General features: G+C 40.3%; 201 protein-coding genes and 3 tRNA genes (2 of these 204 only partly in view). 91 read left to right on the forward strand and 113 right to left on the reverse strand.

Annotation, left to right across the window (positions count from 1 at the left end; translation table 11 throughout):
- Window positions 1–1,115, reverse strand: the 5' portion of a protein-coding gene (locus BUF13_RS06200) for a M1 family metallopeptidase (RefSeq protein ID WP_083586398.1). It extends 838 nt beyond the left edge of the window; only the first 1,115 of its 1,953 coding nucleotides appear in the window; its start codon is at window positions 1,113–1,115; its stop codon lies off the left edge, out of view.
- A 161-nt stretch (window positions 1,116–1,276) separates the two neighbouring features.
- On the opposite strand from BUF13_RS06200, the gene BUF13_RS06205 reads away from it, so the two are divergent.
- Window positions 1,277–3,103, forward strand: a complete 1,827-nt coding sequence (locus BUF13_RS06205; RefSeq protein ID WP_073571693.1) for a TonB-dependent receptor — start codon at window positions 1,277–1,279, stop codon at window positions 3,101–3,103.
- Between the two features lie 202 nt (window positions 3,104–3,305).
- On the opposite strand, the gene BUF13_RS06215 is transcribed toward BUF13_RS06205, so the two are convergent.
- The 4 genes from BUF13_RS06215 to BUF13_RS06230 all read right to left on the reverse strand — a co-directional run bounded on the left by BUF13_RS06215 (window position 3,306) and on the right by BUF13_RS06230 (window position 7,163).
- Window positions 3,306–3,380 (reverse strand) — tRNA-Val (locus BUF13_RS06215).
- Window positions 3,381–3,538: 158 nt separating this feature from the next.
- Window positions 3,539–5,083, reverse strand: coding sequence for an L-piperidine-6-carboxylate dehydrogenase (gene amaB, locus BUF13_RS06220; RefSeq protein ID WP_073570922.1), 1,545 nt, complete (start codon window positions 5,081–5,083; stop codon window positions 3,539–3,541).
- 61 nt (window positions 5,084–5,144) lie between these two features.
- Entirely contained in the window at window positions 5,145–6,176 is a 1,032-nt protein-coding gene (locus tag BUF13_RS06225; protein ID WP_073570923.1) for a DUF4421 domain-containing protein, read from the reverse strand.
- 285 nt (window positions 6,177–6,461) lie between these two features.
- Window positions 6,462–7,163: a glycosyltransferase domain-containing protein gene (locus BUF13_RS06230; RefSeq protein ID WP_073570924.1), complete on the reverse strand. Its 702-nt coding sequence runs from the start codon at window positions 7,161–7,163 to the stop codon at window positions 6,462–6,464.
- Window positions 7,164–7,299: 136 nt separating this feature from the next.
- Between BUF13_RS06230 and BUF13_RS06235 the strand changes: the two genes are divergently transcribed.
- The gene (locus BUF13_RS06235; RefSeq protein WP_073570925.1) at window positions 7,300–8,127 is read left to right on the forward strand and encodes an FkbM family methyltransferase; all 828 of its coding nucleotides are present in this window, start codon (window positions 7,300–7,302) and stop codon (window positions 8,125–8,127) included.
- Here the strand turns inward: BUF13_RS06235 and BUF13_RS06240 are convergent.
- Together BUF13_RS06240 and BUF13_RS06245 are read right to left on the reverse strand one after the other, a co-directional pair.
- Window positions 8,124–8,834 (reverse strand): glycosyltransferase family A protein, encoded by a 711-nt coding sequence (locus BUF13_RS06240; RefSeq protein WP_073570926.1) that lies wholly within the window; start codon window positions 8,832–8,834, stop codon window positions 8,124–8,126. The genes BUF13_RS06235 and BUF13_RS06240 overlap by 4 nt on opposite strands.
- Window positions 8,835–8,913: 79 nt before the next feature.
- On the reverse strand, window positions 8,914–10,116 hold the full coding sequence (locus tag BUF13_RS06245) for a pyridoxal phosphate-dependent aminotransferase (protein ID WP_073570927.1): 1,203 nt from the start codon (window positions 10,114–10,116) through the stop codon (window positions 8,914–8,916).
- Window positions 10,117–10,249: 133 nt separating this feature from the next.
- Between BUF13_RS06245 and BUF13_RS06250 the strand changes: the two genes are divergently transcribed.
- Window positions 10,250–11,104: a toxin-antitoxin system YwqK family antitoxin gene (locus BUF13_RS06250; RefSeq protein ID WP_073570928.1), complete on the forward strand. Its 855-nt coding sequence runs from the start codon at window positions 10,250–10,252 to the stop codon at window positions 11,102–11,104.
- Between the two features lie 3 nt (window positions 11,105–11,107).
- On the opposite strand, the gene BUF13_RS06255 is transcribed toward BUF13_RS06250, so the two are convergent.
- Complete coding sequence (locus tag BUF13_RS06255) at window positions 11,108–11,464, reverse strand: YraN family protein (protein WP_073570929.1); 357 nt, start codon at window positions 11,462–11,464, stop codon at window positions 11,108–11,110.
- An 81-nt stretch (window positions 11,465–11,545) separates the two neighbouring features.
- On the opposite strand from BUF13_RS06255, the gene lipB reads away from it, so the two are divergent.
- From lipB to BUF13_RS06285, 6 genes are read left to right on the forward strand one after another with little or no spacing between them, the layout of a single operon-like run.
- Window positions 11,546–12,268, forward strand: coding sequence for a lipoyl(octanoyl) transferase LipB (gene lipB, locus BUF13_RS06260; protein WP_073570930.1), 723 nt, complete (start codon window positions 11,546–11,548; stop codon window positions 12,266–12,268).
- The gene (locus tag BUF13_RS06265; protein WP_073570931.1) at window positions 12,265–12,666 is read left to right on the forward strand and encodes a hypothetical protein; all 402 of its coding nucleotides are present in this window, start codon (window positions 12,265–12,267) and stop codon (window positions 12,664–12,666) included. The genes lipB and BUF13_RS06265 overlap by 4 nt, the downstream gene beginning before the upstream one ends.
- 8 nt (window positions 12,667–12,674) lie before the next feature.
- On the forward strand, window positions 12,675–13,427 hold the full coding sequence (locus BUF13_RS06270; protein WP_073570932.1) for a 3'-5' exonuclease: 753 nt from the start codon (window positions 12,675–12,677) through the stop codon (window positions 13,425–13,427).
- 33 nt (window positions 13,428–13,460) lie between these two features.
- Window positions 13,461–15,659 (forward strand): ribonuclease R, encoded by a 2,199-nt coding sequence (rnr, locus tag BUF13_RS06275; protein ID WP_073570933.1) that lies wholly within the window; start codon window positions 13,461–13,463, stop codon window positions 15,657–15,659.
- Complete coding sequence (locus BUF13_RS06280) at window positions 15,622–16,608, forward strand: polyprenyl synthetase family protein (RefSeq protein ID WP_073570934.1); 987 nt, start codon at window positions 15,622–15,624, stop codon at window positions 16,606–16,608. The genes rnr and BUF13_RS06280 overlap by 38 nt, the downstream gene beginning before the upstream one ends.
- 2 nt (window positions 16,609–16,610) lie before the next feature.
- Window positions 16,611–17,240, forward strand: coding sequence for a rhomboid family intramembrane serine protease (locus BUF13_RS06285; protein ID WP_073570935.1), 630 nt, complete (start codon window positions 16,611–16,613; stop codon window positions 17,238–17,240).
- Window positions 17,241–17,276: 36 nt separating this feature from the next.
- Here the strand turns inward: BUF13_RS06285 and BUF13_RS06290 are convergent, their stop codons facing one another.
- From BUF13_RS06290 to rplU, 3 genes are all read right to left on the reverse strand, one after another.
- Window positions 17,277–20,342 carry a VPS10 domain-containing protein gene (locus BUF13_RS06290; protein WP_073570936.1) on the reverse strand — a complete coding sequence of 1,022 codons (3,066 nt, stop codon included), beginning with the start codon at window positions 20,340–20,342 and terminating at the stop codon, window positions 17,277–17,279.
- Between the two features lie 151 nt (window positions 20,343–20,493).
- Window positions 20,494–20,754, reverse strand: a complete 261-nt coding sequence (gene rpmA / locus BUF13_RS06295) for a 50S ribosomal protein L27 (RefSeq protein ID WP_073570937.1) — start codon at window positions 20,752–20,754, stop codon at window positions 20,494–20,496.
- A 35-nt stretch (window positions 20,755–20,789) separates the two neighbouring features.
- Window positions 20,790–21,101, reverse strand: a complete 312-nt coding sequence (gene rplU / locus BUF13_RS06300) for a 50S ribosomal protein L21 (RefSeq protein ID WP_073570938.1) — start codon at window positions 21,099–21,101, stop codon at window positions 20,790–20,792.
- A 709-nt stretch (window positions 21,102–21,810) separates the two neighbouring features.
- Between rplU and BUF13_RS06310 the strand changes: the two genes are divergently transcribed.
- From BUF13_RS06310 to BUF13_RS06320, 3 genes are all read left to right on the forward strand, one after another.
- Window positions 21,811–22,788: a ribonucleoside-diphosphate reductase small subunit gene (locus tag BUF13_RS06310; protein ID WP_073570940.1), complete on the forward strand. Its 978-nt coding sequence runs from the start codon at window positions 21,811–21,813 to the stop codon at window positions 22,786–22,788.
- Window positions 22,789–22,827: 39 nt separating this feature from the next.
- Window positions 22,828–25,224 (forward strand): ribonucleoside-diphosphate reductase subunit alpha, encoded by a 2,397-nt coding sequence (locus BUF13_RS06315; protein ID WP_073570941.1) that lies wholly within the window; start codon window positions 22,828–22,830, stop codon window positions 25,222–25,224.
- Between the two features lie 99 nt (window positions 25,225–25,323).
- Window positions 25,324–25,770, forward strand: a complete 447-nt coding sequence (locus BUF13_RS06320) for a DinB family protein (RefSeq protein WP_073570942.1) — start codon at window positions 25,324–25,326, stop codon at window positions 25,768–25,770.
- Window positions 25,771–25,822: 52 nt separating this feature from the next.
- On the opposite strand, the gene gcvP is transcribed toward BUF13_RS06320, so the two are convergent.
- Entirely contained in the window at window positions 25,823–28,717 is a 2,895-nt protein-coding gene (gene gcvP, locus BUF13_RS06325) for an aminomethyl-transferring glycine dehydrogenase (protein ID WP_073570943.1), read from the reverse strand.
- A 197-nt stretch (window positions 28,718–28,914) separates the two neighbouring features.
- On the opposite strand from gcvP, the gene BUF13_RS06330 reads away from it, so the two are divergent.
- Window positions 28,915–30,411, forward strand: coding sequence for a M28 family metallopeptidase (locus BUF13_RS06330; RefSeq protein WP_073570944.1), 1,497 nt, complete (start codon window positions 28,915–28,917; stop codon window positions 30,409–30,411).
- A gap of 115 nt (window positions 30,412–30,526) precedes the next feature.
- Here BUF13_RS06330 and BUF13_RS06335 read toward each other — a convergent pair whose 3' ends face one another.
- The gene (locus tag BUF13_RS06335) at window positions 30,527–31,876 is read right to left on the reverse strand and encodes a DEAD/DEAH box helicase (protein WP_073570945.1); all 1,350 of its coding nucleotides are present in this window, start codon (window positions 31,874–31,876) and stop codon (window positions 30,527–30,529) included.
- A 35-nt stretch (window positions 31,877–31,911) separates the two neighbouring features.
- On the opposite strand from BUF13_RS06335, the gene BUF13_RS06340 reads away from it, so the two are divergent.
- From BUF13_RS06340 to BUF13_RS06360, 5 genes are all read left to right on the forward strand, one after another.
- The gene (locus BUF13_RS06340) at window positions 31,912–33,252 is read left to right on the forward strand and encodes a dihydroorotase (protein WP_073570946.1); all 1,341 of its coding nucleotides are present in this window, start codon (window positions 31,912–31,914) and stop codon (window positions 33,250–33,252) included.
- Between the two features lie 81 nt (window positions 33,253–33,333).
- Window positions 33,334–33,409, forward strand: a tRNA-His gene (locus BUF13_RS06345).
- A gap of 341 nt (window positions 33,410–33,750) precedes the next feature.
- A complete protein-coding gene (locus BUF13_RS06350) occupies window positions 33,751–35,667 on the forward strand; it encodes an amylo-alpha-1,6-glucosidase (RefSeq protein ID WP_073571694.1) in 1,917 nt (638 codons plus the stop codon).
- A gap of 9 nt (window positions 35,668–35,676) precedes the next feature.
- Window positions 35,677–36,966 carry a glycosyltransferase family 4 protein gene (locus tag BUF13_RS06355; protein ID WP_073570947.1) on the forward strand — a complete coding sequence of 430 codons (1,290 nt, stop codon included), beginning with the start codon at window positions 35,677–35,679 and terminating at the stop codon, window positions 36,964–36,966.
- Entirely contained in the window at window positions 36,963–38,171 is a 1,209-nt protein-coding gene (locus BUF13_RS06360) for a glycoside hydrolase family 57 protein (RefSeq protein WP_073570948.1), read from the forward strand. The genes BUF13_RS06355 and BUF13_RS06360 overlap by 4 nt, the downstream gene beginning before the upstream one ends.
- A 74-nt stretch (window positions 38,172–38,245) precedes the next feature.
- Here BUF13_RS06360 and panB read toward each other — a convergent pair whose 3' ends face one another.
- Genes panB through BUF13_RS06380 form a run of 4 tightly spaced genes read right to left on the reverse strand, consistent with a single transcriptional unit; the run spans window position 38,246 to window position 41,779 of the window.
- On the reverse strand, window positions 38,246–39,067 hold the full coding sequence (panB, locus tag BUF13_RS06365) for a 3-methyl-2-oxobutanoate hydroxymethyltransferase (RefSeq protein WP_073570949.1): 822 nt from the start codon (window positions 39,065–39,067) through the stop codon (window positions 38,246–38,248).
- A gap of 4 nt (window positions 39,068–39,071) precedes the next feature.
- Window positions 39,072–39,563, reverse strand: coding sequence for a phosphoribosyltransferase family protein (locus BUF13_RS06370; RefSeq protein WP_073570950.1), 492 nt, complete (start codon window positions 39,561–39,563; stop codon window positions 39,072–39,074).
- Window positions 39,564–39,618: 55 nt separating this feature from the next.
- Entirely contained in the window at window positions 39,619–40,542 is a 924-nt protein-coding gene (gene rsgA, locus BUF13_RS06375; RefSeq protein ID WP_073570951.1) for a ribosome small subunit-dependent GTPase A, read from the reverse strand.
- Window positions 40,532–41,779 carry a 3-deoxy-D-manno-octulosonic acid transferase gene (locus tag BUF13_RS06380; RefSeq protein WP_073570952.1) on the reverse strand — a complete coding sequence of 416 codons (1,248 nt, stop codon included), beginning with the start codon at window positions 41,777–41,779 and terminating at the stop codon, window positions 40,532–40,534. Before BUF13_RS06380 ends, rsgA begins: the two co-directional genes overlap by 11 nt.
- A 174-nt stretch (window positions 41,780–41,953) precedes the next feature.
- On the opposite strand from BUF13_RS06380, the gene BUF13_RS06385 reads away from it, so the two are divergent.
- The 3 genes from BUF13_RS06385 to BUF13_RS06395 are packed head-to-tail and all read left to right on the forward strand — an operon-like array spanning window position 41,954 to window position 43,801.
- Window positions 41,954–42,439: a low molecular weight protein-tyrosine-phosphatase gene (locus BUF13_RS06385; RefSeq protein ID WP_073570953.1), complete on the forward strand. Its 486-nt coding sequence runs from the start codon at window positions 41,954–41,956 to the stop codon at window positions 42,437–42,439.
- Complete coding sequence (locus BUF13_RS06390) at window positions 42,432–43,304, forward strand: fructosamine kinase family protein (RefSeq protein WP_073570954.1); 873 nt, start codon at window positions 42,432–42,434, stop codon at window positions 43,302–43,304. Before BUF13_RS06385 ends, BUF13_RS06390 begins: the two co-directional genes overlap by 8 nt.
- Window positions 43,304–43,801, forward strand: coding sequence for a GNAT family N-acetyltransferase (locus tag BUF13_RS06395; protein ID WP_073570955.1), 498 nt, complete (start codon window positions 43,304–43,306; stop codon window positions 43,799–43,801). The genes BUF13_RS06390 and BUF13_RS06395 overlap by 1 nt, the downstream gene beginning before the upstream one ends.
- Here BUF13_RS06395 and BUF13_RS06400 read toward each other — a convergent pair whose 3' ends face one another.
- Both BUF13_RS06400 and BUF13_RS06405 read right to left on the reverse strand, forming a co-directional pair.
- A complete protein-coding gene (locus BUF13_RS06400; protein ID WP_073570956.1) occupies window positions 43,802–44,923 on the reverse strand; it encodes a Gfo/Idh/MocA family protein in 1,122 nt (373 codons plus the stop codon).
- Between the two features lie 47 nt (window positions 44,924–44,970).
- Window positions 44,971–46,254: an aspartate kinase gene (locus BUF13_RS06405; RefSeq protein WP_073570957.1), complete on the reverse strand. Its 1,284-nt coding sequence runs from the start codon at window positions 46,252–46,254 to the stop codon at window positions 44,971–44,973.
- A 58-nt stretch (window positions 46,255–46,312) separates the two neighbouring features.
- Here BUF13_RS06405 and fbp point away from each other — a divergent pair, with 58 nt between their 5' ends.
- Both fbp and BUF13_RS06415 read left to right on the forward strand, forming a co-directional pair.
- Complete coding sequence (gene fbp / locus BUF13_RS06410; protein ID WP_073570958.1) at window positions 46,313–47,335, forward strand: class 1 fructose-bisphosphatase; 1,023 nt, start codon at window positions 46,313–46,315, stop codon at window positions 47,333–47,335.
- Window positions 47,336–47,416: 81 nt separating this feature from the next.
- The gene (locus BUF13_RS06415; protein WP_073570959.1) at window positions 47,417–48,586 is read left to right on the forward strand and encodes a PQQ-dependent sugar dehydrogenase; all 1,170 of its coding nucleotides are present in this window, start codon (window positions 47,417–47,419) and stop codon (window positions 48,584–48,586) included.
- A gap of 33 nt (window positions 48,587–48,619) precedes the next feature.
- Here BUF13_RS06415 and BUF13_RS06420 read toward each other — a convergent pair whose 3' ends face one another.
- The 3 genes from BUF13_RS06420 to BUF13_RS06430 all read right to left on the reverse strand — a co-directional run bounded on the left by BUF13_RS06420 (window position 48,620) and on the right by BUF13_RS06430 (window position 51,917).
- The gene (locus BUF13_RS06420; RefSeq protein ID WP_073571695.1) at window positions 48,620–49,675 is read right to left on the reverse strand and encodes an NAD(P)H-dependent glycerol-3-phosphate dehydrogenase; all 1,056 of its coding nucleotides are present in this window, start codon (window positions 49,673–49,675) and stop codon (window positions 48,620–48,622) included.
- Window positions 49,653–51,350 (reverse strand): 1-acyl-sn-glycerol-3-phosphate acyltransferase, encoded by a 1,698-nt coding sequence (locus BUF13_RS06425; RefSeq protein ID WP_073570960.1) that lies wholly within the window; start codon window positions 51,348–51,350, stop codon window positions 49,653–49,655. Before BUF13_RS06425 ends, BUF13_RS06420 begins: the two co-directional genes overlap by 23 nt.
- An 84-nt stretch (window positions 51,351–51,434) precedes the next feature.
- Entirely contained in the window at window positions 51,435–51,917 is a 483-nt protein-coding gene (locus BUF13_RS06430; RefSeq protein ID WP_073570961.1) for a DUF4199 domain-containing protein, read from the reverse strand.
- Window positions 51,918–52,061: 144 nt separating this feature from the next.
- On the opposite strand from BUF13_RS06430, the gene BUF13_RS06435 reads away from it, so the two are divergent.
- The 3 genes from BUF13_RS06435 (at window position 52,062) to BUF13_RS06445 (ending at window position 54,616) form a co-directional block, all read left to right on the forward strand.
- Window positions 52,062–53,036 carry a polyprenyl synthetase family protein gene (locus tag BUF13_RS06435; protein ID WP_073570962.1) on the forward strand — a complete coding sequence of 325 codons (975 nt, stop codon included), beginning with the start codon at window positions 52,062–52,064 and terminating at the stop codon, window positions 53,034–53,036.
- A 65-nt stretch (window positions 53,037–53,101) separates the two neighbouring features.
- Window positions 53,102–54,049 carry a Fic family protein gene (locus tag BUF13_RS06440; protein WP_073570963.1) on the forward strand — a complete coding sequence of 316 codons (948 nt, stop codon included), beginning with the start codon at window positions 53,102–53,104 and terminating at the stop codon, window positions 54,047–54,049.
- A gap of 18 nt (window positions 54,050–54,067) precedes the next feature.
- Window positions 54,068–54,616: a hypothetical protein gene (locus BUF13_RS06445; protein WP_073570964.1), complete on the forward strand. Its 549-nt coding sequence runs from the start codon at window positions 54,068–54,070 to the stop codon at window positions 54,614–54,616.
- Here BUF13_RS06445 and thrC read toward each other — a convergent pair whose 3' ends face one another.
- From thrC to thrA, 3 genes are read right to left on the reverse strand one after another with little or no spacing between them, the layout of a single operon-like run.
- Window positions 54,617–55,915 (reverse strand): threonine synthase, encoded by a 1,299-nt coding sequence (gene thrC, locus BUF13_RS06450; protein ID WP_073570965.1) that lies wholly within the window; start codon window positions 55,913–55,915, stop codon window positions 54,617–54,619. It abuts the gene before it with no gap.
- Window positions 55,916–55,921: 6 nt separating this feature from the next.
- Entirely contained in the window at window positions 55,922–56,851 is a 930-nt protein-coding gene (locus tag BUF13_RS06455) for a homoserine kinase (RefSeq protein WP_073570966.1), read from the reverse strand.
- Window positions 56,851–59,298, reverse strand: a complete 2,448-nt coding sequence (thrA, locus tag BUF13_RS06460) for a bifunctional aspartate kinase/homoserine dehydrogenase I (RefSeq protein ID WP_073570967.1) — start codon at window positions 59,296–59,298, stop codon at window positions 56,851–56,853. The genes BUF13_RS06455 and thrA overlap by 1 nt, the downstream gene beginning before the upstream one ends.
- 403 nt (window positions 59,299–59,701) lie before the next feature.
- On the opposite strand from thrA, the gene BUF13_RS06465 reads away from it, so the two are divergent.
- Window positions 59,702–60,124 (forward strand): META domain-containing protein, encoded by a 423-nt coding sequence (locus tag BUF13_RS06465; protein ID WP_073570968.1) that lies wholly within the window; start codon window positions 59,702–59,704, stop codon window positions 60,122–60,124.
- Here BUF13_RS06465 and BUF13_RS06470 read toward each other — a convergent pair.
- From BUF13_RS06470 to BUF13_RS06480, 3 genes are read right to left on the reverse strand one after another with little or no spacing between them, the layout of a single operon-like run.
- Window positions 60,121–60,576 carry a hypothetical protein gene (locus BUF13_RS06470; protein ID WP_073570969.1) on the reverse strand — a complete coding sequence of 152 codons (456 nt, stop codon included), beginning with the start codon at window positions 60,574–60,576 and terminating at the stop codon, window positions 60,121–60,123. The two genes, BUF13_RS06465 and BUF13_RS06470, sit on opposite strands and share 4 nt — an antisense overlap.
- A 6-nt stretch (window positions 60,577–60,582) precedes the next feature.
- Window positions 60,583–61,038 (reverse strand): nuclear transport factor 2 family protein, encoded by a 456-nt coding sequence (locus BUF13_RS06475; RefSeq protein ID WP_073570970.1) that lies wholly within the window; start codon window positions 61,036–61,038, stop codon window positions 60,583–60,585.
- A 3-nt stretch (window positions 61,039–61,041) separates the two neighbouring features.
- Window positions 61,042–61,719, reverse strand: coding sequence for an SDR family NAD(P)-dependent oxidoreductase (locus BUF13_RS06480; protein WP_073570971.1), 678 nt, complete (start codon window positions 61,717–61,719; stop codon window positions 61,042–61,044).
- Window positions 61,720–61,775: 56 nt separating this feature from the next.
- Between BUF13_RS06480 and BUF13_RS06485 the strand changes: the two genes are divergently transcribed.
- Both BUF13_RS06485 and BUF13_RS06490 read left to right on the forward strand, forming a co-directional pair.
- A complete protein-coding gene (locus BUF13_RS06485) occupies window positions 61,776–62,669 on the forward strand; it encodes a mechanosensitive ion channel family protein (RefSeq protein ID WP_073570972.1) in 894 nt (297 codons plus the stop codon).
- Entirely contained in the window at window positions 62,650–62,988 is a 339-nt protein-coding gene (locus BUF13_RS06490) for an MGMT family protein (protein WP_073570973.1), read from the forward strand. Before BUF13_RS06485 ends, BUF13_RS06490 begins: the two co-directional genes overlap by 20 nt.
- On the opposite strand, the gene BUF13_RS06495 is transcribed toward BUF13_RS06490, so the two are convergent.
- Window positions 62,985–64,430, reverse strand: a complete 1,446-nt coding sequence (locus tag BUF13_RS06495) for a sodium:solute symporter (protein ID WP_073570974.1) — start codon at window positions 64,428–64,430, stop codon at window positions 62,985–62,987. The genes BUF13_RS06490 and BUF13_RS06495 overlap by 4 nt on opposite strands.
- 61 nt (window positions 64,431–64,491) lie before the next feature.
- Between BUF13_RS06495 and BUF13_RS06500 the strand changes: the two genes are divergently transcribed.
- From BUF13_RS06500 to BUF13_RS06540, 9 genes are all read left to right on the forward strand, one after another.
- Window positions 64,492–64,776 carry an ATP-dependent Clp protease adaptor ClpS gene (locus BUF13_RS06500; RefSeq protein ID WP_134204404.1) on the forward strand — a complete coding sequence of 95 codons (285 nt, stop codon included), beginning with the start codon at window positions 64,492–64,494 and terminating at the stop codon, window positions 64,774–64,776.
- 11 nt (window positions 64,777–64,787) lie between these two features.
- On the forward strand, window positions 64,788–65,408 hold the full coding sequence (recR, locus tag BUF13_RS06505; protein WP_073570976.1) for a recombination mediator RecR: 621 nt from the start codon (window positions 64,788–64,790) through the stop codon (window positions 65,406–65,408).
- A 138-nt stretch (window positions 65,409–65,546) separates the two neighbouring features.
- Window positions 65,547–65,623, forward strand: a tRNA-Ala gene (locus BUF13_RS06510).
- Window positions 65,624–65,793: 170 nt separating this feature from the next.
- Window positions 65,794–68,829, forward strand: coding sequence for an Eco57I restriction-modification methylase domain-containing protein (locus BUF13_RS06515; protein ID WP_166669824.1), 3,036 nt, complete (start codon window positions 65,794–65,796; stop codon window positions 68,827–68,829).
- Complete coding sequence (locus BUF13_RS06520) at window positions 68,819–69,484, forward strand: hypothetical protein (protein WP_134204402.1); 666 nt, start codon at window positions 68,819–68,821, stop codon at window positions 69,482–69,484. Before BUF13_RS06515 ends, BUF13_RS06520 begins: the two co-directional genes overlap by 11 nt.
- Before the next feature lie 159 nt (window positions 69,485–69,643).
- Window positions 69,644–70,054 carry a hypothetical protein gene (locus tag BUF13_RS06525; protein ID WP_073570978.1) on the forward strand — a complete coding sequence of 137 codons (411 nt, stop codon included), beginning with the start codon at window positions 69,644–69,646 and terminating at the stop codon, window positions 70,052–70,054.
- Window positions 70,055–70,080: 26 nt separating this feature from the next.
- Window positions 70,081–70,524 (forward strand): hypothetical protein, encoded by a 444-nt coding sequence (locus BUF13_RS06530; protein ID WP_073570979.1) that lies wholly within the window; start codon window positions 70,081–70,083, stop codon window positions 70,522–70,524.
- An 11-nt stretch (window positions 70,525–70,535) separates the two neighbouring features.
- Window positions 70,536–70,808 (forward strand): hypothetical protein, encoded by a 273-nt coding sequence (locus BUF13_RS06535; protein WP_073570980.1) that lies wholly within the window; start codon window positions 70,536–70,538, stop codon window positions 70,806–70,808.
- Entirely contained in the window at window positions 70,809–71,630 is an 822-nt protein-coding gene (locus BUF13_RS06540; protein WP_073570981.1) for an HAD family hydrolase, read from the forward strand.
- On the opposite strand, the gene BUF13_RS06545 is transcribed toward BUF13_RS06540, so the two are convergent.
- Window positions 71,627–72,304, reverse strand: a complete 678-nt coding sequence (locus tag BUF13_RS06545) for a DUF2461 domain-containing protein (RefSeq protein WP_073570982.1) — start codon at window positions 72,302–72,304, stop codon at window positions 71,627–71,629. The two genes, BUF13_RS06540 and BUF13_RS06545, sit on opposite strands and share 4 nt — an antisense overlap.
- Before the next feature lie 42 nt (window positions 72,305–72,346).
- Entirely contained in the window at window positions 72,347–73,642 is a 1,296-nt protein-coding gene (locus tag BUF13_RS06550) for a UDP-N-acetylmuramoyl-tripeptide--D-alanyl-D-alanine ligase (protein ID WP_073570983.1), read from the reverse strand.
- A 93-nt stretch (window positions 73,643–73,735) separates the two neighbouring features.
- Between BUF13_RS06550 and BUF13_RS06555 the strand changes: the two genes are divergently transcribed.
- The 3 genes from BUF13_RS06555 to BUF13_RS06565 all read left to right on the forward strand — a co-directional run bounded on the left by BUF13_RS06555 (window position 73,736) and on the right by BUF13_RS06565 (window position 80,736).
- On the forward strand, window positions 73,736–75,802 hold the full coding sequence (locus tag BUF13_RS06555) for a T9SS type A sorting domain-containing protein (protein WP_073570984.1): 2,067 nt from the start codon (window positions 73,736–73,738) through the stop codon (window positions 75,800–75,802).
- Window positions 75,803–75,866: 64 nt separating this feature from the next.
- A complete protein-coding gene (locus tag BUF13_RS06560) occupies window positions 75,867–77,570 on the forward strand; it encodes an amidohydrolase (protein ID WP_073570985.1) in 1,704 nt (567 codons plus the stop codon).
- Window positions 77,571–77,808: 238 nt separating this feature from the next.
- On the forward strand, window positions 77,809–80,736 hold the full coding sequence (locus BUF13_RS06565) for a S9 family peptidase (RefSeq protein ID WP_073570986.1): 2,928 nt from the start codon (window positions 77,809–77,811) through the stop codon (window positions 80,734–80,736).
- A gap of 58 nt (window positions 80,737–80,794) precedes the next feature.
- Here BUF13_RS06565 and BUF13_RS06570 read toward each other — a convergent pair whose 3' ends face one another.
- Window positions 80,795–81,373, reverse strand: a complete 579-nt coding sequence (locus BUF13_RS06570; protein WP_073570987.1) for a DsrE family protein — start codon at window positions 81,371–81,373, stop codon at window positions 80,795–80,797.
- 195 nt (window positions 81,374–81,568) lie between these two features.
- On the opposite strand from BUF13_RS06570, the gene BUF13_RS06575 reads away from it, so the two are divergent.
- The 3 genes from BUF13_RS06575 to BUF13_RS06585 all read left to right on the forward strand — a co-directional run bounded on the left by BUF13_RS06575 (window position 81,569) and on the right by BUF13_RS06585 (window position 86,669).
- A complete protein-coding gene (locus tag BUF13_RS06575) occupies window positions 81,569–83,968 on the forward strand; it encodes a TonB-dependent receptor (RefSeq protein WP_073570988.1) in 2,400 nt (799 codons plus the stop codon).
- A gap of 51 nt (window positions 83,969–84,019) precedes the next feature.
- Entirely contained in the window at window positions 84,020–86,197 is a 2,178-nt protein-coding gene (locus BUF13_RS06580) for a DUF5916 domain-containing protein (RefSeq protein WP_073570989.1), read from the forward strand.
- A 76-nt stretch (window positions 86,198–86,273) separates the two neighbouring features.
- The gene (locus tag BUF13_RS06585; protein WP_073570990.1) at window positions 86,274–86,669 is read left to right on the forward strand and encodes a carboxypeptidase-like regulatory domain-containing protein; all 396 of its coding nucleotides are present in this window, start codon (window positions 86,274–86,276) and stop codon (window positions 86,667–86,669) included.
- An 80-nt stretch (window positions 86,670–86,749) separates the two neighbouring features.
- On the opposite strand, the gene clpB is transcribed toward BUF13_RS06585, so the two are convergent.
- Window positions 86,750–89,371 (reverse strand): ATP-dependent chaperone ClpB, encoded by a 2,622-nt coding sequence (gene clpB / locus BUF13_RS06590; protein ID WP_073570991.1) that lies wholly within the window; start codon window positions 89,369–89,371, stop codon window positions 86,750–86,752.
- A gap of 146 nt (window positions 89,372–89,517) precedes the next feature.
- On the opposite strand from clpB, the gene BUF13_RS06595 reads away from it, so the two are divergent.
- The gene (locus BUF13_RS06595) at window positions 89,518–89,757 is read left to right on the forward strand and encodes an ORF6N domain-containing protein (RefSeq protein WP_073570992.1); all 240 of its coding nucleotides are present in this window, start codon (window positions 89,518–89,520) and stop codon (window positions 89,755–89,757) included.
- A gap of 155 nt (window positions 89,758–89,912) precedes the next feature.
- Here the strand turns inward: BUF13_RS06595 and BUF13_RS06600 are convergent, their stop codons facing one another.
- A complete protein-coding gene (locus BUF13_RS06600) occupies window positions 89,913–91,166 on the reverse strand; it encodes a dipeptidase (RefSeq protein ID WP_073571697.1) in 1,254 nt (417 codons plus the stop codon).
- 171 nt (window positions 91,167–91,337) lie between these two features.
- Here BUF13_RS06600 and BUF13_RS06605 point away from each other — a divergent pair, with 171 nt between their 5' ends.
- The 5 genes from BUF13_RS06605 (at window position 91,338) to BUF13_RS06625 (ending at window position 97,454) form a co-directional block, all read left to right on the forward strand.
- Entirely contained in the window at window positions 91,338–93,068 is a 1,731-nt protein-coding gene (locus BUF13_RS06605) for an alpha/beta hydrolase-fold protein (RefSeq protein ID WP_073570993.1), read from the forward strand.
- Window positions 93,069–93,071: 3 nt separating this feature from the next.
- A complete protein-coding gene (locus tag BUF13_RS06610) occupies window positions 93,072–93,962 on the forward strand; it encodes an SMP-30/gluconolactonase/LRE family protein (protein WP_073570994.1) in 891 nt (296 codons plus the stop codon).
- 199 nt (window positions 93,963–94,161) lie between these two features.
- Entirely contained in the window at window positions 94,162–95,160 is a 999-nt protein-coding gene (locus tag BUF13_RS06615) for an acyl-ACP desaturase (RefSeq protein WP_073570995.1), read from the forward strand.
- Between the two features lie 80 nt (window positions 95,161–95,240).
- Window positions 95,241–96,536, forward strand: a complete 1,296-nt coding sequence (locus tag BUF13_RS06620) for a Zn-dependent hydrolase (protein ID WP_073570996.1) — start codon at window positions 95,241–95,243, stop codon at window positions 96,534–96,536.
- A gap of 63 nt (window positions 96,537–96,599) precedes the next feature.
- Window positions 96,600–97,454: a pirin family protein gene (locus tag BUF13_RS06625; protein ID WP_073570997.1), complete on the forward strand. Its 855-nt coding sequence runs from the start codon at window positions 96,600–96,602 to the stop codon at window positions 97,452–97,454.
- Here the strand turns inward: BUF13_RS06625 and BUF13_RS06630 are convergent.
- The 15 genes from BUF13_RS06630 to bshC form a co-directional block, all read right to left on the reverse strand.
- Window positions 97,451–98,224, reverse strand: coding sequence for a Rossmann-like and DUF2520 domain-containing protein (locus BUF13_RS06630; RefSeq protein WP_073570998.1), 774 nt, complete (start codon window positions 98,222–98,224; stop codon window positions 97,451–97,453). The two genes, BUF13_RS06625 and BUF13_RS06630, sit on opposite strands and share 4 nt — an antisense overlap.
- 62 nt (window positions 98,225–98,286) lie before the next feature.
- Window positions 98,287–100,899, reverse strand: coding sequence for a carboxypeptidase-like regulatory domain-containing protein (locus BUF13_RS06635; protein ID WP_073570999.1), 2,613 nt, complete (start codon window positions 100,897–100,899; stop codon window positions 98,287–98,289).
- Window positions 100,900–101,050: 151 nt separating this feature from the next.
- On the reverse strand, window positions 101,051–102,448 hold the full coding sequence (lpdA, locus tag BUF13_RS06640; protein ID WP_073571000.1) for a dihydrolipoyl dehydrogenase: 1,398 nt from the start codon (window positions 102,446–102,448) through the stop codon (window positions 101,051–101,053).
- Window positions 102,449–102,502: 54 nt separating this feature from the next.
- Window positions 102,503–102,856, reverse strand: a complete 354-nt coding sequence (locus BUF13_RS06645; protein WP_073571001.1) for a four helix bundle protein — start codon at window positions 102,854–102,856, stop codon at window positions 102,503–102,505.
- Window positions 102,857–102,962: 106 nt separating this feature from the next.
- On the reverse strand, window positions 102,963–104,489 hold the full coding sequence (gene odhB / locus BUF13_RS06650) for a 2-oxoglutarate dehydrogenase complex dihydrolipoyllysine-residue succinyltransferase (protein WP_073571002.1): 1,527 nt from the start codon (window positions 104,487–104,489) through the stop codon (window positions 102,963–102,965).
- A 62-nt stretch (window positions 104,490–104,551) separates the two neighbouring features.
- Window positions 104,552–107,347: a 2-oxoglutarate dehydrogenase E1 component gene (locus BUF13_RS06655; RefSeq protein WP_073571003.1), complete on the reverse strand. Its 2,796-nt coding sequence runs from the start codon at window positions 107,345–107,347 to the stop codon at window positions 104,552–104,554.
- Between the two features lie 204 nt (window positions 107,348–107,551).
- Window positions 107,552–108,610: a DUF4249 domain-containing protein gene (locus BUF13_RS06660; RefSeq protein ID WP_073571004.1), complete on the reverse strand. Its 1,059-nt coding sequence runs from the start codon at window positions 108,608–108,610 to the stop codon at window positions 107,552–107,554.
- Window positions 108,610–111,009 carry a TonB-dependent receptor gene (locus tag BUF13_RS06665; RefSeq protein WP_073571005.1) on the reverse strand — a complete coding sequence of 800 codons (2,400 nt, stop codon included), beginning with the start codon at window positions 111,007–111,009 and terminating at the stop codon, window positions 108,610–108,612. The genes BUF13_RS06660 and BUF13_RS06665 overlap by 1 nt, the downstream gene beginning before the upstream one ends.
- Before the next feature lie 9 nt (window positions 111,010–111,018).
- Window positions 111,019–112,479 (reverse strand): IPT/TIG domain-containing protein, encoded by a 1,461-nt coding sequence (locus tag BUF13_RS06670; RefSeq protein ID WP_073571006.1) that lies wholly within the window; start codon window positions 112,477–112,479, stop codon window positions 111,019–111,021.
- Window positions 112,480–112,641: 162 nt separating this feature from the next.
- Window positions 112,642–113,574 (reverse strand): hypothetical protein, encoded by a 933-nt coding sequence (locus BUF13_RS06675; protein ID WP_073571007.1) that lies wholly within the window; start codon window positions 113,572–113,574, stop codon window positions 112,642–112,644.
- 20 nt (window positions 113,575–113,594) lie between these two features.
- A complete protein-coding gene (locus tag BUF13_RS06680) occupies window positions 113,595–115,247 on the reverse strand; it encodes a SusD/RagB family nutrient-binding outer membrane lipoprotein (RefSeq protein WP_073571698.1) in 1,653 nt (550 codons plus the stop codon).
- Between the two features lie 19 nt (window positions 115,248–115,266).
- On the reverse strand, window positions 115,267–118,488 hold the full coding sequence (locus BUF13_RS06685; RefSeq protein WP_073571008.1) for a SusC/RagA family TonB-linked outer membrane protein: 3,222 nt from the start codon (window positions 118,486–118,488) through the stop codon (window positions 115,267–115,269).
- Window positions 118,489–119,064: 576 nt separating this feature from the next.
- Window positions 119,065–119,559: a hypothetical protein gene (locus BUF13_RS06695; protein WP_073571010.1), complete on the reverse strand. Its 495-nt coding sequence runs from the start codon at window positions 119,557–119,559 to the stop codon at window positions 119,065–119,067.
- 17 nt (window positions 119,560–119,576) lie between these two features.
- A complete protein-coding gene (locus BUF13_RS06700) occupies window positions 119,577–120,149 on the reverse strand; it encodes a 5-formyltetrahydrofolate cyclo-ligase (protein WP_073571011.1) in 573 nt (190 codons plus the stop codon).
- Window positions 120,146–121,705 (reverse strand): bacillithiol biosynthesis cysteine-adding enzyme BshC, encoded by a 1,560-nt coding sequence (gene bshC / locus BUF13_RS06705; protein ID WP_073571012.1) that lies wholly within the window; start codon window positions 121,703–121,705, stop codon window positions 120,146–120,148. The genes BUF13_RS06700 and bshC overlap by 4 nt, the downstream gene beginning before the upstream one ends.
- A 201-nt stretch (window positions 121,706–121,906) precedes the next feature.
- Here bshC and BUF13_RS06710 point away from each other — a divergent pair, with 201 nt between their 5' ends.
- The 5 genes from BUF13_RS06710 to BUF13_RS06730 are packed head-to-tail and all read left to right on the forward strand — an operon-like array spanning window position 121,907 to window position 125,336.
- Window positions 121,907–123,142: a M16 family metallopeptidase gene (locus BUF13_RS06710; protein WP_073571013.1), complete on the forward strand. Its 1,236-nt coding sequence runs from the start codon at window positions 121,907–121,909 to the stop codon at window positions 123,140–123,142.
- Between the two features lies 1 nt (window position 123,143).
- Complete coding sequence (gene ispF, locus BUF13_RS06715; RefSeq protein WP_073571014.1) at window positions 123,144–123,626, forward strand: 2-C-methyl-D-erythritol 2,4-cyclodiphosphate synthase; 483 nt, start codon at window positions 123,144–123,146, stop codon at window positions 123,624–123,626.
- Entirely contained in the window at window positions 123,623–124,306 is a 684-nt protein-coding gene (mnmC2, locus tag BUF13_RS06720) for a tRNA (5-methylaminomethyl-2-thiouridine)(34)-methyltransferase MnmC2 (RefSeq protein ID WP_073571015.1), read from the forward strand. Before ispF ends, mnmC2 begins: the two co-directional genes overlap by 4 nt.
- A gap of 58 nt (window positions 124,307–124,364) precedes the next feature.
- Window positions 124,365–124,865: a hypothetical protein gene (locus BUF13_RS06725; RefSeq protein ID WP_134204400.1), complete on the forward strand. Its 501-nt coding sequence runs from the start codon at window positions 124,365–124,367 to the stop codon at window positions 124,863–124,865.
- Between the two features lie 3 nt (window positions 124,866–124,868).
- Window positions 124,869–125,336: a Clp protease ClpB gene (locus BUF13_RS06730; protein ID WP_073571017.1), complete on the forward strand. Its 468-nt coding sequence runs from the start codon at window positions 124,869–124,871 to the stop codon at window positions 125,334–125,336.
- On the opposite strand, the gene BUF13_RS06735 is transcribed toward BUF13_RS06730, so the two are convergent.
- The 7 genes from BUF13_RS06735 to BUF13_RS06765 form a co-directional block, all read right to left on the reverse strand.
- A complete protein-coding gene (locus BUF13_RS06735) occupies window positions 125,333–125,845 on the reverse strand; it encodes a hypothetical protein (protein ID WP_073571018.1) in 513 nt (170 codons plus the stop codon). The two genes, BUF13_RS06730 and BUF13_RS06735, sit on opposite strands and share 4 nt — an antisense overlap.
- Window position 125,846: 1 nt before the next feature.
- On the reverse strand, window positions 125,847–126,350 hold the full coding sequence (locus tag BUF13_RS06740) for a hypothetical protein (RefSeq protein ID WP_073571019.1): 504 nt from the start codon (window positions 126,348–126,350) through the stop codon (window positions 125,847–125,849).
- 78 nt (window positions 126,351–126,428) lie between these two features.
- The gene (locus BUF13_RS06745; RefSeq protein WP_073571020.1) at window positions 126,429–127,091 is read right to left on the reverse strand and encodes a phosphatidylserine decarboxylase family protein; all 663 of its coding nucleotides are present in this window, start codon (window positions 127,089–127,091) and stop codon (window positions 126,429–126,431) included.
- Window positions 127,092–127,161: 70 nt separating this feature from the next.
- The gene (locus BUF13_RS06750; RefSeq protein WP_073571021.1) at window positions 127,162–128,439 is read right to left on the reverse strand and encodes a Glu/Leu/Phe/Val family dehydrogenase; all 1,278 of its coding nucleotides are present in this window, start codon (window positions 128,437–128,439) and stop codon (window positions 127,162–127,164) included.
- Window positions 128,440–128,509: 70 nt separating this feature from the next.
- On the reverse strand, window positions 128,510–129,349 hold the full coding sequence (locus BUF13_RS06755) for a phosphatidate cytidylyltransferase (RefSeq protein WP_073571022.1): 840 nt from the start codon (window positions 129,347–129,349) through the stop codon (window positions 128,510–128,512).
- The gene (locus BUF13_RS06760; RefSeq protein WP_073571023.1) at window positions 129,333–129,539 is read right to left on the reverse strand and encodes a putative signal transducing protein; all 207 of its coding nucleotides are present in this window, start codon (window positions 129,537–129,539) and stop codon (window positions 129,333–129,335) included. Before BUF13_RS06760 ends, BUF13_RS06755 begins: the two co-directional genes overlap by 17 nt.
- Entirely contained in the window at window positions 129,523–130,467 is a 945-nt protein-coding gene (locus tag BUF13_RS06765) for a CPBP family intramembrane glutamic endopeptidase (protein ID WP_073571024.1), read from the reverse strand. The genes BUF13_RS06760 and BUF13_RS06765 overlap by 17 nt, the downstream gene beginning before the upstream one ends.
- A gap of 37 nt (window positions 130,468–130,504) precedes the next feature.
- On the opposite strand from BUF13_RS06765, the gene dusB reads away from it, so the two are divergent.
- Together dusB and BUF13_RS06775 are read left to right on the forward strand one after the other, a co-directional pair.
- Entirely contained in the window at window positions 130,505–131,500 is a 996-nt protein-coding gene (gene dusB / locus BUF13_RS06770; RefSeq protein ID WP_073571025.1) for a tRNA dihydrouridine synthase DusB, read from the forward strand.
- A 97-nt stretch (window positions 131,501–131,597) separates the two neighbouring features.
- Window positions 131,598–132,497, forward strand: coding sequence for a DMT family transporter (locus BUF13_RS06775; RefSeq protein WP_073571026.1), 900 nt, complete (start codon window positions 131,598–131,600; stop codon window positions 132,495–132,497).
- 17 nt (window positions 132,498–132,514) lie between these two features.
- Here BUF13_RS06775 and BUF13_RS06780 read toward each other — a convergent pair whose 3' ends face one another.
- From BUF13_RS06780 to BUF13_RS06810, 7 genes are all read right to left on the reverse strand, one after another.
- Window positions 132,515–133,405 (reverse strand): M23 family metallopeptidase, encoded by an 891-nt coding sequence (locus tag BUF13_RS06780; RefSeq protein WP_073571027.1) that lies wholly within the window; start codon window positions 133,403–133,405, stop codon window positions 132,515–132,517.
- Window positions 133,406–133,467: 62 nt separating this feature from the next.
- Window positions 133,468–134,541: a DUF3810 domain-containing protein gene (locus BUF13_RS06785; protein ID WP_073571028.1), complete on the reverse strand. Its 1,074-nt coding sequence runs from the start codon at window positions 134,539–134,541 to the stop codon at window positions 133,468–133,470.
- Between the two features lie 10 nt (window positions 134,542–134,551).
- A complete protein-coding gene (locus tag BUF13_RS06790; protein WP_073571029.1) occupies window positions 134,552–135,136 on the reverse strand; it encodes a NifU family protein in 585 nt (194 codons plus the stop codon).
- Between the two features lie 76 nt (window positions 135,137–135,212).
- On the reverse strand, window positions 135,213–135,947 hold the full coding sequence (locus BUF13_RS06795; RefSeq protein ID WP_134204398.1) for a ThuA domain-containing protein: 735 nt from the start codon (window positions 135,945–135,947) through the stop codon (window positions 135,213–135,215).
- Window positions 135,948–136,377: 430 nt separating this feature from the next.
- The gene (locus BUF13_RS06800) at window positions 136,378–137,472 is read right to left on the reverse strand and encodes a DUF4249 family protein (protein WP_073571030.1); all 1,095 of its coding nucleotides are present in this window, start codon (window positions 137,470–137,472) and stop codon (window positions 136,378–136,380) included.
- The gene (locus tag BUF13_RS06805) at window positions 137,465–139,882 is read right to left on the reverse strand and encodes a TonB-dependent receptor (RefSeq protein ID WP_073571031.1); all 2,418 of its coding nucleotides are present in this window, start codon (window positions 139,880–139,882) and stop codon (window positions 137,465–137,467) included. The genes BUF13_RS06800 and BUF13_RS06805 overlap by 8 nt, the downstream gene beginning before the upstream one ends.
- A 61-nt stretch (window positions 139,883–139,943) precedes the next feature.
- Window positions 139,944–140,765 (reverse strand): purine-nucleoside phosphorylase, encoded by an 822-nt coding sequence (locus tag BUF13_RS06810; protein ID WP_073571032.1) that lies wholly within the window; start codon window positions 140,763–140,765, stop codon window positions 139,944–139,946.
- Window positions 140,766–140,846: 81 nt separating this feature from the next.
- Here BUF13_RS06810 and BUF13_RS06815 point away from each other — a divergent pair, with 81 nt between their 5' ends.
- Complete coding sequence (locus tag BUF13_RS06815) at window positions 140,847–141,371, forward strand: NADPH-dependent FMN reductase (protein WP_073571033.1); 525 nt, start codon at window positions 140,847–140,849, stop codon at window positions 141,369–141,371.
- Window positions 141,372–141,374: 3 nt separating this feature from the next.
- Here the strand turns inward: BUF13_RS06815 and ftsZ are convergent, their stop codons facing one another.
- From ftsZ to BUF13_RS06890, 15 genes are all read right to left on the reverse strand, one after another.
- Window positions 141,375–143,057, reverse strand: coding sequence for a cell division protein FtsZ (ftsZ, locus tag BUF13_RS06820; protein WP_073571700.1), 1,683 nt, complete (start codon window positions 143,055–143,057; stop codon window positions 141,375–141,377).
- Window positions 143,058–143,160: 103 nt separating this feature from the next.
- Window positions 143,161–144,471: a cell division protein FtsA gene (gene ftsA / locus BUF13_RS06825; RefSeq protein ID WP_073571701.1), complete on the reverse strand. Its 1,311-nt coding sequence runs from the start codon at window positions 144,469–144,471 to the stop codon at window positions 143,161–143,163.
- Window positions 144,472–144,481: 10 nt separating this feature from the next.
- Entirely contained in the window at window positions 144,482–145,240 is a 759-nt protein-coding gene (locus BUF13_RS06830; RefSeq protein WP_073571034.1) for a cell division protein FtsQ/DivIB, read from the reverse strand.
- Window positions 145,237–146,643 (reverse strand): UDP-N-acetylmuramate--L-alanine ligase, encoded by a 1,407-nt coding sequence (gene murC, locus BUF13_RS06835; RefSeq protein WP_073571035.1) that lies wholly within the window; start codon window positions 146,641–146,643, stop codon window positions 145,237–145,239. The genes BUF13_RS06830 and murC overlap by 4 nt, the downstream gene beginning before the upstream one ends.
- Window positions 146,640–147,722, reverse strand: coding sequence for an undecaprenyldiphospho-muramoylpentapeptide beta-N-acetylglucosaminyltransferase (gene murG, locus BUF13_RS06840; RefSeq protein WP_073571036.1), 1,083 nt, complete (start codon window positions 147,720–147,722; stop codon window positions 146,640–146,642). The genes murC and murG overlap by 4 nt, the downstream gene beginning before the upstream one ends.
- A 23-nt stretch (window positions 147,723–147,745) precedes the next feature.
- Window positions 147,746–148,915: an FtsW/RodA/SpoVE family cell cycle protein gene (locus BUF13_RS06845; RefSeq protein WP_073571037.1), complete on the reverse strand. Its 1,170-nt coding sequence runs from the start codon at window positions 148,913–148,915 to the stop codon at window positions 147,746–147,748.
- Complete coding sequence (gene murD, locus BUF13_RS06850; RefSeq protein WP_073571038.1) at window positions 148,912–150,264, reverse strand: UDP-N-acetylmuramoyl-L-alanine--D-glutamate ligase; 1,353 nt, start codon at window positions 150,262–150,264, stop codon at window positions 148,912–148,914. The genes BUF13_RS06845 and murD overlap by 4 nt, the downstream gene beginning before the upstream one ends.
- Window position 150,265: 1 nt before the next feature.
- Window positions 150,266–151,477, reverse strand: a complete 1,212-nt coding sequence (mraY, locus tag BUF13_RS06855; protein ID WP_073571039.1) for a phospho-N-acetylmuramoyl-pentapeptide-transferase — start codon at window positions 151,475–151,477, stop codon at window positions 150,266–150,268.
- 1 nt (window position 151,478) lies between these two features.
- Complete coding sequence (locus BUF13_RS06860) at window positions 151,479–152,942, reverse strand: UDP-N-acetylmuramoyl-L-alanyl-D-glutamate--2,6-diaminopimelate ligase (RefSeq protein ID WP_073571040.1); 1,464 nt, start codon at window positions 152,940–152,942, stop codon at window positions 151,479–151,481.
- Entirely contained in the window at window positions 152,942–155,053 is a 2,112-nt protein-coding gene (locus BUF13_RS06865; RefSeq protein ID WP_073571041.1) for a penicillin-binding protein, read from the reverse strand. Before BUF13_RS06865 ends, BUF13_RS06860 begins: the two co-directional genes overlap by 1 nt.
- Window positions 155,050–155,436 carry an FtsL-like putative cell division protein gene (locus BUF13_RS06870; protein ID WP_073571042.1) on the reverse strand — a complete coding sequence of 129 codons (387 nt, stop codon included), beginning with the start codon at window positions 155,434–155,436 and terminating at the stop codon, window positions 155,050–155,052. The genes BUF13_RS06865 and BUF13_RS06870 overlap by 4 nt, the downstream gene beginning before the upstream one ends.
- Window positions 155,433–156,344 (reverse strand): 16S rRNA (cytosine(1402)-N(4))-methyltransferase RsmH, encoded by a 912-nt coding sequence (gene rsmH / locus BUF13_RS06875; protein WP_073571043.1) that lies wholly within the window; start codon window positions 156,342–156,344, stop codon window positions 155,433–155,435. Before rsmH ends, BUF13_RS06870 begins: the two co-directional genes overlap by 4 nt.
- 4 nt (window positions 156,345–156,348) lie before the next feature.
- Window positions 156,349–156,780 carry a division/cell wall cluster transcriptional repressor MraZ gene (mraZ, locus tag BUF13_RS06880; RefSeq protein WP_073571044.1) on the reverse strand — a complete coding sequence of 144 codons (432 nt, stop codon included), beginning with the start codon at window positions 156,778–156,780 and terminating at the stop codon, window positions 156,349–156,351.
- Between the two features lie 416 nt (window positions 156,781–157,196).
- Complete coding sequence (locus BUF13_RS06885) at window positions 157,197–159,284, reverse strand: M56 family metallopeptidase (RefSeq protein ID WP_073571045.1); 2,088 nt, start codon at window positions 159,282–159,284, stop codon at window positions 157,197–157,199.
- Window positions 159,281–159,655, reverse strand: coding sequence for a BlaI/MecI/CopY family transcriptional regulator (locus BUF13_RS06890; protein WP_073571046.1), 375 nt, complete (start codon window positions 159,653–159,655; stop codon window positions 159,281–159,283). The genes BUF13_RS06885 and BUF13_RS06890 overlap by 4 nt, the downstream gene beginning before the upstream one ends.
- A gap of 379 nt (window positions 159,656–160,034) precedes the next feature.
- Here BUF13_RS06890 and BUF13_RS06895 point away from each other — a divergent pair, with 379 nt between their 5' ends.
- From BUF13_RS06895 to BUF13_RS06910, 4 genes are read left to right on the forward strand one after another with little or no spacing between them, the layout of a single operon-like run.
- The gene (locus tag BUF13_RS06895) at window positions 160,035–160,793 is read left to right on the forward strand and encodes an NRDE family protein (RefSeq protein ID WP_073571047.1); all 759 of its coding nucleotides are present in this window, start codon (window positions 160,035–160,037) and stop codon (window positions 160,791–160,793) included.
- Window positions 160,794–160,807: 14 nt separating this feature from the next.
- Window positions 160,808–161,779: a YpdA family putative bacillithiol disulfide reductase gene (locus BUF13_RS06900; protein ID WP_073571048.1), complete on the forward strand. Its 972-nt coding sequence runs from the start codon at window positions 160,808–160,810 to the stop codon at window positions 161,777–161,779.
- 36 nt (window positions 161,780–161,815) lie between these two features.
- Window positions 161,816–162,550, forward strand: coding sequence for an RluA family pseudouridine synthase (locus tag BUF13_RS06905; protein WP_073571049.1), 735 nt, complete (start codon window positions 161,816–161,818; stop codon window positions 162,548–162,550).
- 47 nt (window positions 162,551–162,597) lie between these two features.
- Complete coding sequence (locus BUF13_RS06910; RefSeq protein ID WP_073571050.1) at window positions 162,598–163,098, forward strand: SixA phosphatase family protein; 501 nt, start codon at window positions 162,598–162,600, stop codon at window positions 163,096–163,098.
- On the opposite strand, the gene BUF13_RS06915 is transcribed toward BUF13_RS06910, so the two are convergent.
- A complete protein-coding gene (locus BUF13_RS06915; protein WP_073571051.1) occupies window positions 163,095–163,856 on the reverse strand; it encodes a DeoR/GlpR family DNA-binding transcription regulator in 762 nt (253 codons plus the stop codon). The genes BUF13_RS06910 and BUF13_RS06915 overlap by 4 nt on opposite strands.
- A gap of 114 nt (window positions 163,857–163,970) precedes the next feature.
- Between BUF13_RS06915 and BUF13_RS06920 the strand changes: the two genes are divergently transcribed.
- From BUF13_RS06920 to BUF13_RS06930, 3 genes are read left to right on the forward strand one after another with little or no spacing between them, the layout of a single operon-like run.
- Complete coding sequence (locus BUF13_RS06920; protein ID WP_073571052.1) at window positions 163,971–165,536, forward strand: glycerol-3-phosphate dehydrogenase/oxidase; 1,566 nt, start codon at window positions 163,971–163,973, stop codon at window positions 165,534–165,536.
- 52 nt (window positions 165,537–165,588) lie between these two features.
- Window positions 165,589–167,085: a glycerol kinase GlpK gene (gene glpK / locus BUF13_RS06925; RefSeq protein ID WP_073571053.1), complete on the forward strand. Its 1,497-nt coding sequence runs from the start codon at window positions 165,589–165,591 to the stop codon at window positions 167,083–167,085.
- A gap of 48 nt (window positions 167,086–167,133) precedes the next feature.
- A complete protein-coding gene (locus tag BUF13_RS06930) occupies window positions 167,134–167,868 on the forward strand; it encodes an MIP/aquaporin family protein (RefSeq protein WP_073571054.1) in 735 nt (244 codons plus the stop codon).
- 51 nt (window positions 167,869–167,919) lie between these two features.
- Here BUF13_RS06930 and BUF13_RS06935 read toward each other — a convergent pair whose 3' ends face one another.
- The 5 genes from BUF13_RS06935 to BUF13_RS06955 form a co-directional block, all read right to left on the reverse strand.
- Complete coding sequence (locus BUF13_RS06935) at window positions 167,920–168,417, reverse strand: Dps family protein (RefSeq protein ID WP_073571702.1); 498 nt, start codon at window positions 168,415–168,417, stop codon at window positions 167,920–167,922.
- 227 nt (window positions 168,418–168,644) lie between these two features.
- Window positions 168,645–169,547 (reverse strand): mechanosensitive ion channel family protein, encoded by a 903-nt coding sequence (locus BUF13_RS06940; RefSeq protein WP_073571055.1) that lies wholly within the window; start codon window positions 169,545–169,547, stop codon window positions 168,645–168,647.
- Window positions 169,544–170,449 carry a YihY/virulence factor BrkB family protein gene (locus BUF13_RS06945; protein ID WP_073571056.1) on the reverse strand — a complete coding sequence of 302 codons (906 nt, stop codon included), beginning with the start codon at window positions 170,447–170,449 and terminating at the stop codon, window positions 169,544–169,546. Before BUF13_RS06945 ends, BUF13_RS06940 begins: the two co-directional genes overlap by 4 nt.
- A gap of 73 nt (window positions 170,450–170,522) precedes the next feature.
- On the reverse strand, window positions 170,523–170,951 hold the full coding sequence (locus tag BUF13_RS06950; RefSeq protein ID WP_073571057.1) for a sll1863 family stress response protein: 429 nt from the start codon (window positions 170,949–170,951) through the stop codon (window positions 170,523–170,525).
- A 53-nt stretch (window positions 170,952–171,004) separates the two neighbouring features.
- Window positions 171,005–171,181 (reverse strand): CsbD family protein, encoded by a 177-nt coding sequence (locus BUF13_RS06955; protein ID WP_073571703.1) that lies wholly within the window; start codon window positions 171,179–171,181, stop codon window positions 171,005–171,007.
- Window positions 171,182–171,455: 274 nt separating this feature from the next.
- Here BUF13_RS06955 and BUF13_RS06960 point away from each other — a divergent pair, with 274 nt between their 5' ends.
- A complete protein-coding gene (locus tag BUF13_RS06960; protein ID WP_073571058.1) occupies window positions 171,456–171,623 on the forward strand; it encodes a DUF1328 domain-containing protein in 168 nt (55 codons plus the stop codon).
- A gap of 51 nt (window positions 171,624–171,674) precedes the next feature.
- On the opposite strand, the gene BUF13_RS06965 is transcribed toward BUF13_RS06960, so the two are convergent.
- Genes BUF13_RS06965 through BUF13_RS06985 form a run of 5 tightly spaced genes read right to left on the reverse strand, consistent with a single transcriptional unit; the run spans window position 171,675 to window position 177,219 of the window.
- Complete coding sequence (locus tag BUF13_RS06965; RefSeq protein WP_073571059.1) at window positions 171,675–173,126, reverse strand: ATP-binding response regulator; 1,452 nt, start codon at window positions 173,124–173,126, stop codon at window positions 171,675–171,677.
- Entirely contained in the window at window positions 173,126–173,578 is a 453-nt protein-coding gene (locus BUF13_RS06970) for a response regulator (protein ID WP_073571060.1), read from the reverse strand. The genes BUF13_RS06965 and BUF13_RS06970 overlap by 1 nt, the downstream gene beginning before the upstream one ends.
- Before the next feature lie 19 nt (window positions 173,579–173,597).
- Window positions 173,598–175,418, reverse strand: coding sequence for a sensor histidine kinase (locus tag BUF13_RS06975; RefSeq protein ID WP_073571061.1), 1,821 nt, complete (start codon window positions 175,416–175,418; stop codon window positions 173,598–173,600).
- Between the two features lie 37 nt (window positions 175,419–175,455).
- Entirely contained in the window at window positions 175,456–176,853 is a 1,398-nt protein-coding gene (locus BUF13_RS06980; RefSeq protein WP_073571062.1) for a sigma-54-dependent transcriptional regulator, read from the reverse strand.
- A gap of 24 nt (window positions 176,854–176,877) precedes the next feature.
- Entirely contained in the window at window positions 176,878–177,219 is a 342-nt protein-coding gene (locus BUF13_RS06985) for a response regulator (protein WP_073571063.1), read from the reverse strand.
- Window positions 177,220–177,422: 203 nt separating this feature from the next.
- Here BUF13_RS06985 and BUF13_RS06990 point away from each other — a divergent pair, with 203 nt between their 5' ends.
- Window positions 177,423–177,863 carry a DUF2059 domain-containing protein gene (locus BUF13_RS06990; RefSeq protein ID WP_073571064.1) on the forward strand — a complete coding sequence of 147 codons (441 nt, stop codon included), beginning with the start codon at window positions 177,423–177,425 and terminating at the stop codon, window positions 177,861–177,863.
- 696 nt (window positions 177,864–178,559) lie between these two features.
- Here the strand turns inward: BUF13_RS06990 and BUF13_RS06995 are convergent.
- Both BUF13_RS06995 and BUF13_RS07000 read right to left on the reverse strand, forming a co-directional pair.
- On the reverse strand, window positions 178,560–179,153 hold the full coding sequence (locus BUF13_RS06995) for a gluconate 2-dehydrogenase subunit 3 family protein (RefSeq protein ID WP_073571065.1): 594 nt from the start codon (window positions 179,151–179,153) through the stop codon (window positions 178,560–178,562).
- Between the two features lie 3 nt (window positions 179,154–179,156).
- The gene (locus tag BUF13_RS07000; RefSeq protein ID WP_073571066.1) at window positions 179,157–180,863 is read right to left on the reverse strand and encodes a GMC oxidoreductase; all 1,707 of its coding nucleotides are present in this window, start codon (window positions 180,861–180,863) and stop codon (window positions 179,157–179,159) included.
- A 181-nt stretch (window positions 180,864–181,044) separates the two neighbouring features.
- Here BUF13_RS07000 and BUF13_RS07005 point away from each other — a divergent pair, with 181 nt between their 5' ends.
- A complete protein-coding gene (locus BUF13_RS07005; protein WP_073571067.1) occupies window positions 181,045–182,082 on the forward strand; it encodes a glycoside hydrolase family protein in 1,038 nt (345 codons plus the stop codon).
- A 12-nt stretch (window positions 182,083–182,094) separates the two neighbouring features.
- Here BUF13_RS07005 and BUF13_RS07010 read toward each other — a convergent pair whose 3' ends face one another.
- Complete coding sequence (locus BUF13_RS07010) at window positions 182,095–182,556, reverse strand: DUF2147 domain-containing protein (RefSeq protein WP_243839722.1); 462 nt, start codon at window positions 182,554–182,556, stop codon at window positions 182,095–182,097.
- A 107-nt stretch (window positions 182,557–182,663) separates the two neighbouring features.
- On the opposite strand from BUF13_RS07010, the gene BUF13_RS07015 reads away from it, so the two are divergent.
- Both BUF13_RS07015 and BUF13_RS07020 read left to right on the forward strand, forming a co-directional pair.
- Window positions 182,664–183,953, forward strand: a complete 1,290-nt coding sequence (locus BUF13_RS07015; RefSeq protein ID WP_073571068.1) for a M20/M25/M40 family metallo-hydrolase — start codon at window positions 182,664–182,666, stop codon at window positions 183,951–183,953.
- Between the two features lie 62 nt (window positions 183,954–184,015).
- Window positions 184,016–185,794: an alpha-amylase family protein gene (locus BUF13_RS07020; RefSeq protein WP_073571069.1), complete on the forward strand. Its 1,779-nt coding sequence runs from the start codon at window positions 184,016–184,018 to the stop codon at window positions 185,792–185,794.
- 31 nt (window positions 185,795–185,825) lie between these two features.
- Here the strand turns inward: BUF13_RS07020 and BUF13_RS07025 are convergent, their stop codons facing one another.
- Complete coding sequence (locus tag BUF13_RS07025) at window positions 185,826–187,985, reverse strand: ligand-binding sensor domain-containing protein (protein ID WP_134204396.1); 2,160 nt, start codon at window positions 187,983–187,985, stop codon at window positions 185,826–185,828.
- A 282-nt stretch (window positions 187,986–188,267) separates the two neighbouring features.
- Between BUF13_RS07025 and BUF13_RS07030 the strand changes: the two genes are divergently transcribed.
- Together BUF13_RS07030 and BUF13_RS07035 are read left to right on the forward strand one after the other, a co-directional pair.
- Window positions 188,268–189,779 carry a sulfatase family protein gene (locus BUF13_RS07030; protein ID WP_073571071.1) on the forward strand — a complete coding sequence of 504 codons (1,512 nt, stop codon included), beginning with the start codon at window positions 188,268–188,270 and terminating at the stop codon, window positions 189,777–189,779.
- Window positions 189,780–189,856: 77 nt separating this feature from the next.
- Window positions 189,857–190,657 carry a GH25 family lysozyme gene (locus BUF13_RS07035; RefSeq protein WP_073571072.1) on the forward strand — a complete coding sequence of 267 codons (801 nt, stop codon included), beginning with the start codon at window positions 189,857–189,859 and terminating at the stop codon, window positions 190,655–190,657.
- A gap of 1 nt (window position 190,658) precedes the next feature.
- Here the strand turns inward: BUF13_RS07035 and BUF13_RS07040 are convergent, their stop codons facing one another.
- Both BUF13_RS07040 and BUF13_RS07045 read right to left on the reverse strand, forming a co-directional pair.
- Entirely contained in the window at window positions 190,659–191,831 is a 1,173-nt protein-coding gene (locus BUF13_RS07040) for an alpha/beta hydrolase (RefSeq protein WP_073571073.1), read from the reverse strand.
- Between the two features lie 12 nt (window positions 191,832–191,843).
- Window positions 191,844–193,493: a sulfatase family protein gene (locus BUF13_RS07045; RefSeq protein ID WP_073571074.1), complete on the reverse strand. Its 1,650-nt coding sequence runs from the start codon at window positions 193,491–193,493 to the stop codon at window positions 191,844–191,846.
- A gap of 128 nt (window positions 193,494–193,621) precedes the next feature.
- Here BUF13_RS07045 and BUF13_RS07050 point away from each other — a divergent pair, with 128 nt between their 5' ends.
- The 4 genes from BUF13_RS07050 to BUF13_RS07065 are packed head-to-tail and all read left to right on the forward strand — an operon-like array spanning window position 193,622 to window position 198,320.
- On the forward strand, window positions 193,622–195,136 hold the full coding sequence (locus BUF13_RS07050; RefSeq protein ID WP_073571075.1) for a Gfo/Idh/MocA family oxidoreductase: 1,515 nt from the start codon (window positions 193,622–193,624) through the stop codon (window positions 195,134–195,136).
- Between the two features lie 54 nt (window positions 195,137–195,190).
- On the forward strand, window positions 195,191–196,138 hold the full coding sequence (locus BUF13_RS07055; protein ID WP_073571076.1) for a TIM barrel protein: 948 nt from the start codon (window positions 195,191–195,193) through the stop codon (window positions 196,136–196,138).
- 6 nt (window positions 196,139–196,144) lie between these two features.
- Window positions 196,145–196,507, forward strand: a complete 363-nt coding sequence (locus BUF13_RS07060; protein WP_073571077.1) for a VOC family protein — start codon at window positions 196,145–196,147, stop codon at window positions 196,505–196,507.
- 10 nt (window positions 196,508–196,517) lie between these two features.
- Window positions 196,518–198,320 (forward strand): serine hydrolase, encoded by a 1,803-nt coding sequence (locus tag BUF13_RS07065; protein WP_073571078.1) that lies wholly within the window; start codon window positions 196,518–196,520, stop codon window positions 198,318–198,320.
- A gap of 7 nt (window positions 198,321–198,327) precedes the next feature.
- Here BUF13_RS07065 and BUF13_RS07070 read toward each other — a convergent pair whose 3' ends face one another.
- Window positions 198,328–198,753 (reverse strand): SRPBCC domain-containing protein, encoded by a 426-nt coding sequence (locus BUF13_RS07070; protein WP_073571079.1) that lies wholly within the window; start codon window positions 198,751–198,753, stop codon window positions 198,328–198,330.
- Window positions 198,754–198,811: 58 nt separating this feature from the next.
- Window positions 198,812–199,390 (reverse strand): Crp/Fnr family transcriptional regulator, encoded by a 579-nt coding sequence (locus BUF13_RS07075; protein WP_073571080.1) that lies wholly within the window; start codon window positions 199,388–199,390, stop codon window positions 198,812–198,814.
- A 277-nt stretch (window positions 199,391–199,667) separates the two neighbouring features.
- Between BUF13_RS07075 and BUF13_RS07080 the strand changes: the two genes are divergently transcribed.
- Both BUF13_RS07080 and BUF13_RS07085 read left to right on the forward strand, forming a co-directional pair.
- Complete coding sequence (locus tag BUF13_RS07080; protein ID WP_073571081.1) at window positions 199,668–200,057, forward strand: VOC family protein; 390 nt, start codon at window positions 199,668–199,670, stop codon at window positions 200,055–200,057.
- A gap of 41 nt (window positions 200,058–200,098) precedes the next feature.
- Window positions 200,099–200,323, forward strand: a complete 225-nt coding sequence (locus BUF13_RS07085) for a VF530 family protein (RefSeq protein WP_073571082.1) — start codon at window positions 200,099–200,101, stop codon at window positions 200,321–200,323.
- Window positions 200,324–200,441: 118 nt separating this feature from the next.
- On the opposite strand, the gene dnaN is transcribed toward BUF13_RS07085, so the two are convergent.
- From dnaN to BUF13_RS07110, 5 genes are all read right to left on the reverse strand, one after another.
- Complete coding sequence (gene dnaN / locus BUF13_RS07090; RefSeq protein WP_073571083.1) at window positions 200,442–201,566, reverse strand: DNA polymerase III subunit beta; 1,125 nt, start codon at window positions 201,564–201,566, stop codon at window positions 200,442–200,444.
- Between the two features lie 124 nt (window positions 201,567–201,690).
- Window positions 201,691–203,376 carry a gliding motility-associated ABC transporter substrate-binding protein GldG gene (gldG, locus tag BUF13_RS07095; RefSeq protein WP_073571084.1) on the reverse strand — a complete coding sequence of 562 codons (1,686 nt, stop codon included), beginning with the start codon at window positions 203,374–203,376 and terminating at the stop codon, window positions 201,691–201,693.
- A complete protein-coding gene (gldF, locus tag BUF13_RS07100) occupies window positions 203,373–204,092 on the reverse strand; it encodes a gliding motility-associated ABC transporter permease subunit GldF (RefSeq protein ID WP_073571085.1) in 720 nt (239 codons plus the stop codon). Before gldF ends, gldG begins: the two co-directional genes overlap by 4 nt.
- The gene (gene gldA, locus BUF13_RS07105) at window positions 204,089–204,994 is read right to left on the reverse strand and encodes a gliding motility-associated ABC transporter ATP-binding subunit GldA (RefSeq protein WP_073571086.1); all 906 of its coding nucleotides are present in this window, start codon (window positions 204,992–204,994) and stop codon (window positions 204,089–204,091) included. Before gldA ends, gldF begins: the two co-directional genes overlap by 4 nt.
- Window positions 204,995–205,156: 162 nt before the next feature.
- Window positions 205,157–205,849 carry an SDR family oxidoreductase gene (locus BUF13_RS07110; protein ID WP_073571087.1) on the reverse strand — a complete coding sequence of 231 codons (693 nt, stop codon included), beginning with the start codon at window positions 205,847–205,849 and terminating at the stop codon, window positions 205,157–205,159.
- 162 nt (window positions 205,850–206,011) lie between these two features.
- Here BUF13_RS07110 and BUF13_RS07115 point away from each other — a divergent pair, with 162 nt between their 5' ends.
- From BUF13_RS07115 to BUF13_RS07125, 3 genes are all read left to right on the forward strand, one after another.
- On the forward strand, window positions 206,012–207,298 hold the full coding sequence (locus tag BUF13_RS07115; protein WP_073571088.1) for an amidohydrolase: 1,287 nt from the start codon (window positions 206,012–206,014) through the stop codon (window positions 207,296–207,298).
- Between the two features lie 84 nt (window positions 207,299–207,382).
- Entirely contained in the window at window positions 207,383–208,663 is a 1,281-nt protein-coding gene (locus BUF13_RS07120; protein WP_073571089.1) for an amidohydrolase, read from the forward strand.
- 217 nt (window positions 208,664–208,880) lie between these two features.
- Complete coding sequence (locus BUF13_RS07125) at window positions 208,881–209,258, forward strand: hypothetical protein (protein WP_073571090.1); 378 nt, start codon at window positions 208,881–208,883, stop codon at window positions 209,256–209,258.
- Between the two features lie 76 nt (window positions 209,259–209,334).
- Here BUF13_RS07125 and BUF13_RS07130 read toward each other — a convergent pair whose 3' ends face one another.
- From BUF13_RS07130 to BUF13_RS07140, 3 genes are all read right to left on the reverse strand, one after another.
- Window positions 209,335–210,381, reverse strand: coding sequence for an ATP-grasp domain-containing protein (locus BUF13_RS07130; RefSeq protein WP_073571091.1), 1,047 nt, complete (start codon window positions 210,379–210,381; stop codon window positions 209,335–209,337).
- Window positions 210,371–210,856, reverse strand: a complete 486-nt coding sequence (locus BUF13_RS07135; RefSeq protein WP_073571092.1) for a hypothetical protein — start codon at window positions 210,854–210,856, stop codon at window positions 210,371–210,373. Before BUF13_RS07135 ends, BUF13_RS07130 begins: the two co-directional genes overlap by 11 nt.
- A 103-nt stretch (window positions 210,857–210,959) precedes the next feature.
- Window positions 210,960–211,847 carry a Nif3-like dinuclear metal center hexameric protein gene (locus BUF13_RS07140; protein ID WP_073571093.1) on the reverse strand — a complete coding sequence of 296 codons (888 nt, stop codon included), beginning with the start codon at window positions 211,845–211,847 and terminating at the stop codon, window positions 210,960–210,962.
- Window positions 211,848–212,003: 156 nt separating this feature from the next.
- Here BUF13_RS07140 and BUF13_RS07145 point away from each other — a divergent pair, with 156 nt between their 5' ends.
- From BUF13_RS07145 to BUF13_RS07165, 5 genes are all read left to right on the forward strand, one after another.
- Window positions 212,004–212,465 carry a GbsR/MarR family transcriptional regulator gene (locus BUF13_RS07145; RefSeq protein WP_073571094.1) on the forward strand — a complete coding sequence of 154 codons (462 nt, stop codon included), beginning with the start codon at window positions 212,004–212,006 and terminating at the stop codon, window positions 212,463–212,465.
- 72 nt (window positions 212,466–212,537) lie between these two features.
- Window positions 212,538–213,908 (forward strand): TolC family protein, encoded by a 1,371-nt coding sequence (locus BUF13_RS07150; protein ID WP_073571095.1) that lies wholly within the window; start codon window positions 212,538–212,540, stop codon window positions 213,906–213,908.
- A gap of 17 nt (window positions 213,909–213,925) precedes the next feature.
- Complete coding sequence (locus BUF13_RS07155) at window positions 213,926–214,978, forward strand: efflux RND transporter periplasmic adaptor subunit (RefSeq protein WP_073571096.1); 1,053 nt, start codon at window positions 213,926–213,928, stop codon at window positions 214,976–214,978.
- 2 nt (window positions 214,979–214,980) lie between these two features.
- Window positions 214,981–218,139, forward strand: a complete 3,159-nt coding sequence (locus tag BUF13_RS07160; protein WP_073571097.1) for an efflux RND transporter permease subunit — start codon at window positions 214,981–214,983, stop codon at window positions 218,137–218,139.
- Between the two features lie 47 nt (window positions 218,140–218,186).
- Window positions 218,187–218,417 (forward strand): acyl carrier protein, encoded by a 231-nt coding sequence (locus BUF13_RS07165; RefSeq protein ID WP_073571098.1) that lies wholly within the window; start codon window positions 218,187–218,189, stop codon window positions 218,415–218,417.
- Window positions 218,418–218,460: 43 nt separating this feature from the next.
- Here the strand turns inward: BUF13_RS07165 and BUF13_RS07170 are convergent, their stop codons facing one another.
- The 8 genes from BUF13_RS07170 to BUF13_RS07205 all read right to left on the reverse strand — a co-directional run bounded on the left by BUF13_RS07170 (window position 218,461) and on the right by BUF13_RS07205 (window position 228,064).
- A complete protein-coding gene (locus BUF13_RS07170; RefSeq protein ID WP_073571099.1) occupies window positions 218,461–219,102 on the reverse strand; it encodes a hypothetical protein in 642 nt (213 codons plus the stop codon).
- Between the two features lie 74 nt (window positions 219,103–219,176).
- Window positions 219,177–219,938, reverse strand: a complete 762-nt coding sequence (locus tag BUF13_RS07175) for an SDR family NAD(P)-dependent oxidoreductase (protein WP_073571100.1) — start codon at window positions 219,936–219,938, stop codon at window positions 219,177–219,179.
- Window positions 219,939–219,950: 12 nt separating this feature from the next.
- A complete protein-coding gene (locus BUF13_RS07180; RefSeq protein ID WP_073571101.1) occupies window positions 219,951–221,669 on the reverse strand; it encodes an IlvD/Edd family dehydratase in 1,719 nt (572 codons plus the stop codon).
- 103 nt (window positions 221,670–221,772) lie between these two features.
- Window positions 221,773–222,777 carry a glycosyltransferase family 61 protein gene (locus tag BUF13_RS07185; protein ID WP_073571102.1) on the reverse strand — a complete coding sequence of 335 codons (1,005 nt, stop codon included), beginning with the start codon at window positions 222,775–222,777 and terminating at the stop codon, window positions 221,773–221,775.
- A gap of 19 nt (window positions 222,778–222,796) precedes the next feature.
- Window positions 222,797–224,101, reverse strand: a complete 1,305-nt coding sequence (gene murA, locus BUF13_RS07190; protein WP_073571103.1) for a UDP-N-acetylglucosamine 1-carboxyvinyltransferase — start codon at window positions 224,099–224,101, stop codon at window positions 222,797–222,799.
- Window positions 224,101–224,763 carry a DUF4290 domain-containing protein gene (locus BUF13_RS07195; protein WP_073571705.1) on the reverse strand — a complete coding sequence of 221 codons (663 nt, stop codon included), beginning with the start codon at window positions 224,761–224,763 and terminating at the stop codon, window positions 224,101–224,103. The genes murA and BUF13_RS07195 overlap by 1 nt, the downstream gene beginning before the upstream one ends.
- A 67-nt stretch (window positions 224,764–224,830) precedes the next feature.
- Entirely contained in the window at window positions 224,831–227,092 is a 2,262-nt protein-coding gene (locus tag BUF13_RS07200) for an ATP-dependent helicase (RefSeq protein WP_073571104.1), read from the reverse strand.
- Between the two features lie 135 nt (window positions 227,093–227,227).
- A complete protein-coding gene (locus tag BUF13_RS07205) occupies window positions 227,228–228,064 on the reverse strand; it encodes a lysophospholipid acyltransferase family protein (protein ID WP_073571105.1) in 837 nt (278 codons plus the stop codon).
- 117 nt (window positions 228,065–228,181) lie between these two features.
- On the opposite strand from BUF13_RS07205, the gene BUF13_RS07210 reads away from it, so the two are divergent.
- The 5 genes from BUF13_RS07210 to BUF13_RS07230 all read left to right on the forward strand — a co-directional run.
- Window positions 228,182–228,775, forward strand: a complete 594-nt coding sequence (locus tag BUF13_RS07210) for a sigma-70 family RNA polymerase sigma factor (protein ID WP_073571106.1) — start codon at window positions 228,182–228,184, stop codon at window positions 228,773–228,775.
- Between the two features lie 12 nt (window positions 228,776–228,787).
- Window positions 228,788–229,060 (forward strand): anti-sigma factor, encoded by a 273-nt coding sequence (locus BUF13_RS07215; protein WP_073571107.1) that lies wholly within the window; start codon window positions 228,788–228,790, stop codon window positions 229,058–229,060.
- Between the two features lie 5 nt (window positions 229,061–229,065).
- Window positions 229,066–229,638, forward strand: coding sequence for a guanylate kinase (gene gmk, locus BUF13_RS07220; protein WP_073571108.1), 573 nt, complete (start codon window positions 229,066–229,068; stop codon window positions 229,636–229,638).
- 4 nt (window positions 229,639–229,642) lie between these two features.
- Window positions 229,643–230,209: a nicotinate (nicotinamide) nucleotide adenylyltransferase gene (nadD, locus tag BUF13_RS07225; protein WP_073571109.1), complete on the forward strand. Its 567-nt coding sequence runs from the start codon at window positions 229,643–229,645 to the stop codon at window positions 230,207–230,209.
- 290 nt (window positions 230,210–230,499) lie between these two features.
- Window positions 230,500–230,686, forward strand: partial view of a hypothetical protein gene (locus BUF13_RS07230; RefSeq protein ID WP_073571110.1) — the 5' portion only. The gene runs 65 nt beyond the window's last position; only the first 187 of its 252 coding nucleotides appear in the window; the start codon lies at window positions 230,500–230,502; its stop codon lies off the right edge, out of view.

Here is a 230,686-nt window from a genome sequence, read left to right on the forward strand (position 1 = left end):
GGGAATTCATACCACATGTTAGAATAATACTCAATTGAAGCTTTTGAATACTCAGTAGATCTACCCCAAGCTTCCTGTCCTTCTGATTCTTTAGGGTAAACAGATTGCGCCAAAATCGTCTTACCACTAGGCAAGTTAATTTTTGCTGCATCCCATATAAATGCTCTGGAAGTAGCAAAAGCTGCATCTCTTGTATTCTCAATCTGGAAATGCCAGGTAATCATTCCGTCTTGCTTTGGACGAGTCAATTCTGTGTTTTTGATCTCATCTGGAGCAACCAACATCACTGTTTCATCACTTGCCTGAGCTTTCGCGTAGCGATCTTGCAGCTCTTTGGAAAGGACTTCTTTTGGATTCATCAATTTCCCAGATCCCACAACGATGTGATCAAAAGGAACTGTGATTTTGTAATCAAAGTCTCCATACTCCAAGTAGAACTCACCAGCACCCAAATATGGCTCGACATTCCATCCTTCGATATCATCGAATACGGCCATTTTAGGATACCACTGCGCAAAGGCATAAATCCAACCATCTTCTACTTCCAATCTCCCCATTCTGTCCATTCCTTTTTCAGGAACTTTGAAAGAGAAATTCATAGCAATGGTAGCTTTTCCGCCTTTTGCAGGAATCGGCTCATTGAACCAAACCTGCATTCTGGTATCAGAAATAATATGTTTGTCAGAGACCGATCCTTTGGAACCAACCTTAGCCTGTAGCCCGGTGATATCAAAACCTCCGTCAACGTCACCATTGTATCTATTTCCTTGAACAGGAGTTGTCAAAGTACCTCGAGAGTCCGGAGTAAATCTATTTTGCTCCAATTGCATCCAAACAAAGTCCAAAGTCTCTGGGCTATTGTTGGTATAAGTAACGGTGATCTTACCAGTCAAAACATGAGCCTCATCGTCAAGAGTTGCCTCGATCTGATAGTCTGCTCTATTTTGCCAATAGTTTTCACTTGGTTTTCCTGATGCAGTCCGGGTATAGGTGCCCTTTCTGTCCATAAATTCTCCAAAGTCAGCTTGATTGCTTTCGTAACCTTGTTGAGCAAAAGCAGCAGAGCTAGCCAACAAAGTCGAAAACATCAAACCCGAAATAATTCTTTTAATCATGGGTTTTAGTTTTTAGGAAGCTCAAAATTAAGGTCTTCTTTAAATTCACCAAGAGGCTTTTTCACAAGTGGTAAATGCTTAACGAATTTTTACAAAAGCCTAAAAATTGGAATTTGATTTTTATCAAATCATTTTTGCCTCCTCATTATCTAAACTACCCAATGAAAAAACTGTTTTTCCCGGCAATTTTCAGCTTGGTAATTTTCCAAGCAAATGCCCAAAATGACAGCACAACCCAAAATCTGGATGAAATAATCATCCAGGAAAACCGGATTCAAACCCCATTTTCCAAACAAAGCAGGAACATTTCAGTGGTTACCAAACCACAATTAGAAACTACACCAGCAAGAAGCCTTCAGGAAGTTTTGGCTTTCGTCCCTGGCGTGGATGTAAGACAAAGAGGTATCACTGGAGTCCAGGCCGACATCGGAATTCGAGGTGGTTCATTTAATCAAACTCTGATGCTTTTGAATGGGATCAAACTGACAGACCCTCAGTCAGGGCATCACATGATGAATATTCCAGTACCCATGATCAATATTGATCGAGTGGAAGTGTTAAAAGGCCCGGGTTCTAGAATTTTCGGACAGAATGCCTATGCAGGGGCAGTGAATGTTATCACCGAACTTTCTGATCGAAGGAGCCTGAGAGTTCAAGGATACGGAGGAGATTTCGGCATGAAAGGGATCAATTTCGCTGGATCTCTTCCTGCAGGAAGCTTGAAGCAAAACCTTGCCGTATCATATGATGAGTCAAATGGGCACTGGTACAATTCAGATTATAAGGTCAGCAATATTTTCTATGAAAATGGAATTGCTATCAACGAAAAACACTCCCTACGTGGAATGATTGCCTATACCGACAGAAGTTTTGGAGCAAATGGCTTTTACACCAGCGCATTCCCTGACCAGTGGGAAAGCATCCAAACTACTGTAGGTGCTTTGAGCCATACGTTTACTCAAGATAGATTCAAGCTAAACACAAGAGCTTATTGGAGAAAAAATGAAGATGAGTATCGTCTAAGAAGGAATGAGCCTGAGTTTTATCAAAACTTCCATACTTCCAATACCTATGCTCTTGAAACCAATGGAACCTACCAGAGTAAATTGGGAACTACAGGTTTTGGTCTAGAAGCCAGAGAGGAAAAAATCGAAAGTACCAATTTGGGAAATCACGATAGAACTCTCGCGGGAGTCTTTTTGGAGCATTTAGTCAATCTGAAAGGTGGATTTGATGTTCGCGCAGGTATTTACAGCAATTATTACAATGACTATGGCTGGAAACATTTCCCAGGGATGGAAGTCGGTTTCCAAGCCACGGAAAAGCTTAGATTCTACACTGGAATTGGAAAAAGCTTTAGAATCCCAACCTATACGGATTTGTACTACCAAGGCCCTACTAATGTCGGGAATCCGGAATTGAAGCCAGAACAAGCTCAAAATTTCGAAATCGGTGCCAAATGGAATCAATCAGGCCTTTTTGCTGAATTGGTTTACTTCAATAGAAATACAGATGATCTGATCGAATGGGCACGCCCAGACGAGGAAACCCCTTGGCAACCACAAAACTTCAATGAAGTAAAATTCAATGGAATTGAAGCTTCTTTGGCTTATCGATTTGCCAACACTCCTGCTTCTGTGAGAATTAAGGAATTCCAGATTTCATACAATTACATCGATGCGAACTTGGTCAATCAACCAGGTACCGAAACCCGCTATGCGTTGACAGCATTGAAAAACCAAGTAATTGGCGGAGCTCTATTGGGAATCGGTCAAAAACTGGAATGGAATACCAAAATGCGCTATGTAGAAAGAGTGAGTCAGGACCCCTACTTCCTTTTGGATATGAGAATCGACTACAACAGAATGGGCAAAGTTGGATTCTTTGCAGAAGCCTCCAATATCACCAACACAGACTATATCGAGTCTGGAACAGTTCAGATGCCCCACCGATGGTTTAGAGCTGGTTTTATGTTGAATTTGGAATAAAAACCGAAAGGCAAAAAAAGCCTCCAAGAAATTTTCTTGGAGGCTTTTTTATATTCAAATAAAACAACAAAGCCCCAGATTTCTCTGAGGCTAACGTGGGAGTTGAGGGATTCGAACCCCCGACCCTCTGCTTGTAAGGCAGATGCTCTGAACCAACTGAGCTAAAGAGCGTAAAAAATGAATTTTCATTGAAAGAATGGAGTGGGAGTTGAGGGATTCGAACCCCCGACCCTCTGCTTGTAAGGCAGATGCTCTGAACCAACTGAGCTAAACTCCCATTCTTTTTACTACTTTCCTTCCGAAAGGGAATGCAAAGGTAGTTTCAATTTTGAATTAGGCAAACAATTTCTAAATCAAAAATTCTAACAGACTGAAAATGAACCAAAATATTTTCAAATAAAATTACCAGCCATAATTCTGACTGGTATTTCTTATTTAAATATCAAACTTAATCCCCTGCGCCAGTGGCAATGCAGTGGAATAATTAATCGTATTGGTTTGTCTTCTCATATAGGCTTTCCAGGCATCAGAACCAGATTCTCTTCCTCCACCGGTTTCTTTTTCACCACCAAAAGCTCCACCTATCTCCGCCCCTGATGTGCCAATATTTACGTTCGCTATCCCACAGTCCGAACCAGCCACAGAAAGGAAGGCTTCTGCTTCTCTCATATTCGTAGTCATGATCGCTGAAGATAACCCCTGAGGCACTCCATTCTGAATTGCTATTGCTTCTCCAATGGTTTTGTATCTAATCAAATAAAGGATCGGAGCAAAAGTCTCGTGTTGCACAATCTCAAAATGATTTTCAGCTTCATAGATCGCAGGCTTCACATAGCAACCAGACTCAAATCCTTCACCGGACAAAACTCCCCCAGCCACTACCTCTGTACCTCCTTCTGCTTTCACTTTTTCAATAGCCGCTTCATACATTTTCACAGCATCTTGATCGATTACCGGTCCCACATGATTCTTTTCATCCAGAGGATTACCGATCACCAATTTAGAATAAGCGGAGGCCAATCTTTTTGCAACCTCATCAAATACCTCTTCTTGAATAATCAATCTACGCGTAGAGGTACATCTTTGTCCGGCGGTTCCAACCGCCCCAAACAAAGCCCCACGAATCGCCATGTCCAAATCAGCGTCCTTCGTGATGATGATGGCATTATTCCCTCCTAATTCAAGTAGAGATCTCCCTAAGCGCTCTCCAACAGCTTTACCTACTAATTTACCCATTCGGGTAGATCCAGTTGCGGACACCAAAGGCACTCTGGTATCATGAGAAAGCATTTCTCCTACTTTATAATCTCCGATGATCAGAGAGGAAACTCCTTCTGGCAAATCGTGCTTTTTGAAAATTTTACTGACAATATTCTGACAGGCTATACCTGATAAAGGAGCTTTTTCTGAAGGCTTCCACACGCACACATCTCCACAAACCCAAGCCAAAGCAGTGTTCCAGGACCAAACAGCAACAGGGAAATTGAAGGCAGAAATAATTCCTACGATCCCAAGCGGATGCCATTGCTCATACATTCTATGACCAGGACGCTCAGAATGCATGGTCAAACCATACAATTGACGGGAAAGACCTACTGCAAAATCACAGATATCAATCATTTCCTGAACCTCACCCAAACCCTCTTGGTAGGATTTACCCATTTCATAGGAAACCAGCTTACCTAAATCTGCTTTTTTCTCTCTTAAAGCATTCCCGATTTCTCTGACAATTTCTCCTCTTTGCGGAGCAGGAACCAAACGCCACTTTTCAAAAGCTATTTGAGCTGCAGAGATTACTTCTTCATACGTTTCTGAACTAGCAACCTGAACTTTTGCAATCACCTCCCCATCAGCTGGTGAAATCGAAGAAATATAGGATTCTCCTGAATCAAGCCACTTTTCACCCGTTGATACCCCAAGATTTTCTTTTTGAATCCCGAGGTTTTTCAATGATTCAGCTATTCCAAATCTATCATTCATGCTCTTATTATTTTGGATTATGACCAAAGCTAAAGAAATGGCTTTTCCAGCCCAAAAGTTTCTACAAATCTTTATTGATCAATCTTATCGGATTGATCTTTCTGAATTTTTGTCGGAATTTTTCACTTACTGAGAGTTTGTATACTAAGTTGATCCGATAATTACCCGTATTGACTGCCTGTTCAAAAGGACCATCCCGAACCAGCTCAACATTTTTAAAAATATAATTGGCATTGATGGAAAATCTCTCAGAGTTATAGCCAGCAAAACCCCTTAAAAAGTAAGTGGAAATTACTCCGACTTTCCTGAAACTCTGGGTGTCATTTTCCCAATCAGCAAATCCGACGCTCAAATTGGCTGACGCCACCCCAGTTAGATAAAAGCCTTTCCCAAAGACCAAAGTACCAGCAAAACCAACATTGGGACCAGCTTGGAAATATTTTGCCCTTTGAAAATTCAGTTCAGTTTGAGCCTCTGTCGTAGGGATTAACAAGGAATCACCCCTCATGGACCCGCCATACATTTCAAAGCCTAAAAAAGGAGAAAACGCAGAGCGCTTCTGGATCATGGATTGATTAAAAGACGCTTGAACTGATATTTTATCCCCATTGAATAAATAATTGAAATTGACTCCATACTGCCTCAGTTTCAAATCTTCTCGGAGATAGCTTTCACTGGAATTATTCAACTGATCCGCACTCAGGGTGTACCCGTTATAAAACTGACCAAAGAGATCAATGATCATCTTTTTAGGATAGACATGAGATTGAAGATCTAAATAAAACGGCCAGTTCTGTTGGCGATTTGGATTCATAAAACCCAAAGGCATCGCGAGATTTAAAGTAAAACGCTGATAGGTAAATCCAACTCCAAGGTTATTTCCTGAATTCGGCTCGAACACATACCTCCTAGTTTCTTTTGGGACGTAAACGACTAAATTGGTGTACTTCTTAGAAAAATAGAATCTCAACCCCAGCAACTCGGGATGTTCTTCCACATAATTGGAATCAAAGCTTGATTTCTGTGCCCTAAGATTTGACACATTCATAAAAAAAATAACTCCCAAAAGTCCTAATCCTATTCTAAGGCGCATATTTAGATTATTTCACTCCTAAATTCCGAAATATTCATGCAAAAAAAAATCCGGGTGGTCGACCCGGATTTCTTTAGAAAACATATAGAGTTCGAAAATTAGAGGTGTTAAAACCTCGGGATTTAAAAAGAATAGTTGACAAAAGTTGTTTAATCACCTCAATAAAATTACGAAGTGATTTTAATTTTCCAAATTATTTATTGGATTATTTAGATTGAAAAGAATAAAAATAATGAATATAAATAGTGCGCCAAGCTTAATATACAGCTAACCCATTCCGTATTATCACTTCCCTAGTCCAAGCCAATTCCAGAAGCCACCAGACTCCTTTTTTCGAAATTTGAGAGAAATATTATGACCTCTATTTCTTTTGATGTATTTGAATAATTCAGGCCGGGGTAGCGTATTGATCTTCACTCCAGAAATAAATGAAGCGATAGGCAAACTCAATTGATCTCGATGAGAATAGGTAGTTAGTATCTCTGACCATTTTTCTTCCAATTTTTTCACCTCGGGAGACTTATCACGAATAACGACCATCGTTTCAAAAAGCCCCCCATCATCCTTGTAACCCATTTCTTTGGCGTAATTCAAAGTTCTTTCTATGTTTTCAGCCAAATCTTTTTTCTTCCTCAAAATCTCTTTCCCCTCTTCCTCCAAACTCGATCTTTTGGGGTGTTGGCAGGTCAAAAAACCTCCTTTATAATACTTATCCAGAAATAGTTGAGGATCCTGAATAAGCTCCATATTTCCATCCATATAGATAGTCACATCATATCCTGAAGTATTGTCCACACTATTGATTTTCAAAAGCCGTTGTTGCTTTATGGGATTTTCTCCCTTGGACAACAACTTGGTTTCCCAACCGTCCACTTTCAAATTTTCTTGATCAGTAAACAACCAAAAATCGAAGCCCTCATACTTCTTCACTGGCTTGATACTGTCGTAGTTATTGGTGACTACAGAATAGATAAGTGTATTTGTCATGAGTAAAAAGCAAGCATTTTGCCCCAAGTCTTAGATGTATTTAAATGAACTAAAACCAGTCTGGCTAAAATATTTGGTTATTTTTCGATTTCTTTAAACTAGAATTACCAGCCGCAAATTAGAAAATTACAGCTTCATGCTAAAACATCAAGTAAAGTCTGCTTTCAAAGCGTTTTGGAAGAAACTCAGATTCGATTTAAGTGCCAATGACAACCCGATTTTTATAGGATTTTATAAAAATTTCTACAAACCAAAACCTGGTAGTCTTTCCGAGTTTCTTTCGGAATATTCACTTTCCAAGAAAGGGGACTTTTATGTGATTCAGATTGGAGCCAATGATGGGATCACTCACGACCCTATCCACAAATTCATCAAAAGAGACCGCTGGAAAGGCGTGTTATTAGAGCCTCAACCTGATGTTTTCAATAATGAGCTCAAGAGAATCTACCAATACAATGAGGGCTTGACTCCTATTTGTGCTGCTATCGGAAAAGAAGATGGAAGCCAAAAGCTCTACAAAATCGGATTTTCAGATATGCGCTGGGCAACGGGTTTAGCCTCCTTTTCTTTGGAAAAAATCCAGGAACACTATGACAGTGGTGTTGTATCGATGAATTGTAAAAAGTACGGTTTGGAGATCCCCTCCGATCCTGAAATGCAAATCAAAGCAGTAGACGTAGAAGTCATCTCACCAGAAACTTTAATCAAAAAATATGGTGTATCCCGAATTGATCTTTTGCAAATAGATGCAGAAGGATATGATTTACAGGTGATTTTGATTTTTGAAATTGAAAAGACTCAACCCCAAGCCATCATTTTTGAAAATGAAAACCTCCCTCAAGAGGATCTGGAGAAATGCTATCATCTTTTAAGAGACAATGGCTATCAACTTCAAAAATTTGGCAGAGATACGCTGGCTATGAAAAATCCTCCAGAGCAATTCCAGAGATTCTTCAAAGCTTAAATCTTATCCAAACCTTTCCAATATTTTAAGAAATAGTACTTCAGAGGATTTTTGTATTTCAGCTGCTTCCAAGGGCGGCTTCCATGCGGCCTATGCCAAACTGGAGCATCCATCAGTACATAATTCTCAAAACCGCTTTCCAAAGCTTGAGATGATATAAAAGTATCATACCAATCTTTTGCGTCATCCAACCCAGTAAAATCATAGGCATTCAAAAAACTTTGTGAAAATAGCGTACAGCAAAAGCTCAGGCTCCTTTTGGTATTGATTTCAGCCTCTTTTCTCCCTTTGAATTTCAAATAAGGAAAATTGACAACTCCAGCCTCGTCCACAGTTACGGACCCTGTCAGACCAGATGACTGATGGGAATCTTGATGAGCCAAAAGTTTGCTGATCGTATCTTTTTTCACCACCACATCAGACTCGATTACCAAAAGAGGCAAGCTCATATCTAAGGCTTTTTTCTGAGAAACCTGAAGCACCAGCTTGTAATTTGGAGATGGATGATCAGTGATATCCTCTAGATGAACCAGTTCATACCCGATTTCACCTTTGTTCTTTTCTAGCTCAGCTTTGGTTTCCTCAGTACTAAAATCATTGAAAATAATATGATGCACTTTTACATCAGATGCTGCTATGGCTTTCGCAGTATCTAAGGTAGTTTCAATGGAGTTTTTGACTGGGGTGATGACGAGAACTTCTGACATAGTAAAAATTTCTCCAAAAATAAGCCTTTCTGAACAGGCAAAAAAATAACCCCAGCCTCTCGACTGGGGTTTTGTATGATTAGGCTAGCTCGCCCAATGCTTTTTTGATTCGCTTCATCGCTTCAACCAATTCCTCTTCAGAGGCTGCATAACTCAATCTTACACAGTTTGGAGCTCCAAAAGCAGCACCAGTTACAAGAGATACATTTGCGATATCCAAAAGATAAAGACAAAGATCATCTGCGTCTTTCACGGTATGTCCATGAGCTGATTTACCAAAGAATGCAGTCACATCTGGGAAGAAATAGAACGCTCCCTCAGGGATATGTGTTTTGATTCCTGGAATCTCCTGAAGTAATTCCAAAACTATAGCTCTTCTTTTGAAATAAGCATCCGCCATATCTTTGGAAGGCTGCTGATCACCTGCAATTCCAGCAAGAGCAGCTCTTTGAGCGATACCGGTACCACCAGAAGTAAACTGACCCTGGATTTTCTCTACAGCTTTAGCGATAGCCAAAGGAGCACAGATGTACCCAACTCTCCATCCTGTCATGGCATATCCTTTGGAGAAACCATTCACAGTGATCGTTCTTTCGAACATTCCCGGAAGAGAAGCAATACTGAAGTTTTTACCTGTGAAGTTGATCAATTCATAGATCTCATCAGCGATTACTACCAAGTTTTCTCTCTTTTTCACTACCTCAGCGATAGCTTCCAACTCAGACTGGCTGAATACAGATCCTGTGGGATTACAAGGAGAAGAATAGATAATTGCTTTTGTTTTATCAGTCAAAGCAGCTTCCAATTGCTCCGCAGTAGCTTTGAAGTTGTTTTCCAAAGTCCCTTCGATTAGAACTGGAACACCACCAGCCAATTTGATGATCTCAGCATAACTTACCCAGTAAGGGGAAAAGATCACTACTTCATCGCCTTCATTGATCAGACACATGAACGTATTGGCAATGGAATGCTTGGCTCCGGTGGATACAACGATGTTTTCTGCTTTCGCTTCAGAGATATTGTTTTCCTCTCTTAATTTCTTTGCGATAGCTTCTCTCAGATCCTGATATCCGGCCACAGGAGGATATGAGAAATACTTTCCTTCGTCGATAGCAGCCTTAGCAGCTTCCTGAATATGTTTGGGGGTTTTGAAATCTGGCTCACCAAGGCTTAGCCCGATGATATCGATTCCCTGAGATTTCAGCTCTCTGGCTTTTTTTGCCATTGCTAGAGTAGCTGACTCTTCCATATTCAAGATGCGATCTGATAGAATAGAATTCATTTTTGTTTCGTGTTTTTTACAAATTCCACAAAAATAGACAGAAGATTATAAATTCTAAACAAAGCGCTGCATTTGATGACGAAATGTTATTTTTGGATAAAATAGACCGAACAGAATTCCGTTTTTTGAGTATATGAGGCGTTTTTATTTCATTCTTCTGATTTCTCTTTTTTCCCTAAAGCTTGCAAAAGCCCAAACGGAGGAGAAAAAAACCGATCCGGATTCCTCAGGAGTAGTTGATTCATCCCTACTTCCTACGACTATGCCCTTGCTGCTTTTCGATGATCAAGCAGAGAAAGAGGAGAAAAAAGAAAAGAAGAAAAAGGCTAGAAAAAATATTTGGTTTGGAATAAAAACCCAAAGAGCATTCACCAGAAGTAATCTTCGAGGTCAGGATATCTATGAGTATTTTAACTATACAGATGTAGAAAGAAGACCCGATCCATATATCAGAGATGTGTATTGGTTTGACCCAAAAGACAGAGCGATCAAAGATGAAGGCTATGTTTTGGGAACAGGCTACTTACTTCACGGGCCTTATGAAAGACGTGTCAATGATGTGGTTGTAGAAAGTGGGATGTATTATTATGGGACAAAGCATAAGACCTGGATGCTTTTTGATTCCCAAAATGTATTGCAGGACAAAAACCATTTCCAGGAAGGCTGGCCCAGAGAATCAAGGATTTCTTATTACAATCGATCCACAAATACCATCGAAGAAATTACACCAGTCCAATATGGATTGGCTGAAGGCAATTATTTTTATTTCTATGAAGACCGTCAAGTCGCTGTAACAGGCGAATTCCAATACGGTGAGAAAGTTGGCCTTTGGACGGAATATTGGGACACCAATAATGCCCGTGCAATTCGAAAGCGAGAAATTCAATATCCTGAAAACCCGTACGACGATGATTTCAAACCTTTTATTCGAGCAGAATGGGATAAAGACGGGAATCTGGTTTATCGAAGTGATCGAGCCACGAATTAGGCTCTAATAAAAAGCGTCTTCAAATTGACGAAAGTTGATATTTCCGTGCTTGTCTTTATACACGCCGACTATATCAAAGCGAATATCTTTATGCCAATCAATCTCATGGATGTAGGCATCAGCAGCTTTGACCAAAAGTTTCTTTTTAGAGAAATCGACAAATTCCTCCGCATAACCAAAACCTGTACCTGATCGATACTTGACTTCTACGAAAATGAGAAGTCCTTTGTATTCCATGATCAAGTCTATTTCAGCATGCTTGTAGCGGTAATTTTGCGCCAAAAGCACATATCCTTTGCTCTGCAACCACTGAGAGGCAAGCATTTCAGCCCTATTCCCCAAATCATTATGCTCAGCCATCCGAATATTGTTTAATTTTGAAAAATCGTAGAACGAAATCAGCCAGATGTGGGTTAAAAAGTACCCATCCCAAAAAAGCAGATGAACGAAATTATTAATAAAAAGGTGGAATTCCGAGACTTGGGTAAAATGGACTACCAAGACGCCTGGGATTATCAAGAAGAACTTTTCGCAAAAACAATTGCTTTAAAAATCCAAAACCGAAACCTTCCAGCAGAGGAACAAACTCCGACTCCAAACTACCTGCTATTTGTAGAACATCCCCATGTTTATACTCTAGGTAAAAGTGGGAAAGAGGAAAACTTGCTTTTGGATGAGAAAGGGTTGGAAGATCATCACGCCACTTATTACAAAATCAATCGGGGCGGAGATATCACGTACCATGGCCCCGGTCAACTGGTAGGCTATCCTCTATTGGATTTGGATAATTTCTTCACAGACATTCACAAGTACCTTCGGTTCCTTGAAGAGGCAATCATTTTGACTCTTGCTGATTACGGAATTGAAGCTGGAAGAATCGATGGATTAACTGGCGTTTGGCTGGATCATGTAGATCAGAAAAACCCTCGAAAAATCTGCGCCATGGGCGTCAAGTCCTCCAGATGGGTAACAATGCATGGATTTGCTTTCAACGTGAATGCTGATCTTTCTTACTTTGGGAACATCATCCCTTGCGGAATAGATGATAAGGCAGTAACATCTTTAGAAAAAGAATTGGGTAAAAAAATCGACTTGAACGAAGTCAAAGAAAAGGTCAAAAAGCACTTAGCGGACCTTTTTGAAATGGAATTGATTGAAGCATGAAAAAAGATATAGATTTCTCTCCTGTGACTGGAGTAAAATTGGCGATCGCCAAAGAAGAAACTAAAAACGGGACAGAATGGGGAGTTTACATCATCAATTTGAATTTGATTGAGCTCAATACAGTGATGATTACTTCCAAAGGATATGGAGAACTGGATGGTGAAATGCGTAAAACATCCACGCTACGACATATGATTCAGGAATTGGGTGCTCAAAGTATTGCCAAAATAGAACCTATTGATCCTGCAGTTTTTGCTTTGACCAATGAGTTTTGGGTTAGCTACTATATCCTTGACCAGATATTTGACAAAAAGTTTATATTTACTTCAGGCAGTTTTGACCCCTCGCTGCAACAGATGATACCCGAATTGGGGTTGGAAGGGGTTTTACATAGTTAAGTAGAGTCATGGCAGATTTTTTGGAGCAATTAGGTTCAATCTTGTTTTTAGATATTGAAACAGCGTCTTTGACCGAAAGCTTTGAAGAATTAGACCCAAGACTTCAGGATGAATGGGTCAAAAAAGAAAGGCTCATCAAAACAACCGAAGAAGGTCATATTGATCCTGGATCCCTATATTTTGATAGAGCTGGGATTCATGCGGAATTCGGCCAGATAGTATGCATTGGAGTAGGCTATTACCAAAGGAAAAAGAAAGAGAAGAAGCTGGTTTTCCGTTCCAAGGTTTTTGCCAATGAGAGCGAAAAGGAACTTCTTCAGGAGTTTTCTTCTTTATTGGACAAGAAGAAGTGGGTTTTATGTGCCCATAACGGAAAGGAATTTGATTTTCCTTACATCTGTAGAAGAATGTTGATTCAAGGCATTCCGCTCCCAGAACCGCTTCAGATTTCAGGTAAAAAACCATGGGAAGTTCGTCACCTTGATACCATGGAGCTCTGGAAATTTGGAGATTATAAACATTACACCCGACTAGAATTACTTGCTTCTGTTTTTGGGATTCCATCTTCAAAAGACAATTTGGATGGCAGTCAGGTCAACAGTACTTTTCACTTAGAAAATGACCTCGAAAAAATCAAAAAATACTGTCTCAAAGACGTAGAAGTAACAGCCAGAGTCTACCTAGCGATGAACCCCCAGCTAGAGTTAGAGGAAATTGAAATCATCCAATTAGATGATGATTCAGAACAAAAGGGGGACTAAAATTTTTATTAATCACCTAATAGTACCCAAATCATGGGAAGAAAATCAAGAAAACATAATCCAAAACATAAAGGAGGAAATAGTGCAGACTCGGCCTCATTGGCCAAGCGACTCCTCCAGTTTTTAGACTCAAATTACGGACAAGAATTTACGGCCAAACAGATTATCAAAAAGCTGGAAATCCGTGACTCACTCACCAAAGGTGGAGTAGAGCCAGTTTTGTATAAACTTGTAGATAGCGGAGCTGTTTCCAAAAGTCCGAGAAATTATTTTTCATCCACCAAAGATCCAGACTTCATCATCGGCACGGTAGACTTTGTCAATCCTCGATTTGCCTTTGTCATACCTGAAGATCCAGCTCATACGGGTGGAGACATTTTGGTAAAAGAAGCCGATCTCAAACAAGCTTTGGATGGAGATAGAGTTCGCGTCATGGTTTATCCATTGAAAGGAAAAACTGGCCGAATCGAAGGAAAAGTCCTTGAAATCGTTGAGCGTGAAAGAGATGAATTTGTAGGTAGGGTGGAAATCTCTCCGCGATTCGCTTTTGTCGTGCCCGATTTCAAAAAAATGCACAAGGACATCTTTGTGCACAGAGGAGATCTCAAAGGTGCTGAGCACAATGAAAAGGTCATAGTAAAATTAACCGAGTGGAGAGAAGGGGACAAAAACCCAACCGGTAAAGTTATCCGTGTCTTAGGAAAAGCCGGAGTTCACGAAGTAGAAATCCACTCCATAATGGCTGAATTTGGACTACCATTCGAATATCCTGAAGAGCCAAATGAGGAAGCAAATGCGATTCCTGAGAAAATAACTGCTAAGGAAATCAAAGCTAGAAAGGATTTCAGAGATGTTACCACATTTACAATTGACCCGGTAGATGCGAAGGATTTTGATGATGCCATTTCATATCGAACATTAGAAAATGGAAACCTGGAGGTTGGTGTTCATATTGCTGATGTGACCCATTATGTCAAGCCAAAAACGGCCCTTGAAAAAGAAGCTTATGATAGAGCCACTTCAGTTTATTTGGTAGATCGAACAATTCCAATGCTCCCTGAGAGGCTGAGTAACGGGCTTTGTTCCTTGCGCCCAAACGAAGACAAATTGACTTTTGCCTGCGTATTTGAGATGGACTCCAATGCCAATGTGATCAATCATTGGATCGGCAGAACAGTCATTCATTCCGACAGAAGGTTTGCATATGAGGAAGCCCAAGAAAATATCGACAATCAAGCTGGAGATTATTTTCAAGAATTGACTTTGCTAAATGATCTTGCTAAAAAAGTCCGGATGAAAAGATTTTCGAATGGAGCTGTCAATTTCGAAACAGTTGAGGTCAAATTTAAGTTGGATGAAAAAGGAACTCCTTTAGGTCTGATGGTGAAGGAGCGAAAAGACATCCACAAGATGATTGAGGAGTTTATGCTTTTGGCCAATAAATATGTGGCTGAGTTTATTTACAAAAAGCATAGCGGAACTGATACCTTTGTGTACAGAACGCATGACTCCCCAGACATGGAAAGACTTGAGACATTTTCGGGTTTTGCCAAAAGATTTGGACATCAGGTAGATCTGGAAAATGAGAGAAAAATCTCCACAGCCCTCAATAAGTTGATGGATGAAATTCAGGGTAAGCCTGAACAAAATGTATTGGAGCAATTGGCTATTAGAAGTATGGCGAAGGCAAAATATACCACAGAACCGAAAGGTCACTTTGGATTGGCTTTTCCTCATTATACTCACTTTACATCGCCAATCAGAAGATATCCTGACATGATGGTTCACCGTCTGTTGGAGCATTATTTGGATGGAGGAAAATCTCCTGAAGCAGAACCTTGGGAGGTGAAATGTGTTCATTCTTCGGAAAGAGAAAAACGTGCTGCTGATGCAGAAAGAGCCTCAATCAAATACAAGCAAGTAGAGTTTATGTCCCTTGCAGAGGAGAAGGATTATGAAGGCATTGTCACTGGTGTAACTGAATGGGGGGTATTCGTAGAAATCACCGAAACCAAGTGTGAAGGTATGATCAGAGTCCAGGATATGGATGACGATTTTTACGAATTTGACGAGAAAAACATGCGTCTCATTGGGACGAGAACAAAAAAAATGATCACTTTGGGAGACAAAGTGATGGTACGGGTAGTTAATACCGATATAGACCGTAGAACAATCGATTTGGAATTTGCAAGTAATGACGAAAGAAAGCCTCGCCCACGCGCTTTTAGATAAACTAGAAACCTACATCCGAAGTCAAAAATTCGGAGACACCCCTCAAGAATTATACGAGCCGATATCTTATATATTAAGCCTTGAAGGCAAAAGAATCCGGCCCCTGTTAAGCCTTCTGGCCTATGGGATGTATAAAAATGATCCCGAATCTATATTGAGTCAGGCATCTGCTGTTGAGATTTTTCACAATTTCACTTTGATGCATGATGACATCATGGACAATGCTCCTTTGAGAAGAGGAAAAATGACTGTTCATGAAAAATGGAATAGCAATGTCGCTATCCTTTCGGGGGACGTAATGCTGGTAAGAGCATATGATTATCTATTGCCTACGGAGCCAGCATTACTTCCAACAGTCATACGCCTTTTCAATGAAACCGCTGCAGGCGTATGTGAGGGACAACAGATGGATATGAATTTCGAAACAAGAGATGAAGTTCATGAGGAAGAGTACCTAACCATGATTCGTCTGAAAACTGCTGTATTGTTAGGTTACGCTTTACAAATGGGGGCTATCCTTGCTGATGCCATTGAGGAAGATGCTCAAAAGATTTATGATTTTGGAGTCAACGTAGGAGTAGGCTTTCAATTGAAAGACGATTTGCTGGATGTATATGCTGACCAAGCCAAATTCGGCAAACAAGTAGGTGGAGATATCATTTCAAATAAAAAAACCTACCTACTAATCAAAGCCTTGGAACTTGCTGAAGGTGAGGATAAAAAGAAACTTGATTATTGGATTGCTCAAGAAGATTTTGACAAAGAAGAAAAAGTGAATGCCGTAAAAGGTATTTATGAAAAGTTGGGAATCAAAAAACTCGCAGAGAATAAGATGAATGATTTTTTCAATCAGGGTTTTGAGCAGTTGGAATCAATTCATTACAAAAACGCAGCTTTTTACGAGGAAATCCGTCAATTGACAGAAGACCTGATTCATAGAGAAAAATAAGCATGAGCCTTTCGATTACCGTCATTCTGATCATACTTACTGTGATCAGTAGTTTTTATGGATTCAACAACCTAAGCTTTATTGAGCGATGGATGTTTATTCCTTATAAAATCAAAAACCGCAAACAATGGGACCGGTTTGTTTTATCTGGGTTCATTCACAAAGATTACATCCATTTGCTGTTCAACATGTTCACTTTCTACTTTTTCGGTAGAGTCGTTGAGCAATTCTTGATGTATAAATTTGGAGCGATGGTTGGTGGGATAGTATTTGTACTATTCTACATACTTGGGATCATCATAGCAGATATCCCTACCTATTTAAAAAATCAAGACAACTCCTATTACAGAGCCTTGGGAGCTTCAGGAGGAACTGCCGCTACAGTCTTTGCAAGCATCATCATTTTGCCTTTGGCTGATATCTGTCTATTTGGAATCTTGTGCCTTCCCGGATTTATTCTTGGAGCATTATTCTTGATCTACTCTTACACCAAAGGAAGACAAGACAATGATGGTATTAACCATGATGCTCATTTATATGGTGCCTTATTTGGAATCATTTTCATCCTGATTCTATCTCCAAGTAGTGCGCTCAATTTTATAGATCAAATCAAGGACTGGAAATTATTTTAAAAGAAAAGCCTCTCAAAATTGAGAGGCTTTTTTCATTTATTTTTTGACATCTATTTTCGTTCGCATTTCATCTATATTGAGAACCTTCGAGATTTGCTCTTGTTCCAGCTTCTTGAACTTAGCCAGCTGAACATCAATCAGCTCAGTAATTTCACCTCTAACTTCTTCGGATTGATCAGTTGGAGGATAGTCTCCATAACCTACCACATTGTTCAGATGGGCTAGCTTATTGTTCAATCTAATTGGGAAATTCAAAGGATCCTGACGGCTGCTGTTCTTGGTTTGATAAAGCTCCTCTTCTATGCTCTTCATCTCAGCTTTGATCTGCTCCAGATTTGCAGGCTTTGTCTCCAAACTATCCAAAGCTTCTCTGTATTGACGAATCAACTTGATCGTTTGATGAGTCTCTGTCAGCTTTCGATTCACCTTCATCAAGAACTCGAATTGCTTTTCCAAATCTGCCTGGGAAGTTTCATATCTAGGGTCCGCCAAGACTTTGAAATCTTGAACTTGAGAGCTGCCATCCAAAGTCATTTTTACTTTGTAATCTCCCGGAACTACTGCCGGACCTCTCAAACTTCCAGACCACATAATTAGACCTTCAAAATCTTCAGCATCTTCTACTCTCAGATTCCAATTGAACTTATTACTTCCTGCTTTCACTTTCAAAGTATCTCCCATGTAGCCTTTGGTGGAGAAAGTTCTTAGGACATTATTTCTGTTGTCCAAGAATTCAATCTTCAATTCATCTTTTGGATCCTCTTTCAAGAAATAATAAACCAAAACACCACCAGCTCTATTGGCTCCTTCAGTATTTGACTTTCTACTCACACCATCAATTCTGTAAGAATCCTGAGGTTTATATAAGTGTAGTGCATCGTTTTCATCACCTGGTTCTGCTTGATGCAAAACAGTCAAATCATCTATGAGCCAAAATGATCTTCCCTGAGTAGCAGCAATCAAATTATTTTCTTTCACTGCCAAATCTGTGATTGGAACTATTGGTAGATTCATCTGTAATGAATGCCAATTGGCTCCATCATCATTGGAATAATACATCCCTGTTTCAGTTCCTGCATAAAGCATTCCTCGCTTCACTGGATCCACGCGAATCACTCTTGTAAAATGCTCTGGATCAATACCTGAAGTGATCTTTGTCCAGGTTTTACCATAGTCCTTTGTCTTATAAAGATATGGTTCATAGTTCCCGCTTTTATACCCGGTAGCAGCAAAATACATTTCGCCAGCATCAAAAGGACTTGCCTCTATGCTATTGATTTGAAGCCATTCAGGCATATCTGCAGGAGTTACATTATCCCAAGTCACTCCATTATCAGTTGTCACATGCACCAACCCATCATCAGAACCAGCCCAGATGACACCCTGCTTAACTGGTGATTCAGCAGCTGTAAAGATGGTTGCATAGTATTCTACAGAAGTATTATCCTTGGTGATCGGTCCTCCGGATGGACCTAATTTACTCTTATCATTTCTAGTCAAATCAGGAGAGAACACTTCCCAGCTTTGACCTTCATTCGTTGATCTGTGAAATTGATTACTTGTCGTATAAATCAGGTCAGAATTGTGTGGTGAAAAGAAAATTGGGAAATTCCACTGGAATCTATATTTCATCCCTTCAGCTCCATGCCCCATTGGGTTATCAGGCCAAACATTCACATTTCTGGAGATACCTTTGTCGTGATCGAAACGTATCAAAAGACCTCCATAAGAACCTCCATAGACAATGTCATTGTCATCCGGATCTGGAGCAAGCCAACCTGACTCACCACCTGCGGAAACTTCCCAATCACTTTCAGAGATCCCGCCCATACCGTCAATTCTATGACGAATTCTTAGCGTGGTGTTATCCTGCTGTGCTCCGTAAATTCTATAAGGGAAAGATTCATCCGTGATCACTCTGTAAAACTGGGCTGTTGGCTGATTGTAATAGGTAGACCAATTCTTCCCTCCGTCTTCAGAAACCTGAGCACCTCCATCATCAGCAATCACCATTCTTTGGTTGTTGTTAGGATCAATCCATAGATCATGATGATCCCCATGTGGAGCATTTGCACTCTTGAATGTTTTACCGCCGTCGGTTGATTTATGGTAGCTCACATTCAAAACGTAAACAATCTCTTCGTCCTGAGGATCAGCAAAAATTCTAGAATAATACCAAGCTCTTTGTCTTAGGTTTCTATCCTCATTGGTTTTAGTCCAGCTTTCACCTGCATCGTCTGAAACAAAGACTCCTCCGTTCTCATTCTCTATGATTGCAAAAACCTTATTGGAATTAACAGGAGAAACATCAACTCCCATGATTCCCAAAACTCCTTCAGGGAACCCTTCTTTCTTAGTTAGATCTTCCCAGGTTTTTCCTCCATCTGTCGATTTGAACATTTTGGAACCAGGACCTCCACTTTCTAAGGAATAAGGAGTTCTTTTCAGCTCCCAAGTTGAGGCATACAAGGTCTCTGGGTCTTTAGGATCAAAGACTAAATCAATGGCCCCTGCGATTTCTGATTCGTAAAGAACCTTTTCCCAAGTCGCTCCGCCATCTGTCGTTTTGTACACTCCTCTTTCATCACTTGGCTTGAAAATATCTCCAAGTACCGCTGCATAAACAATATCAGGGTTGGTTGGGTGAATTTTCAATCTTGCAACAAATCGGCTTTTGTCTAGTCCAGCTCTTTCCCAGGTTTTACCTGCATCTTTACTTTTCCAGATGCCATAGCCATAAGAGACATTCCCTCTTACTGTATATTCTCCGCCTCCGGCATAAACTACACTGGTATCACTTTGGGAAACTGCAACGGACCCAATGGAACCTCCGAAGTAGCCATCCGAAACAGGCTTCCAAGTGATTCCCGAATCGACTGTCTTCCAAACTCCACCGCCGGTAGAGCCGAAATAATAAGTATGGTCTGAACCAGCAACTCCAGTTACTGCATCAGCCCGGCCGCCTCGAAAGGGGCCTATTGATCTCCATTCCAATGCCTTGTAAACATCAGGATTGGCTACATTTTGAGCTTCTGAGGGAGTGGTTTGAAATAAAAAACAAACCAGCAACCCCAACAAGCCCAATGAGTATTTATTCTTCATAAGGATTTAATTTGGTGGTTGCCTGAAGATAAAAAAATTAGATGTAGCCATTTATGCCGCTTACAAAATTTTCAAATCAATCAATTGAGAATAAGGCATAAAAAAAGCCCCGTCTTTCGACAGGGCTTCATTCAAATAATTTTCGTAGGTCTTATGCCTCAGCAGGAAGAACGCTAACGTAAGATTTGCCATCTGCTTTCTTTCTGAAGGCAACTTTACCATCAGTCAAAGCAAACAAAGTGTGGTCTTTTCCAACACCCACGTTGTTACCTGGATGATGCTTTGTACCTCTTTGTCTTACGATGATGTTACCGGCGATAACTGCTTCGCCACCAAATTTCTTCACACCCAATCTTTTGGAATGTGACTCTCTACCGTTTTTGGAACTACCTACACCTTTTTTGTGTGCCATGGTTTTATACGTTTATGGTTTTCTGTGAGGAAAACTTAGAGTGTAATATTTTCAATCAATACTTTGGTGAAGTCTTGTCTGTGACCGTTCTTCTTCTTGTAGCCTTTTCTACGCTTCTTCTTGAAGACGATGACTTTATCACCTTTTACGTGATCTAGCACCTTGCCAGATACCTTAGCGCCCGCGATAACAGGAGCACCAACAGACACATTCCCGTCAGCTTCTGCCAACAGTACTTGGTCAAATTCCACGGAAGCGCCAGTTTCTGCGTCTAGCTTAGGAGCATAGACAAACTGATCTTTTGTTACTTTGAACTGCTTACCAGCGATGTTTACAATTGCGTACATGTCGTTTATTAATGATTCTTTGTCGAAATCGGAGTGCAAATATAAGGAAGAGTATTTGAACAAAAAAACAGCCCCAAAAAATTATTCACTCCTTAACCGTGACTTTTTCAGGTTGTTAGACCTCAATACACCTTTTATTGCACATTTTCAAGAGCCATCTTATCCTATTTTATCCTCAGATTTGCATCTAAATCAGGAAGAATCTGAATGCATCCCGGAGGAGAAAAGGCGATGTAGAAATTAGCGATCAAACCCTAAATTAATTATTTAATAATCACCAAAAATTGATTTAAGGTTTTATATAAAATCTCAATTTAAACCTGATTTTCAATCATTTATTAAGTATAAAACCATAATTCAAAAATTGACCAGGGTTCAAAAAATAGCTTGAATTGGGTTAAAAATATTTTTTTCAAAAAAGTTGAAAAAAGTTTACACCGCCCAAAATGGCCATTTCAGCTAATCTTAAGCTTTACTTGAATTGTCATAATTAATTAATTTACTGATACTTAAATAACATTTGACCAAAGTTCAAAAAATACCCTTAAGTAGCTATTCAAGGGTTTTATTTCTGGATTTTGGTTCACATATTTGTTCAAAGGCTGTTCTGAAAAGGCAGCCTTTTCTATCCCAGACAAGCATTTGCAAGATGCTATCCGACTGAAATTAAAAGAATTAAACCGTTACCAAATAAAACCAACAGAGTACGATGCAAGAAGAACCGATATTACAAGAGAACAAGGATCGCTTCGTTTTATTCCCAATTCAGCACAACGACATTTGGCAATTTTATAAGAAGGCTGAGGCGAGTTTTTGGACTGCAGAGGAAATCGATTTAGGACAAGACATGAGAGATTGGAAAAACCTAAACGATGGAGAGCGTCACTTTATCTCTCACGTACTGGCATTCTTTGCAGCGAGTGATGGTATTGTTAACGAAAATTTGGCTGAGCACTTCGTCTCTGAAGTACAATATACTGAGGCTAAATTCTTCTATGGCTTCCAGATCGCGATGGAAAATATCCACTCCGAGACATATAGCCTTTTGATTGACACCTATATCAAAGATGCAGTAGAACGTGATAAACTCCTGCATGCGATCGAGCACATTGATTGTGTGAAGAAAAAAGCGGAATGGGCTCTTCGTTGGATTGACAATGGAAACTTCCAAGAAAGATTGATCGCTTTCGCAGCTGTGGAAGGAATCTTCTTCTCTGGTTCTTTCTGTTCTATTTTCTGGTTGAAAAAGCGTGGTTTGATGCCAGGACTTACTTTCTCCAATGAGTTGATTTCTCGTGACGAAGGCTTGCATTGTGACTTTGCTTGCCACTTGTATACCAAGCACGTAAACAATCCACTTCCGAAAGAAACTGTTCGTGAGATCATCATGGACGCAGTTGAGATCGAAAAAGAATTTGTAACGGACGCTCTTCCTGTAAGACTTATCGGAATGAATTCTGACTTGATGTGTCAATACATTGAGTTTGTTGCTGATAGATTGTTGATGGAGCTAGACTGTGAAAAAGTTTGGAACAGCACGAACCCATTTGACTTCATGGACATGATCTCCTTGCAAGGTAAAACCAACTTCTTTGAGAAAAGAGTAGGCGATTATCAGAAAGCAGGAGTTATGAAATCTACAGATGCTACTGAATCCTCACGCTTCTCCCTTGGAGAGGACTTTTAATTAAATCCCTTTTTACCAACCTTATAACCTCACCTACATATGTTAGTAATAAAAAGAGACGGAAGACGCGAATCGGTTCGCTTTGACAAAATCACCACTCGAATCGAAAACCTTTGCTATGAATTGGATCCCAAATTCATCCAACCAATTGAAGTAGCGAAGAAGGTAATTGACGGTTTGTACGATGGTGTGACCACTTCTGAGTTGGACAACTTGGCTGCAGAAGTTTGTGCTTCATTGACAGTGAAACACCCGGACTACGCAATCTTGGCGGCAAGAATCGCAATTTCAAATCTTCATAAGACTACTAGCCAGTCCTTCTCCAATACGATGAAGAGACTGTACACCTACGTCAATCCAATCACAGGTGAGAATGCAGCATTGATTGACCCAGAGGTTTATGGAATCATCAAAAGAAATGCAGCGAAGCTAGATGCTACGGTTGATTACAAGAGGGATTTTGGATACGATTACTTCGGATATAAAACATTAGAGAGATCCTACCTAATCCGTTTGGATGGTAAAGTGGTAGAAAGACCTCAACACATGTTGATGCGTGTTTCTATCGGGATTCATAAAGAGGATATCGAAGCAGCTATCGAGACGTACAACCTACTTTCTGAAAAGTGGTTTACGCATGCTACTCCTACCCTATTCAATGCTGGTACTCCTAAGCCACAGCTTTCCTCATGCTTCCTTTTGACCATGAAGGATGATAGTATCGACGGGATTTATGACACCTTGAAGCAATGTGCTAAGATTTCTCAATCTGCTGGTGGTATTGGGCTTTCTATCCACCATGTGAGAGCTAAAGGATCTTATATCAAAGGAACCAATGGAGTTTCCAATGGTATCGTACCGATGTTGAGAAACTTTGACATGACTGCGAGATATGTCGATCAAGGTGGAGGTAAAAGAAAAGGTTCTTTTGCGATCTACTTGGAGCCTTGGCATGCAGATATCAAAGACTTCTTGGAACTAAAGAGAAACCACGGAAAAGAAGAAATGAGAGCAAGAGATTTGTTCTACGCTCTTTGGATTCCGGATTTGTTCATGAAGCGTGTTGAGCAAAATGAAAATTGGTCTCTATTCTGCCCGAATGAAGCTCCTGGACTTTCTGATTGCTACGGAGAAGAATTCGAAAGACTTTACGAAAAGTACGAGCGTGAAGGTTTGGCAAGAGAAACCGTCAAAGCTCAGGAACTTTGGTTTGAAGTATTGGAATCTCAAATCGAAACAGGTACTCCTTACATGCTTTACAAGGATGCTGCAAATGGCAAATCCAACCAGAAGAATTTGGGTACTATCAAGTCATCCAACTTGTGTACAGAGATCATCGAATACACTTCTCCTGATGAGGTAGCTGTTTGTAATTTGGCTTCTTTGGCTCTTCCAAAATTTGTGAAAACAGCGCCTGATGGCAAGACTTATTTCGACCATCAGAAACTTTATGAAATCACTAAGGTTGCCACTCGTAACTTGAACAAAGTAATCGATGTCAACTACTATCCAGTAGAGGAAGCAAAAAGATCCAACTTCCGTCACAGACCGATTGGTTTGGGAATACAAGGGTTGGCTGATACCTTCATCATGTTGAGAATGCCTTTCGATTCTCCTGAAGCTAAAGGCTTGAATGAAGACATCTTCGAAACCATCTACTTTGCAGCAGTTGAAACTTCTATGGAATTGGCGAAAGTTCAAGGAACTTACGAAACCTACGAAGGATCTCCAGCTTCTAAAGGCGAACTTCAGTTTGATATGTGGGGAGTCTCTCCTAAGTCAGGCAGATGGAACTGGACTGAAGTTAAAGATCAGGTGAAAAAGTATGGTTTGAGAAACTCTTTGCTAGTAGCTCCAATGCCAACTGCTTCTACCTCTCAGATTTTGGGTAACAACGAATGTTTCGAACCTTACACTTCAAACATCTATACTCGTAGAACTCTTTCTGGGGAATTCATCGTGGTGAACAAGCACCTGATGAAAGACCTGATCAAATTGGGCTTGTGGAATGATACCATGAGAAACAGATTGATCTCAACTAACGGATCTGTTCAGGATGTACCGGGAATCCCTCAAAACATCAAGGATATCTACAAAACTGTTTGGGAAATCTCTCAGAAAGTGGTCATCGATATGGCAGCAGACAGAGGAGCATATATCTGTCAGTCTCAAAGTATGAACGTATTCTTGCAGGATCCTAACTTCGGCAAATTGACTTCCATGCACTTCTACGCTTGGAAGAAAGGTTTGAAAACTGGTATGTATTACTTGAGATCTCAGGCTGCTGCTTCAGCGATCAAGTTTACTTTGGACAAATCTGCTTTGGTAGACCAAAAAGAAGAAAACATTCAAGTTGATGCTGTAAAAGCTCATAAACAAGAAGCTGTACAATGCTCATTGGACAATCCTGATGATTGCGAAATGTGCGGTAGCTAAAAATATTTTAGAGTTCGTAAAAATTGGAAAAAGCATCTGGGAATCTCAGATGCTTTTTTTAATTATGTTGGCAGTAAATAAAAACTAAACCCAAATACCATGACCAGCTCTCTAATTGATTTCAGACTCAAAAAGCTGAAGGAGGATACTGCCCCAAAGTTTGGAATTATGACTCCCCAACATATGGTGGAGCATTTGACCATCACATTAAAAATCAGTTCCGGAAGAATTAAATTACCCGAATTCACTGTGGGAGAAGGGGACGCTAAATTGAAGCAGGACCTACTCTATACCGAATTGGAATTTCCTAAAGGAGTCAAATACCCAAAGGATACTGGAAAATTGATGGAATTACGATTCCCCGATTTAGAAACCGCCAAGCAAAAGTTGAATGAGGCATTGGCGGAATACCAACAAATATCCGCAGAGACTCCGGATTTCAAAACAGTTCATCCACGCTTCAGCACTTTGACAAAAAGTGAATGGGATACTTTCCATCAAAAACATTTCAAACATCACTTTTCCCAATTTGGGATTTGGGAATAAAAAAAGCCGTGAGAAACTAATCTCACGGCTTTTCATTTATTGTTGATTGGCATTAAGCCATTTCTTCTTCGCTAGCGTAAGCATCAACTGGAATACAGCTACACATCAAGTTTCTGTCACCGAATGCAGAATCAATTCTACGAACAGAAGGCCAGAACTTGTTCTCTTTCACATATTCCAAAGGATAAACTGCTTTCTCTCTTGAGTAAGGAAGATCCCACTCACCTACCAATACCATCTGAGAAGTGTGAGGAGCGTTTTTCAAGACATTGTTTTCCTTGTCAGCCTTGCCTTCTTCGATTTCTTTGATCTCAGCTCTGATTGAAACCAAAGCATCACAGAATTTATCCAATTCCGCCTTAGTCTCAGATTCAGTTGGCTCGATCATTAAAGTACCAGCGACAGGGAAAGAAACTGTAGGAGCATGGAAACCATAGTCCATCAATCGCTTCGCAATGTCTTCAACTTCCACTCCAGCTTCCTTGAAGCCTCTGCAGTCCACGATCATTTCGTGAGCAGCTCTTCCTTTAGTTCCTGTATATAGAATTGGATAGTGTCCCTCCAATCTTTCTTTAATGTAATTAGCATTCAAAATCGCCATTTTGGTAGCGTTGGTCAGACCATCACCACCCATCATCGCGATATAAGCATAAGAAATAGGAAGGATACTCGCACTTCCGTAAGGAGCAGCAGAGACAGAAGAAACTGCTTTGGTTCCGCCTGTTTTCACAATTGGGTTACCTGGAAGGAATGGTGCCAAATGTGCTGCAACGCAAATAGGTCCCATACCTGGTCCACCTCCACCGTGAGGAATACAGAAAGTTTTGTGCAAGTTCAAGTGACAAACGTCAGCTCCGATTCTTCCCGGAGAGGTCAAACCAACCTGAGCATTCATGTTTGCTCCATCCATGTAAACCTGTCCTCCATTGTCATGGATGATTTGACAGATTTCTTGAATACCCACTTCAAATACACCGTGAGTAGATGGGTAAGTTACCATCAGACAAGAAAGATCCTGAGAATGAGCCTGAGCTTTTTCTCTCAAATCTTCGATATCGATATTTCCTTTTTCATCACATTTCACCAAAACCACCTTCATACCTGCCATCACTGCAGATGCTGGGTTGGTTCCGTGAGCAGAAGTAGGAATCAAAGCAACATTTCTATGTCCTTCACCATTGTTTTGGTGGAAAGCACGGATTACCATCAATCCAGCATATTCACCTTGAGCGCCGGAGTTTGGCTGTAAAGAAGTATCAGCAAACCCTGTGATTTCTGTCAACCAAGTTCTCAAGTTGGTAAACAACTCCTGGTACCCCAACGCTTGATCCATTGGAGCAAATGGGTGGATCTGACCGAATTCTGGCCAAGTCACAGGAATCATTTCTGCTGTAGCGTTCAGCTTCATGGTACAAGAACCCAAAGAAATCATGGAATGAACCAATGAAAGATCTTTGTTTTCCAATCTCTTGATATAACGAAGCATTTCATGCTCCGCATGATAGCTATTAAATACTGGATGAGTCAAATAATCTGAAGTTCTTGCCAAGCCTTCTGGAAGCTCCAATTCTAGAGTTTCAACCAATTCGTCAAGATTCAAAGTATGCTTTCCTTCCTCTGTAGCGAAGATGGAAACAATCTTCTTCACATCTTCCAAAGTCTTGGTTTCATCAAACGAGATGAATACAGAGCCTTCTTCATATCTGAAGTTCATTTTGGAACCCAATGCCAATCCTCTTACACGCTCCATTGCCACTTCATTCATCTTGACCTGGATGGTATCGAAGAACGTTTGAGAACCGATTTCCAAACCTACTTTCGCCAAAGCTTGGGCAGTCAATTTAGCCAAACCGTGAGTTCTCAAAGCGATATTTTTCAATCCCTGAGGACCATGATAAACAGCATAGAAACTGGCCATCACACTCAAAAGTACTTGCGCAGTACAGATGTTAGAAGTTGCTTTTTCACGCTTGATGTGCTGTTCACGTGTTTGAAGCGCCATTCTATAGGCCTTGTTGCCTGCCTTATCTACAGATACACCGATGATACGGCCGGGGATTTGTCTTTTATAATCTTCTTTGGTAGCAAAAAATCCTGCGTGAGGCCCACCATATCCCATTGGAACGCCAAATCTTTGTGAAGAACCAATTACCACATCTGCTCCCATTTCACCTGGAGGAGTCAACAAGGTTAAAGCCAACAGATCAGACGCAAAAGCTGTCATCACATTGTTTTCTTTAGCAGCAGCAACAATAGAAGAATAATCTCTTACTGCACCATCTGCATCTGGGTATTGGAACATCACCCCATACAAGGTAGGATCTGTCAAATCTAAATCATCGATAGATCCAAAAACCAAATCAATACCAACTGGCTCGGCTCTGGTTTCCAAGACAGCCTTTGTTTGTGCAAATGTCTTTTCGTCTACAAAGAATTTATTGGCGGTCTTTTTCACTCTCGGTTTTACGGCATGAAGCATAGTCATTGCCTCAGCTGCTGCAGTTCCTTCATCCAAAAGAGATGCATTCGCCAATTCCATTCCTGTCAATTCCATCACTACAGTCTGGAAGTTGATCAGAGCTTCCAATCTCCCTTGGGCGATCTCGGCTTGATATGGAGTATAGGCAGTGTACCATCCTGGATTCTCCAATACATTTCTCAAAATCACGCCAGGAACGATAGTATCGTAATACCCCATTCCGATGAAGGATTTGAATACTTTGTTTTTGGAAGCCAATTTTTTGAAATCAGCCAAAAACTCAGACTCCAACTTAGCCTTAGGCAAATCAAGTGGACGTTCGGACTGGATAGATTCAGGTACAGTTTGGTTGATTAGTTCCTCAAGGGAAGTTGCCCCGATTTTCTCCAACATCTCAGCGATCTCTGCCTCGGTAGGGCCATTGTGTCTGCTCTCAAACTTGACAGCATTTGAAAGGTTAATCTTCATATTGATTAGTATGGAAGCTGTATAGAATATTTGGGTTAGAAAGCCTTTGTCTTTCTGGCGGCAAAGGTACGATTAATTAAAAGATAATCTTCTCTTAACCAGTAGAAATTCAGCCCTTCCTTTTTCCTTTCTTGTAATCGACATATGCCAAGGTTAAAATTTTGTATAGCTTAGGGGCCTAATTCAAAAAAATAGCTATGAAAAAACGTTTTGCTTTGACGGGAGCACTTGCTTTGAGCCTTTCCTTAGGTTCATTTGCTCAAAACCCGGTGCAGGTAAAGTATGCTAATACGATTACTGCGGGAGATTTGGAGGAGTATTTGACTTTCCTTGCTTCTGATGAGATGAGAGGAAGAGACACTGGATCACCTGAAGGATTGATCGCCGCCAACTATTTGGCAGATTTCTACAAAGAACTTGGATTCACTGGCCCTGTTGATGGAGGTTATTTCCAAGCCGTACCATTGGTTAGCACCAAGTTTGAAGAAGTCAATTTGAAGATTGGAAAGAACAAATTGGTTTCAAACGAAGACTATGTATTCATCGGTGATGGAGACATGAAAAAAAGTACCAAAACTGATCTAGTTTTCTTGGGACTTGTATCTGACGAAAACTTGGCGAAAGTTGACGTGAAAGACAAACTTGTTGGTATCTGGGCTGTAGGAGAAAGAAGCAACAACTTGATCAATACCGTGATGGATGCTGGAGCTGCTGGTATCGTAATCGTAACCATGGAAGGTCAGGCGAATTTTGACCGTATTGCCAACAGGTATAAATCTTTGGCAGGAAAAGGTAGAATCGGTTTTGACAAGCCAACTGATCAAAGACCTATCTTCATGGTAAGTTCTGACAAAATGGGTGAGCTTTTCGGTTCTTCTGTGGAAGACTTGAAAGAAGCTGCTAAATCTAATCCTGAGTCTATCAAATCTCAGAAAGCTAGCTACCAAGTAGAAAAGTCTAAAACTCCAGTTGAGGCATACAACGTGATGGGATTCTTGGAAGGAACTGACAAGAAGGACGAAGTATTGGTTATCTCTTCTCACTATGATCACGTGGGTGTTAGCTCTACTGGCGAAGTATTCAACGGAGCTGATGATGATGGTTCTGGAACTGTTTCTGTGATGGAAATCGCTCAAGCTTTCGCAACTGCTGCTAAAGATGGAATCAGACCAAGAAGATCTATCCTTTTCTTGAATGTAACTGGAGAAGAAAAAGGGCTTTTGGGATCTCAGTATTATTCTGAAAATCCAATCTTCCCAATCGCAAATACAGTAAACAACATCAACATTGACATGGTTGGTCGTATCGATTACGAATATCAAGATGCTGAAAACAAAGATTACGTTTATGTGATCGGTTCTGAGATGCTATCCACTGATTTGAAAAAAATCAATGAGTACAACAACATCACCTACACTGATTTGATCTTGGATTACAGATATGATGCTGAAGATGATCCAAACAGATTCTACTATAGATCTGACCATTACAACTTCGCAAAATTCAACATTCCTGTGATCTTCTTCTTCAACGGCGTACATGACGATTACCACCAAGTAACTGATACGGTAGATAAAATCGAATTCCCTTTGATGACGAAAAGAGCTCAGCTGATCTTCCATACTTCTTGGGACTTGGCAAACAGAGAAAACAGAACTCGCGTTGACGGGACAAATACTAGAACTGACAGATAATTCTGTGGATTAAAACTTTCAACAAGCTGTCTTTTGCTTGAATAGAAGACACTTGGATACTGGAAGACAAATCATCAAAAAAGGCTAGCCCATTTAATTGAGCTAGCCTTTCTTATTACTTCTTCTGATTCTTCGTTTTTAGCTGATTCCGGTTCTTTTTACTTCCTGATTTTTTCGCTTTGACCTTTTCACCTTTCCCTATGTTCTTTTTGGGCTTACTTTTTTTCTCATGGAAGGCACCCTTATAATCCGGATTTTCTTTTTGCTTCAGCTTATCCAATTCTCTTGCATAGATCTGCTTTTCAGCAAAAGGAGTTTCAGTGATAAACACTGGCTGAGGAATTTGCATCTCAGGCACATCCATTCTGATCAAAGATTCAATCTTTTCAAAATGCCAAGCTTCCGCTGGATTGATAAAAGTGACCGCCTTCCCTTCATTTTCAGCTCGGCCAGTTCTCCCGATTCTATGCACATAATCTTCATAAATCAATGGCACATCAAAATTAATTACATGAGAAACCAAGGATACGTCCAAGCCCCTTGAAGCTACATCCGTTGCGACCAAAAGCCGGACATCCCCTGCCTTGAAATCATCCATGGAATTGATTCGGGTGTTTTGTCCTTTGTTGGCATGAATCACACGGACTTCTCCAAACTTAGTTCTGGACAAAAATTGGTAAACCTCCTCTGCATTCTTTCTACTTCTGGTAAAAATGATTGCCCTGGTCACATCTTCCAACAGAAGCAAATGTTCCAACAAATTCAGTTTCGTGCGAATATTGGGTACAAAATATTTGATCTGAGCAATGGTTTCTGCCGTAGTAGCAGATGGAGTCACCTCAACTCGTTCAGGGAATTCCAAGAATTCCGCAGCCAATCCTTCTACTCGAGGAGCAAAGGTTGCTGAGAACAATAAGTTTTGTCTTTTCACAGGTATCACTTCCAAAATCGCACGGATCTGAGGCATAAAACCCATATCCATCATTTTGTCAGCCTCATCCAAAACCATTGTCTTTAGCTCCTTTGTCAGGATCACTCCTTTTTTATAGAGATCCATAAATCGACCTGGAGTGGAAATAATGATATCTACTCCCTCTTCGATTTGTTCGATCTGAGTCTTGGGGCCGATTCCTCCGTAAAGACAAACTACTCTCAAGTCTGTATATTTCCCTAAATCGCTACAAACCTTTTCGATCTGCATCACCAGCTCTCGGGTTGGCGCCAAAACCAAAGCTCTTGGAAGTTTACCTTGAGCATATTTGGTCTTCATCAGCAATGGAAGAACATAAGCTGCAGTCTTTCCAGTCCCTGTCTGAGCGATACCAAGCACATCATGACCGGCCAAAGCCAATGGAATTGCTTTTTCCTGAATTACTGTCGGACTAGTATAGCCAGCCTCCTCAATAGCATTTAGTAATTGCTTATTGAGTTTAAAAGCCTCAAATCCTACTGCCTCATTGGTCATGATTCCTTATTTTTGGAGAAATTTTAAGAGAAATGATGAAAAGTATTCTGATCACCGGTGCAAATATAGTCAATGAGGGGCGGATCTTTCGTGGAGATGTTTTAGTAGAGGATGGAAGGATTGCCAAAATTGGAGAAAATCTAGCAGGAACAGCTGCTGACAAAACAATCAAGGCTGAGGGAAAACACCTACTCCCTGGAGTGATCGATGATCAAGTACATTTCAGAGAGCCTGGACTAACTCACAAAGGTGAAATCTACACTGAAGCAAAAGCTGGTGTGGCTGGCGGTACAACTTCCTTTATGGAAATGCCAAATACAGTTCCTCAGGCAGTGACTATCCCGCTTTTAGAAGAAAAATACGCAAGAGCAAAGGAGGTTTCTTTAGCCAATTATTCCTTCTTCTTTGGAGCGACCAACAACAATCTGGAAGAAATCCTTAAAGTAGATCCAAAAAATGTCTGCGGGATCAAGGTATTCCAAGGTTCATCGACAGGAAATATGCTGGTTGATAACTTGGAAGTTTTGGAAGGGATTTTCAAAGAATGCAAGATGCTGATTGCCATTCACTCTGAGAATGACAATATCATTAAGGCAAATCTGGAGTCTTTCAAAGAAATCTATGGAGATGACATTCCTGTCAAATATCATCCAAAGATCAGATCTGAGGAGGCATGCTATGATGCTTCGAGCCGAGCAGTTGCCATGGCAAAGAAATATGGAACTCGCTTGCATATCCTCCACATCAGTACCGCCAAAGAGCTAGAACTATTCGATAATACCATTCCTTTGGAGGAAAAAAATGTGACTGCAGAAGCTTGCATCCACCACATGTGGTTCTCTGAAAAAGATTATGACACAAAGGGAACGTTGATCAAATGGAACCCTGCTGTGAAAACTGAAAAGGATAGAGATGGAATCTTCAACGGAGTACTTTCTGATAAAATCGATGTGATTGCGACAGACCATGCGCCGCATACATTGGAAGAAAAGGATCAAGTCTATACTAAAGCTCCTTCTGGCGGACCGTTAATTCAGCACAGCTTGGTAGCCATGTTGGATTTTTATCATCAAGGAAAAATCAGCCTAGAGAAGATTGTCGAGAAAATGAGTCACAATGTCGCCAAGTTATTCAGGATCGAAGAGCGTGGCTATATCCGTGAAGGATATCATGCTGACTTGGTTTTGGTTGACCTAAACGATCCTTGGACTGTCAGCAAAGAAAACATATTAGCAAAATGTGGTTGGTCACCTTTCGAAGGACATACTTTTCAATCCAAAGTAAGCCATACGATCGTTTCTGGACATTTGGTATTTGAAAATGGACAGTTTGATGAGAGCAAAAAAGGAGAAAGATTAAATTTTATCACAAAATAAACGCCCAGCTCTTGCTCGAATAAATCAAACTATTTACCTTTGCCAACCGATTGAGAAACGAGTTCTCAATAGAATTAAAATGGTGATTGTAGCTCAGCTGGTTAGAGCGCTGGTTTGTGGCACCAGAGGTCGCCGGTTCGAACCCGGTCTTTCACCCAAAACCCCTCCGAAACGAGGGGTTTTTGCTTTATACGGGGCGCCATTGGCACAACATTTGACAATTCTAGGTCAAACTAAACCAACTTGAGATGTTTACTTTATTCAAATCATCGCCAAAATTCCCTGTAGTACAACCAGTGGATATGCACGTGGTTAAAAACTACATGGTAAAATTTGAAGAATCTCTTAGAAATTTTGAAGAGATGCAAAAAGAGAGTCTTAATTCCTAAATATTAAGGAGTTCAGATAAAGGTTATGGAAACATAACCTTTATTTTTTAGTATTTGGTTTTAAGTATGGATACAAAATTCTATTTTAATGGGCTACAAATTAGGCCCTATGAGTTATATCCATTTCGATAAAACACAATTGATTAATCTGAATTACTCTCTAGACAGAGAAACAATTCGGACAAATCGCTCTGGAACGTACACCAGCACTACAATTATCGGTTGTAATACCAGAAAGTACCACGGACTACTGGTAGCCCCTCAGCCTCAGATTGATTCACAAAACCACGTATTTTTATCAACTGTTCACGAGACGGTTATCCAGCACGGATCCAAATTCAATCTTGGAATAAGTAAATTCCCCGGAAATTACTCTCCCCGAGGACACAAGTATTTGGAAGATTACGATTCTGAACCCATCCCAAAATTAACTTATCGTGTCGGTGGTGTCCTTTTGCAAAAGGAATTAATCCTTGACACCAATCGGGATCGGGTGATGATCAGATACACTTTATTGGAAGCCCACTCTCCTACAAAGATCCGTATCTCTCCATTCTTAGCTTTTAGAGGATACCACACTCTTTGTAAGGAAAACACAGATATTAACAAGGAGTTTGAACTGATTCCAAATGGCGCAAAGTTTCAGCTTTACCCCGTTTACGATCCACTATATCTTCAGCTTTCAAAAGAAAACACTTTTGTCTCCGATCCGAATTGGTATAACAACATCGAATATATCATCGAAAGAGAAAGAGGCTATGAATACCAAGAAGACCTTTTTGTACCGGGGTATTTTGAATTCGATATCAAAAAAGGAGAATCAGTAATCTTCTCTGCTGGGTTAACAGATGCGGATCCAAAAACTAGAGAGAGAGCATTTGCCAAAGAAATCGCACGACGAATCCCAAGAAGCAATTTTGAAAACTGTTTGAAGAATTCTGCTTCTCAATTTATCCGAAGGAGAAACGGTGATACAAGAATTATCGCCGGCTACCCATGGTTTGGCTGGTGGGGAAGAGACACTTTCATAGCTGCTCCTGGACTTACTCTTCCTATGGGGGACAAAGATACTTTCCTGGAGATCATGGATACCATGGCCAAGGACCTTACGGGACCACTTTTCCCAAATGTCGGAAGCGGAACCTTTACCAATATGAATTCTATCGATGCTCCACTTTGGTTCTTTTGGTCACTTCAGCAATACATCCAATTTACAGGAGATATCCAAACAGTCAAGTCGAGATATCTAGACAAACTCAAAGGAATCATTGAAGGATATAAGGCTGGAACAGATTTCAACATCCACATGCTTGACAATGGATTGATCTATGGCGGAAATGATGGCCTAGCACTTACTTGGATGGATGCGGTCACACCTGATGGCCCAGTAACCCCTAGAACTGGCTGCCCAGTTGAGATTCAAGCCCTTTGGTACAATGCATTATGCTTCTACCATGAGCTAAGCGGAGATGAATCAGCGATCGAATTGGCAGCAAAAGTCAATGAAAGTTTTGAAAAAGAGTTTTGGGATGAGGAAAAAGGATATTTAGCTGACTATATTAATGGTGAGTTTAAAGATTGGGCTATTCGCCCAAATATGGTTTTCGCTACATCGCTACCCTATACGATGCTTAGTGAAAGTCAAAATGACCAGATTTTAGAAACTGCTAAATCCACGTTATTGACTACTCGTGGATTAAGAACACTAACCCCAGAAGACCCTGCATACAAAGGATATTATTTTGGAGATCAGATCAGTAGAGATCAAGCATATCATAACGGAACCGTTTGGGTTTGGCCATTAGGCCACTTTATGGAAGGTTACATCAAGCTGCATGGAAAATCTTCAAAAAACTTCCTTAAGAAAATCTTAAAAGGATTTGATGACGTGATTACACAATACGGTGTAGGAACAGTTGCTGAAATATATGACGGGGATCCTCCTCACCGTCCCAAAGGAGCTATTTCTCAAGCATGGAGTGTCGCTGAATTGCTTAGAATGATGGAATTGGTCAAAAGTTTATAATTAATTTTTATGAGAGTATTAATGTTCGGATGGGAATTCCCTCCACATATTTCGGGAGGTTTAGGCACAGCCTGTTATGGCTTGGTCAAGGGACTTGCCCACCACAACCAAGACATCATTTTTGTAGTACCCAAGCTTTGGGGAGACGAAGAACCTTTGGCTAGGTTTGTCAATGCCAGCGACGTTGCAATAGATTACAAGGAGAGGAAATTCAAAAAGATTTGGAAAAACCTCACTTATTTGGAAGTAAGCAGTTTTTTGGTTCCTTATTTAGGACCAGAGGAGTATAAAAAATTCACAGATTACGCGATTCATGACAGAGCGGATGTCGATGACAGCATATTTTCACCAAAATACCAATTCAGCGGAAAATATGGAAAAAACCTCATGGAGGAGGTTAGTAGATATGCTTTGACAGGCGCTCAAATCGCCAGAGACCGTGATGATTTTGATATTATTCACGCCCATGACTGGCTTTCGTTTCCCGCAGGAATAGCTGCAAAAGAAATTTCCGGAAAGCCTTTAGTTGCCCATGTACATGCTACGGAATTCGACAGATCAGGAAAATCGGTAAATCAGCCGGTTTATGATATCGAGCGTGCAGGCATGGAAGCAGCCGACCATGTTTTGGCGGTAAGTCAGCTGACGAAAAACACGATTGTCACCAAATACGGAATCCCTGAAGAAAAAGTAAGCGTACTTCACAATGCAGTATTGGACGCCAGCATCATTAAGTCTAAATATGACAAGAAAGTACCTGAGAAAATAGTGACCTTCTTAGGGAGAATCACTTTCCAAAAAGGACCTGAATATTTTGTAGAAGCTGCGAAAAAAGTATTGGACAGAGATCCAAATGTTCGTTTTGTAATGGCTGGATCGGGTGACTTGCTCAATCGAATGATTGATCGAGTTGCCGAATTGAGAATCGCCTCCAAATTCCATTTCACCGGCTTTTTGAAAGGCGATGATGTGGATCATATGTATGCAATTTCGGATGTCTATGTGATGCCCTCAGTTTCAGAACCTTTTGGAATCTCACCACTGGAGGCCGTAAGACACAATACTCCGGTGATTATCTCCAAGCAATCTGGGGTTGCTGAAGTACTGGTCAATGCCATCAAAATCGACTTCTGGGACATTGACTCCATGGCAGATTCAATTTTTGCATTACTCCACTACAATGGAATTTCCCGCATGTTCAAAGAAATGGGAAGCCAAGAATTAAAAAAATTAAAATGGGAACATGTGGCTGCTAAACTGGTCACTGTTTACGAAAAAACTATATCCGCACGACCATGAGAAGCATTTGTTTTTATTTTCAGGTTCATCAACCATATCGCTTAAAACCTTATCGTTTTTTTGATATTGGTGACGACCATTACTATTGGGATGACTTTCTAAACAGAAGTGTCATTAGAAAAATCGCACAGAAGTGTTACCTCCCAATGAACTCACTTCTTTTGGATTTGATCCATCAATATCCAGGTCAGTTCAAAGTTACTTTCTCCTTCTCAGGGACCTTTATGGATCAATTGGAGGCTTATGCACCAGATGTTTTAGAAAGCTTCCAGAGATTGGTAAAAACTGGCCAAGTAGAACTCTTAAGCGAAACTTACGGACACGCTCTCGCTGCCTTAAAAAGCAAAGATGAGTTTTCTTCCATGGTAGATCAGCATAGAGAAAAAATTCAGGCCCTGTTTGATGGATATACTCCAAAAGTGTTCAGAAATACAGAGTTGATTTATTCAGATCAAATTGGAGCAATGGTCGCTGACATGGGATATAAAGGGATTTTGACTGAAGGTGCCAAGCACGTTTTGGGATGGAAAAGCCCTAATTATGTCTATCAAAATTCTATCAATCCTAACCTGAAAGTTTTATTGAAAAACTTCAGACTTTCGGATGACATTGCCTTTAGATTTAGCAACAAGACTTGGGAGGATTACCCATTGACTACCGACAAATTCATCAACTGGATCAATGCAATTCCGAAAAGCGAGCAGGTTTTGAACCTATTTATGGATTATGAAACTTTTGGTGAACATCAATGGGCCGAAACAGGGATTTTCGAATTCATGAAAGCCTTGCCTGGTGCAGTCTTCAATCAAACAGACTTTGGATTTGCCACTCCTTCTGAGATAATAGATCAAGTTTCACCGATCAGCGCTATTCATGTCCCTACTCCCATTTCTTGGGCAGATGAAGAAAGAGATTTGACTGCTTGGCTTGGAAATGATTTGCAGGATGAAGCTTTTGACAGACTCTATGATTTGGAAAACATGGTTAAAAAGACCAATGACCCGGATTTGTTGAGAGACTGGAATTATCTACAGACATCCGATCACTTCTATTACATGTGTACCAAGTTCTTCTCCGATGGGGATATTCACTCCTATTTCAGCCCTTATGACACACCATATGATGCATTTATCAATTATATGAATGTACTCAGTGATTTTGTCCTTAGGGTAAAAGAGAAATTAAAAGAACCCGCAATTGCATAAAAAAGGGCCTGTTTTCCAAAAACAGGCCCTTTTTGCTTTCATAAGGAGGAAAAGATATTCACCTCGTTCACTCTTTAATAACTTTCTGATTCGTTAGGGAAATCCTGACTTTTCACGTCTTGGATATAATTCTTAAAAGCATCTGTCATCACCTGTTGCAGATCGGCATATTGTCGCAAAAATCTAGGTTTAAATTCTTGGGTAATCCCTAACATATCATGCATCACAAGTACCTGACCATCCACATCTCCACCTGCTCCAATCCCTATCACTGGAATTGAAACTGTTTCCGCTACTTTCTTAGCCAATGCCGCAGGGATTTTCTCTAAGACTATTGCAAAACATCCACACTCTTCCAAGATTTTTGCATCTTCCAAAAGTTTTGCTGCTTCCGCGTCTTCTTTTGCCCTTACGGTGTAGGTTCCAAATTTGTAAATTGACTGAGGGGTCAAGCCTAAGTGTCCCATTACAGGAACTCCCGCGCTTAGAATACGAACAACAGATTCTTTGATTTCCGCTCCACCCTCAACCTTCACGGCATGAGCACCTGATTCTTTCATAATACGAATCGCAGACCTCAAAGCCTCTGAACTATTCCCCTGATAACTTCCAAAAGGAATGTCAACTACGATGAAAGATCTTTTCACAGCTCTTACCACTGAAGAGGCATGATAGATCATTTGATCAAGGGTAATTGGTAATGTCGTCTCATGACCTGCCATCACATTGGATGCAGAATCGCCAACTAAGATGATATCTATCCCCGCAGAGTCTACAATTTTTGCCATGGAATAATCATAGGCAGTCAACATGGAAATCTTCTCTCCACGCTGCTTCATTTCCTGAAGAATATGAGTTGTAATTCGCTTGATTGAAGCTGATGAATGTACTGACATGATCTTAATGAAGGTGGACTGAAAAATTATCTCCAGAGAAATCTACTTTGATATGCTCATTGAGAGTAGTAGAAAGCTCATAACCGGTGTAATCGGGACGAATTGGGAAAAGTCCATGTGCTCTATTCACTAATACAGCCAATTCCATCTTTCCAATGTCAGATTTCAAAAATGGCTTCATTGCAAAAACCACGGTTCTTCCTGTATTCAGCACATCATCGACTAGAATCAAAGTCTTCCCAGTCAAATCAACTGGATGGGAAAGCTCAACAGTTGAGGTATTCACTTGACTTTTGTCCAGTTTAATTTCCACCTCTTCCAAAGGCAAGGTAGAAATCGCCTTTAATTCTGCTGAAAGCAATTGTGACAAGGTCGTCCCCATTCCCGTGATTCCTGCTAGGATTACACCAGAAGAATGAATATTCCTCTCATAAATTTCGTAGGCCATCCGGGTGATTTTCTTCCGGATTTGTTCATGATTGAGTACTTCGCTCATAGTATTTTTCAAAAGTGAAAATTAGGCCAAAATGACCTGCTTTCAAAATCAATTCCTATCGGTGTGAATCTTCCTCACTGAGGATATTGATATAACTCTGATATCGGTAAGGATGAATGTATCCCTCCTCCACTTTTTGGATGATTACACAGCCCGGTTCATTGATATGTTTGCAGTTGTTGTACTTACATTCTCCAAGGTAGGCTCTCATCTCTGGGAAATAATGAGAAAGCTCAGTATCCTCCACATCCAAAATCCCAAACTCTTTGATCCCGGGAGTATCAATCAAATCTCCTCCTTCTTTCAAGAAAAACATCTCAGCAAAGGTGGTAGTATGAACTCCTTTACTGCTGTATCCGGAAACCTCATTTGTTTCTTGTCTTGCCTCTGGCACCAAACGATTCAATAAAGTGGATTTCCCAACTCCTGAATGTCCTGAGATCAAACTTGATTTCCCTTGAATAAATGGTAATATTTTATCCCTAACTCCCTCATCATGCATGGCAGAGACCTCCAAAACCTCATATCCTAAAGGCTTGTAAATATCTCTTATATCCTGCAACCAATCTTCCGCATCCTCTCCATCCATAAGATCTACTTTATTGACGATAATGATGGCTGGAATCCGGAAACTCTCCGTACTTACCAAAAATCTATCAATGAATCCCAATGATGTTCTTGGGTTTTTCATTGTCACAACCAAAATGGCCTGGTCCAAATTACTGGCAATGATATGTGAGAAATGCTGCTTCCTTGTGGACTTCCTGATGACGTAATTTTCTCGAGGCAGAATAGTTCGAATAATCGCCGTTTCCTGTCCAGGCTCCATCTCTATTTCCACCCAATCTCCAACTGATATAGGATTGGTCAATTTTAAATCACCTTGCTTAAACTTCCCTTTCAATCGGGTTTGGATAAATCGATCTTCCGCCAACACGGTATACCAACTTCCTGTAGACTTGATGACTCTACCTTTCATTTAAAGATGATTTGATTACTAAATCTGTGATTCGATTTGCAGCTCCAACTTGTGAATCTACCCATTTTTTGGCTGCTTTGACTGCATTTTGATGGTTTTCTGGTCTTTCCAATAGCTCAAATTCACGAGCTAGTTCTTCCTTGTCTTTTACTGAAAAACCACAGCCTCTTTGAATAGCCTCTTCAGACTCAGGAAATTTGCTTATCCTCTTCACCTTTCCAAAAAACACAGGAACTTGAAACCCTAAAGGCTCTAGAATATTGTGAAGTCCTTCTCCAAATGCCCCTCCTACATATGAAATTTTAGCATATTGATAAAGTGAACTCAGCATCCCAATATTATCAATAAAAAGCACTTGCGATTTCTCAGACTGATCCCATTTGGAATAGAACAAGCTTTTCTGAGGAATAGCAGATGCCCATGAATTCATATGCGGAGTTTGGATATCATGAGGAGCAATAATCCATTTATACTCTGGTTTGGATTGGATCAAGGGAATCAAAAGCTCCATATCCTCTTCCCAAATAGACCCTAGCACAATCACATCCGAATTCCCCTTCCAACTTTCGACTTCTGGAAATGATTTGGGGGCCAAAGCATTTTGACTCACTCGATCAAAACGAGTATCTCCAGCCAATGTATGATTTGAATATCCAATTCCACTCAAAAGATCGATGCTTTGATGGTTGGAGGTGAAGATATGATTGAAATAGAAAATCATATTTCTAAAGAACCCTTTTCTTTTGAAATAAGGTTGTTCTTGCCGAAAAGCTGCCGCTATCAAATAGAGAGGGATTCCCTTTGATTTGGTTTCTGAAAGAAAGTGATACCAAAGATCATATTTGACAAAAAAGACCAAGTTGGGATTCACTAAATCAAGAAAACGTCTCGCGTTTGCAGCAGTATCAATGGGCAGGTAAGAAATATAATCCACATTTTCCTGCTTTTTTTTAGAAGCAGGAATGTAACCTGATGGACTAAAAAAACTCACAAGAACCAAGGAATCAGGCATTTTTTCTTTCAAAGATGCAATTACCGGCTTGGCTTGTTCATATTCTCCAAGGGAAGCAACATGAAACCAAATAAGTTTTCCCGGATAATTTTTCCGAAATTGCGCGAGGTTTTGGAAAAGAAATTCTCTTCCTTGCCGAAATGTCTTGAGCTTTGGGGATAGAAAAGAAAGTAAAGGTAATAAGGTCTCAAAGAGAACTGTTCCCAAACTGTAGATCCACTTCATGCTCCAAAATTAGGTTTTACTTCCGAATTTATTCTCTTTTGAATCATCCATTAGGTATTTTCTGACCTTCTAGATATTTCTAAAAAAGGAAAATGAGGCGTGTAATTCCACCAAAAATTAAGTATTTTCAAATCCGTTGTTTACCGCCGCACCTTTTTTACACTGAAAATTGAAATGATAAAAGTATTATTTGTCTGTTTGGGTAATATTTGCAGGTCCCCATTAGCAGAGGCTATTTTCAATCAAAAGATTACAGACGCTGGCATCAAGTCACATTTCAAGGCTGATAGCGCCGGTACTTCTGACTATCACATTGGAGAACTACCTGATGAGAGGACAATTAAATGCGCTGCTCTCCATGAGATCCCGATCAGCCATAGGGGAAGACAAGTCAACCGAACTGACTTTAGAGATTTCGACTATATCATTGCGATGGATGACAGCAATCTTCGCAATCTCAACAACCTAAAAACTAGATTTGGCTTCCCAGAAAAAGAAATCTTTATGATGCGGGATTTCGTCCCAGAAAGCGAAGGACTTTCTGTTCCAGACCCCTATTACGGCGGAGAGGAAGGATTCATGGAAATCTACAGGATTCTGGATGAAGCAATTGGCCACTTTTTGAGTCAAATTCAGGAGAATCATCAGATATATGCATGATTTCAATGAATTATATGAACAAGTAATCTATCAAAATCTCGGACCATTAGCCGAGCTCAAATCAGCCTCTTTAATCGCAGCAGGAAGTCATAATCAAGGAATCCGGCTTGACACGAATGAAGGGGCTTTCTTTTTGAAATTAAACTTTGATCATGAAAAAGACACCTTAGTCAAAGAAGCGAAAGGCCTTGATAAAATCCGGAAATCCACTTTTTTGAAAGTCCCAGAAGTCTTTGGCTGTGGAAGAATCGGAGACTACAATTATCTCCTCTCGGAATTTATCCAATCTGGAAGATACTCCTTAGATTATTGGGAGAACCTTGGTCTTGGACTAGCACACCTACACCTTACCCAACAACCAAAATTCGGGCTGGATCATGACAATTACATCGCTTCACTTTTTCAGAAAAACTTGGAGAGTGAGTCTTGGTTGGACTTTTATATAGAGCATAGACTCGAACCGCTTTTAGGAAAGGCTTATTTCGACAGGTTGATACCACTAGATTTTCTGAAGAAATTCCAAGAAATCTACCCTAGACTCGAATCGATTTTCCCAAATGAAAAACCTGCTTTGGTTCATGGAGATCTTTGGTCAGGAAATGTGATCAGCACTCAATCTGGAGAACCCTGCTTGATTGATCCAGCCATCTATTTTGGGCATAGGGAGATGGACATAGCTTTCAGCAGACTTTTTGGAGGATTTGACAATAGATTTTACGAATCCTACGAATCCATTTTACCAATGGAACATGGCTTTGAAAATAGAATGGGTATTTATAATCTCTATCCTCTCCTGGTTCATTTAAATCTATTTGGAATAGCCTATCTTCCGGGAATAGAAAAAATTATCAAGCGATTTCAGTAATGGATTTTCAAATTCGCCTTTACCAAGCTTCTGATCTTGAGGCAATCCGAGAAATCATCAACGATTCCATACTTTTTACCAGCAACAACTACGATTACCGAGCAAAAACCACAGAAGAAGTCCAAATTCAAATGGAGCAAAAACTTGAGAATGGCTTCCCTATTTTAGTAGGAGTCATTAACAATCGGGTTTGCGGATTTGCTACCTATGGGAAATTCCGCGCAAAACCTGGCTACAACACCACTGTTGAGCATTCCATTTATCTTACAGATTCTGCACAAGGAAAAGGCTTGGGAACAGCCATGATGAAGGATTTAATCCAATTTGCCAGAAACAAAGGAATTCACGTGATGATTGCTGGAATGGACTCCCAAAACTTAGGGAGTTATCGATTTCATGAGAGATTAGGCTTCAAGGAAGTCGCTCGGATCCCAGAGGTCGCTACCAAATTTGAAAAATGGCTGACTTTGGTCTTGATGCAATTAACCTTAGATTGATTAAACTAACAAAACCTTCTCCCCAGTTTTCACAGCTTTAAAAATCGCATCAATAATCACCATGTCTTTCAAGCCTTCTCTCCCGTCAACAGGAATCTCTGGCTCAACTCCATCGAATATAATTCCAGCCATTTGATCCATTTGAACTGTCTGATGCATGATGTGCGGCTCATCTAAAGGACCTTGATTGGTCCTCCCCTTGATGGGACCATAACCCGTCGAAGGCTGCATTTCTGCAAAACCTTTAGTTCCATTCAGAAAAAATTTATCCAAATTATTCATGGAATAGGTAGACAAACAAGAGGCGATAACTCCTGATGGAAAGCCCATTTGAAACGTAATTGTCTCATCAATACCTTCTTTGAATTTCACAGGATCGGTTTTCACTTCCTGAGCAGTCACCCAGATCGGTTCTTCTCCCGTCATATACCTAGCTCCATTTATTGAATAAATACCAATATCCATCATTGCTCCACCACCAGACAATGTAGGATTCAGACGCCACTGAGTCGGATCTCCGATCATGAAACCGCTGAGTCCTTGGAAGAACTTTATCGTTCCAAACTCACCGGTTTTCCTCATATTCACTACTTTCAAAGTATTGGCTTCAAAATGCATTCTGTAACCAATTAAGAGCTTGACTCCAGCCTTATCACATGCCTCCACCATTTCTTTAGCCTCGGCGGCATTGATAGCCATTGGCTTTTCGCAGATCACATGCTTTCCTGCCTGTGCAACTCTGATTGCCTGCTCTTTATGCAAGGCATTTGGAGTAATCACATATACCGCATCGATATCAGGATTATCCTTGATCGCATCAAAATTGTCATAGTTGTAACAGTTTTTATCCGGGATTGAATACTTCTCTTTCCAAGCTTCCACCTTTGAGGGAGTACCGCTAATTAGGCCTACCAATTTTGCTCTATTAGAATCCTCCATGGCCTTGGCCACCCTGGTTCCATAACTTCCCAAACCCATTATAGCTACCCGTAATACTTTGTCACTTTGACTAGACTTTTCTTCATTTTCAGATAAAGGCTTAGAAAAACTCGGCAAATAGGGGATGGAGATAGCAACTGCGGATGCGCTTGCTTTTTGGAGAAAAATTCTTCTTGAGTTCATAGATAGGTCATTCAGGTTGGAAAATGAAAATAGTGATTTTCAAGGAATTAATTTTGATCTCGAGTATGCAATCCTCTGGTTACTATTTGAATGGTATTCCTGGTTCGCTGTTCCAGCAAAATTTCCATCCACGACAAATTTTCAAAACTACCTTTATGAGGATTGAGGATGGTCAATAATTCCAATCCTTCATTGTAGCGGATCGAAAAAGTTTTTTCCAATGATGAAACGAGTTTATTCAATTTGAAAAGCTCATCATCAATAATAATAGTTACTCCAATAGCCGATGTCTGCAGCATATTCACTTTCAATTTCAAATGATCCAATTGCGTATAAATCTCATGAATATGACTCTCCTCTATAAAGGCGAAATCAGTCACTCGAAGCGAAACCATGATTTGATTTCTCTTCAAAATAATCGAGGGTATTGGATTCAGCTTTCCCGTTGAATAAATCTTAGTTCCCGCCTCATCAGGTTTCAAAAAAGATTTTACAAAAAGCGGAATACCCAAATTTGCCAATGGTTTAATGGTTTTGGGATGAATCACCGAAGCCCCATAATAGGTCATCTGGGCAGCTTGGAGATAATCCAGCTCTGAAAACAATTCTGAATCTTTAAAGATTTTTGGATCGCAATTCAAAACTCCCGGAACATCCTTCCAAATAGTTACTGAGCTTGCTCCTAAACTTGAGGCAAAAATTGCTGCTGAAAAATCAGAGCCCTCACGCCCCAAAGTAGTGGTTCTACCTTTCGAGTCGGCCCCTATAAATCCTTGAGTGATTACCGGATATTGATCCAAATTAGGTTGAAGAATAGAATTGCATCTCTTTTTGGTTTGGGCCCAATCCACTTTCGCAAAGCGGAAATCACTGGAAGTCAAAATCAATTCTCTAGCATCCTGCCAAAGTGCCACCATCCCTTGCTCACAAAGATATTCCATCACAATTCGACTGGAAATCAATTCCCCAAATGCAATAATTCCATCATAGCATTCATCATAGTTTTCTTCATTTACTTCTAGGTATAGTAAATTCTGAAGCTGAATAAATAAATTTTCCAGCTTAGGAAAAATCCGATGCCCTTCAGGAAAAAGTTCTTGACAAATTCCTAAATGGAAGCTTTTTAAATTTGCACTTTTTTGAGAATAATCACTTTCACTCATTCTAAGGGAAAGAATTTCTTCTAAAGCATTGGTGGTCTTTCCCATGGCAGAAACTACGATTAGCATATTTTTTCGCAATCGATTACGTAAAATTTCAGCCAAGTTTTTAACAGAATCAGCATCTTTGATAGAAGCTCCTCCAAATTTGTATACTATAGTTTTAGCCATCAGTTTTTATTCCTAATTTCGAAAAGATATAAACCCAAATATTGTATTTTTCTAAGCAATGAAAATTAATCCTTACCAGCCTGACCAAACCGGAATGGCCTATTCTGTAGGCACCACGCTTGACAGATTCATTAAATCAAAACAATCCGATTTCCCTTTTGCTTCCGGAGAGCTTTCTCAGTTGCTAAGGGATATTGCCTTGGCCGCCAAGATAGTCAATCGGGAAACTAACCGTGCCGGACTTGCCAATATCGGAGGTGCTTTTGGTCAAACGAATGTCCAGGGCGAAGAACAGCAAAAACTCGATGTCATCGCCAACATTCGATTTATAAGAGCACTCAGCAAGGGTGGCGAAGTCTGTGCCATAGTTTCTGAAGAAGAGGATGCGGTGATAGATTTACACAATACTTCTGGAAAATATGTGGTAGCTATAGATCCACTGGACGGAAGTTCCAACATTGATGTGAATATTAGTATCGGTACCATTTTCTCGATTTATCGAAGAATTACGCCAGCCGGCAGTCCGATTCAAATGGAGGATGTGATGCAACCGGGATCCAAGCAAGTAGCCGCTGGGTATGTGCTATATGGATCTTCCACCATGCTAGTATACACTACAGGTTTTGGCGTCAATGGCTTTACCTATGAAAGTTCTTTGGGGGAATTTTTCCTTTCTCACCCCAATATTCAAGCTCCTAAAGACGGGAATATCTATTCTATCAACGAGGGTTCTGAGTTAGAATGGAACAAAGGAGTACAAGATTACATCAGACTTTGTAAGGAAAAAGGCTATTCGGCAAGATACATTGGATCCTTGGTAGCTGATTTTCACAGAAATCTTCTTAAAGGAGGAATTTACATTTATCCGCCTACTCAAAAGAATCCAAATGGAAAGCTAAGGCTTCTTTACGAGGCAAATGCCTTGGCCTTATTAGCGGAGCAAGCAGGAGCTATAGCTACTGATGGGAAGCAAAATATCCTATCTATTCAGCCTGAATCTCTTCATCAAAGAACTCCATTGATCATTGGTTCAGAAAAAATGGTGCAAACTGCCATGGAATATTTTGCGGAAGAAAAGTAATAAGACCCCTTATCAAACTAAAGGTCAAAGGTTTTCTGATCCAGAGAACTGGATGTATCTTAGAGGCAAAATCATCAACTTATGAAACTTTATCATTCCATTTTAGGGATCGCCGCGTTTTCAGGTGCGATTTTTCTGAATTCATGCGAATCCAAAACCGAGACTGAAGTCGTTGTAGAAGAGCCAATTGACGATACTTTCGCAGTCACTACCGAAAAAATGAAAATCAAGGTAGACACTTTGTACACTGGGTTTGAGCACCCATGGGGTATGACTTGGCTTCCTGACGGTAAATTGTTAGTAACCGAAAAAGAAGGCGACATTCTTGTATTTGAAAACGACAAATTCACCGGTACCAAAATCGAAGGCCTACCAACTGTTTATAAGGAAGGTCAATCTGGGCTTTTGGATATCGAAGCTCACCCTGATTATTCATCTAATGGCTGGATTTATATTTCTTACGGAAAAGCCAAAGAAGATGAAAAGTCTGCTACTACCATTGCAAGATTTAAACTGGATGGAAGCAAAGCTGTAGAATTGGAAGAGCTTTGGGAAGCAACTCCAGCTTGGAAAGGCGGAAATCACTTCGGTTCAAGAATTGTCTTCGACAAAGATAACTACATGTATTTCTCCAGTGGGGATCGTTTTGACACCAAAATGAATGCTCAAACTTTGGAAAATGCACATGGCAAAATTCACAGATTGAAAGACGATGGAAGTGTACCTGAGGACAACCCATTTGTCAATGAGCCAAATGCAGTAAAATCAATCTGGGTTTTGGGAAATAGAAACCCTCAAGGTCTGGTTTATGATGCAGCAAACGACAGAGTTTGGGAATCAGAGCATGGCCCAATGGGCGGAGATGAGCTAAACTTGATCGAAAAAGGCAAAAACTATGGTTGGCCAGTAATCACGTACGGAACCAACTATGATGGATCTACCATCACAGAGATCACGGAGAAAGAAGGTATGGAGCAGCCAGTTTCCTACTATGTTCCATCTATCGCTACTGCTGGTATTGCAATCGTAACTTCTGACAAATACCCAGCTTGGAAAGGAGATATTCTAATAGGAGCTCTTGCGAAAATGCATATCAACCGTGTGGATATGGATGGAGACAAAGCACTTTCTCAAGAAATCATGCTTCAAGATATCGGAAGAGTAAGACAAATCAGTGAAAGTCCTGACGGATACCTTTATGCCATCACGGAAGGAACTGGATTACTTGTCAAACTAATCCCAATCCCATAAAAAATTAAAGCTCTCCAAATCGGAGAGCTTTTTTTATACAAAGTCTACATCGACATTGAATGGATACTTCATCAGGAATTGAAGGGCATCCTCGATTTCCAGATCTTCAAAAAGAACCCGGTACAGGTTTTCAGTAATTGGAGCCCTTAAATCAGAAGTCTCCAAAAACGCCTTGATAATTCGCACTGTATTGATCCCTTCAGCTACTTCTTCCATTTCAGCTTGAATCTGGGTAAGCGTTTCTCCTTTTGCCAATCTATAGCCTACGGTGAAGTTTCTGGAATCAACTGAATTACAAGTGGCAACTAAATCGCCAATCCCCGCCAGACCGATTACAGATCGAACTCCTCCGCCCAAAGCATTGCTTAAGTGAACCATCTCTACCATACCTCTAGAGATCAACAATCCTCTTGCATTTTCTCCCAAGCCCAATCCTGCCAAGGCTCCAGAGGCGATTGCTATGATGTTTTTTAATACTCCACTTAGCTCTACTCCAATAATATCAGAGTTGCCATAAACTTGGAATTTATCAGATCGAAGCAATCGCTGCCCCTCTAAAATCACCTCATTGTATTTACTAGCGACCACAGTTGCCGCTGGCTGACCTTTGATAAGTTCTTTGGATAAGTTAGGCCCTGCTAAGCAGCCAACTCTCACAACTACTGTTTCCTTTTGGATCACCTCACTCATAGTCAAAACCTGACTCCTTTTGATCTTTGTAATCGAGCTTAAATCTTTCCCTTTTGGTAGATCGAGGCAAAGACCTTTCGTTCCGTGAATAATCAGATGATAAGGATGGAGAAATGGCGCGAAATTTCTAACCACTTCTTGGAATCCACTGGAAGGAACTACAAAAAATAAAACTTCACACTGCTCACATATTTGCTCAGGATCGAATGTCGCAACGATAGATTCATGGAGTTTTCTCCCTTGAGTCTCATGCTTTTCGTTGATTTCTTCTACCACTTCAGGCTTTCGGGCATAAACCACCACTTTGCTTTTCTCAGCAAGCATATTGGCTATGGCAGTCCCAAAGCTACCAACTCCAACGACTCCGACTTTTTTATTAGAAGAGTTTTTCGAGTCCATACCCATGTAATCTGTTATGATAAAAATATAATAAACTCATATCCTCAGTGACGATATAGCCATCCTTATTTCGGATCAAAGGCCTTTTTGCATGGTACATTCCCACATTGCTTAATCCGTGAGCGATGATCTCATCCATACTGCGCTTCATATGAGGAGCAATATTGATTTGACATTCTTTTTTCAGTTCCAAAATCCGATCATAGACCATTTGACAAGAAGCTTTAAATTCATCATATGGCAGGAATATATCTTCCTCCGGCAAACGAATCAGGTCAAACAAATCCAGTTTTTGATTCATGGATTTGATCATCTCAAAAGCTGTAAAAGCAACCAAATGCGATGAGAATACGCGGTTGATCTTATGGAACTCCTCCACGATTCTTTTTCCCAATAGATTGGAATACTCTTCTTCACGTTGGGAATCCACACTTACCGCTCCATTGGAAATGAAATAATCTTCTGTCTCAATGATTCGATCTTTTTTATCCAAGCTATTCCCATTTTCATCCACATAATTCCCGAGGACATCCATCGCTTTCCCTACGGAAACAGAAATGTCAGATCCTTTGGTAAAGAACTTCACCAAGAACTTAGAGATTTTATAGGAAGTAGAGAACTCATCATTCTCTTTATAATATCTCTCTTGACCAGTGATACTCAAATAATCCCGAATCAAACTAGGAGCTTCCAGCACAAAATGGTAATTGATAGTAACAGGAACGATAAAAACTTTCCCTGACACATCCTTTATTCCTTTTTGATAATTGGCTCTTTGCGCTTCAATAGCGGTACTCAGCAGTCCCAATTTCAATTTGGATTCGATCATCCCACTTCTACTTCTGGTACCCCCAGGGAAAAATAAAGAATGACAACCAAATTGAATGGCCTCCTTGGAGTAGGTTTTCAAGGTCTCCAAATACATCAAATTCTTCTTTCTTCTATCCACTTTGTACGCTCCTAGAGCATCCATAAAGTAGGCGAAAATAGAGATGTTGAATAGGTTCAGCCCAGCTCCATAGATAAATGGAGGTAAACCCAAAACTGAAATAGTCCAGCCAATCAAAATACTATCCAAATTGGAGAAATGGGTAGGAACCATCACAACTGTTCCCTTGGTTGCTAAATCACGTAACTGATCCGTTTCTCCCGTAATCTGAATCTTATCCTGCAGGGAATATTGATTACTGAAAATGGAACGAAATCCTTTTACCCTAGCCGCATTCAACAACCTTGAAAAGCCGAAGGAAACGACACTACGGGTAAACTTATAATGATGGTGTTTGAAATTACTGGCGATTTCTTCAGAATATCTGGAAGTGATTCTTTGCAACACCTCTTGATATTCTTTCAGTCTATCAGCTTTGGATAGCTTAGACTCAGAATTCACATGGAGTAAAGATTCTTTTACTTTATTCCAAAAACTGGATTCATCATCGGGGTCAACCACCCAAGGATTTTGCTTGACCCTTAATTTTTCTCGATAGAGCGTTGTTTCCAACTCCTCCTTCAAAATATCAGGATTGTGATTGGTTAAATTCAGGATTCTCTCCTGAGACTTATCTGAAACTTTTTTGATGAATTCTTTTCGTTCCCTTGCCAGTTTTACCACAGGCCATTCATCCTTGCTGGGCAGAATGGGGTCGTACCTATGTTTGATATATTTCTCCTCCAAGTGGATTGCTGGTTTGATCGAATAAAGATCAAAGATAAGGAATTAGTATTTCCTGAATAAGAATTTTACATACAGGGTCGGGGGCTACTTTGATTTTGACTTTACAAAAATCGCTACGATTAAAGAGGTGACCAATCCCATTACCAAAGCTCCGATTACGGATTGAATCATGTAGCTATTGATATTAAAATAGGCTTCAGCATCCGATTGAGTCATTTTCCCAGAAGAGACTGCATATTCAATCACATTTGGAAAATAACCAGGAGTAATAACGGTCGAGGTAATATATTGAGCCAATGGACTTAAAACAGTAACAATCACAGTAATGATCAAACCTGAGATCACTCCTTGCTTGTATGACATGACTCCAGAATAAAAATTCTTCTTCTTGTCCAAAAGAGCGAACACATAGACCAAGATCGCAGGAATCGCAAAAAAATTGGTATAGGTAGCGTGATCAGCGATTTTTTCATCATGCCAGCCCATGGATTTTTCAAAAAACATCCAAGCCAGCATACTAAGTGTGAAGATTAAAGCCCACTTAATTTCAATTTTAATATTTTTCATAGTGCAAGATTTTGGGTGATGGATTAATTGCTATTTCAAAATACAAAAAATACCAATTGAATTAAATCTGGTTTTTCTAAGGTATACTCATGGAAAACCTTGTCCATCAGCTAAAGGGTATTATTTTTACGGCTTCAAATCCTAATGAAACCAGACCTCAAGAAAATACAAGTCCCGATTGAGTCCGAAATGCATGTTTTCGAACAGAAATTTCGGGATTTCATGAAAAGCAAGGTCAAGCTTCTTGACCATGTAACTAACTACATTGTAAAACGCAAAGGGAAGCAAATGCGCCCTATGTTCGTTTTCTTGAGTGCCGGGGTTTTTGGGCCTATCAATGACTCTACCCATCGAGGTGCTGCCTTGATCGAACTATTGCACACCGCTAGTTTGGTACATGATGACGTGGTGGATGATGCCAATTACAGACGTGGGTTTTTCTCAGTCAATGCCCTTTGGAAAAACAAAATCGCAGTTTTAGTAGGTGATTATCTTTTAGCACGAGGCTTATTACTTAGTGTGGATCACGGAGATTTCCATTTATTGAGAATCGTTTCTAATGCAGTGAAGGAAATGTCAGAAGGCGAACTTCTTCAAAGCTATAAAGCTAGAAAACTGGATGTAGATGAGGAGATTTATTATGACATCATCCGCCAAAAGACTGCTAGCTTAATTGCATCTTGCTGCGCTGTTGGTGCTGCGAGCGTACAAACCGATGAAGCCATTGTCGAAAGAATGAGAACCTTTGGAGAAAAGGTCGGAATGGCCTTCCAGATCAAAGACGACTTGTTTGACTATGGGGATGAAGAAATCGGTAAACCTGTTGGCATTGATATCAAGGAAAAGAAAATGACCTTGCCTTTGATCTATGCACTTCGTAATGCCGATTGGATGGAAAAAAAGCAAATCATTCATCTGATCAGAAACAAATCCAACAACAAAAAAGCTGTCAATCAAGTCATTGACTTTGTAAAGAAAAGTGGCGGATTGGAGTATGCGAAAGAGAAGATGAATGAATTCTACCAGGAATCCTTGGCTATTCTAAAAGAATTCCCAGAATCAGAATTCAGAACCTCATTGGCTGCTTTGGTTAGCTATTCTATTGAAAGGAAGAAATAAACATTTCATTTTCTCTTCATTTTTTAAAAAGACATTACATTTGATAGTATCAAATGATACTATCAATGAAGCCTCCATATGATATTACATCCGAAATTTTATCCTTGGTTGGAAAGATCTCTGAAAAAATCGGGGAAGCAAATGCCCTCCTTTTAACCAAGCCTTCTCCCAAACTAAGGAAGCAAAACCAAATAAAGACGATTCAATCCTCTCTTCAGATCGAGGGAAACACCTTGAGTGAAGATCAGATTACTGCTCTTATAGAAAACAAAAGAGTCATCGGTCCTGAAAAAGAAGTTTTGGAGGTACTCAATGCAATCAAAGTCTACGAAAAATTAAATTCTTTCAGGCCAACTTCGGAAAAATCATTTTTATCAGCTCATCAACTTTTGATGAAAGATTTGGTAGCATCACCTGGAAGCTATAGAACGAAAGGCGTTGGTGTAGTGAAGGGATCACAGGTTGCACATTTAGCTCCTTCTGCAGAAATGGTGCCTGGCCTAATGAAAGACCTATTCAACTACCTAAAAAAAGACCCGGACCTAAATCTGATCAAAAGTTGTGTTTTTCATTACGAAATGGAATTTATCCACCCCTTTTTGGATGGAAACGGCCGGATGGGAAGACTATGGCAAACTGTTATTCTAAAGGAAAAAAATCCGATTTTTGAATCCTTACCTTTTGAAACATTGATCAGTAAAACCCAATCAGAATATTACAAAGCTTTGGCAGAAAGTGATAAATCAGGTAAATCAACCCAATTTATTGAATATATGCTTCGAATTATAGATCAGTCATTGGGTGAATTGGTAAATACCCAAGCAAAACCCATCAGCCCAGAAAATAGAATTTCGCACTTTCTATCATTGGGAAAAGGAAAATTCACCCGAAAGGAATACATGGAAGTATTTAAAACCATTTCTTCTGCAACCGCAAGCAGGGACCTCAAAAAAGCGGTTGAAGAGGGAGTCCTCAAAACTGAAGGAAATGGTAATCAAACAAAATATTTTTAATTCAATTATCTGAACTTTATGTCTAGATTTTTAATAGTTCTAATTCCAATTCTTTCAATAATCACTTTTCATGGAATCTTTTGGTGGCTAGATATCACATTAAAAAACAGAGGTCTTAAAAATCAAAACCAAGATCAGAATTACGGAAAAGACTTTTCTATTCTTTACGACAATATTCTAAAAAACAAATCCAAACACAGAACACAATACCTAAGTGCTTTCAGTGCAATCATTTTCTGCTTAATATCATTTATTGGTATAAGTGTTTGGCTAATGTTCGATTTAGACGATCACAAATGTGTATTATTTGAAAACTACCTTGAACAAAATGTAAATAGTAAAATTGATTCAATTTACATTGATTATCAAAACCACTCAATTAAGACTCTAAAATTGAAAAACCAAGAGTCAAACTCTAGCATTCTAATTTATAGACCTGATTTATATGGCTTTTTACAAAAAGGCGATAGTATCGTCAAACTTAAAACCTCTCCAAACATCCAAGTATTTCGTGAAGAAAACTTCTTTAACTTTGAAGTTTTGAAAAAGGAATTTTGCCAAGAGTAATTAAGGCAGATTCTTCAAAAACCCCTTAAACTCCTCAAATCCTTTTCCCATCGGGATCACATCCTTTTCTCCTTCCAGAAAAGCCGCCAATCTCTCCGGCAACACCAATTCTTCTCCCAAAGCTTCCTCCACCACATCTCTGAATTTTCCCGGATGAGCAGTTTCTAAAAAGACTCCTACATAGCCTGGATTTCCATCCATAAAAGCCTTCAATCCCAAATAACCTACAGCTCCATGAGGATCTAAGGTATATCCATTTGGCTTTACAGACTGAATCGCCTTCACTGTTTCCTGATCATCATAAAAATAGCCTTTGACTTTTTCACGGAATAGGGCTCCATCATTTCCATACAAAGCCAGAAGCCTTGGGAAATTACTAGGATTCCCTACATCCATGGAATTGGAAACGGTCTGAATAGATGGCTTAGCCAAAAATTCTTCACCTTTCAAATAGTCAGGCACTACCTTATTGACATTGGTTGCCGCTACAAATTGGTCGATAGGCAAGCCCATTCTTTGCGCCAAAATCCCAGCTCCAATATTTCCGAAATTCCCACTTGGGACAGAGAAAACAACCTTTTTGCCATTTTTAGGCAATCTAGAATAGGCATAGAAATAGTACAGACACTGAGGAATCCATCTGGCAATATTGATTGAATTCGCAGAAGTCAAAAGCAATTTTTCATTCAACTCAGGATCCAAAAAGGCCTTTTTCACTAAAGTTTGGCAATCGTCAAATACACCATCAACTTCTAAGGCCGTGATGTTTTGACCTAGGGTTGTGAATTGCTTTTCCTGAAGCAAGCTGACTTTCCCTTTTGGAAAAAGGATAATAACCTCGACACCTTCAACTCCCAAAAAGCCATTAGCAACAGCGCTTCCGGTATCTCCGGAAGTAGCAACCAAAACCCTTACTTTTTGATCAGAATCTGTCAAAAGCAAACTCATTAATTTGGAGCAAAAACGCGCTCCAAAATCTTTGAATGCCAATGTAGGACCATGAAACAGTTCCAAACTATAAACATCATCTTCCACCTGAACCAATGGTGCGTCAAAAGTCAAAGTATGACCCACCAACTCTTTGATTTGCCCATCAGTCAAATCCTCAGAAAACAGACTTCCAATCACCAAATAGCCAATCTCCTGAAAACTCATGGAAGAGAGACTTTCAATTTGATCTTGGGAAAGAGTAGGAATTCTTTCTGGCATATAAAGGCCATTATCAGGGGCCAATCCCTTGATAACTGCCTCTGACAAAGAAACCTTTTGATCTGGATTTTGGGTACTGTAATACTTCATGGCTTTTTATTCTATGATGTAGCCACCACGAGTATTGATGGCAGAGAAAAACACGTCTACTCCTAAACCTATGCTTTGATATACTTCTTCAGCGGCATCTGCAATCGCCTGTGCCTTTTCTTCTCCTTTAGAAAGGCAGAAAAGGGTTGGGCCACTGCCTGAAATCCCCATTCCCAAAGCTCCTTTAGCCTTTACAGCTTCCCTTACTTCATTAAACCCTGGGATCAGGATCGAACGGTAAGGTTCGGCAATTACATCTCTCAGAGATCTGGAAATCAAATCAAAATCCTCCTCATAAAGCCCCGCCACCAATCCAGCAACATTCCCAGACTGGATAGTTGAGTGTTTCAAAGGAATAGAATCCCTCAAAACGGATCTGGAATCAGCCGTTTTCAATTCAAAATGAGGATGCAACAGCGTGCAATACAAGCCTTTCGGAACATGCAATTTGATCACATCCAAAGGATGATAATCTCGGATCAGAACGAAGCCTCCCATTAAACTGGGAGCAACATTATCTGCATGACCAGCTCCGCAAGCAGCTTTTTCAGCAGCGATTGCAAAGGGAAGCAATTCTTTCTTTTCAAAAGGATTTCCCAAAAACTCATTCGCAGCAACCAAGGCAGCAGCTGCACTTGCTGCGCTTGATCCCATACCTGAACCTAATGGTAAACCTTTTTCCAAATGGATTGCCATCCCAATCTCCACATTCAAGTGGTCGAGCATAGCTTGAATAGCTACCGAACAGGTATTTTTCTCCACTTCCTTGGGAAGTTTCCCTTCGTCTCCGGTTATAGAAACAACTTCTAAACCTGGGCTATCTTTTTCCTCCAAGCGTACCCAATCGCCCATTCCCTCGATGGCAAATCCCAAGATATCAAATCCGCAGGAAACATTGGCGACAGTTGCCGGAGCAAAAGCTTTAACAGACTTCATTATTCACGGGTATAGTTACCGATACGAATCACATCAGCAAATACACCGGCAGCAGTTACATCTGCTCCCGCACCAGGCCCTCTGATAATCATAGGGCGGTCCAAATAACGCTCTGTGGTCAACAAAATCATATTGTCACTTCCACTCAAACTGCTGAATGGGTGTTCATTTGGAAGGGAATTCAATCCCACTTTCGCTTTTCCATTTTCAAGAGTTGCCATAAATCGCAACTTCTCTCCTTTGGCTTCAGCAGCTTTCAAAAGGTCTGAAAACTCAATGTCATGGGTTTTCAACTTTTCAAAAAACTCATCTACAGAAGCAGCATCCTGACAATCTTCCGGCACCATACTTTGGATGGTAATATCATCGAATTCCAAAGTTTGCTCGGCTTCTCTTCCCAAAATCAAGATCTTTCTTGCCACGTCCATTCCGCTTAAATCATCTCTTGGATCTGGTTCTGTAAATCCTTTTTCTTTAGCAACTCTCACCACTTCGGAGAAAGGGTCGCCTTTTTCCAGTTCAGAGAAAATAAAGTTCATGGACCCACTCAGAACCGCCTCAATTCGGATCACACGATCACCCGAAAGCATTAAATCCTGAAGGGTATTGATCACAGGGAGACCTGCGGCCACATTGGTTTCATACAAGAACTTCACTCCACGCTTCTTGGCCAATTTTCTTAGGTAGCCATATTCCTCCATGGAACCGGAATTCGCCTTTTTGTTTGGAGTTACGATTGCAACTTTCGCTTCCAAAATTCGGGAATAGGCATCCGAAACAGTCTGACTAGCAGTACAATCCACAAAAACCGAGTTGGAGAAGTTCATCTCCTCCATGGTTTTGATGAATTTTTCCAAATCCATATTTTCGTCTGATTCGCTCAGCTCATATGGATTTTTTAAATCAAACCCATCCTCATGGAAAGCCATATATCGGCTGTTTGCCAAGCCGTGAATCTGGATATCCAACTCACTGCTATCACGAAGCTTCATCTGCTGGTTTGCTATCATCTTGATCAGGGCTTTCCCGATCAAGCCAACTCCCACCAAGAATACGTGAAGAACCTTGTTTTCCGAAAGAAAGAATGCCTCGTGCAAGGCATTCAAGGCCTTTTGTAAATCCGCCTGAGGGATTACCGCAGAAATATTCAATTCCGAACTTCCCTGAGCAATCGCCGCAACGTTGATGTTATTTCTACCCAAGGCACGGAACATTCGTCCTGAAGCACCTGGGTTTTGCTTCATATTTTCACCTACCACAGCAATGGTTGAGAATCCATGCATTAAGTAGACTTCATCCATTTCGCCTGACTTGATCTCGTAGAAAAATTCTTTTTCAACAACCTCTTTGGCCAGATAAGCTTCTGCAGTTTTGATCGCCAAGCAGATACTATGCTCAGAAGATGCTTGGGAAATCAAAACGATATTAACTTTGGCCTCAGACAAAGCTTTGAAAACTCGGCTTCCGGCAGTTCCATCCAAAAGTGCCGCTCCCTGAACAGTCACGATTGAAATATTGGACATGGAAGAAATCCCTTTGATTAAGGCGCCACTAGTGACTTCTCCATTAATCATGGTTCCAGGATTTGCAGGCTCAAATGTATTCTTGATATAGATCGGAATACTTTTCTTCATCGCCGGCTGCATGGTTGCCGGGAATATCACTTTTGCACCAAAGTGAGAAAGCTCCATCGCCTCATTATAGCTCAATTGAGGAATGGTAAATGCGGTATAAACCAACTTAGGATCTGAAGTCAAAACCCCAGAAACATCAGTCCAAATTTCCAAATCATCGGCTCCCAAAGCCCCTGCAAAGATTGCAGCTGTATAATCAGAACCAGATCTTCCTAAAGTGGTAGTTTCCCCTTTGACAGTGGATGCTATAAAACCAGTAATGATTTTAATTCCATCATGCTGCAAGAAGTAGTCCTTTATCAATTGGTTAGTCACCTCAAAATCAACCCTGGCCTGACCAAATCTATCATTGGTTCTGATCACATCTCTCGCATCCAAGAATTGAGTTTTCAATCCTTTTGCAGCAAAAGCTTCTGCTAAAATGAAAGTTGAAAGTCTCTCCCCGAAGCTAACTACATAGTCAAGGGTTCTGGCAGAGTTTTCTTTAATCAAGAAAATCCCATGAAACAAATCCTCAAGCTCATTGAAACGAACCTTCACAAAAGTCATCACGGTGGACTGGTTTTGGACAGCAATCAGCTGACGAACCATATCCAAATGCTTCTCTTCCAAAGTTTGAAGCATATCTCTATAGGCTTGATCACCTTCTCTAGCTAGACGAGCAATCGTCAATAAGCTTTCCGTGACTCCCCCAAAGGCGGAAAATACAACAGCTACTTCTTGCTGTTTTAATTTGTCTTGAATGATTGCAAAAACCTTTCGGATGTTGTCTGGGTTCGCTACGGATGAACCTCCAAACTTGATGATTTTCATAAGAAACTGTTCTGATGATTTGTAATGTAAAATGCCTAAAAAGGCCTAGGGGCGGGTACTAATAATTCATGACGGGATTACCCCGTAATGGTGGTCATTCGGGTAGACATGGTAAAAAAAGCAGAGATACCTCCGCAAAGGACTTGCGGGGTGTTTGGATAAAAAATATGTTTTGCTGCACCAACCATGATCTTGGAATTGACTGCACAATCTTACTGAGGAATTTCCTTTAAGCCAAATAATCCTTCATGGATTTTCCAGTTTTGAATAAAAGCAGGTTGAAAAATATAAAAAACGCAATTTTAAGCATCAAAAAATACAAATCATTATTTCTTAAATTAGGTTTTATCAAAATAAAATTTCATAAATTTAAACCATACATTAATTTTAAAATGAATTCTTTATGAAATACCTCAAAATTCTTTCGCCGTTATTTTTCTTGATAATTTTCAATAGTTGTGGTAGTGTTTCAAACATTAATCCCTTCGCCTTACTTTCTAAAAACCCATGGGCCCTATCATCTTTGATGGGATCAGGTCTGGACCTCAACAAATTTACAGGCGGACTCCCCTCTTTAAGCTTCCTAGATGGAGGAAAATTGGCGGGGTATTCAGGATGTAATGATTTCTCTGGTTCTTTTCAATTGGAAGGAACAGGAATTCAATTGGATCCAGGAGCGATCACAAAAAAAGCCTGCCCTGGTAATGGAGAGCAGACCTTTTTAGATGCTATTGCTAAAGTCAGAGACTTTAAGGTCAGCAAAGACAAACTCACCTTGCTTCAAGGAGCTGAGGAGATCATGACTTTGGTACCAAAAAAAGATTAAACCAATGAATTGATTGGTTGAGGCTTTCCTCTAAACGGGATAGTCTCTCCTTCTTTCTTGCCGATTAACAATTGTCCAAGGGGAGAATTTCTACTCAACAAAAAATACTTCTGTCCCTCCAATTCCAACTGGCCCAAACTCACAGAAATTAGGAACCAATCCGCTCCCAAATTCACCAATGTACCTTCTTGAATTACACCTGAATTGGATTTGATTGCCTGAACTCGATAGAGCTCATCTAAATCAGCTTGGTTCTTCTCCAATTGAGTCTCGACCTGCTTAAGGTCTTGGGTGAGCATTTCTCTACTGGTTTCAAACTTATCTCCAGCACTGCTTTTGGTATCTTCTAATATCCCTTCAGAAATCGCTTTTCTTTCTTCCTTAAGAAGCTGGATATTTTCTTTCACCTTGCCAATTGCAAGTTGAAAAAGCTTTTCTTTCGTACTATCCATGGGAATTTAACAACCCTCTTTTCTCCGGGTATCGATGATATAAACGATTTTCCAGCCTTCTGGTAGCTTCACTAATTGAAAGCTGTTAACACCACAATGGCTAAACTTGTCATTCACATAAAACTCATATGGAGTCCAAGCGGCAGCCATGTCTCCATCCACTTTGATTTGATAATCAAGGATTCTTTCATCCAATTGAACATCTGGCCCTGTAGAACCAACTCTTGATGCAAAATCAGAAACTGCATTACTGCCAATTCTAGTGCCTTTTTCATCAGAAATCACAGTCTGCATCAAGGCATCTGGCGTGAAAGCAGCAGATACCTGCTCGCCACTTTTAGCCCGCATCCCATCAAAAAGGGACATAATCACAGCTTTGACATCTTCCTCAGCCGTAGATTGAGCCCAAGAAAATTGGTTCATCAAAGCCATTGCAACAAGTAATAAAATTGACTTTTTCATAAATCAAGCCTCACCGTAAAGTTTAAAGGTCATATTTCTCAATGCAGAATTATTGACAGCATAATGCATCGCTTCCGCAATATCTGTAGGGCTTACCCATTTCGCAAAATCTGCTTTGGGCATTGCTTCTCTATTTTGAGGGGTATCGATGATACTTGGCACAAAAACATGAGAACGAATCGCCGTATCCTGAGTTTCTGTAGCGATAATTTCTGCCAAAGAGATCACCATCTTTTTACTCATGGCATAGGCCAAAGTACCTGCTGCATCTTCCAGTTGCAAAGCGGGTCTGGAACCTACAAAAAGGAAAGTTCCTTTTTCCTGCTTTTTCAAGAATGGCAAAAAGCCTCTCACCAAATGATAGGCACTGAAAAAATTCAAAGTGAACATTTTCTCCAAATCTGCCTGATTGGTCTTTTCAATATTCCCCATTGCGAAACCTCCCACAAGAAGTGCCAAGGCATCTAAGTCCTGATATTGCAATTGGTATTCTTTGACAAACTCGGCAACAGACTTCTCATCTGTCACATCTACTTCATAGCAATCATCGGCTTCTTCGACTTCTTCTTCCTTTCCCGGATGAAGCAATGCGATCACATGGTATCCCTCTCGTTTAAATTTTTCTACAACAGCTGAACCTAAATTCCCAGCGGCACCAGTCACGATGATATTTCTACTCATAAGCTTAAAACACGATTGATTATTGCTAAAATTACCCTTTATTTTCCGATAACCTCATGAATCAGTTAAAAACCAGCATTCGTACCAAAGAGAACAAACGAAGGTTGAATTTTGCCATCAAGCTCATTCTCTTGATTTTACTCGAATATTTTTCGGAAGCAAATACTTTTCTAAAGCCGATTTTGGAAGACAATCTTGTTTTGAAAAACATCATCCGCGCATTCATCTTCTTACTAAGTGCCAATCTTATTATTTCCTTGGGCAGGATTATTACACTGCGTTTCTACCTTCAAAAAACTGCTGAAACAAAGGTCTTACCCAATTTCGTGGTGGGCATTGGAAGGATATCTGTTATCCTCAACGCGCTGGCACTTTTGATATCCCTAATGCTGGCTTTTGGAATCAAACCTCTTGAATTCCTTACATCCATCACCATTGTTGCGGCAGCGATTGCTCTTTTGACAAAGGATTACATTACCAGCATTGTCAATGGCTTGATTATCATGTTTTCAGAGCAATTGGAAATCGGGGACAAAATCAATATAGGAAGACACACGGGTTTTATCAGAGACATAACGCTGATGAATACTGTTTTGAAAAGCGAAACAGGCGAAATCATCATCATCCCAAACGCAATGGTTTTTGCGACAGATGTCGTCAATTACTCCAAAAACAACACGCATCAGGTAGTATTTGATGCAGAAATGGCCTATTCTACGGATCTTCAATTGAACCACTTGGAGCAAAGCCTTGGGCAAGTGCTGGAGAATTACAAAGAATATGTTTTCCTAGAGGGAGCCCAACTCAATGTATTGGAAAGAAAGTCTGACAATGTGTTGATCAGATATCAATTCCCTATCAAGTCAGGTGAAAAATTGATTGAAGCCCAAGTTAGAAAAACGATAAATCAAGCATTCTTAGATTGGACCAATGAACACAGAAAAGCCTAATTACTTCGATCTCGTATATCAGGTAGTCAAAGAAATCCCATCTGGAAGAGTTTGCTCCTATGGCACCATTGCCAATTATTTGGGTCTGAAAAGCGGTGCCAGAATGGTTGGTTATGCCATGAATGCAGCTCATACCTTACCAGATGTCCCGGCTCATAGAGTTGTAAATCGCCAAGGGCTTTTGACCGGAAAAAACCACTTCGAAACTCCAACTAAAATGCAAGAATTACTTGAAGCCGAAGGCGTCAAAGTAGTAAAAGATAAAGTTCAGGATTTCGAAAATCTGTTTTGGGATCCAGAAAAGGAACTGGGATTTTAATCCTTTTTCCTAAACAGGTAAAGACCCAAAAACATCAACAACCCATTCAAGATCAAAGCTTCAAAGCCAAACTTATATCCCCAAAGCAATTTTTCTGAGTTTGATGCGATTGCAAAAGTGATCAAAGGAGCTGCAACAGCTATGTAAGGCACGAATTTGTCCTGAACCTTCATTTTTGTAAATAAGCCAAAGGCATACAGTCCCAGCAAAGGCCCATAGGTATATCCAGCAATGATAAATACCGAATTGATCACACTTTGATCATTGATCCAGTGAAAAATCAAGATGGCAAAAAACATGATGGCAGTAAATACTAAATGCACTTTTTTGCGGATTGGAACCCTCTTTTCGGCTGGATATTTTCTTTCAATTTCCAGAAAATCAATACAAAAAGAAGTTGTCAATGCCGTCAAAGTAGAATCGGCACTGGAATAAGCCGCTGCAGTGATGCCCAACACAAAAACAATCCCTGCAAAGGCAGAAAAATGCTCTGTCGCCAGCATCGGAAATAATTCATCCGTTTTTGCAGGAATGCTTATTCCTTTGGTTTCAGCATACAGATACAACATCACCCCAAGGCCCAAAAACATCAAATTGACAATCACCAAAATAGTGGTAAACCAGAACATGTTTTTCTGAGCCTCACCAATATTTTTACAAGTCAAATTCTTCTGCATCATATCCTGATCAAGCCCAGTCATCACAATTGTGATAAATGCCCCAGAGATAAATTGCTTAAAGAAATTGGTTCCTGCTTTCCAATCCCAATTGAAGATTTTGGAGCGACTATCATCTGCAGCAGCAGAGAAATATTCTCCAATCCCGTTGAAATCTAACTCATCACCTACTAACTTGATGCTCACAACGACAGCCAGTAGCATAAAGAACGTTTGCAACGTATCAGTCCATACGACTGTCTTGATTCCTCCTCGGTGGGTATAGAGCCAAATCAATCCCACTGTGATCAACACTGAAACCCAAAATGGAATCCCCAAAGAGTCAAACAAAATCAGTTGAAGAACTGAGGCAACAAGAAAGACTCTCAGGGAGGAACCTAAAGTCCTGGAAAGGATAAAAAAGAATGCTCCGGTTTTGTAAGACCAGAATCCGAATCGATCTTCCAAATAGGAATAGATCGAAATCAGATTGAGTTTGTAATAAAGCGGCAGCAAAACTTTGGCGATTGTAAAATAGCCCAGTGTATAACCCAAAACAACCTGAAAGTAATAGAAGTTGGTATTACCTACTTCACCTGGAACGGATATGAAAGTCACTCCAGAAAGGGAGGCGCCTATCATTCCAAAGGCAACCAAAAACCAGGGAGATTGTCTATCCCCAGTGAAGAAAGTATCAGCCGTAACCTTCCTTGATGTAAACCAAGAAATCAAAAACAGCAACAAAAAATAACAGGAGATAACAAAAAGGACGAGTTGGGGATTCATAATCAGTTTATGGTGAGTCGCCAAAATTGTTCATTATTATTAATTTTGCAAAATGATTGAAATGAGCACACCATTCCCTCAGATAGAAGAAGAAGAGGTTGCCCTCGAGGAGCTGTTGGACCTAGAGTCTCATGACCTAATCGTATTCAATGATGACATCAATACGTTTGACCATGTAGCAAATATTTTGGTCAAAGTGTGTAAGCATACCCGTGAGCAAGCTGAGCAATGTACTTTGATCATTCACTATAAGGGCAAATGCGCTGTAAAAAAAGGCAGCCAAGAAGAGCTAAAACCCATGTGTGAAGCTATATTAGATGCAGGAATTCAAGCTACCATCGTTTAACATCCCCTTAAGTGAATTTTCCTTCCAAACTGATCGAAGATGCCGTAACCGAAATCTCCAGACTTCCTGGTATCGGTAAAAAAACTGCACTTAGACTAGCCCTACACCTTCTCAAACAAAACGAAGCCCATACGGAGGCTTTGACTTTGGCTCTATCGCGTATGCGCTCCGAGATCAAATATTGCAAAACCTGTCACAATATCGCAGACGATGAAGAATGCAGTATTTGCAAAAGTCATAGACGTGACTCTTCCATTATTTGCGTGGTAGAGGACATGAGAGATGTATTGGCTATCGAAAACACCAATCAGTATTTAGGAAAATACCATGTGCTGGGAGGAGTAATTTCTCCTATTCAAGGCATCGGGCCAGAGGAATTGAAAATCGAATCACTTCTAGAGAGAATCGAAAAGAATAAAGATTCGGAACCCGTAAAAGAAATAATTCTGGCATTAAGTGCTACGATGGAAGGTGATACCACTTCTTTTTATTTAGCTAAAAAGCTGAAAGAAAAAGGAGTATCCGTCAGCACCATCGCTAGAGGAATTCCTGTTGGCGGAGAATTGGAATTCACCGATGAAGTTACTTTAGGCAGAAGTATCATGACACGCATTAATTACAATACCGATTAATTTTTTATTTGGCGAATTAAATCCACATCCTATATTTGCACACCAATAATTGGGGGATTAGCTCACCCCGATAGCTATCGTGGGGGCTAAGCGCTACAAAATTTATCCTAAGGATATTTAAAAGCGAACCTAGGACTTGGGGGATTAGCTCAGCTGGCTAGAGCGCTACACTGGCAGTGTAGAGGTCATCGGTTCGACTCCGTTATCCTCCACCAAAAGCTTCACAGAAATGTGAGGCTTTTTTGTTGTAGTGTGACCAAAGCGTTCAATCTTCTTAGGAATTATGAATTTGTAATAAATTCAAATTCTCAGACACTATTTGCCAATTCTATGGTTTAAACGCCAAATTCTTATACTAAATTGTCCTACAAATAAATTTTGAATTTTGAGAAGTCTCAACCAAATATTTTCTAAGCTAGGTCTATCTCAAGAAAATGGATTATACATTACCATTGAAAATAAATGGATTGGGCTTTTTTCAAATCGGGTTGAACGACTGATTTCGAATGTAATAAAACCAAATGCCTTTTTCTGTATTGACAAAAAGCCTTTCATCCTTTTTTTCGAGGGAATTGAAAACAAACAAGAAAAGCTAAAAGAAATTTGGAACTTTAACGAATCCCCAATAGTGATAATCATTGAGTCGGATGCTGTTGAAATCTACAATGGTTATAATTATATCTCTAGTGAAGAAACATTACAACAATTCGGAACAGATGATCAACTAACTGATTTTAGCTACTTTGAACTCGTAACTGGCAAAACTTGGGAAAGGTACCTTGATGATTTCAGCTATGATAAACGTGTTGATTTTCACCTACTTGAAAACATAAAAGCGGCAAGAAACCTTCTTATTTCTCATCCCGGAGGAATCACAAAAGAACTCGCTAACTCATTGTTAGGAAAAATCATTTTTGTTCGTTACCTCATTGATCGCAAAATCGGAATCGACTTCGAGCAAAAGGGCAATTCGCGAAATTGGACAAACGATGAGTTTTGCACACTGCTCAATAACAAAGGACAGGTTAAGGCATTTTTTCGTTACCTGAAAGACAAGTTTAACGGAGATCTTTTCCCTATCAGTGATGATGAATTTGATCAGATCCCAGATGGTTGTCTTCATGTAATCATTAGCCTGCTCTCAGGCAATGAGATTGTAACAGGGCAAACCTCCTTTTTCGACCTGTATGATTTCTCCATTATCCCGGTGGAGTTTATCAGCAACGTATACGAACTGTTTATCGGACAAAATGAGCAAGAGGAACAGGGAGCCTACTACACCCCGCTATTTTTGGTTGATTACATCTTAGCCGAAACGGTTGAAAAAAGGTTTCGTCAGTTCCCAGAAACCACTACCTGCAAGGTGCTTGACCCCGCATGTGGCTCAGGTATTTTCTTGGTAGAAACCCTGCGGAAGATCATCGAGAGGTTTCAGAAAAACAACCCAGAATTCAATGGCAACCCTGAATTATATAAGGAAAATTTAAGAACGCTGGTTTGCGAAAACATATACGGTATAGATAAAGATCCCAGCGCAGTAAACGTGGCAATTTTTTCCATCTACTTAACCTTACTAGATTACCAAAACCCATCTGACATTGAAACATTTAAATTCCCTCCACTTTTAAATAAAAACTTCTTTGCCGCCGATTTTTTCGATTTAAAAGCCAGTTACAATACGCTTTTCAGCCGATTCGAATTTAATTTTATTTTAGGCAACCCGCCTTGGAAGCGTGGACAAGGTGAAGGGAACAACCCCTTGTTTGTACAATACATCTCCCACCGAAAGCGAAAAGAAAAGGGCGAGGGAGAAATCGAAATTGGAATCAGTAACCGGGAAATAGCGCAGGCCTTTGTTTTCCGTGTAAGTGATTTTTGTACCAACACCACAAAAATCGCGCTCATTGCAACCAGCAAAATACTTTATAACTTGAATGCTAAGGGCTTCCGTCAATACCTGCTCAATCGCTTTGTGATAAATAAAGTATTTGAGCTGGCCCCTGTTCGGAAGGAAGTCTTTGACCGATCAAACGATAAAGCGGTGGGGCCCGCTGCAGTACTGTTTTATCAATTAAGCGGAGAGTTAGACACGGATTCCAACGTGGTCGAACACATTGCTTTAAAACCAAGCCGATTCTTTTCCCTATTCAAAGTGTTCACCATCCAACGCAATGACTACAAACAGGTCAATCAAAAGCAGCTTAAGGAGTTTGATTACTTGTGGAAGGTTCTTGTTTACGGAAGCTACTTGGATTTCAATTTGATTCGAAGATTAAAGGAATCATTTCAATCTATCGGAGAGTTAATCTCTAATGAAGATGAGTTTTTGATCGGGCAAGGTGCCATGGTGGGGGGAGGCGATGAGAATGACGCAACTCATTTGATGGGTAGACCCTTTCTAAATTCAAGAAGGGATATTTCCGCTTTCTGGGTTAATCCGCATCCAAATGAGACTTGGCAGTTTGCAACGGTGCACAGACCAAGGAATCGACAACTCTATCAAGCTCCGATGCTATTGGTAACCACTGGTGTAACAAATACACTAAAATCAGTTTCGGCTGTTTGCGAGTGTGATGTTGTGTTCAAACACGCGCTAACGGCTATTAAGACGCATAAAAAGAAGTATTTAAACAATTTATATGCAATTGCTGGCTTGATCAACTCCTCGATGTTCGCCTACTTTAACCTTTTGACATTCAGTTCATCAGGTATAGAAAGAGAGCAGGCTCATGATGTGGAAAAGTTCAGTGTTCCCTACGTTCATTCTGAAAAGGTAATCGAAATAACTTCTTCTATTCATCAACTAAAGAAAGAAGCATATTCACCCAAGAATTTCCTCACAACACAAAGTATTGAAAGCGAAATTGAATTGAAGCTTTTTGAACTCGATGCTGCAATTCTTGAAGCTTTTTCGCTAACGGCTCAAGAAAGGGATGTTGTCGATTACTCAATTGATGTAAGCATCCCAATTCAAATGAGGCATTCAAACCACGAGATTCTATTTGAGCCAGCTACTTCAAAAGATCAAGTGTTAGTTAATTACATAAACCTATTCACAGAAAGGCTTAGTCCTGCTTTTGAGAAAAAGCGGAAGAAAATCGTTGTTGAGGTAATACTGACAAGGCAGATTGTAGGCATGTTTTTTACGCTGGCTGGTATTGAGGATAATGCACCAACAATAACTTGGGCTAATTCAGATAACGCTTCAATCCTTAACAAATTGATTGCCATAGGCAGCGAAAAAATTACTGATCGGCTTTTCATTCAAAAAGATGTCAGGGGTTTTGAAAAAGATGGATTTTACATCGTAAAACCTAATGAAAAGCGGCTGTGGTACAAGGCTATAGGTCATCTCGATGTAAATGAATTTGCCAATGCCATGCTCACCACCGGAAAAAACAAAACGCTCAATGTTCGGTAGGTTAGATGCTTCAAGTTTCAGTGGTTCCATTCCCTTTTATCAAGGGGAGTTTGAAATTATCCTTTCAAAGATTACCGCTTGTTACCACCTCATGCTTTCCGATGGCGTTCAGGTACCGAATGATGAAAATGGGATAAGGGATTCGCTTTTGATCGACTACCTCCAGAACAACGATATCCGAAAACAATTGGACATGATATGGTGGAATTTTGATAGGGAAGTTCCGGAAAGTACGACCGTTGGCAGGACAGACATAAAGGTAAAACCCCTAAACCCATTTATTGACCATGAGGCATATTACATCATTGAATGTAAGCGACTTGATAGTGTAAATACCACAGGGGCAACGGGGCTTAATGCAAAGTATATAGAGAACGGAATTATCCGTTTCGTCACCAAACAGTATTCATCATATTACCAGGTAAACGGCATGATCGGTTTTGTGGTAGCACCTCTAGACATTCATTCTAACATAGATTGTATAAACAAATTACTGGAGACCTCATTCACTTTTGTTACCACGAGCAAAAAAATTTCACGAGCCTATTTTATAAAACACTTTGAATATCAATACACTTCTTCCCATTTAGATAAGGACAACGTAGGTTTAGAAATATACCATCTCATGTTTGACTTTTCTAAACAAATAAATTAAGTCCTTCTTGCCCTTTTGCGTGTCTCAACGTAAATCTATTTGGAGACTTTTTGGCAGAAAACACCCTGATTCTATCGCTTTTTAGTTTTCATATTGTTTCGTTTCTCCATTTCCCCACGTCTTTGGAGAAATCTTATTTACTTTAAATCCATGAACAGAATGCTCTATTTATTAATTGCTTTTGCTTTCTTCTCCTGCAATCAAGAGGAGCCGTGTTCTGTTTTTAAATTGGATGAACCGGTAGAGATACCACTTCACGAAACAATCACCCATTGTACCGAATTGATTTCTATTTCCTTTTTGGATATCACTCAAGACTCTCGATGTCCAGAAAATGTCGTCTGCGTTTGGCAAGGCCTAGTTGAGGTCGAGATTTTATTCGAGGTGCAAGGAAAGGAAGAAAACATCAAATTAAGCTCTTACCCTCAATTTGAAGGGGTCCCCAATTCGGTCAATTTCAACGGATATTCCATCAAATTGGTGGATGTTACCCCTTATCCGAATACCACAAAAAAATACCGAGAAGAAGATTACAGGCTAGTCGTTCAAGTTGAAAAGACTGTCGACTAATCGTATCTTGCTGAAAAGACTCAGCAATGATCAGCAGACAATTCAAAATTTTATTTTTCACCTTTCTCTCAGCAATTTTTCTTCATTCCTGTTCCTGCGACCCCGAAAGGATCGCCTCCCTTGCCATGAGAGGAATGGAAACCATGATGGGAGAAGGTTTTTTACCTTCAGACGAAATACGGGCATTGGGTGGGTTTCAATATGTCAGCGTGAATCTGAATAAATCTACTACCGAAGACACCGAGTCATCAACCATTTTCCTTAAACTCCAAAATGGAGATCCATTGGTATTAGGAAATCAACCTGAAGTCCTGGCTAGAAAATGTGCGGAGATTTATGTCATGGACTTTGAAAATGCTTCAGATTATCAACAAATTACAGTTCAGTTTATACAAACAGACCCTCAAAATCCTGATAATTTTGCCCTGCAAGAATACGAGTTTCAGGTTGAGGATTTGCTTTCAACTTAAACACCAGCAAAATGAACATCCCTGAAGAATTTAAAAAACCACCCTTATCCCTAGGCGATTGGGTCATCAATGTAATCATCTCCAAAATCCCACTAATTGGCTTCATCATGCTCATTGTTTGGGCAGTAGACAACAATACTGAGGAAAACAAAGCCAATTGGGCAAAAGCAGAATTGATCTCCTGGCTCATTGGATTCGCGATTGCTATGATATTTGTCGCAATCATAGGTTTTGGAGTATTTGCTAACTTCGCTGACGAAATTGACTGGTCACAAATCGATTAAATGAAATACAAAGCCATTTGTTCCGATATAGACGGAACCCTATTAAACTCTGAAAGAGACCTTTCCGAAAAGCTCAAAAATCTAGTCTATACCTTACCTGAGGATTTCCCTGTCATCTTGGCTAGCTCCAGAATGCCTGATGCTATGAGACACTTGCTTCAGGATCTGAAAAGACCATTGGAACCTTTGATTGCCTACAATGGAGGCTTTGTCATTGACCAGCATGGAAAAGTGTTGGACTCTGTCGAGATCCCCTTGGATTTGGTCTCAAAGATCATTGAACTGACTCAGAAAACTGAGATTCATGTCAGCTTATATCAAGGTGAAAATTGGTATGAGGAAAAAGAAGATTATTGGTCGAAGCGAGAAATCAAAAACACCAAAGTGGAGCCTACTTGGCAAGATCACAAAAGCACTTTGGAGCTTTGGAAGGAAAGTAATTCCGGTGCTCACAAAGTCATGGTAATGGGCGATATCAATGAAATCAGCTGGCTTTTTGGAGAATTACATTTGGCCTACAACGGTCAAATCCACTTGTACCGTTCCAAAGACACTTATATCGAGATTGCTCCGAAAAAGATCTCCAAAGCAACTGCTCTTGAATTAGTCCTGAATAAGCTTTACACTTTTGGAATGGATGATGTCATCGCTTTTGGTGATAATTATAACGATATCGACTTGATCCAATCCGTAGGTTGGGGAGTAGCAGTCGCCAATGCCAGACCCGAAGTCAAATCCGTTGCAAAGGAGATTACTTTGGGAAATAAGGAAGATGGAGTGGCCGTAGCTTTGGAGCGTTTGATGAATTTGGCTAAAACTTAAAGTATATCCCCTCCACCTTCGACATCCTCGATTGCCTGGGCCAAAAAGTCATTGAAGGGCTTCATTTTTCGGAAGCCTTCCATGGCCAAATTGATGTAATTTCCCGAATCCACATCCTTATCAGAAATAGGCCGAGTCACCGTAAAACTCTTCAATTTCAGGTATTCGATATAGGGATGATCCGCTTCATAATCACGGGGACTAGTTTTGAGCTTTTCCCCACTGATTTCTCCAAATAGCTTTTTGAATTCAGACTCTGATTCTATTTTTTCTAATTCCGCTCCCGAGTAATCAATCTCCTTTCTGATTTTTTTCAATACATCCGAAGGCGGCATCCAAATCCCACCTCCAAAAAATGAATTCCCCGGTTGAACCTGCACGTAATACCCTGGACCATCTGACTTTTTCCCTCCAGGGGAGAAATAGGCACCAAAATTCAATTTGTAGGGATTCTTATTGGCAGAAAAACGAATATCTCTGTTTTGGCGAAACACACATTCCTTGGGCTTGAAGGTTGAAAACTCCGGCTCCAGTTCAGATAATTGCTTCAAAAACACCTCCACATCTTCCAAAAATTCAGCCCTCGTATCCTGATACCATTTCTTGTTGGCATCCATCCATTCTTTGGAATTATTCTCGGCTAATTGGGATAAAAATTTCAGGTAAGATCTCATGGGAATGTTTTGTTTTGGTAACTCGGGGTTCTTCCGAAAAGTTTAAATAAAATCGACTAAGGTTTCTAGCTTCATCCCCCGACTTCCTTTGATCAGAATCAGATAATCTTCCAATTGACTATCCTGAAGCCAGTTTCTGAAAGAAAAAGGATCTGGGAAATAAAGTGCCTTTGGAGCCTTTTCCAAAGCTGACACAACCAGCTTCCCGGTAAAACAAACTTTGTCAATCGGGTATTCGCTGACGATTTCACCTAACTTTCTATGCTCGGCTTCAGCATGATCACCCAACTCAAACATATCTCCCAAAATGATCATTTTATGCTTTTTCCCGGTCATCTGACCAAACGTTCGGATCGCCACCTCCATGCTTGAGGGATTGGCATTGTAGGCATCCAAAATGATCAAATTGCTACGCTTCTCGATTAATTGAGACCTCATATTGGAAGGCTTGTATTCTACTACAGCTTCCACAGCTTTTTCCATCGGAACACCGAAAAACTTCCCAATAGTCAAGGCATTGGCAATGTTTCCGAAATTATAAGCTCCGATCAGAGAAGTCAGATGCTCGCCCTCCACTTGCTCTACCGAGAATTTTACAAAAGGATTTGCTTCAATAAAACTAACTTCACAAAAATCTCCTTTGGCAGGGTACAAAATCGGATCTTCAAACCTCTTGATCATATTGGCCAATATCGGATCATGTGAATTGATAAAGACAGTCCCCTTATTGGCTCTTAAATGCTGGTAAAGCTCTGTTTTTGTTTTCAAAACTCCTTCTGGCCCACCCATTCCTTCTAAATGAGCTCTCCCAATATTGGTGATGAAACCATGGGTCGGCTCAGCGATCTCACAAAGCTCCTGAATATCTCCCGGCTTGTTTGCTCCCATTTCCACGATGGCAATCTCAGCATCTTTGGGTATTTCCAGCAAAGTCAAAGGCACCCCGATATGATTGTTCAGATTTCCTCTCGTAGCTGAAGTTTTGAATGTCGTTTTCAAAACTGCATGTAGCAATTCTTTAGAGGTAGTCTTCCCATTACTTCCTGTGAGACCGATCACAGGAATATCCAATTGGTGTCGATGGTAGTTAGCCAGTTTTTGCAAACAGGTTAAGGCATCTTCGCAGATAAAATATCGCTCGTCATCCTCTTCGAAATAGGCGATTTCATCAATCACCACTGCCGAAGCCCCCATTTCCAAAGCTTTCGGAGCAAACTCATTTGCATTGAAATTGGGCCCTTTCAAGGCGAAAAAGATGTTCCCCGGTTCAATTTTTCGGGTATCGGTGCTTACCCCCGTACTTTTCAAAAAGAGCTGATATAGAATTGCGATATTCATTTAAAATCGATTTTACCCCAAAATAAACGAATGATCACATCTTTGGACTGGTGATTCCGTATTAATTTTAGAATTCGGAACCAACCCCTGCCCATGCGATTATTTCTAGTAGGTATTTTTCTTTTTGTCACTTCGGTAGCTTTTTCTCAAAAGACTTTTACCCTCGATTCGCATCCTTCGATTCAAATTAATGGTGAAACACTTTCATCTCCCTTTTCTGGGGGGATCAATTCAGCCCAGATCCAAACGATAGATTTGAATGGAGATGGTCAGGATGACTGGGTAGTTTGGGACATCAATTCTCGACAGCTCACGATCTTTGAAAAAGAAGGAGAAGAATGGTTAGCCAGACCTGAATGGGCCTATTTTTTCCCGGATGACATCAGTGGTTTTTTGGCGCTAGCGGACTATGATGGAGATGGAAAAAAAGATTTGTTTACCTCCACCGCTTTGGGGATCAAAGTTTATAAAAACACTTCTTCTGGGAATTCTATTTCTTGGGAGCTGGCCAGAAACTTCCTTCCTCTTGAAAACGGATCCAATATTCAAGCAAATAATCTAGACACTCCCCTGATTCGGGATTTGGATGGCGATGGAGATTTGGACTTGGTAATTTTCAATTTTGCTGCAGGTGATTATCTGGAATTTTATAAAAACACTTCGGTAGAAAGAAATGGCTCTCCTGATATTGATGGATTTGAATCCGCAATTCCATTCTGGGGAAATTTCACATTCTGCGGTTGCGAAAATGTTCTTTTTGGAAAATCATGTTCTGGCCAAGATTTAAGAGTTTTGGAAAATGAAAATAGCCGAATTCAGCATGCTGGAGGGCATTCCATTCTTTACAGAGATTTTAATGGAGACGGAATTTCTGATTTGGTTTTGGGCAGAGACGAATGTCAAATTTTATTTTTCTTGCCCAATGAAGGCACAGAAACAACTCCCCTATTCACCAGCTTTTCTCATGAAATCCCAGGATTAGGAGACCTGCCTACATTTCCCATCTTCCACAATCCGAATTGGATTGATGATCAATTTATCATTTCACTCAATTCCAATGAAGCGGCTCAAACTTATGGAATCGATTATGAAAATTCGGTTTTTACATTTGATGGGAAAATAGAGCCTATTCTGCAAAATCAGACTTTGGATTTGGGTGAAAATTCCAAGCCTTTCTTCAGCGGAAACAAAAATGGAGGATACCTTTTTGTGACATCTAATGTAACTCGCGAGGGAAGCGCTTTAGGTGAAATCGCAGAGTTTACTTTCTCAAACAATCAATTCGATCTGACTAATAGAAATCAGGAAATCCGAAGCTTGGGACTTTGGAACATTCAGTATTTGGAGCCTTTGGATAACCTCGGAAATCCCTACCCGATCCTCACCGGCCAAAGATGGGAACAAAGCATTCCTAGACAGATTATTTTCACTCAAGTTGAAGGAGAATGGCAGGAAAGAGACATTTCAGGATACAATGCTGAGCGAGGAGATTATATCCAGTTTTTTGAGTATCAAAATCAGCATTATCTTCTCGTAGCTGGTCAAAATGGCGCTTTGGATTTGTATGAAATGAATTTCTCAATTTTAGAAGCCAATTTGATTGAAGAGAATTTTCTTGATTTTTCTGATAACCCTTCTAACCGAAACCTCAGCATTGCGGTGGTCGAAGGGGAAAGTCCAAACCTCTATGCGGTGGACCAAAGGGGAATTCTTGTTTTCATTGAAAACTTTATGGAAAACACTCAACGAGAGGAAGTTCAAATAGAAGTCGGCGAAGAAAGTTTTTCCACCAGACTGGGAAGAAATACTTGGATTGCAGTTGTCTCTCCTGTCTTGGGAAATGACCACGATTTGATTTTGGGCACACGTGCTGGAGGATTGCTTTACCTAACTGGAGTTTCCTCGCCTACTTCTCCGTCAGAAGAGAGTCAATTAATCGTTTTCCCAAATCCAAGTGACGGTCCAATTAAGATCGTCTCAAATCAAAGTGGAACAGGTAGACTAATTACCTCTTTGGGACAGGTTCTTTTGGATAAAATCTCAATCACAGCTGGACAAGAAGTAGAAATCCAATCAGGATTCCTGACTCCGGGGCTTTACATTTTTCAAATGGAGACCTCAAATGGCTCCCGAATCGCCAAAAAAGTCTGGATTCGCTAATTACAAGATTGGTTTTGTAGGCATTCTGTAAACTCGTAGCTTTCGATACAGAATATCTATCCCTATGAAACATCTATTTCTTTTAGGAATCCTTGGAGTTTTCCTTTTCTCCTGTTCCTCCCAACCAGAAAACCCAGCCGATTCGGTATTTATCAACGGAACGATCTACACGGTTGATTCCCGAAATCCAAAAGTTGAAGCAGTAGCTGTCAAAGACGGTCTGATCCAAGCGGTAGGTACCACTGAGGAAATCAATGCCTTTGTCGGAAATGACACCGAAGTCATCGACTTAGCCGGTGAAACCATGACTCCCGGACTGATTGAATCTCATGCCCACCTGATGGGAATCGGATACAATAAACTGGAGCTGGATCTGATGTATGTAAAAACTTACGACGAACTGGTTGAAAAAGTGGCTGAGGCAGTAGCCAAGTCCAATCCAGGCGATTGGATTGTGGGTAGAGGATGGCATCAAGATAAATGGATCGAAAAGCCTGAGAAAACGGTGAAAGGTTTCCAAACAAATGATGAACTCAACGAAGTTTCTCCGAACAACCCAGTCTACTTAAGTCATGCATCCGGTCACGCCTCCTTTGTGAATGGAAAAGCATTGGAATTGGCTGGAATTGCTAATCTAAAGGGAGAAAGACCTGTAGAAATTGAAGGTGGGGAAATTATCGTTGATGAATTAGGGAATCCTACAGGAATCTTATCAGAAAGAGCGTCTGGCTTGGTTGCAAGATTGATCCCGAATGAAACTCCAGAAAGAGCAGCTGAAGCATTGACTTTGGCACTTCAAGAATTGGCAGAAAAAGGCATAACTTCTTTCCATGATGCAGGTTCAGGACAGGATGTGATCGATTTAGTTGACCAGTTTAAAAAAGAAGGGAAGTTAACTTCCAGAATGTATATCATGCTGACAGGTCGCCAGCCTGAACTTTTGGAAGAATGGTATAAAAAAGGCCCTATGATCGATCAAGATCACCTTTTGACAGTGAGATCCATCAAATTGAATTGTGATGGCGCATTGGGAAATCGAGGAGCTTGGTTATTGGAGGATTATTCTGATAGAGCCGGACATAGAGGGCATGAAACACTTCCAATGTCGGTTGTCACTGAGGTTTCTGAAAAGGCATTACCTCTTGGTTTTCAAGTTTGCGCCCATGCTATTGGAGATAGAGCAAATCAGGAAGTTTTGGATCGATACGAGGCGGCATTTGCCAAAAATCCAGAGATAAAAGATCACAGATTCAGAATCGAACATGCACAACATATCGACTTGGAGGACATTCCAAGATTTGGTGAAATGGGAGTGATTGCAGCTATGCAAGCCATCCATTTGAGCTCTGACAGACCTTGGGCCATTGACAGATTGGGAGAGAAAAGAATTGTTGACGGCGCTTACGTGTGGCAGAAGTTGATGAAAAGTGGTGCAGTGGTAACCAACGGAACTGATGCCCCAGTTGAGCCTGTTGATCCGATTCCATCTTTTTATGCTTCTGTGACAAGAAAAACTCTAGCAGGGACACCAGAAGGAGGCTATGAAGCAAGTCAAAAAATGACTCGTGAAGAAGCCTTGAAATCCTATACTTTGGATGGTGCTTTCGCTGAGTTCGAAGAGGATTTCAAAGGATCTATCGAAGTAGGTAAAGTAGCAGATTTCACTGTGTATGACAAAAACATCATGGAAATCCCCGAAGATGAAATATTGGATACCAAAGTGGTGAGAACGGTAGTTGGTGGAAAGACGGTGTTCAGTGGTCAGTAATCAGTTGGCAGTTGGCAGGTTACAGTAAGCAGTAGGCAGTGAGTAGTAGACAAACGAAAAAGTGCCAAAGCTGAATGCTTAAGTAAGAAATCTAAAAAGTCAGAAGCCCTTCTGGAATTAAAATTTCGGAAGGGATTTTTTTTACACTTAAACTAACCTTTAAGCCAACAGCATACATTTGACTTCCCCCTTCCCATTTTTTTCCTATTTTCAATCTTTCAAAATAAATCCAAATCTTATGAGAAAAATTTATTCGCTCATTGGGATATTTTTCCTCCTGACATTAGCTATCCAAGCCCAGGAGATCAATCCTATTACATGGAAAGACATTCCGACCTGGAAATACATGCCGGGATCGGCTTTTCGAATTTCGAATGATGGCCAATGGATCGCTTATGGCCTAGTGGAATTAGAAGGGGATGGAGAAATAATCCTTCAGAAAGTCGGAGTAGATTCCACCAAGCAAACCCTGAAAATTGGTTCTACAAGCTATCCTTCTATGCAATTCAGTGAAGATGGAAAGTATTTTATCTACACTGAATACCCGACTTTTTCTGAAAAAAAAGCCAATCAAAAAAGCAAAGGCAAGCCCCTTAAAAACAAGGCCATTCTGATCAAATTGGGATCAAAAGACAAGAAGGAATTTGAAAATGTAAACAACTACTCATTCAACAGAAACGGTTCATCAGTACTAGCTATTAATCTTTCCAAAGAAGGAAATGGAGATGGCAAAGGTTCCGATTTATTGATTTACCACTTAGGATCCGAGAAAGCTCAAAATATTGGGAACGTGGCCGATTTCGCCTTCAATAAAGCGGGTAATTACCTCGCATATACTGTCGATGCGGCCAACCAATCCGGAAATGGACTTTACTTAATGAATGTTGCAGCAAACAGTATTCAAATCTTGGATTCGGATAAGGCTTCCTATAAGTCAATCGGATGGACCGAAAAAGGTGATGCACTTTCCGCATTGAAAATGGTTAAGGACAAGAAATATAAGCAAGACAAAGGTCAGGTGATCGGCGTTAAAAATCTTGCTGCTCCTTCCATCACCATTTATGACCCAGCAAAGGATTCTGTGAATTTTGATCAAGCATACACTATTTCTGGGAACAGAAGACCTGAATGGTCCGAGGATTTGACTCGCTTGTTTTATGGAATTCATCCTTTAGAATTAGCTAAAAAAGAAGAGCCTAAGAAAGAGGTAGATAAAGATTCAGTTGCTCAGGCAGAATCTGCTGCGATGAAGAAAATCATGTCTGACACTACAATCAAGTCCATTTCAGATCTTCAAAAAGCAATTTCCAAATTGGACAGCGGCAAAACCAAAGGCAAAAAAGAGAATGATGCTGATACGCCTGACATGACCATTTGGCACTGGAATGACGCAAGACTTCAATCCCGTCAGCAAATAATGGAGAACAGAGACAAAAATTTCAGTTTCTACTCCATGTATGATGTAGCATCTAAAAAGCACACCCAATTGCAGGACAGCAGTATGCTTGATTTGACAATTTTGGACAAAGAGCTTTATGCATTGGGTTCTGATATTTCTGCCTATGAATTGGACATCAACCTAGATGGCCAAAGCTATAGAGACTTCTATATTGTCAATTTGAAAACAGGTGAGAAAAAAGAACTTTTCAAGAAGTTTTATATGCCAGGATTTGCTTCCTACCCACGAGAGTCTCCTGATGGAACCAAATTGATTTATGGAAACGATGGCCATTTCTACATCTATGACATGGCATCTGGTCAAAGCACCAATATCACAGAGAAAATCGAGACCACTTTTGTAAATACAGAAGATGACCACAATGTGGTTAAACCTATGAATAGTCCTTTGGGATGGAGCTCTGATAGCAAATATGTGCTCTTGAGAGATGGCTGGGATATCTGGCAAGTACCTGTAGGAAGTACAAAAGAGAAAGCCACCAACTTGACTTTAAATGGCAAAACAGATCAGATCCGCTATCAATATAGATTTGGATTGGATCCTGAAGAAAAAGGTCTAGACCTGAGCAAGCCAGCCTATATCAGAACTTATGGCGAATGGACCAAGAAAAGTGGAATTTCAAAGCTTTCTCCAGCTAAAAAGGGAGGCTTGGCCCCTGGAGCTAAAGTTTTGCTTTGGGAAGATGCTTATGTTGGAAGCTTAGGAAAAGCAAAAAATGCTGAGACTTACTATTTCTCCCAAGGAACCTTCAATGAGGCTCCCGAAATGTACTTGACCAATGCATCCCTTTCTAATCCTACTTTGGTGACGAACGCTACTCCTGATGCTGACAAATATGCTTGGTCTGCAGGCACCAGATTGGTGGACTATACTTCTGACAAAGGAGCGAAATTACAGGGAACATTGTTCTTGCCAGCAGGCTATGAAGAAGGCAAAAAATACCCAACTGTAGTTTATTATTACGAAAAGCTATCCCAAACCCGTCACAACTGGTCCAATCCAGGATACAGCGGAACGGGATGGAATCCAAACGTATATACTTCCAATGGATTTGCTGTATTCATTCCAGACATCGTTTATACCATGGATGATCCTGGGATGTCAGCAGTTTGGTGTGTGATTCCTGCAGTAAAAGAAGCTATCAAAACTGGAGTAATCGATGAAAACAATATCGGAATCCATGGACACTCTTGGGGAGGTTATCAAACTGCATTCTTGATCACCCAGACTGATATGTTCAAAGCTGCAGCCGCTGGTGCGCCTTTGACCAACATGATTTCCATGTATGACTTGATTTACTGGAATTCTGGTGGAGGAAACATGTCCATTTTCGAAGCTTCTCAAGGAAGATTCACTGGAGGACCGTGGGAAAACTGGGATTCTTACGAAAGAAACAGCCCTGTTTACCATGTGAAAAATGTAAAAACTCCTCTCCTAATGTTGCACAATGACAAAGATGGAGCGGTGGATTTCACTCAAGGGATCGAATATTATTCTGCATTGAGAAGATTGAAAAAGCCGGTGGTCTTGGTTCAATACAAAGGCGAAAATCACGGATTGAGCAAATTGGAAAACAGAAAAGACTACAGCGTAAGAATGATGGAATTCTTCGAGCATCACCTAAAAGGAAAAGAAGCTCCCGATTGGTTGGAGAAAGGAATCAATAAAATTGATTTGGATGAACACTTGAAAGAAAGAGCTTTCTAAAAAGTCTAAAATCAGAAACATGAAGTATAAAAATCCCCGGTTCACATCGGGGATTTTTTTATTCACTCACATTAAGATAAACATACCCTATTTGCCCCAAAGTCACGAAGGAGTATTTCGCTGAAATAGCAGGATGGACAAGCGGTGTTAATTTCTCTTTCCCAATTTGTAAAAAGGCCATGCTTTGACCACAAACGTAGAATTGAACCCCTACTTTTTCTAATTCTTCAATTGCTAAAAGATTGGGGTTTTTGATGCTAAATTTCTTCTCATATTCGATATCAGAAAGGATGGCATTTACCAATCCGCCATGGACAACGGCTGCCAAATGAAGCTTTTCTTGTGGTACGCCATTAGCAACCCCCAAATTATAGGTTCTCGCTACCTCCAAAATGGAAGGGTGAATTGCTGTTGAGTCTTTGATGGCTCCATACAAATCCAAGACTACTTTGTAGTCTAACTCCGGATTATATGGAAGCGCTGGTTCCTCCACAGGCATCACTCCAATAAAAGGATGAAAATCTAATACTGGATAGGTGATTTTTTCTTTGATATACGCAGGGATTTCATCTTGAGAAAAAGATTGAAATGAAAATCCTAAGACCAATAAAAAGAGTAAAGGGATAAACTTTTTCATAGAAGTCAAATTAAAGCAAGCGAATAAGTTAGCTAGTAATTTTTGAAAATCATATCATGCAATTCGTCAGGGATTTCCCTCCTTTAGTCATTATTTACCTGATTATTAGATTTTTTCGAAATATCTTACCACCTATTCCCTAATCAGCAAGCTTTAGATTTGGGAATACAAACCCAGAACAAGCCTATTCAATCTATGAAATACACTTTTACCAATCATTCTTTGGGGAAATTTTGCCTGATTTTCATTTCAATTTTGTGCATTTCTATCCCTTCTTTTTCTCAGCAAAACAAAGCGAAACTTGAGGGAAGTATCCAAGAAAAATCCTCTGGAAATCCTCTAGGTTTTGCCAGTGTCGCTCTCTACACTAAAGCTGACAGTTTGGTTGCCGGTGGGATTTCTGAGGAAAATGGAAAATTCTCCATTGATGTTCCATTCGGGGAATATTATGCCTTGATTGAGTTTATGGGGTTTGACCCTCACAAAACAGCAACTCTTTCCTTTTCAAGAGAAACCAATCGAATTGATTTGGGAGAAATCCAGCTGGAAACCAGTGCTGAAAATCTGGATGAGGTGGTTGTTCAGGGTGAAAAAACCTTGATGGAGCTTTCTCTGGACAAAAGGATTTTTAATGTCGGAAAAGACTTAGCAAATGCAGGAGGAACCGCAACAGATATTTTGATGAACCTTCCTTCGGTTGCTGTGGATCCAGAGGGAAATGTGAGACTCCGTGGATCTAGCAATGTGAGGATTTTGATTGACGGAAAGCCGTCAGGGCTGGTTAGTTTCAAAGGAAGTTCAGGTCTTCGCCAGCTTCAGGCAAATATGGTAGAGCGAGTAGAAGTCATCACCAATCCATCTGCCCGATACGAGGCTGAAGGCATGGCGGGTGTTATTAACATTATCCTGAAAAAAGATAACCAGCAAGGATTCAATGGCTCTTTTGAGGTCATTGGAGGCACCCCTTTGAATTTAGGCTTTTCAGCCAATTTGAATTATCGGCATAAAAGAATCAACTGGTTCATCAATTATGGATTTGCCAGAAGGTATCGTCCCAATGTCAATGAACTTTATCAAGAAGTATATGATGGAGATGACACTATGATTTTGCTACAAAACAATGCTGGTGAGTTAAGAGGATGGAATAATAATATCCGAGGTGGATTGGATTACTACTTCAGTGAACAGAGCATTTTGACAGCCTCTTACCTTTGGAGAAGAACCGATGGAAGAAGAATCACAGACATCCGCTACGAGGACTACCTTAATACGCTTGACAATTTCCAAGGATATTCACTGAGAAGACAGGATGAAAAGGAAAAAGAGCCTAACTCAGAAATTTCTGTAAACTATAAGAGAACATTTGAGGAAAAAGGTCATGAATTAACAACTGCCTTCACCTATTTGAATTATTGGGAGAATTCTGATCAATTATTCACTGAATACAGTTTTGACCAAAATGGAGAACCAATCTCAGGAGGTTCTACAGTCCAAACATCATTGAATGATGAATACGAAAACCAGTATCTACTTCAACTGGACTATGTAAAGCCATTTGCAAAAGAAGGGAAATTTGAAACTGGTCTAAGAACTAGTTTTCGGGAAATGAAAAATGATTTTATCGTTTCCCAAGAAAATGAAAGTGGTGAATTCGAACCGCTTCCTGGTTTGGATAATATTTTCCTTTACAATGAAAACATCCTTGCAGCCTATGGGATTGTGGGGAATAAAACTGGAAACTGGAGCTATCAAGCTGGGTTAAGAGCTGAACATACGGATGTAGAGACGATTTTGGAGGAGACCAATGAAACCAACCCAAGAAAGTACACCAACCTATTTCCAAGCGCTCACATGACATATAATATCACTGAGGAAAACGCATTCCAATTGAGCTATTCTCGAAGAGTCAGAAGGCCAGTCTACAATGACTTGAGTCCTTATGTGACCTTTTCGGATCAACGTAATTTCTTTAGTGGAAACCCAGATTTGAATCCTGAATACACAGATGCTTTTGAATTGGGACATATCAAGTATTTCGAAAAAGGAACACTCTTCTCAACTGCTTACTTTAGAAATACCACTGATAAAATCGAAAGAATCCGAACTGTCGATGAGGAAGGAAAATCTGTGACTCTACCCTACAATTTGACGGGAGAGCAATCATTTGGCTTGGAATTCAGCGCCGACTACAGGCCTAAACCTTGGTGGAAATTGGATTTGAACTTGAACTTCTTCCATGCAGACATCAATGGGAGCAATATTCAAACCGATTACAGAGCAAAAACCACTTCCTTCTTAGCCAGACAGACTTCTCGTTTTACGCTTGAAGGCGGATGGGACTTGCAGCTTAGAGCTAACTATGATGCCAAGCAAAAAACAGCTCAAGGAATCCGAAAAGGAATTTTCTTCATTGACATTTCTGCCAGCAAAGTAATCATGCAGGACAGAGGTCGATTGATTTTGACCGCCAACGATATTTTAAACTCCAGAAGAAACCGATATATCACAGAAGGATACAATTTCTATACAGAAGGCAATTCCCAATTCGTCCGTCGTCAAATCAATTTAACATTCAGCTATCGTCTGAAACCTTAACATTTACCAAAATCTATCCTAAATCCCTATACTTGGGATTAAATCTATCTCATGCGCCAAATTCTAGCCTCTCTCAGTTTGATTTTCATTCTGGGGACTTCGACTTACGCCCAAAAAATCAACGCCAACTACCGCTTACCCATTAAAAAAGCTACCTCTGAAATTCATATTGATGGAGTTTTAGATGAAAAAGCTTGGCAAGAAGCCGACGTAGCCACAGATTTTTTCATGATCACTCCGATGGATACCAGTTTTGCTGAAGTTCAAACGGATGTGCGAATGACCTATGATGATCAAAATCTTTATATCATTGTCGTAAATCACCATTTGATCGATGGTCCATACATGGTCGAATCGCTCCGAAGAGATTTCTCTTTTGGAAAAAATGACAACTTTCTGCTTTTCATGGATCCCTTTGATGATCAAACCAATGGCTTTTCATTTGGTGCAAATGCAGCAGGCGCTCAGTGGGATGGAATCATGTACAATGGTGGAAGTGTAGATCTGAGCTGGGATAACAAATGGACATCCAAAGTCAAAAACTACGAAGACAAATGGATCTTCGAAGCTGCTATTCCTTTCAAATCCATACGCTACAAAAAAGGGATTACCGAATGGGGGATAAACTTCTCCAGATTGGATCTTAAGGCTACTGAAAAATCAGGCTGGGCACCAGTTCCTAGACAATTCCCTTCAGCATCTTTGGCCTACACCGGAATTTTGGCTTGGGATAATCCTCCTCCACAAGCTGGAGCCAACGTTTCTATCATTCCTTACGCATTAGGGGGAGTTTCTAAAGACTTCAACAATAACGGAGAAAATGTTTACAGGAAGGAAGTGGGGCTAGATGCCAAAATCGGTTTGACTTCCTCATTAAATTTGGACTTAACGGTCAATCCTGATTTTTCCCAAGTGGAAGTAGATAGGCAGGTAACCAACTTGGATCGATTCGAGTTGTTTTTCCCTGAAAGAAGACAGTTTTTCCTTGAAAACGGAGACTTGTTCGCCAACTTTGGATACACCTCCATTAGACCATTTTTCTCGCGAAGAATCGGCTTAAATGCACCTATTCAATTTGGAGCAAGACTGAGTGGCAAGATTAACAAAGACTGGAGAGTCGGAGCCATGAATATGCAAACTGGGGCAGTTGAAGAGGAAGCATTACCTTCACAAAATTTCACAGTATTAGCATTGCAAAGACAAGTGGGAGCAAGAAGTAATGTGACTGGAATTTTCATCAACAAACAGTCTCTCAATTACAATCCAGATGAAAACTCCGAACAGCCAATTTATTCTCAATTCAATCGAAATGTGGGTTTGGAATATAATTTAGCATCCTCCAACAACCTTTGGACAGGTAAAGTAATGGCCCTTCAAAGCTTTGCCCCGGACAATTCGGGAAATGGCTTTGTTCATGCAGCCAACTTAAAATACACATCAGGAAATCTGACATGGAACTGGCAGCATGAGTACGTTTCTGAAAATTACACTGCTGAGGTAGGTTATGTTCCGAGAAGAGGATATTTCAAAATTGACCCTAAAATCGGATATAGATGGTTTCCTCAAAGTGAAAAAATCCTGAGTCATGGACCTGATTTTGGAACCCGATTTTTCTTCAATAAAGATTGGGAACAAACTGACAATACCACCTTTGTAGCCTACAACTTGAAATGGAGAAGCCAAAGTACATTTATGCTTTGGGTAGCAAAGGATTTCATTAAACTCCAAAGACCATTTGATCCTACCAATTACAGTGGTGAAACACTTGACCCAGGAACAGAACACTCTTGGTATGCCTGGGGGACTGAATACGCATCCAAACCACAAAGCTTGTTTACCTACTCTTTTTCTACCCGAATGGGAGGCTACTATGCCGATGGAGACAGATACAATGTGAGTACAGAGTTTGGTTACAGATTCCAACCTTATGTAAGCATCGCGATGACGACCAATTACAACAGAATCAACCTGCCAGAACCTTGGGGCAATACGAGATTTTGGCTAGTAGGACCTCGTGTGGATTTGACTTTGACGAACACATTATTCTTCACGACTTTTGTCCAATACAATGAGCAAATCGAAAACATCAATTTGAATACGCGATTCCAATGGAGATTCAAGCCCGCCTCTGATTTATTTATCGTTTATACGGACAACTATCTTCCGGCTCCATTTTACACGAAGAATAGATCTTTGGTCATTAAGTTTACTTACTGGTGGAATGCCTAAGAAATTGAAGTGTTTTAACTTAATCTAATTGAGAAAATGACAAATAATTAGTTTATTGAAGAAAAACAATAAACTCATGTCAACCAACTACTTACACAACATCCAGAGTAGATTTTTGAAAGTTTCAATTCTTTCTTTTCTACTATTTGCCTTTGGGGCTATTTTCTCATCCAATTTTGCCTTGGCGCAAAAAATGGAAAGATCTCCGACAAAACCGATTGTTAAAGGACAGATAATTGATGAGCAGGAAAAGCCAATTCCCGGAGCAGCTATCCTTGTCAAGGGAACAACACTCGGTACTGTTGCTGATATCAATGGATTTTTCTCTTTGGATATGAGCCAGTTCAGTAATGATCAAGTCTTGGTGATTTCCTTTGTCGATCGCTCAATAAAAGAAGTAAAAGTAGAAATAGATAAAGTCCCAAAAGACTTTGGTCAAATTAAGTTGAAGCAGTCAGCTAAAAATGATTAGAATACCATCAACATTCTTAAAACACAAAAAAGCCCTTGAAGAGTAATCTTCAAGGGCTTTAAACTTTTATCAACTTCAGGTTAGACTTCGATAGAAGCATCTACATTTTTGAAATATACCTGCTTGTCGGCATCCAAATCAACCAATACCGCAGAATCATTTTTGATATAACCCGCCAAGATTTCTTTGGAAAGCTCATTCAAAATCAAACGTTGCATAGTCCGCTTCAAAGGTCTAGCTCCAAACTGTGGATCAAATCCCACCTCAGCCAAATAATCCAAGACTTCGGTAGTTGCCTCGATCTCAATATTGGATTCAGACAAACGCTTCTGTATCTCTCTCCATTGGATATCGACGATTTTACGAATGATCTGCTTATTCAAAGGCTCAAACATGATCGTCTCATCGATACGGTTGAGAAACTCAGGTCTTACTGACTTTTTCAGCAAGTCAAATACTTCTGCTTTCGTTTTCTCCAGTACTTCATCCTTATTCCACTCGTCCATTTCAGCAAATCGCTCTTGGATCAAATGAGAACCAATATTGGTCGTCAAGATGATGATGGTGTTCTTGAAGTTGGCAATTCGACCTTTGTTATCAGTCAATCGACCATCGTCTAGTACTTGCAATAGGATATTGAACACATCCGGATGGGCTTTTTCAATCTCATCCAACAAGATCACTGAGTAAGGCTTTCTTCTGACCGCCTCAGTCAATTGACCACCTTCATCATATCCCACATATCCCGGAGGCGCACCTACCAATCTGCTGACCGCATGTCTTTCTTGGTATTCAGACATATCGATTCGAACCATGGCATTCTCGTCATTGAAGAGGTATTCTGCCAAAGCTTTCGCCAATTCTGTCTTACCAACACCAGTGGTCCCCATAAAGATAAAGCTACCAATTGGGCGTTTTGGATCTTGAAGACCGGCTCTACTTCTTCGGACTGCATCAGAAAGAGCGGCAATCGCTTCTTTTTGACCTGCTACTCTTCTACCTAATTCATCCTCCAAGTGAAGTAATTTCTCACGCTCAGACTGAATCATTTTATTCATCGGGATTCCAGTCCACTTGGAAACAACCGCTGCAATATCTTCTGCATCTACTTCTTCCTTCAATAAAGGAGAACCTGCTTGCATTTGGGCCAATTGAGATTTGAATGATTCTAGCTTTTGCTCAGCCTCACCGATCTTACCGTATCTGATTTCAGCAACTTTACCAAAATCACCTGCTCGCTCAGCTTGCTCAGCTTCCAACTTGAATTTATCGATATTCTCTTTTTCCCGTTGGATGCCCATGATGACAGCCTTTTCAGACTCCCACTTTGCTTTGACACTATCGCGCTTTTCGGCCAATTCTGCCAATTCCTTGCTCAGAACGGTCTCTTTATCTTTGTTCTTTTCTCTACGGATCGCTTCACGCTCAATTTCCAGCTGCATGATTCGGCGGTTCAACTCATCCAATTCCTGAGGCAAAGAATCAATCTCCATCCTCAATTTGGCTGCCGCTTCATCCATCAAGTCAATCGCTTTATCTGGCAAGAATCGATCAGAGATATAACGCTGAGACAGCTCCACAGCTGCAATCACCGCATCGTCTTTGATTCGTACTCCATGGTGTAATTCGTATTTATCCTTGATACCCCGAAGAATAGAAATCGCATCAGCGGCATCAGGCTCATCGACGATAACGGCCTGGAATCGACGTTCCAATGCCTTATCCTTCTCGATATACTTTTGGTATTCCTTCAAGGTAGTGGCACCAATCGCATGCAACTCACCTCTAGCCAACGCAGGCTTGAGCAAGTTTGCAGCATCCATTGCACCTTCTCCTCCACCTCCGGCACCTATCAAGGTGTGAATCTCATCAATGAAAAGAATGATTTCTCCATCTGAGTCAGTCACTTCTTTGATGACTGCTTTCAATCGCTCCTCAAATTCTCCTTTATATTTTGCACCAGCTACCAACAAACCCATATCCAAGGAAATCAAAGTCTTGGATTTCAAGTTTTCAGGCACGTCCCCTGACACAATTCTTTGAGCCAATCCTTCTACGATCGCAGTTTTACCTACACCAGGCTCACCCAAAAGAATTGGGTTGTTTTTGGTTCTTCTGGCTAAGATCTGAAGAACCCTTCGGATCTCTTCATCTCTACCGATTACGGGGTCGATCTTTCCTTTTTTGGCAAGATCATTTAGATTTTTGGAGTATTTCTCCAAAGCTCTGTATTTGCTTTCTGCGTTTGGATCGGTCACTTTATTACCTTTTCTAAGTTCTTTAATAGCCTCGATCAATGGCTTTTCTGCAAGCCCTTGATCTTTTAATAACTGCGCTGTCACATCAGATCCGGCCAAAATCGCCAAAATCAAATGCTCTATCGCTACATATTCATCCCCAAAAGTTTTGAGATAATCTTTTGCCTTAATCAAGGCTTGGTTGGCGGAATTGGATAAATGAGGTTGCTGATTACCCCCACTTACCTTCGGCATTTTTGCCAACTGATCTTCCAATTTTTGGGAAACCAATTGCTTATTGACACCGAGCTTTTTAAATAAAAAGTCAGTGACATTCTCATCTTCGGAAAATATACCTTTCAGCAAATGTGCCGGCTCTATGGTAGGCTGACCTGCCCCCATTGCCAACTCAGCTGCCTTCTGGATAGCCTCCTGAGATTTGATTGTAAATTGTTTAAAATCCATGTATTGTTAGTCGTTTTTTTCTGTCTTTAAAGGCAATTGATCAAAACTACCGCCAAGCTATTTTTTCGGCCAAAATGACTGAATTATTACATGAGAATTAAATTTTTCGGAATTATTGACAGAAAAACAGTAGAATCCAGGACTTTATGTTTCAATTATCCAATGAAGAATGGATTAACTTGAAGTCGCAAAATGCTACCTCAAGATGGGGAGGCAGGAGAACACCTCCTTTTGTTTTTACCGAACAAGGAATGGCAATGCTACCTCCAGTCATCAATAGCCCACAAGCAATTCAAGTCAATATTTCCATCATGAGGACTTTTGTAAAAATCCGTGAATGGGCGCTCAATTATTCTGATTTACAAGAAAAAATCCTTCAACTTTAACAATCTGAATCTGAGCAGAACCTTCACATTTCTAGAATTTATCAAATCTTGGAAGAGCTATTGGATCCCAAACCAAAAGAGAGAAATGCTATTGGCTTCAAAAAATAAACCCCAACTTTGAAAAGCCGGGGTTTTAAGGAAATTAAATTCTACTTTTAGCTCTGACTAGCCGCGTAATCTTCCACAGCCTGCCATACTCTAAATACGTTTTTATAACAGATTTTGGCAATATCCTCCTCTGAATAACCTCTTTTCAAAAGCTCTGCAATCAGATTTGGAAACATGGAAACATCCTTCAAACCTGTAGGCAAAGAATCACCCACACCGTCGAAATCAGATCCGAAACCCACATGATCAATTCCTACCAAACTCACGACATGATCGATATGATCCGCCACTTTTTGTACAGTTGGGAATGGATTATTTGCAGCAGTATACTCAGCAGCATATGCTTTGAATGCGGAGTCACCACGGCTTAGGTTATTCTCAGCCATATAATTCACCAAATGCTCACGCACTTTGGATGAACCAGCAGCATAAGCCGAATCAATGAAAGATCCACCAAAATTGATCATCACCACACCTCCATTTTCAGCCATTGCTTTAATTAATTCATCACTCATGTTTCTTTCAAATCCTGGAGTGAATTTTCTAGCTGAAGAGTGAGAAGCAATTACCGGAACTTTTGTGATAGCCAAGGCATCTTTGAAGGTTTCATCAGAAACGTGACTCAAATCCACCATGATCCCTACGCGGTTCATTTCTTTTACCACTTGCTCCCCAAACTCACTTAGACCATTATATAATCTCACTGTATCATAACTGGAGTCGCCGATTAGGTTCGCTTTTCCGTGAGTCAAGGTAATATATCGGATCCCTCGATCAGCGAAATACTCCACATTGGAAAGATCATCTTCGATACCTGATCCATTTTCCATTCCCATAGGCAATGAAATCAAACCTTTTGCAAAATTAGCCTCCACATCAGAAGGACTGTAGGCCATCGCAAATTTATCGGGGAAAGTCGAAGCCAATCTCTCGGTCATCATAATTAAGGAGTCTGCAAGAGCTTTGGAAGCGCCTGGAGTTTGTTGATTACCTGCAGGAATATAGATCGACATAAAAGGGGCATCCAAACCGCCTTCCTTAGATCTTGGAAAGTCAAAATTACCATCAGGAGTTCGGACGGAAACATCCAAAATTTCTCTTTGCAAAGTAAATCCTCCTACTTTCATTCTGTAAGGAAGATCCACGTGACCGTCCACCATAATTGTTTTATGAGCGATTTCTTTAGCAGCTTCCAGTCTCTCTGCGTCAGACATTGCCGTATAATCGACAGTTTCTTCAGCAGGAGGTTGGCAAGCAAAGCCGACAACAGCCAAGGCTAATAAGCTTACATATTTTTTCATAGCATAAGGTTGGTTAGGAAAAGGGAAGATAAGCGCTTTTAAATCAAGCATGAAAAAAAATCCATAAATGGTGAATAAAACAGAAATCAAGATGATTTTTTAGATTTTAAAACCCTCAATTTCAAACAATTGATTCTTTATCACTAAATTTCTTTGAAAAACCACCCCTCTATGCAAAAAATCCACTTTTACCTCCTAATCCTCTGGATAGCATTCGCGTGTAGTCCGCCTACAGAGGAATCTCCAATAACAATCAAAATAGCTCCCGAACTTCAAGAAGGACTATCTGATGGCAGATTACTTTTTATTCTCTCGAAGGACAAAGAAAAGGAACCAAGATTTTCTATTTCCGATGAAGCATCGACAGCTCAGGTTTTTGGGATGGACATAGAAAACTATAGCTCTGGAGATAAAATCTCTCTCGATTTGGAAAGTTTTGGGTATCCTATGGAAAACTTTCAGGATCTGCCAGAAGGAAACTATTTCATGCAGGCTTTCATCATCAAATATGAAACCTTCAACAGATCTGATGGACATACCGTCAAGCTGGCAATGGATCAAGGCGAAGGGAGAAGATGGGGTAGCACTCCAGGAAATATTTACTCCGAACCAATAGCTTTCGATTTGAAGAAAGGAGCGTCAATTGAAATCACCATCGATCAGGAAATACCTCCAGTATCAGAACCAGAAGACACCGAGTTTATCAAGCATATCAAAATCAAATCCGATCTTCTTTCAGAGTTTTGGGGAAGGGACATGTATTTGGGAGCTCATGTATTGCTTCCGGAAGGATTTGAGGACAACCCTAATCAATACTATCCTCTGATGGTTTTTCATGGACACTTTCCTAGTGATTTTGGAGGATTCCGAACGATCCCACCAGATCCAGATTTAGGTGACGATGATTATTCAGCCCGATTTGGAATATATGGTTATCAAAAAATCCAGCAACAGGAAGCCTATGACTTTTATAAAAAATGGACTTCCCCTGACTTCAAGAGGTTTATTGTGATAGAAATCCAACACGCCAATCCATTTTATGATGATAGCTATGCAGTAAACTCCGAAAATCTGGGCCCTTATGGAGATGCCATCACCTATGAATTGATTCCCTACATTGAGGAGCAATTCCGCGGAATTGGAGAAGGATGGTCAAGATTTCTATATGGAGGCTCTACCGGTGGCTGGGAAGCTTTGGCGGTGCAAGTTTTTTATCCAGATGAGTACAATGGAGCGTTTGCTGCATGCCCAGACCCAATTGATTTTAGAGCCTATACTACCATCAATCTTTATGAGGATGAAAATGCTTATTATCAAAAGGGTGAATTCAGGGAAACATTAAGGCCTGGGCATAGAGACTCTTTGGGGCATGTTTCAGCGATGGTTAGAGATATGAACTTGAAAGAATTGGCGATTGGAGGGCATGAATCGAGATCCGGAGATCAGTTTGATATCTGGCAAGCAGTTTACTCGCCTGTTGGAGAGGATGGCTATCCAAAGCCCATTTGGGATAAAAAAACAGGTGAAATCGATCCAAAAGTTGCTGATTTTTGGAGAGAGAATTACGACCTTCGTTATATCATGGAGCGGGATTGGAATACTTTAGGCCCCAAATTGGCCGGAAAAGTGCATATCTATTGCGGAGACATGGATAATTATTATTTGAACAATGCAGTTTATCTAACCGAGAATTTTTTAGAACAAACTCAAAACCCTTACTATGGAGGAGAGGTTGCTTATGGAGATCGGGCAGAGCATTGCTGGAATGGAGATCCTAACCTGCCTAATTACATGTCAAGACTTAGATACAATACGATGTATTTGGACAAAATCGGAACAAGACTCCAAGAATCTGCTCCGTCGACCTTTAATCAACAAAACTGGACACTCACTAAAAATTAACTCATGAAAATCTTATTTAAAACCGGCTTATTGGGACTTTCTGCTGCAGCAATTTTTGCCAGCTGTAGCTCAGAAAAAAAATCAGAAACTGAAACTGAAGAAATGGTCGAGGTGGTTGAAAAGAAAACTCCTTCTTTGACTATGCTTTGGGAAAGCCCAGCAACACTCGAGACCGTAGAATCGGTGCTTTTTGACGAATCCACAGGAAAAATCTACACTTCCAATATCATCGGCCAAGACCCAACTGCCAAGGATGGAAAAGGAAGCATCTCAATCCTGGATACTGATGGAAATATCGTGGAGCAGGACTTTGTAACTGGACTCAATGCTCCAAAAGGGATGGGAATCGCAAATGGTCACCTGTATGTAACCGACATTGATGAATTGGTAGAAATCGACTTGGAAAGTGGTGATATCACAAACAAGTGGCCAATTGAAGGAGGCCAATTCTTAAATGATATTGCTACTGAAGATGACAAGGTTTTCTTCACCGATATGAACACCGGAACTGTCTATATCCTAATGGATGGAGAGATTATGAAAGTATCAGAAGGAAATGAATCGATCAATGGGCTTGAGGTAAGTGCTGATGGAGTACTTTATGGCTTGGATGCTTCAGGCTTGAAGAAAATCAATGAAGATGGAAGTTCTGAAGTTCTTAACAATGTTGTAACTGGTGGAGACGGTTTGATTTCCTTAGGTGATGGTCAATTCGTAGCCTCCAGATGGGCTGGAGAGATCTATTTTGTAGATGCAGATGGTGAAACCCTTCTTTTGGACACCAAAGCTGAAGAGTCTAACACAGCTGACATTGGATACAATCCTAGCGAAAAGATCGTCTATGTACCAACCTTTTTCAAAAACAAAGTAGTCGCTTACAAGCTGGATTATTAATCCTAAAAAAACCTTAACTCAAAGCCTCTCAGAACTGAGAGGCTTATTTTTTTGTTACATGATCATATTAGAAAGGAATTTTATCCATTTGTATAAACTCAAGCGAGGATTAAAGCAATTCCTCCACCTTTCTCCAATATTGTCCGTACATTTACGGAACATTAAGGGAAAATCCCCTGAAATGATTAAATAATTAGCTATGAGTTCAAAACCGATCAATTACGAGCTGGAAAAAAACATGGAAGTAATTTCCCAGTTGGATGCAGTTGTGGGTCACGCAGTAGACAATGTCTTAGTGGATCCAGATACTTGCTGGCAGCCATCTGATTTTCTTCCTGACATGGCAAACCCAGAAGCCTTAGAGGACATCAAACTTCTTCAAAAAAGAGCTGAAGGGATTCCTGATACTGTGTTGACTTCTTTGATTGGAAATATGATCACAGAAGAGGCCCTTCCTTCCTATCAAACTTACTTCAACTTGCTTGAAGGAATCAATGATGAAAGAAGCCTACTTTCACCTTCTGGCTGGGTAAGATGGTCCAAAGCTTGGACTGCTGAAGAAAACAGACATGGTGATTTGCTAAACAAATACCTTTACCTCACAGGTAGAGTTGATATGGTAGCTGTCGAAAGAACCATTCACCGTTTGATCAGTAATGGTTTTGATGCAAACACTGATGCTGACCCTTATCAGGCAATGATATATACCTCTTTCCAAGAAAGAGCTACCAAAATATCTCACGTAAACACCGGTAAACTTGCTGATAAAGCAGGAGACCATGTGCTTTCAAAAATCTGTAAAACCATCGCAGGTGATGAGGCAAGACATGAAAAGGCTTACAAAACTTTTATGTCTGAAATCTTCAAAATCGATCCAAGTGGAGCAATGGTTGCTTTCGAAAAGATGATGAGAAAGCAGATTGTGATGCCTGCAGTATTGATGGGTGAAGGTGGATCAAGACAGTCTCTTTACAAAGACTTCTCTGAAATCACTCAAAAAGTTGGAATCTATACAGGTTGGGATTATGCTAGAATCATCCAACATTTGGTAGATTTCTGGAAAATTGAGGCTGTTACTGGTCTTAATGACATGGCTTCTAAAGCCCAAGATTACCTTTCAGGATTAGCTGATCGTTACATGAGATTGGCTGACAGAATGAAAGCTCCTGACGAAATCAAATTGGCTTGGTTGAAATAATCCAAACCAGTTCTTAATACATTCAAGTCCTGTCTTTCGGCAGGACTTTTTTTGTAATTTGAAAGACAAACCAAACAGCCATGAATCTAAAATCAAGCTCTCTATTCCTGCTGATCTTTTCATTCAGTAGTTTTTCTTTTGCCCAAAGCCCTCTTGTCAATTCCGATAGACTACATGGAAGCTTGATGAAATTGGCAACATTCGGCAAAAACTCGCAAGGAGGAAGTGATCGTGTAGCATTTAGTGAATATGACATTGAAGCAAGAGAATATGTCAAAAATCTGATGCAAGAAGCTGGAATGGATGTTTCTGTTGATTTCGCGGGAAATATTATCGGTAAAAAAGCGGGGGCAAATCCAGACTTAAAACCGATCGCATTTGGATCCCACATTGACGAGGTGCCCAATGGAGGGGATTATGATGGACCGGTTGGTTCTATGAGTGCGATTGAGGTAGTCAAAACTTTGGGAGAGAACAATGTCATGACTCAGCACCCACTTGAGGTGATCATTTTCACCAATGAAGAAGGCGGAGTTGTAGGAAGTCGAGCATTAGCAGGTCAATTAACTGAAGAAGCACTCCAAGTCGTAACCAATGTGGGGTTCTCTCAATATGAAGGAATCAAGAAAATTGGTGGAAACCCTGATCGTATCAAGGAAATCAAATTGAATCCAGGTGACCTAGCTGCATTTCTGGAGCTCCACATCGAGCAAGGAGGCAATTTGGATAGAGAAGGAATTGATATCGGTGTCGTAGAAGGGATAGTCGCAATTGAGTGGTGGGAATATACCTTCAAAGGGTTTGCAAATCATGCAGGCACGACTCCAATGAATATGAGAAAAGATCCCATGCTTGCAGCAGCCCAATTTATTTTGAACGTGAATGAAACAGTCAAATCTGTGGAAGGAAGACAAGTTGGAACGGTCGGAAAAATCCAGGCCTTCCCGGGTGCCGGAAATGTCATCCCGGGTGAGGTCAAACTCAACCTAGAAATGAGAGACTTATCTTCCGAGAAAATCTGGAGCATTTATGAGAAAATTGAATCTCAGGCAAAAGCCATTGCGGATGAATATGGAGTGACTTATGAAGTGAAACACATCGAAGTCGCCTCAAAACCAGCTTTGGCAGATGAATCAATTCGTCAAGTCATTAAGCAAAACGCTGAAAAACTGGGATTAAGTACCCTGAGCCTTCCAAGCGGAGCCGGTCATGATGCACAAGAAATGGCCAGAATAGCTCCAATGGGTATGATTTTTATCCCGAGTAAAAATGGAATCAGCCATTCTCCTCAGGAATTCTCAAGCCAAGAAGACATTGCAAATGGAGCCAATGTCCTTGTTCAGACCATTTTATCTTTAGATCAAAAATTGAAGTAAAAACCAGATTTTTCTAAACTTTTTAAAAGGAAAAACCCTTTACATGTATATACATTGGAAACCATGAGAAAGATCAAAAAAATACACTCCGCAGAATATAGACCTATCGCAGACCTCATTACTTATAGCCCTTTACCCACAAGGAGTCTTCAGATGATAGATCCATTTCTTTTTTTAAATCATCATGGATTCCAGACCTATCCACCTCATAACAATGGATTGCCATTTGGCCCTCATCCACATCGAGGAATGGAAACAGTAACATTTATTGTAGAGGGCGATATCATGCACAAAGATTCCTCCGGTCATGAATCCGTAATTGGTCCTGGAGGGGTTCAATACATGACCGCGGGAAAAGGATTAATTCATGCTGAAGTATCCAGTTCTGAATTCAAAAAAGAAGGTGGGGATCTGGAAATCCTTCAACTTTGGCTAAACCTTCCTGCTTCCAAAAAAATGATGACGCCAAATTACATTGGACTTCAAAAGGATGAAATTCCTGCATTCGAGCTTGATGAAAGGAAAATTCAAGTTCAACAGCTTTTTGGAGAATGGAATGGGGTCAAAGGAGCTTTTGAGGGCACTTTCCCAATCACCATGAGCACAGTTTATTTGCAAGAAGGCGCTGAATTCACCAAAGAGATTCCTGAAGATGAGAATATTTTCTTCTATATCGTTAGAGGAAAATTAGATGTAAACGACACTCATGTAGCGTTTAGAAATCTGGTTGAATTTCAAAATTCAGGCTCTGCCTTGAATATTAAAGCAATGGAAGACTCCATTTTGATTCTTGGGCATGCATTGCCTTTCAACGAGCCCGTAGTAGCTCAGGGGCCTTTTGTCATGAATACTCAGGAGCAGATATATGAAGCTTATCAGGATTACCAAGAAGGTAAATTTGGCAACTGGAAAGGTTAAGAATCGATGATATCCTGAGAGATTAGCCTGTAGATTTCAGCTACCTGCTCATTATAGTTCAGGAATCGATAATGATCTTCCATCACCTCAAAATCTTCTCGAATAGCAGGGCCCGTTTGGGCCTTTTTTGCTCCTATGTCCAAACTTTTGGAAATCGTCTCAATGATCAGCGGCTTAATCATCTCAAAGTCCAAGCCTTGTCTTCTCATGATTTCCTCAGCTATACGGATCATGTGATTGGAAAAATTGCTAGCAAAAACTGCTGCGATATGGACCGCTTTGCGATCTTTGGAACGAACAGTAAACACGTTATTGGAAAGGCTTTTGGCTAATTTCTTCAGCCTCGCCATCACTTCCTGATCATCCGATTCCAATAAAAAAGGAACCTCCGAAAGATCCATCTTCTGTCCTCTGGTGAAAGACTGCAAGGGGTAAAAAATCCCGGTATATCCCGCCGAACTATAGTCCAGAATATCCAATGACATAGATCCTGAAGTATGGACCAAAATGCTTTCTTCAGGAAGTATAACAGAATCCGCAACCTCAGGAATTGCATCATCCTTGACAGCTATAATAAAAATTTGAGCCTGGCTATCCGTAAAATCCAAATCATCCTTGGCTTCGGCAGAATAAACTCTTTCAGTAATCAAGTTAGCCTTTTGGATATCCCGAGCATAGATTTCAGTAATCTGATGTCCTGCTTCTTCCAAAGCGGGAGCCAAATGCCAAGCAACATTTCCAGCACCGAGGATCGCGATTTTAAACTTCATGATCGAATTAAGGCAAAAATTCGGAACAATGAAAAAGCTGGATTTGCCTAAACCCTTTCAATTCAATTTTCACCAAGGCTTTTTTGATTCATCAAAAATCTACCGGAAACAGGCTCCCCGGAAGAATTGATCCCATTTACTATAACCCAAAACGGCCCTGGGTTTTCAGGCAATTTGAACTTTAAAGTCGCGGAGGTCTGGTTAGAGGAGATTCCTACATTTGGGTTCCAGTAGATCGTCGGGTTATGAGGTTCCAATTCAGTTTTTGCTCCTTTCGCTAATTTTTCCAAGCCCATAAGCTTAAATTCCTTATATGTGTTGATATCAGCCGCCATCTCAGTTCCTGTCTTGGTAATAATATTTATTACTCCAAATTTTCCAGCATCACCATAGGCTGGTACGACAGACTTGATTACCTCAATTTTTTTGATGTTAAAAATATTGATGCTTTGAAAGGCCCTATACTGTGCTTGCCCACCATCGCTACCTAATGTTGGACCAGCAATTGGAGTAATTGGAGCACCATTTAATAAAATTAAGGGAGGGCCACCTACTGCACCACGTGCATTAATAATCATTGGTGGAATACCACCAACTCTGAAGCCTGTCCTTGCCGCAAAGGAATAAATAAACTGCTGAGTATCTCCCGATAAATAGACATCCCCCATTTCATATACTCTTTCAGCTCTTCCGTATGGCATTTCACCAAAATTCTCTTCTCTTTCATCCTCAACTTCAACAGCATCCAATAACATCTCTCCCTCCTGAACCTTCAAATACTCCGAAATCAATGAGTCAACATCTTGTGGTCTTTTAGATAATGGCTGAACTCTCCCAAAATCAAAATGTGAAAAATCAAATTGATTTTTGGGGCTGACTAATTCCATTTCAATTTCTCGCAATGGTATTTTCCCATCTGGACTTGTTCCCTTTACCAAGACTGCAAATTCTCCTTCTTTATGAAGCCCTTCCAAGTAAAACTCTCCCAAAAAATCTGACCTCAGCTCACGCTTATCCATAAAGTTGTCCACCATAACCTCAACTCGAGATTTATTTATTTGAGGAAGGGAATCATTGATTTTACCCCTCACTGTTAGTCCAAACTCTTTATCAAACTCGAAGCCTACCGAATCTACATGATCTAGTTGAGGCTTGAATTTTAGAAAATCAATTAAAAGATCATCGGTAGAATTCATGTACTGAATCCCATTTCCTTGAACTACTGCCAAAGATAAATTTGCAGCTGCAATAGAACCTTTTTGGTTGTTTACCACAACATTTAAAGTAATACTATCCTGTGATTGATAGGCTTGTTTGTCAGAAAAAACCACTATCCCTTCGGACTTCGGCTCTATTGTATTTTTACCCACCTCCCAGAGTGAACTCATCACTTGGATAGGCTTATAGTATTCGAAGTCTGCCCCATAATTAGCTCCCCAAAGGGTATAAGCTTTTACGATGAAATCTTTGGTATTCAGTTCTGGGCCCAAAAAAATTGCCCCTGATGATTTACCATTTTCTAAAGGAAACACCTTATGAAGTAAGCTATATCCTGAAGGATCTACTATCTCAACATGCAATACTTTACTCGCTTCATCCATCAACAACGGGTTCCCCATTAATAAATAGGCTTTGAAGAGCAACTGCTCACCCATCATATAGACATCCTTATCAGTGTGAATGAAAACTCTTTCTTGTAACGCCTCAAGTGACCGATCGACTTCATCCAAAGCAATAGCTACATCATAATCAAAATCCTGAGGAAGAGCTTTCAAAGGATATTCAGAACTTGGAAAACCTTGAGTTTTTAGGAGTTCAGGATAAACAGGTGATCCATTTGCCCTGATTTCTAATCCATCTCCATCGAAAGCCAATGCCCGATAATTTTGGTCTGGTTCTTTTATTTCAATTGGACTTTTTGCCTGGAGTTTAAACTCACCTTCTTGAGCAGTTGGAATCAGCTTAATTTCATTTGACTGCTCCCCTAGCAGCTTACGAATGGCATAAATTGGTGAATTTTGATATACCTCCACCCGGTTAGAATTAATCAAATTCTTCTCCTCCACACTTCCCAAATCCAACTCCAGAAAGGAGAGCAATATATCTGTTGTCTCAAAGCCTCTGGATAAGTTTTGAGGTTTTCTCAACCGCATTGAAATCAAATAACCAGATTTTAGATTTTGAACCAATAAGACATCTGAAAAATCTACCCAAACGTCATTGGAGCCCTCTTTTTCAAAGAATCTCAAAACTTCAGGATTAATCAAAACCAATTCAGACTCTTTTGCTTCAATACCTAATCTGTCTTCAAATTGTTCTTTTGCTTTTTTGATTTTAGAATCCTTTAATTCATCAAATTCTAAATTTACTTCAGGAGAAATTCCCCATTTATTCAAAGCATTATTGGATTGACTGACTTGTATGTTTTGAGAAGAAATTTCAAAGCCATTTTTCACTGCAAAGACTTCCCACGGACCAACTGGAATTCCTCTAAGGGAAAAATTGCCCAAACTATCTGTATATGTTTGAAATGTCGTATTTGGGATAAAGACATGCCCCTCAGGAATTGGCTCCTGGGTATTTTCATTAAAAATTCTTCCTGAGAATGTCCCTTTCTGAGCAAAAAGTTGAGAAAAGAACAGGATGAAAAATAGAGCCAAAAAGGATTGCTTCATATGTAAATCATTGTTCTAGTTTAAAAGCATAGTTCTATTTACTAAATTTTCATAGAAAAGGTTTTAAAACTCTATTAAATAGGACCTTAAAAACGAAAAAAGCCATTCCGAATTTTTCGGAACGGCTTAATAAATAACTAAATATCAATAATTAAATATGCAGTGCTCTATTATCTGTAGCAGCTAAACAAGCTTCTTTGAACGCTTCAGTATAAGTAGGGTGTGCGTGTGACATTCTAGAAATATCTTCTGCAGATGCTCTATATTCCATTGCTACAACAGCCTCAGCAATCATATCCGCTGTTCTTGGCCCGATCATATGAACACCTAGGATTTCGTCTGTTTCAGCATCAGCCAAAACCTTTACCAAACCATCAGTATCCATGGAAGCTCTTGCTCTTCCTGACGCCAAGAATGGGAATTTACCAGCCTTGTATTTGATTCCTTTTTCCTTCAATTGCTCCTCTGTAAAACCAACTGCAGCAACTTCTGGCCAAGTGTAAACAACACCAGGAATCAAATTATAATTGATATGTGGTTTTTGACCAGCTAAAGTTTCAGCTACAAAAACGCCTTCTTCTTCCGCCTTATGAGCCAACATGGCTCCTTTCACCACATCTCCGATTGCATAAATGTTTGGAACATTGGTTTGAAGGTGATCATTCACTTCAACCTGTCCTCTTTCAGTCATTTTTACTCCTGCAGCTTCGACATTTAGGCCTTCAGTGTATGGCCTTCTGCCGATAGAAACCAACACATAATCACCCTTAACCTCTACAGTTTCACCTTTTGCGTTGTCTGCTTTAACTGTAACCTCTTTCCCTTTTCTTTCAACAGAAGTTACTTTATGTTTCAAGTAAAATTCGAAACCGATCTTCTTCAAGGACTTTTGAAGCTCTTTACCCATAGTCTTGTCCATGGTAGGAATCAAAGAATCCATGAATTCAATCACAGAAACTTTTGCTCCTAATCTTGCATAGACAGATCCAAGCTCCAGTCCGATTACTCCGCCTCCGATTACTACCAAATGCTTTGGAATTTCTTTCAAATTCAAAGCTTCAGTAGAAGTAATCACTCTGTCTTTATCCAATTTGATAAATGGAAGAGTAGATGGCTTAGAACCAGTAGCGATGATGATATTTTTTCCTTGGATATCAGAAGAAGAACCATCGTCCTTAGTCACTTTTACAGTGGTATTGTTCACGAAAGAACCCAATCCTTGATGAACATCGATTTTGTTCTTTTTCATCAAAAACTGAATACCATCTGTATTTTGTTTCACCACATCGTTTTTGCGGGAAACCATTTGTCCCAAATCAACTTTCAGATTACTTAGGTTGATTCCATGGGTTTTGAAAGTATGCTCAGCATTGTGATAATGCTCAGAAGAGTCCAACAAAGCTTTGGAAGGAATACAACCTACGTTCAAGCAAGTCCCTCCCAATGTTGGGTATTTTTCAACTAATGCGGTTTTCATTCCCAATTGTGCGCAACGAATAGCTGCCACATATCCACCAGGACCAGAACCGATAACAATTACGTCGTACATGATCTTTTGATTTTTGTACCAAGTACTATGTACTAAGTACAAAGTATCTGGAAATTATAGATTCAAACTTTTTTTCAACCTGGCAACCATATTTTGAATATGAACAAGCTGAACTTCAATATTTTGATATTCCTGATTTGAAATAAATTTCAGACGATTAGATATTATCAATTGAGTATCCAATTCAAAAGCAGAACCTTGAGCTATACCCAAGAAATTGTTGAATTCTTTATTTGAATTTCTTCCCGCTCCTTCCGCAATATTTGATGGAATAGAAACAACACTCCTATTGATTTGACTGATCAATCCGTATTTCTCCTCTTTTGGAAGTTTTTCAGTTACTTGATAAACTTCAACGGCTAAATCAATGGCCTTTTGCCAAACAAGCAATTCTTTATAGCGATTCATAAGAACAAAATTTAGGTTAAAAACACTAAAGGAATTTAACCTAAACTCTTCTTAATAGCTAATTATGAAGTCCTTTGTACATGGTACTTTGGACTTGGTACTGAAATTAAACGCCGAACAACAATCTAGTCGGATCCTCAAGCAATTGCTTCACTCTAACCAAGAAGCTTACAGACTCGCGTCCATCAATGATTCTATGATCATAAGAAAGTGCCACATACATCATTGGAAGGATTTTCACTTCTCCGTTTACAGCCATTGGGCGCTGAACGATGTTATGCATTCCCAAGATAGCTGACTGAGGAGCATTGATGATTGGAGTAGACATCATAGAGCCAAATACACCGCCATTTGTAATGGTGAATGTACCTCCGGTCATTTCTTCGATAGACAATTTGTTGTCTCTCGCTTTAGTTGCCAATCTTACTACTTCTTTCTCAATACCTTCGAAAGATAGATCTTCTGCATTTCTAATCACTGGAACTACCAATCCTTTTGGTGCAGAAACCGCGATTGAAATATCACAATAGTCATGATAGATAATCTCATTGCCATCGATCTGAGCATTCACTGCAGGCCACTCCTGAAGAGCTACACAAACAGCTTTGGTAAAGAAGGACATAAAGCCCAATCCAACACCATGCTTTTCTTTGAATTGCTCCTTGAATTTGGATCTCAAGTCCATGATAGGCTGCATGTTTACCTCATTGAAAGTGGTCAACATGGCAGTTTCGTTTTTAACCGCCACCAATCTTCTGGCAACAGTTCTTCTCAAAGAAGACATTTTCTCTCTTCTTTCATCTCTAGAACCCGGTGCTGCTGGAGCAGGTGCCGGAGCTGCAGCTGGCTTAGCCGCTTGAGGAGCAGGAGCTGGTTTCTTCGCCGCCTGAGCATCTTCTTTGGTAATTCTACCGTCTTTTCCTGTTCCACTCACATCACCTGCATTGATTCCTTTTTCTGAAAGGATTTTTGCAGCAGCTGGAGAAGCGTGACCAGTAGCATAGCTATCTTTACTTGGAGCAGCACTTGATGCAGGAGTCGAAGATGCGGCAGCAGGAGTTGCTTCAGCTGAAGCAGGTTCTCCATCCATCACTTCAATCTTACAGATCATTCCTCCGATTTCTAAAGTATCACCTTCTTGAGCCACATGTCTCAAAATTCCTGTTGCCTCGGCAGGCAATTCAAAAGTTGCTTTATCAGAATCAACTTCAGCAATGATTTCATCCAATTTCACGAAATCACCATCTGCTTTGATCCAATTAGCCAGAGTCACCTCAGTGATAGATTCTCCAACAGTAGGGACAACCATATCTTTTACTTCACCAGTCTTTTTAGGACCTTCAGAAGCAGCGGCAGCAGGCTTTGCAGCAGGAGCTTCTTCAGCCACTACACCTGACCCAGCTTCTTCAATCACACAAATCAATGCTCCAATTTCCAAGGTATCACCTTCTTCAGCTTTGATTCGCAAAACACCAGCCGCTTCAGCAGGCAATTCAAAAGTTGCTTTATCAGACTCTAGTTCACATAAAACTTCGTCCATCTGAACGGTATCCCCGTCCTTTTTAAACCACTGGCCAATGGTAACTTCTGTAATCGATTCGCCGACGGCCGGAACTTTGATTTCTTTGCTCATGAGTATTTTATTTGGCTTTTACCAAAAAATGGCAAAAGAGGATATTATGATTATTCTGGATTTTATGACAATTTCAATGCTTTGGAGACGATAGATTTCTGCTCCTCAACGTGGACTTTATTATAACCGGTTGCTGGAGATGCACTGACTTTTCTAGCAATTACGTCCATCGGAAGTTCTTTGTGCAACAATCTCAACATGTAAGTCCAATAACCCATGTTTTCTGGCTCTTCCTGTACCCAAACTACTTCGGCTCCTTCATAGGATTTAAGAACCTCAACTATTTGCTTTTTAGGAAGTGGGTGAAGCTGCTCAATTCTAACAATCGCAACATTTTTCACTTTCTCTTTCTCTCTTGCTTCTTCCAAGTCATAGTAAATTTTACCTGTACAAAGCACAACACGCTTCACATCTTTAGGATTTACTGTAGTGTCCGGAATCAATTCTCTGAATTTACCATCAACAAACTCTTCGATAGGCGACATTACTTTTGGGTGACGAAGCAATGACTTTGGAGACATGACGATACAAGGTTTTCTGAATTCCCATGCCAACTGTCTTCTCAATAAGTGGAAGAAGTTAGATGGCTCAGTGATATTAGCTACTACCACATTGTATTCAGCAGAAAGCTGCAAAAATCTCTCTGGACGGGCATTTGAGTGCTCTGGACCTTGGCCTTCATATCCATGTGGAAGCAACATGACCAATCCGTTTTGTCTTTGCCACTTGGATTCACCAGATGAAATAAACTGGTCAATCATAGTTTGAGCTCCGTTGGCGAAGTCACCAAACTGAGCTTCCCAAAGTGTCAAAGAATGAGGATTTGCCATTCCGTAGCCATATTCAAAGCCAAGAACTGCATATTCAGAAAGTAGGGAGTTATAGATATAGAACTGCCCTTTTCTTCCCTTCATTTCTTTCAAGGAATTGTAAGGCTGATTCGTATTTGCATCATGAAGTACAGCATGTCTGTGAGAGAAGGTGCCTCTCTGAACATCCTGACCTGTCAATCTTACTGTTTTTCCTTCCAAAAGGATTGATCCGTAAGCCAAAAGCTCAGCCGCAGCCCAGTTCAATGACTTAGACTTAAAGAACATGTCCTTACGTTGCTTCATTTGAACCTCAATTTGCTTGATAGGCTTGAATCCTTTTGGAATTGTAGTCAAAGCTTCAGCAACTTCATCAATCTCCTTTTGGGAAATTCCAGTAGCTGGGGATTGGTCAAAATCTTCAGGAGTAGATCTTCTCAAGTTGGCCCACTCTCTCTCAAACTTAGTTGCTTGATAAGGGAGAGGCTTTTCTTTCACCATATTTAGACGATCCTGAAGCAATTGTCTGAATTCCGCATCCATCTGAGAAGCAATCTTTGCATCGATATCCCCTCTCTCAGTCAATTTCTTTACATACACCTCTCTTGGGTTAGAATGCTTAGAAATGATGTTATATAGTTCTGGTTGCGTGAATTTCGGTTCATCAGACTCATTGTGTCCATGACGTCTGTAGCATACCATATCTACGAAGATGTCTCTTCCAAATTTCTGTCTGAATTCGGCCGCCAATTTTGCCGCAAAAACTACTGCTTCAGCATCATCACCATTTACGTGGATAACTGGAGCATCAATGATCTTCGCTACATCAGTACAATAAATTGAAGATCTTGCATCATCGAAATCAGTAGTAAATCCAACTTGGTTGTTGATGACAAAGTGAATAGTACCACCTGTGTTATAGCCTTTCAAACCAGCCATCTGAGTCACCTCATAGACAATACCTTGTCCTGCAACAGCTGCATCACCATGAATCAAAATTGGCAATGCTTTAGTCACGTCACCTTGATGCTCAGAGTCAATTTTTGCACGGATAAACCCTTCTACAACTGGATTCACAGCTTCAAGGTGAGAAGGGTTAGGAGCTAATTTCAGGTGAACTTTTTTATCACCAGAAGTAACGATATCAGAAGAGTAGCCCATGTGATATTTCACATCACCATCTCCCATTGTCAAATCAGGCTTGGCAGTCCCTTCGAATTCAGAGAAAATCTGCTCGTATGTTTTGCCCATGATATTGGCCAAGACGTTCAGACGACCTCTGTGAGCCATTCCGATCATTACTTCTTCCACTCCACCTAAAGCAGCAGAGTTAATCACAGCATCCAAGAAAGGAATAGTACTTTCACCACCTTCCAGGGAAAATCTCTTTTGTCCGAGATATTTGGTATGAAGGAAGTTTTCGAAGACAACCGCTTGATTTAACTTAAATAGAATTCTCTTTTTCTCTTCAACTGAAGGATTGAAAGCCAAAGCTTCTTTTTCTACTTTGGTTTTGAACCAATCCAACATCTCAGGATCACGGATATAAAGATATTCGAAGCCCATCGGACCTTCATAAATAGTCTTTAATGCATCGATGATCGCAGAAAGTTTCGCTTTTCCGATTCCAATTTCGTTTCCTGCTTGGAATTCGGTATTCATATCTTCTTGACCTAATCCAAAATCCTGAGGATCGATCAAAGCTTTTCTATCCCTTCTTTCTCTTACCGGGTTGGTCTTAGATCTCAAGTGTGCTCTAGAGCGATGAGCATGAATCAAAGCTCTAACCTTGATTTCTTTTGGAAGCTGCTCCATATCCATGATGGTGCCTGGAGTAGCCAACGAACCATTTTTAGCAGGCGCTCCATTAGAAGAAACTGCTGCCGCACTTCCATTTTCAGCTTCACCATAATTGGTTAATGCAAAATCAAACCCGTCGAAAAACTCTTTCCAACTAGGATCAATAGATTCTGGGTCTTGCTTGTAAGAATTGTATAGCTCATCGATGTATGACACGTGAGCATTTGCGATATAGGAAAACTTATCCATGAGATTAATTTGAGAATGTCACAAAGCTAAGGGGTATAAGCAATATAAAAAAATTGCTTATTTGCTTTAGCAAATATTAATTTTTTAATGAAAAAGGCAGAGTATTTTCTCTGCCTTAATACGATCTACTAAAATATTATTATTTGCTTTATAATATTTGGAAAAGGACTGATTCACAATAATTTTTCCAAACAATCATCTAAATCAAGGATTCCAATCAGAAGGCGGATTCTCCTCTGCACCTACTACTACTCTACAATCATCTGCGATCAAACTTAAAGGTTGTCTATAATCCAAATCTGCACCATGGATATACATTCTTTCATTGGTTTCTCCAGCCACCATAAAGTAGCCCAAAACCACTTCATCTGGATCATCTAGACTGATCATATTCCCTCTGATATTTGCCGGAGGAGGATCAAACACAGATCCACTTAATTCAGTTTGCTGTTTTACCAATCTCAAAAAGCGATAAGCACTAGCTGAAATTGTCAATTGCCTTAAATCCATTCGGAAAGTTGTAATAAATCTTAAACCATCATCTGGAATAAACATGGCTGTCACTTTCGTAGATAAACCATTGAAGTCATCATCTGTAGCAATGAACATCGATCTATTTCCTACACTTTCGGCCAAATAACATGTAAAACAACAATCTTTGGGAGCCGGAGCACGAGTTTCCCTATCCATATATAAATCTGGACGAGCATTCACCTCAAACATGGCGTTTTCAGTTCTCCAATAATAAAAATTGTTTTCGTCGCTTGGATCTTCGACATCAACGACAAATCTTACCCCAGATTCTGGTTCCAACTCCCCTTCAACCGGAAACTCCACTGAGTAATAATCAATATTGCCCATAGGAACCGGATTACCTACTGTTTCAGGAAGCGACGTATAAGTTTTACCATCCTGCAATTGAATTTGCAAGGTATATGTATCTCCTGCCTTGGCAGCAAATCCTTCCGGAGTCAAATAATTCCCTTTGACCTCTGAATCTTCTGTCAAATAAGTCACTACACCATCTTGATTTCTTACCAAGACTGTTGCCAAAGAAACGGGGCGGATCAAACCTTCGAAAACGGACCCATAAGTATCACTTCTAGTCAACTTAATAGAATGCCTACCAGGATCAGTAGTGATCATTCCATCCACCGTCAATAATTGGGCGCCACTTTCGATTTCCACTTCATAGGGATCAACACAGGCCCCTAAACCCAAAAATATCCCTACATACAATAGAGAAAGAATTATTTTTCTCATTAGAACTTTATGGAATAACTTAAACTAGGTAAAGGCACACCCAAAACAGCTAATCTTAGTGCCTGAGGCGGTGATCCTTCTTGATCTACAAAGAATAATGAAAATGGATTTTTACGAGCATAAACATTCAATACAGAGAAAGTCCAGTCACCATCAAAAAACTTACCTTCTCCTTTCAGTTTGAAATTAATTGCTAAATCCAAGCGATGGAAATCAGGAAGTCGTTGCTCATTTCTTCTATTAAAATAAGCCAGGTTATTTCCTGAATAGTCAAATTTCGCTTCTGGGAAAGTTACTGGTCTACCGGTACTGTATCCAAAAGTCGCCGAAACTGAGGTATTGGTGCTGACCTTATAATTCCCAATTAGGGTTAAATCATGAGGCTTATCAAAATTGGATGAATACCAATCTCCATCATTAATGATTTCCTCTTCATAAGGAGTAATCACCCTTCTCAAACTTCTAGAATAGGTATATGAAATCCAACCTGTCAGACGTCCCAAATTCTTTTTCACAAACATTTCAACACCATAGGCTCTACCGCTTGCAGGAATCAACTCAGTCTCCAAATGGTTTTGTAGAATTAGGTTAGCCCCATCTTTATAATCGACCACATTTTGGATGTCTTTGTAATACACCTCAATGGAAGTCTCAAAAATGTTTCCTTTGAAATTATTGTAGAAACCCAATGAATATTGATCAACAATTTGAGGCTTTAAGAATTCATCACTCAGTTTCCAAACATCCGTTGGAGCAATAGTAGCTGTATTGGAAATCAAATGGATGAACTGGTACATCTTATTATACCCAGCCTTAATAGAGCTGGATTTGGAAAGAGAATATCGAATAGATCCTCTTGGACCCAAGCCATCATAAGAAGTTATCTTTTCACCATCGCCATAGGTAGTTTCGCTGATCGCACTTCCGTCGGATATTGGCTGATTTTCCGCATACTGCCTTACAGTTCTTGGTCCAAAATATTGATACATATCATATCTTAAACCATAGGAAACCCCAATTTTTTCTCCCAATTCAAATTCGTGTTGGAAATGGACGGCAGACTCCCTTCCAAATTCATCTTGAACTTTTTTTGGTAAAAGGCCAGACTCTTGTTCGTCGGTAGGAATCAATTCACCCGGTTGTAATGTCACATCTTTGAACTCGCCGCCGAAAGTTACTTTATTAGTTTCGGAGATTTGATACATCGCAAAAACCTTAGCCCCAAAATCCACAATCCCGGAATTCAAATCAAAATCATTGATTCCAGATCTATTAAAAATCCCGTAATCATATTGGGTATAATAACCTAACGCGTCCAAGCTAAGCTTATCACTCAGTCTACTTTTCCATTGAAGGGAATGTGAATTATTTTTCCATGAAATCGTCGTATCAGACGCAAAAGCAAAATCGTCATAAGACGTATAATAGCTATAAGTGAATTCATTCTTATCAGAGATTGGAGCTGAAATCACCAAATTCCCATCATAGAAATTGGCGCTTGAAGTATTCAAGTCCGGGTTACTCAAGGCCCCCAAAAACCAATTGATATAGGAACCTCTAAAACCACCTCGAATCGAGACTTTTTCTTTGACCAAAGGACCATTGATTCCAATTTTCCCGGAATAGTTACTTAACATCAAATCACCTCCCCAACGGTCAATACTCCCTGCTTTCGGCAAAATATCCAAAATAGAAGACCCTCTTCCACCAAATCGAGTTGGGATAACTGACTTGTAAAGTGTCACATCATTGACAACATCTGCATTGAATGAAGTAAAGAGACCAAATAAGTGAGTAGGGTTATAAATTGGGGCGCCAGCAAATTGAATCAAGTTTTGATCCGCTCCTCCACCTCTTACATTCAAACCTGCTGCTGCCTCTCCAACTTGAGAAACACCTGGCAAAGTTGCCATGGATCGAATAATATCTACTTCACCCAAGAAAGGTGGAAGTTCTTTAATGGAGTTCATCGACAAAGTTATCGCCCCCATGTCTGTGGAACGTATGTTTTTCTCAGGATCTCGACCAAAAATGACCACATCATCCAGCTGGAAATCCTCTTGGATCATTCGGATGGAAATTCTACCATCGCCTACAGCCGTTATAGGGTAAAGCACTGTTTCATACCCCACATACCGAAACTCCAAATTGTATTCAGCCCTGTCCAATATCAATTCAAACCCACCATTATTATCCGTAATTCTTGTTAGGTTAATTTCAGGAACAGTAACTGTCGCTCCTATTAAAGCATCTCCCGTAATTTCATCGATTAACCTTCCAGAGATCCTAATATTTTTAAGCTGACCAATATCTCTACCAATGACCTCTCGTTTGGGTTGCGTTTGTCCCTGCACTAAAACAGGAATAATGAAAACGATTAATAGTAAAAACTTTCTCATATACACCTATTAAAAACCATTGGGATCAAACACATACATATCCATGGGGTAATCAGTTACCAAAGAAATATCCGGCACTCTCATAATATAGAGCAACCCGTCTTTTTCAAAATTCCCTACTAAAATACTTTGTGGGTATCCTGGCATCAAGTTTTTAGATTTCCAAGTCAGGGTTTCCATATCAAGCTCCCACATCTGATTACTTCTTCGATAAAGTCCTATGTAGACCTTATCACCCACTACTTGAGCCATCCCATAACCTTGTCCAAGGCTACCTGGATAAGTAGCAATAGCATCCCAGGAGATACTGGCTGGATTAAATCTCCAAAGATTGAAATCTTTTCCAATGACATAACCGAAACCGCCATAGGAAAAGACAGCATTTTCAGCATTAAAATTATCAGGGGGTGCAGGCAAACTCGTCCAAGAACCTGTGGATGCGTCATATTTTCTAAAGGAAGCATCTTCCTCCATTTTTGTACCGAGAACATACAAGTCTTCCCCTATTTCAAATGCCTTTGACTCTAAACTTTCAAATGGCAAATCAGCTAATCGAGTAAAATTATCTCCGTCAATTTTCCAAAAAGTCTTATCGATATTAGTAGGGTTATTACCACGTTCAGCAGTTCCTCCACCTATGTAATGATCAGTGAAAAAAGAATAGGATCGAGCATTTCCTGGGAATGAAACTTTTTGCCATTGGTCAGACCCTATATCATATTTCTGGAAGCCATAATAACTTTCAATTCTTCTCCTTGATCCAAGACCAATGTATAGGCCTGAGTTATTTTGATAAAAGACATTATCATAAAGCCTAATTGCCTCAGGAAAAGTAGTCACTAGTTCGTAAGTGCCGATTTGATATTCAAAATTTTCATAAAAAACCTGTTCTTCTCCCTGAGTCACCAATTTGATAGACACTGAAGGTTCATCTTTCAATGCTGGTACAGTCAAGGTAATCTGACTTTCCAAAGTAATATCTATTATCTGGGCCTCTTGAGTCCCAAAAAATACACGTGTGTCAGCCGCGAAGTTTCCGCCTGATATAATGATTTCATCTCCCCCCTCTCCATACAAAGGAGAAATGCTTTCGATAAAGGAATTTAATGTATTAACCTCCATCACATTTCCTTCCAAAATCTCACCATTTAGCTCCATAAAGGATTTCACATAATACAATTGGTGGATCTCTAAACCTTCTGCAAGTCCTGTAAACCTACCAGGTCCTTCTTTGGGACCTAATGAAACCACGATAGGTGACGAAAAAGAAGGGTCTAAAGAAAAATAAAAACCATGGTCACTTACTTGGATCTGACTATTGCTAATCACCCTTCCTAAAACACGAATTTGGTCCCCACTTGCATGGAGTATTTGTTCAGTTACTACAAAAGAATTTTCATCTTCTTCTTCAGTACATGCCCATCCCAATAACAGCACTACGAAAATGCCAAGAGACAGAAATTTCTTCATAAATAGTTGGTCATTAATTCCCTTCGAAAATAAAAAAATAATCTTTTCTATTAATAGTTTAAAGAATTTATAATCAAATAATTACTGGATAATTAAAATAAATAATAAAGCAAAAAAAATGGCAGTGCGAACACACTGCCATTTTATTAACTATCAATTCAATTATTGAAAGATCGGGAAGGACTCCCCATCATTAGCAAAGATGGTAACAGTACCATATTCGCCCCATGTATTGATCCAATCAAATGTGAATTTCTCAGTATCAGAGCTTGTAACAGTCATGGAGTAAGAATCACCATACGAGTCAGTTCCTGACATAGTCAAGTTACCACAAGCATCGTTCAATCTTACACTTCCACCCCAAGCATCTCCATAACACTCACCCCAAAGGCCAAATGCCGCATCACTAATGGTATAAGAACCAGTAGTACTCGTAGCAGTAAAGGTAACAGACCCTTCGAAAGTAGCATCACCGCAATAATCAGAAGTCTGAGAATATGCATAGGTACCACCCAAATCAGATGGGCAAATTACACTTACAAAGTATTGGAATGGAGAAGAGTAGAAAACACCACCGGCAATGTTACCAGAAACATTTTCTCTGTTGAATGTACGACCATATTTGTCGTGCAACTCCAAGCTGAATTCAAATACATCACCACCTTCGATATCTGCTTCTGTCAATCCTACAGCAGCCAAAGCTTCAGCAGCAGTAATAACAAAAGAGGTTCTAAGGAATCTAGATTCAGAATTCGCTCCGAAATCAGATGCAGACAAAGTTTTAACTGTAACAGGTCCAGCAGATGGAGTATACTCCAATCCAACACCTGTGATCAATCTTCTGTGCTGAACATTGATATCAACAGTCTCTACTGATGCACCATCTTCAGAATCAACAGCTTCAAGAGTCAAAGCAAAGTTTGAACTTGCTAAGTCAAAGAAGTTAAAGGTTGTACTGGTTCTATCGATCGTTCTCAAATAAGCCCCTGTATCGAAATCAGTATACGGGATATTTGGATCAACAGTATCACGACAGGAACTAAGAAACACTACCGCTCCTACTAGTAAACCAAAGGTATATTTTAACATTTTCATATTATCTCAATTTTTTTGGTTTAGTAAATAAAAGAGTTACCAGCAGCATTGTTATCCCAGAAAACTTGAGCATCCAAACCAGACTTTTGAACGGCATTGGTATTGGTTACCATATAAGTGTTAGGATACAAGAAAGAACGAGGGAAGTTACCCGGATCTTGCTCCAAACCAGGCTGCATATTTCCTGGCTCACCAGTTCTTCTATACAAGTTGTATGCTTCAACGCCGTTACCGAATAGGCCTATCCAGTATTCACGACCAATGATATACATTTTATTACTAGCTCCATCATACTCAGAAGAAACGTAGTCGATATAATCAGCAATTTGATCATCCAAAACATCCATTCCACCCAATTCAGAATAGTAATCAGTTACATCACCAGAACCTGCAGAAGACAATGCAAAATCAGTTACATAATCCATATGTTTTTGGATTCCAGAAAGCAAGTATTCTTTTGCAGTAGCAGCATCTCCATCAATCTCAAGAGCTGCTTCAGCTAACATAAAGTCAACATTAGATGCAGTCATTATAGGGTAGATACCAGCACCTTGACCACCCAAAGTAGGGTTGTTTACAGGAGTAGCAGAATCGTCATCAAATCTACCAGCTACAGGGTAAATACCCCACATAGTTCTTTTCAAACCATCTGGTGGAATACCGTCTGGATCTAGATGATCACGTCCCCAATAACCTCTTTCACCAGGTAAACAGTAGATAAATCCACCAGCTAGATAATGAGGAGGAGCAATCTGACCAATACACTCGATTTCATCAACATTTGTAGAGTTTACCAAAACCTGACGATAGAAATAGAATCTAGCTCTTGGATCATCAAACCCTTTTTCTTCTGTCAAATGCCACATATAGTAAGTAGACATATACGTTCCACCACCAGATGTATAAGTACCAGAATAATTTGGATGTCTTGAGTCAGGGTTGGCATTAGAAGTGCCAAATCTGAAAACAAAATCATCACCTGCTTTTAACATGTTATCTTCTGCCACTAGAGCAGAAATACCTGCTGAAGAACCAGATTGATCAATCAATCTCAAATTCAGGAAGTACCTCAATTTCAAGGTGTTAGTCAATCTCACCCACTTCGTATAATTATTTCCGTAGAAATAATCATTTGGAGATCCAGAGGAAGTAGTTGCAGTAAAATGAGCTTCAGCTTCTTCTAGCAATCCATATGCTGCATCATAGATTGAAGCACCTGAATCTACCTTAGGGAAGAAATTGGATGCATCCAACGCTTCTGAGTAAGGCACATCCCCATAAACATCCGCCAAATGGAATAAAACCATTGCCTTGATAGTCTTTGAAATACCCAAGTGTCTTTCTAAGCCACCTTCAACAGCCAATGGCTCCAAGAAAGCGATATCTGCAAGGATATTTGCATAAGAGTTAGACCACCAACCATTTGTCGAAGCTGTAGTATAGGCACTTTCGTAATTTGCACTACCCTGATTTACCATTCTAGTCAAGGACATCCCAGTATTACTGATACCTTGATAGAAATCTTTGTAATCTAATTGAATCCTGTTAAGCAGGAAGTCCGGAGAAGCTGTCTCTGCAGTTACCGCATTTGGGTTGTCTAGTAAATCTAAATCACAAGACGACGCAAACAACATGGTACCTGCACACAACAAGCTATATAAGTATTTTTTCATAATTGTCTCAGTTTTGGGATTAGAATGCAAGAGTTACAGTTCCACCAAATCTCTTCGAGCTAGGACCAGTTACAAAGTCAAAGCCCAATCCATTACCTACACCAGTACCCAATACATCAACATCATAGTTCATGTTAGGAGGGAAGTTCAAGGCAAGGAACCAAAGGTTTGTTCCGCTCAACGCAACAGAAGCTCTCTTGAATGGAGTTTTAGCCAACAATGTAGAAGGCAATTCATAACCCAAAGAGATTTCTCTCAATCGAATCATAGATCCGTCGAATACGTTAGGAGCATCAGTTCTACCTTGATAACCTCCGAAGAAATAATCAGAAGCAGAGATCTGAATATCATTCTTGATATAATTAGGAGAACCGTCAGCATTTGTTCCATCTTGTCTTACACCAGGCATGATGAAAGTCATTTCTCTATCAGCAACTGGATCTTTTGTTACACCCCTTGCCAATGTAGCAGTTACAGTATTAGAGAATACTGCACCTTTGTGTCTGTACTCCAACATTGCGTTGAAAGTGAATCCTTTCCAAGAGAAAGTATTAATCCAAGAACCAGTCCATCTAGGGTTTGGATCACCTAAGATTTGCAATTCTGGATCAGCAGCATAAAGACCATCAGAAAGAACGATTGGATTCCCTTCATCATCTCTTAGGAAACCAGTTCCTTTGATCACATTGAATGGCTCACCAGGAATAGCGAAGTTACCCAAAGTAGTGAAACCTGCTACTACAATTTCTTCCAAGCCAGCACCCAACTCAGTGGTAACTGATCTGTACAAACTCCAGTTAACAGTAGAATTCCAAGTAAATCCAGAAGCAGTAGAAACCGGAGTTACATTAGCCTGAAGTTCCACACCTCTTGTTCTGATGTTACCGATGTTAATAGCAGTAGTGGTAAAACCAGTAGCTGGATCAATTGGAGATTGAGTAATCAAATCATTTGTGTTTTTCTCAAACATGGAAAGATCGAATCTCAATTTATTATTGAACATTACTGCTTCCACACCAAATTCCAATTCTTGGATCAATTCAGGCTTCAAGTTAGGATTACCCAAAGCATTAGATACAGAGTGAGTCTGAGTCAAAGTACCATCTCTTGAGAATGCAATAGCATTCTGTGCCAAGGTGTTTCTTGTACTGTATGGACTAGGGAAACCAGCAGAAGTACCATAACCCAATCTCAATTTCAAGTCATTGATAGTAGAAGAATTCCAGTCAAATGCAGTACTTGGAATGAATGAAACTGAAGCTCCAGGATATAGGATTCTTCTGTTTTCTTTTTCTACAGTAGATGTCCAATCATTTCTTGCAGAAAGAGTGAAGTACAAATAGTTAGAGTAATCTAATGTTAGGTTAGCATAAACCCCCATTCTTCTTTGCTCAGAAGTTACATTCAATCCTCCGTGAGACGCTGAAGTAAAGTTAGAGTGACGGAATAGACCGAAAGCCAACTGACCTTGAGACTCAATACCATCTCTTACAAATGAATCATAACGAGAGTTACCACCCAACAATGCACTCATACCAAATTTGTCAGAGAATTCTTTCTTCCAGTTGAAGATCAAATCCTGATTCCAAATTGTATTTACAATGTTTGCTGTGGTATACATACCTGACTGAATAGCTGCACTACCAGAACCTGCACCTTTGTTGTACAATTTCTCTTGCTTCTCAGTATAAGTATCCAAACCAATTCTATAAGTCACAGAGAAATTATCATTGAAATCATAGATCAATGAAGTAGAGTTAAAGAAACGGTTTACATCAGAAGTATTCTTATAATATTTCGCCAACCACTTAGGGTTTACAATATTGTTACCAGCTCTATAGTAAACAGAGCTATTATCCACTGGATTCTCGAATGGCAAACCAGCCAAATCGATAGAACGAGGAGTATACAATACGTGAGCAAATACGGAAGGGATACCACCAGATGGTCCTGAACCGTAAGAAGCGTTAACTGGAGGAGACTCCAAATCAGTGATTGCAAAAGTGAATGAAGAATTCACAGAAAGCTTATCATTGATAGAAGATCTAACACCCAATCCGAAGTTATATTTCTTCAATTCATTACCTGGAACAAATCCTTTGTCATCAGTATACCCGAAGCTTGCACTAAAGCTTGTTCTGTCAGATCCACCTGCAATTTGAATGGAGGTGTTGGAAACTAGACCAGTTCTGAAGAAAGCAGTAGAAGGATCTTCGTAAGCTTTGTACTCATACTGTACTGGAGTACCACCCACAATACCATCAACCCAAAACTGAGGGAAAGCCTCACGAATAGAAGCAATAGATGAAGTAGCATAAGGGTGAGCTACAGTTAAACCAATATCCAATCTCGGTCCGAAGTTAGAGAAGAAGAAACCTGGAGATTGCTGGAAACCATTTCCATATTCATAACCATAAGTTGGCAAAGAAGCCGCCTTATTTGAGAATACTGACTGATTAACAGTAACTTCAGCAGCTTTTCTCTTAGATGCACCAGACTTGGTAGTAATCAAGATTACACCATTTCTACCTTGGTCACCATAAAGAACTGTCGCAGAAAGACCTTTCAATACAGACATGCTCTCGATGTTATTTGGATCAATATCCAAGAAACGAGAAGAAGTAGTAGCACCACCAGTTGTAAATCCATTGGTGTTGTTGGTACTAGTGTTGAATGGAACACCATCCACAACGAATAAAGGCTGGTTGGAACCAGTAGCAGAGGAATAACCTCTAATTACCATGTTGGTACCAGAACCAGACATACCGTTGGTAGAAGTGATATTCACACCAGGTACTTTTCCTTGCAATACGCGGGCAACGTCTTGCTCAGGGCGATTCTCAAGCTGCTCGTCACCAACAGTGGTAACGGCATAACCCAAGGCTTTCTTTTCCCTTTCGATACCGATCGCTGTCACTACCACTTCGGATAGTTGAGCTGCATCAGCTGTAAGGGTTACATCAATAACGGATCGATTGCCAATAGTCTCTTCGTGTGTCTCAAGACCTACGAAAGAGAAAATTAGCACATCTGAACCCGCCGGCACGCTAATGGAGTAATTACCATCCAAATCGGTGGTTGTACCCACTGTCGTACCCTTAACGAGGACGGTTGCACCCGGCAAGCCTAGTCCATCTTCGTCGGAAATTACCGTACCGGTAATTACCCGCTGCTGCGCCGACACCTCATAACTGAGGGTCATGGTGAAAAGCGCAACAACAAAGAGTAAAGCTTTTCTCATAAGGTATTTAGTTTAGTTGATTCGTAAATAAAATCCCTTTCCGCCTAATTTCAAAATAGGCCATGAAAGTAAAAATATATAAGTATTATCCTATCATTTATCGAATAAGGTCAATATTTTGAGACATTATCATTAATTTTATTATAAATATTAGCTAAATACCATAATGAAGCTTTTACTGAAAATTAACGGTGATTATTTTATGTGGATGGCGCAAAACGATGATTATTTGGTACAGGTTAATTCATTAACAATAATTAACAGTTTATTAGCCTTTTTTAAGATAATTCAGAATTTTATTCTGTTGCAATTTTCAATAAATCAAATTTGTAAAAAAATTTTCCCTTGACTTTTGAACCTTTCTCGAAAAAAAAATAAAACTATACCAGTTTTAAAAAATTTATTTCTGTAGAAACAAGTATTAAAACATGATTATTTGGAAATGAGAATATGTAAAATATTTTTTCATAGAAATTTTTAAAAAAAATAAAGAGTAGGGTCAAAAATTATTTACCTGAGTCCATTTTTTTGCCAAATCTTCAAAAAGTGGTTAAAAATTTTAGGAATTCAGCTTTTTTAAAATGAATATCTTAACGTAAAGGCTGCATCATCCTCCCATAAATCTGTAAAATCAGCAAAATTATATGCTGGTTTCCAGTAACCTCCAATATAAAAGTTGCTATGGTTGATATTATACTCCAATCCGACAATAGCATCTACACCAAAGACATTATAATCTTGGGTGATTTTATATTCCCAAGGTGGAATTCCCTTCCCTTTTTTCCACATACCATAATGCCCCCCTGCTCCAACATACCATTCCAGCCCATCAAATTCACGAATATCCCAGTGATGCTCGAAAAGCAATGCCCCAACCCATCCTTTCCATCGATTATAAACCAATAAGTCCAAAGCACCTGAATCAGTAATGAATTGCTTGACTGTACCGCCAACATTGGTGCCTCCAGTGACACCCACCATGGTATTATAGGCTCCGATTTGAGCCTGACTAGATTGACTATAGAAAAATATGGCACCAAAGAACAGCGCCATCAAAATCATTTTTTTCATAGGTTCTGTGATTAACCCTAAAATGTAAGAACTTTTGCCGGAGTAATACAAAAGTCCAATGGGATATCATGTTCTTCTGAAGGCAACATTTCCTCTGGCTCAAAAAAACTTAAACCAACTTTGATTGGATTATTAGTCAGACTTTCGAAAAAGCGATCATAATATCCTCGCCCAAAGCCTAATCTCATTCCTTTTTCATCATAGGCTAAGAGAGGTACAAAAATCAAATCTAAAAAAGGTTGTTGGACTTCCTCAAATTCGACTGGCAGAGGAATACCCCATTTATCCAATACAAATTGTGAATTGGGCTCTAAAGTTATAGTCAACAGATCATCACTTGAAATATCAACCATGGAAGTATATGGCTCAAATCCCTGTTCCCAAAGTGACTCTAATAAAGGAATGGTATCAACTTCCATTTGAGTCTTTATCGGTAAAAAAATATGGATTTTCTGGATAGAGCCTTTTTCTAAAAGCCATTTGAATGCCCTTTCACAAATTTGATTTGAAAGCTTTTGAAGCTCTACCTCTGAAAGACCCTTCCTTTTTTCTTTGTAAAGCTTTCTCCAGTATGATTTGGAACCACTCATGCTTCCAAGACCATCATTCTGAAATCCAATGGATCAAATAATGGATACAGCTTCATAATAAACTCCGGATCTTCTAGATAGAACTGCATCATATTGACTACTCGCTCTTGCGGACTTCCTCCTGGCTTGATCATTTCATCAATAGCATCCACTCTTTCCAAAGTAATATGCTGACGTCTTTCCTCAGCTTTTCTGAGTTTTTTACTCATTTGATCCAAAATCTTCAAGGACCTGACTTTTGCAGCCTCAAAGGAAGCACTCAAACTCTTTTCTAATTCTGCAGAGGAGTTTCCCCTCTCTTCAAAAAGCTTAGAAAGAACTTCTCTCTCAGCACTCAATTCAATATCCTCCAAAGCATGAGAAGCAACATAGTCCTTTTTCCATGCATTGAAATCCTGAAACAGACCATTAGGGGACCATCCCAATTGTTCCATTTTTTGTTTAGTCAATGGATTAATGACCAAAGCAAAGTTCCTTGGAAGCAATACTGGATAAGGAACATCGAATAAATCAAAAACACCTTTCAATTGAAGCCAATAAACAACTTCAGCCGGACCACCAAGATAAGCCAGATTTGGAAGAATCATTTCCTGATACAAAGGTCGGAGAACTACATTCGGACTAAATTTCTCAGGTGATTCTTCAATTAAGGATTCCAGTTCATCTTTTGAAAATTTCAAATTGGTATTTAATACCACATACTCTTCACCGTGTTGTTCAATTCTTTCCCTAGTGCTATTATCCAAGTAGAAGAAATTGATCTCACGAGGAAAGATCTGCCCACTATAACCTAGAGACTCTAAAGACTCCGTTTTCAAAATGGCTTCTTTATAAGGAGTATGGTCAAAAAGATCTGCCTTCATAACTTCTTTGAACAAGGCCTTCAATGAAGCATCATGCCCATCCACAATCAGTAAGCCCTTTTCACCAAACAATTCATGAACATACTTTCTTGCAGCTTCTTTTAGGGTTGTGCTTGAACTATAGGCATTTTTGAAAACCTCAGCAGCAAAAGGAACCGATTTTAAAAACTCTTTAAAATCTTTGCCTAGTTCAAAGTCTCCTACAGCTCCTGTTTGCTCGGATTTCCATTGGTATTTCTTTCCATCCAACTTGAAATAATTGATTTCATCAAAATCATGATCCTCGGTCGCCATCCAATAGACCGGAACGAAGTGATAATCCGGATAAGCCACCTTTAGCTCTTCTGCCAACCTGATAGTCGATACTATTTTGTAAATGAAATAAAGTGGTCCGGTAAAAAGATTTAGCTGATGTCCAGTAGTAACTGTGAATGTTTTAGAATCTCCTAAAGTTTCGATTTGTGAAGCTTCGATGTCAAAAAGTTCTATTCCTTGATATTGCTCTTTCAAGCTTTGACAGAGAATTTTTCTCTTTTCATTATTGAAACCTTTTTCTTCAATCGCTTTTTGAAAACTTTCAATTTTAGGAAGATGCCTATAAAAAGGCCTCAATTCGGCTTTTCCATCTATATAGTCTAAAAAAAATGAAGAAAACTGATTGGTATCTTTAAGATCTATACTGTGTTTTTTCATGGGTGATGGAAATATTTCTTTCGTATGCAAACTGGAAGAGCCTATCCAAAGTTCTATTTTTTCATTTAAAATCTCCTATTCTTATTTCAAAGGGCGATAGTTTCTTTGAAAATTTTATGGAAATGGAACAAATCATGGCAATTTAGCTTTTCCTAGAAAATATCTGATTGTTCAAAAAAGATTAGCTTTGCAGCCTTTATGATGCTACCCTATAATCGTTTTTTTCTTGACAATGGACTCGAGGTAATCGTCCATGAAGACCAAAGCAGCAAAATGGCTGTGTTCAACTTATTATATAAGGTGGGCTCAAGAAATGAAATCCCAGGTAAAACAGGATTAGCACACTTTTTCGAACATTTGATGTTTGGAAGCTCTGCCAATGTCCCCGTTTTTGATAGAGAACTGGAAAGAGTAGGAGGAAATTGCAATGCCTTTACTTCTCCGGATATCACCAATTACTATATGAATCTCCCTGCGGCTAATCTTGAAACAGCCTTTTGGCTGGAATCAGACCGTATGCTGCAGCTATCTTTGAATGATAAAACCATCGAGACGCAACGCAAGGTTGTTCTTGAAGAGTACAAACAGAGATACCTGAACCAACCTTATGGAGAGGTCTGGCATCATTTAAGAGAATTAGCTTATGAAGTCCATCCTTACAGATGGCCAACCATCGGGCAAAGTCCAGAGGATATCGTCGGATATACCAAAGATGATGTCTGGAGTTTTTACAAAAAACACTATGCGCCTAACAATGCTATCTTAGTAGTAGGAGGTGCGGTCTCTAAGGATCAGGTAGCAAAACTGGCAGAAAAGTGGTTTGGTCCAATCCCATCTTTTGAATTGAATCCCCATTTGATCCCAGATGAAAGCGAACAAGACAAAAAACGAATCAAAGAGGTAGAATATCCTGTTCCGACTGACGCGCTATACAAAGCTTTCAAAATGCCTGCAAAAGGTGAAGATGGCTTTTTGGAGGCAGATTTAATTAGCGACTTGTTGGGATTTGGCAAATCTTCCATCTTGGAACAAAGGCTGGTCAAAAACGGGAAACTATTCGCCTCTGCCGGAGCCTATATCTTAGGTTCAATTGATCCAGGATTACTGATTTTCTCAGGAAAAATGGAAAAAGAAGTTTCTGCTAAAGAAGCTGAAAAAGCACTTGATGAAGTGATCCATGATTTTCTTCAGCAGGAAGTTTCAGAAGAGAACTTCCAGAAAATCAAAAATCAAGGTAGAGCGATGAAAACTTACGAGTCTATTCAGCTCATCAATCGGGTCATGAATTTGGCATTTTATGCTAATTTGGGGCATCCAGACCTTTATTGGGAGGAATACGAAAAGAAATCTAAAATAGGACCGGATCAATTGATGTCCTGGTCCAAAAAACTTCTAGACGAGAAGCAAGCTTCCGTTTTATATTATCAAAGCAAATAAGATGAATGCATTTCGAGTAGGATTTGGCTACGATGTACACCAGCTCAAAGAAGGTTATGATTTTTGGCTTGGCGGAATCAAATTGGAACATGAAAAAGGTGCCGTTGGACATTCTGATGCAGATGTTTTGATCCATGTGATTTGCGATGCTCTACTTGGGGCCGCAAACATGCGTGACATCGGATTTCATTTCTCTGACAAAGATCCGAAATACAAAGGCATAGACAGTAAAATCCTCCTTGCGGATGTCATGAAACTAATTCGTGAAGCTGGCTATGAAATCGGAAATATAGACACGACTATTTGCCTTCAGCAACCTAAAGTCAATCCACATATTCCAGCCATGAAAACCTGTTTGGAAGAAGTAATGAACATCCCTGAATCATCTATTTCCATCAAAGCCACTACGACTGAATGGCTAGGGTTTGTAGGAAGAGAAGAGGGCGTTTCAGCATATTGTGTCGCTTTAATCTATCAGGTATGAGTGAAAAGGTAAAAATCATCACAACAGAGGATGGCTCTCATTCTTTGTATCATGAAGGCTTAAAGGAAACATATCATAGCTTTCACGGAGCTTATAGAGAATCTCTACATGTGTTTATGCTTTATGGCTTGGATACCTGGCTGGCTGAAAATCCTCAAAAATATCCCATTCGGATTTTTGAAGTAGGATTTGGGACAGGATTGAATGCTTGGCTTACCTTGGTTTGGGCGGAACAGAACCAGATTCCTGTACTGTATCATTCCATAGAGCCCTTTCCACTAAGTGAGGAAATATATTCCCAGCTGAACTACATCGACCAAAACGATGGAATTTGGCATTATCACAAATATTTTGAGGCATTGCACAAATTTCCATGGAATGAAGGCGGGCCTGTTTCAGAATATTTCAATTTCAAAAAGGATCAAACTACTCTTCAAGACACTCAACTTTACCCAAGTGATGTTGTGTTTTTTGATGCTTTTGCACCAAGCAAACAGCCCGAATTGTGGGAATTTAGCCAATTGGAGAAGGTTTCTAAATCCATGAAGTCTGGAGGGCTCTTCACGACCTACTCAGCATCTGGACAACTGAAAAGAGATCTTAAGGCTTTGGGACTAGAAGTAGTCAATCCTCCTGGACCTCCGGGTAAAAAGGAGATGACACAGGCATGGAAGAAATAAATCGATGAGTTGGAACGAGGTTTGGAAAATTGTGAATACGATTTAAACTTCTAAACCAATGAAATCTACTTTATTCTTTTGGATGCTTTTTCTTCCACTTACTATCAATGCAAGTACTGCCTTGGATCAACTTTTCGAAAAGAGAGGCCAGCTTTATTTCGAGTTGAAAAATCAAGCCAATACAGAAAGCTTTGGAATTCAATTCACCAGCAATGGAGATGCTTCTTTGATGCGGAAAATTATGGAGATAGACAATGCTATTATCCAAAAACTCCAACTCGAACAGAGTATTGTAGATGCTGAAGAATTGACTGATGCTGAAAAATATAAAACCATTGCTTTCTCCCAGGAGAAAGACATTCAGCACCTTAAATCCGCTCTAGAAAGAAAGACTCAAGAATACAATCAGTCTGGTTTTGAAATCAGAAAATTCAGGCATGGTACTTGGATATTCTTTTTTGGAATGCTGTTTTTTTGCAGCCTTTATTTAAAAGATAAAATCAATCTAAGAGATTGGAAAGGTAAAATATTCTCCCTGATCCCATCTGAATCACATTAGAACATGAAATTGCTTCTTCTTCTTTTTCTTCTATTCTCCCCACTTCAAGATGAAAATGCCAGTGCAAAACTTGAGCGACTTGTCGAAGAAAGACAATCACTTCACGCTCAATGGCAAGCATCAGAATCCAAGAAATCCGGGATTTTTGGAAATCGCACCAAAAAAGACATGAAGGAAACTAATGATTGGCTGGAAAGAATCATCAGCAAGGACAATCAAATAGTGGAAGAACTGAAGCTGAGTGGAAAGATTGAAACCGCAGTAATCGGACAAGAAAAAGACGATTACAAAACCATCACTTTAAGCTTAGAGCAGGATGTTCAGGCACTCAAAAGAGCCTTGGGAGAAAGAGATAAAACCATCGAAGAAATGCTCTCCAACCGTAGAACTTTCGAATGGACTACCCTAATTTTTTTCCTAACAACTTTGGGATTGGGATATTGGATTTACAGAGGCAAAAAAGGAGCTTAATTCGACCTTTCGTATTTTTTCAAAATAGGGCAATCACCGTTATATGACGGACAAGAAAATGATAAATCAAGCTCCAGCTGATTTTCCGATAAACTCCATTCTGCAAAGTCATCCCCAAAAGAAAAATCTATTTCAAATTCCCTTAGCTCTTCCAAAGGAGCGTAGAGTGGTCCTTCATCAGGATGATGATACATATAAACTTCAAGCCCGTCTATTAATTGGTAATCGATAATTTCACCCTCCAAGAGATAATCGAAATTATAAATAATCCTATAACCTAAATCAGACCCAAATTCGGAATCTCGGAAAGTCTGCCGCAACTGGTAAGTACTATCTGTTAAAAAATCTAAGGTTTCCACTGACCAAAGCCCCAAAGAATCGACATAGACTCGGTTTTCCCACTCTCCAATCAATGGGCCTAGTGGCTCTTCATCCTGATCTGAATTACAAGAAAACATCAAAGGAGCGCTCAGGAGTACTACTCCTAAAATCAATAGTAGCTTTTTCATCTTAATCGACCTTTATAAAAGTAACAACAGGAAATTCTATACAATCCGAACCTTCATTAGTCTGCCAGCATTCTTCTTGAAAATCAAAACTTTTAAAATCTGCAGCAAATGTCAATGGACCTTTTGGAACCCTGAAAAAATCAACAATTGCAGGTTGCAAATTTGCCAAATCATCTGTGTATCGCGGACCAGATTCACCACCCCAATAAAATAAAACATCATCGTAATAATATCTAAAAATCCCCTCCTCAAAATTATACCAAGATGTTGTTGTCATTCTATAACCGAGAGTTGAACCAATTTCATTTTCTCTGACTAGAGAAGTCAAATCAAAAACACTGTCATTTTTGAATTTGTAACTGTCCACAAACCACAAATCCAGAGAATCAACGTAATCTCTTACCTCCCAAGTCCCGATCAAGGGGCTCAAAGGTTCTTCTTTATCCTGACAGCTAAAAAGTGAAACTGATAGGGCAAAAAGCATTAAATAAAAAATAGATTTCATAATAGGTCTCTTTAGTTGATACACCTATCACGAAATCTATTTATAAAATGATACAATTGAAATGTATCTATTTTAAGATTAGGATTTTAATCTAGCAATTGGCGTCCTACCTCCTTTGGTCACTTGCTCCAAAGAAACTAGAATCTCAGCATCCAATGGCAAATACAAATCTACTCTTGAGCCGAATTTAATAAAGCCAAATTCTCCATTTTGCTCCAATTGGTCTCCTTCTTTGACATACCATTTGATTCTTCTAGCCAAAGCTCCGGCAATCTGTCTGACCATGATTTGAGTACCATTTTTCATTTTGAGCACCATGGATGTACGTTCATTTTCTGTGCTGGACTTAGGATGCCAAGCCACCAAGTATTTACCTGGATGATATTTAAAAAATTCCACTTCACCTTCTACAGGGGAACGATTCACATGGACATTGATAGGAGACATGAAAATGGAAACCTGCTTTCTTTTTTCCTTTAGGTATTCATCCTCTACTGCTTCTTCAATCACTACCACTTTGCCGTCTGCTGGCGCATAAACCAAGCTATCATCTTTAGGAATTTGGAAGATAGGGTTTCTGAAAAACTGCAGAATGATCAAATAAAATACTGTACTGACAATCAGACTGAAATTCAGCCAAAATCGGGCATCGGGTAAATAGTAATACAATGCATAGTTGGCTGCTACTAAAATGATCAAGAGCCAAAATAAAAGAACTCGTCCTTCGCGATGTATGGTCATAGTATAAATGATAAGAGGCGTAGATCAAATCTACGCCTCAAAGATAAGTGATTCTATTTATAGATCGGCCTTAGAAGCCTCCTCGATAAGTATATGTTTGAGCTACTTTATCAATCGCCACGATATAAGCCGCAATCCTCATCGGCACATCGTATTTCACAGCTGCTTGGTAGACATTCTCGAAAGCATCTTTCATGATTCTATCAGATCTTCTGTTTACACGGTCAGCAGTCCACTTATATCCCAATCGGTTTTGTACCCATTCGAAATAAGAAACTGTCACACCTCCAGCATTTGCCAAAATATCTGGTACAGCCATGATGCCTTTTTCATTGATAATTGCATCCGCTTTAGCAGAAGTTGGCCCATTCGCTCCTTCGACGATCAATTTAGCCTTGATATCATGGACATTCTTGGCCGTGATCACATCTTCTACAGCGGCAGGTACCAATACATCGACTTCCAAAGTCAACAAATCCATTGCATTGTCCATCTTGTCTCCTCCTTGGAATCCTTCAAGATGACCGCCATTAGCATCCCTGAATTCAATTGCCTTAACAATGTCAATTCCTTTTTCATTGTAGAAAGCACCGGTATGATCAGAAATCGCAACAATCTTTAAGCCTCTTTCTTCCAAAAGTCTAGCTGCCCAAGACCCTACGTTTCCGAATCCTTGAACCGCACAAGTTGCTTGGAATGGATTGATTTTCAACTTTTGCATCGCAGCAAGTGCTGAAACCATTACTCCACGACCAGTTGCTTCTGTTCTTCCTAGTGAACCTCCCAAGACGGTTGGTTTTCCTGTCACTACTGAGTTCACGGTCATTCCTCGTGCTTTGGAGTATTCATCCATCAACCAAGCCATTTCTCTTGGTCCGGTACCCATATCAGGGGCAGGAATATCTCTATCAGGACCAAAATCATCGATCATAGCCTTCGTGTAAGCACGCATCAATCTTTCGATCTCTCCTTTGGACATCTCTCTCGGATTGCAACGTACGCCACCTTTTCCACCACCATAAGGGATGTCAACTACCGCACATTTCCAAGTCATCCATGCTGCCAATGCTCTTACTTCATCAATGTGTACATCTGGTGCAAATCGAATCCCACCCTTAGCAGGACCCAAAATGTTAGAATGTACGACACGAATTCCTTCGAACACCTGAATCTTACCATTGTCCATGGTAATAGGTAGTGACACGATCACTTGACGGGCCGGATTTTTCAACACGTTGTAAACTTCATCAGACAATCCCAGCTTCTCAGCTGCAATGTTGAATCGTTCCATCATTGACTCCAGTGGATTCTCTTTATCCTTAATCGGAGCCGGTTCAATGTAAGCCATATTGGGTTTTTATTATGATAGTGAAATGCGACGCAAAATTAAATAGATTTTTAGTTTCCCCCGCCTTCAATTAGAAGATTTTCAAAAAGGCGGTAATAAATGGGGCCGATAATAACAATCCGTCAAAACGGTCCATAAATCCTCCATGTCCTGGAAGTACCGAACCTGAGTCTTTGATTTCAATAGATCTCTTAAAAAGTGACTCAATTAGGTCTCCATATGTACCTGCTATAATGATAATCCCAGCGATCACCAACCACTTCCAATCCTGAATGGAATGAAAATATCTTGCTATCAAAAATGAAACGGCAATCGCAGAAAACGCTCCTCCCAAAAAACCTTCCCAGGACTTTTTAGGTGATACTCTTTCAAATAGTTTGGTCTTCCCAAACTTGGTTCCTGCAAAGTAGGCTCCTGTATCACTTGCCCATAGAATAAGCAAGCAGCCTAATAGAATCTCGTAATGATAAACTTTGTCCACAGAAAACACTGCAAGGTTTAGCAGTGAAAACGGAACTGCCACATAAAAGATTCCTAAATAGGTAAAAGCTACGCCTGTAAATGGCTTTTTATCGGTCTTTTTATAGAGTTTGATAAAGAATACCAAGGATAGGATTGGGAAAATCAGGAAAAGGTATTCGTTGGGAAACTGCTCTTTCTCAATCAGGAACGTCACCGTAAAAGTCAACAATCCCAAAATCGTCCCGAAACTCTTTAATGGAAGCATTCCATCCAAGCCGCAAAGTTTATAAAACTCCATTTGCGCAAAGCCTAGAATGCAGGCAAACACCAAGAAATAAGTCCAGTCTGAGAAAATAATTGCAGAAATTACCACTACAGCTCCTATAGCGGCGGTAATTGCTCTTTGACCCAGGTTGCTGTAATTATTAATATTAAAACGAGATCTCATTCTGGATAATGTTTGTTGCTTTTAGGAGGTTTTCGCGACTGACGTGAACTTCATTCATCCCAAAAACATTATACACTGTCTCTTTTTTATTTAAGACAACAGCTGGGATTTCATTCTCCTCCAGCACCCCTTTTACGATTTCAGCCCTTACAGGCACTTCAGTTTCATAGACTTTAATCCAATTCTCCATCCGGTTCGGGCTTATTTTTTTGAAGGTAATAGATTCCCGCAATAAGGACTAATAATCCTACCAAAGCCATAGGATAAGACACTGTATCTGTGGATTCAATATCAAATTCTATCATTCCTTGATTGGAAGCATAGACCATTAAAACAGTAAAAGTATTATTGATAATATGGGCTAAAATAGGATAAACAAGACTTCCTGTGAATACATACATATATCCGAACATCGCGCCTAAGAATACTCTTGGCAAAAAGCCGTAGAACTGTACATGGATAGCAGAGAAAATAATTGCCGACAACCAAATTCCCCAATGCACTGAGCCAGTATATAAATGCATTTTTGGCTGGAGTACTCCTCTAAAAAACATCTCCTCACCGATTCCTGCCAAAACCCCAATCACCAAAATCCCCGCCAGTAACTCTGGGATCGTCTGGAAATCTGTCAAATACTTGGTCATCTCCATCAACTGCTCCTCCATGGATCTCATCCATGCTTCCAATGAAGCCATAGATTCCGGAAGTACCATTTGAGAATTCCAGTAAATCAACAGTGCATTGAAGAACATTCCTCCAAAAGTAATCCCAAGTGCAACCCAGAATTTCTTGTTATTGAACCGAGAAAGCTGCAAATCCCATTTCAAATTCGCTTTATCTAGCCAATGAATAATAATCCAAGCAGTTAGCCAAAACCCGATACCTGAACCTAAACCTTGTATAAACAACATTGCCATCCGTCCATTTGGGATGGTATCATCCCCTTGCATCAAGGACATTATTTCCTCAATTGAGATATTAAAAAGGGGAACCGCGAGAGCTAAGGCTATTCCTTGAAGTAAAATAAGGACGCCAAGTGACACTAAAACAATGACTACCAGAGCCAAGAGCCAGCTTTTCCGCTTGGCTATTTCTGAATGAGTTTCGTAAATCTCCATATTTGGACGTAAATTTACGCCAAATTTATAATTAGCAGTGGTAAAGATAGGAAACTTAGAACTCGGAGATTATCCCCTTTTACTAGCACCCATGGAAGATGTGAGTGATCCACCATTCCGTGCAGTATGTAAACAAAATGGAGCTGATTTAATGTACACCGAGTTTATCAGTTCGGAAGGGCTCATTAGAGATGCTGCCAAAAGCGTGCAAAAACTGGATATTTTCGACTACGAAAAGCCAATCGGGATTCAGATTTTCGGAAATGAAATCGAATCAATGAGGGAAGCAGCGGAGATTGTGGAGGAGGCCAAACCAGATATTTTGGATATTAACTACGGCTGTCCTGTTAATAAAGTAGCCTGTAAAGGTGCTGGCGCTGGAATTCTATTGGACATCGATAAGATGGTGTCAATGACTGCTGAGATCGTCAAGGCTGTAAAGATTCCAGTGACGGTAAAAACCCGTTTAGGCTGGGACAATGATACAATTCGCATCGTTGAGGTTGCTGAAAGACTCCAAGATGTAGGAATCCAAGCTATCAGCATACATGCAAGAACCCGAAAGCAGATGTATAAAGGTGAAGCTGATTGGTCTTATTTGAATTTGGTGAAAGACAACCCAAGACTTCATATCCCTGTTTTTGGAAATGGAGATATTGATACGCCAGAAAGAGCTGCTGAATACAAAGCAAAATACAATGTGGATGGAATGATGATCGGAAGGGCATCAATCGGCTACCCTTGGATTTTCAATGAAATCAAACATTATCTCTCCACTGGCGAAAAACTTGCCGCGCCTACCCTAGATGAAAGAATTGCAGTAGCTAAAAAGCACCTAGACTTCTCTGTAGAATGGAAAGGTGAAAAACTGGGGATATTAGAAATGAGAAGGCATTACACCAATTATTTTCGAGGCATGCCCAACTTCAAACAATACCGAACTGAAATGGTCACCTCAGACACTTATGAGGAGGTTTGTGCGATCTTGGATCAAGTCGCCAAGGTTTATGCAGACTACGAATTTTCCGTTTAAATAATTGAGCCTTAGATTTTTTGTCTAAGGCTTCTTTTTTTAATGCTAATCTAGATTGGATTTGCTTTTTTTGCTTTCGATTTCAACCACCAGCTGAATGTCCACAGGCACCTCCGAAAACAACTTAAAAAATTGGTCTTATTTAGGCATCCTAGCTTTGGTTTGGGGTAGCTCATTTATTTTGATCAAGAGAGGCCTAGAGGTTTTCTCTCCAGGTGAATTGGGAGCGTATCGAGTTGTTGCCGCTGCGACTTTTCTTCTTCCTTTGTCACTTCCTCGCGTTAGACATCTTAAGGCCAGCCAAATCCAAAATTTGATTTTGGTTGGCTTAGTCGGGAGTTTTATCCCGGCATTCCTTTTTGCAAAAGCTCAAACACAACTTTCGAGCTCCCTGACAAGTGTTTTGAATGCTTTGACTCCATTATTTGTGGTTTTAGTAGGCTGGATTTTCTTTGGATCTAGGATCACCAGACAAAACCTTATTGGCTTAGCGATCGCGTTTATTGGGGTAACAATCTTAGTCATGGCCAAAGAAGGCGCTGGATTCGGAGCATTTTCAGATATCAATGCCTATGCGTTTTTTGTGATCCTTGCCTGCACTTGCTATGGATTCAATTTGAACCTAATCAAATTCAGATTTGATGAATTAAAACCCATAGAAATCACAGCTATTTCCCTGTTGATGGTTTTACCAGTAGCATTGATCTATTTGATGATGGGGACTCAGTTTTCCTACAAACTAGCAACTGTGGATGGAGCTTGGAGAGCATTAGGATATGTTACTTTATTGGGAGTAATGGGCACAGCTTTGGCGCTGATCCTTTTCAATATGATGGTCAAGACAGCCAGTCCTGTTTTCGCCAGTTCGGTAACTTATTTAATCCCAATTGTAGCCATCATGTGGGGCGTTTGGGATGGAGAAATCCTTCTTTGGGGCCATTATTTAGGATTTGCAGCCGTGATTTTTGGAGTCTGGGTTGGGAATCGGAAGAAGTAGCTATTCCTTAGAAGTAGCTATTCCTTCCTATAAGATTTGAGTTCTTTCTTTGTCATTTCCTGAGTTATAACTTCCTCTGGAAAAGTCACCTCAAAAGGGCCGTAATTTTCCAAAAAAAACGACTGCCCTTCAACAGCAAATTTTACAGGAATTGCTTCATTTTTTATTGATCCTTCTTCGTCCTTCACCACCACATAGACTAACATTCTAACATGCTTACCATGTTGATAATTCTCTCCTGCAGAGGTAGCCAATACATCACCAGGGAATACTTCCTGGCCCAATTTCACTTTCTGGGAACCTGATTTCAAAACCATGATTTTGGTAATCTTACCGTCTTCATGGTAAATCTCAATAAAATTTTCAGATCGATTAAAATCCAGTTTTTCTGAGGAGCCTTCATTTTCCATACTCATAGCAGCAATAATTCCTTTTCTAGGAGCAACAATTTCCACTTCTTCATCAAATAAAAAGGCTAAACCAGCATACTCATCTTTTTCTTCTTTGGGCTGTAGGACGTTTTCGATATGAGTCATTGATGAGGCTCTAACCATAGCTCCTTCTTTGACTGGAACTAAGTAAATAGGCTCGCCTTTAGTTTTGCCGTAAATGTTCCCTTTTACATAAGTGTATTTATATGAATAATTAGTTCTTCTTGTGGATAAAACTGGTCTGAGGGTAGTTAGTTTTCCTTTACCAGGATAAGCTACTGCTATAACTCTAGGACCACTGGATGTAGAAAGGTTCAATAAAACAGGAAACTCTAACAATACCGTATAGGTCATTTTGCTATTATTGGTATAGGTTAAAGTAATTATGCCTTTATCGTCTCTTTCCGATTTTACTTTGATTTGAGAATAAGCAGAGAAAGAAAAAGTCAATACTAAAAAGGTAAATAAGTATTTCATTGAAAATGATTTTAGGATAGAAAACTAAAACCATCTTATAAAATTTCAAATTTTTTATCGACTTAAAATTCTTTCATCCTCTCACGCCAAGCGAAAGCAAGCATTGGCAATTGCTGATAGCTGTTAATCCCAGCTTTGACACCTTGTGATTTCAGGAAAATATCATTGGTCTTCTGACTCAATTCGATGGAAATAGGCTTATACTTTTCATTCATAGCCTGGATTGCCCGAATGTCATTTTTAATTCCTTGATCCAAAGTCTTGACCCACTCTTTATAATCTTCGGGAGCCATTTTATAATAATCCCGAACTTGATACATCAGCAATCGAAGATGTCCAGAATAGCGTAGAAGGGGATCTGGAGAGTTTGTACTTATCACCCAAGCGATAAAATTCGCCTCGCCCTCATTGGTCACTCCGTAACTGTGGGCCATTTCATGAGCAACAGTAAAAGGCTGCTCCAAAGGATGCAAAGAAGGATCGATATAGCTTTCACCTGTGTAAGGAAAGTAGATACCCAAAATCCCCATTTTTCTCATAAATCCCGGAGGAGGAAATAATTTAGTTCTAGGTTTACCTGTAAAATTCAACCCTAACACATCCAGATTCTCACCCATGTTATTTCTAACAACCCTTTCCAAATCTGGGTAAGAAATAATTCCTTCGATTGCTGAAGTATCTCCAGTTAATAGATATCTAGATTGAGTTGCCAATCTTTGGGTAATCCTTATCTCAGACTCCACCTGTTCCAAATTCAAGGATTTCGGGGTTAAAGAAAGTTGCTTAAAAATCGGGGTTCGCTGATAATTGAAGCCCCATAAGACCAAAAAGAAAAAAACTAAGGCCCCGAGAGCGTTCAGCAAAGACCTAATTGAAAAAATTGCTTTAGACTTCCACCCTTCTTTTTTCAGAAATCTTCTAAGAAATATTCCCAAAAGAATAAGTATGGATAGTATAAACAAATAAACGCTGGGGAATGGCAGATACCCCAGCGTTTTATCAATCACATTCCGGATTACCGGAAAGAATTTTCTAGAATAGATTTCATCTGTTGCCTCTGGATATTGAGCAGCGATCCATCGAATACCTAAAGCAATTAAGCCTAATAGTGCCCAGGACCAATCTCTCTTACCCATCAATCAACAATCAAATACCTTCTGCTTCCACTTCCTTCACATCATCAGGAAGCATACGGGTTAGCAAGTTTTGAATTCCGGCTTTCAAAGTGATCGTACTAGAAGGACATCCAGAACAAGAACCCTGAAGCAATACCTTCACAACGCCGTCTTTGAATGAATGGAACACTATTGCTCCTCCATCTTGCTCAACAGCAGGTCTGATGTATTCATCCAAAATCCCTTTGATCTTCTTGACCACTTCAGAATCATTTTCATCAAATAGAGGATCCTTGTCCAAAACTACCTGAACTGGCTTTTTACCAGCTTCTAAATAATCTTTGATATGATCTCTGATGATATGCTGAATTTCTGGCCATTCCACATCTTCAGACTTGGTTACGGTCACAAAGTTGGAAGCTATAAATACCCGCTGAACAGCAGCAAAATTGAATAATTCTTTCGCCAAAGGGCTATTTTCAGTGCTTTTCTCATCTGGATAGTCAAAGCTAAGACCATCTTCGACCAGCATGAAATTGGCCACAAATTTCAAAGAGTTCGGATTCGGATTTGCCTCCATATAGAGGTGAACCGGTTTAGCTTGTGCTTTTAGCATAAGTCTTTCGTGTTTTTTTGAAATAAACCCTTTGCAGGGGGATTAGTTCCTGCAAAGGTAATTTTCCTGAGGGAAATTATTTCATTGGCTCCCCAGTAGCTGCATACCAGATGCCACCAGCTAAGTGTTTTAGGAAGTCAGCGTCTTGATATGCTGATTCTACGTGGCCCAAAGCAGTATAGAAAACTCTACCGCCATCAAATTCATGATACCAAGCCATTGGGTGATTATCACCATTCCCTTTGGCCGGCTTGTAAGTGCTCTCATCAGCCTTGATCAATACTTTGATATCAGGATTGATTTCTCTGAATTCATACAACTCATCATACCACAACCAGTTTTTAGGCAAATGCCAAGTAGCTGGATGGTTTTGATCTACCACTTCCAATCTCAAGGTCTGCTGAGCCGGGTGAGTCAAAAAGTAAGCGCCGATCATTTTATTATACCAAGGCCATTCGTACTCTGTATCTGTAGCGGAGTGAATACCCACTACGCCTTTCCCACTTTGCACGAATTTTTGAAAAGCAGCTTTTTGTTCTGCATTGAAGATGGTTCCTGTAGTAGAAGCTAGGATTACAACATCGTATTTTTCGAGATTTTCATCTGTAAAAGCACCCGCATCCTCAGTCACATACACTCCAAAACCTTGGGTTTTACCCAAATTTTTCAAAGCCACTACTGCATCAGGAATAGATTGGTGTCTAAATCCTGCAGTTTTACTAAATACAAGAGCTCGGAATTGCTGAGCACTAGCCACGAAGCTTAAGCAGAAAAAAACTGCAAAGGCTGAAAGGAATATTTTCAGTTTCATAGGTTTTGGGTTGAATTTGTAAAGATTCGAAAATACAAAAACATCAGGCTTTAAGCCTATTTTTTTTACAATAGGCGAATTTAGCTTTATGATCATCTGCTATCCTTCAAAAAACCAATTATGGCCGTTTAAGTCTTAGATAATTTATACCAGAAATAAAGTGAATTTTTAAAGTAGACATGTTAAAACCATAGCATGACCAATCCAAAACCAATATTTCACCACTATAAAACCACTATTAAATTGGTTTTATAGTGGTGAAGTACTGATAACAGTTAGGTTCTTGGCTTTAATCCACATGACTTTGATACGGATTCAATCAGTGATAGGTGTGGTCTTTCTAAGCTTTGGTGACGGAGCTACCATTTGTCAACAGCAAGCATACTAAATCACTTGTATCGGGAATAGTAATAAATCAAAATTTGAGGATTTACTGGTCAAACCACCAATGAGGAGTATTATTTGTACTCGAAGGAAATTCACTACAGCGGAGGCATGTTTTCGGATAATCGTCAATTGGCCTTGCGGGATCATAGGTACAAACTGCCTCAACCACAAAAGAGACATCACCTGGAACGGTGTAAATCCTACTCTGGGAAACCCTAGCAATTTCAAAATAGCCTAAAACCACCTCATCGGGAGATTGAGCATTGTAAATATTGCCTTTGATTGGAGCTGGTGGAGAGTCAAATACTGAACCTGAATTATTCACCAATTCACGGACTTTTCTCCAATACTCATAAGAATCCTTGGAAGTACTAACCTGTCGAACATTGAAATAATGCCTACTCAAAAAGGACTCATCTACCTTTCTTTCTGCCACCAACTGAACACTGCTTTCCTGCTCAGAATCGACATTTTCACCGTTGAAAAGAGTAATTCTTTCAGGATCAGGGAATCCAAAAACATAGCAATCTGGGGGAGGATTATTAAATGGGTTAGGAAAAAAAGTCAGATCCCAATAATAGGCCTCATCCACATCCCATCTTAAGTAATAGGAATCATCAGTCTCAGGCAATTTAGTTTCTGAATAAATTGATATAAAAGCTATTTCAGGTGATCCTTTGAATTCCCCTCTTTGAAACTCATAGGTCAATTCATCTTCACCAACAGCGTCAGGCATTTTTTGAGGATCAGTTCGATATTCATTGCCACTTACTAGAATTTCTATATGGTAATAAACTCCATCCTCCAATTTGTAAGAACGATCCAGCGTGTATTTCCCGTCTTCGGACATATTCAAAAGAACTTTCTCCTCACGGTCATTTACCAAGTAAACCATAGCTGAAGTCACAGGTCTGGGTAGATCGTTTAACACATAATATTGACCGGTGTAAAGAGGCTCCCGATCCTCAGAGGTAGTTTCAGAAATGAAAACATATTGATCCTCATCCAGATTGCTTATTTGTCCAGAGACTACCAGTTTGGCAACTCCTTTATCCAGGGGAAAAGTAATCTGATCCACACAGGAATTGAATGATAGCAGCAACAAAACAAGTGAAAAAAGGAATTTCAACTTATTCATCTGCACCTCCTCCAAATTGAATACTGTATGAAATTGAAGGAAATACGGCTCCCAAAATTGAAAGTCTATAGGGTCTCAACTGACTGGTATCTCCATCCTTTTGCCAAAATACAGAATAGGCATTTCGCTTTCCAAGAAGGTTATAAATGGAGAGATTCAGACTATCTCCCTTTTTGGAAAAGACCTTTTCAAGCGTATAGGAAACATCCACCCTAAAATAATCCGGGATTCGATACTGATTTCTGTCGCTATATTCTGGGATCACCAGTCCATTGATGATGTAATTGGCATTGACAGCATTGACTGGCCGGCCTGTTGAATAGTTGACACTCAAATTGAATAATCCCCGAGGATACATTTTTCGGCTGAGGATAAAATTCACCTCGTGTGGTTTATCGTAATTACTCGGGTACCATTCTCCTCGATTGATTTGAGTTTCCTCATATTCTCCCAGACTTCTGAAAAATGATCTGGAATAAGTGTAGGCCAACCAGCCAGTGATCACACCTAGATTCTTTTTGATCAAAAACTCAGCGCCATAGGTTTTTCCTTGCCCAAAAACCAATTCCGTTTCCATATGCTGGTTTAAGAAAACCTGAGCAAAATCTCTGTATTCAACCTGATTTTGCACTTTTCGATAAAAGCCATCGATAGAGAACTCCCATTTGTTATCCTTTGAATTCCGAAAGAATCCCATTGAAAAATTATCAGATTTCTGTGGCTGAATGTAAGGTGTGCTCAATTGCCAAAGATCAATTGGAGTCGGGCCAAAAGTATTGCTGATCGACTGGATATATTGATAGAGTCGGGCGTAGCTAAGCTTCAAAGAAGCATTTGCAGTTAAATTTTGGCGAATTGCCAATCTGGGTTCGAAACCAGAATAAGCTTGGATTGAACCCTTTTCATATACGGTTTCTCCGATGATATTTTCTTCCAAGATCGGAGCAGAAGCTTGATATTGAAATACAGTATCAGGCCCTAGATGATTGTAGGTAGAGTACCTCAGCCCCGCTACTAATCCTGTGTTTTTAGAAATATCCAACTCCAAACTGCTGAAAACAGCCGCTTCCAATCCTCTTTCCTTTTCTATTTTCTCTGAATTGATATTCGATTCCGAATTATATGGACTGAGAATTTCCGGCTGCCCTTTATAATTCACCATTTCCATTCCAGATGTGATCGAAACAGCTTCATTTGCCCAAGTAGCACTTAGCTTCGCCTGTTGGTATCTCATCCCATTGTCCACTCTTGCGGCATCCAAGCCTTCAGGATCAAAAAAGGCATTGTCAAAATCTCCATCTGCTATCAAGGCAGATACGGACCATTTTTCTCCTATTATTCCTTTGTATCTCAAAGAACTGACCCGATTAGACCAATCGTAGCCAAACTCATTGGAGAATTTGAAATAATCTCCCGTCAGCAAGGTGTTGAATTCTAGACTATGCCCCTGAGCGAGATTCCAATTCAATCCCAAATAGGCGTCATGAAAGTTCAATTTAGAGTTTTGAAGATCGTAGTCCCTAGCTTGTTTCAAAAGCCAATTGGTATTGGAAATTCTGCCTCCGAAAATCAAACTGAGCTTTTCTTTTTTCAATGGCCCTTCAATAAGAAGCTTTGCATTCGAAGTACCGACTCCAGCCGCTCCTTTCCAATCACTCATGTCTCCGGGTCGCATTAAAATATTCAAGGCTGACCCTGCTCTCCCCCCAAAGTTCGCCGGAAGATTCCCTTTATACAGACTGAAAGTCTCAGTTACATCAGTATTGAAAGCAGAAAGAAAACCCAAGGCATGGTTGGAACTCAAGACTATTGCCTCATTCATCATCAATAGATTTTGATCTGTTTTGGCACCACGGACATTGATTCCGGATGTTCCCTCTCCGACTGTACTTACACCTGGTAACAATTGGAGTCCTTTGAAAATATCGGCTTCTCCAAGAAATGCCGGAATTGCTTTAAGCTCTTGAGCTGTGAGTTTTGTCAATCCGGTGATAGGGTTTCTGACATTCCGATCTGGCTGATCAGACATCACTACTACACCTTCCAATTCAAAACTTTTCTCCTTCATGCTAATGTCAACGACTCCATTATCAAATAGAATTACTTCTGTAAAAACCGGAATTCGGGAAGAATGGCGAAAAGTAACTTTGTGAACTCCAGGCTGAATATTGATAAAGTATGTCCCGTACTTATCCGTATTGACTCCAGAGTAAAATCCATCCACATGGAGTCCTACACCTTCAATTCCTTGCTTTGATTCGGCATCTAAGACCTTCCCCGTCAAAACATAATTTTCGGGATGAACTGCTTCCTTTTTTCCAAATTCGAAAATCAATGAATCTACCTGGGAAAAAGAAAAATTCACCAGGCTAAGCCAACAAATAAAAAATAGGATAGTGGGTTTATTCATTGATGCTTAAAATACATCAAATTGACTAAACCATTCTAAAATTGAATTAAAAGATCATTTCTTAATCCAAAGAAGCAATCAATTCTTTCATGACATTAGCCATGATGGGTTCAGCCACAGCAGCAGCAGCCAATACTTCCTGAATTGTAATTCTTTTGATTTTTCCCTCCACTCCCAAATCTGTAATGGCAGAAATCCCAAAAACTTCCAAGCCTGTTTGATTTGCAACGATTACCTCAGGAACTGTACTCATTCCCACTGCATCAGCTCCGATTGTTCTCAAATATTTGTATTCAGCAGGTGTTTCCAAATTTGGACCTTGCACACCGGCATAGACACCCGTATGAAGTTTTACTCCCAATTTTTCTCCGATTTTTAAAGCCTTTTCTATCAGTTTTTTTGAATAAGCCTCACTCATATCTGGGAATCTTGGTCCGAACTCCTCTGGATTGTGCCCTCTCAATGGATTTTCTGGAAACAAATCAATATGATCTGCAATAATCATCACGTCTCCTACTTCTTGTGCTGGATTCAATCCACCCGAAGCATTGGACACAAATAGCCTTTTCACCCCCAATGCCTTCATCACACGAACAGGAAATGTTACCTGCTTCATGCTGTAGCCCTCGTAGTAATGAAATCTACCTCTCATGGCTACCACTTTTTTCCCAGCCAGAGTTCCAAAAATTAATTTACCAGAATGGCTTTCTACTGTCGAAATAGGAAAATGGGGTATTTCAGAATAATCAACTTCCAATTCCACATCGATCTGATCACCTAATTTCCCCAAACCAGTACCTAGAATTATTAAATTCTGAGGATTATCAGGATAAAGGTTCTTAAGAAATTGAGCTGCTTCAGCGATTTGAGATTGATAATTCATAGGAAAAGTGATTTGAAGCAAAGATATTAATATTGCCCTTTCAAAGAACTCTAATTCAGCATAGCTTTCAAATCAAAAGAAATGATCAAGATCATAGTCGGTACAAATCGTAAAAATTCAGTTTCCAAAACCATTGCAGAACTCTATCAGGAAGTCTTAAAATCAAAAGGAGCAGAATCTGAAATTTTGGAATTAGAGGATTTACCTGCTGATTTTATCGATACAGCTTTGTATGAAAACAATGGAAAAAATGACGCTTACAATGCTTTTCATGACCGTCTTGAAGAAGGTAAAAAGTTCGTTTTCATCGTCCCTGAATACAATGGTTCTTTCCCCGGAATCTTGAAAACTTTTATCGATGGGATGAATTATCCCAACACCTTTAAAAACAAAAAAGCCGCATTAGTCGGCCTTTCTTCTGGAATCGGCGGAGGTGGCATCGCTTTGAGCCACCTCACCGATATATTCCATTACCTAGGGATGCATGTCCTTGCTCTAAAGCCTAAACTGGCCAAAATAGAGCAGAATATGTCAGATAACCTGCTCACCAACAGGTTGTATTTGGAACTTCTGCATTCCCAGGCTGAGATGTTGCTTGACTTTTAGGACTTAGTCCACATTGTCATGCAAGAACCTATTGTTACCTAGGATCTCGTTATCATCAGAGACATTGAACTTGCTGATGTTGTTTTCTGAGCTATGCTCAGGCTCATTCAAAGTCACATTTTTTCTCAAGTAAGCAGGAACTTCCATCTTTTCTTTCAACTCTTCTGGAGTCGGATTGAACGAACGGTTTCCTTTAAGCTTTTCAAATCTCTCATGAGCTCTTTGAATTGCTTTCTGCTTCATTTGCTCGTAGTAATCATTGGCATAAACCGGCTTTGCAGGTTCAGCTTCAACTTTAGCTTCTGGAATCTTTACTTCTTCAGGCTCTTCCTCATACAAATCATGAACGATTTTTTCCTGCTGAACTGGCTTCACTTCAGGCTTTCTCTCTTCGGATTTTCCAAAATCAAAAGTGAAAGAGTTTTGCTTTGGCTGCTCAGCACGTGGAGCAGGAGCTGGTTCTTGAACAGGCTCTGGAGCAGAAGGAGCTGATTGAATCGGGGCTTTTGGAGTATTAAAAACGAATGTTGTCCCGTTACTAATCGGCTCTTCTTTTACTTTCTCAGATTTTCCTGAATCCAAGTTGATCACTGTTTTCACTTCTTCAACTTCTGGTGCTGGAGTCGGCTCAGGCTTTACAGCTTGTACTGGAGCGGGAATGGGTGCAGAAACGGGTTGTGCAGTTGCTTGCTCAGACTGAGCAGAACCAGCCAATTTATCCATCTCGAACCCCGTAGCAATTACGGTTACGCGGATTGCTTTACCCAATTCTTGATCAATACCTTGACCGAAGATGACCTCAGCATTATCACCAGCTTTCTCCTGGATGTACTCAGTGATTTCACTCAATTCGTCCATAGACAATTCCTCATCCTCACCAGACATGATGGAAAGAAGGATTTTCTGAGCTCCTTTGATATCTACATTGTTCAAAAGCGGAGAAGAAATAGCAGCGCCAGCAGCACGTATCGCACGACCTTCGCCTTCTTCAGTAGAAGATCCCATCACTGCAGCTCCGGCATCTTTCATGACTGTTTTCACATCTTCAAAATCCACGTTTACATCTTGGTGGATCGTGATGATCTCAGCGATAGATTTAGCTGCTGTAGTCAAAATATCATCAGCTTTACCAAAAGCAGTTCTAATCGCCAAGTTGCCATAGATTTCTCTCAACTTGTCATTCAAAATTACCAACACTGTATCGCAGCTTTCTCTCAATGACTCGATACCTGCCTGAGCAACTGACATTTTCTTTCTGCCCTCAAACATAAATGGAGCAGTCACGATACCCACGGTAAGGATATTCAATTCCTTGGCGATTTTTGCAATGACAGGAGCAGCACCAGTACCGGTACCACCACCCATACCAGCAGTAATAAATACCATTTTGGTATTGTCTGCCAACAATTCACGAATCTCATCTTGAGACTCGATTGCGGCATTTTTTCCTTGCTCAGGATTTGCACCAGCACCCAAACCTTCGGTAAGGTTGGCACCCAATTGCAAACGAAGAGGAACAGGACTGGATTTCAAGGCTTGAGCATCCGTATTTACTACCACGAACTCTACATCCTTGATTCCTTGGCTAAACATGTGGTTTACGGCATTTGAGCCGCCACCACCTACGCCAATTACCTTGATAATTGACTTTTGATTCTTCGGTAGGTCGAATCTGTAATCTTTCATGTTATCTGACATATTTATTAATTGGTGAATTGTGTTTCATTGTTAAAAAGGGAAAATCAGGGAAATAGAAGACAGCATCTTATATCTCCCCCAATCATAAGCCCTAGTAATTTCCGTCGTCTCCGATGTCATCGTGAATTATGCTTTTCAGCTTGTCACCGATGTTTCGGAAAATATCTTTTGCGTTAAAATCTTTCTTAATAGCTCTAGCCTGTGGAATTGCATTTGCCACACGGCTATTGTAATTGTCCTCTCTGTCGTCCAAAGCTTTGAAGCCTGCCAATACCAACCCAACTGAGGTGGCATACATTGGGCTTTTCACTTCTTCGATCACAGACTTGCCCAAGTGCTCATTGGGATATCCGATACGAGTATCCAATCCAGTCATGTATTCGAAAAGCTGGGAAATAAACTGAAGCTGAGAACCACCACCGGTTATCACTATACCTCCTGCTAATTTCTTGTAATGACCGCTTTGCATGATTTCGTTCTGAACAATCTCAATGATCTCTTCCATTCTTGCTTGAATAATTGAAGCAAGATTTCTGATAGAGATTTCTTTTGGTGGTCTATTTCTCAAACCAGGAATCGACACGATTTCATTTGGATTTGCCTCCTCAGCGATCGCTTTTCCAAATCTGGTTTTCAACAATTCAGCTTGGTTTTGCATCACCATACATCCTTCTTTGATATCCTTGGTGATGATATTTCCTCCCAAAGGAATCACAGCAGTATGACGGATGATGTTTTCATAGAAAATGGCAATATCTGTGGTACCTCCCCCGATATCTACCAGACAAACTCCGGCTTCTTTTTCCTCATCACTCAAAACTGAAAGCGAACTTGCCAAAGGCTCCAGAATCAACTGCTTGGAAGTCAAATCTGCTCTTCTGACACATCTATTGATGTTATTGATCGCGGTAGTTTGTGCGGTGATGATATGGAAATCCGCTTCAAGTCTTGTTCCTGACATCCCAACAGGATCTTTGATTCCACCTTCGTAATCAACGGTGTAATCCTGAGGCATCACGTGAATGATTCTGTTCCCCGGAGGAACCAAAATATTTTCCATTTCTGAGGAAAGTCTTCTCACATCCTCTACAGTGATCTCATCATCAGTTGGAGAACGCATAATGCTTCCGCTTTGGATTTTGCTTTGGATATGCTGGCCAGCAATACCGACAATCACCTCTCCGATTTCCACATCCGCCATTTCAGAAGCATCATCCACAGCTTTCTGAATAGCGTGCACAGTTTTGTCAATATTGGTCACCACACCACGGTCCACTCCGTCAGAGACAGCTTTGCCCATCCCGAGTACTTCGAGTTTTCCGTATTCATTTTTGCGACCGACGATCGCACAAATCTTCGTGGTTCCAATGTCCAGTCCGACGATTAATTTTTCGTTTTCCATATCCAAGCTATTATTCACAAACAATTTGATCCTTAAATTTCACGCTCACCCTACTGTAGGCATCCCATCCTTTGCGGGGTAATATCTCTTTGTAAAAAATCTGGATTCGATCAAACTTGTCTTCCAAGTCCATCGCATTTCCAAACTCTATTATTTGTTTCCCCACCTGCTGATACATTCTGATATCATTGGGTGAGTTCACCTCTAATTCTGTAATCTGAGCTTTCCAAAACTCATCCTCAGTGATGTACTCAATCAGATCCATCAACTCAGGCATTTCCTCCATCACATCCCCTTTTTCCATTAGCTTTTCAGCTTGCTTTCCTTCCAAAATCAACACCCTACTGGTGTATGATTGAGAAGTTGGAATCACTTTCCCTTCAGTGGTGATATATCCATCTGCAGCTAAAGGCCTAGCGATTCTGGCAATTGGTTGATGTTGAGAAATACTCAAATTCAAGATTCCTTTTTGGCCAATTGTCGCCTCCACAGACTTGACAAATGGATGGCCTCCAATTCTATTTTCAATTTCCTTCAAGGGCACTTCTTCCAGCACCAATCCTGCTTTCAGATCGGGAAAAGATGTTTCCAATATCTTTCTGATCTCCTTGTCTTCCACGAAGTACAAACCAGACACTCCACTAATAAAAACCTCAGTTCCCTGGTAGGTCTTGTAATTGCTTTGCTTTTCCACAAAACCAATAAATCCAACCAGCACCAAGCAGAGGACTAGAAAAGCCAATGTCTTTTTCAGATTCGCCTTCTTCATACCTCAGTTGGGTTTAAGCGTGAACGAGTCCATTTTGCAATCCCAGGTACCAATCGATCAATGTCTCCTGCCCCTAATGTCACCAGGACCTCAGGTTGATTTTCTTCGAGATAGACCATGACATTTTCCTTGGAAACCACACCTTTCTTTCCTGACTGGATTTCACCCAAAAGAATTTCTGAGCTCACTCCTTCGATAGGCAACTCTCTAGCTGGATAGATATCCAAAAGCACCACTTCGTCTGCAAGAGATAGGCTTTCCGAGAATCCTTCAGCAAAATCACGAGTTCGGGTAAACAAGTGGGGCTGAAAAACCACCGTCAATTTCTTACCTGGGAACATTGCTATCACCGAGCTCAAACAAGCCCTGATTTCTTCAGGGTGATGAGCATAATCATCGATATAAACCAAGTTGCCTTCGTTGACATGGATCTCAAATCTTCTTTTCACTCCTTTGAAGGATCTGACTCCTTCACGGATTTCATTTTCAGTGAATTGATGATCCAAGCAAACAGCAATAGCAGCTAAAGCATTTTCCACATTGTGGAAGCCAGGAATAAACAATTCCAAACCTTTGATCTCCTTGTCTCCATCGACATAGTCGAATTGGAAGGATCCAGGTCTTGCTTGGATATTTTCAGCTTTAATACCATCAGATCTCAATCCATAGAATCTGGTTTTCTCCAGAGGCAAACTCTTGTTTCCAAGGCGGTAAGCAGCATTGCTTTGGATGTAGAGTTTCCCCTTTTTATCCAAAAGGGCAATGAACTCTCTGAACCCATCCAAAATAGAATCCTCAGTTCCGTAGATGTCCAAATGATCAGGGTCTGCACTAGTCACAATCGCCTCATTTGGATGAAGTCTTAGGAATGAGCGATCAAATTCATCTGCCTCAACCACTACCACGGGCTCGCCCTTTTGAGTATTCAGAATCAAATTGCTTTGATAGTTCTGAGTGATCCCTCCCAAGAAGGCCGTCACTGGCTTACCAGCCGACTTAAACAAATGGGCTACCATGGAAGAAGTGGTCGTTTTCCCATGCGTTCCTGCCACGGCAATGCTGTGGTGAGAAGAGGTTAAGACACCCAATACTTCAGATCTCTTTTTCATTTCGAATCCGTTTGATTCGAAAAAGTTGAGCAATACAGAATTCTTAGGAATAGCAGGTGTCCATACGATCAATACTTTGGAAGCCTCTTCCTTGTATTGGGATGGAACCGTCTCCAAATCATCCTGAAAGCTGATTTGAATTCCTTCATTGATGAGCTCATCAGTCAAAGGCGAAGGAGTCTTATCATATCCAGCCACAGCAAATCCTTCATGGTGGAACCATCTGGCTAAGGCACTCATGCCTATGCCGCCAATTCCGAGGAAATACACGCTATTTTTACCTTTGAAACTCATGCAATCAGGTGCTCTATTTCATTTACTATGGCTTCGGCCGCTAGAGGCTTTGCCAACTTTTTAATATTCTTACCGAGACTTTCTATCAATTCTGGGTTGGAAAGAATCTCGTCTGTTTTTTCTTTTAAATGCCCAACAGCCTCTTTGTCTTTCAACAAAACCGCAGCATCATGAACTACATAAGCCATGGCGTTTTTAGTCTGATGATCTTCGGCCACATTTGGTGATGGAATGAAAATCACCGGCTTCCCGACCAATGAAAGCTCCGAGACTGACAAAGCCCCCGCTCTGGAGATAATGATGTCAGCTGCCGCATATGCCAAATCCATTTCCTTAATGAACTCTCTCAAATGGATATGCTTCAAAGAAGCCTTCTCAGTAGCTTCCAGCATGTCCTTGAAGTAGAACTTTCCAGACTGCCATAGCACCTGATAACCATCTCTATCAAACTCTTTCATATCCCTCAGCATGCCTTGATTAAGGGTTCTAGCTCCCAAAGAGCCACCCAAAACCAAAACAGTTTTGCGCTCTGGATCCAGACCAAAATGTTCAATGGCTTTCTCCCTTTTTCCATCTAGGTGAAGAATGTCCTTTCTTACTGGATTTCCGGTATAAGCTATTCTTTCTTCTGGGAAGAATTGATTCATATCCGGATAGGCAACGCATATTTTCTTAGCTCTTTTAGCCAGGATTTTATTAGTCAATCCCGCATAGGAATTTTGTTCCTGTACGAGAGTTGGTATTTTCTTTCCTTGGGCTGCATAGAGCACAGGTCCACTTGCATAGCCCCCTACTCCAACTACCACATTGGGTTTGAAGTCCTTGACGATATCTGAAGCCTGAGACAAGCTTTTCATCAGCTTAATTGGAAAACTCAGGTTGGCGAAAGTCAACTTTCGCTGAAGTCCTGCTACCGGCAAACCCACAATCTGGTATCCAGCTTCTGGAACTTTTTGCATTTCCATTTTGCCTAAGGCCCCCACAAATAGCACCTCACTTTCAGGATGTTTTTCCTTCCAGGCATTGGCAATAGCAATCGCCGGATAGATATGTCCTCCGGTTCCACCACCACTGATCAAAATGCGATATGTAGATTGCTGTCCTATGATAATGCAGGTTTAAGTTTTGGTCGGTTCATGGCCGAACCAGTTTGTATTTCGTCCTGGTGATCACCTCTACTCACACTGAGAATAATCCCCAATGAGATTCCTGTGAATACCAAGGAAGTTCCTCCCATACTCAAAAGAGGCAAAGGCAAACCCGTGATTGGACCTAGTCCTACAGCTACTGCCATATTGACTAAGGCTTGGATCACCAAAGCAAAGCTGAGCCCTGCGGAAAGTAATCCTCCAAATGCTTTATTCGAATTGGCGACGATTCTCATTCCCCGATAGAGCAAAGCCAAATAGAGAAATAGAACTGTCACTCCTCCAACCATTCCATATTCCTCAATGATGATCGCATAGATGAAATCTGAGTATGGGTGAGGCAATGAATTTCTTTGTTCAGAATTTCCAGGACCTTTTCCGGTTACACCACCTGTTGCAATAGCGATGTAAGATTGCTCGGCTTGGAAAGGGATCTCGTCCTTATCCATAAAGGATTCTATTCTGGATCTGAAAGTCCCACCTCTTTGTCCCAAGAATACCGCGGAGGTCAATCCCAAAACACCAACCATGACTACGATCACCAAATATTTCATTGGAACTCGACCGATGAACATGATCAGCAAGCAGGTAGAAAGCAACAAAATTGCCGTGGACATATTCGCCAAAGCGATCAACAAGCTGATGATCCCGATTGCGATAATGATTGGCAGGAAGGTGCTTTTGAAATCCTTGATGTTGTTTTGGCGTCTGGCAAGCATGGCTGCCAAAGCAGCGATCAATGCAAGCTTTGCCAAATCAGAAGGCTGGAATGCCTGATTGATCACAGGAATAGTCAACCAACGATTGGCCTCATTGATATTGGAGCCAAATAGGTAGGTCACCAACAACAATGGCATGCTGATATACATAGCCAAACGAGCATAAAGCGCATAGTTTTTATACGGAACTTTATGTGCCAGCCACATCACGAAAAGCGATACAAACACCAAAGACGCATGTCTGAACAAATACAATTCAGTATTGCCTCCAGCATATTTATAGGCCAATGAGCCGGTCGCGGAATACACCACCAGGATACTGAAAAGAGAAAGCAAGATCACGATGCCCCAAATAATCGGGTCACCCTTGAAATGCTCATCTATCCATGTTTTAAACTGACTCATGCGCTTACTTCTAATTTTAATCCCTGTACTGCGGATCGAAACTGATTTCCGCGGTCCTCATAATTTTTGAACAAGTCAAAACTTGCACAAGCTGGCGATAACAAAACCGTATCACCTGCCTCTCCCATATCCAATCCCCACCGAACTGCCTCAGCAATCTTTTGGGTTTCTCGGATTTCGGAAATAGATCCTGAGAAAGCTTTTTTCAGCTTCTCATTGTCTTTTCCCAAACAGATCAATGCCTTAACCTTTCCATTGGTCTCTGGCAAAAGCACTGAATAATCATTTCCTTTATCTACTCCACCAGCGATCCAAATCAATGGATTCTGGAAACTGCCCAAAGCATAATAAGTAGCTTCTACATTGGTACCTTTACTGTCATTGATGAAGTTTACTCCATTGATTTCGCCAACAGGTTCCATTCTATGAGGAGCATTTTTGAAAGTTTTCAACCCTTCCAAAAGCTGACCTTCATTCACTCCAGCCAAAACAGCTGCGGTGCTTGCGAAAAGCGTATTCAGCACATTATGCTTTCCTTTCAAAGGCAAAGCCGATTCAGGAATAGAAACTTTCTTTCCATTCACTTGAACCATCAAAGTTTCTCCTTCCAAAAAAGCTCCATTTTCCGATGGACCTTCCAAGGAAACCGGGAGCATCTGAGCTTTTAATTTGACCGAATCGAATCCTTTCAAACTGATAGGATCTTCCTTGTAATACACTGCGAAATCATCCTTGAGCTGGTTTTTGAACAAGCTCAATTTGGATAGCATGTACTTTTCAACTTGGTAGTCATAGCGATCCAAATGATCTGGAGTAATATTGGTCAGCATTCCAATGGTTGGTCGGAAAGAAATCATTCCATCAATCTGGAAGCTGCTACACTCCAAGACCCACCAATTATGATCTTGATCGACTAATTGTGCAGCCCAGCTTTGACCAACATTTCCTGCCAAACCCACATCCAATCCTGCTTCTTTCATCAAGTGATAAGTCAGCAAAGTGGTGGTGGTTTTCCCGTTGGTTCCGGTAATCGCTATCACTTTTCCCTTGGAGAATCTGGATGCAAATTCCAACTCATCGATCACAGCAATTCCTTCCTGAATTGCTTTTTGTATCAAAGAAGCCTTCTCGGGAATACCTGGGCTCTTGATAATCAAATCAGAATGAAGCACCTTTTCTTCTGTATGCTTTCCCTCCTCAAAATCTATCCCCTCAGCTTGCAAACGCACCTTTCTGGATTCAGAAATAACTCCTGCATCCGTTACAAAAACAGCATAGCCTTCCTTTTTTGCGAGCAATGCTGCTCCCAATCCACTCTCTCCGGCTCCTATGATGGCTACGCGCTTCATTTTATCTCAACTTCAAGGTTGCAAGGGTCATGACTGCCAATAGAATCCCCACAATCCAAAATCTTGTCACGATTTTGGCTTCCGGGATATTCTTTTTCTGATAATGATGATGTAAAGGTGACATCAGGAAAATCCGTCTGCCCTCTCCATATTTTTTCTTTGTGTATTTGAAATAGCTGACTTGGAGAATCACACTGACATTTTCGATTACGAAAACCCCACACATGATCGGGATCAATAATTCTTTGCGGAGTGTCAAGGCCAATACAGCAATCACTCCACCCAACATCAAAGACCCTGTGTCTCCCATGAAAACTTGGGCTGGGTAAGCATTGTACCACAAGAAACCGATACAAGCTCCGATAAATGCTGCAGCAAAAATCACCAACTCACCAGAACCTGGGATGTACATGATGTTGAGGTATTGGGAGAAAATCGCATTACCACTCAAATAGGCAAAAATCGCAATTGTCAAGCCTATAATAGCCGATGTCCCTGCTGCCAAACCATCTATCCCATCCGTTATATTTGCACCATTCGATACAGCAGTGATAATAAAAATCACCACCAAAATGTATAGAACGGGAGTCATAGCTTCACCCATAAAACCTAGGATAGTTTCATAGTTCAGCTCATTATTTTTGACAAAAGGAATGGTAGTCTTAGCAATTTTCACATCTTGGTAAGCAGGAGTTTCAATTACACCTTCCTCGATAGAAACAGGATTTTGAAACTCACGAATCACCACATCTTCATGAAAATAAAGTGTTGCCCCAACGATTACACCGATACCGATCTGACCAATGATCTTAAATCGACCAGCTAGTCCTTCTTTATTCTTTTTGAAAACCTTTATGTAATCATCCAGGAATCCTATTCCGCCCAACCAAACTGTAGACACCAACAGAAGGATGATATAGATATTATCTAGATCTCCGAAAAGAAGAGTAGGAATCAAAATCGCAGCTATGATCATCAATCCACCCATGGTAGGAGTTCCCTTCTTTTGGCTTTGGCCCTCCAAACCCAAATCACGGACTGTCTCACCAATCTGCTTGTTTCTGATCCAAGCGATGATTTTGTGCCCGAAAGTTATGGTGATGATCAAGGATAGAACCGCAGCCATCCCAGCTCGGAACGAAATGTATCTGAACACCCCAGCACCTGGGATATCCAACACTCCGTCTAAGTAGTCAAAAATGGGGTACAACATTTTAGCTTTGGTTCAATTCAGTTAAAAACTCGGTTACTACTTCAGCATCATCGAAATGATGCTTTACTCCTTTGATTTCTTGGTAATCTTCATGTCCTTTTCCTGCCACTAGAATGATATCTCCCGGCTGGGAAAGCATGCAGGCAGTTCGAATAGCCTCTTTTCGATCTACAATTGTCAAAGTCTTTCTTCGCTCAGTCGGCCCAACACCGGCTTGCATATCTTTTAAAATCTCCTCCGGATCCTCAAATCGAGGATTGTCAGAAGTCAAAATCGCTTTATCACTTTCCTGCACAGCCATTTTGGCCATGATAGGACGTTTGGTTTTATCTCTATTTCCGCCGCAACCCACAACAGTAATCAATTGCTCCCCGCCGGTTCTCACTCCGTTTATCGTTTTCAAAACATTATCCAAGGCATCAGGGGTATGGGCATAATCCACGATGGCAGTAATTCCACCAATAGAAATCCTATCAAATCTTCCTTTTGCTCCTCGAATACTAGAAAGTGTCGTCAACACCTCTTCTTCATCTTCTCCCAAAAGAATCGCTGTCCCCAGTACTCCCAAAAGATTGTAGGCATTGAAAGCTCCGATCAATCGGAACCAAACCAGCTTGCCATTAATATCCAGCTCCAATCCTTCTAGCGTATTGGAAATGATTTTCGCTTTGAAATCAGCCGGAGACTTTAATGCAAATGTCTGATGGTTGGCTTTGCAGTTTTGAAGCATCACCATCCCTCTTTTGTCATCAGAATTGACTAGCGCAAAAGCATCTTTTGGCAGATCATCAAATAGCTTTTTCTTAGCCTTGATGTATTCATCAAAAGTCTTGTGATAGTCAAGATGATCATGGGAAATATTGGTAAAAACCGCTCCAGCAAGCTTCAACCCAGCAATTCTTTCCTGCACAATCGCATGAGAACTAGCCTCCATAAAACAATGAGTACATCCTACATCCACCATTTTGCGAAGCAAAGCCTGAACACTTACAGCATCAGGAGTGGTATGTGTAGCAGGAATTACTTCCTCATTGATTTTATTCTCAACCGTAGAAAGCAAGCCCGTGCTATAGCCCATTGCAATGAACAACTGATGCAAAAGAGTCGCGGTCGTTGTCTTCCCATTGGTACCTGTGATTGCTACAACTTGGATTTCATCAGAAGGATTTCCATAATAATTGGAAGCCATAATCCCCAATGCTTTCGCAGAATCTCCAACCTGAACCCAGGTTATACCTTCTTTCAAGTTTTCGGGAAGATCCTCACAGACTATGGCAGCCGCTCCTTTTTCCAAAGCTGCATCGATGTAGTCATGTCCGTTCACTTGCGTACCTGCAATGGCCACAAATGCAGAACCTTCCTCCACTTTGCGACTGTCGAAGACGATATTCTTCACATCAACTTCCATGTCGCCAGAGGTCGAAACCAATGATACTTTATACAATATGTCCTTCAGCACTTTCATCAACCTAGCACGAGATTTATAGTAGTTGTATTGGAAGAAAGCTTGGTTCCAGGATTAATTGACTGCTGCTTAACCAAACCCTTTCCACGGTAATTCACTTTGATTCCTTTATTCTCCAAAATGAACAAAGCATCCCTGAGCGGGAGACCTGAAACATCCGGAACAATTGGGGTATCCATGTTATTTTCTTTCCACACAATCTTATCCTCAGTGGCAAGGGTTTTAACCCACTCTTCTGCCTGAGTTGGATTTGCTTTCACTCCCAACTCCTCCAAAATCTGATGGATTTCTTCGGCCTTACCAGCTTTTACATAAGGTACTTTTTCCTTTGAAGCGTCGGCTCTAAGAATCTGTCCCTCACTTGTAGGATTCAATTCCAAATCCAAAGCGTAGATGCGATCAGCAATTTCTTTGAAAACTGGGGCAGAAACATCTCCTCCATAGGCCGCATATCCATTTGGATTATCGATCACTACAATCATGGAATACTTCGGTCTGTCCGCAGGAAAATATCCAGCAAAACTAGTGTAGTACTTTTGTGTATACCGACCATCGATCAGCTTCTGAGCTGTTCCGGTTTTACCTGCTATTTTGTAATCAGCATCTGCAATATTTCTTGCAGTCCCATTATCCACTACTCCAACCAGCAATTCCTGAAGGTTTTTAATGGTCTTTTCGGAAGCAATTCTCTTTCTGACAACTTCAGTATCAAATTCCTCTTCTATTGACTTTCCTTTTACAATCGCTTTGACGATGTATGGTTTTACCATCTCTCCATCATTTGCGACAGCATTGTAGAGCGCTAGGGTATGAAGTGGGTTCAATTTGATTTCATAACCAATAGAAATCCATGGAAGAGAGGTACCGTACCACTCCTTGGTTCCAGGCTTTTTGAAATAAGGCTTTCCTTCACCTGCTAATTGGAAACCGAGAGGTTCATTCAATCCGACTTTTTCCACATAAGCCATGAATTTGGAAGGGCTAGAACCAAAATTTTCATCCACCAATTTGGAAATGGCGACATTCGAAGATTTTTCAAAAGCCTCACGAACAGTAAGCGTTCCATAACCACCACGCTTGGCATCGGTCATCGTTCTGTCATAGAACTTGTGAGATCCAGTTCCCGTCTCAACCTTTTGCTCCAAACTGACCTTGTTCTCTTCCAAAAGCGCCAACATGGAGAGCAATTTGAAAGTAGATCCAGGTTCTGTATTTCCTTGGTCACCGATTGCGAAATTGTAGTTTTCACCATATCCACGACCATTCTTATTTCTCTGCAAATTGGCAATCGCCTTAATCTCACCAGTTTTCACTTCCATCACGATTACTGATCCAAATGCAGCTTCTCGCTTTTCCAACTGATGAAGCAAAGCAGTTTCAGCTACATCCTGAATATTGACATCCAAAGTGGTCACCACATCATAGCCATCCTCAGGCTTTACATCCTCAGCATCAAAAACAGGTTTCCAGCTTCCCCCGGCCAATCTTTGAAACAAAGCTTTTCCATCCTGTCCTTGCAGATATTCATTGAAACTGTACTCGATTCCAGCTCCGTATTCGTTTTCATTCAAAAAACCGACAGTTCGGCTAGCCAAAGAATTGAAAGGTCTATAGCGCTTTTCAACTTTTTCAAACAAAACACCTCCACCCAAACGGCCATCTCTGAAAATTGGCCAATTGGACATCTGTTGCATGTCCTGATATCCGATCTGCTTTCTATTCAACACCAAATACCGCTTGCTATCTCGTCTAGCATCAGTAATCATTCTTTTGTAGGCAGTAGCAGATTTGTCTTTGTAAAAGCCAGAAAGCAAACGAGCCAAAGAATCAATCCCTGCATTATACTTTTCGGACTTGGCAATCATAGGGTCCATCGCCACTCGGTAGAAAGGCAAGCTGGTAGCCAACAAACTACCATCTCCCGCATAGATATTCCCGCGCGTAGCAGGAACTTCACGATACTGGAAATTGACAGTTTCAGCTTTAGCGCGCCATTTATCCCCTTCTTCGAATTGGATTTTGGCAATACGAAGCGGTATCGCTGCTGTCGCAAGCGCAATCAGGATAAAAACTATCCTTACTCTTAGCACTATGGAACGCTTGATATTCACTCGTCTACTTCTATTTTGATGGGAGGCTCATTCAATTCAATGATTCCCTGATTTGCTACTTTTTTTGCCAATTCAGACTGCATGGAGCTAAGCATGTACTCAGCCTCCAACGTTGTCACATCTGCCCTTAGGTCTTCTACTTCCTGCTGGGCCTTTTCTATTTTCCGGACCATATTTTCGGCCCGGTGATTACTCCATATATATATAAGTGCGAGTAACACGATAAAACCAACCGGCGGAACAAGCTGCACAGGCACGCCTTCCCCCAATACTTTGGTGATATCGAGCTTTTCCTCTATCCAAGAAAAAATAGTCTTTCTAGGCCCGGTACTTTTGGGCTTATTTCCAGACTTCAGTTTTTTCTTAAATGTATTCTGACTCATTTCCCTACTTTCTTTGCCACCCTCAACTTTGCACTTCTCGCTCTTGGGTTTGCCGCGATCTCTTCTGCATCTGCCACAATCGCACCACGACTCACCGGCTCCAACGGACGAATAGGATTTCCGTAAAAATCCTTTTCCAACTCCCCTTGGAATTTTCCTTTTTGGATCAGGTTTTTCACCAAGCGATCCTCCAAGCTGTGATAGCTCATCACTACCAATCGGCCCTCAGGCTTCAACAATTCCACAGCGCCTAAAAGCATTTCCTCTAGCGCAGCCATTTCATCATTCACTTCAATTCTCAAGGCCTGAAAGACCTGAGCGAAATATTTAAACTCCTTACCACGAGGAGCGTACTTTTTCAAAAAAGCCGTAAACCCTTCTGTTGTAGAAAAAGGCTTAGAGGATCTTTCAGAGACAATTGCCTGAGCCAATGTCTTTGCATTTTTCACTTCTCCGTAGATTCCGAAAATCTTATGAAGCTTTACTTCCTCGTAAGTATTCAGCACTTCTTTGGCCGAAATCTCAGCTGTTTGATTCATCCTCATATCCAGATCTCCGCTGAACCTGGTAGAAAAACCACGGGTCGGCTCATCAATCTGATGGGAAGAAATCCCCAAATCGGCGAGAATCCCATCTACTTTTTTCACCCCGTATAGGCGAAGGTATTTTTTGATATCCCTGAAATTCGCCGCCACAAAAGTGAAGTTTGGGTTCTCTGGGATATTTGCCTCAGCATCCTGATCTTGATCAAAGCCATACAAATGGCCTTTATCCAAATGCTTCAGGATTTCTTTGGAATGGCCACCGCCACCAAAGGTCACATCGACGTATGTACCGTTTGGGTCAATAGCCAAGCCGTCAGTGCATTGGGCAAGCATCACTGGGATATGGTAAACAGACTCTGTCATAGCTTTAGGAGAGATACTTTTCCATTAGGCTGGACATGTCCGCCGGATCGATGATATTATTCAGATAATTTTCCGGATTCCAGATTTCGATTCGACTTCCCATTCCCACTACTACCACTTCCTTTTCCAGCCCGGCATATGTTTGATAAAGCTTGGGAATCAAAAGTCTTCCGGAATTGTCCAGTTCCACATCCACACTTGTGATGAAAAATGCCCTCTGCAATTTTCTCTGCTCGGGATTATTGATGGACAAAGCCTTGATCTGATTCTCCAGCTTTTTGAACTCGACCATTGGATAAAGCGCAAGACATTTGTCTTCGGCCATGCGGAGCATGAGCGTAGTGCCATTAGCCTCCGGAATCGCCGACTTGATTTTAGACGGCAGCACCAGACGACCCTTTGGATCCAGCTTACATTCGTACTGACTGTTGAACATTTCCTTGACGCGCTTTTTGACGAGTTTCTAGTAAAGACAAAAGTAATAAAATGCTTTGCACATTCTACCACTTTCCCCCACTTTTTCCCACTTTGTCTTAAAAGTAGCTAAAAGAATCAACGAAGCCAATATTTGATTTATTTTTTACAAGATTTTTTTGCTGAAAGTCAGGGGGTTAGAAAAGTATTCTCATTTACTCAAAAAATGCGTTTTCAGCGAATTTGAAGGGATTTTAGAAATTGAAAATCAAATTCAAATAATTCCAATTTCTATTTTTCCAAAAAAGTGGGGCGATTTCCCGTGATTTTTCAAAATCAACAAAATTGATTTCCCATTCACATCTATGAATTTGATTTTTCTACAACAAAAAAGCTCCGACCACAGGCCGGAGCTTTTTTGAAGGCATCAACACACAATTAATTATCGTTAGTATTTTCATTCTGATTTTTCTTGAATTCAGCTTCTACTTTCTTTCTGAACTCATCTAATTTCTCAGCATTTTCTTTTTGCCAAACCTCCATTTTTCTCTGGAACTCTTCGATTTTTGGCTGCTGAGACTCTTGCCATGCTTTCATTTTAGCTTCAAACTCCTTCATCTTAGGTTCTTGAGCCTCTTGCCAAGATTTCATTTTTGCCTCCCACTCTTTCATTCGAGGCTCATTTTCCTTCTCCCAGGCCTTCATCTTTTCCTCAAACTCCTTCATCTTAGGCTCGTTAGCTTTTTCCCAAGCTTTCATCTTGGCTTCGAATTCCTTCATTCTAGGCTCATTCTCCTTTTCCCAAGCCTTCATTTTTGCCTCAAACTCTTTCATTTTTGGCTCAAAGTTTCTTTTCCATTCCTCTGCTTTTCTCTCAATTTCAGCAGCTCTTAACTTCATATCTTTCTTCCACTTTTCCTTCTCAGCTTTTGTCATTCCGACAGTGTCTTGGTGGAATTCGCTCCAGTCCATATCCTCAAACTCCCAGAAACCATCCATTCCTTCAAATTCTATTGGAGGCATTGGAGCCATCTCAAATTCCACAGTTGGAACTGGGGCCATTTCAAAATTCATTTCAGGCATTGGAGCCATCTCGAACTCCATTTCTGGAGCCTCCATAAAAAACTCCATTTCAGGCGCTTCTGCCAATTCAAGAGTAGGCATGGTGCTGAAATTAAAATCAGGACCATTCTTGAAAAAGAAAGCTGAATTTCCTTTCAAAATCACAGTGTCTTTCCCTGAAATCAAGGTATCTCCTTTGATTCTGTATTCATACTTTCCTTTCTCTCCACCTTTGATTACATAGGTATCTCCATCTTCTGTGGACCAGATCATAGGCTCTTCACCTTCTACGTGAATCACCTTTTTTTCTTTCTTTACAGTGTCAGTTTGGGTGATAGAAACGATTGCTGCTTTCTTTTTAACAGGATCCAGATAACCCAAATCAGGGTTTTCCAAAGTAACATCTAAAGCAAAGGCTTCATCTAAAGTTGGGGCATCTTGTTGAGCACTGGCTATCAAGCCGGCACTGAATATGAGTGTTAGTAGCATGGGTATTGAAATAATAGGGTTTTGTGGATAAGTCTGGGCTGGCATGCCCATGATTCTTTTAATTCGATTTAAAGTCGGATTTCGCTTTTTACCAGCTGCTAAAGCTAATTCTGGTGGATTTTGCTGTGCAAAATTCAGAACTTCGGCCAAGCTATAAGCCAATACTTTTGGTGCGATTCCAGTGGAAACAGCCAAATCATCAGCTGCATTTTCTCTTAATTCTTTCACTGTCTGATTGATCCACCAGAAGCAAGGATGGTAGAAGAAAACCACCTCCAAAGAAGACTGAATAAGATTGATCAAATAGTCATTTCTCTTCACATGCGCTAGTTCGTGGGCGATAATTGCCTCCAATTGCGCAGGACTCAAATGGAAAATCAAACCTGCTGGAATCAGAATAATGGGTTTCAAAAAGCCAAACGTCACAGGAGAAAGTCCATGGTGAGTAACCTTTAATTGGACTGCTTTGGAAATTCCAAAACGAGAACTGATCTCTTCCAATTTTTTCAATAAATCAACTTGCTCACAAGGAGTGCTCGTGTTTTTCAAGCCTTTGATTTCGGAAAGCGAATTGAAAAGACGGAACAGGAATAAAACCGCTCCTACAAACCAAAAATTAACTAATAATGGAAGCTGAATTTCTATCCAATTGATCAAGGACTCGACGAAACTCTGACTTTCTGCAGGACCTTCTACAAAAAATGGCTGAGTCCAATTTTCAAATGCAACAGCTGCACCTGAGCTACTAGGCAAAATAGAGAGCTCATAGATCAATGTTGCCGAAGCTGCAACAAAACTAAGTCCTAAAGCCCCTAAAGCGATTTTGTATTTGAAATCGGGGCTCCTTTTGGAAAATATTTTTAGGCTAAGCCAAAGGAATGCAGCAATGATTACTAGCTGCCAAATGCTATGCACCAAGGTCCAACCTAGTGCCTGAAGCAAGTTTTCGGAAATCCAATCATTCAAAAGGTTCATGACTGTTTATTTTCAAGTTGGTCTAAAAAAGCGCGGATTTCATCCAATTCTTCTTTGGATGGATTGTCTTGGCCCAAGGCCTGCATCACCAGGGATTTGGAAGAACCTCCAAATGCGGTAGCCATCAGATTTTTGATCAAAGATTTCTGTGTATCATTCTTCTTCGCCACAGGTCTGTAGATATGAGTCCGACTTTGCTCATCTCGAGTTAGCATTCCTTTCGAATACATGATCTGCATGATTTTCAAAGTGGTGGTATAGCCCGTCTCTTTGGTTTCTGAAAGTTTTTCATGAACCTGACGAACGCTCGCCTCACCCATTTCCCATAGGTAGGACAAAATCTCTAATTCTGCTTCTGTTGGTTTGCTCATGGCTGGTTATACGACATCTTTCGTACAAAGTTATACGAAGACCATCGTAATATCAAAACATCTACGAAATAAATCGTATTAAAAAGTGTTAAATGACAGATTATGAGATAGAAGACTTATGAAAAATATAATCGATCAAATTTTTAGAGAGTTGAAAAGTTATAAGTGGCAAGGTTGCAAGGTTCAAATGCTGAAAGTTTCAATTGTACCCAACAGTTATCCCGATTGCTTAAAGGCTAGACGGCAATTCAATCTCTTCTCTTGGCTCTTGGCTCTTTAATCTTGGTTCTTAAATCTAGGTTCTTGATACTTGATTCTAATTTCTCAGTTCTCCCATCTTATATTGAACCTTTTTCTTCTTAAAACCTTTATCCACTTTATGTGTTTAGTAGCATTTTCCTGGAAACATGACTCTCAATTTCCTTTGGTCATATCAGCCAATCGGGATGAGTTTTTTGATCGTCCTACTTCTGCTCTCCATTTATGGGAAGAGGGTTTTTACGCTGGAAAAGACCTGAAAAGCGGCGGAACCTGGATGGGTTTCAATCCCAATGGAAGATGGTCTCTTTTGACGAACTATAGAGATTTCAGAAATATTGGAAATGGTCAAATCAGCAGAGGGAAGCTGGTTCAAAACTTCCTTGAAGACACTATTTCCCCCAAGAAATACCTATCTGAAGTCCAAAAAGACAAATCCCTTTATGAAGGTTTCAATCTTTTGGTTTCGGATGGAGAAGAACTTTGGTATTACAGTAATTATGGAAGAGATATCCAAGAAATCGAACCAGGAATCCATGGATTAAGCAATGGCTTGATCAATGCAGAGTGGCCAAAAATTGACCTTGCAAAAAGTCAGATTCGTCAGGTAATGGAGAAAGAACCACTCGAGGAAGATTTGCTTCAGATCCTTAAGTCCACACAAACCTATCCTTTGGAAATGCTTCCTGATACAGGAGCGCCAAAAGAACTGGAAAAGGCACTTTCTGCTCAATTGATTCGATCCAATGGGAATTATGGAACGGTATCGGCCACGGCTGTTCTTTTAAATAAGAATCAAGAGCTCAGCATAAAAGAAAGACGATTTGAATGGGATTATGCTAATTTTAAAGACACAAACGCTCAGTTTCAAACCTATTAGAAAATACGATTGCTATGGATAAGATCTATGATGTCATCATCATCGGAGGAGGACCTATTGGATTGGCTTGCGGAGTAGAAGCGCAAAAGAATAATTTAGATTACCTCATTCTGGAAAAGGGAGCTCTGACCAATTCTATTTACAATTATCCTGTAAATATGACTTTTTTCTCTACTTCAGATAGACTGGAGATGGCCAACATTCCTTTTATGTCTGTGGGCAACAAACCTACCAGAACAGAAGCTTTGGAGTATTACCGCCGCATTTATTTTCACTTCAAATTGAAAGTAAATCTTTATGAAGGGGTCCAAACATTAAATAAGGTGGACAACGGTTTTCAAATCATCACCACGAAAGGTGAATATTTAACCAAGAAAATTGTCCTTGCCACTGGTTTCTATGATTTGCCAAACTTAATGAATGTACCCGGCGAAGAATTGCCAAAGGTCATGCATTACTATAAAGAGCCATGGGCATTTATTTCTCAAAAAGTACTGGTAGTTGGTGGAGCAAATTCTGCTGTAGATGCAGCTTTGGAAACTTGGAGAAAAGGAGCGGAAGTGAGTATGGTGCTACTGGGTGATGAAATCGACGAAAATGTCAAATACTGGGTAAGGCCAGATATCATGAATCGAATCAAGGAAGGTTCGATCCAAGCTTTCCCGAATTCAAAAATCAAAGAAATCCGTGAGAAGGAAGTAGTCATTTCAACTCCAGATGGGGATATGACTATCGAAAATGACTGGGTTTTGGCAATGACCGGCTACAAGCCAAATTTCGCCCTTTTGGATCAACTCGGAGTAGAACTGAGCTTGGACGAAAAGCGTCAACCTTGTTATGATCAAGCCAATCAGGAATCGAATGTTCCCGGAGTTTATTTGGCAGGTGTGGTTTGCGGAGGCTTAAATACGAGAGAATTCTTTATTGAAAACAGCATCGTTCATGCTGATTCGATTATGAGAGATATCAAAGAAAAGCTTTCTTAAAGCATACTCATTTTTATTGGCTACCTTTGCAATTCTATGAAAAAAAAGCCATTCAACGTCGTTTACGAGGACAATCACCTACTCATCGTCAATAAGGCTGCCGGAGTATTGGTGCAGGGAGATAAAACCGGGGACAAAACCTTAACTGATTATTGTAAGGAGTACATCGCAAACAAATACAATAAGCCAGGAGCGGTATTTCTTCACCCGATCCACAGATTGGATAGACCAGTCAGCGGATTGGTAGCTTTTGCTCGTACTAGCAAGGGATTGGAGCGTATGATGGAGCTTTTTCGTAAAAGAGACATCCACAAGGTCTATTGGGCTATCGTCAAAAAAAGACCGAGGGAAGAGCAGGGAAAACTGACCCATTGGCTGACCAAAGACGAACAGAGAAATGTAGTCACCGCACACGATAGAGAGGTTCCAGGCTCCCAAAAAGCTGAGTTGAATTACAAGACTCTGGGAAAAATGAACGATCACTGGCTGATTGAGGTGAGACCTATCTCTGGCCGCCCTCATCAGATCCGCGTTCAATTGGCATCTATGGGTTGCCCGATTCGGGGGGACTTGAAATATGGTTTTGCCAAAGCAAATCCAGATGCAAGTATCAACCTTCATGCTTTCAATTTGGTTTTTGTACACCCGATCAAAAAGGAAAAATTGTATCTGCGAGCGGCTTTGCCGGAAAATGAATTTTGGGAGCAATTCTATGAATTCGAAGAGTTGAAAGCGAAAGACCAACATTTGGACAATAGCTATTCAGGATAATTATGGCTGTGCGTAAATAATTTGGATTATTCCTATATTGATTTACCATGAGAAATCTATTCCTTATTTTATTCACCTCCCTCCTTTTGATTTCCTGCTCGAAAAAGGAGAAAACGAAAGTCATCTACATCGTTCGCCATGCTGAAAAGCAGCTGGTTCAGGATCCTGACCCAGAGCTTGCTCAGGTAGGATATGTGAGGTCAAGGAAATTGGCTCAGATTCTTCAAGATCAAGACATTCAGCACATTTTCAGCACAGATTACAAAAGAACTCAACTGACAGTTAAACCCACTGCCGAACAAGCAGGTCTGGAAATACAGTCTTACGACCCACGAAATCAATCTGTATTAGTGAAAAAACTGAAGGAACTCGATGGTAATGTTTTGGTTGTTGGCCACAGCAATACTGTAAGCCAGTTGGCTAATGAGTTTATCGAAGAGGGTGAAAAATTTCAGGACTTGCAGGACAATGAATACGACTTCATTTACGAGGTGCACCTAAATCCTGAAGGAAGTATGGTTTTAAGGAAGGTTTATAAGGATTATTAAACGATCACTACTTCTATCCCTCTCTCTTCCAATCTCTTTTGGTAAATTTCTGGAATCCCAGAATCCGTGATAATCACATCCACATCTTCCAATTCACCGATTTTTCCAAAGCTTTTCTTTCCGAATTTCTTACTATCAGCCAATACAATTGTCTTTTGTACCGAGGCAATCATTTGGGCATTCAAATGAGCTTCCATCATATTGGAAGTGGTCAAGCCATGATCCAAACTGATTCCATCCACGCTTAGGAACAGCTTATTGCAGGCAAAATTCTGAAGCATTTGCTCGGCATAATGTCCTACTGCAGAACCACTACTTTTTCTCACTACCCCTCCTAGCTGCACCAATTCAACGTCTTGACAATCCAGCAAGGCCAATGACACATTCATCGCTGCCGTCAAGACAGTCAATGGTTTGTTTTTGGGAATAGCTTGCGCAAAGGCTACTACCGTTGTTCCAGAACCAATAATAATTGCTTCTTGGTCTTCAAGATATTCCAAAGCTTTGGAGGCAATGGCTGTTTTTTCCTCCACCTGCTCCAGCTTCTTTACCTGCACTGAGCGATCAGATACATAAGGAGAAACGGTAGTTGCACTGCCATGAGAACGATAAAGCAAACCTTTGTCTTCAAGGATTTTCAGATCCTTTCTGACAGTCACCATAGTCACATCCAAGGACTTAGAAAGATCTGAAACAGTCACAAATCCTGCCTTCCCCAATTCATCCAAAATGTATCGATGTCTCTCTGCCTGTGTCATTTGCTATTATTTTCAACTAAATTAAAGAAAAGAAAGCACTTATGATTACTTTTTATTTCATTTACTTTCTTTTAGTTTCTTTTTGTATCCTTTTTGTTTTACTTTTAGCTTGAAATGAATAGAGAAGAAAACATAAACCAAATCTCTGATCAGTCTAAAATCTGGGATATTGCAGTAATAGGCGGAGGCTCATCTGGACTTGGAGTTGCATTGGATGCGATTTCAAGAGGGCTAACCGTCGTACTTTTAGAAAAAGCAGATTTCGCCAAGGGAACCTCGAGCCGAAGTACCAAATTGGTACATGGTGGAGTGAGATACTTAGCGCAGGGAGATGTGGGTTTGGTTCTCGAAGCCTTGAAAGAGCGTGGAAAATTATTGAAAAATGCTCCTCACCTGACCGAAAACCAGCCTTTCATCATTCCTGTCTACACTTGGGTGGAACGAGTTACTTACAGTGCTGGATTAAAGCTTTACGATTGGATGGCTGGTTCATTAAGTTTGGGCAGCAGCACTTTCATCAATAAAGAAGAAACATTAAAAAGACTTCCGTCAGTCAAAGCATCTGGCCTCAAAGGCGGAATTGTTTACCATGATGGTCAATTTGACGATGCACGCTTGGCTTTGGCTATTGCCAAAACAGCTGATGATGCCGGAGCCTGCATTTTGAATTATGCATCGGTAAAAGACTTGATCAAAGACGAGCACGGAAAGCTAATTGGGCTGAAGGTTCGTGACGAGCTAAATGGAGAAAAATATTCGCTTAGGGCAAAAATGATCGTCAATGCCACGGGAGTATTTGCCGATAAAATCCTCCAAATGGATCAACCGGGATCTGAGAAGATGATCCAGCCTAGCCAAGGAATTCATTTGGTGATGGATCGAAAATTCTTGGGAGGAAATGATGCCTTGATGATCCCTAAAACCAAGGATGGAAGAGTTCTTTTTGCAGTTCCTTGGCATGATAAATTGGTAGTCGGCACCACTGATACCTTGAGAGAAAAACCAAAACTGGAACCCACTCCTCTTCAGAAGGAAATTGATTTTATTCTGGAAACAGCAGCCAGTTATATGAATGAGGCTCCGTCCAGAAAAGATGTATTATCCGTTTTTGCAGGATTGAGGCCATTGGCAAGACCTAAAGAAGGAGGCACTAAAACCAAGGAAATTTCAAGATCTCATAAAGTGATCATTTCAGATTCCAAGCTGGTAACCTTGACGGGAGGTAAATGGACAACATTCCGAAAAATGGGGGAAGACACTGTTGATCATTACCCAGAAGTCAGCGGTGAATTGGTCACTCCAAGTCAATCATTGGACATGAAACTCTATGGCTATACCCTGGAAACTCCTACCGGTCATTGGTCTGTCTATGGCTCCGAAGCGAAATCAATTCAAGAGCTTGCAAAAAAACAACCTGCATTAGCAGATAAAATCCACACCGACTATCCTTATATTTTAGCAGAAGTGGTCTGGGCAATACAGAATGAAATGGCTGTCCGAGTTGAAGACATTTTAGCTAGAAGAATCAGACTTTTATTCCTAGATGCTCAGGCGGCGATAGATTCAAGTCAAAAAGTAGCCGAATTAATGGCTAAGGAGTTGAAAAAGGATCAGGAATGGATTACCACTGAAGTAGAAGATTTTAAAAAATTGGCTGAAAAGTATTTAATTAAAGTCTAGTTTTTATTGAAGGACAAGCCTTTACCTATTTTCTAAATAAATAAACCCACGAATGCCTCAGAATAAGAAGTATATCATGGCTTTGGACCAAGGAACCACCAGTTCAAGAGCCATTATTTTTGATAAAAAGGGCCAGATAGTTTCCCTTGCCCAAAAAGAATTCAAGCAATATTTCCCCAATCAAGGCTGGGTAGAGCATGATCCTCAGGAGATCTGGACTTCCCAATCTTCTGTCATGATCGAATCGTTGGTAAACAAAGACATTCCAGTTGATGAGATTTCTGCGATCGGTATTACCAACCAAAGAGAAACGACAATAGTTTGGGAAAGAGCTACTGGAAAACCGATTTACAATGCCATTGTCTGGCAAGACCGAAGAACTGCCTCTTATTGCAATGGACTCAAAGAGCAAGGCCATGTGGAAATGGTCGCTTCCAAAACTGGTTTGATTATCGACTCCTATTTTTCTGCTACTAAAATCCGATGGATTCTCGAAAATGTGGAAGGAGCGCGCCAAAAAGCTGAGGCCGGAGAACTGGCATTTGGAACAGTAGATTCTTGGTTGATTTGGAAATTGACCCGAGGAACAAATCATATCACCGACATCACCAATGCCAGTCGAACAATGATTTACAACATTCACACTCAGGATTGGGATGATGAATTGTTGGAGCTTTTTGAAATACCAAAATCCATGCTTCCAGAGGTTAAATCTTGCTCGGAAGTTTACTGTGAAACGGCCGGAGATGTATTAAAAAACAAACTTCCGATTGCAGGAATTGCCGGCGATCAACAAGCGGCCCTTTTTGGCCAATTATGTACCGAACCAGGGATGGCCAAAACCACCTACGGAACTGGATGCTTTTTGGTGATGAATACGGGAATAGAACCCGTAAAATCCGAAAACCAATTGTTGACGACTGTCGCATGGAAGATCGGTGATGAAATCAATTACGCCTTGGAAGGCTCCGTCTTTATTGGAGGAGCAGCAATTCAATGGTTGAGAGATGGAATTCACCTTTTTGGCAATGCCAAAGAATCAGAAAAACTAGCAATGAGTATTCCTGACAATGAAGGAGTATATTTTGTTCCAGCATTGGCTGGATTGGGAGCTCCCTATTGGGACCAAAATGCTAGAGGTGCATTTTTCGGCATCACACGTGGAACCACTGAAGCACATTTTACCAGAGCTGCATTGGAAGCGATTGCCTATCAGGTGCATGATGTGATTAAGGCGATGGAAAAGGATGCTAGAGAAAAGACAAAAGAACTTAGAGTGGATGGCGGAGCTACGGCAAACAATTTCCTGATGCAATTCCAATCAAACTTGCTTGATTGTGAAATTAAAAGGCCTCAAATCATTGAAACTACCGCTATTGGTGCCGCTTTCTTGGCAGGATTGGCGGTTGGGTTCTGGACTCAAAAGGAAATCAATGAATTATGGAGTTCTGACAAAAGCTTCAAACCTCATATGGAATCCGAGAAAAAGGAAAAACTCCTCCATTTTTGGGACAAGGCTGTGGAAAGATCCAAAAACTGGGTAGAATAAATTTTATGATTTCCTTTTCCCCATTAATCTTCAAAAATAACCTGACACATGGACCCATACATTGCTGAAATAATAGGTACTGCTCTTTTGATTCTATTGGGATCAGGAGTGGTTGCCAACGTCGTCCTACCTAAAACTAAGGGCAATAATTCTGGCTGGATAGTAATCACAACAGCTTGGGCTTTGGCCGTATTTGTTGGAGTGGTAGTAGCTGGCCCATACAGTGGTGCCCACCTGAACCCCGCAGTTACAATCGGTTTAGCATTAGCTGGAAAATTCGATTGGGCTATGGCACCTGGTTATATCATAGCACAGGTCGTAGGCGCTGCCATTGGAGCTTTTCTTTCTTGGTTGGTCCATATCGATCATTTTAAAGCAACCCAGGATCCAGGAGAAATCGCTGCTCCCTTTGCAACGAGCCCAGCAATTAGAAATCTCAAAAACAATTTCATTTCTGAATTGATAGGCACTTTCGTTCTGATATTTGTAATCCTATACATCACCGGCGCTGAAATGGGGGATGAAAGCAGCACGCCAATTGGATTAGGTTCTATCGGAGCTATTCCAGTTGCTTTTTTGGTCTGGGTGATCGGTATGGGTCTCGGTGGTACAACCGGATATGCCATCAACCCTGCAAGGGATTTAGGACCAAGAATTATTCACCAGATTCTACCTATCAAAGGAAAAGGAAGCTCAGACTGGAGTTATGCCTGGGTTCCGGTTTTAGGTCCAATCGCAGGAGCTGCTATTGCAGCGGGATTGTATTTAGCTCTTGGAGTTTAAAAAACAAAAAAGGCCACTTTGAAGTGGCCTTTTCTCCTCCCAATTGGGGAATTATTTTTTATACATCGTGAACATCCACATTCTTTTTTCGAGATCTGCCACAAATGTCGTCAGCATATCTTCAGTAGCGATATCGCCTGCCTCTCCGGCTATTTCTGCAGCTTTTCTCTGTGATGAAATCAACATTCCCAGTCCATTTATTACCTGATCAACAGTCTCTTCTTCACTGCTCACATTGGTAATTTCCTTGAGAATACTATTTGAAAGATAATCCGAATAAGAGTGAAGGGGTTGATATCCGATAGTTATTATTCTCTCTGCTAAATCATCAATGTTTTGATACAATTGAGTATAAAGCTCTTCAAATTTTTCGTGGAGCGTAAAGAAATCATTTCCTTTTACGTTCCAATGAAAACCTCTAACATTTTGATAGAACACATGGTAATCTGATAAAACATCGTTCATCATCCCATGTAGTTTTTTCATTAGACTTTCATCGAGATTCAAATGGTTGGAAAGTGTTGCTCTTTTTATGCTTGTGGTTGTCATAATAAATAATATTTGGTTACCACATTTAGTCCAATTTCCTTTCCAAAAAGAGGCTATAAAACATGATTTTATTTCTTCATTAAACTGGAAAATTATCTTAGGACTTACCGAATTGATTAGAAGAATATTTGTGGGCCATTTCCTCAAAAAAATAAGGGTGTGAAAAATATTTCACACCCTGTAGAAACCTCACAACATTCGATTCAATCATCAGAAAGCCTTTTCCGTCAATCCTCCTCATCTTGATTTACAAGCATCTGGGACAGCTTTTCTCCCCCTTTGATACCAAAATCCAAAGTTCGGATTGGAAACGGAATTGTGATTCCATTTTCATCCAATGCTTTTTTAATGGCTTTAATTGCTTTGCTCTTCATGTTCAAATAACCAGGCTCGCCAGGATATTCTATCCAAAATCGAGTATTGAAATTGATTGAACTCCCTCCAAATTCATCGTAATCAAAAACAATTTCATCTTTGCGGATCAGACCTTCCATTTTCCCAATTGCATCTCTGACAACAGATTCCACTTGTTCTAAATCTTCGGCATAGGAAACTCCTGATTCCACAATAATTTGGCGGTGAGACCGCGAGGAGTAATTGACAATATTTTCCTGCAGCAACTCTTTATTGGGGATAAAAACTTCTTGTCCTTGAAATGTCTCCAAAACTGTGACCCTTAAATTGGTGCGGAGAACTTTCCCCATAACATTATTAATTTCGATCACGTCTCCAATCCTAAAAGGCTTCCGAAATGCCAATATGACCCCAGAAACGAAATTGGCTGCGATATCTTGAAAAGCAAAACCAAGAGCCAAACCAACTACTCCTACACCTGCCAAAAGTGAAGTAACTGCCTTTTCCAATCCTAGAATTCCAAGGATAATAAATAGTCCCAAGCCCATGATTGTGCCATGAACGACGGTCGATAAGAGGTTTTTGAGGGCAGTATTGGAAGATGTCTTTGAGAACAACTTGACAGCCAGTTTCTTACCCCATTTTGCCAACAACATAAAAATGATAAAGACTAAAACCGCCACTATCATATTGGGAATCATAGAAATAAAGCCATCTATCCAGCCATCTATTTTCCCGATTACTATATCTATTGGTTTTTCTATTTCAGCTTTCATGAATTTGTATTCTTTTCAATTTTAATTGTTCGCACCTCCACTGCTGATTCATATGTCTCTAGCTTTCTTTCTCTATGTTTGGTATAGACATGGGTGATTTTGGCTCCAAATAGGAAAATCAGGGAAGCGTAATAAGTCCAAACTAATAGGACAACCAGAGATCCACTAGCTCCATAAAGTGAGGTTAAAGTGCTTGCTCCTAGATACAGTCCAATAAGCCATTTCCCTATCACAAAAAGGACTGCAGTAATCAAACCGCCAACCCAAACATCCCTCCACCGAAGCTTTGCATCTGGAAGCACCTTAAACATTAGAGAAAAAATCAATACGACGATTCCAAAAGAAATCACCTCGGAAGCAAACTCCAGCAAGATCGCTGAAAGTTGATCATTCCACCGCTGCAGATAATTTTTGAATAGTACCAGCAATGCTTCAATGACCAAAGAAACCAGCAATACAAAGCCAATTCCCAAAACCATAGCGAAAGAAAGAAGGCGATTAATAATGTACTGTAGCCAGGCCCTTTCTGGCTTTGCTTCAATTTGCCAAATTTTATTGATGGCTAACTGAAGTGAAATAAAAACAGAGGTGGAACTGAAAATTAAAGTGCCAATCCCTATTGATCTAGCCAAAAGTGAGGAGTCTTCATTGATGGTATTTTGTGAAAGAATCGATTCAATTTGGTCTGACGTATTGTAACCTATCAATACCGAAAACTGGTGAATCAACTCTTGTTGGATCCGGTTTTCCTCATATAGAACAGCTGCAATCGAGACCACAATGATAAGTACTGCAGGCAAAGAGAGCATCGTATAAAAAGAGATAGACGCCGAATAGGTAAAAGCATCCTCCTTGATAAAGGAGGAAAATGATTCCTTAACAATTCGCCATGCACCTTTCATAATTTTTCTATTTGGAATAAAAAAACGCAGAATCAGTATTCCCAATCCTGCGCTCTCTGAGAAAGGGAATTAATTATTTCCCATCTCCATCAAAAGTTTCATCAACTTCAGCCTTGAAGTTTTTCCACTCTGCCTCTATATCTCTGGTAGTTTTGTTTACACTGTTTTTTACATCAGTCCAAGTATTTTCAGAAGCGTTTTCAATATCTGCCAAGACCTTCTCGATATCAGATTTCTCATCCTTCAAGTCAGCTTCCATTTTATCGATTTCGGCTTTCATCTCAGCATTAGCTTTTTCTCTTTTTGCTTCTAGCTCAGCGATTTTCATATCGATCTCAGCCTCAAGTTCTCGAAGATCAGCTTTCATTTCAGCTTTTTCTTCTGCTACATTGACCTTGACTTCAATCAACTCTTTTTCTTCGCTTTTTCCTTTTTCAGAACAAGAAGTTGCTGCCAATCCAAAGGCCATACATCCGATTGCTAGTGCGATTTTCGTTTTCATGGTAATTTAGATTTTATGGTTATTAAAAATGATTGGTTATAGTCTCTTACTTTTTACAGTCCGTTGATCTCCTCTTTGATATCGTCGATGGTCTTTCCTAATTTTCTCTGAAGTCTGCCATAAAGTTCTTCTTCTTGACCTTCTTCATACATCAAATCATCTTCGGTCAATGAGGCATATTTCTGCTTCAATTTTCCTTTGATTTCAGTCCAAGATCCTTCAATTTTCATTTTTGTGTCGGTTTTCATAATTGTGGTATTTAAAATTTCAATTAAACTCTGACACAATAAGTTCAATCACCTTGCCAAGCCCCAAAACGGCCCAAATAGCCGGAAATCAGGTGTTTTGAAAGGAAAGAGTGGGGAATTTTTTTCAGAACTGTGGAAGCTATTACACAGTTTTTAGTTCAAAAAATAAAAAAATGCCTCATATGGCTTAAAATCGGAGATGGCACCTTTTTTTCAGAATGATTACCAAACGAATTTTCACAAAAACCTTTATAATATGTTACGTTGGGCTTTAATTTTCTTCGTTGTAGCGATCGTTGCTGCAATCTTTGGTTTTGGCGGATTAGCTGCTGGAGCGGCATCAATAGCCAAAGTTCTTTTCTTCATCTTTATCGTACTCTTTCTATTGACTCTGATTTTCGGGGGGAAAATCCTCGGAAAATAGATGCGACAAACTCAAAAAAAGGGCTGGTTCATTTCAAGAATCAGCCCTTTTTTACATCTCCGGAAGTGGAAATTCTACTTCGAAGGTTGTACCACCCCCAACAACGCTTTGGACTTGGATGCCGGCATTGTGGCTTGACAATATATTCAGGGTAGATGTTAGGCCTAGACCTGTTCCATCTGATTTATCTGTATAGAATGGGTCAAAAATCCTTTTTAAATCCTCTTTGCAAATCCCCTTCCCATTATCTGTGATTTCTAGTAAAATGGACTTTTTGGAATGAAACATGGAAATTGACAACTTACCCTTATCATGATCTATTGCTTCGATTCCATTGATCAAAATATTCACCAGCGCGATTGAAAGCTTTTCTCTATCAACAAATAATCTTGGAGCATCGCCCTTCAAATCCATTTCAAGCTTGATTCCTTTTAGATTGGCCCGATCTCTTACCAATGCTATAATCTCATCGATAATATCATCCAATGAGCATAATTCCAATTGAAGCTCCTTTGGCTTGGAAGAGCTAAGCAAGTCTCCCATTAATTTTTCAATCCTATTAGAACTTCTTTGAATAATATCCGAATAGACTTTAACCAATTCATTTTCATCGGCCATTTCCTCTTTGATATTATCCAGAGCCAAATTCAAATTGGTCAAAGGGTTTCTGATTTCATGCGCAATCGTTCTTGCCAATTTGCCGGTCATTGAAAGCTTTTCAGCAACCATCATATCCAGCTCAGCCTTTTTCCAGAGTGTCAAATCACGAATAATCCCTTGGTAGCAACAATTTTCATCAGCTTGATCTGGAATGAAAATGCAATTGAAAAGGCAAGTTTTAAGCTCCCCTGTTTTGGTGAGCATTGAGACCTCAAAGTCTTTGACAACTTCGTATTTCTCCAACTGATCTAAACAGAAATCATAATCTTCTTGCTCAGCAAAAATGTCTTGAAGATTAATTTGGTCTAATTCATTCTCTTCATAGCCGAAAAAGGCGAAAAATGCCGCATTGAGTTCTAGCATTTCAAACCTCTCATTTGCCAAAAAAATACTATCAAAGGATCTTTCAAAAAGCGAGCGGTACCTTTTTTCCTTTTTATCCAATTCTTTGATGGTGATACCCTGCTTGATAGTATATCGAATCGACCTTTGGAGACTATCTGGGGTCAATTCTCCTTTTACGAGGTAGTCAAATGCTCCCGCTACACTGGCATCAATATCAATTTTGGAATCATTTCTACCTGTAAGCAAAATGGAAGGAGTAAGGATTTCATGTTTTTTGATGAAATCCATCAATTTAAGTCCATTCTCCTTTCCTAAATAAAAATCTATCAAAAAGAGATCAAAATCCCCATTGAGGATCTTTTCTTTTCCTTCTTCAGGGTCAGAGACCCAATCAATTTCCGATTTAAAATTCTCAATATCAGACAAATACTCTTTGATTAGAAAGGCATCATCCTCGTCATCCTCAATGAGCAATAGCTTGACAAATTTTATTGGCATTAGTTTTTATTTTCTGGCAGGGACACTGTACCCAACCAATAGTTGCTGATTTCTTTGGTCACTTCCACCAAATCTTGAAAGTTTACCGGTTTGGAAATGAAAGAATTCACTCCCAAATCATAGCATTCCAAAACATCTGTATCAGCACGGGAAGTTGTCAATACAACAATGGGTATCTTTTTCAAAACTGGATCTGCTTTGATCAGTTTCAAAGCGGATCGGCCATCCATTTTAGGCATATTGAGATCCAACAGGATCAAGCCAGGAGTAAAACAGTCTTTGCCCTCAAATTTCCCAGTCTTATTAAGATACTCTAAGAGTTCTTCACCATTCTCTACGAAACAGATCGAATTCGAAATGTTATTCTCTCGAAGTGCTTCCTGAAGCAGAATTTGATCATCATGATCATCATCAGCCATCAAGAGTGAAATTTTACTGTTAATCTTATTCATCGTTTTCCCAGTAGAGGATTTAGCTACTGGAAGGAAATATAACTATAAATTTCGATCCTACACCCTCTTTACTTTCTGCTACTATGCCTCCTCCATGATGAGTGGCAATTTTCTTACATATAGCCAAACCAATTCCGGTTCCTTCAAACTCATTTTTGCCATGAAGCCTCTGGAAAACATTGAATATCTGATCCTTATACTTTTCGTTAAATCCTATTCCATTATCCTCGACTGTGACAGCTACATAGTTATCATATTTGGGGGTAATGGAGAATTTTTCAGGTAATTCCTCACCTTTAATTTTTTTTGCTGTTATTTTAACCACAGGGTCAACCCCATCTCTAGAGAACTTCATTCCGTTACTGACCAGATTTTGGAAAAGTCTTTGTACTTGACTCTTTACTCCCAAAATTTTCGGAAGCATCTCTACCTCCACCAGGGCATTTTTACGACATATTTGATCCTCTAAATCATCCTTGATCTCTTCAAAAACAAGGTTCAAATCAACCGCCCCAGGCAATTCACTACTTCTAGTGATTCTGGAAAAAGCGAGAAGGTCCTCTATTAGATTTTGCATCCTTTTGGCTGCTGCCTGCATTCTATCAATGTAGATTTGGCCATTTTCATCGAGGTCTCCTTTGTACTTCATGAGAAGTCGGTCTCCAAATGAGCGAATCTTCCTCAAAGGCTCTTGCAAATCGTGAGAAGCAACATAAGCAAACTGTTCCAAATCCTCATTGGATCTTTTTAGTTCTTGAGTATAGTTTGCCAGTTTGATTCCTGTTTCTTTTTCCTTGGTGATATCAGAAAAAGTCACCACAAATCCATCTTCAAACTTGGTCGCCAGCACTTTGAACCAAGTTAGCTTTCCATCCAAATCATATTCGATTTCGGATTTGAAATCCCAGCCGTTTTCTGTAACACGGCAATATTCATTGAACAAATAGCCTTTGTTTCCAGGAAACACTTCTAGGAGATTTTGACCAACCAGCTTGAATTGATCCCGGTTTGTCAATAGAGTTGCCGCCTCATTTGCCAAAAGTATTTTAAAGTCTCGTATCTCCCCATCGTTATTTCGTATAGCCTCATATGCTAAAATTCCATCCCGAGAACTGTCCAAAACATTCCTTAGGAGCCTGCTTACCTGATTGCTTCTTTCAGTTGCTTCTTCTAATTCTCCCAAGGCTTTAGTGAGGTATTTGGACTTTTTATCTCTTTCTTCAAGCAATTGAACCGCCCGAGTGAAAAGAAGCAGAATACCTCCAAAAGCAATCAAAACGATTACTAGAAAATTGATAGGGGTTAATTTTCTAAATCCGCCTTCTTCCTCTATTTCAATTTTGGTTGAACCGCTCGTGATTTTACTAATATCTTCAGCAACCTCGCGGATCTGATCCATGTTCAGTTTCCCCTCAGTCATTAACCTCAATTCCTCAGGCTGATAATTTGGAGTTTCTCTTTTGGCAGCACGGAGGATCTTTTCAATTATCTCCATTTGATTCTGTACCAAAACCCTCAATTGATCAACTTTTGATATAATTTCCGGCTGATAGTTGGACACACTATCCAACTTATCAATCATGATGGGTATTTCGCTTTTTGCAATGAAATATGGCTCTAAATAGGACTCATTGTCACTCAATTGGTAGCCTCGATGTCCTGTTTCAGCATCTTTGATTAAAGATAGGACTTGTGTAGTTGTCTGAATGGTAAAATTGGCTTCGTGAATATTACCAACAGTCTCAATATACTTACTGAGATTCCAATAGGTCCATATGCAGAGAAGCAATAGGATACCTACTGTGACCGAAAACAAAATTCTAAGACTATTTAGATTCATAAGTTGAGTGCAAGGAATTCACTGGAAAAAATGATTTTTAGTAATCCTGAATATTGTATTGCTTCAGCTTATTATAGAGAGTTTTCCTGTCAATTTCCAACAATTCTGCTGCTTTCGATTTATTGTATCTACTTGCTTCCAAAGCATTTAGAATCGCCTCTTTTTCCGCCTCTTCAGAAGCCGCCTTCAGTGTAAGATTTTCCTCTTTGGATTCGTCTGATCCAGATTGGGAAGGAGTTCTGCTCGCATGGATGATTTCATCCGGCAAGGCACTAGGCTGTACCGCATCCCCGGTGGTCAGCAATACGGCCCTTTTCACCACATTATTGAGTTCTCTGAGATTCCCGTACCATTGATAGTTCAGAAAATGGTTTACAACCTCCTCGGAAAACGTTTGAACATTCTTTTTTAAAGATTGATTGGAAAGATTCAAGAAGTGTTCTGCAAAGGTCATAATGTCATTTTTTCGTTCGCGAAGAGGCAAAAGATTGATTTTAAATTCATTGATCCTGTGGTAAAGATCTTCTCTAAATTCTCCTTCTTTAATTGCTTCCGTTAGGTTTTCATTCGTTGCAGCAATAATCCTCACATCGATATCAATATCCTTTTGTCCACCGATTCTCTTGATTTTTCTTTCCTGAATGACTCGGAGAAGTTTGACCTGATTTTCGTAGCTCAAATTCCCAATCTCATCTAGAAATATGGTTCCCCCGTTTGCCAACTCAAAGCTACCTGGCTTATCAGATATGGCCCCTGTAAATGAGCCTTTCATGTGCCCAAACAATTCAGATCCTGCCAACTCTTTAGGCAAAGCTCCACAATCAATAGCAATAAAGGGCTTTCCGGCACGGTCACTTTTTTGATGAATGGAATTGGAAACAAACTCCTTCCCGGTTCCTGTCTCACCAATTACTAACACAGACATATCAGTGGGACCGATCAAATCAATATGCTCCAACACTTTCAATGAAGCCTTGCTCGATCCATGAATGAATTTTGAGGTAGCTGGAGCTTCTTGTTTCTTTTCTGATTTTACAGGAGTTTTTCCTGCTCGGATATCATTCTTTTCCTGATTCTTTTGAATGGTTTCTTTTACTGTGACTAAAAGCTCATCAGGATAAAGAGGCTTGGTTACATAATCATTTGCTCCATATCTAAAAGTCTCGACAGCTGTCTGAACATCACTGTATCCTGTGATGATAATTACGGCAGCACTTGGGCTCAATACCTTTATTCTTTGCAATGCATCTACTCCAGTCATATCTGGAAGTCTGTAATCACAGAGTATCAAATCATACTCATTGGAGCGAAGAAGTTTCAATCCATCTTCAGCTTTGTATGCTACATCAACTTCATAATTTGATTTCTTCAAAAAATTGGACAAAACCTTACAAAGGTCCTGGTCATCGTCTATTACTAAAATCTTCTGGCTCATAGGTTCGCTGGATTATTACTCAATTTAAATACTGTCAAGGATCTCGGCTACTTTTTTCTTAGTGAATGGTTTGGGTAGAAAAAAATCTGCTCCTTGTTCTATTACTTTTTTCCTTTCGGAATCATAGGCACTGATTACAATTACTTTTTGGTTTTTCGGATACCCTTTGATAAAATCCAACATTTCAAACCCACTTCCGTCAGTAAGGTTTAGATCCAAGAAAATTATTTCATAGTTATTTTCCCGAAACTTCACTTTAGCCTCCCTTATTGTATTTACAAATTCATTGGGAACTCCCATAGATCTCAGCTGAATTGAAAGAAGGGAACACAAATCAACTTCATCATCTATTATTAGTGCATTCATCTTTAAAATTCCTCCATCTCCATCCCTGTCGTGTGAATATCATGCCATATCGATCCTGCTCGGTTAGGCCATTTCCTGTGAAAGAATGTGGAAAAAAATTCCCAAAAAACTGTAGAAAATTTTCTACACACATCAAATTAAACTAGTCTTTTAATTCATTATTTTAGATATTAAACAACTACTACTATCACAATTTTAAAACCATGAAAAAACTATTCTTTAGCCTAGCTTTCATTCTAACTGTGAGCTATTCATTTGCTCAGGAAATTGAAAAAGCACCTGTTATTAAGCTTTTGGAAGCTATGAACATTGACCAGACCATGTCACAAACCATAGACGCAATAGCCAAAACTCCGGCCTATGCGGCTATGGACATTCCTCAGGAAGTTTGGGATGAATTCAAAAAGGAGTTCAATTCCCATAACTTAATGGATCAGCTCGCTCCTATTTACGCCAAATATTACACCGAAGAAGAAATCATTCAATTAACAGAGTTCTACGAATCCCCAATCGGTCAAAAAACTATCCAAGTCACGCCCCAACTGATGGGAGAAAGCATGACCGTTGGCCAAAAAATAGGGGCTGATGTCATGAAAAAAGTAATTGAAAAACTTGATAAACTAGGGTATTCCAGATCTTCTTAAAAAAAAAGAAAGAGACTGGCTTTTAAAGCAAATTGATTTAAAATAACCTTTCAACTCCGATTCGTAAGGTCGAATGTAGTATTTATTGAAAAACCTTATATCTGATTTTACTTCTCCGTCCTTTTTCCTGTAGGTGAAAAAGGACCAAAAAACCCACCGCTGTCCATTTTTGGGTTAAAATCAATTTCCTCCCCACACGTCGGCAAACTCCTCAATTTTGCATAAAACCTAGACTAAACTTGAAATTTAAGGAAGCAAAATTTTCGTCAAACAAGCCTCCTAATTTCAACCCTCACAATTGATTTCTTAACACCCAAAACTGGAAGGCGGGGCCAGACTAAATTCAATATTCTTGTCTCAAATTAAAGTCATCTTTTTTCCAGTAGTCGGAAATTTTTAAGTGACTTCAAATGGATCATTTGCTTTGAAGTGGCTGGTGACGGATTGAGGTCAATAAGCGTTAAGAAAATCGGCAAGTTCCGAACTTGTTCGGAAATCCGGCGATTTTTAGCGTTTGACCCAATCTGGCAGAAAATGTCCGCAGGCATTTTCAAGCCAATTCAGGCAAAAGACTTTGGGGGACTTTTGGTCTTTCAAAAGTCCCATAATCAAAAAATCGAAGGATATTTTTTGAGTTTGTACCTAGAAAGCAGAAGGCTTAGAATGACTAAATTTTAGCGATTGAATTAATTTTTTTTATAAACTCCAAGTTTTTCCTACATCAGAAAGTGGAATACATCCTTGGTAGGGTCCAGGAATAGGATCATAGCTCAAAACGTTTTTCCCAATTTCTTCAGAACTGAAATAGGACCAAAGAACAGAGGATTTCAAGCCTCTATAATAGCCAACTGGCTCCTGAGGGCCAACTGCAGATCCCCAAACTCCTTTCGGGAATTTCGCTGTATTCGCTTCATGATCTCTGAAACAAGCGGCTTTATCTTCAGCACTTAATTCAGCAAAGACTTTCCCATACTTAGACTTACAGTCATTGTTGAATTTTTCAATTTCAGCAATCACATTCTTTTGGCCAGCCTCATCATAAGTCCTAGCATAGATTCGGTCGATGAAAATATCAGATTTCACATCCAAGCCTCCCGGAGTGTCAGTTTTCGGAAGTAGAAAATCCACGAAAGAGGAAATAAACTTTGCCTGATCTTCATCCAAAAACTCAGGTGTCCAGGTCAATCTATCTTGCTTTGCACATGACTGAAGGATACTGAGCAATGTAGGTGCACCAGCGGCAGCACCTAGTGCCATTGCTGATTTTTTGAGTGCTTCTCTTCTATTCATGGCTTAGAGATTTTGTTTTTTAAGTTCTGAAACGGCATGATTTGCAGCTCTGGCTGTCAAGGCCATGTAGGTCAAGGACGGATTCACACAAGAAGATGAGGTCATACAAGCTCCATCTGTTACAAATACATTTTCACATCCATGAACCTGATTGGTTCCATTCAAAACAGACGTCTTAGGGTCTTTACCCATTCTTGCCGTTCCCATTTCATGGATTCCATAACCCATTTCATGCTTGTTATCGAAATCAATAATGTCCTTCAATCCTGCTTTTTCCAGCATTTCTCGGGCATCAATTCGAATCTGCTTATTTAGCTCCAATTCATTTGGTCCCCACTCAGCATCTACACTCAAGGTAGGCTGCCCCCACTTATCCAATACATCCTTATTGAGATATACCTTGTTTTCATGACTTGGAAGGCATTCGGCAAATCCTGTGATAAAGAATTCCCAAGATCCAGGCGTCATCAATCCGTCCTTGAAATCACCTCCAAAGGATTCTTGATTGCTTCCGGCTCCCCATCCGTTTCGATAGCCTCCTCCTTGGAAACCATAACCACGAACAAACTTATCACTTTGAGGACCGCCTTTAAGGTTCACATATCTAGGAATGTAAATTCCATTTGGACGACGGCCTTTGTAATATTGATCTTCAAAACCATCCACTGTTCCCATGGCTCCGATTCTATAGGTATGATCCATCAGGTTATGACCTAGTTCACCGGAATCATTTCCAAGACCTTCTGGGAATCTATTGGAAGTAGAATTCATCAAAATCTGAGTAGTACTCAAGGTTGATGCATTCACAAAAATGATTTTTGCTTTGTACTCAATATCCTCTCCAGTCTCAGAGTCAATGATTCTTACTCCAGAGGCCTTTCCTTTTTGTTCATCGTAGATCACTGACTGAACAATTGAATAAGGGCGGATAGTCAAATTACCTGTGGCATTAGCTGCAGGCAAAGTCACAGCATTACTGGAGAAATAAGCTCCATAAGGACATCCGCGATCACAACGGTTTCTGGATTGACATTGACCACGGCCATTATGAGGTTGAGTCAAGTGAGCTACTCGACCGATGATCATATTACGACCCGGGAAATCCTTTTCTATTCTGGATTTGATTTGTTTCTCCACACAGTTTAGCTCCATGGGAGGTAGAAAGTGTGAATCTGGTAATTGTGGCAGTCCCAAAGCTTCTCCACTAATTCCTGCAAATTTCTCCACATGGCTATACCAAGGCTCAATATCCTTGTATCGAATCGGCCAATCTACTCCATTTCCGTCTTTAGCATTCGCTTCAAAATCCAAGTCAGACCAACGGTAGGTTTGCTTTCCCCATAATAGAGAACGACCTCCCATTTGATGGGCACGAACCCACATAAATGGTTTTACTTCTGTATATGGATTTTCAAGGTCATTGGCATGAAAATGCTCATTGAAAGCACCAATAAAGCCAGATCTACCACCTTGGGGGTGTTTTGCTCTTTGCTCTGGAGTCAAGCTTCCTCGCAATTCATGATCCCAAGGATCCAAATTCATGGTTGGGTAGTCCACGACATGCTCCACGATCCTTCCTCTTTCAAGGACAAGCGTTTTGAGTCCAGCTTCGCAAAGCTCTTTTGCAGCCCAACCACCACTGATTCCCGACCCGATTACTATCGCGTCATAAGTGAGGTCTTTATCTGCATCAATATTAAAGTTGGCCATTTGTAATAGGTTTATTAGAGTCTTAATATTACTAATATTTAGCTAAATCCGAGGAAGAAAATTAGGAATCTGAGTTTTACTCAAGGGAAAAATTATAAAAATTACTACCTCCGCATAGACCTTTTATTTGATGCAAAGGTTTTCTTCATGATAATGCTGCCATTAATTAATTAAAAAACGAATGAGACCATTTTTATTTCTCTTGCTTCTCACTTTTTCCTGTGCTCAAAAGCCTGAATTGAGCAAAACGGTATCTAAGGCAGTCATGGAGGAGATTTATAAAGAGATCAAAACGCCCTTCAAATATGGTGTCGTTTTTCAGCATCCAGACAGTACCAAAATGGTGGATTCCCCAACGATTTTCAGAGAAAATAATCAATGGTACATGACCTATATCGTATTTGACGGTCAGGGTTATGAAACTTGGATGGCTGAAAGTGAAGACTTACTTCACTGGGAATCATTGGGTAAAATTCTTCCCTTTACAGAAGGAACTTGGGATGAAAACCAAAAAGCAGGATATCCAGCCTTGATCAATACTTCTTGGGAAGGAGATTATAATTGGGAGAAATTCGATGATAGCTATTGGATGACTTATCTGGGAGGTAGTTCTTCAGGATATGAAGCTGGAACTTTGAAAATCGGATTAGCCAATAACTCGGATTTATCAAATCTAGTAAGCTGGGACACTTCTAATGAGCCACTACTTTCACCAGAAGATCGAGATGTAAGATGGTTTGAAAATAAAACCATTTACAAGAGTCATGTGATTCGAGACGAAGAAAAATTGACGGGGTACCCCTTTGTCATGTATTACAATGCAAAAGGCGATACAGCGGATTATGAAAGTATCGGCATGGCAGTCTCAAATGATTTGAAAAATTGGAAACGATTTGGAGAAAATCCAGTGATTACGAAAAACCAAGGGATTTGCGGCGATGCTCAAATAGTCAAGATCGATAATCTGTACATCATGTTTTACTTTGGAGCATTTTGGAAACCGGGAGCATTTGAGCGGTTTGCATGCTCTTATGATTTAGTCAATTGGACAGTTTGGGAAGGTCCCGATTTGATAGCGCCTTCAGAGCCTTTTGACCAACAATATGCCCACAAACCCTGGGTAATCAAGTGGGAAGGCACAGTTTATCATTTTTACAATGCTGTTGGGGATCAAGGAAGAGTCATCGCTTTAGCGACTTCCAGAGATTTGAAAAAATAGAAGTTACTTATCTCAATCATACCGACTCCAGAGAACCGTTCTGCCAAACATCGAAACACCAACATATCCCCGAACTTCCAAAGTATCATCACCCTTTAGCTTCATCACGCATGAGTAAGTTTTTCCACTTTTGGGGTCATAGATAGTACCATCCTCCCAAACCCCATCTTCGTAGGTGAAGCCCTCCAATAAAGGAAGTCCCAGAATCGGCCGAGAAGACAAAGACTCATCTGGATTATTGGAATCAACAACTGGCTTTCCGTTTTCGTTTGGATCTTGAAGCCAAACTATTTTGCCAAAAAACTCATTTCCCGATTTGTAGATTTCAATTCTTCCGTCTTTTTCCGTATTGAGCCAAGTCCCAATTATTGCGTCTTCGCTTTGAGCGATGGATAGGGAAGAAATGCTCATAAAAAGTGCTATAAAGCCAAAAGTGATTTTATTCAGGTTTTTCATAATTCTGCTTCTTCTCATGAAAAGAACGGAGATTAAAATGCATTGTTTTTAAAATCAGCTTAAAAAATAACTCGAATAAACTCAAAGCTCTTGCCTTCCCTTCATTTTTGGTCTATTTTCCAAGCATGAAAAATACCACCCTCCTTCTAGCCTTTTGTGTACTTTCCACAATCACTTTTGCCCAGCAAAAGCTAAATAAAGATGAAAAAAAGCTCCTAGAGCTTGTTGATAAAAACTACCAAGAAACTGTAGCGCTTTTAGAAGAAGTCATCAATATCAATTCAGGCTCTTTAAATAAAGAAGGGGTTCGAGCTGTAGGTGATGTTTTCGCTCGGGAATTTGAAAAGATTGGATTTGAAACTGAATGGGTGGATGTACCTGCCGAAGTGAATCGTGCCGGTCATTTCGTAGCAACCAGAAAAGGAAGCAAGGGAAAGAAAATATTTATCATAGGCCATTTGGACACGGTTTTTGAAAAAGACATGCCTTTCACTCCATTCACTTGGCTTAATGATTCCACGGCCACGGGTCAAGGCGCCAATGATATGAAAGGAGGCGATGTTTTGGCTTTTGCAAGCTTGAAAGCTTTGGACGAATTGGGCCTTTTGGATGAAAGAACCATTACCGTCTATTTCAATGGTGACGAGGAAAGCTCAGGTGATGAGGAGATCTCAAGAAAGGATTTTATAGACCGGGCAAAAGAGCACGATGTAGCATTAGCGTATGAAACTGCCCAAGGCTTTGGAACAGTTACAGTTGCAAGAAGAGGATCAAGTGGATGGACTCTGAAAACTTCTGGAAAGCAATCTCATTCAAGTGGAGTTTTTAGAGAAAATGTAGGCTATGGGGCCATTTATGAAGCAGCTAGAATCTTGGATGAATTCCGCGAGGAATTGGCAGGTGAGCAGTACTTAACTTTCAATCCAGGGCAATTTATCGGTGGCTCCGATATTTCATACGATCCAGTTTCTGGAAAAGGAGAAGCATTGGGTAAAACCAATATTGTATCCCGAGAAGCGATGGTAACTGGGGATTTGAGATTTTTGGGAGAAGAACAGAAAGAAGCAGCGAGAGAAAAAATGAAGGTGATCGTAGCGAGACATCTCAATCAAACCAATGCTGAAATCATTTTTGAAGATGGACTTCCATCCATGAAGCCATCGGAAGGAAACTATGAAATGGCCAAGTTCCTCAATACGGTAAGTTTGGATATGGGAATGGGAGAAGTAAAACCTGGTGATCCCGGAAGTCGAGGAGCTGGAGATATTTCATTCGTAGCAGAATTTATGGACTGCCTGGATGGACTGGGAGCGTCTGGCTCAGGAGCTCATGCGCCTGGAGAAACTATCAACATGAAACAATACCCAGATTTGATCAAAAGAAGCACCATCCTACTTTACAGATTGACCAGATAAATTAATTTGATTCCTTAGCTCGACCCGAAGGACATCAATTCATTTTTAAAGAATTCCGCTTCATGAAATCCAACAAAGCGAATATCTACCACGTATTCACCCGTCTTTTTGGGAATACCAATACTACCAATAAGCCTTGGGGAACCAAAGAGGAAAATGGAGTGGGTAAATTCAATGATTTCACGGATTTAGCTTTGGAGGAAATCAAAAAACTTGGAATAACTCACATTTGGTACACTGGGGTTCCGCATCATGGAATAATCGGTGATTTCCCAGAAATCGGGGTCGAGTCCGATGATCCGGACATTATCAAAGGGCGAGCAGGATCACCCTATGCCGTTCGGGATTATTATCAAGTTAATCCTGATTTGGCAGTGGATGTGACCAAAAGAATGGAGGAATATGAGGCATTGATCGCCCGAACCCATAATCATCGTATGAAGGTGATCATGGACATCGTTCCGAATCATATTTCCCGTCATTATGTAGGGAAAAACAATCCGGAAGGAGTTGAGGATTTCGGAGTGGATGACGATAATACTGTTGAATTTGACCGAAACAATAACTTTTATTATATCCCGGGAGAAGCTTTTCAGGTTCCTGATCCCAGAAACAATTACCGACCATTAGGAGGAGAAAAACACGCATTGTCTGATGGGAAATTTGATGAATTCCCAGCAAAATGGACAGGAAATGGTTCGCGATTGGCTAAGCCTGATTTTGACGATTGGTATGAAACAGTCAAGATCAATTATGGAGTCAGACCAGATGGTTCCAAGGATTTTGATGAATTGCCCGAAGATTCCAAAAACTGGGATTGGAAAAGACATTTTGAGTTTTGGCAAAACAAAGATGTACCGGATTCATGGAAGAAATATAGAGATATTGCATTGTTCTGGTTAGGAAAAAAGGTGGATGGTTTTCGATTTGATATGGCTGAAATGGTCCCGGTGGAATTCTGGTCCTACCTCAATTCCCATATTAAAAACAGAAATCCAGATGCATTTTTAGTAGCCGAAGTTTACAATCCTGGTCTCTACAGAGATTTCATTTTCAAAGGAAAAATGGACTATCTCTACGACAAAGTTGAGCTCTATGACACCCTGAAACATATCATGTATGGCTATGGCTCTACCGATGATCTTCCTTTGATTTTTGAAAGACAAAAAGACATCGCTCATCATATGCTTCATTTCTTGGAGAATCACGATGAGCAGCGGATTGCAAGCCCAGAATTTGCATTAAATCCCTGGAAAGCCTTACCCGCCATGGTTGTTTCAGCAACTGTTTCCACTTCTCCCACGATGATTTATTTCGGGCAGGAAGTCGGAGAACCCGCGGCTGAAAAAGCAGGTTTCGGCGATCCGAGCAGAACTTCCATTTTTGACTATATTGGCGTTCCTCAACATCAAAAATGGATGAATGGAGGAAAGTTCGACGGTGGTCAATTGACTGACAATGAAAAGGCGCTTCGCAACTATTATTCTGAGATCTTGAATTTTACGCTGGACAATGAAGCGCTTTCTGGGGAATATGCAGATTTGCATTCTTTTAATCGAATACAAAATCAGGCCTATGGCAGCAAACAATATGCTTTTGCCCGATGGAGTGAAAATCAAAAACTGATAATTGTAACCAATTTTGACGAACATCATTGGGTCAATACCAAATTACAATTATCGCCTTTTGTGTTTGAAGCTTGGAATCTGGAAATCGGTGAACGAGAAATCTCGGAGGTAATGTTTGGCAAAAAGAAAACGACCTTGTGTGTTTTTGAATCCTTTGTTGAAATTGATTTGGAATTGGGCCCTTGGGAGTCTGCGGTTTTTGAGGTCAAATAAGTTCAGAGTTCCTCCAGCTCAAATCTTGATTTTACTCTTCTATTATTTCTAAATACCTGGCCATCCAGTAAGGCCAAAGCCAAAAGACAGGCTCTCTGACCTGGTAAGGATTCCCCTGAATGGCTGCCCATGGATTTTTATCCCATCTGACAGTTGCACGAATTGCCGGAGGAGGCAATTCCGAGATTTGAAGCTCTTCCAAAATAGGCTCATGAACCAAGTCCACATCTTCTCTTACTGTATGATCTATTCTCCAATCAATCAAATCCAGTGGAGTTTCTCTTAAAAAACTAATTGTTTGCTCGACATTCACTTTTTGGCCAGTTGCCAGACTGTAAGCCAGATTATTGATCAGATTCTCTCCATATTTTTGCTCCTCAATCCATTCATCAGCAAGATCCCTGTAGAACTTTTTGATCTCTGAATCTTGCTCATATTTAAGCAGCATTGGAAAAATATAGCCTTCCATGGTCAAGTCGAAATAGATCTTCCAAGCTGGATTTTTATGATTCAGGTCAGCTGAATTCTTTAAATAGCCTTCTTCATCGATCAGTTTTCGATAGACTTTTTCATACTTTTCGTCACCGGTAATAGCTCCAGTGAATTTCAGAAAAGCCAACAGTTCCAAAGAATTCAAACTCCTTTCGGAAGACCAATCAGGGTTTCTATTGAGTTCCTCTGGAGACCATACACCCCAACGGGTATGGGTCCCATCGATATCGATAAAGTTGAAATCATTTCGAATCAAGGCATCCATTAATTTCGACACATGAGCTCGGATCTTCACTTTATCCTCCTCAGTCGCTGCATATTCATAGAAATAGAAATAACTCATAAAATGACCGACCATCTCGTCACTACTAGTATCTCCTTTCCAAAGCCAATTCCCATCTTCCGACTTTCTCCACCTTACCTCCACAGGCTTGTAGCGTGGATCATTGACCAAGGACTCCGCTAATTGACGATCCGTATAGCTTCGATTTGGATCATGAAGTTCAGTCCAATCAGCGGGAACAATAGTTCTGGCAAAAACGCCATCAATTCCTGTCACCTCATACAAAAGGCTTAAGAAGCCGAAAGCTTTTCTAGCCTTCTCTAATGCATCAGGGTCTTTGGTTACTGCATAGCGAAAACTCTCCATCACCAAATAACCTCCAGTGTATTCCCCATCATTATCATCATCTGAGTTTTTCCAAGTAGAAATATCCCCAGGAACTTCCAATCTCAAAACACCACAAATCCATGGATCCCGGATATGCTTATCCATCAATTCACTGTAGAAATAGCTTTCTTTTTCCTTCAAAGTCATTTCGGTTTTTGAAATCTTACTGACTCCATTCTGAGTTGCTATCCAGGCATTTCCATCAGCATCAAAAGCAATTTGATTCACCGCATCATCAGTCAACCAGCGGCGGCTGAAAAGTAAAGAATGTGAACCATCTGGATAATATCGAACAACCCCTACTTGTGTTCCAACCCACATGACCCCATCTGGTGAAGAGGAAACAGTATTAGTATAGATGGTAGAAAGCCCTTCCTTTGGACTTAAGGTCTTGACAAGTTTATGATTTTCGCGAATGGAAACACCTCCCAAACCTGCTACCCAAATTTGACCTTCAGGAGACATGGCAAGCCCTTTTGCATAGCTGGAAATCAATTCATCGGTGCTTTGAAATAATTGAAGTCCCTGTGCTCCCTGAAAATAGAGTCCGGCGTCTGTGGCGATCCACAAATCCCCTGATTCATCAAGGATAGCATCCCGAATTGACATGGCAACATCTAGACCTTCCTTTAACCAAACAGCATTTTCTTCTTTCCAGACACCATTGGGCCCTAGCACATATGAATTGGTAGCATTTGAAGTCAAAACAGAGATGGGGGCTTTAGGTCCCTCCTGTTTAGAAATCTCACCATGATCATATTTATAGAGTCCATCCCAAGCGCCGAGTAATACTTCTCCACTTTCCAAAATCTCTACCGCATATCCCGGTCCTCGGTTTCCACCTGAAATTATCGGTTCCCATATTTTTGAACCCGACTTTTTAAGGAAAAAACCACCCTTTGTGGCTATCCAAACATCTCCTTCTTGGCTAACAACGATATCTCTGACTTCATTATCTGCTTCATCTTCACTGATGAAAAAAGCCTCATGAGTCTCTTGGATAAAAGGCTCATCTTTGACAGTATACATCTCCGATTTTTCAATTTCTTGAGGCTTCGAACAGGAAAAAATGAATAAAAAAAAGAAGAGGAAAATTGAGAACAGTTTATTCATTTAGATAGATTGAATCAATTAAAACATTTTGCTAAAACACTCTATTTAAAATACTTACATCTTAACCTGATGGACTAGATGAGCTTAAGACAAAAAATGGAAAGTTTACCATTTATTATGAAACTTGATCATACACCTGAAATTGAGCAGGAAAGTCCTTTTGCTTAAAATTCTTATCTTTTTCAAAACCCCTGACCTATGAATTTTCTTTTTTCGATCTTACTATTTTTATTAATTGGTGGCATAGAACCGACCAATCCATCCAAGCAGCCAAATATTCTGTTTCTGATCGCCGATGACTGGTCTTACCCTCACGCTGGGATTTATGGTGATCCAGTTGTTCGTACACCGACTTTTGATAGGCTAGCCGATGAAGGTGCGCTTTTTATCCATGCATTTACAGCTTCACCATCCTGCTCACCTTCTAGAGCAAGTATACTGACAGGTCGATATCCCCATGAAAATGAAAGCGGAGGAAATCTCTGGCCGGAGTGGCCGGCTCAGTACCCGACCTATGTGAGTTTATTAGAAAAAGCTGGCTATTTCACGGGTTCTACGAGAAAAGGATGGGGGCCGGGTGATTTCAAAGTATCAGGTTTGGAAAATAATCCTGCCGGAAAAAGCTATTCTGATTTTGAAACTTTTTTGGAAGAAAGACCAGAAGGCGCACCTTTTACTTTTTGGTTTGGAAGCACAGATCCTCATCGAGAGTATGTGGCAAATACGGGAATCCAAACAGGGATGAAACTCGAAGATGTGATTGTCCCGGGATTCTTTCCGGACAATCCATGTGTAAGAAATGATATTCTGGATTACTTTTTTGAAATTGAAAGATTTGATAGAGAATCCGGTCAATTGATCAAAAAACTGGAAGAAATTGGTGAGCTTGACAATACCATTATTGTCATGACCAGTGACAATGGAATGCCTTTCCCAAGAGCTAAAGCCACCATTTATGACTATGGCACGAGAATGCCTTTGGCTATTCGCTGGCCGGAAAAAGTAAATCCGGGAACCGTCGTTTCAGACTTTGTCAATTTTGTGGATTTCGCGCCTAGCTTCTTGGAAGCCGCAGGGCTAACTCCATTGAATATGAGTGGTCAATCACTTTGGGCACTTTTAGCGGGGGAAAAACAAAATCGAAAACAAGTATTCTTGGAACGAGAACGACATGCAAATGTCAGGAAAGGCGATTTGAGCTACCCAATGCGCGGAGTTAGGGATGAGAAATTTCTTTATATATGGAACCCTATGCCTGAAAGAGATCCAGCAGGAAATCCTACCGTGCATCAATCCGTTGGTCAATATGGGGATGTGGATCATTCGATCACGAAATTTATCATAATGGCCATGGAAGAAAGTGCTGAGTCTGGCAAGCCTGATTATTTTGATTTAGCATTTGGAGCAAGAACGGAGGAAGAGCTATATGATGTCCAAAAAGATCCATATCAACTCAATAACTTGGCTGGGGACCCTGCTTTTTCAGAAACAAAAAACAAACTGCGAGCTCAGCTATTGACATGGATGGAAGAGACAAATGATCCTCGGTTTGAAAACCCTAGGTCCACCTATTGGGATGAATTAAGGTATACACCAAACTATCAAATGGAAGATATCGATTGGGAAAAGAAAATCTTCGAATACAAAATATTCCCACCATTCGGGCCATATACAAGGGAAGGAATTCCTTGTATTGTGATAGAAAAATAAATTCACCACTTTTTCCAAACTCGAAATAGAGGAGTTGGAAGAAATTCCTCAATTTTGAACTCGAATTTTAACCATCTATGCCCCGAAAGAAAAAGTCAAATTCTTGGTTAGGAGTCATCCTTTTGATTTTCATTGTTGCTGTCGGTTCAGCCATCCTTGTTTTACAGTTTAACAAGGAGCTGAGATACCGATTAGAAACCTATTTGATTTCAGCACCAGACTTGACCGAAGAACTCAAAGTTGAGCATGCATTTCGAAATTTTCCCGGAGGGATTCTAGGAATTGATGTTTCAGAATATCAGGGCAAAATCAATTTCCGCGGACTACAATTGCAATTGGAAGAACATCCCATCCAGTTTGTTTTCATTCGCGCCTCAATGGGAGATGATGGTGTTGATGGTAAGTTCAGACAGAATTGGGAAGGCTTTGGAAAACTTCCTGTCAAAAGAGGCGCCTATCATTACTATCGCCCGAATGAAAACAGTGCCCGACAAGCCGAAAACTTTATCAAAACCACCCAGCTCAAATCCGGTGACTTGATTCCTGTATTGGATATTGAAAAGCATAGTACGATTCAATCCAAAGACCGGTTAAGAGAAGGGTTGAAAAATTGGCTAAAAATCGTCGAAGAACATTACGGAGTAAAGCCAATAATTTACACAGGAGATCGCTTTTTCTGGGAAGTTTTACACAATCAGGGATTTGATCGATATCCTATTTGGGTTGCGAATTACAATATGATCCGCGAACCACAAACAAACGGTTGGCTGATCTGGCAGTTTTCAGAAAAAGGCAAATTGGCTGGAATCAAAGAAAAGATCGATTTAAACATCTGGCGAGGGGACCAAACCGATTTGGAGCAAATGCTATTGCCTTAAATCAATCCAACTTTAAAAAATTAATCACCGCTTCATCCCCTTGTAAAGCATGCGATGGGATAGGATGGGTTGCATCAAATACTCGCAATTGATCTGCGGTCAGGATAGTCACGAAACTTTCATCATACCCATTTTTATAAGGGACTCTGCCCGGATTGATGTCTAGATAGTGGCCGAAGAAATTATAGGCCGCCGTCCGCTTATTGTAGCCATAATCATGTCTTTCACTTGGCAAGTGCACATTATCAGCTTTGCTTTCAGCTCCGTAAGTAGCATAGACCCGCTGAATGTATGGAAACTCAATTCTAGGTGTATTCTTAGTCCAATCTCCACCATCAGAAATCAATAACATCGGTCTTGGAGCTGCCAAAGCTGCAATCTCCACATTGTTGGTTTGGTGATGGTTGCTTTTATGAATAGGCATACCGCTTTCGCAAACACATCCTCCAAAGAAATAAGCTGAAACCATCACAGTAGGAACTGAAACGGTAATTCTTGGATCCAAAGCCGTGATCAAGAAAGACTGCGTTCCGCCTCCCGAACCACCTGTTACACCAATTTGAGTAGGATCCACATCATCTCGTGAAGTCAAGTAATCCAAAACCCGAATGGAATTATAAGTTTGAATGGTCAAAGCGATAGGCATCTTATGATTGATTTGCTTGGAATCTGCGTACCCCACCATATCATAGACAAAAACCACTGCGCCCATTCGTGCCAAAACCGCAGCTCTATGTTGGACATCCTCCCAAAAACGCTTGTCCTCTCCATGTCCATGTGGACTCAGAATTGCTGGACTTTTCTGAAAGGGTTCTTTTTTCAATGGCCTATAAATATTCCCAGTGATAAAAAATCCCGGAAAGCTTTCTATGGCAATATTCTCCACGATATAGCCATCCATTTCTCTCGTACTATGAATAATTGGATTAAACTCTTGTGTCCTTTCAGGCATTTGCTCCAACTTCATCCCTTTGATGATTCCTTCCCGAATCATATCCGCTCTTTTTTCCCAATCATCCTGTGTGGTCCAGGCACTTGCCCATTGTTTCATAAAGGCGTTTGCTTCGTCCTCTTCCCAATGTGCGCCTTGGCAAAGCATTGATTCCTGTGCAATAGCTAGATTTGAAATCAAAAAAATCAGAAATATGAAGGTTGATTCGATCAAGGTTTTCATAAAAGTTTTGGTTTATTGAACAATGAGAGAAATTTCGCTGGCTTCATAGCCTATTCGTTGAGCATTTACATATAGAGAGTCTCCGGCATTCCATTCGAATGGCTGACTGTAGACTTCCCAAGAGTCATTTTTGGATTTTCTATAACCAAATAGAGTACTTGGAGTTGCTGATTTTAGACTAATCTTGCCATCTTGGAAGCTTACTTCAGGTGTAGCAGTAGCTGGAGCTGTTTCTTGTCCTCCCCACCAGTCATTGACCATTTCGACTTCATTTAAGGCGCCCTTGTCCCCATATTTGATCATCCAATCTTCAAGGGCCATACGCATCTCCACCAGTTTATCCTGGTAATCCGAATTACCAACCAAATTGACAAATTCATAAGGGTCAGATTGAGTATCATACAACTCCTCCTCAGGTTTTGTAGCATCAAACCAGCGGTCTTGTTCTGGAGTCAATTGGCCTTTTTCATGCAAATCCAATAAATGAAGCATCAATGGATTCTGAAGTCTATATCTGATGTTTTGATAATTCGGTTTTTCAGGCATAAAGTTCTTGATGTACTTGAATCTTCCATCAGAAACTGCCCTCACTCTATCATATTCCGAATCCATTCTATCCCGAGCACCATAAACATATTTTCTTGGAGCAGCTTTTTGAGCTCCCAAAAAAGCTTGCCCTTGCATGGTTTCAGGGATTTGAACTCCTGCCAAAGACAACAAAGTCGGACCAAAATCCACAAAGCTCACAAGCTCATCTGTAGTAGTTCCCGCTTCCAAAAATGGAGCTTTTACGTAAAGAGGCACTTTTAGACCTCTGTCATACATTTCCCTTTTGTAATAAGGCATCCCATCCCCGTGATCTGAATAGAAGAAAATGATGGTATTATCATACAAACCATCTTCTTTGAGCTGTGCTATCACTTCTCCTACCTGCATATCCATTCTCATCACATTGGTGATAAACCTCGCCAAGGTCCTTCTTGTCAAAGAATCATCCGGATAAACTGGTGGAACTGTCACATCCTTTGGATCTACGAGCAGCTCTTCATTTTCTCTTGACCAAACTTGGGATTCATGAGAAATGGTAAAATTGAAAATGGAGAAAAAGGGCTGATTGGGATCTTTTCTATTTCTCCAGTGAGCATTTCTTCCACTTTCATCCCACATCATCACAGGAGTTTTGAATTGATAATCTTCTTTGGAATTATTTGAAACATAATATCCCGCTTGTCGAAGGTAGATGGGGTAAGGATACATTTCCTCAGGTAAAACGATCGAATAATTCTTATAACCAGGCGGGTATACATCTTTCGCTGCAGCAGACATCCCTGTAGTGCGCATGTGCATCGCTCCAATGGAAGTCTGATAGGCTCCTGTGATCAAAGCCGCCCTACTTGGAGCGCAAACACCAGCTGTAGAATAGGCATTGTCATATTGAAGTGACTCCGCTGCTAATTCATTTAAAAAAGGAGTCTTCCCTCCTGTCCCACCGTAGGTTTCCAAGTGCTCTGGAGACATATCCTCACAAACTATCCAAACAATATTCGGACGATCAGGATATACAATAGTTTCTTGCTTTTCTTCTTGCTTCTCCTGACATGCAAAAGTGAAAAAACTGATACACAGAAGATAAAAAATATTCAACAGGTTAAATCGGGACATATTAGTGCAGATAGGGTTAAAATCAGACTTATTCAGAATAAACGAAATGATCCGCATTAAAATAACAAATATTGTTTTACTGAACCATCCTGCTTAACTTCAATTTTACACAAAACCCTTAATATTCTATGGCCCCATCGGATAAACTCAACCGACGCGCATTTTTATCCTCAGCAGCCACTTTTGCTGCCTCCTTTACAATCGTTCCATCTAATGTCATTGCTGGATTAGGCAAAATCCCTCCATCCGATCAGTTGACTGTAGCAAATATTGGTTGCGGCACTCAAGGTTTACGCGAAATGGGAGGTCTTTTGCAAAACCCAAAAGTCAGAGTTGTGGCAGTTTGTGATTCCAATAAATTTTCCACCGATTATATTGATTGGTCTCCTTACGGAATTAGAAATTCAATCCGTCAAACTATAGGCGATGATACTTGGTGGGAAGGAAAACCGGGAATCCCAGGAGGAAGAGATGTGGGGCAAGAATATGTAGAAAAATATTATGCGAAAAATAGTCCTTCTGGCTCATACAAGGGATGTAAGAGTTATGAAGATTTCCGTGAGCTATTGAGTCAGGAATCAGGAATTGATGCGGTAAAAATCATGACTCCAGATCATACTCATGCACCAATTGCAATAGCTGCGATGAATCAAAAAATGCATGTGGTAACTCACAAACCCATCTCAAACAGACTTCTGGAAGGAAGGAAAGTTATTGACAAAGCAAATTCAAGTGGAGTTGTAACTCATTTGCTTGCGTGGTCGGATCGACCGGAATATAGACAGATCAAAGCCTGGATGGACGCAGGTCTGATTGGAGAACTGAAAGAAATTCACAATTGGTCCTATAGACCTGTTTGGCAGCAATGGACCAAAAGACCAAGTCCTCCTATGTCGGTTCCAGAGGGATTCAATTGGGATCTTTGGCTAGGGCCTGTTCCTGATATGCCATACCATAAAAACTACACGCACAATGTCTTTAGAGGATGGTATGAATTCGGAGGTGGTTCGGTCGCTGATATGGGACATTATAGCCTATTCCCATTATTCGAAACCTTGGGAATTACAAAAAGTCCAGTTTCTGCTAGAGCATTTGGAACTACCACTCGTGAAGAGGTGGACCAAGTCTACCAGTGGGTGAAAAATGATGTTGCTTTCCCGGCAAGCTGCACTATTAAATGGAAATTTCCTGCTCAAGAAAAATTGCCAGAATTCGATCTTTACTGGTATGACGGAGGAATGAAACCTTTCGCTCCTGAGGAATTGGAGATGGATGGAAAAGACACACCTGAAGAAGGTCTTATGCTAGTAGGAACGAAAGGAAAAATCTTGGGAGGATTCCGTGGAGAGGACCCCGTATTACTTCCAGAATCAAAAATGATGGCAGGCAGAGATTCAGAAAGGATCAATTCCAGGGAAGTGGAAAGAAAAACTGATTCTTGGGTAGAATCCATGCTGGAAAACAAGCAGACACCGGGAAGCTTTACAAGAGCAACCTGTATCACGGACACCATCAACTTGGGGGCGATCGCATTACGCGCAGGTAAAAAAGTGGACTTTGATGCCAACCTGATCAAAATCATGAACGATGAGGAAGCAAATCAATATCTTACTAGAGAATATAGATCCGGCTGGGAAATTTGACCAGCTGACTGAATACCAAGTTTTTTACAGTGAAATATTTAACAAAAAACCAATATGACAAACCGTAGAACTTTTATCAAAACTGCAGGGCTGGCTTCTGCTGCCTTAGGCATGGGATTGCCCTCTCTTTCTCTTGCAGAAAGAAAAGCTGACCCGATTTTCAAGATTTCATTAGCGGAATGGTCTCTCAATCGATCACTGAGAGCTGGTAAATTAGATCATTTGGATTTTGCTCTTGAAGCAAAAAAGAGAAATATAGACGCGGTAGAATATGTGAATCAGTTCTTCATGGATAAGGCTCAGGACAAAGCCTACCTACAAGAGATGAAAACCCGAACTGATGGAGAAGGAATCACTAATGTTCTGATTATGATCGACAGTGAAGGTCAACTGGGAGCTGCCAAACCAGAAGAAAGACAGCAAACTGTCGAAAACCATAAGAAGTGGGTGGAAGCTGCAAAATTTTTGGGATGTCACTCGATTCGAGTCAATGCATACACGGCTGTACCTTTCAGCCAAGATCCAAAAATCCAACAAGAAGCAATCGATGTTTGCAGTTCCACATTGAGAAGAATCTGTGAATTTGCAGATGATTTTGACATCAATGTGATCATAGAAAATCATGGAGGATACTCTTCCAATGGAGGATGGTTAGCTGAATTGATCAAGCAAACTGCCCATCGCAGAGCCGGAACTTTACCGGATTTCGGGAATTTCAGAATGCATACCGAAGGAGATAAAATCTTGAGCTATGATTCCTATCGAGGTGTTGATGAAATGATGCCATTTGCTAAAGGAGTAAGTTTGAAACCTACTGTTTGGGATGACAATGGCAACCTGCATCCATTGGACTATACAAGAATGATGAAATTGGTTTTAGCTCATGATTACCACGGTTATGTAGGGATAGAGCATGGTGAAGAAGGAAGAGAATGGGAAAGCATCGAAGAGATCCGGAGAGATTTGGATGATGTCCGAAGAACCTTGGAAAACGAAGCATAAAAGCTTATGAAAACAGAGTTTTTTCAATCCGTCCCAGTCTTACCTTCTCAGGATATTTCCAGAGATTTGGAATGGTATGAGAGAACTCTGGGTTTCAAAAAGATTTTCGGCGATCATATGTACGCTGGAATCCACCTTGAAAATATTGAACTCCACCTGCAGTGGCATGCAGATACTCCTGAGGATCCCTTGCTAGGAGGATCTGTTGTCAGAATCTTTTTAAAAAACATTCATCCTTATTTCGAATCCTTGGTTGCCAAAGGGGTAATGGAAGCAGATAAGCTTCGAATGAACACTCCTTGGGGTACGCACGAATTTGGTCTTTACGACCTCAATACCAACGCAATTTTCTTTGTCGAAGACATTTAAAAACAACCTTATGAAAAGACTTTTTCTCCAACTGATTATCCTGATGTCCCTTTCCAATTTTTCATTTGGACAAACCACCAACAAGCAATTCCAAGAACTAGAATCCGTACTTGAAGAAGTGAGGACATCCATGAATGCTCCGGGATTTGCTATCGCAATTGTCGATAAGGATCAGATTCTTTATGCAAAAGGTTTTGGCTATAAAGACCTTGAAAATGAAGTTCCCGTGACGGAAAACACACTTTTTGCGATTGGTTCAGTATCCAAATCATTCACCTCGTCAGTATTGGGAGTTTTGAGAGAGGAGGATAAAATTGATTTCGACGAAAGACCGGGAAAATACATTCCTGAACTCCGATTTATGGAGCCTTGGATGAACGAGCAAATCATCGTCAAGGACTTGATGTCTCATCGTACCGGTTTGCCAAGACATGACCTTTCCTGGTTTATGTTTCCTACGAATTCGAAAGAAGAACTGATTAAAAGAATTGAGTTCCAAAAGCCATTTACAGGTCTCAGACAAAAGTGGTATTACAATAATTGGATGTTTTTTCTCCAGGGAGAAATCGGAAGAAGACTGACTGGACAAAACTGGGAAGACAATGTGAAAACCATGTTTTTGGATAAACTGGGCATGTCCAGAAGTAATTTCAATATCCCAGATTTAGAAAAAGATGCAGACCATTCTTTCGGGTATTCGACGGATGGAGAAGGTGTCAATACCAAAATGGACTATTACGACATCGCAGCGATGAGTCCAGCTGGCTCTATCAATTCCAGCGTTTCTGAAATGTCTAATTGGCTGATCACCTGGATCAATGGAGGAAAATTTAAAGAAGAACAAGTCATCCCAGAAGACTATGTCAAGGAAGCGATCAGTTCTCAAATGGTTGTATCCTCTGGCATTCCATCCAAAGAACATCCGGACGCGCAATTTTCAAATTATGGATACGGATGGTTTCTATCCTCCTATCGAGGACACTACCGCGTAGAGCACGGTGGAAATATTGATGGATTCTCCGCTTCAGCATCATTTTTCCCGACAGACAGTGTTGGGATTATGGTTTTGACCAATCAAAATGGATCTTCTATTCCAGGCCTTGTTCGAAATATTGTCGCAGATAAAATCTTGGGATTGGAAGACGGTAAATGGCTAGAGGAAGCCATCGAGCAAAAAGAGAAAAACAAAGAAGCTCAAGCCAAGGCCAAAGCTTCAGCAGACTCCGCCAAAGTTTCCGGCACCAAACCTTCTCATATTTTAGCTGAGTATACTGGGAGTTATAGCAACCCCGGCTATGGTGAAATGGAAATTGAATTGATCAACGATACGCTTTTCGTACAAACTGGTCTCCTTCAGGCGTTTTTGGAGCATGACAATTATGACTTGTTTAATGCTTATATGATTTACCAAGGCAAACCCAATAAGGATATGCCGATCAAGTTCCAGTTTGAGTCAAACATGGCGGGAGATATTTCCCAGTTAAATGCTGGTTTTGAACCGGCTTTGGAGGCGATTGAATTCAAGCGAACCCCGAAACCTGTGGACGTTTCAGAGGATGATTTGAAAAAATACGAAGGAGCCTATCTCTTGATGGGAGTTCAGGAGGTCAAGATCTACATCAAAGATGGTAAGTTGTACGCTTTTGTGCCCGGACAACCAGAATACGAGCAAATCCCTTTGGGAAATCACGAGTTTAATTTCAAAACCCTGGAAGGTTTCAAAATCAAGTTCGAAGAAAAAGATGGAGAAATCACTGCCGTAAACTTCATCCAGCCCAATGGGACTTTTAGGGGGGAACGAAAAAAGGAGTAAGGTTTAACTACTCCTCACATTTCCTTTTTAGCTCTCGATTCATGGCCTCAAAGCCTTTGATGGTGTTTTCCAAATTGAAGAGGCCGACCAAAACCCCTTGGAATAACTCCGATTGCTTGAATGTTGTCGAACCATCCTCATTCTCCAGCAACTCAAAAGTATGTGTGCCATCGAATAAACCATTGAATAAAAACTTGCCCTTCCACTGAAGAATTTTATTTTCCTCAAATTGAAGAACTTTGGGTTTGAAAGTCATTGGAGAAGAATCGACTGGTTGGATCTCAGCCCTTATATTTTCACCAACTTTCAAATTCCCTTCAAGTTTTTTGATGAAGGAGTTCCAGTTCGGATATTCATGAGTTTGAGTGAGAACTTTCCAAACTTGGCTTACTGGAGCTTGAATCTCTATTTCGGTTTTGATTTCTTTTGTCATGATCTATAAGGTTTTAGACAAAAGTAGGCGGACGCCAAATCAATTCTCTTGACAAAAATCAAGCATTTTCATGAAGCCGCTTTCTTACCCTGCTGAAGGTTTCGGGAGTCATTCCCAAAAGGGAAGCCAGATACTGGAGGGGAACTTGGTTGAACAATTCCTTATTCTGCTCAAAGTAAATTTTATATCGCTCCTCCGCACTCAAGGACAAATGGGAGAACACCCGGTCTTCCAGCATCGCAAAACACTTGGCGATAAAACCACTTTCAATCTCCTTCCATTTCGGAAATTCAGCTGTCAATTTGATGTAATTCTCCTTGTCAATCGTCAACAGCGACACCTCTCCCAAGGCTTGGATATTCCATCTAGATGGCTGATTAAAGAAGAAACCGGATATCTCAGTGACAAAATAACCGGGAGTAGAAATCCACTGTGTAATTTCCTTGCCGTCAGCTAAAGAATAGATTCTTAATAATCCTGAATTAATCAAGCTCAGACGATTGCAAGTCTTCCCTTCTTTGGCAAAAAAATCCTTATTGGCTAAGTCTTCTTCATGAAAAAAAGAACGAAGATATTCTAACTCTCCTTCCGAAAGAGTGCCAAACGTAGCCTGAATGCTTTCCTTAAATTTTTCCACATGACAGTTTAAGAAAAATTATTCGAATACTGCCATCTGGAGCTACTCAAGATTTTTAATTTCGAGAAATGGATAAATGAATAGGTTACCCTCCCTTATTTTTCAACCAACTCTATCAATTCGAAGATGCCCGATTTCTCATTTTCTTCAGTTTTACACCCGAAAAGTCAGGCTAAAAAAAGGAAACAAAGAAATGGAAAGTATAGCTTTGACATAGAATTGAAAAGTTTTCATTAAACTATAAAATACAACCGAAAAAAAACACTTAGTCAGAAAGATGAAACAGCAACTTGGACAAATTGCACTTTTAGTCAAAGATTATGATGAGGCGATTTCTTATTATACCCAAACATTGGACTTTGAACTTTTGGAAGATACTCAAATGAGCGAAACAAAAAGATGGGTGAGAGTTTCTCCTCCTGGCTCCTCTTGCCATCTTTTACTAGCCAAAGCTGCCAATGAAACCCAGGAAAAGCAGATCGGATTTCAGGCAGGCGGACGAGTCTTTTTGTTTTTATATACCGATGATTTCTATCGCGATTATGAAAAATACACTTCTAGGGGAGTGGAGTTTATCCGCGAACCAGCTCGGGAAGAGTATGGGATTGTCTCTGTTTTTAAGGATCTTTATGGAAATCTTTGGGACTTGATTCAGCCATTGGATTAGTCCAATCATCTTTAACTTTAAATTGTCAATTCAACATTCTTTTGGAACATCAACCCAACAACCCCCTTCACGGATTAAGACTGGATACGATTTTGGAACAATTAGTTTCTCATTACGGCTGGGAGGAACTGGGGGAAAGGATCACAATCAGGTGCTTTACCCATGATCCATCCATCAAATCCAGCTTGAAATTTCTCCGCAAAACTCCTTGGGCGAGAGAAAGAGTCGAAGGATTGTATTTGAAGATGTTAAGGGACAGCAAATAGCTTTTAATCAACCCTCCAAGGGTTTTGAACCCTTGGAGGGTTTTCAAAACCTCAAAGGACAAAAAAATAAAGCCCAGATCATATGACCTGGGCTTCGGTTGTTTATAGGTTGTGTGTGTTATACGTAATTGTTTAGCATCACAGGCATCACGAGCATCAAGATATCCTCGTTTTCATCCTGTTCAGCTGGCAAAATTAAACCTGCTCTGTTTGGAGCGGAGAATTTCAAGCTTACTTCTTTGCAAGAAAGGTTGTTCAGCATTTCTACCAAGAACTTCGCGTTGAATCCAATTTCGATATCTTCTCCATCGTGCTCGCAAGACAATCTTTCATTTGCTTCATTGGAGAAGTCTAGATCTTCAGCAGAAATCATCAACTCAGATCCAGTCAATTTCAATCTCACCTGATGCGTAGTCTTATTGGCATAGATCGCGATACGACGCAAAGAGCTCAACAAATCCTGACGATCAATAGTCATGATGTTTGGATTCTCTACAGGGATTACATTTTCGTAATCAGGGAATCTCTCATCGATCAATCGACAGATCATTTTGATATTATTGAACTTGAAGTAGGCATTGGATTGGTTGAATTCTACACTTACAGCCACATTTTCAGATGGCAAAGTGGATTTCAACAGGTTCAAAGCTTTTCTTGGGATAATCAAACTAGCAGGGCTAGAAGAAGCAACATCTACTCTTCTGTATCTGATCAATCTATGACCGTCAGTAGCTACGAAAGTAGTGTTGGTATCACTCAAATTGATATAAACCCCGGTCATTGCAGGTCTCAATTCATCAGAGCTAGTAGCAAAGATGGTATTGGAAACAGCACTAGCAAGAACTTCCGTAGACATATCTACAGTAGTCGCATTACTTACGGTAGGGATCTTAGGAAAGTCAGTTGCATTTTCACCTGCCAAACGATAACGTCCATTATCTGAAGAAATCTCAACAGCATAGGTATCGTGATCGATGCTGAATGTCACCGGTTGCTCCGGAAGGTTTTTCAAAGTCTCGATCAAAATTCTAGCAGGCACCGCAATATTTCCGTCTTCTTTGGCCTCCACATGAATTTCCGTGATCATGGAAGTCTGCAAATCTGAAGCGGTAATGGTTAGGATACTTTCTTTAATTTCAAAAAGGAAATTCTCCAAAATTGGAACTACCGGGTTGGTAGTCACCACACCATTGATCGCCGAAAGCTGCTTTAAAAGAGCAGAAGAGGAAACAATAAATTTCATATCGTAGGGCTTATTTGTATTTACTTTTGGAATAGGGGATAAATTTATAAATAAAATCGAATTGGAGAGGCCCAATACGGGAATAAAGGCAAATAATTAGTTTAGTTATTGCCTTTTCTTCAAATTAATTTTTTCTGGAATATTTCCGGACTCTATTCGCAGAAATCAAGCCTCCGCAGATCAGCAACAAAATCACCGGTACTAAGACATTGACTCCTTGCCAGAAAGTTTTTTGCTGAGCAACTTTCACCTTATCCAGAGGTCTAATCTGAAAAGTCCTCGTTCTAGAAGCAATTAATCCCTCAGGATTTTGAAGGTATTGAACCAGATTGCGAAGGAATAACTTATTGGCAAAAACCACCTGATTAAAGGGATCATCCCCCAAGGATAAAGGTGCTCCTGATTGTGGGTCAGTTTGACTTTGAAAGACTTCTCCATCGCTGATGACTACTACTTTTCCAGATCCTGATTCTTTGAAACCATCTTTTGAAAATCCTTCTGGTAGAAAGCGGTTTTTGTACAAGGAAGTAAACTCTCCTTCCAAAAGATAAACCAAAGGCAGATTCTTCTGATTGTATAAATTGACATTTGGTTCCTGCTCCATATCACTGAAAGCAACTCTGGCCGGCGCTTGCATCACTCGGGTATAATCCGAGCTAAAAATCAATGGAGTTTTCTTGATTCCCGGCGCCAATACAGTATCCATCGTACTTGCAAACCGGAAATAGACTACATCCAAGCCTTTTGTGATCGGATGACTTGCCATCCTGCTCGCTTGAATATAAAAAGGCCAAGGTAGTTGAATCATCTGGGCCAGATTTCCAAAATCCCCTCCCATTACCGGGAAATAGCCAAAATTCAAATCTTGAATCAGGTCTTTGTTGATTCGAACTCCATATTTGAAAAGGAGATTTTCCAAACCATTATCATATGGCATTGCTAAAGTTCCTTCACCTCCTGCTTGCTCCACATCCACAGCTACTCCGTCGCTCAAGACAATCAGATTACCTCCATGCATCACATATTGATCTAGGAGAAATACATCTCTTTCGGTATAGCTTTGTCTAGGACCCTGAATGAAAATCGTTTCAAAATTGATTAGATCCTCCACAGTTCTAGCTTGCTCCAAAGGCACCTTGAAAATCTCAAAATCTCCATCCAATGCCTCAACTATTCCATAGCCTTCATCTTCCTGCATCTCATCATGCCCAATCAGCATCGCGATTGCTCCGGCATTTCGAGTATTCAGTTTTCTGATGGCATTACTCAATTCAAACTCTAAATTTTCAATGGATTGATTGAGTGTTTGGTCTTGGCTCATGCCTTTTTCACCTTTGAGAATCAAAGCTCCAGCTTCATATTCTTCATTATAAACCAAAACTCCCGGGAAAATCAGTTTCGTTTGCTGCCCCCCTGTTTGATTTACATAGAGGTTGGTCGGATTGATCCCATAATCGGCCAATTGAAGGATTAATTCTTCCTGCTCATCTGGCGGCAAGCTTAAAGGATCAAAATAGGAATAGGTGATTTTCTCTGGACTGTAAGCATTGAAAGTTCGAACCGTTTCCTCAACAGATCTTTGTAATCTTCGCATACCCCCAGGCATATCCTCACCTACAAGCATGATTTCCACATGCACCGGTTCGGTTAATTGGGAAAGCACTTCTTCTGTGGCTGCATGCAGCGAATATCTTTTTTCTTCGGTCAAATCAATTCTAAAATGAATCAGCTTCGACAAAAGAAAAAACAGCAAAATCCCTCCTAAAAGAATCCCGATTGATTTGGCGATATGGTTGGATGTCACTTTCATTTTTTTCTCAAAACCAAAACTGACAAACCCAAAAACAACCAAATCATCCCCAGCATAAAGAACAGATCGCCAGAATCCACAACTCCCCTACTCAGATTCATGTAATGGAAACTCAGGCTCAACTCTTCCACCCAATAGGCTATATTTCCTACATTAAGCTCCGCCAATGCAGAAAATCCGAAGTATATCACGAAGCACATAAAGACTCCCAATACAAAAGCGACAACTTGCTGAGAAGTCAAGGCAGATGAGAAAATCCCAACTGCAGAAAACACCGCCCCAATCATCAAGAGTCCAATCCAACTTCCAAAAAAGCTGGCCTGATCCAAATTCCCTGCAGGATCTCCCAATTGAAGAATGCTGAAATAATAGATCAAAGTGGGTAAAACAGCCAAGAATACCAGAACCAAAAGGGCAAAGTATTTGGCAAGGATAATCTCTAGCAAGGAAAGTGGCGAAGTTTGAAGCAGTTCCCAGGTATGATTCCTTTTTTCCTCTGCTATCGCCCGCATAGATATTGCTGGGATCAAAAATGTAAATACGTATGGAGTGTATGTGAATAAGGGTTCCAGATCAGCATATCCATAATCCAAAACGCTGGTTTCAGGAAAAACCCATACGATCAAACCCATCGCAACCAGAAACAAGGCTAAAATCAGGTAGCCTAGCAGATTGCCAAAAAAGGCATTTATTTCTTTTAGAAACAGGCTTTTCATTGGGTAATATCTCTAAAAAGGTCTTCCAGATTCTTTTTGCTTTGATTGAGATTGATCAGATTCAAGCCTTTTTCATTTATCACTGACATCACCACTTTTCGGGCTAATTGAGGATCATCAACTTGAATCAAAACCTGATGATTTCCTTTGGGACCAAATTCAACTTTTCCTAGGTTTTCAAACCAAGCTAACTCCAATGCTTCTTCGGTTTCCAAACTCAATTGGTTTTGATTTCCTTGATTTTGGAAGTTCTCCAAGGAATCAACAGCCTTAATCTTCCCTTTATTGATAATGACTACATCCTTGCAAATCGCCTCCACTTCCTGCATGATATGGGTAGAAAGAATCAGCGTTTTCTCTACAGCTACCTCTTGAATCAATTTTCGGATTTCTACCAGTTGGTTCGGATCCAATCCCGTGGTCGGTTCATCCAAAATCACCACTTGGGGATCATGAATCAAAGCTTTTGCCAAACCAACCCGTTGCTGATAGCCTTTGGAAAGTTGTCCTATTTTCTTGTGCTGTTCCGGAGTCAAGCCAGTTTTTTCCAGCATTTCTCCCAGTCTCCTATTCAATTCTTTGCCTTTCAAGCCATATAGCCCACCAGAGAATTCCAAAAACTCTTTGACATACATGTCCTGATACAATGGATTTTTCTCGGGTAAGTATCCGATCAAAGGAGATACTATTTTAGGATTTCTCAATGCATCTTTCCCTAAAACCTGAACAGCACCACCATCAGCTTGAACATATCCGGTGATGATTTTCATAGTGGTGGACTTTCCGGCTCCATTTGGCCCCAAAAAACCTAAAATCCTCCCAGGAACAGCCGTAAAGGAAACCTCATCGAGGGCCTTTTGGGAACCGTAATTTTTACATAACTGAGAGACTACTAAGGACATAATATACAAAAGAGACCAACCGGGAGTTCACCCGCATGGCAAGGGCAAAAACCCGGTTGAGAAAGGTCTAAGGCAAAAATAGGGAATGAGTCTCGTTACGCAAGTTTTGCCTTTTAAAATCTAAACGACAAAACAGTAGATTTCATCTATTTCAATACAAAATTATCCTCTTGGTTTCAGAGGTCTACATTCCACATCTGCCACAAAGTAATTAGGGTGGGTTTCCAAGGTTTGAACAATCGTAGTGGCAACATCAATTGGACGCATCATATGCTCGTGGGCATCCATGCTCGGGATTGCATCAAAGAAATTCGTCTGTACAGAGCCTGGATAGATCGTGGAAACTTTGATTCCAAAATCTCTCAATTCCATATACAAGGAATGGGAAATGCCTCTAACCGCATGCTTGGTCCCCACATAGCCTGCAAAATTCTTAACTCCATTCAATCCTGCGATGGAAGCAACATTGATAATATGCCCTTCATCAGCCTTTTTCATTGCCGAAATCACTCGCTTAGTTGTGTAAAATATCCCGTGAACATTGGTGTCAAACATAGCTTTCCAATCTTCTGAGGAGAAAGTTTCAGTCTCGCCAGCTACACCAAATCCGGCATTATTCACCAAAATTCGGATATCAGAACCTAGTTTTTTCACAGTGTCTTGATAGGCACTTTCAACGGATTCTTCTTTGGCAACATCACAAGTGAAGAAATGAAAATTAGGATTATCCAAATCTGGTTGAGTTCTACCCCAGCCTGCTACTGTCACTCCTTTATCCAATAGGATTTTGACTACTTCCAATCCGATCCCTTTACTGACACCAGTTACGATTGCTAATTTATCTTTTAAGTCCATGGTTTATTTGGTTTTATCTCATTTCAATACTCCTCTTCATAAATCACATTTAGAAAAAATGGTTCGAGCAAAGCTCAATTTTTAATTTACAGACACTCCAAAAAAAGGTTTTTATCTTAACTTACCAGCTCAAGTAAAAACCAATACCAACCAAATTATTAAATGAAAAAACTAATTATCCCCTTACTTCTTATTAGTGGAGTAAGCTTTGGACAGACGAAACTTCGTCCAGCGATTGACAAAAAAGCGAATGAAATTGAGTCAAAAGTTATAGAATGGAGAAGAGACCTCCACATGCACCCAGAATTGGGAAATCAGGAATTTAGAACTGCAAAAAAGATTGCTGACCACCTAAGATCACTTGGAATAGAAGTGACAGAGGAAGTGGCTGTGACAGGTGTTGTAGGAATTTTGAAAGGTGGAAAACCGGGACCAACAGTTGCATTGAGAGCAGACATGGATGCTTTGCCAGTAACCGAGAGAAATGACCTTCCTTTCAAGTCTGTCAACACAGCAACTTACAACGGTCAAGAAACAGGAGTGATGCATGCCTGCGGTCACGATACCCACGTTGCGATTTTGATGGGAGCTGCTGAAGTTCTGTCTAGTATGAAAGACCAGCTTCAAGGCACAGTTAAATTTTTATTTCAACCAGCTGAGGAAGGAGTTTACGATGCTGATATTGCTGGCGCTGAATTGATGGTTGCCGAAGGTGTGATGGAAGATGTGGACGCTGTATTTGGCTTACATATCGCTTCACAGATGGAAGTGGGTAAAATTGGGTATCGTTCAGGACCAAGCTTAGCTGCTGTAGATAACTTGGAAATCACCTTGACAGGAAAACAAGCCCATGGAGCTTCTCCTTGGTCTGGTGTAGACCCGATTGTCACCAGCTCTCAAATCATTATGGGGCTACAGACCATTTTGTCTAGAAACGTAAATATCACGCAAAATCCAGCAGTGGTTACTGTAGGAGCGATCCATGGTGGTATTCGCCATAATATCATTCCTGAAAAAGTAGAAATGATCGGTACCATCAGAACTTTTGGAGATGAGCAACAAGCATTAGTCCACAAAAGAATCACTGAGATCGTTACAAACATTGCAGAAAGCGCTGATGCGGAAGTTGATTTGAAAATTGAAAAACTATACCCTTCAACAGTAAATGACCCCGCTTTAACATCTAAAATGGAGCCTACTTTAACAGCTGCAGCTGGGGCAGAAAATGTTATTTATATGACTCCAGTCACTGGTGCAGAGGACTTCAGCTTTTTCCAGCGAGAAAAACCAGGACTATTCATAAGCTTGGGCGGAATGAAAAAAGGAGGAGATCCTACAAAGACTCCTTCCCATCATACTCCCGGATTCTACATTGATGAAGGTGGTTTCACCTTAGGCGTTCGAGTAATGAGCTACTTTGTCGTGGATTATATGGGACAAGAAAAATAAAGCCTTCAAATTCTCTAAAGCCCGCAATAAAAATTGCGGGCTTTTCATTTTAAATTATTTCTGCTGTCACCTTTATTCTTTCCAATGAAAAAACTCCTCTATCTACTTGTCTTTATTTCTTTAACAGCTCAAGCTCAGACCAAACTGAGATCAAAAATTGATGAAAAAGCCAATTCAATTGAGGCAAAAGTTATTGATTGGAGGCGGGATTTCCACCAGCATCCTGAATTGGGAAATCAAGAAACCAGAACTGCCAAAATTGTAGCTGACCATCTCAGATCCTTGGGAATGGAAGTAACAGAAGGAGTTGCAGTGACTGGTGTGATTGGAACCCTTAAAGGAGGAAAACCCGGTCCCACTGTAGCTTTGAGAGCTGATATGGATGCGCTACCTGTAACTGAAAGAAATGATCTTCCTTTCAAATCAATCAACACAGCAACTTACAATGGGCAAGAAACCGGAGTGATGCATGCTTGTGGACATGACTCCCATGTTGCCATTTTGATGGGTGCCGCTGAGGTTTTGGCTTCTATGAAAGATAATCTTGAAGGAACGGTGAAGTTCATTTTCCAACCAGCTGAAGAAGGAGTTTCGGAAGCTGAGATTTTTGGTGCCGAGCAAATGGTCCAGGAAGGCGTGTTGGACGATGTAGATGCCATTTTTGGTTTGCACATCTGGTCACAAGTCGAGGCTGGCAAAATCGGTTATAGATCAGGTCCTTTTATGGCGGCAGTAGATGGTTTAAATGTGGTTGTAAAAGGAACCCAAGCTCATGGCGCATCCCCTTGGTCAGGAGTGGATCCTATAGTTACGAGCTCACAAATTGTGATGGGACTTCAGACCATTCTGTCTAGAAATGTAAATATCACGCAAAACCCAGCTGTGGTGACTATCGGAGCAATTCACGGTGGTATCAGACATAATATCATTCCCGAAAAAGTAGAAATGATCGGGACGATTCGAACTTTTGGAGTCAAGCAACAGGAATTGGTTCATAGAAGGATTAAAGAGGTAATTTCAAACATTGCCAAAAGTGCCGGAGCGGAAGCAGAAATTGATCTTTCCTATGGTTATCCTTCTACCATCAATGATCCTCAATTGACTAGCAAGATGCTTTCCTCCATGGAATCTGCTGCAGGAAAAGAAAATGTCTTCATCATGGACCCCCAAACTGGAGCTGAAGATTTCAGTTTCTTCCAAAAGGAAATCCCAGGACTTTTTATTTTCCTAGGAGGTATGAAAAAAGGAGGAGATCCATTGACCACACCCTCACATCACACTCCTGATTTCTTCATCGATGAAAGTGGCTTTACTCTTGGCGTAAAAACCTTAAGCTATTTCGTGGTCGATTATTTTGACAACTAACACCAAAAATCCTCATAAAATTGAAAGCCTTGTTCCTCAAAGAACGGGGCTTTTATTTTGGATCATCGGCGATTTTACACCACAGATTGCCACTTCATTCCCCAATTTCTAAAAGTTAAATCGGCCTCCTTTTCATTTTTTGGCCTTGGCACTGGTATTGACCTATTAGATACTGTAACGGTTTTCTTTATCGAAACTAAACCAACAAACCACTATTATGAAAACAATAATTGCAATAGCAGCTGGATGCCTTGCAATTGGATTAAGTATGACATCTTGTTCTGAAAAACAGATTAAAAACAAAGAGGTATCCGAGCTTAATGAGAAGAAATCAAAATCTGAATTAATCCAACTGGAATCAGAAGTTGAGAGGAAGTTGGAAAGATTGGAGCATTTAAAACAAAATGCTGAAGGACTTGAAAAATCAAGACTGGAAATCAAAGTAGATGAATTGAAAGAGCAAAAGGCTCAAATCAAGAAAATGCTTGCAGAGCTCAAAAACTCTTCAGATTTCAATCAATCAACATCAAATGATTCTTCTCAGGAGGAAACAAAAGAACAAAAAAACAAAGACGGGGAGAGCTTAAAAACCTAACCGGATTTGAATCAGACAAATAGTAATGGGCTTACAAAAAGGAAAAGAGCTAGTCTTGTTGACTAGCTTCTTTTTTTTAATCTGAAAGCTGCTTTTTTAATTGCTTTTCAAGATTGAGATTTTCGAAAAATAGGCCCAAACCTTTTCTAAATGGCGTTTTTTGGATAGGCACCCCCTTGTTTTGAACCGCTATCTCGGACATTATCCTCCAATGCTTTAAAATTTCCTTCCAAGCATTCCAAAGTGAATTAGAGGGATCATACATATGTGTCGGCTCACTCATAGCACCATTTAACTCTATGATTTTGAAATTCTCTCCATCTTTCAGAGACTCAAAATCCCTGAAAAGCACATCAAATCGACCGTAATAAAATCCGGGGATTCGACTGGCTATTTCTTCAATTTTGGAACTCAATCTTTCATCTATCAGATGAGAAATATTGATAAACTCCGCACCTCGGGTATGACTTCCCACCTCCAGCAAAGTGATTTCCTCTTCCTCCGGAATTACTTCTGCCCATCTTTCCCTCCACAGATTTCTCAACCTTTCGATTTGAAAGTTAAAACGAGGATTAGCTCGAATCAACTGCTCTAAAGTATGATTTCCATCTCCCTGAATTTTCATAAAATTCTTTTGTACTACCCCAGATATAAAGCCTTTATCAGTTTTTGGGTAACGACAATAAAAAATCCCTACCTCGTTCGAATGAGGAATTTTTTCCTGAATCAGATAGGGTAAATTAAACGTCTTACTATAGTTAATTAGCTCCTGATCATTGGAAATAGTCTGAACTCCCAACCCTTTCAATCCATGATTTGGCTTGGCAATTATAGGGTAGGATAATCCTAGAATTTTCACTTTCTCTATTGGATCTTCCCCCTCCAAAATCAAAGCTGTTTTGGGAATGTATTCATTTGGAAGCAATTCATAAATCACCGATTTCGGAGTCATGGCCATTCCCCCAAAAGGCATTGCTGGATTTGTTTTTTCAAAGAAAAAAAGACTACGAGCCTTGATCGAATAGTAAACCCAAAATGGTGAAAGAGGAAGGTAAACTGCCCTTGTACTCCAATATTCCCAGTGAAAGAGTTTATAGGAAAATTCTTTCCATTTATGCCTCATTGCGGTATGACAAAGTTGAGGAGGCCACCCCAAAAGAATTATTTACCAATGATCTTTCTCCTAACTCATGAAGAGCCACTTTGATCAAAGCCTTATGATGGATGCAGTGCTCAATATTGTAAAGCAATTCCCTAGAGTAGGTTGAAGCGCAACTGAGCTGTTTATTCGAAAAATTTGAATAGACCAGCTCCAAATCCTTTTCCGGTCGGTCCAATTGCTGAGTTAAATTTTGAATTGCCAGAATCGCTACCATTCTTTCATTTTCAATTCTTGAATCTCGAACCCGCAAATCATAATTGATGAGTCCTTGTTCATATTGATTAATCAAGCAGGATACGAATTCTACCACATGACGAACATGGGCTCCAACTGTCCCATCATCCAAAGGGGTGATTTTTTTAGAATAATTTTCACAAGAAATGCCTTGAAGCAAAGACTCCAGTTCTTTTAACTGGTATTGAAGGTCCTGGATCATAGGAAGTTCAGATTACAAACAATGGTTCTTAATATTTAAACAATCATAAAAGAAAATAATAGGTATTCCAGGAGTCTAAAATGTGCCTTTCTCCTGATTCTAATTAAAAGATTTTCAGGGAATTTTCCGAAGGGATGTGATAAACAGGCATATCAGGGATGAATTTTTTAACCCAATCAGCCATAAAAGCCGAACCACCTTCCTCACTGGCAGAGTGTCCTATAACTACCAAAGAAACTTGATCTCCCTTCTCATTGGCATTACGCACATATTCAGGAGTTTCCCATTCGGGCGACTCTCCCACAATCAAAACATCCGGTCTTTCCAGCATCAAGCCTTCTATTTGTCTCCTGCCTCCAATCGCGCCTGGATATAGCAAAACCTTGGAAATTGACTGGTTCAAATCTCCAACATATCTCATTGCCGGCACATCCAAATTCTTTTTCAAAAGAGAAATAAGGTCCTTAAGGTTGGTTTGAGGAATATTCAAAACAGCGTCATTTTTATAATAATCAGACCATCCGATTTGTTCGACAACTCCCTTTTGAACCCCATCTATTTGAAGGCTATGGACGTAATCATGATTTCGCCAAACGGCTATTCCATGTTCATCCAACAGTTGCTTTTTATATTCAAAAACTTCATCATCTTCCAACCACTCAGTCTCATCCAAATGGTTGTAAAAAGTAGGCTCGTGAGCGATGATAAAATTGGCATGTTTGGCAATTGCCTCTCTGATGACAGTGATAGTGGCAAACATGGTTGTTACTATCCCCGTCACCACAATATCCTTGTTTCCCGATTTTAGTGTATCCACTGTAGTGGGAAAAGGAGCATCCGGAACTTGAGAAATAAACAAGTCCATGATTTCTCCAACTGTCCAATCTTTCTTTTCAAGGAAAGTAGATCCTAATGAAGGAATGGAAAGAACACTTCCTGCAACAGCAAATCCTGAAGTTTTTAAAAAATCTCTCCTGTTCTTATGATTCATGGCTATTGGAATTATTTGCTGATCAATTTATCAAAATCAAAAGGAGGTCAGAAAAGGAGTCAGGAAAAAAATAAATAAATTTTGGTTCTCTTTTTACAGAACTAACAAAACTTTATTTATCTTTGTCCCGTTATACCAGCAAAAGTTAAAACAAGCATGGTCTTAAGCGAGAAACAAAAAGAGCTAATCGAAAGAATCGGAGTTTTCCATGAACACAAAGGAATGCAACCTTTAGTGGGAAGAATCATTGGGCTCATGTTGATCCATGATAATGCCGAAGTAACTTTCGATGAAATTGTGGATCTACTTGGAGTCAGCAAAAGTGCTGTTAGTAATGCATTGACTTTCCTTCAGGCAAAAGAAAGAGTTGTTTATACGACCAAGCCAGGAGATAGAAAAAGATATTTCAAATTAAAGATTCATGACTGGAAAGAAAATTTCACCAAAGACATAGTTGGCATCGTAGAGATTCAAAAATTCCTTGCTGAAGTACTGGAAGAAAGAAAAGACAAAGATTCTGAGTTCTGTGCCCAAATGAGGGACTTTTCCAATTTCTTGGAGTTTTTTCGTCATGAGATTCCATCTCTTTTTGAAAGATTTAAAAAGAAATATTCTTAAAAAAATTTCAACTAATAGTTCTCTTATTACAGAACAAACAATATTTAACAAAATCAACTACCATTTACCACAATGTTAAAAAAGTATCTGATTTACTCACTAGCAATCCTTTTTCCGGGATTTTTGGCAGGCCAGACTCAGGAGGCTGTTTTTTCTCTTCCGGATACATTGACTTTCAAGGAAAGCATACAGATAGGATTGGAAAACAATAGAAACTATCAAAAGGCTCTATTAGACGAAGACAAGGCAAAATACCAGCGAAACGAAATCCGTGGAGCTGGTCTTCCTCAACTATCGGCCTACGGTAACTACAACAATTTCATAGATGTTTATCCTCAGGCAATTCCTGGTGGGGGTTTCTTTGGTGGAGATCCTGAAGACATCAATGTAATTGCATTTGGTGTGCCTCAATCCTTGAAGGCAGGCTTTCAATTGAACCAATTGATCTATAGCAACTCCTATCTGATCGGATTGAAAGCTGCCAAAACTGGAGAGGAATTCTACAGACTTTTGGCTCAACAGTCAGAGGAAAGTGTGATCCATGAGATCGCAATGAACTACCTGTCAACTATCCAGCTTCACCTTCAGCGTGAAAACTTATTGGCTACTATTGATCAATTGGAAGGCTTGGAGAAAATATTGAAGGCGCAATACGAAAATGACTTGGCCAGAAAAGTAGATCTAAATCGAGTAACGGTTAATCTTACCTCGGTAAGATCTGAATTGGAAAACCTAGACATCGGTATTTATCAGCGTGAAGGTTATTTGAAATTGGTGATGGGAATCCCAGTTGATACTCCGATCAATCTAGACAGATCTGTAGCTGACATGAATACTGTGGTGAAGAACTTCCAGATTTCAGGATTCAATGTTGCTGACAGAAAAGACATGCAAATCCTAGGAGTTCAGGAGCAATTGTATGAATACGAATACAAGAATATCAAAGCAGAAAACCAGCCTCAGCTATTCGGATTCGCAGATTTCAACAAAAATGCATTTTCCCAGCAATTTGATTTCTTAAGCACCAACAAAAGCTGGTATCAAGGATTCCTGATCGGTTTGAAATTGGAGATTCCGATTTTCGATGGTCTACAAACAAGAAATAAAGCGGCCCAATCCAAAGTCAAAGCACAACAGCTTCAATTGGATAGAATCCAAGCAGAAGACGCTGCTAATTTGGAATACCAAAGTGCCCTAAACAAGTATTACAACTCCTTAAGCACCTTGAATTCTTTAGAGGAAAACTTGGCCTTAGCAAAGGATGTCTTGAGAGAAACTGAATTGCTTTACAAAGAAGCCTTGAGTCCATTGACGGATCTTTTGGATGCAGAATCTACTGAAAGACAAGCCCAAAGCAACTACAACAATCAAATCATTCAAGTGAGAATTGCCCAGCTGGACATTCTTAATTCATCAGGAAAAATCAAAAACCTTACGCTATAAAAGCTAAACCTACCATTATGAAAAAGTTACTTATCGCAGCATTTATGCTTTTAGGTGTCGGAGCCATAGCTTTTACACTTTATAACAACAAACAAGAGCTCAACGAAGAGGCCAATCTGGCTATGAAGACGAGTGAATATATCTCTGTAACTACCGAAAAAGTGGCTGAAAAAGCAGTCAACAGAAACTTTGAGGCAAATGGGATTTTTGAGCCGAATCAAGAGCTGAAATTGATGTCAGAGACTTCCGGTTCAATTGTGAAAATCTTGAAGAAAAAAGGAAGCTATGTCAAAAGAGGCGACGTAATCGTGCAGGTGGATGACAGATTGATCAGATCAGAATATACTATCGCAAAGCTTCAAAGAGATCAAGCGGAAAAAGACTTGAAAAGATTTGAAAACCTAGCAAGCACTGACGCTATTACCAAAAAGCAATTGGAAGAAATCCAAAACGGATTCAAAATCGCGGATGCTCAATTCTCAGCCTTGCAGAAAAGACTGGATGATACCCAGATTAAAGCTCCAATCTCCGGCTTCATCAATGAAGACTACTATGAAATGGGAACTTTGGTAAGTCCGGGAATGCCAATCGCCGACATCATCAATACTAGCCCATTGAAATTGACAATAAATGTGACTGAAAATGAAATCTCCAAAGTGAAAGTGGGTGATGTAATTCCAGTTTCTGTCAATGCGATCCGTGGTGAAGAATTCTCAGGAAAAGTAGATTTCATATCCAACAAAGCAGATGGCTCTTTCAAGTATGAAGTGATTCTTTTGATGAATAGCAAAAACCAAGATCAAATCAAGCCGGGCATGTTCGGAACTGCCGAATTCCAATTTGCACAAACAGGTCAAGTATTGAAAATCGACAGAAAATCTGTGGTTGGAAGCTTGAAAAATCCGGGTGTTTATTTGATCCAAAATGGCCAGGCTGTATACAGACCTATCACCATCAATCCTTTGGATGACGGATCTGTGGAAGTTTTGGATGGATTGAAAGCTGGCGATGAAGTGATCGCTTCAGGATTGATCAATGTAAAAGAAGGTACTAAAGTCAAGGTCCAATAAGCATGAATATTACTAAAATATCCATACAAAGGTCGACCATGGTCGTCGTCCTTTTCACCGTACTGACATTGCTTGGGATCTTTTCCTACACGCAATTGTCTTACGAGTTGCTCCCAAAGATGGAGACCAATATCGTCACCATCTCCACAGTATATCCAGGTGCTGCTCCTTCGGAAGTAGAAACCTCTGTGACTAAGAAAATCGAGGATGCTGTAGCCTCCTTGGAAGGTATCAAATCCATGAATTCCATCTCTCAGGAGAGTGTTTCCATCATCACCATTGAGTTGGCAGCAGGAACGGATGTAGATATCTCTATGCAGGATGCACAGAGAAAAATCAATGCTATCCTTGGTGATTTGCCCGATGATGCCGATCCGCCGAGCTTGGGAAAATTTGACTTGGACGACATGCCTATCATGGAGATGGCTGTATACTCCAACTTGGATCCTGCTGGATTCTATGATTTGGTAAAAAACAAAATCCAACCTTCTATAGCTAAAATCGGAGGAGTTGCCCAAGTGAACATGTTGGGAGGTACCGAGCGTGAAATTAAAGTGAATTTGGATAGAAATAAGTTGGAGGCATATGGTATCTCTCCTATCCTAGTTGCCCAAAAAATCAATGCAAGTAACCTTGATTTCCCTACAGGTAGATTGAAAGACAGCGACGGACAGGTTTTGATCCGTCTGGCAGGAAAATTCAATGCAGTTTCTGACCTGGAAAATTTGGTGATCGCATACCGTCAAGATGAGTCTCCAATCCAATTGAAAGAAGTAGCTGAAGTTCAGGATGATTTCAAAGACGAAGAAATCCTAACCAGATTGAATAACAGTGATGCGATTGGTTTGACTATTCAAAAGCAATCCGATGCCAATGCAGTAGAAGTTTCTGAAATCATTGAGCATGAATTGCACATTTTGGAAGAAACTTATGCCAAAGAAGGCCTTTCCTTCCAAATCTCCCAAAACTCATCTGAGTTTACTTTGGAGGCTGCTAATGATGTAATCAAAGACTTAGTAATCGCGATCGTATTGGTTGCTTTGATCATGTTGCTTTTCCTTCATAGTATCCGAAATGCGATAATTGTAATGGTTGCTGTACCAGCATCCATCATTGCCACATTTACGGTAATGTTTCTGGCAGGATTTACCCTGAACTTGATGTCCTTGCTAGCTCTCTCTTTGGTAGTCGGTATTCTAGTGGATGATGCGATTGTTGTTATCGAAAACATCTACCGACACTTGGAAATGGGCAAAAGCATCGCACAGGCATCCTATGATGGTATCCGTGAGATCGGTTCAACAGTAGTTTCCATTACTTTGGTAATTATTGTGGTATTCGTGCCATTGGCATTGACTGGAGGTTTGATATCTGGTATCATCAAGCAATTCAGTATCACGGTTGCAGTCGCTACCCTGTTCAGTTTGTTAGTAGCATTTACTTTGATTCCATTGTTGACTTCCAGATTCTCCAAATTGGAACATTTGAGTAAAGACTCATTCTTCGGAAGAATTGTTTATGGATTTGAGGCTATGCTTGACGGATTCGTTGACTGGTTGGTTGGCTTGTTGAGATGGGGTTTTGCTCACAAAATCGCCTTGATGGGTATCACATTTATCCTTTTCATCGGTTCTTTCTTCTTAATTGGTGGTGGATGGATTGGTAGTGAATTCGTGTCTCAGGGTGATAGAGGAGAGTTTATCCTAAGATTGGAACTTCCTAAGGATGCCACTTTGGAACAAACCAATTATAAAACTCAGGAGATCGAGGATTACTTAAGAACTCTTCCTGAAGTGACCGAGGTATTTACCAAAGTAGGTGTTGCCAGTGGACAGTTTACAGGATCTCAATCCTCTCCTTATACAGCTGAAATCAACGTGAAATTGGTATCTAAAGAATTTAGATCCATGTCCAGTCCTGACTATGCAAGAAATGTAGAAAACTACCTTGAGGAGCATATCACAGGCGCTGAATATACCGCCGTACCAATCTCAATCATGGGTACTGCCAATGATGCCCCTATTCAGGTAATTGTATCAGGCCCGGATAGAGATTCCGTACAAGTGACTGCCGAGAAAATCATGGGAATCTTGGCCGACATTCGAGGAACGAGAAAAATCGAAAGTTCTTTAGAAGCAGGTAACCCTGAGATCAAAGTCGAAGTAGATCGATACAAAATGAATGAATTGGGACTTTCTATGGATCAAGTTGGAGGTACACTTCAAGTTGCATTCAATGGAAATGACAATTCTAAATATACTGACGGCGATTACGAGTATGACATCCAAGTCAGATTGAATGAGTTCGACAGAAGAAGTATCGCTGATGTTCAAAACATCACCTTCCTGAACAGCAAAGGTCAATTGATCAAGCTGGATCAATTCGCTCAAGTAACGCAATCTGAAGGACCAACCAAATTGGAAAGAAGAGACCGTGTAGGTTCTGTGAAAGTCACCTCTCAGGTGGCTGGTGTTCCATCCGGTACAGTTGGCGCTCAATTGACAGCACAAATAGACCAGATGCAACTTCCTCCACAGGTTCAGATCGCTTATGATGGTGATATGAAAAACCAGAGCGAAGGTTTCGGAAGCTTGGGAATTGCTTTGATCGCTTCCATCATCTTGATCTATCTGATCATGGTAGCATTATATGACTCCTATGTCTATCCTTTGGTAGTGATGTTCTCTCTTCCAATGGCATTAATCGGATCCTTACTTGCCTTGGCTTTGACGAAAAGTACCTTGAGTATCTTCTCCATCATGGGTCTGATCATGTTGATGGGATTGGTAGCGAAGAATGCGATCCTATTGGTCGACTTTACCAACCAGTTGAAGGCAGCTGGAGTTGAAGTAAAACAAGCTCTTGAAAAAGCTGTGAAAATCCGATTTAGACCTATTTTGATGACTACCCTGGCGATGGTTATCGGTATGCTTCCAATTGCCTTGGCAGGTGGAGCAGGTGCTGAATGGAAAAACGGTTTGGCTTGGGTAATTATCGGAGGACTTCTTTCCTCTATGTTCCTAACCCTAGTCGTGGTACCGGTGATTTACTATTTATTCGATAGATTCTTGGCGAAAATCGGCAAGTCTGAGAAAAAAGAAATCCCATTGGATGACACTCCAGTTGAGGAATTTGAGTCTGAAGCAGCGGCATACGTTTAAAAACAAATCCCTCCCGATTAGATTCGGGAGGATAATCATATATTCTTATGAAAAACTATTCCAACCTCCGCAAAATCTCCAAGGTCTTCCATCAATATGGAATTGACCTTACTGGAAAGCGAAAATTCGCCTCATTCGAAGGCGATCTCAAAATGGATAAAATCTTTGTAAACGGGTTGATTTTTGACCTGGAGTATGAACTCAGCAAAGAACTGGAAGATGAAAAAGTCGCAGGAATAAAAGCTCCTGCACAAGTGATAGAGTTGTTGATAAGTTGATTGGAAAAGAGTCCCGAAGTTTCGGGACTCTTTTTTTTGATATTTATTTTACCTCGATATCAGAAATCCAGAGGGTACGATTCCCTTCGGCATTTCTATGCTCTGTTATAAAAGTCAATGGACCTACTTTTTGCTCATTTTCCCAAGTAGTCGGTCTACCCTCTGCACCATTTCCTCTTCTGAATACCCACTCTCTCAACTTGTAATTTTCATCTACATACAAATCATAAGCATCACCCGGTGTATAACCATCTCCAGAACCATAGACGATCGTCAGTTTGGTGGTATTTGTTCCATGAATCGGCGAAGACACATTCTCTGTGGTTTCAAATGTATAGCCAGTGTCCCAAGCCAATTGGAAGGGCATCATTGCCCAGTATTTGTCATTGATAAATCCTTTGTCAGCAGGCGGTAGTGAATCCGCTGCCAAACTGTAAGAATAGGAAGTATCCTGACCTGCATAATCCACCGTATTTTCCTTGATATTCCAGGTCCAGTTTCGGGTGAAAACATTCACGGAATCTCGCTGTACATTCCAAGAGTAGGAAATGGAACTAACTTCATCCAAATTTTCAAACCCATATGCTTTCGCAACTTTCATTGGAAATGTATCTGGTAAAGTCTCCTTTTGCTCACAGGAAAAAAGAAGCGCAACAGGAAGGGCAATCAAAAAGAACTTCTTCATAAAGTATTGATTTTGTTAAGTTTATTCAATCTAGTGATTGTTTTTATGGGATTCAATTCCCTCATCAAAAACAGTCAGACATAAGGAGAAGGACTGACCGAGGTCCAGCCACCATCTACAATCAATGTTTGACCGGTAATATGCCTAGCTACATCAGAAAGTAGAAAAGCTGCCGCTTCAGCAATATCCACGGTACTGGCCGGACGTCCCAAAGGAGTCAAATTAGACCAAGTTCGCGCATAATCAGGGTCTGAAGTAGTTCTTTCTGTCAAAGTCGCTCCAGGAGCAACTGTATTGACTCGGATACCAAATGGTCCTAATTCCAAGACCAGATTCTTTGCAAGCATTTCTATAGCCGCCTTACTCATTCCATAAGCGGCTAAGTTTTCATGACTCTGATGACCTGTAACCGAAGAAGTCAAGACTATGGCTCCACCATTCTGTTGATTTTTCATCACACGAGCAGCTCCTTGAGTCAACAAGAATGTTCCTAAAAGGTTTACTCGCATCACTTCCTGAAAATCCTCAGCGGAGTAATCCAAAAAGCTTCCAAAAAGCGTAATACCTGCATTTGCTACCACTTGATCCAAAGTGCCAAATTCATGAGTTGCTAAATCAATCATCCCCTGAACCACAACCTGGCTTGCAGAATCTCCTGAATATCCCAGAACCTTCCCTTTTCCCTCTCGACTCAAACTGGCTACTGCATTTTCTGTCAAGCCTTTTTCAAGATCATTCAGAATCACATGAGAGCCCTGAGAAAGAAGTTTTCTCGCTATCTCCAACCCAATTCCCTGTCCAGCACCAGTTACAATTGCTACTTTAGGAGTTTTCATTTTCTGATTTTTTTAGTGAGAATCTCTTTTCACTTCGGACCCAGAACTTCCCTGAAGGAAATCAAAATCTACCCCATCATGGGCCTGATTTACCCGATCCAAAAATAAATTGACATAGCCTCTGTCGTAAGGCAATTCCAAAGGTTTGAATGCTGCTTTTCTCTTTTCAAATTCCTCGTCAGAGATCAATAAGTTCAAGGTTCGGTTCGGTACATTCAGCTCAATCATATCTCCATCCTGTACCAAAGCCAAAGGACCTCCAATAGCAGACTCTGGAGAAACGTGCAAGACAACTGTTCCAAAACCAGTCCCACTCATCCTTCCATCAGAGATACGAACCATATCCTTGATTCCTTTCTCCAATATCTTCTTAGGCAAAGTCATATTACCGACTTCCGGCATTCCCGGATAGCCTTTCGGACCTACATTTTTGAGGACTAAAACCGAGTTTTCATCCACATCCAAGTTCGGGTCGTCCACTTTAGCCTTGAAGTCATCTATAGTTTCAAATACTACAGCTTTTCCAGTATGTGTCAGAAGACCCGGAGTCGCCGCAGAGGGTTTGATCACAGCTCCACTTGGACACAAATTCCCTTTCAACACTGCGATTCCAGAATCTGGTTTGATCGGCTTTTCCATTGTCCCGATCAACTCCCGATCGTAGCACTCTGCTTTGGAAATATTTTCACCAATCGTCTTCCCATTGGCAGTAATCTCATCCCGATGAAGTGCTGATTCTATTTCTCTCATGACTGCAGGAAGTCCTCCGGCATAAAACAAGTCTTCCACCCAATATTCTCCAGATGGCTGAACATTCGCTATCAATGGGATTTTGGCAGAAAAATGATCAAAGTCCGTCAAATCTATTTCCACACCAATCCTTTTAGCAATCGCAGTCAAATGCAAAATGAAATTGGTAGAACCACCCAAGGCCGCATTGACCATAATGGAATTTTCAAAAGCCTTTCGGGTCAGGATTTTGCTCATCTTCATGTCCTCCTTCACCATTTCCACAATGCGGATTCCGGTCATATGGGCTAAAACCTTTCTTCGGGAATCTGCAGCGGGGATTGTTGCATTGTCAGGCAATGAAAGTCCCAATGATTCCACCATGGCCGCCATCGTTGAGGCAGTTCCCATCGGTGCACAACTTCCTCGCGAACGGGACATCGCTGCTTCCGCTTCAATCATTTCTTCCTGAGAAATCCTCCCCATTTTGAAATCCTCCGCCAGCCTCCAAATATCTGAAGTCCCTATTTTTCTTCCCTTAAATCGACCAACAAGCATTGGTCCTCCGGAAATCACCATGGTTGGTAAATCAACTGAGGCAGCTCCCATCACCAAAGAAGGGGTAGTTTTATCACAACCACACATCAAGACCACTCCGTCCATCGGGTTCGCACGAATACTTTCCTCCACATCCATGGATGCCAAATTTCTAAAAAGCATTGCCGTTGGCTTGATGGAACATTCACCCAAGGACATTACCGGGAATTCTAAAGGAAATCCTCCAGCCTCCCAAATCCCTTGCTTCAAGGATTCCGCTAGTTCTTTAAAATGTGCATTGCAGGGAGTGAATTCTGACCAAGTATTGCATATTCCAATCACAGGTTTTTCTCCTTCAAAAAGATGATGGGGAAGTCCCTGATTTTTCATCCAGGACCTATAAATAAAGCCGTCTTTTCCGGTACGACCGTACCATTCCTGACTTCTGAGTTTTTTCTTAGACATGGGTTTATTGGTTGAGAAAATTTCCAGAAGATATAAAAAAATAGACAGAATCAGACCTTATTTTCTATAAGGTCGACCTCTCGCTAGACAAATAAAAATCAGCTTATTCTGAGTCTTTGGCTTCTATGGAATCTAAAACCGATTCCAGGGCTTTCAAGTCGACAGTAAAGTCCGCCAGCATGGTGTTTTTCTCCGTACCCTCATTCAGAGTATAATAGTATTTCAGTCCAAGTGCATTCGCTAAATTGAAATAGCATTGGTTTTTATCATCTCCAAAATTTCGAAACTCAACCACTGATTGGCCTGGATGCATAAAAAGCATATTGCTTAAAGCAGCGCCATGAAGAGAGACAAACAATTTGGTTTGAGCCATCAATTCAATCTGTTTTTTGACACTCAGATTTTCGGCATAGACAATTTCAAAGCCTCTTTTCCTCAAAAGTAATTCTACCTCTAATTCGTTGAGAACCTTTCTTTTTGGGGCCAGATTTCTACTGACATAAACCTTTTTGGAAGGCTCTTTCCCATTTAGCTTAGCCAGTTTTTCTCTAGTCTTTAAAGTCCAAGGAATATTAAAATGTGGAAAAACAGCAGTACGAGAGGTCAAAACCATTTTTTTGACTCTCAGATTTTCATTTGAAGAATAGAAAACTGGCTTGACTCCAATCAATTTCAAAGTTTGCTGTACAAATGGAAGCATCTGATAAGACTGGTGCAAAATCACCTGATCAGAAACGCCTTTCTCCAAGCCAGTCCAGATTCTTGGCAAGCAGTCGGTCATCCAATGAAAGTAATTGGCACTCCATTCATCTTTGATCCAGATCCCATGGTCTATTGTCCTCCATTTTTTGACTGCACAGTTCAGAATTCTTTTCCCCAAAGGCATAGCCCCCAAACCCTTTACATGAGTGTGTTCAGCAAAAAACTTAAGCTCTTTTGGAGAAAAAACGGTATCCTGAAGAATGAAAACATCCTCCAGGACCCATTCTGGTAACTTGGTAAATTGAGCTTTTAAAGATCCTTGAAAAAGGGCTTTGTCCTCCTGAGGCATATTCTCCGGGAACTTCCTTTCTACCCGAACTTCTTCCACAAATTCTTCTGGACTCATCTTAAAAAATTATAAGTTTTTACAAACGCTCTATATCTGCACCAAGGGCATTTAGTCTTTGATCAATATTTTGATAACCTCTGTCGATCTGCTCGATATTATCGATGATCGAAGTTCCATTTGCTGAAAGAGCTGCAATCAAAAGTGCCACACCTGCACGAATGTCAGGAGAAGTCATTCTGATACCTTTCAGTGGATATTTTCTATCCAAACCAATCACAGTAGCTCTATGTGGATCGCAAAGGATAATCTGTGCTCCCATATCGATCAGTTTATCAACGAAGAACAATCTGGATTCAAACATCTTCTGATGTACCAAAACGGTTCCCTTCGCCTGTGTTGCCGTCACCAATACGATGGAAAGCAAATCTGGTGTAAAACCTGGCCAAATTTGATCCGCCACTGTCAGGATTGAACCGTCGATAAAGGTTTCGATTTCGTAATGCTTCTGAGCAGGTATGAAAATATCATCCCCACGGAATTCCAATTGGATCCCCATTCTTTTGAATGTCTCAGGAATAATTCCCAAACGGTGGATTTGACAATCTTTGATGGTGATTTCAGACTGAGTCATGGCAGCTAATCCGATAAATGATCCGATTTCGATCATATCAGGAAGCATTTTATGCTCAGTTCCACCTAACTTATCTACCCCTTCAATATTCAACAAATTGGACCCAACTCCGGTGATTTTTGCCCCCATTCGGTTGAGCATATCACAAAGCTGCTGAAGGTAAGGTTCGCAAGCCGCATTGTAAATGGTAGTCTTGCCTTCTGCCATGACAGCTGCCATCACGATATTGGCTGTACCGGTGACAGAAGCCTCATCCAAAAGCATGTAAGTACCTTTCAGATTTTTTCCATCAATATGGAAAATCTCATTTTCAGCATCATATCTGAATTTGGCACCCAATTTCTGGAATCCGAAAAAGTGGGTATCCATTCTTCTACGGCCGATTTTATCACCACCTGGCTTGGAAAGTTTTCCCGTTCCAAATCTTGCCAAAAGTGGTCCCAAAATCATAACTGACCCTCTTAATGATGAGGCCTTGACCAAAAAGTCTTCTGTTTCCAAATAGTCCAAATTGACTTCATCAGCCTGAAAACTATATGACTCAGGACCCAATTTGGTGACTTTGACACCCATATCGCCCAAAAGCTCAATAAGCTTATTGACGTCACGGATGTTAGGAATTTTATGAATTGTTACCTTTTCAGAGGTAAGTAAAACTGCGCAAAGAATCTGAAGGGCTTCATTTTTTGCACCTTGAGGAATGATTTCGCCCTTGAGTTGATTTCCTCCTCTTACTCGAAATGATGCCATTAATTTCTACGTTTTTTATGTCCGCCGTTTCTGCGTCTATTATTATTGTTTCCTCTCTTGTTCCTTCCATTCGAAGAGTGCTCAGTCGCAGAAGGAACTTTGAAATCTCTTCGTGTATTGGATTCAAAAAGTCCGTTTTCTTTTACTTTTTCCAAATCGATGTGAAGCTTTCCTTTTGAGAGAGTTTTGATGTCATCCAAGATAATCGCATCATCGAAATTGTCGCGATTCCAAGTGGAGTGGAAACTTCTCATCAGCTGACCGATGTAGATGATCGCAGCTTCCTGCTCTTCATCATTTTCGATTTCAATCGCTTTCTCGATCAGTTTCTCGATGTTTCTTCCATAATGTTTGAAGCGAACTTCGCCTCTTGGATATCCAACAGGTAGTGGCTTTTTACCCAATAATTCCTTCTCTGGCATTGGAAAAGGGCCATCCACATCCAATTTGAAATCTGACATGATATACAAATCATCCCAAAGCTTCTGATCATTTTCCTGCTTAAGAGCTGGATTCAACTGCTTGATAATATCAATGACCGTCTGGGCACTTGCCGTTCTTTTGGCACGGTCTTCAATGCCACAGACGTATTCGACTAGGCCTTGAATATTCTTTCCGTATTCTTTCAAAATGTTTGTGTTTTTCCTGTTTAATTGCTCCATTATCCCTCCCATTTTTTGCCTGATAAAAGGTAACAAAAAAATCACCAAAAGGCAGGGAGGCAGGTGATTAGTCTATAATTCTGAGCTTCGCAAAGCTAAGTAATAAAGTTTTCTCGCCAAAATGTTCAAATTGAATCGTAGCTTTTTTATTAAGCCCCTCAACTTCAATTTTTTGCACCTTTCCATATCCAAATTTCGGATGCTCTACCAATTGCTCCACTTGAAGATTATTGGTATTACTTGGTTTGAAATCCGGACTTGGAGTATGCACCTTCAAAGTCGATGCCACACGAGTCTCTGGTTTCTTTTTTATTCCGATAAATCCTGATGATCCCGGCAAACCTTCTTTTCTCAATGCTCCGGGCATTTCACGGGTTGCCGATTTCTTCTTGCTTACTTTGATACAATTTGGATTGACTTCTTCTAAAAAGCGACTCGGCTCACAATTCAACAATCTACCGAATCGATAACGAGTCAAAGCATAGGTTAAGTATAGCTTTTCCATCGCTCTTGTAGTCGCTACGTAAAATAATCGTCTCTCCTCTTCCAAATCTTCCCTACTCTGCATCATCATCTGTGACGGGAACAAGTCTTCTTCCATTCCAACAACGAAAACCTGATTAAACTCCAATCCTTTAGAAGAATGGATAGTCATCAAGGTCACGGAGTCAGTCGTGTCTTTATCTCTATCATTGTCTGTAAGCAAGGCAATCTCCTGAAGGAAAGCTCCCAAGCTTTTATCTTCATTCTCTTCATTATCCACATATTCCTTGATTGCATTGAGCAATTCCTGGACGTTTTCATAGCGGTTGAGTCCTTCGATAGTTTTGTCTTCGTAAAGCTCCCTCAGCAGTCCACTTTGCTTAGCAATCGAATTGGCTGCTTCAAAAGCATCTTTTCTCTCTACTTCTATCTGAAAAGCTTTGATCATGGTCGCAAAATCGTCCACAGAACTTCCTGCTCTTCCCGGCAAAAAGCTATGCGCATTTTGAACTACCTCCCACAATGGAACATCATGATCATAGGCCCCCACCAATATTTTCTCAACTGAAGTGTTCCCAATCCCTCTTTTTGGATAATTGATGATTCGCTTGAAAGCTTCCTCATCCACCGGATTTACTGTAAATCGCATATACGCCATCAAATCCTTGATTTCCTTTCTCTGATAGAAAGAAAGTCCACCCACAATCTTGTAGGTAATATTCATTTTGCGAAGGGCTTCCTCTATCGCTCTGGACTGAGAGTTGGTTCGATAGAGAATGGCAAAATCACTGTTCTGAAGCTTCTTGAGGTTCTTTTCTTCGAAAATCGTATTGGCTACGATCCTACCTTCCTCATTATCTGAAGTGGCTTTCACCAACTCAATCAAATCCCCATCTGGATTAGAAGTCCAAACCGTCTTTTTCAGCTGAGCTTGGTTCTTGTCAATAATTGAATTGGCCGCATCTACAATCGTCTTGGTAGAGCGATAGTTTTGCTCCAATTTTACCACCATCAGATCCGGATAGTCTTTCTCGAAATTGAGAATATTCTGGATATCTGCTCCTCGAAAAGCATAAATACTCTGCGCATCATCCCCTACCACACAGATATTCTGATGGACTGCAGCCAGCTTTTTGGTGATCAAATATTGGGATAGGTTAGTATCCTGAAACTCATCTACCATCACATATTTGAACCTCTGCTGATATTTATTGAGAACATCAATATGATCTCTAAACAGTACATTGGTATTGAAAAGTAGATCATCAAAATCCATCGCACCTGACTTGAATAAGCGCTCTTGGTATTTCTGATAAATCTCTCCCATTTTTGGCTTCATCGCCGCTTCATCATCAGCTTTGACAAAAGGATCATTCAAATAAGCTTGCCAAGAAATCAATCTGTTTTTCGCTCCGGAAATCCGGGAAAGAACCGTTCCTGCTTTATAAACCTTGTCATCCAAATGCATTTCCTTGACAATCGTCCGGATCAAAGATTTGGAATCGTCTGTATCGTAAATAGTGAAATTAGAAGGGTATCCGATTTTCTCAGACTCCACTCGAAGAATTTTCGCAAAAACAGAGTGAAAAGTACCCATCCAGGTATTTCGAGCATCCAATCCAACCAAAGACTCAATACGATGCTTCATTTCTGCTGCTGCCTTATTGGTAAAAGTCAGTGACAAAATCTGAAATGGATCTACCCCTTTGGCATATATCAGGTGCGCAATTCTATAGGTCAAGACACGCGTTTTTCCTGACCCAGCACCCGCAATAATCATCACCGGCCCATCTGTATGCTCTACTGCCTCACGCTGAGGTGGATTGAGTTCTTCTAAATATGTCATTATTCAAAGTATCAAGAATCGGTATCAAGTATCTGGGATACAATACCAAAACTTTTTCATTTTTTTCAGTGTCAGCTATTCATTTCTGCCATTTTCTGTCAGGAATGAAAAATCTTCAAGAAAGATTTAAAGTCTTCAGACCTTCCAGCGCTTGTGGCTCCAAAGGTATAGATCCGGTTGGGCTTTGATATTTGCCTCCAGATTTTCACAAAACCTATCGATGATGCTGTTCGGTGCATCTTGGTCATAAGGAGGTTCTGCCATTTTGGTAAACTCAAATCGATAATGTCCTCTTTTGATTTTTGTCATAAAACCAAAGAAAACTGGTAGCTCCATCCGTTTCGCCAAAAACTCACCTCCTTCAAAGAAATAGGCAGGTCTATTCATAAATTCCCTCAGGTACCTTTTTTCTTTTTTCGGAGGCCGTTGATCCGCTGCTAAATGGACAATCCTTGGCTCAGATCTCATGGTGATCATGCTTCTGCGAAATTCTTTTTTCTCAGTCATCACCCCACCAAAATGAGTCCGGATATTCAACATCAACTTCTCAAAGAATGGATTATTCAATTTGAGATAAACTGTCTCAGCTGTCACATTTGTATTCAAGGCAACTCCCAATATGGCCATTTCCCAGTTGAAAACGTGACCAGCCATCATCAAAGCACTTCGCCCATTATGAATCTCCTGGTCTATGGATTCTTGGTTGATTACCTGAAATCTCTGACGAAGTTCCTTTTCCGAAATTGTCAGCATTTTGATGGTTTCGGCAAATGTGTCAGTAAAATTCCTGTAAAAGCGATTTCGGACCTTTTTTCGCTGGGAGTCAGTAAGCTCCGGAAATGCATGCAATAAATTCTCGTCGATGACCTTTTTTCTATAGCGAATTACGTATCTGGCTATGAGATAGAGAAAATCAGAAAACAGGTATAAGACCGACAATGGAAGTCTGGATAACAACCGAAAGAAAAACATAGAAAATCATTGGGATTGAGGCAATCAGTGCCTTTCGTAGCTACAAAATAAAGGAAAAGGAGGGAAAAGTTCCCGATTCCTAGTTATAAATTAAGCAGATCATTACTTTTGAAACTTATGTCGGAAGTACAGCGCAGAAAATATTCTCAGGTAGAGAAAAACTCCATCTTTGATGGGGAGTTTATGCCGCATATAGACTCCATGTACAACTTTGCCTACCGACTCACATTTGATGAGGACGATGCCAAAGACTTGGTACAGGACACATACCTAAAGGCTTATAGGTTCATCAATTCATTTGAACAGGGAACCAATGCGAAAGCATGGCTGTTTCGCATCCTGAAAAACAGCTTTATTAACGAATATCGTAAGAAAAGCAAGCAGCCTGCGAAGGTAGATTATCAAGAAGTTGAAACTTATTACAACTCAGATGATGTTGACTTTCAAGGAACCACAGACTTGAGAGCAGAATCCGTCAAGGATATGTTGGGGGATGAGATCTCCAACGCGCTCAATAGTTTGGCAGTGGACTTCCGAACAGTGATTATCCTCTGTGACCTGGAAGGATTCACCTATGAGGAGATGGCCAAGATTTTGGACATCCCGATTGGGACCGTGAGATCCAGACTCCATAGAGCGAGAAATCTGCTGAAAGAAAAATTGAAAGGGTATGCCCAACACATGGGATACGACACTGACGAGGAGGAATAATTAAAGAAAAGCATGGAAATGAACGAAGAAACATCAGGTTCTCGAAAACTACGGTGTGATGATACCAGTAAATGCTTTGAGTTATTGGAGAGCATTCTGGATGGTGAAATGGGGGACCCTGGCAAAGAGGTTCTCAAGGAAAAACTGGCTAAATGTCAGCCTTGTTTTGAACATTTTCACCTTGAGCAAGCTATCCGTGAGGTATTGAAAAACAAATGCACCAAGCAGTCAGTACCTAAAGAGTTGGCTCAAACGATTCGCGAAAAAATACAGGACGTCAAATAATCCCCATGACTCAAGGCAAAGCTATTATTTTTTCGGCCCCGTCCGGGTCAGGAAAAACTTCATTGGTCAAGCATTTGATTCAAAATGTCCCCAATCTGGGTTTTTCCATCTCTGCATGCACTCGAGATCGTAGAGGAAGACATGAGGTTCATGGCAAAGACTATTACTTTTTAAGTCAAGAACAATTCAAAAAGCATATTGACAATGATGACTTCATCGAATGGGAAGAAGTCTATGCCGGAAATTTTTATGGTACACTGAAAGAAGAGATTCAACGAATCTGGGATTCTGGAAAAGCAGTCATCTTTGATGTCGATGTCAAAGGAGGATTGGCTTTGAAAAAATACTTTGGCAATCAGGCTTTGGCGATTTTTGTAAAAGTCCCTTCGCTAGAAGTTCTGAAAACACGTCTAAACGACCGAGGAACAGAATCTGAGGAATCCCTATCCAGAAGAGTATTTAAGGCGGAATTTGAAATGAAATTCGAGCCTCAATTTGATGTGACCATCGTCAATGATGATTTTGCAGTTTCCTCCGCTGAAGCAGAAAAATTAGTCACTGAATTCCTAGATTCTTAAAACCGTGAAGGTCGGACTGTTTTTTGGTAGCTTCAACCCAATCCATATTGGTCATTTGATCATCGCCAATACGATCTATGATCGATCCGAACTGGATGAAGTCTGGTTTGTAGTCAGTCCTCAAAACCCATTAAAAAAACGAAAATCCCTGATCCATGAGTTTGACCGATTGAAAATGGTCGAGTTGGCGATTGGAGACAATTTTCATTTTCGTGCCAGCGACGTGGAGTTCCACATGCCACGTCCAAGCTATACTATCGATACCCTTACTTATTTAAGTGAGCAATACCCTAATCATCAATTCAGCATTTTTTTAGGCTCTGACAATCTAAATCAATTCAAAAAGTGGAAGAATTACGAACAGATTTTGGAGCATTATCAGATCTATGTCTATCCGAGACCCGGAGAAAAATTAACTTTTGATCATTCGGCATTTCAGGAAGTAGACGCCCCGCTGCTGGATATTTCAGCCACTTTTATCCGGGAATCCATCCAAAACGATCAGTCTGTCAAATATCTGCTTCCAGAGAAAGTAGAAGAGTATATCCGGGATCGGAAGTTGTATTTGTGATTAGTCCATAGACGATAGACAATAGTCCATAGAAAGACTAACCTATCCCATTGAATTTCAAAGCCTAAGGAGCAAAGATTCTATTTCCTTCTCAGAATCCTACAATTTTCAGGACTCAAAAATCCTAATTAACTATTTTTTTAAAATATTTTACTTAAATAGTTGTGAGGGATAATAATAATAATAATAATATTACCTACGGCTTTCGTCTGAAAGCTGTTTTTGGCCAAAGACTTTTTTATTCAACACTGTTCTTCGTGGCTGCACAAAGAACCTAAATTTTAAAGATTATGAAAAAATTATTGTTTGGATTGACCTTTTTGGGATCAATGATGATGACTGGAGTTTCTTTTGAAACGAAAGCTAGCGTTAGTGATCCTAGCGATGGAGAGGATTGCGTAGAATCCATTAGGTATCAAGGCGAATTGATTTATGTCACAGTTTGCAATAGAAAAACTTCATTTTTGGGATCTTTAG

It is taken from the genome of Algoriphagus zhangzhouensis, from assembly GCF_900148515.1.
Lineage (GTDB): Bacteria > Bacteroidota > Bacteroidia > Cytophagales > Cyclobacteriaceae > Algoriphagus > Algoriphagus zhangzhouensis.

Excerpts from the sequence above, each read along its gene's own strand:
- BUF13_RS06205 (WP_073571693.1), top strand. The coding sequence starts at position 1,277 with ATGAAAAAACTGTTTTTCCCGGCAATTTTCAGCTTGGTAATTTTCCAA.
- amaB (WP_073570922.1), bottom strand. The coding sequence starts at position 5,083 with ATGAATGATAGATTTGGAATAGCTGAATCATTGAAAAACCTCGGGATT.
- BUF13_RS06225 (WP_073570923.1), bottom strand. The coding sequence starts at position 6,176 with ATGCGCCTTAGAATAGGATTAGGACTTTTGGGAGTTATTTTTTTTATG.
- BUF13_RS06230 (WP_073570924.1), bottom strand. The coding sequence starts at position 7,163 with ATGACAAATACACTTATCTATTCTGTAGTCACCAATAACTACGACAGT.
- BUF13_RS06235 (WP_073570925.1), top strand. The coding sequence starts at position 7,300 with ATGCTAAAACATCAAGTAAAGTCTGCTTTCAAAGCGTTTTGGAAGAAA.
- BUF13_RS06240 (WP_073570926.1), bottom strand. The coding sequence starts at position 8,834 with ATGTCAGAAGTTCTCGTCATCACCCCAGTCAAAAACTCCATTGAAACT.
- BUF13_RS06245 (WP_073570927.1), bottom strand. The coding sequence starts at position 10,116 with ATGAATTCTATTCTATCAGATCGCATCTTGAATATGGAAGAGTCAGCT.
- BUF13_RS06250 (WP_073570928.1), top strand. The coding sequence starts at position 10,250 with ATGAGGCGTTTTTATTTCATTCTTCTGATTTCTCTTTTTTCCCTAAAG.
- BUF13_RS06255 (WP_073570929.1), bottom strand. The coding sequence starts at position 11,464 with ATGGCTGAGCATAATGATTTGGGGAATAGGGCTGAAATGCTTGCCTCT.
- lipB (WP_073570930.1), top strand. The coding sequence starts at position 11,546 with ATGAACGAAATTATTAATAAAAAGGTGGAATTCCGAGACTTGGGTAAA.
- BUF13_RS06265 (WP_073570931.1), top strand. The coding sequence starts at position 12,265 with ATGAAAAAAGATATAGATTTCTCTCCTGTGACTGGAGTAAAATTGGCG.
- BUF13_RS06270 (WP_073570932.1), top strand. The coding sequence starts at position 12,675 with ATGGCAGATTTTTTGGAGCAATTAGGTTCAATCTTGTTTTTAGATATT.
- rnr (WP_073570933.1), top strand. The coding sequence starts at position 13,461 with ATGGGAAGAAAATCAAGAAAACATAATCCAAAACATAAAGGAGGAAAT.
- BUF13_RS06280 (WP_073570934.1), top strand. The coding sequence starts at position 15,622 with ATGACGAAAGAAAGCCTCGCCCACGCGCTTTTAGATAAACTAGAAACC.
- BUF13_RS06285 (WP_073570935.1), top strand. The coding sequence starts at position 16,611 with ATGAGCCTTTCGATTACCGTCATTCTGATCATACTTACTGTGATCAGT.
- BUF13_RS06290 (WP_073570936.1), bottom strand. The coding sequence starts at position 20,342 with ATGAAGAATAAATACTCATTGGGCTTGTTGGGGTTGCTGGTTTGTTTT.
- rpmA (WP_073570937.1), bottom strand. The coding sequence starts at position 20,754 with ATGGCACACAAAAAAGGTGTAGGTAGTTCCAAAAACGGTAGAGAGTCA.
- rplU (WP_073570938.1), bottom strand. The coding sequence starts at position 21,101 with ATGTACGCAATTGTAAACATCGCTGGTAAGCAGTTCAAAGTAACAAAA.
- BUF13_RS06310 (WP_073570940.1), top strand. The coding sequence starts at position 21,811 with ATGCAAGAAGAACCGATATTACAAGAGAACAAGGATCGCTTCGTTTTA.
- BUF13_RS06315 (WP_073570941.1), top strand. The coding sequence starts at position 22,828 with ATGTTAGTAATAAAAAGAGACGGAAGACGCGAATCGGTTCGCTTTGAC.
- BUF13_RS06320 (WP_073570942.1), top strand. The coding sequence starts at position 25,324 with ATGACCAGCTCTCTAATTGATTTCAGACTCAAAAAGCTGAAGGAGGAT.
- gcvP (WP_073570943.1), bottom strand. The coding sequence starts at position 28,717 with ATGAAGATTAACCTTTCAAATGCTGTCAAGTTTGAGAGCAGACACAAT.
- BUF13_RS06330 (WP_073570944.1), top strand. The coding sequence starts at position 28,915 with ATGAAAAAACGTTTTGCTTTGACGGGAGCACTTGCTTTGAGCCTTTCC.
- BUF13_RS06335 (WP_073570945.1), bottom strand. The coding sequence starts at position 31,876 with ATGACCAATGAGGCAGTAGGATTTGAGGCTTTTAAACTCAATAAGCAA.
- BUF13_RS06340 (WP_073570946.1), top strand. The coding sequence starts at position 31,912 with ATGAAAAGTATTCTGATCACCGGTGCAAATATAGTCAATGAGGGGCGG.
- BUF13_RS06350 (WP_073571694.1), top strand. The coding sequence starts at position 33,751 with ATGAGTTATATCCATTTCGATAAAACACAATTGATTAATCTGAATTAC.
- BUF13_RS06355 (WP_073570947.1), top strand. The coding sequence starts at position 35,677 with ATGAGAGTATTAATGTTCGGATGGGAATTCCCTCCACATATTTCGGGA.
- BUF13_RS06360 (WP_073570948.1), top strand. The coding sequence starts at position 36,963 with ATGAGAAGCATTTGTTTTTATTTTCAGGTTCATCAACCATATCGCTTA.
- panB (WP_073570949.1), bottom strand. The coding sequence starts at position 39,067 with ATGTCAGTACATTCATCAGCTTCAATCAAGCGAATTACAACTCATATT.
- BUF13_RS06370 (WP_073570950.1), bottom strand. The coding sequence starts at position 39,563 with ATGAGCGAAGTACTCAATCATGAACAAATCCGGAAGAAAATCACCCGG.
- rsgA (WP_073570951.1), bottom strand. The coding sequence starts at position 40,542 with ATGAAAGGTAGAGTCATCAAGTCTACAGGAAGTTGGTATACCGTGTTG.
- BUF13_RS06380 (WP_073570952.1), bottom strand. The coding sequence starts at position 41,779 with ATGAAGTGGATCTACAGTTTGGGAACAGTTCTCTTTGAGACCTTATTA.
- BUF13_RS06385 (WP_073570953.1), top strand. The coding sequence starts at position 41,954 with ATGATAAAAGTATTATTTGTCTGTTTGGGTAATATTTGCAGGTCCCCA.
- BUF13_RS06390 (WP_073570954.1), top strand. The coding sequence starts at position 42,432 with ATGCATGATTTCAATGAATTATATGAACAAGTAATCTATCAAAATCTC.
- BUF13_RS06395 (WP_073570955.1), top strand. The coding sequence starts at position 43,304 with ATGGATTTTCAAATTCGCCTTTACCAAGCTTCTGATCTTGAGGCAATC.
- BUF13_RS06400 (WP_073570956.1), bottom strand. The coding sequence starts at position 44,923 with ATGAACTCAAGAAGAATTTTTCTCCAAAAAGCAAGCGCATCCGCAGTT.
- BUF13_RS06405 (WP_073570957.1), bottom strand. The coding sequence starts at position 46,254 with ATGGCTAAAACTATAGTATACAAATTTGGAGGAGCTTCTATCAAAGAT.
- fbp (WP_073570958.1), top strand. The coding sequence starts at position 46,313 with ATGAAAATTAATCCTTACCAGCCTGACCAAACCGGAATGGCCTATTCT.
- BUF13_RS06415 (WP_073570959.1), top strand. The coding sequence starts at position 47,417 with ATGAAACTTTATCATTCCATTTTAGGGATCGCCGCGTTTTCAGGTGCG.
- BUF13_RS06420 (WP_073571695.1), bottom strand. The coding sequence starts at position 49,675 with ATGGACTCGAAAAACTCTTCTAATAAAAAAGTCGGAGTCGTTGGAGTT.
- BUF13_RS06430 (WP_073570961.1), bottom strand. The coding sequence starts at position 51,917 with ATGAAAAATATTAAAATTGAAATTAAGTGGGCTTTAATCTTCACACTT.
- BUF13_RS06435 (WP_073570962.1), top strand. The coding sequence starts at position 52,062 with ATGAAACCAGACCTCAAGAAAATACAAGTCCCGATTGAGTCCGAAATG.
- BUF13_RS06440 (WP_073570963.1), top strand. The coding sequence starts at position 53,102 with ATGAAGCCTCCATATGATATTACATCCGAAATTTTATCCTTGGTTGGA.
- BUF13_RS06445 (WP_073570964.1), top strand. The coding sequence starts at position 54,068 with ATGTCTAGATTTTTAATAGTTCTAATTCCAATTCTTTCAATAATCACT.
- thrC (WP_073570965.1), bottom strand. The coding sequence starts at position 55,915 with ATGAAGTATTACAGTACCCAAAATCCAGATCAAAAGGTTTCTTTGTCA.
- BUF13_RS06455 (WP_073570966.1), bottom strand. The coding sequence starts at position 56,851 with ATGAAGTCTGTTAAAGCTTTTGCTCCGGCAACTGTCGCCAATGTTTCC.
- thrA (WP_073570967.1), bottom strand. The coding sequence starts at position 59,298 with ATGAAAATCATCAAGTTTGGAGGTTCATCCGTAGCGAACCCAGACAAC.
- BUF13_RS06465 (WP_073570968.1), top strand. The coding sequence starts at position 59,702 with ATGAAATACCTCAAAATTCTTTCGCCGTTATTTTTCTTGATAATTTTC.
- BUF13_RS06470 (WP_073570969.1), bottom strand. The coding sequence starts at position 60,576 with ATGGATAGTACGAAAGAAAAGCTTTTTCAACTTGCAATTGGCAAGGTG.
- BUF13_RS06475 (WP_073570970.1), bottom strand. The coding sequence starts at position 61,038 with ATGAAAAAGTCAATTTTATTACTTGTTGCAATGGCTTTGATGAACCAA.
- BUF13_RS06480 (WP_073570971.1), bottom strand. The coding sequence starts at position 61,719 with ATGAGTAGAAATATCATCGTGACTGGTGCCGCTGGGAATTTAGGTTCA.
- BUF13_RS06485 (WP_073570972.1), top strand. The coding sequence starts at position 61,776 with ATGAATCAGTTAAAAACCAGCATTCGTACCAAAGAGAACAAACGAAGG.
- BUF13_RS06490 (WP_073570973.1), top strand. The coding sequence starts at position 62,650 with ATGAACACAGAAAAGCCTAATTACTTCGATCTCGTATATCAGGTAGTC.
- BUF13_RS06495 (WP_073570974.1), bottom strand. The coding sequence starts at position 64,430 with ATGAATCCCCAACTCGTCCTTTTTGTTATCTCCTGTTATTTTTTGTTG.
- BUF13_RS06500 (WP_134204404.1), top strand. The coding sequence starts at position 64,492 with ATGAGCACACCATTCCCTCAGATAGAAGAAGAAGAGGTTGCCCTCGAG.
- BUF13_RS06520 (WP_134204402.1), top strand. The coding sequence starts at position 68,819 with ATGTTCGGTAGGTTAGATGCTTCAAGTTTCAGTGGTTCCATTCCCTTT.
- BUF13_RS06525 (WP_073570978.1), top strand. The coding sequence starts at position 69,644 with ATGCTCTATTTATTAATTGCTTTTGCTTTCTTCTCCTGCAATCAAGAG.
- BUF13_RS06530 (WP_073570979.1), top strand. The coding sequence starts at position 70,081 with ATGATCAGCAGACAATTCAAAATTTTATTTTTCACCTTTCTCTCAGCA.
- BUF13_RS06535 (WP_073570980.1), top strand. The coding sequence starts at position 70,536 with ATGAACATCCCTGAAGAATTTAAAAAACCACCCTTATCCCTAGGCGAT.
- BUF13_RS06540 (WP_073570981.1), top strand. The coding sequence starts at position 70,809 with ATGAAATACAAAGCCATTTGTTCCGATATAGACGGAACCCTATTAAAC.
- BUF13_RS06545 (WP_073570982.1), bottom strand. The coding sequence starts at position 72,304 with ATGAGATCTTACCTGAAATTTTTATCCCAATTAGCCGAGAATAATTCC.
- BUF13_RS06550 (WP_073570983.1), bottom strand. The coding sequence starts at position 73,642 with ATGAATATCGCAATTCTATATCAGCTCTTTTTGAAAAGTACGGGGGTA.
- BUF13_RS06555 (WP_073570984.1), top strand. The coding sequence starts at position 73,736 with ATGCGATTATTTCTAGTAGGTATTTTTCTTTTTGTCACTTCGGTAGCT.
- BUF13_RS06560 (WP_073570985.1), top strand. The coding sequence starts at position 75,867 with ATGAAACATCTATTTCTTTTAGGAATCCTTGGAGTTTTCCTTTTCTCC.
- BUF13_RS06565 (WP_073570986.1), top strand. The coding sequence starts at position 77,809 with ATGAGAAAAATTTATTCGCTCATTGGGATATTTTTCCTCCTGACATTA.
- BUF13_RS06570 (WP_073570987.1), bottom strand. The coding sequence starts at position 81,373 with ATGAAAAAGTTTATCCCTTTACTCTTTTTATTGGTCTTAGGATTTTCA.
- BUF13_RS06575 (WP_073570988.1), top strand. The coding sequence starts at position 81,569 with ATGAAATACACTTTTACCAATCATTCTTTGGGGAAATTTTGCCTGATT.
- BUF13_RS06580 (WP_073570989.1), top strand. The coding sequence starts at position 84,020 with ATGCGCCAAATTCTAGCCTCTCTCAGTTTGATTTTCATTCTGGGGACT.
- BUF13_RS06585 (WP_073570990.1), top strand. The coding sequence starts at position 86,274 with ATGTCAACCAACTACTTACACAACATCCAGAGTAGATTTTTGAAAGTT.
- clpB (WP_073570991.1), bottom strand. The coding sequence starts at position 89,371 with ATGGATTTTAAACAATTTACAATCAAATCTCAGGAGGCTATCCAGAAG.
- BUF13_RS06595 (WP_073570992.1), top strand. The coding sequence starts at position 89,518 with ATGTTTCAATTATCCAATGAAGAATGGATTAACTTGAAGTCGCAAAAT.
- BUF13_RS06600 (WP_073571697.1), bottom strand. The coding sequence starts at position 91,166 with ATGAAAAAATATGTAAGCTTATTAGCCTTGGCTGTTGTCGGCTTTGCT.
- BUF13_RS06605 (WP_073570993.1), top strand. The coding sequence starts at position 91,338 with ATGCAAAAAATCCACTTTTACCTCCTAATCCTCTGGATAGCATTCGCG.
- BUF13_RS06610 (WP_073570994.1), top strand. The coding sequence starts at position 93,072 with ATGAAAATCTTATTTAAAACCGGCTTATTGGGACTTTCTGCTGCAGCA.
- BUF13_RS06615 (WP_073570995.1), top strand. The coding sequence starts at position 94,162 with ATGAGTTCAAAACCGATCAATTACGAGCTGGAAAAAAACATGGAAGTA.
- BUF13_RS06620 (WP_073570996.1), top strand. The coding sequence starts at position 95,241 with ATGAATCTAAAATCAAGCTCTCTATTCCTGCTGATCTTTTCATTCAGT.
- BUF13_RS06625 (WP_073570997.1), top strand. The coding sequence starts at position 96,600 with ATGAGAAAGATCAAAAAAATACACTCCGCAGAATATAGACCTATCGCA.
- BUF13_RS06630 (WP_073570998.1), bottom strand. The coding sequence starts at position 98,224 with ATGAAGTTTAAAATCGCGATCCTCGGTGCTGGAAATGTTGCTTGGCAT.
- BUF13_RS06635 (WP_073570999.1), bottom strand. The coding sequence starts at position 100,899 with ATGAAGCAATCCTTTTTGGCTCTATTTTTCATCCTGTTCTTTTCTCAA.
- lpdA (WP_073571000.1), bottom strand. The coding sequence starts at position 102,448 with ATGTACGACGTAATTGTTATCGGTTCTGGTCCTGGTGGATATGTGGCA.
- BUF13_RS06645 (WP_073571001.1), bottom strand. The coding sequence starts at position 102,856 with ATGAATCGCTATAAAGAATTGCTTGTTTGGCAAAAGGCCATTGATTTA.
- odhB (WP_073571002.1), bottom strand. The coding sequence starts at position 104,489 with ATGAGCAAAGAAATCAAAGTTCCGGCCGTCGGCGAATCGATTACAGAA.
- BUF13_RS06655 (WP_073571003.1), bottom strand. The coding sequence starts at position 107,347 with ATGGATAAGTTTTCCTATATCGCAAATGCTCACGTGTCATACATCGAT.
- BUF13_RS06660 (WP_073571004.1), bottom strand. The coding sequence starts at position 108,610 with ATGAGAAAAATAATTCTTTCTCTATTGTATGTAGGGATATTTTTGGGT.
- BUF13_RS06665 (WP_073571005.1), bottom strand. The coding sequence starts at position 111,009 with ATGAGAAAGTTTTTACTATTAATCGTTTTCATTATTCCTGTTTTAGTG.
- BUF13_RS06670 (WP_073571006.1), bottom strand. The coding sequence starts at position 112,479 with ATGAAGAAATTTCTGTCTCTTGGCATTTTCGTAGTGCTGTTATTGGGA.
- BUF13_RS06675 (WP_073571007.1), bottom strand. The coding sequence starts at position 113,574 with ATGAAAATGTTAAAATATACCTTTGGTTTACTAGTAGGAGCGGTAGTG.
- BUF13_RS06680 (WP_073571698.1), bottom strand. The coding sequence starts at position 115,247 with ATGAAAAAATACTTATATAGCTTGTTGTGTGCAGGTACCATGTTGTTT.
- BUF13_RS06685 (WP_073571008.1), bottom strand. The coding sequence starts at position 118,488 with ATGAGAAAAGCTTTACTCTTTGTTGTTGCGCTTTTCACCATGACCCTC.
- BUF13_RS06695 (WP_073571010.1), bottom strand. The coding sequence starts at position 119,559 with ATGAAAAAAATGATTTTGATGGCGCTGTTCTTTGGTGCCATATTTTTC.
- BUF13_RS06700 (WP_073571011.1), bottom strand. The coding sequence starts at position 120,149 with ATGAGTGGTTCCAAATCATACTGGAGAAAGCTTTACAAAGAAAAAAGG.
- bshC (WP_073571012.1), bottom strand. The coding sequence starts at position 121,705 with ATGAAAAAACACAGTATAGATCTTAAAGATACCAATCAGTTTTCTTCA.
- BUF13_RS06710 (WP_073571013.1), top strand. The coding sequence starts at position 121,907 with ATGCTACCCTATAATCGTTTTTTTCTTGACAATGGACTCGAGGTAATC.
- ispF (WP_073571014.1), top strand. The coding sequence starts at position 123,144 with ATGAATGCATTTCGAGTAGGATTTGGCTACGATGTACACCAGCTCAAA.
- mnmC2 (WP_073571015.1), top strand. The coding sequence starts at position 123,623 with ATGAGTGAAAAGGTAAAAATCATCACAACAGAGGATGGCTCTCATTCT.
- BUF13_RS06725 (WP_134204400.1), top strand. The coding sequence starts at position 124,365 with ATGAAATCTACTTTATTCTTTTGGATGCTTTTTCTTCCACTTACTATC.
- BUF13_RS06730 (WP_073571017.1), top strand. The coding sequence starts at position 124,869 with ATGAAATTGCTTCTTCTTCTTTTTCTTCTATTCTCCCCACTTCAAGAT.
- BUF13_RS06735 (WP_073571018.1), bottom strand. The coding sequence starts at position 125,845 with ATGAAAAAGCTACTATTGATTTTAGGAGTAGTACTCCTGAGCGCTCCT.
- BUF13_RS06740 (WP_073571019.1), bottom strand. The coding sequence starts at position 126,350 with ATGAAATCTATTTTTTATTTAATGCTTTTTGCCCTATCAGTTTCACTT.
- BUF13_RS06745 (WP_073571020.1), bottom strand. The coding sequence starts at position 127,091 with ATGACCATACATCGCGAAGGACGAGTTCTTTTATTTTGGCTCTTGATC.
- BUF13_RS06750 (WP_073571021.1), bottom strand. The coding sequence starts at position 128,439 with ATGGCTTACATTGAACCGGCTCCGATTAAGGATAAAGAGAATCCACTG.
- BUF13_RS06755 (WP_073571022.1), bottom strand. The coding sequence starts at position 129,349 with ATGAGATCTCGTTTTAATATTAATAATTACAGCAACCTGGGTCAAAGA.
- BUF13_RS06760 (WP_073571023.1), bottom strand. The coding sequence starts at position 129,539 with ATGGAGAATTGGATTAAAGTCTATGAAACTGAAGTGCCTGTAAGGGCT.
- BUF13_RS06765 (WP_073571024.1), bottom strand. The coding sequence starts at position 130,467 with ATGGAGATTTACGAAACTCATTCAGAAATAGCCAAGCGGAAAAGCTGG.
- BUF13_RS06775 (WP_073571026.1), top strand. The coding sequence starts at position 131,598 with ATGTCCACAGGCACCTCCGAAAACAACTTAAAAAATTGGTCTTATTTA.
- BUF13_RS06780 (WP_073571027.1), bottom strand. The coding sequence starts at position 133,405 with ATGAAATACTTATTTACCTTTTTAGTATTGACTTTTTCTTTCTCTGCT.
- BUF13_RS06785 (WP_073571028.1), bottom strand. The coding sequence starts at position 134,541 with ATGGGTAAGAGAGATTGGTCCTGGGCACTATTAGGCTTAATTGCTTTA.
- BUF13_RS06790 (WP_073571029.1), bottom strand. The coding sequence starts at position 135,136 with ATGCTAAAAGCACAAGCTAAACCGGTTCACCTCTATATGGAGGCAAAT.
- BUF13_RS06795 (WP_134204398.1), bottom strand. The coding sequence starts at position 135,947 with ATGAAACTGAAAATATTCCTTTCAGCCTTTGCAGTTTTTTTCTGCTTA.
- BUF13_RS06800 (WP_073571030.1), bottom strand. The coding sequence starts at position 137,472 with ATGAATAAGTTGAAATTCCTTTTTTCACTTGTTTTGTTGCTGCTATCA.
- BUF13_RS06805 (WP_073571031.1), bottom strand. The coding sequence starts at position 139,882 with ATGAATAAACCCACTATCCTATTTTTTATTTGTTGGCTTAGCCTGGTG.
- BUF13_RS06810 (WP_073571032.1), bottom strand. The coding sequence starts at position 140,765 with ATGAATTATCAATCTCAAATCGCTGAAGCAGCTCAATTTCTTAAGAAC.
- BUF13_RS06815 (WP_073571033.1), top strand. The coding sequence starts at position 140,847 with ATGATCAAGATCATAGTCGGTACAAATCGTAAAAATTCAGTTTCCAAA.
- ftsZ (WP_073571700.1), bottom strand. The coding sequence starts at position 143,057 with ATGAAAGATTACAGATTCGACCTACCGAAGAATCAAAAGTCAATTATC.
- ftsA (WP_073571701.1), bottom strand. The coding sequence starts at position 144,471 with ATGGAAAACGAAAAATTAATCGTCGGACTGGACATTGGAACCACGAAG.
- BUF13_RS06830 (WP_073571034.1), bottom strand. The coding sequence starts at position 145,240 with ATGAAGAAGGCGAATCTGAAAAAGACATTGGCTTTTCTAGTCCTCTGC.
- murC (WP_073571035.1), bottom strand. The coding sequence starts at position 146,643 with ATGAGTTTCAAAGGTAAAAATAGCGTGTATTTCCTCGGAATTGGCGGC.
- BUF13_RS06845 (WP_073571037.1), bottom strand. The coding sequence starts at position 148,915 with ATGAGTCAGTTTAAAACATGGATAGATGAGCATTTCAAGGGTGACCCG.
- murD (WP_073571038.1), bottom strand. The coding sequence starts at position 150,264 with ATGAAGCGCGTAGCCATCATAGGAGCCGGAGAGAGTGGATTGGGAGCA.
- mraY (WP_073571039.1), bottom strand. The coding sequence starts at position 151,477 with ATGTTGTACCCCATTTTTGACTACTTAGACGGAGTGTTGGATATCCCA.
- BUF13_RS06860 (WP_073571040.1), bottom strand. The coding sequence starts at position 152,942 with ATGAAAGTGCTGAAGGACATATTGTATAAAGTATCATTGGTTTCGACC.
- BUF13_RS06870 (WP_073571042.1), bottom strand. The coding sequence starts at position 155,436 with ATGAGTCAGAATACATTTAAGAAAAAACTGAAGTCTGGAAATAAGCCC.
- rsmH (WP_073571043.1), bottom strand. The coding sequence starts at position 156,344 with ATGACAGAGTCTGTTTACCATATCCCAGTGATGCTTGCCCAATGCACT.
- mraZ (WP_073571044.1), bottom strand. The coding sequence starts at position 156,780 with ATGTTCAACAGTCAGTACGAATGTAAGCTGGATCCAAAGGGTCGTCTG.
- BUF13_RS06885 (WP_073571045.1), bottom strand. The coding sequence starts at position 159,284 with ATGAACCTTTTGAATGATTGGATTTCCGAAAACTTGCTTCAGGCACTA.
- BUF13_RS06890 (WP_073571046.1), bottom strand. The coding sequence starts at position 159,655 with ATGAGCAAACCAACAGAAGCAGAATTAGAGATTTTGTCCTACCTATGG.
- BUF13_RS06895 (WP_073571047.1), top strand. The coding sequence starts at position 160,035 with ATGTGTTTAGTAGCATTTTCCTGGAAACATGACTCTCAATTTCCTTTG.
- BUF13_RS06900 (WP_073571048.1), top strand. The coding sequence starts at position 160,808 with ATGGATAAGATCTATGATGTCATCATCATCGGAGGAGGACCTATTGGA.
- BUF13_RS06905 (WP_073571049.1), top strand. The coding sequence starts at position 161,816 with ATGAAAAAAAAGCCATTCAACGTCGTTTACGAGGACAATCACCTACTC.
- BUF13_RS06910 (WP_073571050.1), top strand. The coding sequence starts at position 162,598 with ATGAGAAATCTATTCCTTATTTTATTCACCTCCCTCCTTTTGATTTCC.
- BUF13_RS06915 (WP_073571051.1), bottom strand. The coding sequence starts at position 163,856 with ATGACACAGGCAGAGAGACATCGATACATTTTGGATGAATTGGGGAAG.
- BUF13_RS06920 (WP_073571052.1), top strand. The coding sequence starts at position 163,971 with ATGAATAGAGAAGAAAACATAAACCAAATCTCTGATCAGTCTAAAATC.
- glpK (WP_073571053.1), top strand. The coding sequence starts at position 165,589 with ATGCCTCAGAATAAGAAGTATATCATGGCTTTGGACCAAGGAACCACC.
- BUF13_RS06930 (WP_073571054.1), top strand. The coding sequence starts at position 167,134 with ATGGACCCATACATTGCTGAAATAATAGGTACTGCTCTTTTGATTCTA.
- BUF13_RS06935 (WP_073571702.1), bottom strand. The coding sequence starts at position 168,417 with ATGACAACCACAAGCATAAAAAGAGCAACACTTTCCAACCATTTGAAT.
- BUF13_RS06940 (WP_073571055.1), bottom strand. The coding sequence starts at position 169,547 with ATGAAAGCTGAAATAGAAAAACCAATAGATATAGTAATCGGGAAAATA.
- BUF13_RS06945 (WP_073571056.1), bottom strand. The coding sequence starts at position 170,449 with ATGAAAGGTGCATGGCGAATTGTTAAGGAATCATTTTCCTCCTTTATC.
- BUF13_RS06950 (WP_073571057.1), bottom strand. The coding sequence starts at position 170,951 with ATGAAAACGAAAATCGCACTAGCAATCGGATGTATGGCCTTTGGATTG.
- BUF13_RS06955 (WP_073571703.1), bottom strand. The coding sequence starts at position 171,181 with ATGAAAATTGAAGGATCTTGGACTGAAATCAAAGGAAAATTGAAGCAG.
- BUF13_RS06960 (WP_073571058.1), top strand. The coding sequence starts at position 171,456 with ATGTTACGTTGGGCTTTAATTTTCTTCGTTGTAGCGATCGTTGCTGCA.
- BUF13_RS06965 (WP_073571059.1), bottom strand. The coding sequence starts at position 173,126 with ATGCCAATAAAATTTGTCAAGCTATTGCTCATTGAGGATGACGAGGAT.
- BUF13_RS06970 (WP_073571060.1), bottom strand. The coding sequence starts at position 173,578 with ATGAATAAGATTAACAGTAAAATTTCACTCTTGATGGCTGATGATGAT.
- BUF13_RS06975 (WP_073571061.1), bottom strand. The coding sequence starts at position 175,418 with ATGAATCTAAATAGTCTTAGAATTTTGTTTTCGGTCACAGTAGGTATC.
- BUF13_RS06980 (WP_073571062.1), bottom strand. The coding sequence starts at position 176,853 with ATGAGCCAGAAGATTTTAGTAATAGACGATGACCAGGACCTTTGTAAG.
- BUF13_RS06985 (WP_073571063.1), bottom strand. The coding sequence starts at position 177,219 with ATGAATGCACTAATAATAGATGATGAAGTTGATTTGTGTTCCCTTCTT.
- BUF13_RS06990 (WP_073571064.1), top strand. The coding sequence starts at position 177,423 with ATGAAAAAACTATTCTTTAGCCTAGCTTTCATTCTAACTGTGAGCTAT.
- BUF13_RS06995 (WP_073571065.1), bottom strand. The coding sequence starts at position 179,153 with ATGAATAGAAGAGAAGCACTCAAAAAATCAGCAATGGCACTAGGTGCT.
- BUF13_RS07000 (WP_073571066.1), bottom strand. The coding sequence starts at position 180,863 with ATGGCCAACTTTAATATTGATGCAGATAAAGACCTCACTTATGACGCG.
- BUF13_RS07005 (WP_073571067.1), top strand. The coding sequence starts at position 181,045 with ATGAGACCATTTTTATTTCTCTTGCTTCTCACTTTTTCCTGTGCTCAA.
- BUF13_RS07010 (WP_243839722.1), bottom strand. The coding sequence starts at position 182,556 with ATGAGAAGAAGCAGAATTATGAAAAACCTGAATAAAATCACTTTTGGC.
- BUF13_RS07015 (WP_073571068.1), top strand. The coding sequence starts at position 182,664 with ATGAAAAATACCACCCTCCTTCTAGCCTTTTGTGTACTTTCCACAATC.
- BUF13_RS07020 (WP_073571069.1), top strand. The coding sequence starts at position 184,016 with ATGAAATCCAACAAAGCGAATATCTACCACGTATTCACCCGTCTTTTT.
- BUF13_RS07025 (WP_134204396.1), bottom strand. The coding sequence starts at position 187,985 with ATGTATACTGTCAAAGATGAGCCTTTTATCCAAGAGACTCATGAGGCT.
- BUF13_RS07030 (WP_073571071.1), top strand. The coding sequence starts at position 188,268 with ATGAATTTTCTTTTTTCGATCTTACTATTTTTATTAATTGGTGGCATA.
- BUF13_RS07035 (WP_073571072.1), top strand. The coding sequence starts at position 189,857 with ATGCCCCGAAAGAAAAAGTCAAATTCTTGGTTAGGAGTCATCCTTTTG.
- BUF13_RS07040 (WP_073571073.1), bottom strand. The coding sequence starts at position 191,831 with ATGAAAACCTTGATCGAATCAACCTTCATATTTCTGATTTTTTTGATT.
- BUF13_RS07045 (WP_073571074.1), bottom strand. The coding sequence starts at position 193,493 with ATGTCCCGATTTAACCTGTTGAATATTTTTTATCTTCTGTGTATCAGT.
- BUF13_RS07050 (WP_073571075.1), top strand. The coding sequence starts at position 193,622 with ATGGCCCCATCGGATAAACTCAACCGACGCGCATTTTTATCCTCAGCA.
- BUF13_RS07055 (WP_073571076.1), top strand. The coding sequence starts at position 195,191 with ATGACAAACCGTAGAACTTTTATCAAAACTGCAGGGCTGGCTTCTGCT.
- BUF13_RS07060 (WP_073571077.1), top strand. The coding sequence starts at position 196,145 with ATGAAAACAGAGTTTTTTCAATCCGTCCCAGTCTTACCTTCTCAGGAT.
- BUF13_RS07065 (WP_073571078.1), top strand. The coding sequence starts at position 196,518 with ATGAAAAGACTTTTTCTCCAACTGATTATCCTGATGTCCCTTTCCAAT.
- BUF13_RS07070 (WP_073571079.1), bottom strand. The coding sequence starts at position 198,753 with ATGACAAAAGAAATCAAAACCGAAATAGAGATTCAAGCTCCAGTAAGC.
- BUF13_RS07080 (WP_073571081.1), top strand. The coding sequence starts at position 199,668 with ATGAAACAGCAACTTGGACAAATTGCACTTTTAGTCAAAGATTATGAT.
- dnaN (WP_073571083.1), bottom strand. The coding sequence starts at position 201,566 with ATGAAATTTATTGTTTCCTCTTCTGCTCTTTTAAAGCAGCTTTCGGCG.
- gldG (WP_073571084.1), bottom strand. The coding sequence starts at position 203,376 with ATGAAAGTGACATCCAACCATATCGCCAAATCAATCGGGATTCTTTTA.
- gldF (WP_073571085.1), bottom strand. The coding sequence starts at position 204,092 with ATGAAAAGCCTGTTTCTAAAAGAAATAAATGCCTTTTTTGGCAATCTG.
- gldA (WP_073571086.1), bottom strand. The coding sequence starts at position 204,994 with ATGTCCTTAGTAGTCTCTCAGTTATGTAAAAATTACGGTTCCCAAAAG.
- BUF13_RS07110 (WP_073571087.1), bottom strand. The coding sequence starts at position 205,849 with ATGGACTTAAAAGATAAATTAGCAATCGTAACTGGTGTCAGTAAAGGG.
- BUF13_RS07115 (WP_073571088.1), top strand. The coding sequence starts at position 206,012 with ATGAAAAAACTAATTATCCCCTTACTTCTTATTAGTGGAGTAAGCTTT.
- BUF13_RS07120 (WP_073571089.1), top strand. The coding sequence starts at position 207,383 with ATGAAAAAACTCCTCTATCTACTTGTCTTTATTTCTTTAACAGCTCAA.
- BUF13_RS07125 (WP_073571090.1), top strand. The coding sequence starts at position 208,881 with ATGAAAACAATAATTGCAATAGCAGCTGGATGCCTTGCAATTGGATTA.
- BUF13_RS07130 (WP_073571091.1), bottom strand. The coding sequence starts at position 210,381 with ATGAGGCATAAATGGAAAGAATTTTCCTATAAACTCTTTCACTGGGAA.
- BUF13_RS07135 (WP_073571092.1), bottom strand. The coding sequence starts at position 210,856 with ATGATCCAGGACCTTCAATACCAGTTAAAAGAACTGGAGTCTTTGCTT.
- BUF13_RS07140 (WP_073571093.1), bottom strand. The coding sequence starts at position 211,847 with ATGAATCATAAGAACAGGAGAGATTTTTTAAAAACTTCAGGATTTGCT.
- BUF13_RS07145 (WP_073571094.1), top strand. The coding sequence starts at position 212,004 with ATGGTCTTAAGCGAGAAACAAAAAGAGCTAATCGAAAGAATCGGAGTT.
- BUF13_RS07150 (WP_073571095.1), top strand. The coding sequence starts at position 212,538 with ATGTTAAAAAAGTATCTGATTTACTCACTAGCAATCCTTTTTCCGGGA.
- BUF13_RS07155 (WP_073571096.1), top strand. The coding sequence starts at position 213,926 with ATGAAAAAGTTACTTATCGCAGCATTTATGCTTTTAGGTGTCGGAGCC.
- BUF13_RS07160 (WP_073571097.1), top strand. The coding sequence starts at position 214,981 with ATGAATATTACTAAAATATCCATACAAAGGTCGACCATGGTCGTCGTC.
- BUF13_RS07165 (WP_073571098.1), top strand. The coding sequence starts at position 218,187 with ATGAAAAACTATTCCAACCTCCGCAAAATCTCCAAGGTCTTCCATCAA.
- BUF13_RS07170 (WP_073571099.1), bottom strand. The coding sequence starts at position 219,102 with ATGAAGAAGTTCTTTTTGATTGCCCTTCCTGTTGCGCTTCTTTTTTCC.
- BUF13_RS07175 (WP_073571100.1), bottom strand. The coding sequence starts at position 219,938 with ATGAAAACTCCTAAAGTAGCAATTGTAACTGGTGCTGGACAGGGAATT.
- BUF13_RS07180 (WP_073571101.1), bottom strand. The coding sequence starts at position 221,669 with ATGTCTAAGAAAAAACTCAGAAGTCAGGAATGGTACGGTCGTACCGGA.
- BUF13_RS07185 (WP_073571102.1), bottom strand. The coding sequence starts at position 222,777 with ATGAGTCCAGAAGAATTTGTGGAAGAAGTTCGGGTAGAAAGGAAGTTC.
- murA (WP_073571103.1), bottom strand. The coding sequence starts at position 224,101 with ATGGCATCATTTCGAGTAAGAGGAGGAAATCAACTCAAGGGCGAAATC.
- BUF13_RS07195 (WP_073571705.1), bottom strand. The coding sequence starts at position 224,763 with ATGGAGCAATTAAACAGGAAAAACACAAACATTTTGAAAGAATACGGA.
- BUF13_RS07200 (WP_073571104.1), bottom strand. The coding sequence starts at position 227,092 with ATGACATATTTAGAAGAACTCAATCCACCTCAGCGTGAGGCAGTAGAG.
- BUF13_RS07205 (WP_073571105.1), bottom strand. The coding sequence starts at position 228,064 with ATGTTTTTCTTTCGGTTGTTATCCAGACTTCCATTGTCGGTCTTATAC.
- BUF13_RS07210 (WP_073571106.1), top strand. The coding sequence starts at position 228,182 with ATGTCGGAAGTACAGCGCAGAAAATATTCTCAGGTAGAGAAAAACTCC.
- BUF13_RS07215 (WP_073571107.1), top strand. The coding sequence starts at position 228,788 with ATGGAAATGAACGAAGAAACATCAGGTTCTCGAAAACTACGGTGTGAT.
- gmk (WP_073571108.1), top strand. The coding sequence starts at position 229,066 with ATGACTCAAGGCAAAGCTATTATTTTTTCGGCCCCGTCCGGGTCAGGA.